This is a genomic window from Parahoeflea olei, assembly GCF_001703635.1.
Taxonomy (GTDB): Bacteria; Pseudomonadota; Alphaproteobacteria; order Rhizobiales; family Rhizobiaceae; genus Hoeflea; species Hoeflea olei.
In genome coordinates, this window is the sequence record NZ_LQZT01000001.1 from 194,319 (window position 1) to 359,139 (window position 164,821).

Genomic DNA, 164,821 nt, shown 5'->3' on the forward strand with positions numbered 1-164,821 from the left:
CGTCAACGACTTCCTGATCATCGCCGTGCCGATGTTCGTTCTTGCGGGCGTCCTGATGGAAAAGGGCGGGCTGACATCCAGGCTGATTGCCTTTTCACGCTCGCTGGTCGGCCCCACGCCCGGGGGTCTCGCGACGGTGACCATCGTTGCCTGCACCTTCTTTGCCGCGATTTCCGGCTCCGGGCCGGCGACGGCTGCGGCGATCGGCTCGATCATGATCCCGACGATGATCAAGGAGGGCTATCACAAGTCCTTTGCCGCCGCGGTCACATCCAATGCAGGTGGTATCGGCGTGGTGATCCCGCCGTCCATTCCGATGATCATCTACGGCATCACCGCCGAGGTCTCGATTACCGGCCTGTTCGTTGCCGGCGTCATCCCCGGCATCCTGCTCGCCGTTGCCCTGACCGCCACATCGCGCGTCATTTCGCGGCGCCGGGGCTATGCCATAGCCAATCCCGATGGCCGCAGCGCCAGAACCATTTTCGCCGCCGCATGGGAGGCGCGCTGGGCCATCCTTGCCCCGGTGATCATTCTGGGCGGCATCTATACCGGCCTCTTTACCGTGACCGAGGCGTCCGTCGTCGCCGTGCTCTATGCCCTGTTCGTCGGCATCTTCATCTACCGCACCCTGACGCTGTCGAATTTCTTCGACAGCATGACCTATGCGGTGCGACTGACGGGTGTCGTCCTGTTCGTGCTCGTCAGCGGCCGGCTGCTGGGCCGGGTCCTCACCATCTTCCAGGTGCCGCAGAACTTCTCGAACCTGATGATCAACACCTTCGACAATCCGGTGGTGCTGATCCTGTTGATCATCGCCCTGCTGATCTTTGTCGGCATGTGGATGGAAACGCTGACCCAGCTCATCATCCTGACACCCTTGCTCTTGCCCGTCGCCGTCAACGCCGGCATCGACCCGATCCAGTTCGGCATCATGTTCGTCATAGCCTGCGAGATCGGTTACTCGACCCCACCGCTTGGCGTGAATCTCTTTGTCGCAAGCGAGATAAGCAACGCGTCGGTCGAAGAAGTCAGCAAGGCATCCATCCCGCTGATCCTTGCGGAAATTGGCGTGCTTCTGCTCGTCACCTTTGTTCCCCAACTATCGCTGTTTCTCCCGCGATTGCTCGGGTTCATCTACTAACTGAAGTCAATACAGGAGGAAAATGACATGTTTAAATCCACTCTAGCCGCGGCCGTCATGGTCCTGGCGGGAAGCCAGTTCGCCCTTTCCGCCGACTACACCATGCGCCTGTCGCATGGCGACAACGAGAGCAATCCGACCCACCTCACAGCGGTCAAGTTCAAGGAACTCGTCGAGCAATACACCGACAACAAGGTCGAGGTTCAGATCTACCCGAACAATTCGCTCGGCGCTGAAACCGAAGTCGCCCAGTCCTTGCGCATGGGGTCGGTGGAAGCCGAAATCCTCTACACCGGCAACCTGATGCCGCTCGCTCCGTCTGCCGGCGTGCTGATGCTGCCTTATGCCTACAAGAGCACCGAGCAGGCCCACAAGGCAATGGACGCCTTGCTCGAGCCCTTGAACGAGCGCATCACCCAGGAAGCCGGCGTGCGTGCACTTGGTCTCATGGAAAAGGGTTTCCGTGTTCTGACCACCAACAAGCCGGTCGAGACGCTGGAAGACCTCAAGGGCCTGAAGATCCGCGTTTCCCCGAACGACATTGCCATCCAGACCTTCAAGAGCTGGGGCATCGAACCCATCCCGATGGACTGGGCCGAGGTCTTTCCCGCGTTGCAGCAGCGCGTGATTGACGGGCAGGAGAACCCCTACACGACAGCGATTTCATCGCGCTTTTATGAAGTGCAGTCCGACATCACCGAAATCCACTACATGATGTGGACCGGGCCGCTGATCGTCAGCGAGCGCGTCTTCCAGTCCTATCCTGACGACATCAAGGAAGCCGTCGTCAAGGCTGGCCGGGAAGCGGTTGACTACGGCCGCCAGGTTTCGGCCGAGAAGACGGAAGAAGCGATCGCGGAATTGAAGGAACGCGGCGTCAACCTTCACGGCGCACCGAAGGATGAGGAAAAGTGGCAAGCTGCCGCGCAGGCCCTGTGGCCAAACTTCTACGATCAGATCGGCGGCGCAGAATGGGCCAACCAGGCGGTCGATATCATCAAGAGTTCCGCAAACTGAGCTTCCCTGTCGGCTAGCCAGCCCACCAACCCTCGAGGCCGCACACCTGTGCGGCCTCGTTTGTTTTTGGGTTCTGTATCTCGATGCCGGGCCCGACCGGTATTCTTGCGAATTGTCCCTGCAGCTCGAAGAGATCGAACACCGCACACCAAGGTGCGTCGGCCGCAATCAAACGCCATCACCGCTGCGCTTCGACCGAACGGTGCTCGACGGCTGGCTCGTCACCTACAACACCAAACGCCCGGACCACGGCCGCAGCATGAAGGGGCGAATGCCGCTCAAGGCTTTTACGAACGGCCTGAAGAAGAGCGCCACAGCATCACGGATAAAACCGAAAGGAGAGATTAGCTGACAAACAGCCAGAAACAGGCTTCAATGCACCCGTAACGATTGGATGACAAACAACGTCAAGCCGCACGGCCGAATATAATCGGCTACAACGCATGTCTTAGGTAAAAACTGCCACCCATGTCTCAGGGTCGGACAAATAGAATTTTGGTAGCGGGAGAGGGACTTGAACCCCCGACACGCGGATTATGATTCCGCTGCTCTAACCAGCTGAGCTACCCCGCCGCCAGCGGCCGATACGGGATCGGGCCGGACGGGCGGGATATAGTGTGCGGGCCGGTCTGGTGTCAAGCGCACTTTGGGCTTTTCTGACACGCTTGTGACATGGGACGCCGCGGGCATGGTCCCGGGCGCGGGCCAGGCCCGTGACAGCGCCCCGCGCGGCCCGGCGTCGCGGCTGGTCGCGCGCCGGTTTCGCACGCGGCCTGCGCCGCGCTCCCGCCCCGTCTGAGCGCCCGCCTCCGCCTCAGGCCGGCGCGGCGGTTTGCCGCCCGGGCGGGCCTCCGCCTTGCCTTGCCCGGCGTCAGGGTCTAATCCCCTTGCGACAGCCAGTTTCCAAGGACCATTCGCCCCATGCCCAGCGCTTCCCTTCCCAAGATCGCCGTCGTCGGATGCGGCTACTGGGGAACCAACCATGCCCGCACCTTCGCCGAACTCGGGGCGCTTGCCGCCGTCTCCGACCGCAATCCCGAGCGTGCCGAAGCGCTGGCCGCGCGCCACGGCGTGGCGGCGGTCGCGGTCGAGGACGTGCTCGCCGATCCCGAAATCGACGGCGTGGTGCTGGCGCTGCCGCCGCACCACCATGCCGACCAGGCGGTCGCCGTGCTCGAGGCGGGCAAGCACCTGCTGGTCGAAAAGCCGATCGCGCTGTCGGTCAGCGACGCGCGCCGGGTGGTCGATGCCGCCGAGGGCACGGGCCTCGTGGCGATCACCGGCCATGTGCTGCGCTTCCACCCCGCCTTCGAGGCGCTTGAGGCGATGGTCGCGAGCGGAGAGCTCGGCGCCGTGCGCTACATCCATTCGCACCGGGTCGGGCTCGGCAAGTTCCACGCCGAGAACGATGCGCTGTGGGACATCGCGCCGCATGATTTGTCGCTGATTCTCGCGCTGACCGGCGAGACGCCCGTGAAGGTGCGCGGCGAAGGGTCGGCGGTGATGAACCGGCTCTCCGATTTCGCCCATCTGCATCTCGAGTTTCCCGGCGGCATCCGCAGCCATGTGTTCACCTCCCGGCTCAACCCCTACCGCGAGCGGCGGCTGACGGTGATCGGCTCCAAGGCCATGGCCGTATTCGACGATGTCGCCCCCTGGGACCAGAAGCTTGCCCTCTACCGCCACAAGCTGTGGGAGACCGAGGATGGCTGGCAGTCGGAAATGGTGGACCCCAACTATGTGCCCCTGCCCGACGGCCTGCCGCTCAGCCGCGAATGCGCCCATTTCCTCGAGTGCATCGCCCATGGCGCAACCCCGCGCACGCCGGTGGCCGACGGCCTGGCGGTGATCGAGATCCTGTCGCAAGGCACCGTCCGCCACGATTGAGCCGCACGGCCCGGGCCGCCTCAGTAGGGCGCGCGGCAGAAGCTGAGCTCGACCGGACCGCTGATCCGGAACACGCCGGCGATATCGGTGTCGGGATTGGCCGCGGCAAGCAGCGGATGGGTGGCGAGCTCCTCCGGCCGCTCAAGCCGCTCGAACGCGACCGGATAGCTGAAGACGTAGTTGCAGATGTCCCGGACCGCCTTGTCGGGATAATCCTGGAAGAACAGCAGCCCGTAATGCATGCCCTCGGTGTAGAACCGCACCAGCTCGCGGCGGGCCAGGAACCCCTTGCCGGCCAGCGCATTGGGGATCAGCATCGCGCCGACCTGCCGGTTGTCCTGCAGCGCCGAGACGATGCGCGCGGCGATCTGGCCGCTGTCGAGGCTGATGGTCTGGCCGGTGCCGAACACGTCGATGCTTTCGCGCCATGTCGCCGTGCCGCCCATGTCGGCGAGTTCGCACGGCTTGTCCGGCGGCACGAAGGCGCAGGCGTCCAGCATCGAGACATAGGTCTGCCGCTCCTCCGGTCCGTCCGACGATGCCGTCTCCTCCACCAGCATGCCGTCAGGATGCTGGCTGAAGCGGTAGTGACGCGAGATCCATTCGCCGATGTCGATGCCGATCCGCCCGATCTCGGCACCCGCTGCGCCCGCGGGAAACAGCGGCGTCGCCGCCTTCGAGACGAACGGGAGCGTGGCCGCGGCGGGCCCCTCGCGGCCGACCCGCTCATCCGGCAGTTCGATCAGGAAACGGAAGAAATCCAGACCCTTGGCGAGATCCAGATGCTCGATCCGCAGCATTTCCTGGGCGGTCTCCAGGCTTGCGGACAATTCGGCATTGCGCGCCTGCGCCGACCGCGCGGACAGGTAGCTGTTGAAAAGGCTCAGCAAGCCGATGGCGATGACGAGGGACACCACGAACAGGCTCACCCGGTTGAGCCGGTGGCGCTCCCCCGAGGCTGAAAACAGGATGCCGAGAACCGAGACGACCGATCCCAGCACGATCAGCAGATAGCTCATCGCCGCACGTCCTCCTCCCCCGATCCGGCGGCAGGTGCGCGGCCGGACTTCCCAACCGCCTCGGCGCGCCCGTCAGGCGGCCGGGCGCAACAGCGTCGACAGCATGGCTTCCGCCGCGGCCGACCGCTCCGAGCGGTCGATGAAGCCGCCGCCATAGACGCGCGCCTCGTCGCCGGCGGCCGAATAGAGCACGCAGGCCTGGCCCGGCGCCACGCCGGCCTCGCCCTCGACCAGTTCCACCGAGATTTCGCCGTCGATGGCGCGCAGGATCGCCGGCCGCGGCGGCCGGGTCGAGCGCACCTTGGCGAAACATTCGAGCCCGTCCGCGCCGAAGCTTTCGAGCGCCCCATCGCCCAGCCAGTTGACGTCGCGCAGGATCAGCCGCCGGGTTTCGAGCGCCTCGCGCGGGCCGACGATGACCCGGCGCGAGCGGGCATCGAGATGCACCACATAGAGCGGATCGCCGATCGCCACGCCGATGCCGCGGCGCTGGCCGATGGTGTAGTGGACGATGCCCTGGTGCTCGCCGAGCACGCGGCCGTCGATATGCACGATCTCGCCGGCCAGCGCCGCATCGGGCTTGAGCTTCTCGATGACGTTGGCGTATTTGCCCTGCGGCACGAAGCAGATGTCCTGGCTGTCGGCCTTGGCGGCGACGCCGAGGCCCATTTCGGCGGCGAGCTCGCGGGTGCGCGCTTTGGGCAGGTCGCCGAGCGGGAACCTGAGATAATCGAGCTGGTCCTGGGTGGTGGCGAACAGGAAATAGCTCTGGTCGCGGTCGGCATCGACCGGGCGATAGAGCGCCCGCCGGCCGGGATTGTCCGGCGACGGGTTCGGCCGCGAGCGGATATAGTGCCCGGTCGCCAGCGCATCGGCGCCGAGATCGCGCGCGGTGGCGAGCAAATCGGCGAACTTGACCGTCTGGTTGCAGGCCACGCAGGGGATCGGCGTTTCGCCCGCCACATAGCTTTCGGCGAACGGGTTGATCACCGCCTCGCGGAAGCGCTGTTCATAGTCGAGCACGTAATGCGGGATGCCGAGCGTTTCGCACACCCGGCGGGCATCGTCGATGTCCTGCCCGGCACAGCAGGAGCCGGCCCGGTGCACGGCGGCGCCGTGGTCATAGAGCTGCAATGTCACGCCGAGCACATCGTAGCCCTCGCGGGCGAGAAGACCCGCCACCACCGAGCTGTCGACGCCGCCCGACATGGCGACCACCACCCGCGTATCCCGCGGGTCCTTGTCAAAATCGAGACTGTTCACTGTTTTCCCCGGCAATCAAAAGCGTTCAAGGCGCTGATCAAGCGGTTTCAGACCGTCCGTTGCGGACACGCCCTTTATAGGGCCTCGGGGCCGGCGCAACAAGGTGCCTTGCGCGCCAGTCGCGCCCGGGCTTCTTCCGCACCCGATCTCGCCTTCGGCGCGGCCCCGTTCTGCCCCCGATCCGGCCCCGGCGCAGTGTCCCGTTCCGGGTCAGAACTTACCAAAACCTTGCCGAGCCTTTAGGCAATTTTTAAACTCGAGCCTGTAGGGTCAGGTCTCAGGTCTTGAGTGTGTAAGAGAGTCCAATGACCGATATGGTACGACCCCGAGTCAAATATGTGATCGGCCCCGACGGCAGTCCGTTGACCATCGCAGATTTGCCCCCCGCCAACACCCGCCGATGGGTTATCCGGCGCAAGGCTGAAGTGGTTGCCGCTGTCCGCGGCGGGCTGTTGAGTCTTGAGGAAGCCTGTGAACGCTACACGCTGACGGTGGAGGAATTCCTCTCCTGGCAGTCGTCGATCAGCGATCATGGTCTCGCCGGCCTGCGCACCACGCGCATCCAGCAATACCGCCACTGAGCCGCCTTCAGGTTCCTCTCCCGTTTCGCCCATTCCCGGCCTCCTCGGCCGCAGACCCGGTGCCTTTCGCGCCAGCCGGCAGGTCCGGCTGGCGTCGTGCATGCGCGTCAGCGGCCGGGCGGTGCGCCGTCCTGTCCTGAGCGGGCAAGCCGGCCGGCAAGGCCATGCGCGACCGCCGCGGTGAGCGCCGAGGCGGCGTAGAACCAAAGCCCCGGCTGGGAGAAGGCTTTCGCCAGGCCGCCGGTCTTGGCCGCGACGATGACCAGTGCCACCAGCACCACGTCCATCAGCGACCAGCGGCTCAGATGCGGCAGCAGGCGTGCGGCCAGGCCGGAGCGGGATCCGCCGCCCACGGCCTCGGCGGAAATCGCGATCAGCTTGATCACCGGAAAGGCGATCGAGACAAGCGCGACCACCAGCGCAAGCAGCCGGTCCTCGCCGGACCAGAGCGCGGCCACCACGCCCAGCAGCGAGGGGGATTGGTCGAACAGGTAGAGCGTCTCGAACCGGACCAGCGGCAGCACGATCCCGAGCCCGAAGAACAGGGCCGACAGGACCAGCGCCGCAGCGAGCATCAACCGCATTCCCGTCCTCCCTGCACCTTTCCGTCCGGCCACAAACCGGCGGCGCAGGGGATGGCTCGAGGCGTGCCCGCCCGCATCCGCGGCTTGACGCTGCGCCCGTCCCCTCCATATCCGACTGAACCCATGAATGGCAAACGACAGGCGGAGCAGATGCAGATCAGCGAAGAAACCGGCCCCACGGGGGGACGCTATGTCGCCTCGCTCGAGGGTGTTGAGGCGGAGATGACCTATTCCCGCACCTCGCCCCAACTCATCATCATCGATCACACCGGCGTGCCCGATGCCTTGCGCGGCAAGGGCGTCGGCCAGGCGCTCGCCGCCCATGCCGTGGAGGCGGCGCGGGCGGGCGGCTGGAAGATCATTCCGCTCTGCCCCTTTTTCAAGGCCCAGGCGCAACGTAATCCGGACTGGCGCGACGTGGTGATCTGACCGCAAGACGTGACCCGGTCACGCGAAACGGCCCGGTCGCGACCGACCGGGCCTTTCCTGGTGTCATCATGCGGTTCGGCGGGCGGACACAGGCTGACGCCTGCCCGCCTCCCGGCCTTGCGGCCGCGCCGAACCAAAGGCCGCGCTCAGACCGCGCGGCTGGAGCGATGCCCGGCGTCACGTTCCTCGAGCGCCGCCGCCTTTTCATACTCCGCCTGGGCTTCCTCGAGCGCCAGTTCCGCGGCGTCGAGCTGAACCTTCAGTTCGCGGATCGACGTCTGCAGGTTGTCGGCGCGCTGGCGGGCTGCCTTGGCGAAGGTCGGATAGGCGAAGTGGGTCGGATCGGTGATTCCGGCCTTCTTCTCCTCGGCGGCGATCTGGTACTCCAGTTCGGCCGCCATCTTTTCCATTTCCGCCATCATCAGCTGGATCTGTCCGAGCTGGCGGGTTTTCTCATTGACCTGAAACTGCTTCAGGCGAACGTGGCTTTCACGTGGCTTCATACGCAATACTCCCGTGATGCGAGATCCCGGCTACTGAACTCATTGTCCCGGCACATTCGCCAGTCCCGATTTTGGAAACATGACCACGACGTTAACTTTTAGCAGATCGTGGTAACCTTTCGTTTACGGGCATCGTTAATAATACGGGTCATGGTTTAAGGCGGGGTAAACAGGAAACATGATTTTTCCGCCCGTCATTCCGGAGTCCTTTGAATCACTTGGACATCTTTTTTGATGTGACACATCAAGAGATCCAGGCAAATTTTAAGGAATGAAATCAGGAGTATGCCAGTAAGAATTAACATCTCGATAGCGGTTGCAAAACCCCATCAGAATTTGTTAACCATTCCATGGCAGCCTCCAAATCAGGCAACGACTGGATCCGTGACGCGTGACTGGATCTCAACGACCTTGCGGCGGCGGAAAAGGGGATAAATATGCGGGTTCTACTGATCGAGGATGACAGCGCGACAGCTCAGAGCATCGAACTGATGCTGAAGTCTGAAAGCTTCAACGTGTACACCACGGATCTGGGCGAAGAAGGTGTCGATCTCGGCAAACTCTACGACTACGATATCATCCTGCTTGATCTCAATCTGCCGGACATGTCCGGCTACGAGGTCCTGCGGACCTTGCGGCTGTCCAAGGTCAAGACCCCGATCCTGATTCTGTCCGGCATGGCCGGCATCGAGGACAAGGTTCGCGGTCTCGGATTTGGCGCCGACGATTATATGACGAAACCGTTCCACAAGGACGAACTCGTCGCACGCATTCACGCCATCGTGCGTCGTTCCAAGGGTCACGCCCAGTCGGTCATCACCACCGGCGACCTGGTGGTCAACCTCGACGCCAAGACCGTCGAAGTCGGTTCCCAGCGGGTTCACCTGACCGGCAAGGAATACCAGATGCTGGAGCTACTTTCGCTCCGCAAGGGTACGACCCTGACCAAGGAAATGTTCCTCAACCATCTCTATGGCGGCATGGACGAGCCGGAACTGAAGATCATCGACGTCTTCATCTGCAAGCTGCGCAAGAAGCTCGCCACCTCCGCGGGCGGCAAGAACTACATCGAGACCGTGTGGGGTCGCGGCTATGTGCTGCGCGAGCCCGACGAGCGGGACATTCTCGAAAGCGCCTGATCCCGGCGCGGCATCCGACGAGACCCAAAAACGCACAAACCCGCCGGATCCGGCGGGTTTTTCGTTTGCGCTCACATCTCCGAATGCCCCGCCAAGGGTCGCGGCCCCGACGCGGAGGCCCCTGCCCCACCTTTTGCGATCAGGCGGCGGCGGCGTAGGGCGCGAAGGTTTCGGTGAGGATGCGCCGGTCGAACGGCTTGAGCAGGAAGTCGTCGGCGCCGGCGCGCTTGCCCGCCATCATCTGCTTGAATTCCTTCTCGATCATCAGATAGTAGATGCGCACATCCTTGCCGCCCTCCATCTGCCGGACCGAGGAAATCAGGTCCAGAGCACCGGTCATGCCCGAATCGACACACAGCACGTCGGGCAGTTGCGCATCGCACATGATCATCGCTTCGCCAGCATTCGAGGCCTCGATCACGAGATAGTCGAGCCCGGAGAGGATGCGCTTGGCAACCTTGCAGATCACGGCGGAATCATCGGCGATCATCAAGCGGCGCATGGCGGGTCTCCTTTGCTTCGTGCCCCCGGTCCCGGATCAGCGATCCGCGACCAGTGGACACAAGATAGCGCAATGGAGCGAACAAACCGTAATCAGACAGGCTTAACGGAATGTTGCCCGCGCCGGGGCCGCGCGGATCAGGCCGCGGCCGGGCGCTGGGCGGTGAACACCACCTCTTCGGCATTGGCCGTGCAGGCAAGCTCGAGCCCGGTTTCCTGGGCCAAGAGCACGGTATAGTAGGGCTGGATCGAGTGGGCGTCGATCGCCTCTTCCACCTGGCCCGAATAGATCTCGAGGAACTTGGGCGGCACCCGCACCATGCGGCCCTTGCAGGCCAGGCGGAATTTCGGATCGGTTTCCGGCGTTTCCAGCGTCACGTCGATTTCGCCGCCGCGCGGGATTGCGCCATAGGCGACCAGAAACAGGTTGAGCAGAAGCTTGACCTGGTTCTTCGGGATGATGGCGCGCGGGCCGCTCCATTTGACTTCGGTCTTCTTGTCGGCCGAAACGAAGTCGATCACCGCCTTCTCGGCCTCGCCGGTGTCGATCGAGGCACCCACGGACCCCGACGCCCCGAACGCCAGGCGGGCGAATTTCAGCCGCACCGAGGCATTGAGCGCACTGGTGCGGATGAGGTCCATCGCATCCGCATCGGCGCCGCCCTCGTCGAGCAGCTCCAGACCGTTGTTGATCGCTCCCACGGGAGAAATGATATCGTGGCAGACCCGGCTGCACAGAAGTGCCGCAAGGTCCGGCCCCGCCAAGGTCAGATTAAGGTTCTTAGACATCCAAATCTCCTTTGGGCGCGCCGCGCGCCGAATCACGTGCCATGGAAAATCGCACCGGGTGCGGTCAATCGCAAGCGGCGCGGTCAATCGCAAGCATTGGCCATCGCGATTGCCTGACTGGCCCGCCAATTGCTTGTTGCGCAATCCGTTCCGCCCTAAAGACACCACATTTGGTAAACTGCTTATTAAGATCGAGACGCCAGAATACGCTCAAATCTTCTCTGCGGTATCAACCGTGCACAAAATGGAGTGGACCCATGATTGCGTCCCGCTTTCGCCCGAGCGCCCTATTCACATTTGTCCTGTCGGTTTTCCTGATGGTCGTGCCCGCCCCCGACGCGCAGGCCCAAAGCGCCAGTTCGTCGCAATATACCGCCCAGGAGATCGTCGATGCGGGCCACGGCTTCTTCGGCAGCACCTCCGGCGGGCTCGCCAAGCTGGTCGAGAAGGCATTCCAGTCCTACGGCCTGCCCAACGGCTACATCCTGGGCCAGGAAGCCTCCGGCGCGCTGATCGGCGGCCTGACCTATGGCGAAGGCGAACTCTACACCAAGAATGCCGGCCAGCACGACGTGTTCTGGCAGGGGCCGTCCATCGGCTTGGACTATGGCGGCGACGGCAACCGCACCATGATGCTGGTCTACAACCTGCCGAGCGTCGACGGCGTCTATGGCCGCTTCGGCGGCGTCTCCGGCTCGGCCTATCTGGTGGCCGGCCTCGGCATGACCGTGCTCAAGCGCAACAATGTGGTGGTGGTTCCGATCCGCACCGGCGTCGGCGCCCGGCTCGGGGTCAATGTCGGCTATCTGAAGCTGACGCGCTCGCCGACCTGGAACCCGTTCTGACCCAGGTCGCCGGTTCGGCGTGGCGGGCAGCCCCGCCCGGCCGGCCCCCTCACGGCCGATCCCGGCCAGAAGCGGCTCTCCGGGGCCGCTTTTTTGCTTGCCGGCCGGCGCCAGCCACCCGGATGTGCTTGCCGACTGGTTAAGGTCATGCTTAAAGCTCTCGAGGTTTTGCCGGATCCGCGGATCCGGACCGGCCCGTGACGCTGTGGCCCGTGACACTGTGGATTGAAAGTGATCGAGTTTGTCCTGCTCTTCGCGTTGGGTTTTCTCGCTGCCGCCCTGGTGGCGCTCATTGTCGCGCCGATTATCCACCGGCGCGTGGTGACCCTGACCGAGCGGCGCATCCGCGCCAGCGTGCCGCTGTCGACCGCGGAGATCCGCGCCGAAAAGGACATGGCCCGCGCCGCCTTTGCCGCCGAGAATGCGCGGCTGTCGATCGACCTGAAGAGCAACCGCGACCTGCTGGCCGGCAGCGTGGCGCGCAACGAGCGGCTGAGCAACGAGCTGGTGACGCTGCGCGCGGAAAAGCTCGCCACCGAAACCACCCTGGAAGAGCGGGAAGCGAGCATCCGCGAACTCAATGCGGAACTCGCCGAGCGTGACATCCGCATCACCACCCTGACCGGCCATTTCAACGACGCGACCCGGCTTGCCGAGGCCCGCAAGCTGGAAATGGCCAAGCGCGACGACCAGATCAACCGGCTCGGCACGGAGATCGAGGAACTGCGCATCGATCGCGCCACGCTCGACACCGAAGCCGAGAATTTCAAGGCGCAGATCCGGGACTTGCGCGAGGAGCGCGCGGCCCTGCGCGAGACGCTCAAGGAAACCGAAGCCGCCAACCGCGATCTCGAAAACCGCTTGAAGAGCAACAGCGAGCGGCTGGCGCAGACCGAGCAGAAGCTTGCCAGGACCATCACCGCGCTGACCGATCGCGAGAACGCGCTCGAGCGCCGGGTCGCCGAAGTCGAGCGGTTCCGCCAGAAGAACCGGGAGCTTTCCGACCAGTTGCGCGGTGTCCGCAGCGGCTCCCGGTCGGCGACCGACACCGCCCGCGCCGCGCAGGAGGCAGCCGCGCTCGCGGACATGGACGACGACCTGACGCCCGCTCCCGCCGGGGAAGAGCCGCGCGGGCATGGCTCGGACGACGAGGTTACGGCAGCAACCGAAGAGCCCCGCACCGAGCCGGCCGCGCCCGCGCCGGTCGCACAGCCGGCCCCGCCCGCGGCCGCTCTCGCAGCGCCCCAGAAGCCTCAGCCCACTTCTGCGGCTGCGGAGGACGGCATCTCCGAGGACGACAAGATCGACCGGCTGCGCGCCCGGCAGGCCGCACTGGTGGAGCGCCTGCTCAAGGCCGACAAGAGCAAGAACGACGCCGCCCTGCGCCGCGAGATCGCCACCGTCGCGGCGATGATGGTGGAACTGACCGCAAGCCGCGAAGGCGCAGGCTCGCGGCTGCACGCGCTGCTCCAGGGCAGCGAAGGCCAGACCCTGCCCGGCTCGAAGGAACCGACCCTGGCGGCCCGCGCCCATGAGATGATCGCCGCCGGCCGCTGAGGCCGCGAGCCCCCGCCGCCCATTTGTGCTGCAGCCGGACCGGACCGTTCAGAGAGCTTCGGTGCGGCCCATGCTGGACGCGACATGCCACAGGGCGATGCCGCTCGCGGTCGCCACATTGAGGCTGTCCATGCCCGGCGCCTGTTCGATGCGCAAGGTGCTGACCCTGTCGAGGATGTCGGCCGGCAGCCCCTCGCCTTCGGTGCCGGCGAGCAGCGCCAGCCGGCGACCCGGCCTGAAGCTTGCAAGCGGCGCGGTTCCGCGGGGCGACAGGCCGGCGATCTCGAACCCGTGGACGGCGAGCGAGCCCACCAGATCGGCAATCGAGCCACCACGGCAGAACGGCACCCTGAGCGCCGCCCCCACCGACACCCGGATCGCCTTGCGGTAGAGCGGATCGCAGCAGGAGCCGTCGAGCACCACGGCATCGGCGCCGAACACGCCGGCATTGCGGAAGATGCCGCCGATATTGTCGTGATTGGCAATGCCGCAGGCGGCCACCACCAGCGCCTGATCGGGCAGCGTGTCGAGAAACTCTGCAAGCGTCGGCGCCGGCAGGTGCCGGCCGACGGCGAGAATGCCGCGATGCATGGCGAAGCCGACCGCCGCGTCGAGCACGTCGCGCCCGGCCACATAGACCGGGCAATCCGGATCGACCCGGGCGATCAGGTCGGAGGCCCCCTCGACCCGGTTTTCGAGCAGCAGCAGCTTTTCGAGAACGAAGCGCCGGCCTGCGCCTTCGGCGTCGAGCAGCGCCTGCAGCACCACCCGGCCCTCGGCGATAAAACGGTCGCCGCGGCCCGCGAGATCGCGATCGCGCATCTGCGTGAACTCGGCGATGCGCGGGTCCGCCGGATCGGCGATCGGGACGAGACGCCGCTGCGGGTCCATGGTCAGCGGCTGATCACGACCACATCGCCGACGATGCGGCCGACCGAGAGGTCGAAGATCATCAGCCGGCGCGAACCGTCGGCGGCGCGGCCGAAGAAGCCGATGCGGGCGCCGTCGAGCGAGACGCTGTCGACTTCAAACCCCTGCGGCAGCGCGGCCACCGCCTCGAGCGGCGCATCCGACGGCACCTCGAGCGGCGCCCCGGCGACGAGCCCGCCGCTCCCGGGACCGGCATCGGCCTGCGTGAACTTGTAGACAATCGCGCCAAGCACGGCCATAAGACCGACGAACATGACGCCGATCGAGACGATCAGCAGCCGCACCATCTTGCGCCGGACCTTTTCCATTTCCGGATCAAGCGGCTTTTCGTTGAGATCGTCATCAGTGGTTTTCGACATCATCATTCCTTGCCGGACGGATCCTTGATTTGAAGAACGCGACCCCGTTTACCGAAGCAGAGCCGCGGAGGGAAGCCCACACCGTCGATGACGGCGTCGAGGGCCGCCACAGCCTGGTGGCCGGCGAGGACGCGGGCGGACGGCTCGACGCCTGGCTTGCGGGCGAACTCGAGCCGGAGCTGTCGCGGAGCCGCATCAAGGCGCTGATCGAGGCGGGCGAGGTCAGCGTCAACGGCGCGGCCGTGACCCAGGCCAAGCACAAGGTGCATCCGGGCGACCGGATCGAGCTCACCCTGCCCGCCCCGGAAGATCCCGAGCCCCAGGGCGAGGACATCCCGCTCGCGATCCTCCACGAGGACGACGACGTGATCGTCATCGACAAGCCGGCCGGGCTGGTGGTGCATCCCGGCGCCGGCAACTGGACCGGCACGCTGGTCAACGCGCTGATCCACCATTGCGGCGCGAGCCTGTCGGGCATCGGCGGCGTGCGCCGGCCCGGCATCGTCCACCGGCTCGACCGCGACACCACCGGGGTGATGGTGGTGGCCAAGAACGACCATGCCCACCGCCACCTGTCCGAGCAGTTTGCCGACCACGGCCTGACCGGGCCGCTGGAACGCGCCTACCAGGCGATCGTCTGGGGCAAGCCGGACGGGCTCCGGGGCACCATCGACGCGAGCCTCGGCCGTGCCCGCGACCGCATCCGCCGCGCCGTGCGCACCGACGACGGCGACGACGTGCGCCATGCCGTGACGCATTATACGGTGTGCGAGCGCTATGCGGAAAAGCCCGACAGCACCTGCGCCGCCTCGCTGGTCGAATGCCGGCTGGAAACCGGCCGCACCCACCAGATCCGGGTGCACATGGCCCATATCGGCCATCCGCTGATCGGCGACGCCGAGTATGGCGGGGCGTTCCGGACCAAATCGAACCGGTTGCCGGAGGCGGCGCGCGCCGTGGTCGACGCCTTCCCGCGGCAGGCGCTGCATGCCTTCCTGCTGGTGTTCGAGCACCCGACCAGCGGCGAGACGCTGCGCTTCGAGGCGCCGCTGCCCGAGGACATGGAGCGCTTGCGCCAGGCGCTCTCTGCGCTTTGAGCGCAGCCCCCCGCGGGCCGGATCACGCGAGCGTGATCATAGCTGCTTCTTGAACCCGTCTTTTGCCACAATTACATGTCATCTGGCGAAGCCCGGATGCGATGTTCGGTCCGGGCTTTAAGGCTTGCCGCAAGGAAGCCGACTTTCGGGATTAGGGGGTGCTGTGATGGCCCAAACAAGTTTGCCAACCATTTCGTCGGGCGAGAACGGATTGAACCGTTATCTCGCCGAAATCCGCAGGTTCCCCATGCTGGAGCCGCAGGAAGAATACATGCTCGCCAAACGGTTCCTCGAGCATGAGGACACCGAGGCCGCGCACAAGCTCGTCACCAGCCATTTGCGCCTGGTCGCCAAGATCGCCATGGGCTATCGCGGCTACGGCTTGCCGATCGGCGAGGTGATTTCCGAGGGCAATGTCGGCCTGATGCAGGCAGTGAAGAAATTCGACCCGGAACGCGGCTTCCGGCTTGCCACCTATGCGATGTGGTGGATCAAGGCCTCGATCCAGGAATACATCCTGCGCTCGTGGTCGCTGGTCAAGATGGGCACGACCGCCAACCAGAAGCGGTTGTTCTTCAACCTGCGCAAGGCCAAGAGCCGGATTCAGGCCGTCGAGGACGGCGACCTTCGCCCCGAGCAGGTGGCCGAGATCGCCACCAAGCTCAATGTCAGCGAAGAGGAAGTCATCTCGATGAACCGGCGCCTGTCCGGCGACGCCTCGCTCAATGCGCCGATCAAGGCCAGCGAAGGCGAATCCGGGCAATGGCAGGACTGGCTGGTCGACGAGTCCGACAGCCAGGAAGAGATGCTGGTGGAGCAGGACGAACTCGAGAACCGCCGCGCCATGCTCAAGAACGCGCTCGGCGTGCTCAACGAGCGCGAGCGCCGCATCTTCGAGGCACGCCGCCTGCGCGACGACCCGATCACGCTCGAGGACCTCTCCTCCGAGTTCGACATCAGCCGCGAGCGCGTGCGCCAGATCGAGGTGCGCGCCTTCGAAAAGGTGCAGGACTCGGTGCAGAAAAGCGCCGCCGCCCGCGACAAGGCACTGGTGTCGGTCGCGGACTGACGCCAGCACGATCGCTTGAACATGGACCCCGGATGCGCCCCGCTTCCGGGGTTTTTTGTTGGCCGGGGTTCGCGGATGCTGCTCTCGTAAGGTTCGCTCTCTTCTTCGTCATCCTCGGCCTCCGAGCCGAGGATCCATTCCGGGACGCCTCCTTCACCGCCGCACCGTGCAGACGCATCACGGCATGGATCCCGGGGTCGGGGCCCCGGGATGACGACGGAGGGAGTTGCGCGGAGGGCGCCTTCGGGACCGGGCGGACGGCCGGCCACCGCAATCTCCCCCCTTGCGGCGGAGATGTCACCGCAGGTGACAGAGGGGGGGGGGCGCCACAAGCACGGAAACCGGGTCGAGACCCCCCTCTGCCCTGGCGGGCATCTCCCCCGCAAGGGGGGAGATTGGGGACGGCAACGCCGTTCATCATCCCCCACACCCAATGGAGTGCGCGCCAAAACCCCGCGCGCGAAAAATCGCCGACGGTTTGGAACTTCGCGGTGCGTCCGGGCGGGCCGGACTGGCGGGGCACGGGCGGACGGCCCGTGAGGTGTGGCATGGGTATGGGGGCTTGGCGCGTTTCACCCGCGCCCCGCCGGCAGTGGACGCTCGCGCCTTCCGGGCGCAAGCCGGCACTCCCCCCTGTCGCGTTCGACCAGAACCCTGGGCGGTGTCGTCGCGTTCGCTCCTTCGGGGAACGAACCCGCCCTCTCCCACCCGCGCAAGGCCCGCACGGCAGGGACTTCTCGGGCCGGCGTCCGGGGGTGTCGCCGGCGCATGCGCGCGGACCGGCCGGACCGCGCGCCTCACCGGGATCGGACGCCGCCGGTCAGGGACGCCCGTGAAGGGGTCCCGACGACCGGTTCCGGCTTTCACGCTGGGCACCATCGCCCGGATCCACCCCGATCCGGAAAAGCCCCCCCGCGCTGGCCGGGGTCTCGGCTTTACAGGCGTCCGGTGCGCGGATACGGCCCCCGCGCGCCGGAACATGCCGCCCTCCGTCGGCCCGGGCTCCGTGGGCCCCGGCCATCCGTGTGGACGGAAGGCGCAAGCAGTATCGCACGGGCGGTAAAGGTGGGGAAAAGTGAGAGGGGATTTTGGGGGATGGATTGAAAGGCGGAGATGGGCGGGAAGCGGAAGTTCGGTGCAATTGAATGAAGGCCTGTGATGCGGACTTTGTCGGCATGATGCCAAGGGCTGTTCTCGGATTTCTAGTGCAGAATTCGTGATTTTTGCCCGCCAGAGCGATACTCTTTGAATTAGAGACTTTGCGCGGCCAAAAATTGCGTTGATTTGGTCAGCGTCGCCCAATCAAAAAGCTGGTAGTCAAAGACGTGACAAGTTGCTCCGTGAACCTTAGAGCTGGGGAGACATCAAGACGCACAACGCCAACGTTTAAGTACAACTTTCGTTGCGATTGTTCAAACTGACCTACCACTTCCCTAATCAGTTCTGCTCGATCACTCTCAGTGATTTTTGCATCGATCTCGGCGACACTTGCTTTTGTCTGCTCGTACTCTATCAACCAGTCAAATAATGTTTTGTCGGCTCCTACACGTTCTTCGATTTCATCAGAGAGACGGCGCAACTTTTCCTCTAGAAACACCTTCACGCTCGCTTGCCTTACCAATAGCTCAATTTCGAGACGATCTCGATGGAGTTGCTCAATTTCCTCCTTGTTTTCAGAAATTTTGCCCTCATACTCCTTCAGGGAGGCAGTTGTTTCAGCTAACCTTTGAACTAATTTGCTTTCGACTGACAGCATATCTTTGTCGGTCAGTCGGGGAGACGCAAATGCCAAAAGACCAATGGTTGATGCTACACTGCCAACTATACCGCCGATAAGGGCATAAGTATTTACATCAAGCATGCCTTGCCAAGTTGCGATGCCGCCGCCTGCAAAAAATAGTATTGCGCTGAAAACCAAAATAATTGAAAGTGCTTTCAAAGATCTGCTCCTAAAACGACCTCCTCTATTGGAGGAATCCCATATTTCCTACGCTCCACGAGAATTGGCAGAGGGCGTACGGCAGTAGTTTGTCCTAGACTAGCCATTTTCGCATATCCTTACCGCTCTTGAATGCCCGATTCAATTATTGCGCGCACAAATATTTATCTTGCACGCCAACTCTTCTAAAGCAGTTTGCTGCATCAGAAAGATTGAGCAAGTTGGGCTCGATTCAGACATTTCCTGCGCTAAGCGCGGATGTCAGCTGTGGGCCGAAATCGCCCTTCAGGACGGACCGGCAAGGCACACCAAACATCCATAGCAATTCGGGCCCGCCGCGCCCCACCCTTGCCCAAACGCCCATCCCCCTCTACCACTCGTCCATCCTGTTCGCCGAAATCCGGATCCGCCGTGACGCGCATCGTCTTGCAATTCCTGCTCCTGATCGGCCTCGCCGCGGCGCTCGGCGGCTGCACGAGCGTTTCCTATTACGCGCAGTCACTCAACGGCCATGCCCGGATCATGGCCGCGCGCAAGCCGGTGGCCAAGCTGATCGCCGATCCGTCGACGCCCGACGCGCTCAGGGCCTGGATGAAACAGGCAAGCGCGATCCGGCAGTTTGCCAGCGACGAACTCGACCTGCCCGACAACCAGAGCTACCGCTCCTATGCCGAGATCGGCCGGGACTATGTGACCTGGGTGGCCTTCGCCGCGCCGGAATTTTCGCTTGCGCCGAAGACATGGTGTTTTCCGGTGTTCGGCTGCGTGCCCTATCGCGGCTATTTCTCGCGCGACAAGGCGGTGGCGACCGCGGCCCGGCTGCAGGCGGAGGGATATGATGTCCATGTCTCGGGCGTGACCGCCTATTCCACCCTCGGCTGGTCCAGCGATCCGCTGATCTCCACCATGGTACGCCAGGACGAGACCTATCTGGCCGCGCTGGTGTTTCACGAACTCGCGCATCAGCGCGTCTATGTCGATGACGATTCGGCCTTCAACGAGGCCTTCGCCGTCGCCGTTGAAACCACCGGGACGAAAAAATGGCTGCGCGCGGCGGGCGACCCCGGTGCGCTCAGGCGCTACGAGGCGGGGCTGGCGCGCCATGCCGCGTTTCTGGCGCTGCTCGCCGAAACCCGCGGCGAACTCGGCCGGATCTATGCCGGGACTGCCGCCCCCGCCGAAAAGCGCGCCGCCAAAGCGGCCGCGATCGAGCGCCTGCGCGCCCGCTACCGCAGCCTGCGCGACCGGCGCTGGGGCGGGTTTTCGGGCTATGACGGCTGGTTCGCGAGCCCGATCAACAATGCCAAGCTGGCCGCGACCGGGGTCTACAACGACCGCACGGCCGACTTCCTTCGGCTGTTCGATCTCTGCTCGGGGGATTACCCGCGCTTCTACGCGGCCGTGGCACGGATCGGCGCGCTGCCCGCCCCCGACCGGACCGCCGCGCTGGAAACCGCCACCGCCTGCGAGTGACGCCGGCGGGAACGGTGGCACGCTCCGAGACGGCTGCGTCCCCCCCTCTGTCACTCACGTGACATCTCCCCCGCAAGGGGGGAGATCGGGGCGCGCGGCAATGACCTCATCCAGGAAAACGGCGTCGAAGCAAAAGTGGAACGCCACGGGTGCCAGAGCGGGAGGCCGACCTCGACCTTGCAGGTGTATGCGCGACGGGATCACCAGCTCTTACCATCCAATCAACAGCGACGCGGCGGTGTGCCCTTCCATCTCCCCCCTTGCGGGGGAGATGTCGGCGAAGCCGACAGAGGGGGGTGAGCCGGCGGCCGCGGAGCGGGGAAAATAGCGGGTACAGAGCCAGACGCCCCCCTCTGTCACTCACGTGGCATCTCCCCCGCAAGGGGGGAGATTGAGCGCGGCGGCTGCGTGGGATTGCCTCAAACCGTGGGTGTCTGCGCCCACAGGATCGCGGGCAAGCTCCATCCAATCAACAGCGACGCGGCAAAGTGCCCCCTATCTCCCGCCTTGCGGGAGAAATGTCGGCAAAGCCGACAGAGGGGGGTGAGCCGGCGGGCGCGGAGCGGGGAAAATAAGGGGTGCAGAGCCAGACGGCTCCCCCCTCTGTCACTCACGTGACATCTCCCCCGCAAGGGGGGAGATTGATCGGGGTGGCAAGGGTGGCAGGAGCGGCGGCGAGGCCGGTCAGTTCTGCGGGGCGGCGCGGTCCCAGGCGTCGAGGGCCTTGTTGAACACCTCGGTGCCGCTGGCGCCCTTTTCGAGCGTGATCAGCGCCTGGCGGCCATTGGCATAGACCACCGGGATGTCGATCCAGTTGCGCTCGCGCAGGAGCCGCGTGTTGGTTTCGCGCGCCTCGGGCAGGTCGTTGAGCGCGACCATGTAGAAATCCTGGGTGATCTTGGCGGGAACCGCGATCAGCGGATTGCCCTGGTCGGCCTCGGTCTGCTTCATGGCGATACGCTGCAGCTGGTCGATCGAGCCGCCCTCGAATTCGGGCGGCAGCGCGAACACCACCTCGATGATGTGGCTCGCCGGCAGCGACGGGTCTGTGTTGCGCTTGATGGTGACCAGCGCCGACAGCCCCTTGTCGGGATTGTTGATCTCGCCGCGAATCACCGTCTCGTCGGGACCGCCGCCATCGGACGGCTCGTTGACCAGCGACCAGACCACGGTGCCCTGCTTGACCTCCAGCGACTGCTGGCCGAGGCGCTCCTCGTAGAGGATCATCTTCTGCGCCACGCCGAGCGGCTCGGCGGCGGGCGCCGCGGCCTCCCCGGCAGCCGGCGTTTCGGCAGGCGCACCCGCCTCGCCCGCAGGCGTGGCCGCCCCGGGCTCGGTCAGCTCGGCGACCGAGCGGCCTTCGACCGGGTCGTCGGTGGCGGGGCCCGGCGCGGGCCCGGCATCGACCTCGGTGCCGTCGGGATTGAGACGCTGGTTGAACTTGCCGTTGGGCTCGGGATCCGCCGCCGCGGTTTCGGTCGGCGCGGATGTGTCCGGGGCCGGCGCCTCGGTGCTCTCGGGCTGGGCCTCGGGCTGCGGCTGGGTGGTGTCCTCGGCCACCGGCGTGTCGATCGCCGAGGAGCCGAACATCGCGGTCAGGCTGTCGCGGTAGCTCCAGCCGGCAAAGGCGAGCGCGCACAGCACAAGCACGATCACCCCGGCGGCGATCAGCCCGCCCGAGGGCGCACGGCGGGCGCCGGCACGTGCGGGACGGCGCGCGGCCGCCGGCCGGCCTGGCGGCGGGCTTCTGTCCTGGCCAAGCCCGAACACCTCGTCATGGGCATCGCCGACGAGCGCCGGGGACGCCGGTTGCGGACGGCCGGCAGCGGGGGCCTGCGGAGCCGGATCGAAATCCTCGTCCGCGGCCTCGTCGAAGGAGGGAAACCCGTCGGAAGCCGGAGCCGGCGCCTTTTCCGGGGTCGGGGCCTTGGTCGAGAACGGGGTCGGGGTCGGGGTCGGGGCGGACGGGTCCGCGACGATCGGCTCACGCCGGACATCCATGGCCGGCGCGGGCGGCGCCAGCGGTTCGGGCTTCGGCTGCGGTGGCGGCGGGGGAGCCGGACGGCTGACCGGCGCGGACACCGGCGCGGGCCGGGGCGCCGGTTCGGGATCAGTGATGACCGGGCTTTTCTCGACCATCGATTCGAGTTCGGACATCAGCGCGTCGGTCTCGTCGAGATCGGCCGGCAGCGCCTCGGCATGCTCGATCTCGACCTCCTCGATCGCCTGGTCGAGCTTGGCCAGCTGGCGGGCCACCACCTCGTCCGACGGCGGCGGATTGATCGCCTCCAGCTGGCGCCGGATGGCGGACCGCGCCTTGGTATAGACCTTGTTCCGGTTCTCCGGCGTATTCTCCGACAGATTGTCGACCGCCTTCCGGATGACTGCTACAAAATCCGCCATGTTTCGCCCTGGTTCAATCCATTCTTGCTCGGTTCTCGCGCGTTGGCGTTAACCTAGTCTTCAAACGGGTCAGTCACAAGTATCGTGTCGTCGCGCTCGGGACTTGTGGACAACAGCGCCACCGGCGCGCCGATCAGTTCCTCGATGCGGCGCACATATTTGATGGCCTGCGCCGGCAGGTCGGCCCAGCTGCGCGCGCCCACCGTGGTGCCCTTCCAGCCCTCGATCACCTCATAGACCGGGGTGACCCGCGCCTGCGCGCCCTGGCTTGCCGGCAGGTGGTCGATGCGCTCGCCGTCGAGCTCGTAGCCAACACAGATCTTGAGTTCCTCAAGCCCGTCGAGCACGTCGAGCTTGGTAAGCGCGATGCCGGTGATGCCGTTGACGGCCACCGCCTGGCGCACCAGCGCCGCATCGAACCAGCCGCAGCGGCGCTTGCGACCGGTGACGGTGCCGAATTCATGGCCGCGCTCGCCCAGGAACTGGCCGGTCTCGTCGTGAAGCTCGGTCGGGAACGGCCCCTCGCCCACGCGCGTGGTGTAGGCCTTGGTGATGCCGAGCACATAGCTCAAGGCGCCCGGGCCGAGGCCCGAGCCGGCGGCGGCCTGGCCGGCCACCGTGTTCGAGGAGGTCACGAACGGATAGGTGCCGTGGTCGATGTCGAGCAGCGTGCCCTGCGCGCCCTCGAACAGGATGCGGCTGCCGGCGCGGCGCGCCTTGTCGAGCAGCAGCCAGATCGTGTCGCGGAACGGGAGAATCCGCTCGGCGATCGAGGTCAGTTCCTCGTGGATCGTCTCGAACGCGATTTCGGGCTGTTCGAGCCCGCGCCTGAGCGCATTGTGGTGAGTGAGCAGCCGGTCGATCTTGGCGGGCAGCGTTTCGAGATTGGCAAGGTCCATGACCCGGATCGCGCGGCGGCCGACCTTGTCTTCATAGGCCGGGCCGATGCCGCGCCGCGTGGTGCCGATCTTGGTGCCGGAATTGGACGCGGCATCCTCGCGCAAGCCATCGAGCTCGCGGTGCAGCGACAGGATCAGCGTGGCGTTGTCGGCGATTCTCAGGTTCTCGGCGTTGACGACCACGCCCTGAGCCGCGAGCCGGTCGATCTCGCTTACCAGCGCATGCGGGTCGATCACCACGCCATTGCCGATGACGGCGAGTTTGCCGGGCCGGACCACGCCCGAAGGCAGCAGCGACAGCTTGTAGCTGACGCCGCCGATCACCAGCGTGTGGCCGGCATTGTGCCCGCCCTGGAAGCGCACCACCACATCGGCGCGCTCCGAGAGCCAGTCGACGATCTTGCCCTTACCCTCGTCGCCCCATTGCGACCCGACGACAACAACATTTGCCATGACAACCCCTTGGCAGCAGGCCCCATCACGGGGCGCCCGGAAAACAAAACCCGCGCATGCATACAGACTTGACCGGCCAAAATCGACCCTTGCGCGTGCCGATCCCGCTTTTTTACGTGACAATCGTCACGCTTGTGACCAAACAGGGGGCGGGGTCGCCGGCCACTGCGCCAAAAGGCCGCCCCCTCCCCCAGAAACCGGCCGCACCCGGCCCGCCCCCGACCGGATCCGCATCTTGATCATTCGCGCCTATCTGTTCCTGACTGTGACCACCCTGTGCTGGGGCGCAAACGCGGTGGCGGGCAAGCTCGCGGTGGGCCATATCTCGCCGATGCTTCTGACCTCGCTGCGCTGGGCGATGGCGGTGTCGATCCTCGCCGCCTTCACCGGACCGCAGGTCAAACGCGACTGGCCCGTGATCCGCCGCCACCTGCCGCTGCTGGCAGGCTATGGCATGGTGGGCTTCGCGGGCTTCAACATCCTGCTTTATTCCGCGCTCGGCCACACCACCGCGATCAATGTGGCGATCGAGCAGGCGGGCGTGCCGATGGTGATCTTCCTCGCCAATTTCCTGCTGTTCCGGATCCGCGCGAGCCTTGCGCAGGTGGCGGGCTTCGCCTTCACGCTCGCAGGCGTGGCGCTGACCGCCTCGGGCGGCAGCCTCGCCCGGCTGATCGCGCTTGAGCTCAATCGCGGCGATGCGCTGATGCTGGTCGCGGTGCTGTGCTACGCCGGCTACACGGTAAGCCTGCGCTACAAGCCGGACCTGCACTGGCAATCGATGATCACGGTGATGGCGGCCTCGGCCTTCCTGACCTCGCTGCCGTTCACGGCCTGGGAGATCACGAGCGGCAGCGCCATCCGCCCCGACGCCACCGGCTGGACCGTCGCCGCCTTTACCGCCGTGTTCCCCTCGCTGGTCTCGCAGGTGATGTTCATCAAGGGCAACGAACTGATCGGCTCCAACCGCGCCGGCCTGTTCATCAATCTGGTGCCGATCTTCGGCACGCTGATGTCGGTGCTGATTTTGGGCGAGACGCTGCACCTTTACCACGTGATCGCGCTGGCGCTGGTGCTGGGCGGGATCGGGCTGGCGGAACGGGGGAAGCGGTAGGCGCCGGCATGGCGGCGCCCTCCCCCACTTCCCTCACCCCTCGAAGCTGAGATGCGTGACCTTCCCGCGCCAGAAGGGGCGGACAAGGCCGTCCGGGCCGACGCGGGAGATCTCGAAGCCCATGGGCACCATCACGCCGTCGACCGGCCGGTAGTCGCTGCGCGCGACATGCTCGCCCGAGCCGTGATAGGGCGTGGCGAGATCGCCCGGCTCGGGCGCCTCGAAGGAGGCGAGCGCGCCGGACGCGTCGAACCGCGCGATCAGCCGGGCCTCGTTGCCATGGGCCGAGACAATGGCCATGGCGCTGGCGTCGTCGATCGCCTCCCAGCGCACCGGCCCGCCGGGCAGAAGCGCCATCGGATAGAGCGGGCTCTCGAGCAGCCAGCGCCTGAGCGAAATCACGTCGAGCACGGGATTGCCGTCCTCGTGCATCACCGTGACCGCCGAGACCAGCCGGGCGTTCATCTCCATTTCGCCGTCGATATAGCTGTCCCAGGCGACCGCCCAGAGCGGACCGATGATCGGCGTGACGGCGGAAAACACCATGTCGGGCGCGCCGAGATTGGCGAGCTGGCGGGCGGTGGTGGGGTTGAACGCCTCGGTGAGCGGCCGGCGGAAATCGCCTTCCATCTCCATCGCCACATGGCGCACGCCTTCGGGCACGCCGTCGGGGAAGGCAAAGGCGAAATAGCGCGCGACCGGCGCCGGAAGCCGCGCCATGGCGGCCGCGTCGGGCTGGGCGGCCGGGCGCGCGAGCCGCACCACGCGCTCTTCGAGACGATCGATCTCGCCGCGCGTGCCCTGAACGAAATAGAAGCCGGTTCCGGCGAGCGCGGCAGCGCCAAGCGCAAGACCGAGGGTGAGATGACGCAAGCGCAGCATGGCTTACTCCCTGAAAGTTGGAAAATGCGAGACGAGCAGGCGCATGACGGTGTCGACCGCCTCATGGGCGCGGGCCCAGCGCGCTGCCTCGGGACCGGGCAACTGCCCGTCGAGTGCCATCATGATGGCGCCATGGACGGTGAACCACATCATGTGGGCGATCTCGGCCGCCGCCTCCGCGCCCATCGCGGACGGGCCGGCAGCGCCGAGCCCTGCGGCGAGCGGCGCGATCGCCGCGGCGTCGAGATTGACCTCGGGGTGAGCGGGGGCCTGCCCGTGCCCCTGATCGTGCCCCTTGTCGCCCCCCTTCCCCGCCGGTTTGCCGGCTTCGGGCGCGAAGATCAGCCGGTAGAGCGCGGGGTTGGCGCGGGCGAAATCGACATAGTCATGCCCGCCCGCGGCCAATCGCGCGAGCGGTTCGGCCGAGAGCCCGACAAAACGCCTGCGCTTAGCCTCCATCATCTCGGCGAAGGCGGCGGCCCGGACCTGAGCCAAAAGATCGTCCTTGCTGTCGAAATGGCTGTAGAGCGCCGGCGCGCTGCAGCCGATGCGCCTGGCGATCGCCGAAAGCGACAGCCCCGCCGGGTCCTCACCGAGCTGGATAATCGCCGCCCGGACCGCCTCCCCCCTGATATCGATCGCCTCATCCTTGCGCGGCCGCGCCATCATCGCCCCCACAACTGAATGGCGTTAATTTAATGGAGTTTGGTTATCTTGGCAAGGGGGGATGGGAGGGGGAGTTTTGGGGAGCTGTAGGCGCCAGGGGCAACGTACGGATCGGCCTCGACCGCGCGGCCCTGATTATCTAGATGCGGCCGATCTTGGACACGCTGATGTCTATGTTGATACTCGGCAAAACGCTGCACCTTTATCACGTGGCCGCGGTGGCTCTGGTGGTGGGTGACATAGGGCTGACGGAGCAACGGAGAGCATTTTTTTGGGGGGCATGGGCCCTCGCAAGGTGAGACAGTATTCGATCTCATTTCGGCCATTCCGTTTGATCGTGCAGCTATCTAAGACCAGCCATCGACCCGGCTTTGTGAACCTACTGCCCGTACTCTCAAATGAAAAACCTTGCACCCCAGCGAGATCAAACATCTCCGATAAGGGAGATCAAAGACTGACAGGTCCAAGACGAACTGCTGCATTGAGAATTTCTCAGGAAAAAAATTTACCGAATTTATGTTTCTTCAGCTATTTTGATTGCGCGAAAAATGATATATTTTCAACCAAAGATTTCCAAAGAAGAAAATTACTCTGATGATTAAGCGCAAGAGCATTCCTGAATCCACAAAGCGAGCCATATTCATGCGTTCGCATGGTCGGTGCGAATATCTAAACTGCGGGAAGGTTGTAGCCTCGGTCGAGAATGACTTTAGGATTCGCGTGACGGGGGAGTTTGCGCACATTATCCCAGTTGGCGATGGACCGCGGTCCGAATTCAGAAAGTCTGGCACGGATCCAAATAAAATCGAATTAGACCAACCCCACAATGTCTTGCTATTGTGCCGTGAGCATCATCGAAAAATCGATCACGAGCAGGTGAAAGAGTCAACGCCAGCAGTGCTATTTGCGATGGTCTCACGCCGATACGAGCGCTTGGAAGAGGGTATCACCACCTTCTTTCTCAACAATCCTTTTGGATTTGATTGCAAAGAAATGGCCGAGGACCTAAGAATCGGCCGCATTGTTACACTTTTGAATAGATTCAACCTGGACGGTCCGTCCGCAGGCAGAAAGCATCTGCAAGACGCACGCCGCCTTTTACTTGAAATCGAGCGTAACCCGCACATCCATCTGCCAGTCGAAACCATCGCACTCATAGATTTGGCAATTTCTGCGCGGTTCGCATCAGCGCCCCTCACGAGTGAGTGTTTTTTAAACGAACTAAAATACGCTAAGCGCCGTTTCTGTAACGTAAACAAGGCAGGCAATCTCGTCATTGCAACTCTTCAAATGATGGTATTCGTCAGGGATGAAAACGAAATAATGGACGGCCTGCAGCACCTCTCTATCATCAGAGATTTGCTCTCCCCGATTGACCGGGCAATTAAGGAAATCAGCGACGACGCCGTCGAGGCTGCACTTCTCGGGATCAAGTCGGCGCTCGTCCGCTGGAGAGCTAGGGTAGAGATCAAGAATGCGCGGGCCAACAGCCTCATGGAAGCGAAACGTTGTGCCTCTGCCAGTCTAAAGCTCAGATGGTCATGCCACGGATGGCTGCAGCTTGCTTTGAGCGATTATGCACTTGCCTCTTCACTTTCGAAAGACAGGCGGGCTGAATATAACAAAAAGATTGAATTGGTAGATGAGGCCCTTTGCGACAAAAGACTTGATGACTATCCGGCTGCGATCAAATACCGCCCAAGGTACTTTAGGGAGACGCACCGGTGGGAGGAGGCATTGAGAAGCTTTTGGCTCGCAGCAGATATTGGGCTGGAAGGTGACATGCAGTCTATAGCATACATAGCTGGGGAGGCCGCAGCCTCCTATTTCGCGTATGAAAAATCGGGTCATGATGCAATTGATAAAGCTAACAGTTTTCTTGCCGAATCTATCGGTTCAGGCTTTGACAGTGGTCGCAACATGATTGCATGGGTGTTCACGCGAGCGCTTCTTGATCCATCATGGTTTCGTCAAGAATTCGTCGAAAGGATACGAGGAGAGGATGGTAAAGCTAATCTTGATGCGATTCTAAAGGATATTAGTAGGCGCTACCTCAGTACGGAATGTGGTCGACAAGACGTTCTGTTTGGAGTTAGCGATGTTGAGTTCTGGAATTCAGTGGCCCGGACAATTCAAGTAGCACTTGGTGACCATGAAATGGCTCTAAGGTTCTATGGCATAGCAGAGCGCTACTCTCGTAGAGTTGCTGGAAATTTCGTTACTAGGATGGGGATGGCTCGATCCGCACTTGCGCTGGGGCTAATCTCCGATGCGAAAGCTCGGTGCGGCATGGCGGCGAATGTCGCGCTTGCTAGCCAAATAGGTTTTGTTCACTCTTTACAAGAGCAAATACTTCTAGTCGAACAAAAAATGGGAAACGTTCGTCCCTAGAGTATTAGGCTTACGTGCCTCCCGATTTACGGAGCGTTCTGAGCTCGAATTTTCCAATTATGATCCCACGGACGGGAGAAGGAGAGTTCCATCAAGAAGTCGATGTTTTCGGAGGCGCAGATCGCTTTCATCCTGCGCCAAGCAGATGAGGGTGCACCCGTCACTGAGGTTTGCCGCAAGGCAGGCATCGCCGACGCGAACTTCTACAATTGGCGCAAGCGCTATGGTGGCATGACTCCCTCCGAGGTGAAGCGGATGCGCCAGCTCGAAGACGAGAACAACTGGCTAAAGAAGATCGTTGCCCATCTCACGCTCGACAAGGCCATGTTGCAGGACGTGCTGTCAAATTGAGGCGATGCGGCGCCACCGGTTCGAGCGCATCGCCGAAACTCTGAAGCCTGTTCGCAGCCCCGTCTTGTCGATGAGGTCCGCCAGGACTGGAAGGTTTCGATCCGCCGGGCCTGCTCCTGTCTTCGGATCAATACCTCGCTCTATCACTACAAGTCGAAGCGCTGCGATCAGGCTGCCTTGAAAGCCAGGATCAAGGAGATCGTGGCGACACGGGTTCGTTACGGCTACCGACGTGTCCATGTGTTGCTGCGCCGGGAGGGTTGGCCCGTGAACGCCAAGCGAATTTATCGTCTCTACAAGGAGTTGGGGCTCCAGATACGCAACAAGACGCCGAAGCGGCGGGGCAAGGCGAAGCTGCGTGAAGACCGGACGGAGGCCGTTCACTCCAACGATGTTTGGGCAATGGACTTCGTCCACGACCAGTTGGCAACCGGCCGCAAGATCCGCGTGCTGACTGTCGTCGAGACCTTCTCCCGCTTCTCGCCCGTGGTCGATCCGCGTTTCAGCTACCGGGGCGAGGATGTGGTGGCGACACTGGATCGGGCATGCCGATGTATAGGATACCCAAAGACGATCCGGGTCGATCAGGGATCGGAGTTCATCTCCCGCGATCTTGACTTGTGGGCCTATCAGCGTGGCGTCGAGTTGGACTTCTCACGGCCTGGCAAACCGGCGGACAACGCATTCATCGAGTCGTTCAACGGCAAATTCCGCAGCGAATGTCTCAATGCCCACTGGTTCCTGACGCTTGACGACGCAAGCTCGAAAATGGAGGAATGGCGTAAGGACTACAACACAGTCCGCCCCCGCAGCGCGATCGGCAACAAACCGCCGATATCGCTCATGAAAGGCTCATCGGCGGCATCAACCGGCTGAGCCTGAAACCCCGGAGACTCCGGCCCGGGGCGATCCAAAGACGGGCAGCACTTCACCCAAAAACCGCCCCCCGAAGCATCGCTCCGGGAGGCGGCCAATTCAGGCAGTGAGTGTTCAGCCCTAGTCCACGTTGAACGCCATCGTCTTCGCCTGCTTGATCGCCGGATGCGCGGTCAGCTTGGCGAGCACTTCGTCGCTCACAAGTTCGTCGACATAGAGCAGGGCGATCGCTTCGCCGCCGCCTTTTTCGCGGCCGAGCTGGAAGTTGGCGATGTTGACGCCGGCGTCGCCGAGCGTGGTGCCCATGAAGCCGATCATGCCCGGCACGTCGGTGTTGGTGATGTAGATCATGTGCGCGCCCACCTCGGCATCCATGTTGATGCCCTTGATTTGGATGAAGCGCGGCTTGCCGTCGGAGAACACGGTGCCCGCGACCGAGCGGGTCTGGCGTTCGGTGGTCACCGTCAGTTTGATGTAGCCGTCATAGATGCCGGTCTTGTCGCGCTTGACCTCGGAAAGGATGATGCCCTTTTCCTTGATCATGATCGGGGCCGAGACCATGTTGACGTCGGCCACCTGGCTGCGGATCAGGCCCGCAAGCAGCGCGCTCGTCAGCGCCTTGGTGTTCATGCCGGCGGTCACGCCGTCATAGAGGATCTCGATTTCCTTGATCGCGCTTTCGGTGGCCTGGCCCGCAAACGAGCCGAGCACGTCGGCAAGGCGGATGAAGGGTTTGAGGATCGGGGCTTCTTCCGCCGTGATCGAGGGCATGTTTATGGCATTGGACACCGCGCCCTTGACGAGATAATCGGCCATCTGCTCGGCCACCTGCAGCGCCACGTTTTCCTGCGCTTCCGTGGTGGAGGCGCCCAAATGCGGGGTGCAGACGACGTTGGGCAGGCCGAACAGCGGGCTTTCGGTGGCAGGCTCGGTCTCGAACACGTCGAAGCCGGCGCCGGCGACATGGCCGGATTTGAGCGCCTCGGCCAGCGCCGCCTCGTCGACCAGGCCGCCGCGGGCGCAGTTGATGATGCGCACCCCCTTCTTGGTCTTGGCCAGCGCCTCGGCATTGAGGATGCCGCGGGTCTTGTCGGTCATCGGCACATGCAGGGTGATGAAATCGGCGCGGGCGAGCAGCTCGTCGAGCTCGACCTTGGTCACGCCCATTTCCTCGGCACGCTCCTTGGACAGGAACGGGTCATAGGCGATCACATGCATCTTCAGCCCGATCGCGCGGGCACAGACGATCGATCCGATATTGCCGGCGCCGATCACGCCCAGCACCTTGCCGGTGATCTCGACGCCCATGAATTTCGACTTCTCCCACTTGCCGGCCTGGGTGGAGGCGTCGGCGGCGGGGATCTCGCGGGCGACCGCGAACATCAGCGCGATCGCGTGCTCGGCGGTGGTGATCGAGTTGCCGAAGGGCGTGTTCATGACGATGATGCCGCGGCGGGAGGCGGCAGGAATGTCGACATTGTCGACGCCGATGCCGGCGCGGCCGATGACCTTGAGATTGGTCGCCGCAGCGATCAGCTTTTCGGTTGCCTTGGTCGCCGAGCGGATGGCGAGACCGTCATACTGGCCGATGACTTCGAGGAGCTTGTCCTTGTCCTTGCCGAGCTTGGGCTCGAAATCAACTTCGACGCCGCGATCGCGGAAGATCTGGACGGCGGTTTCGGACAGGGCGTCGGATACGAGTACGCGAGGTGCCATGAGTGGCCTCCTTGGAAAGATGGGATCGATTGGGAAAAACCGGGCCGCGCGGGAAGTCTCCGGCGCGGCCGCCGGCAAAAAGTCAGGCAGCCTGGCTAAGCGCGGCCTTTTCGACCGCGAAGGCCCAGGCGAGCCACGGCGTCAGCGCCTCGAGATCGGCGGTCTCGACGGTGGCGCCGCACCAGATGCGAAGGCCCGCGGGCGCATCGCGATAGGCGCCGATGTCGAGGGCCACGCCTTCCTTGTCAAGCCGCGAGACCAGCGCCTTGGCGAAGGCGGCCTGCGCCTCCGCGGACAGCGCGGTGACCTCCGGGTCGGTGATCGTCAGGCAGACCGAGGTGTTCGAGCGGGTCGCCTCGACCTTCGCCAGATTGGCGATCCAGGCGTTCTCGGCGACGAAGCGGTTGAGAACATCGGCATTGGCATCGGCGCGGGCGATCAGGCCCTTGAGCCCGCCGACCCGTTCGGCCCATTCGAGCGCATCGATATAGTCCTCGACGCAGAGCATCGAGGGCGTGTTGATGGTCTCGCCCACGAAGATGCCCTCGATCAGCTTGCCGCCCTTGGTCATGCGGAAGATCTTCGGCAGCGGCCAGGCCGGCTGGTAGCTTTCGAGCCGCTCGACCGCGCGCGGGGAGAGGATCAGCATGCCATGGCCGCCCTCGCCGCCCAGCACCTTCTGCCAGGAGAAGGTGACGACATCGAGCTTGGCGAAATCGAGATCCTGCGCAAACGCCGCAGAGGTGGCGTCGCAGATCGTCAGGCCCGCGCGGGTCGCGGGAATGAAATCGGCATTCGGCACACGCACGCCCGAGGTGGTGCCGTTCCAGGTGAAGACCACGTCACGGTCGAAATCGATGGTGGAAAGGTCCGGCAGTTCGCCATAGGGCGCGGTGATCTTGCGCACGTCGGCGAGTTTGAGCTGCTTGACCACGTCGGTGATCCAGCCTTCGCCAAAGCTCTCCCAGGCGACCATGTCGACGCCGCGGGCGCCGAGCATCGACCACAGCGCCATCTCCACGGCGCCGGTGTCGGACGCCGGCACGATGCCGATGCGGTAGTCGGCGGGCACGCCGAGCACGCTGCGGGTGAGGTCGATGGCCTGCTTGAGCTTGGATTTTCCGATCTTGGCGCGGTGCGAGCGCCCGAGCGCGGCATCCGCAAGGGCTTCAGGCGTCCAACCGGGACGCTTGGCGCAGGGACCAGAAGAAAAACGGGGATTTGCCGGACGCAGGTCCGGCTTGGCAACAGTCGTCATAAGGCTATCCTTCCAGATAGTGGCCCCTCGTTGGGGAGGGGTGGCCCGCTGACGGCATTAGCTCCGGTCCCCGGCGAAGTCAAGCGGCAGGCTGACGCAGCACGAAAAAGGGGCGGGAAAATCTCCCGCCCCCGATCAGGTCCCGGTCCGGCAGCGCGCCTACCACAGCGAGTAGCGCAGCCCCACCCGGATTTCGTGATTCTCGAAGCCGTTGTCGCCGGCCCGCGCGCCCTGGGCGCCGGCCGTGATGCTGGCCGGGTCGAAGCCGAACTGGTCGCCCTTGCGGATCTTGGAATATTTGTAGCCCACGTCGAGCTTCCAGTCCTTGGCGATGTCGTAGGACATGCCCGCCATCAGCGCATAGGTGAAGCGCCAGCTCTCGCTGCCGGCGCTGACGATGTCGGCCGGCGCCGCGCCGCAGGCGCCTCCGCCGGGCACGCAGCGCTGGTCGCTGTTGAGCGGACCCCAGTTCACCCGGGTCATGCCGGCGCCGGCGCCGACATAGGGCGTGAAGCCGGCAAAGGTGCCGAGGTCGAGATAGGCATTGGCCATCAGCCCGTATTGCTTGAAGCCCTGCGTGTCGGTGGAGGCGCAACTGGTGCCGGGCGCACCGCCGGCGCAAGGCGTGGCCGAAGTGGTGGTGCCGGTGAAATCGCCCTTCGCATAGTCGAAGGTCAGGTCGCCGCGGAAGTAATCGGTGAAATGATAGCCCACGCCGAGCGAGCCGGACCAGTCGCCGTCGAGCATCGCGCTGGTGAACGGCGTCGCGGTGTAGCTGGCCGGCGGCCCGGCCGAGAAGATCGAGTAGCTGGTGGCGCCGCCGCTGCGGTCGACCGAATAGCCGAGGTCGCCGCGCAGATACCAGCCCGAGCCCACTTCCACCGGCTGGGTCATCGGCAGTTCCGGGGCCAGGATGATTTCATCGAGATCCGCAGCCAGCACCGGCGCCGCAAGCCCGGTCAACGCCAAGATCGAGGACGTCACAGCAATTCGCATAAACATGGCCGATTCCCTTTCAGGTGATCCGGGGCCGGCCGGGGCCGCTCCGGATGAGTGTGGAAGCCACTATGACGGCGACAGGTTAAGTCCCGGTTAAGCATGTCCGTTAACCACGATTTCGCGCGCGGCCACCCCTCCCCTGCCCGCGCTCGGCCGCAGCCGGGCCGGAATCGAAAACCGCCCGGACGGGGGTCCGGGCGGTGACAAGGCTGAAAGGCAGGTCGGGGGAAACCCGGGCCCTATTTGTAGACGGCGGGCATCACCGGCGCGGGTTCGATATAGACCTCTTCCGGCTCGCAGCCGCCGAAGGTGTAGCGCAGGCCGCCGCGCACTTCGTGCGACTGGATGTCCTTGTGGAAGCCCTGGTAGCCGTTGCTGGTCAGGCTCTTGAACATCGCGCCGCCGCCGATGTTGCGGTAGCGGTAGCCGACATCGGCCTTGAGATTGCAGGTCAGGTCGACCGAGGCACCGGCCATCAGCGCATAGGTGAAGCGCCAGCCGGCGGCGCCGCCATGGTAATCGGTGCCGGCGCAACCCGAGCCGTCATCGGCGCAGGCGGTGTTGGCCAAGGTGTCCCACTTCACCCGCGTGCCACCGAGACCGCCGCCCACATAGAAGGCGAAACGGCCGTGCTTGTAGAGGTCGACATAGGCGTTGGCGAGCAGGCTGAGCCCCGAGACGCCGGAGAAGTCGCTCGAGGTGCAGGGGCCGGCGCAGACGCCGGCCGCGGCGCCGCCGCCCCGGGTCGAGCCGCGGAAATCGGCCTTGCTGAAATAGTCGAGCGTCACATCGGTGCGCAGGCGGTGGTTGATCTGGTAGCCGACGCCGCCGCCGAACGAGTAGGACGAGCGCAGCTTGGCGGTGGTGAAGGGCGAATAGGTGCCCAGTCCGCCCTGGAAGAACTCCGCGCCGCGAAGCTTGTGCCAGGAATAGCCGGCGTCGCCGCGCAGGTACCAGCCGCCCGCCGCAGCAACGGGCTGCACCACCGGCGGCTCGTAGACCGGCGTGTCGATGATCGGAGGAGGGAGAATGTCGGCGGCCTCGGCGGCTCCGATACCGCCCAGCACCAAGGCCGTGGCAGCCAGGAATATCTTTCTCATGGTAAACTCCATCATCGCGACAGGCCCTGCCGCAGGTTCGGGTGACAAGACACATTTCGGTTCGTCACGGAGAATGGCCGAGAAAGGTTAAAGCCCGCTTAACCACGTCTATTTACCAAGACATCGCCGTCCTGCCCCGATACGGGACGCACGAATACTTGCCGGCGCAAGGTAAGAACTTGCCGCCGGCGCAGGACAAATGGGGATGGAAAACGGGCAGCCGCGCGGTCACCAAAGCACGGCACGGCGCACGGCGGCCGGGACGACCCTGGCCCGCCGGCGCTTCGAGATTGACGCGGGAAAGCGGTCAGGCGGCGTTGCGCACGCCCGAAATCACGCTGATGAGCTGGTCCACCACCGCCTCGATCTGGGTGCGGTCGTCGCCTTCCGCCATGACCCGGATCAGCGGCTCGGTGCCCGAGGGACGGATCACCAGCCGGCCGGAGGGGCCGAGGCTCGACTCGGCTTCGGCGATGGCCGCCTTGACCAGGCCGTCATCGAGCGGCCGGCCGCCCGAATGCCGCACATTCTTGAGCACCTGCGGCACCGGCTCGAACCGGCGGCAGACCTCCGAGACCGGGCGCCCCATGCGCTGCACGCAGGCCATCACCTGCAGCGCCGCGACCAGGCCGTCGCCGGTGGTGGCGAAATCCGACAGCACGATATGGCCCGACTGCTCGCCGCCGACATTGAAGCCGTTGGCGCGCATGTGCTCGACCACATAGCGGTCGCCGACCTGGGTGCGGGCGAGCGACAGGCCGATCGAGCCCAGATGCCGCTCCAGGCCGAGATTGGACATCACCGTGGCGACGATACCGTCGCCCCTGAGCAACTGTTCGGTGGCCCAGGATTCGGCGATCAGCGCCATCAACTGGTCGCCGTCGATGACGGCGCCGGTCTCATCCACGATCAGCACCCGGTCGGCATCGCCGTCGAGCGCGATGCCGATATCGGCGCGCACCTCGTGCACCTTGCGCGACAGCGCCACCGGATGGGTCGAGCCGCAATTGAGATTGATGTTGGTGCCGTTCGGCTCCTCGCCGATCGCCACCACGTCGGCGCCGAGTTCCCACAGGGCGGCGGGCGCGACCTTGTAGCCGGCGCCGTTGGCGCAATCGATCACCACCCGCAGGCCCGACAGCGTGATGTCCTTGGGCAGGGTGCGCTTGGCGAATTCGATGTAGCGGTCGTGCACGCCGTCGATGCGCTTGGCTCGGCCGATCGCCTCCGGGCGCGCGAGCTGGAGCAGGATGTCGTCATCCATCAGCTCCTCGATGCGCTTCTCGAGTTCGTCCGACAGCTTGAAGCCGTCCGGGCCGAACAGCTTGATGCCGTTGTCCTGGTAGGGATTGTGCGAGGCCGAGATCATCACGCCGATATCGGCGCGCAGCGAGCGGGTGAGCATCGCCACCGCCGGCGTCGGGATCGGGCCGAGCAGGAACACGTCGACGCCCGCGGCGGTGAAGCCCGCAACCAGCGCGTTCTCGATCATGTAGCCCGAAAGCCGCGTGTCCTTGCCGATCACCACCCGGTGGCGGTGCTCGCCGTTGCGGAACAGGTTGCCCACGGCAATGCCGACCCGCATCGCCATATCCGGCGTCATCGGCGCCTTGTTCGCCTGGCCACGAATGCCATCCGTGCCAAAATACCGTCTGCTCATATAGCCCCCCGGGACAAATCGGCCGAATTGAGAAGTGATATCCAGCCTAATTCCCTCACTTCAGCTTCAGAATACAATCAGATTTTGTTACAAATGATTGCAATACACAAAAAACAACCGCCTCGCGGCGGTTGTTTTGCGTTTCGTCGATCGCATCGCAGCGACTCGCGCCCTTACTGGGGCTGCGGTTCCATGCCCGGATCGGGCTCGTCGCCCTTCTTGCCAGCACCGCCCTTCTTGGCGCCGGCGGTGGGCACCGCGGTGCCGCGGCTGGGCGGCGTGTCGTCGCCGATGTCGCGTGCGGGCTTCTCGCCGCGGATCAGCGCCTGGATTTCCTCGCCGGTCAGCGTCTCGTATTCGAGCAGGCCCTCGGCAATGGCGATGAAGGCCTTCTTCTTCTTGGTCAGAATGCTCTTGGCTTCTTCATAGGCCTGGTCGATCAGGCGGCGGATTTCGCTGTCGATCTTCTGCGAGGTGGCTTCCGAGACGTTCTTCGACTGCGCCACGGAGTGCCCGAGGAACACTTCCTGCTGGTTCTCGCCATAGGCGACCTGGCCGAGTTCGTCGGAGAAGCCCCATTCGGTCACCATCGCGCGGGCGAGCTTGGTCGCCTGGACGATGTCGGAAGAGGCGCCGGAGGTGATGTTTTCCTTGCCGAAGGTCAGTTCCTCCGCCACGCGGCCGCCCATCATGATGGCGAGACGCGAGATCATCCACTTGTAGCTCATCGAATAGCGGTCGCCTTCGGGCAGCTGCATCACCATGCCGAGCGCACGGCCGCGCGGGATGATGGTGGCCTTGTGCACCGGATCGGCGGCGGCCACATTGAGCGCGACCACGGCATGGCCGGCCTCGTGATAGGCGGTGAGCTTCTTTTCTTCCTGGGTCATAGCGGTGGAGCGGCGCTCGGCCCCCATCATCACCTTGTCCTTGGCGTCCTCGAACTCGGCATGGGTGACGAGCCGCTTGTTGCGGCGCGCGGCCAGAAGTGCAGCCTCGTTGACGAGGTTCATCAGGTCCGCGCCCGAGAAGCCGGGCGTGCCGCGGGCCAGCACCTTGAGATCGACATTCGGCGCCATCGGCACGTTGCGCACATGCACCTTGAGGATCTTCTCGCGGCCGTTGACGTCGGGAAGGGGCACGACCACCTGGCGGTCGAAGCGGCCCGGACGCATCAGCGCCGGATCGAGCACGTCGGGACGGTTGGTGGCGGCGATCAGGATGATGCCCTCATTGGCCTCGAAGCCGTCCATCTCGACCAGCAGCTGGTTGAGCGTCTGCTCGCGCTCGTCATTGCCGCCGCCGAGACCTGCGCCACGATGACGGCCGACCGCATCGATTTCGTCGATGAAGATGATGCAGGGCGCGTTCTTCTTGGCCTGTTCGAACATGTCGCGCACACGGCTTGCGCCGACGCCCACGAACATTTCCACGAAGTCCGAGCCGGAAATGGTGAAGAACGGCACATTGGCTTCGCCGGCGACCGCGCGGGCGGTCAGCGTCTTGCCGGTGCCGGGAGGGCCCACGAGCAGCACGCCGCGCGGGATCTTGCCGCCGAGCCGCTGGAACTTCTGCGGGTCGCGCAGGAACTCGACGATTTCCTCGAGGTCCTGCTTGGCCTCGTCCACGCCCGCCACATCGGCGAAGGTGACGCGGCCATGCGCCTCGGTGAGCAGTTTCGCCTTGGACTTGCCGAAGCCCATCGCGCCGCGCGAACCGCCCTGCATCTGCCGCATGAAGAAGATCCAGACGCCGAGGATCAGCAGGATCGGCAGCCACGAGACCAGATAGCCGACCAGCGTGTTGGAGCTGTCGACTTCCGGGCGGGCGGTGATGGAGACGTTGCGGTCGTTCAAACGCTGGATCAGGCCGGAATCGCCGGGCGAATAGGTCTGAAAGCCGGTGGCGGAATCGTTGTAGTTGCCGGAGATGCGCTCGCCGACAATGGTCACGTCGCGCACACGACCGGCATCGACGTCCTTGAGGAACTGCGAATAGGCGATGTCGCGCCCGGTGGTCCGCTCGCTCGGGCTTTGGAACATGTTGAACAGCGCGATCAGCAGGAGCGCGATGATTGCCCACAGGGCGAAATTGCGGAAATTGGGGTTCATGCTCGTCCTCGGAGATCGTGGCCTGCGGCCACCGGCGCTAAACCGAATGTGGTAACTTGGCTTACAACATAGGAGCCAAGCGGGGCCTTGCCAAGGCTGCGCTTGGCGTTTGTCATCGAAGAGTGACACATCCGGAGGCCGTCGCACGGTCCGAAAACGTCACGGGGGGCGGTGGAAATGTCGCGCAGCCTACCAGTTCGGCCAGTGCCTGCGCGAGCGGCCACTCGTGGACCGGCAGGATCCGCGACGCGCGCCCAGCCAGCCGCCGGCACACGAAACCGCCCGCAACCGCCTCGTCTTCGCGCCATCGCCTGAGCCCCTGTTGCCAATCTTCCGATGAGGTCTGCAACACTCCGCCACAATCCCGGCCAAACAATGGCGGATTCCCGGGCTCCCTGCCAACGCCGACAATCAGGCCCGCATGGCGGTCGAGATTGCGGACCAGGAAGCGGCCATCCCAGACACCGGAACCACCAGGGTCGAGCCGGAGGATGCCGAGCCCCCTGTTTTCGCGCGCGATCACCAGCGCGCCACCGCGGCGGCGCAGCAACGCCCGCCCGAGCGTGAGCGTGTCCGCCGCCCCGGTGCCCTCGCCGATCCAGCCATGCACCGCCGCGCGCAGCGTCGCTTTGCCGCGGCGATCGAGCGGACGCGCGGCACCGCCGCAAAGGTCGATCAGGGCCTCGAGCCCGGCGGTGATCACCGCCGGGCCCGCCTCGCGGGGAAGCCCGATGCGCACCTGCCCGCCGTGCTCCACTTCGGCGGCGGAGCGGATATAGGCGGCCGCGGCGCGGGCGAGCGCGCCACGGGCCGCGGCAATGCCCGCGGCGGCGGCAAGATCCGCCGGATCGGCGGGGCCGGCCTCGAGCGCCGCCCGCACCCGGACCCGTTCGAAGCGCGGGTCGGCATTGGAAGGATCGTCGATCCAGGCGATGCGCCGGGCGCTCAGATGCGCGCGGATCGTCGCCCGGGAAATGTCGAGCAGCGGGCGCAGCACCCACAGGCGGCCGTCGAACAGGGTGGCAGGCGGGATGCCGGCCAGCCCCGCCGCCGCGTCGGACGGGGAGCGGGCGCGGCGCATCGCCAGCGTCTCGCACTGGTCGTCGCGCGTGTGGGCGGTGAGCACCGCGGCAAGCCCGAGCCGGCCGGCGGCAGTGCCGAGCAGCCGGTAGCGCGCGGCCCGCGCGGCGGCCTGGAGCCCGCTGGTCGGCCGCGGCCCGTCCCATCTGAGGGTCTCGTGGCGGAGCCCGAGGCTGCGGCATTGGGCCTTGACCCGGCGCGCCTCTTCGGCGGATGCAGGCCTGAGGCCATGGTCGACGGTGAGCGCGACGAGCCGGCGCGGCGGCAGCAGGGAGGCAAGGGCCGTCAGCAGGCCAAGGGAATCGGATCCGCCCGAGACGGCGACACCGAGCGGGCGGTCATCGTCAAGCGCATGCAGGAAACGGGTAAGACTGCGCTCCAGATCGGGAGGCAAAGGCGGGGCCCGGTCGGCGCCCTCGGGCATCGGGGTCGCCCCCCGGAAACTAGCAGCTGGCCCTGAGCTGCTCTTCGCTGACCTTCGCGCGCACGGCGGCAGAAGCGCCCGGATAGCGGATCAGCACTTCGCGCAGGGTTGCGCAGGCGGTGTCGCGGTTGTCGAGCTTGGCGAGCGACATGCCGAGCTTGAGCAGCGTGTCGGCGCCCTTGTCGGCCTGGGGGTAACGCTTGTGGGCGTCGAGAAAGGTCTGCGCCGAGTCCTGGTAATTGCCCTGCGAATACTGCGCCTCGCCGAGCCAGAACATCGCATCGGCGGCACGTTCGCCCTCCGGAAAGCCGTCGATATACTGGCGGAACACCTGCTCGGCGAGCGCATAGTCGCCCGCCAGCATGTGGTTGTAGCCGGCCTGGTAGATGTCCTCGGGCGCGGTCAGCGACGCCGTCTCTGTGGCGGTGGACGAGCCGTTGGGCTCGATGATGCCACCGATCAGGTCGCCGTTCTGGTTGAACTGGATCGAGCCCAGATCCCGCGGGGGCGCGCCGGTTCCCTGGGTCTCCCCGGAAGCCGACGCGGTGCTGGACGGTTCAACGCCGGAGGGAGCCGCAGCCGGCCCCGCGTCGCCGCGCTGGCTGCCTGTGCCTTTTTCAAGTTCCTGGAAGCGGAACTCGTTGTCCTCCTGCATCTGCCGCATCTGCTCCTGCATCTGCAGCATCTGGAAGCCGAGTTCCTCGATCCGGCCATTGAGCGCACGGACCTGCTCTTCGAGCTGGCCGATGCGGAAAACCGGATCGCCCGACTGCGCGAGCACCACCGGGGCGCGCTCGGGCGCGGACGAGCCGACGGCGGCCGGCGGCACCGGCGTGGCCAGGGTGAAGCCCGAAAGCAGGGGCGCTGCGGTCACGGGAAGCGCGGTCGCGACAAAGGCCGCGGCTGCAAGCAGTGTGGAAATTCGTTTCATCAGCTCACCTCATCATGCGGGCAATGACCCGTATGCCTGGAATATCGCATGGCGCCGTTCCAAATCAACGCACAAACGGGCCAAACTATGGTGACGGCGCCGCCGCACAAAAAAAGAGGGCGACCGCGGGGCCGCCCTCTCGTTCAAATCCAAGGTTCGGACGATCAGCTGCCGGCTCCGCCCAGCACCGTGACGGCGCGGCGGTTCTGCGACCAGCAGGAGATGTCGTCGCAGACCGCGACCGGACGTTCCTTGCCGTAGGAGATGGTCTTGATGCGGTTGGCGGCGATGCCCCGGCTCGACAGGTACTGGCGTGCGGCCGCGGCGCGGCGGGCGCCGAGCGCCAGGTTGTACTCGCGGGTGCCGCGTTCGTCGGCATGGCCTTCGACCGTGATCTGGTAGTTCGGATACTGGTTGAGCCACTGCGCCTGGCGATCGAGCGTCGAGGCGGCATCGGCGCGGATCACCGAGGAGTCGGTATCGAAGAAGATCCGGTCGCCGACATTGACCGTGAAGTCCTGCTGCGAGCCCGGCGTGGCGTTGCCGGCAAGCCCCAGATCGGCGGCATTGTTGGGAAGATTGTTCTTCTTGGAAGCGCAACCGGTAAGCGCCAGCGCGACGAAAAGCGCGACAGTTGCAGGGTTGCGGGCAAGTGCTTGCATGCGGCCCATGGCCGGTCTCCTTGATGGTTTTGGTTGACCGTTTGTAACCCGTCGCGGTTAATCCGCGTTGAACGAAGACGGTTAATGTTTACCTAATTTTCCACTTCCTGTGCCGCGTTTGGACGCAGAATGCGGCGCAAAGACGGCAATATTCGGCCGATTCGAAGGCTTTCGCCTATTCGAGCAGCGGTGACCAGGCAGGGTCGGAAGCATAGGACGGCGTGCTCACCAGCTGCTCGTTGTAGCCCGTCAGGTCGATCGAATAGATCTGCGGACCGCCCGCGCCGGCCGGCTGACGGAAGAACATCAGCACCCGCCCGTTGGGCGCCCAGGTGGGGCCCTCGTTGTGGAAGCCGGTGGTCAGGATCCGCTCGCCGGAGCCATCGGTGCGCATCACCCCGATCGAGAACTTGCCGCCCGACTGCTTGGTGAAGGCGATCAGGTCGCCGCGCGGCGACCAGACCGGCGTCGAATAGGAGCCGTCGCCGAACGAGACGCGGCGCTGGTTGGAGCCGTCGGCATTCATGACATAGAGCTGCTGGCGCCCGCCGCGGTCGCTTTCGAAAACGATCTGGTTGCCGTCCGGCGAGTAGGACGGCGAGGTGTCGATCGCCGCGGTGTTGGTCAGCCGCGTCGTCGCCCGCGACCTCAGGTCCATGGTGTAGATATTGGCGTTGCCGTCCTGCTGGAGGCTCATGATCACCTTCTGCCCGTCGGGCGAGAACCGCGGCGAGAACGTCATGCCCGGGAAATTGCCGACCAGTTCGCGCTGCCCGGTCTCGAGCTGCAACAGGTACACCCGCGGCTGGCCGCCCTCGAACGACATGTAGGTGATCTCCTGGCGCGACGGCGAGAACCGCGGCGTCAGCACGATGTCGTTGGCATTGGTGAGCGTGCGCACATTGGCGCCGTCCTGGTCCATGATGGCGAGCTGCTTCTGGCGCGCGGTCTTGGACCCGCTTTCGGAAACGAACACCACCCGGCTGTCGAAATAGCCCTTCTCGCCGGTCAGCCGCTCATAGATGGCGTCGGCGATGATATGCGCCACGCGGCGCCAGTTCTCGGGGCTGGTGAAAAACTGTTCGCCCGAAAGCTGCTGGTTGGCGAAGGTGTCCCACAGCCGGAACTCGGCGCGCAGCCGCCCGTCGGGTTCGCGCACCAGCCTGCCGGTGACCAGCGCCTGGGCGTTGATCACGCGCCAGTCCTCGAACCGCGGTGCCGCGTCGGGGTTGGAGACCTTCTCGATGAAGGCCGCCTTGTCGATCGGCGCGAACAGGCCCGAGCGTTTCAGGTCCGCGGTGACCACTTCCGAGATCTGCGCACCGAGCGCGTCGGCGGAGACGAAATCGCTGATGGCGATCGGCAGCGGCTCCACATTGGCGCGGTTGATGTCGATTTCGACCAGGGCCCGCGCCGGAGCGGTCGCGGAGACCGCGAACGCAACGGCCATCATCAGGGGCAGGATGACAAGACGGTGGATGGTTTTCATGTTGCAGCCTTTCAGCGCTTAGAACATCTGGCTGGGATCGAAATTGACGACCACCTCAGCCCATGAATCATACTTCTCTTGAGGCAACTGGTAAGGTTGGGATTTGAGAACCGCGCGTCGCGCGCTGCCCGACAGGGTCCGCCGCACCCCTTCCGACCCGCCGGTGGCGACAACGTCGGGCTGGCCGACAATGTTCCCGCTCGGATCGAGCTTCATCGTGACGGTCACCCGCACATCGCCGCCATCGGCCATGCCGGGAATGATGTTCCAGTTTCTCTGGATCTGGCCGCGCAGCGCGTCCATCTCGCTCTGGCTGAGCGTATTGCCGCGCGTGGTGCGGCTTGCGCCCAGCGACGCGGTCTCGGTCGAGCGCTTGGCGCCGCCACCCTTGGCATCCTGCTTGTTAAGCAGGGCCGCGACCTCGTCGGCGTTGAAATCGCTGTCCTTGGTCGAGGCGGTTTCCGCCGCGGCCGCAGGCTTGGCAGGGGCCTTTGCGGTTTCCGTCGCAGCGGTCGGCTTGGCGGGAGCCTTTGCGGTCTCCTTCGGCGGCTCGGGCCGGGCCTGCGGCACGGGACCGACGCTCGGCAGCGCGGCAAAATCCGGCTTGGCCGGCTCGGCTTCGGTGATCGCCTCGGCCACCGGATCGGGCGCGGATTCGGGCGGAAGCGCAGCGACTTCCTCTGGCGCGGGCGCAGGCTCGGCCGGCTTTTCCGGCGCGGGCGCGGGTTCGGCTTCGGCGGCTTGCGGCGGCTCGGGGGCCTTGGGCGCGGGCTCGGGCACCGGAACCGGCTTCTCGGCCGGCTTCGGCGGCGCCTCGGAAACCACTTCCTGCGGGCTCGGCTTCGCCGATTTCGACGATTTCAGGTCGACGGTGTTGTCGCCGGCGTTTTCGGCGTCGGCCACGGGATCGGGCCGCGCGGTGGGGATCGGCGCGGCGATCTCCGCCAGCGGCGCGGTCTTGTCGCCCTGCTGCATCTGGGTGATCTCCTCGATCGGCACGATGGAGACGGGCAACGCCTCCACATCGGCCACCTCGAGCGTCCGCGGCGCGCTGAAGGACGACAGCGCGAAGCCGAGCACCAGAACGTGCAATACCGTCGATGTCGCCAGACTTCCCTTCATCGGCGCGCCGTCAACTGTCCTGTTCCTGCAGCGTCACCAGGCCGAGATTGGTGAAACCGGCGGCGGAAATGCGCGCCATCACCTTCATGACCGTGCCGTAGTCGGCATTGGTGTCGCCACGAACATAGATCCGCTCCTTGTAACCGGTGGTGGCGATGGCCTCGAGCTTGGCCACCACTTCGTCGATCGGGATCTCGGTTTCCTGCAGATAGATCTGGCCCTGCGAATTGACAGAGACGGTGATCGGCTGGGTTTCGGAATTCAAGGCCTTGGCCTGGGTTTCCGGCAGGTCGATCGGCACGCCGACCGTCAGAAGCGGGGCTGCGACCATGAAGATGATCAGAAGCACCAGCATCACGTCGACGAAGGGCGTGACGTTGATTTCGCTCACCAGCTGCTTGCGGTTGCCACGGCGCCCGCGACGTGAACCGCCGCCTCGGCCGCCAGATACGGACATGCCCATGACGTCCCCTATTCCGCAGCCGGACGGGCGCTCAGGCGCTCGTCGATCTGGCGTGAGAGAATGCCGGAGAACTCATCGGTGAAGCCCTCCATGCGCGCCGACAATTTGCCCGCGTCGGCGGAAAACTTGTTGTATGCGATGACGGCGGGAATGGCGGCGAGAAGGCCGATGGCGGTGGCGAGCAGCGCCTCGGCAATACCGGGCGCGACCACCGCGAGATTGGTCGATTTCGAGCCGGCGATCGCCTGGAACGAGGTCATGATGCCGACCACCGTGCCGAACAGGCCGATGAAGGGCGCGGCCGAACCGATGGTGGCGAGCGAACCGAGCCGGGCTTCGAGCGCATCGGCCTCGCGCGCCAGCGTCACGTCCATGGCCTTGTCGATCCGCATCTGCAGCCCGATCGGCGACTTGGCGCCGCGTTCGAAGGATTTCTTCCATTCACGCATCGCCGAGACGAAGATCGCGCTCATGCCGGAGGATTTCCGGTCCGAGAGGGTGCGGTAGAGTTCTTCGAGCGATTGCCCGGACCAGAACACCTGCTCGAACTGGTCGAGCTGGCGCCGGAACTTGGCGAACGAGACCCATTTGTCGGCAACGATCGCCCAGGTCCAGATCGATGCGCCGATCAGGCCCAGCATGACGAGCTTGACCACGAAACCGGCCTGCATGAACAGCGACCAGAGCGTTACCTCGCTGGTTGCCGCAAGTCCAACTTGTTCCATTCCAATATCCCTCGAATCCAAACGCCCGGCGTCACTACCGGGCGGCCAAAACTTCACTGTTGCCGGGAAACCAGAAGTGAGCGACCGCCGCCTTTTCACTTCAATGGTCTTCTCGCGGCCAATTTTGGTCAAAGGATGGCGCATGCGGTCGGCGCAATCCTAACGGTTTCATTCATAAATAATTATGGTTAAGGCTTGGTTAGGATCGCCGAGGCACCGCCCGCCCCGGGCGGCGCGGGCGGATTTTTCCGGTTTTTGCCGGACCGTGAGGGCGGCTTCGCCCCCCCCGGGTCCGGCGTTCAGTCCGGCAAGGTCAGGATGATCGGGCCGGCGCGGGAAGCCACCACCGTATGCTCGAACTGCACCGTGAGCGCCCGCGGATAGCCGTAGAGCGTCCAGTCGTCATCCTCGCCCTCGCTTTCCGCGAATGTCGCGCCGAGCGACAGGAACGGCTCGACGGTGAAGACCTGGCCTTCCTGCATGACGCGCTTTTCGTGCTTGTCGGGCCAGGTGGCGATTTCCGACGGCTCCTCGTGCAGCGACCGGCCGATGCCGTGGCTCGCCAGATTGCGGATCAGCGTGTAGCCGTTCTTGCGCGCAAAGGCGCCGACAGCATCGCCGATCGCGCCATAGCGTGCCCCGGTCTTGACCTGGGACAGCCCCTTCGAGAGCGCCCGCCTGCCGTCGCGCAACAGCCGCTGGGTGCGGGCCGGCACCGGCGCCAGCGCGAAGGAGGCGCCGGTGTCGCCGAAATAGCCGTCCTTCAGCGCCGAGACATCGATATTGACGAGATCGCCGGCGGCGATCACCCGATCGCCGGGCACGCCATGGGCCACTTCCTCGTTGACGGAAATGCAGGTCGCGCCCGGAAACTTGTAGCAGGCCTCGGGCGCAGACTCGGCGCCCTGCCCTTCGAGATGGCGCCGGCCGATCAGGTCGAGCTCGGCCGTGGTCATGCCCGGTTCCATCGCGTCCGCCATGATCCGCACCGTGTTGGCGCAGATGCGGCCGATGGCTTTCAGCTTCTCGAAGTCGTCGTCGGAGGAGATCACCATGGCTCAGTCCCTTTCCGCTTCGCGCGCGGGCGCACCGGCCAGAAACCGCTCGAGCAGCGCATCTGGCAGGCGCCGGGCGCGGCCGAAGCCGTTGATCACCGCGACCGTGACGGCCGCTTCCGCCAGCACATCGTCGCCCCTCAGGATCATCTGCTTGAGCTGCATGCGCGCGCCGCGCACCTCCGCCGGCCGGGTCGAGATCGTCAGCACGTCGTCCATGCGCGCGGGCGAGCGGAAATCGATCTCCATGTGCCGGACCACGAAGGCCACCTGCTCGGCCGGATCGCTCGCGGCATGCAGCACCCCCTGCGACACGCCCAGAAGCCGGATGTAATCGGTGCGGCCGCGCTCGAAGAAATGCAGATAGCGCGCGTGGTAGACGAAGCCCGAAAAATCCGTGTCCTCATAGTAAACCCTCTGGGTCAGCAGGTGGCCGCCCGCGTCGAGCCGACCCGCCAGCATGTCATCCGTCATGTCCGGTTCCGTTCAATTTTTCTGTATCACCCGTCCGCGTCCCGGAGCGGGAATTGAGACAATCGTCATTCTGTCATAAAACTGATCTATCAGAATGCAAACAGGGCTGGCACAGGAGACTGAGAATGAAGATTGCAATCATGGGCGGCGACGGCTTCGTCGGCTGGCCGACCTCGCTGCACCTGTCCAATGCCGGCCACGAGGTGCACATCATCGACAATCTGTCGCGCCGCTGGATCGACACCGAACTCGGCGTGCAGTCGCTGACACCGATGGATTCGATCCAGGAGCGCACCCGCATCTGGCATGCCGAGACCGGCCGCAAGATCCGCTTTCACCTGATCGACCTCGCCAAGGACTACGAGCTTCTGAAGAACTGGCTCGCCGAACACCGCCCGGACGCCATCGTCCACTTCGCCGAGCAGCGCGCCGCGCCCTATTCGATGAAGACGGACCGGCACAAGAACTACACCGTCAACAACAATGTGAATGCCACGCACAACCTGCTCAACGCCATGGTGGAGCTCGATCTCGACGCGCATCTGGTGCATCTGGGCACGATGGGCGTCTACGGCTATTCGACGGTGGGCGCGGCGATCCCGGAAGGGTATCTGCCGGTCGGCATTAAGACCATGGACGGCGAGACCGCGAGCCAGGAGATCCTGTACCCGTCCAATCCCGGCTCGATCTACCACATGACCAAGTGCCTGGATCAGCTGCTGTTCCAGTTCTACGCCAAGAACGACGCCTTGCGCATCACCGACCTGCACCAGGGGATCGTCTGGGGCACCCACACCGACCAGACCCGCCGGCATCCGCAACTCGTCAACCGCTTCGACTATGACGGCGACTACGGCACCGTTCTGAACCGCTTCCTGATCCAGGCGGCGATCGGCTATCCGCTCACGGTGCATGGCAGCGGCGGCCAGACCCGCGCCTTCATCCACATCCAGGATTCGGTGCGCTGCATCGAGATCGCGCTCAACAATCCGCCGGCGCGCGGCGACCGCGTCGAGATCTTCAACCAGATGACCGAGACCCACCGGGTGCGCGATCTGGCGAAGCTGATCTCCTCGATGACCGGCGCCGAGATCGCCTGGCTGCCGAACCCGCGCAAGGAAGCCGCCGAGAACGACCTGGTGGTGCGCAACGAAAAATTCCTCGGCCTCGGGCTCGAGCCGACCACGCTCAAGGAAGGCCTGCTCGAGGAAGTGGTCGACGTGGCGAAGAAGTTCGCCTACCGCGTCGACCGAAGCCGCGTGCCCGCGGTGTCGGCCTGGACCAAGGACATCGCCGGCAAGATCAACCGCGATCCGGAAGGCAAGTCGCTCAAGTCGGTCTCGTGAACGGGCAGGCTCCCATGAGCGAGGGCCTGAGCGCCGACCGGCCGGCGGCGTCGCGCCACGCCTATGTGACGCTGGTGACCAATGCCGACTATGCGCTGGGCGCCACGGCGCTGGCGCGCTCGCTCAGGCTTACCGGCACGCAAGCCGACATCGTGGTGCTGCACACCGGCGGGGTGGAGACCGACAGGCTCGCCCCGCTCGCCGGTCTTGGCTGCCGGCTGGTGGCGACCGAGCTGCTCGCCACCTCCGACGGCTTCAACGCGCGCCACGCGAAACGGGAGATCCACGGCAAGAACCCCTTCACCAAGGGACGCAAACCGGACTTCCATTCGCCGCTCGACAATTTCTGCAAGCTCCGGCTCTGGCAGATGACCGACTACGAGACGTGCGTGTTCATCGACGCCGACGCGATCGTGCTGCGCACTATCGACCGGCTGTTCGCCTATCCGGAATTCGCGGCAGCCCCCAATGTCTATGAGAGCCTCGAGGACTTCAAGCGGCTGAACTCCGGCGTGTTCGTGGCCAAGCCCTCGCTTGCGACCTTCGAGGCGATGATGGCCCGGCTCGACGCGCCCGACGCCTTCTGGCGGCGCACCGACCAGACCTTCCTCGAAACCGGCCTGCCTGCCCGCCGGCGAAAGCACGGCCTGCCGAGCTATATGAACATGCTGCAATATGTGTGGTTCAACCTGCCGGAGCTGTGGGACTGGAAACAGATCGGCGTGCTGCACTACCAGTACGAAAAGCCCTGGGAGCAGGACCACCCAAAGGCGGAGCGGCTCAAGCCGCTGATCGATCTCTGGCAGGCCTATCTGACCGGAGACAATATTCCCGACATTGCCGCCCTGCCCGGCCCGTCGCCGCATCCCCGCGCCGGATCCGGGGCGGCATGAGAGCGCTGGTCTCCGGCGGCACCGGTCAGGTCGGTTGCTTCATTGTCGAGGATCTTTTGAGCCAGGGCCACCAGGTGACGATAGGCGGCAGGACGGCGCCGCCGGCGGAGCTGTTCTCCCGCCCCGTCGAGCATACCCCGATGACGCTCGATCCCGGCCGCGAGCAGGCCGGCGCCTTTGACGCCATCGACTGGTTCATCCATGGCGCGTTCGACCATCTGCCGGGGAAATACCGCGGCGGCGAAGGCGACGATCCGGAAGGGTTTCGCGCGCGCAATCTCGAGGGAAGCGTGCGCCTGTTCGAAACCGCCCGTGCGGCCGGTGTCGGACGCTGCGTGTTCCTGTCGAGCCGCGCCGTCTACGGCCCCCAGCCCGGCAGCGCCCTGGTGAGCGAGACGGCACAGCCGCAGCCCGACACCCTCTACGGCACGGTCAAGCTCGAGGCCGAACGCGCCCTGGCGGCGATGGCGGGGCCGGGTTTCGTCACCGCCAGCTTGAGAATCACCGGCGTCTATGGCGCCGCCCGCCCCGGCCAGCCGCACAAATGGCAGCAGCTTTTCTCGGACTATCTGTCGGGACGCCCCATCAAGCCGCGCGCCGGCACCGAAGTGCATGGCGGCGATGTGGCTTGCGCGGTACGGATGATGCTGGACCTCGACCCGGACGCCGTGACCGGGATGGCCTTCAACGTCTCGGACCTGCTGCTCGACCGCCACGACCTGCTTGCGGTGCTGCGCGAGATCTCCGGCTGCCGGCATCCGCTGCCCGCGCCGGTGGCCGACACGGCGTCATGGCAGATGGACACGCGCCGGCTGCGGGCGCTTGGATGGTCGCCGGGCGGCAGGCCGTTGCTGGCCAAGGCCGTCCGGGCGATGTATCGCGGCTAATGCCTGTCGCGTTCAAATGTATTCATTTGAACGACAACGACATGCATTCATTCAAGGTTTTACAGCGTCCTTTGCGCATCCGAACGGATGCGCGTCGCTTGTAGGCGCGTGAGGAAACCTCCCCCGCTGTCGCAGGGGAGGCCTCGCGCCCGTCACCGCGCCGCGACGATGGCGGCAATCACGCCCGAGGCGATGCCGAGCAGCACATACTGGTTGTCGACCTTGACCCAGCGCTGGCCGTGGCCCGGCTTGTGCAAGCCGTGGCGCCTGTAGTCCCGGACGGACGCATGCTTGCGCCAATCGCTCATCCGCTGCCCCTTCTTCCAGTGCCGGTCGGCCTTCGCGTGCTGGCGTTTGGACGTCGATTCCGGGCCGGATTTGTGCCACTGGGAATGGGCCTGCGGCCGGTGATCCATCCGGCTCTGCGCCTGGGCCTGGGTCAGGGGGGCGGCCATCAGCAAGGCCGCGATGGAGAGGATGAATGCCTTTTTCATGGTATGTCCTTTCGTTGTCTATGACCGCAGATTGGACCGCGGCAGCTGAACCGGACATGAACGGCAACCTAAACTTTTTGTAATGATTTCAGAATCTTAATTGCGGCACAACCAAGGCGGGCCGACCCGGATCGGGGTGGGGATGGCGCAGCCGGACCGCGCGACCGGCAGCCCTCGAGCCGGTACCGGCAAGAGTTGCCGCGCGCGCACCCGTTTCATCGGCGGCGGCCCTGCCGGCTCCGCGCGCAGCGATGTGGGCCGCCGACGCGCGGGAGCGCCCGCGGGCACCCGTCCGGCGCAAAGGGCCATGCGGCGGGCGACCGAGAGAAAGCCCGGGGCGGGACCGGGCCCCGCCGATTCTCCTTCAGCTTCAGTCGTCGTCTTCGAGCGTCAGCCGGAACTGCGCCGCCTCCATCTCGCGCGGCGGATTGAGGCCGAGATGCTTCCAGGCGCTCGCCGTCAGCACCCGGCCGCGCGGGGTGCGCTGGATGAAGCCCTGCTGGATCATGTAGGGCTCGATGATGTCCTCGATCGCATCGCGCGGTTCCGACAGGCCCGCGGCAATGGTTTCGATGCCGACCGGCCCGCCGCCGAAATTGGCGGCAATCATGGTCAGGTAACGCTTGTCGAGCTGGTCGAGGCCCATATTGTCGACGAGCAACCGGGTCAGCGCCTCGTCGGCGATCTCGCGGGTGACGGCATCGACCCTGGCGACCTCGGCGAAATCACGCACCCGGCGCAGAAGCCGGCCGGCGATGCGCGGGGTGCCGCGCGAGCGCCGGGCGATCTCGACCGCGCCCTCGTCGGTCATGCCGAGCCCCATGATCCGCGCGCCGCGGCGCACGATCGATTCGAGTTCGGCGACGGTGTAGAACTGCAGCCGGACGGGTATGCCGAAGCGGTCCCTGAGCGGGGTGGTCAAAAGCCCGAGCCGCGTGGTGGCGGCCACCAGCGTGAAACGCGCGAGATCGATCTTGACCGAGCGCGCCGCCGGTCCCTCGCCGATGATCAGATCGAGCTGGAAATCCTCCATCGCCGGATAGAGGATTTCCTCGACCGCCGGGTTGAGCCGGTGGATCTCGTCGATGAACAAGACGTCGCGATCTTCGAGATTGGTGAGAAGTGCTGCAAGATCGCCGGCCTTGGCGATCACGGGGCCGGAGGTGGAGCGGAAATTGACGCCAAGCTCCTTGGCCATGATCTGCGCGAGCGTGGTCTTGCCGAGACCGGGCGGGCCGACGAACAGCACATGGTCGAGCGCCTCGCCGCGGCCCTTGGCCGCCTCGATGAAGACTTTCAGATTGGCCCGCGCCTCGGCCTGGCCGGTGAACTCGTCGAGAGACTGCGGCCGGAGGCTGGTCTCGACGTCCTCGCCGCGCTTTTCGGGGGAGATCAGACGATCGGCATCGCTCATGTGAGGAGTTCCATTCCGGGGACGGAAGCGGCGGCCCTGCGGTCGAAGGTCAGGGTCTTGACGCAGCCATTGGCCTGGTTGAGTTCGGCGATCACGACATCCGAAAAGTCCGGATGGGACGCGTTCAGCCAGGCGGTCCAATCGTTCATGTTGAGCACATCCGGCACCTTCATTTCAACCGTATCGAGCAGCCCGGCAACCTTGCTGCGTGCGAGGGTCCGGTCGATCTTGTAGATCCGCTCCAGCACCCAGACCGTTTCCCAGATCACCAGCGGGTTGACGAACAGCGGCGCCTCGGCACTGCTCGCCCTGACAAGACCGACCGCGGCCTCGAACTGCTCGGGATCGTCTCCGGTCAGGAGCCTCACGATGATGTCTGTGTCAATCCCGATCACGCGACCGTCCGAACCGTTCGCCCGCGCTTTCCCCGATTGCCGCATTCATGGCTTCAATCGAAACCGGCTCGCGGCCGGGCGCGTGCAAGGCACCGGCAAAATCCAGCGCACTGCGGTTTTTGGCCACCAGCAGCACCTTGCCGTCAACCAATTCATATCCGATCCGGTCTCCGGCCCCGAGCTTGAGATAGTCGCGCACCTGTGCCGGAATGGTGGTCTGGCCCTTGGTCGTGATCTTGGATTCGAGTCCCATTTCCTTACCTGCGATCCATTTCCTTACTTTTCACTCTAGTAAGGAATACGGCGCTCCGCAAGGCGCCCCTCATCGCGACAGTTCCTTGAGCCCGAGCCGGATCAGCTTGGCGGAATCGGCATCCTCGCCCGCCGTCTTCAGCGCGGCGGCGACGGCGGTGGCGGCCTGGTCGCGCGAATAGCCCAGATTGCTGAGCGCCGAGACCGCGTCGGTGACCGCACCACCGGCGACGCCTTCGCCGAGTTCCTGCTTGAGGCCCATGGCGGCGCCCGCCTCGCCGCTGAAGGCCGGCGCCTTGGTCTTGAGTTCGGAGACGATCCGCTGCGCGACCTTGGGGCCGATGCCCGGCGCGCGCGCGACCATGGCCTTGTCCTGCAGCGCGATCGCATTGGCGAGTTCCGAGGTGGTCAGCGTCGACAGCACCGCCAGCGCCACCTTGGCGCCGACCCCCTGCACGCTTTGGAGAAGCCGAAACCACTCCCGTTCCAGCACGCTCGCGAAGCCGAACAGCCGGAACTGGTCCTCGCGCACATAGGTCTCGATGAAGAGCACCGCCGCCTCGCCGACATTGAGCTTCGACAGCGTGCGGGCCGAGCAGGAAGCCGCGTAGCAGACGCCGTGGACATCGATCAGCACGAGATCGCCCTCGATGCTGTCCACGGTTCCCTTCAGTTTACCGATCATTCTGCGCCACTTTCATGGATGGGTTTCGGGCGTGATGAGCTCGACGCCCGGGAAATAGCTGCGATAGGTGCCCGGGTCGCGCGTCAGGATCGCATAGCCCCGGATCGCCGCATGCGCGCCGATCAGGAAATCCGGAAGCACCTTGTCGCGCCGCCCGCCGCGCAGCCGGTAGAGCCGGAAGGCCTGGCCCGCGGCAAAGGCCGCCTCCCAAGGCAGGTTCTCACGTTGGAACTCCTCCATGTCGATCGCATCCATGGCGGCGTCATAGGTCTCGTAGCGGACGCTGAACTCGGAGAACACGATCGGGTTGATCACCAGCCCCCGGTCGAAGGCCTGGCCCAGCGCCGTCCGCGACCACTCCGCCCAGTCGGGGTCGCTGACAGCCAGATCGACCAGCACATTGGTGTCGACCAGCACGGGCATGGATCAGCGGTCCCGCGTCATCTTCATCAGCTGGTCGGCGTCGATCGACTGGTCGCCTGTTCCCTCGAGCTTTCGCAAGGCCTTCAGGAAACGCTCCAGTCGCGCCCGGTTGGCCTTCTCCGCATGGCCATCGGCGGCGGCAATGATCAGGCGTCCGCCGTCGAAATCCACCGTTACCTCCGAGTTGGGCGCGATTCCCGCCCGCTCCCGGAGATGTTTGGGAATCGTGATCTGGCCTTTTTCCGAGACACGCATCAAAAACACTCTGTTTGAATGAGTTGGAAAATGTCAAACAAACGTGAACATGTCAAGAACAAGCATGTCACTCCGCGGCCATGCGCCAGGCGGGCGAGCTGCGGTGGTGGGCGTGGCAGATGGCGATCGCCAGGGCGTCGGCGGCGTGGTCGCTATCGAAGCTCGCCTTCGGCATCAGCACCTTGACCATCATGTGGATCTGCTTCTTGTCGCCGTGGCCGACGCCGATCACCGCCTTCTTGACGGCATTCGGCGCATATTCGGCGACGCGAAGGCCGGCGCGCGCGGGAACCACCATGGCGATGCCGCGCGCCTGGCCGAGTTTCAGCGTGGCGGTGGCGTCCTTGTTGACGAAGGTGTTTTCGACCGCGGCCTCATAGGGCTGGTAGTGGTGCAGTACCTCTTCAAGCCCCACGAACAGCTGGTTCAAACGCGAGGCCAGATCGAGACTGGCGTCCGACTTGACGGTGCCTGAGGCCACGAACCGCAGCGAATTGCCGAGCGTGTCGACAATTCCCCATCCGCTGTGCCTGAGCCCGGGGTCGATCCCCATGATCCGAATCGCATTCGCCATGAAACACATCCTATTTCTGCCGGTCCCAGGTTTCCACCGAATTCGTGAACAAACCGAAAACATTTACTTCGCGGGCGCACCGGGTTTGGCATTGCGGCGGCGGGTGCCTACATGGAGGCGGATAGAACAGCGCACCTTCTGGATGAAAGACCTCTCATGACAGCCTTTTCCGTTCTCGATCTGTGTCCCGTCGTCGAAGGCGGCAGCGTGGCCGAAGCCCTTGCCGACACCCGCCGCATGGCGGCCCAGACCGAGGCCTCGGGCTTCACCCGTTTCTGGCTGGCCGAGCATCACGGCATGAAGGGGGTCGCCAGCGCCGCCACGGCGCTGGTGATCGCAGAAGCCGGGCACGCGACCAGCACCATCCGCATCGGCTCGGGCGGCGTGATGCTGCCCAACCATTCGCCGCTGGTGATCGCCGAACAGTTCGGCACGCTCGAAGCGCTGTTTCCGGGCCGCGTCGACCTGGGGCTCGGCCGCGCACCCGGCACCGACATGATCACCGCCCGCGCGCTCAGGCGCAATCTCGAATCGGGCGCACAGAACTTCCCCGACGACATCCTCGAGCTCAAGCACTGGCTCGGCGAACCCGACGACACCAAGCTGATCGCGGTGCCCGGCGCCGGCTCGCATGTGCCGCTGTGGATCCTGGGTTCGAGCCTCTATTCGGCCCATCTCGCCGCGGCGCTGGGCCTGCCCTATGCCTTCGCCTCGCATTTCGCCCCCGACATGCTGTTCGAGGCGCTCGACATCTACCGTGCCAAGTTCACGCCGTCCGAACAACTTGCCGAACCCTATGTGATCGCCGCCGTCATGGGCGTGATGGCCGATACCGACGCGGAGGCCGCGCATCTGTTCACCACCGTGCAGCAAACCTTTGTCAGCATGCGCCGCAACACCCGCGGCCGCATGCCGAAGCCGGTCGAAAGCATGGAGGCGATCTGGAGCGAGGCGGAGAAGATCGCCGTCGAGCACACGCTGCGCTATGCGGTCGTCGGCGGGCAGGAAACGGCGAAAAAGCAGATGCTGAGCTTCATCGACGCCACCAATGCCGACGAGATCATGATCTCGATGCCGATCCATTCGATCGAGGCGCGGTTGAAATCCGTCGAGCTGTTCGGCGCGATGCGCGCCACCCTGTAGCGGCAATCCCTGACCCAGACGGAAGCCCGATGACCTCTTCTCCCACCTTCCTCGGATTACCCGACCGGCTGGACGAGGGCCGCGCGCCGCGGATGGTCCTGTTCGGCGCGGGGCACGGCAGCACCTATCGCGGCCAGGACAGCACGGGCCATGCCCTGGCGCCCGATGCGATCCGCCGCACAAGCCTGCCGGACGCGGACCTCCTCACCCATTGGGATTTCGATCTCGGCGGCCCTCTCTTCGGCGACGGCCCAGTGTCCTGCATCGACGCCGGCAACCTGCCGGTCACGATGGGAGACGACGCCGCCAACAGGGACGCGATCGAGGCGCAGACGCGCAGCATTCTCGCGGCGGGAGCGGTGCCGCTGCTGCTGGGCGGCGACGATTCCGTCCCGATCCCGTTCCTCGCCGCCTTTGCCGGCCACGGCCCGGTCTGGGTGCTGCAGATCGACGCCCATATCGACTGGCGCGACGAGATCCGCGGCGCGCGGTACGGCTATTCGAGCCCGATGCGGCGGGCGAGCGAGATGCCCCATGTCGCAGGCCTGGTGCAGGTGGGCCTGAGGAGCGTGGGCAGCGCGCGGCGCGAGGAAATCGAGGCGGCGCGCGCCTATGGCAGCCGCTTCGTGACGGCGCGCCAGATCCATGCCGAGGGGGTGGAGGCCGCGCTCGCGCACATCCCCGAAGGCGCCAACGTGGTGATCACGCTCGATTGCGACGGCCTCGACCCCGCCGTCATGCCGGGGGTGGCGGCGCGGACGCCCGGCGGGCTCAGCTACACCCAGGCGATCGACCTGATCGCCGGCGCGGGGCGGCGCGGGCGGATCATCGGCTTCGATCTCGTCGAACTCTATCCGCCGGCCGATCTCGACGGGCTCTCGGCCCTGACTGCAGCCCGGCTGGTCGCCAACGCCATCGGCACGATCGCCCGGCAGGATTGATCCCCTACGAGAGTGGTGCTTTCCAAGCCCGGCCGGATTGCCCTATGCTCTGCGCCGGGAGGACATGCACCATGGCGCAGCTGTCGCAACACATTGCGCGCGTCGTCGAGATCGCCAATGACCCGAGGGCCGCGGCCTCCTCGCGGCTGGCGGCCTCCTGGCGCCGGTCGCTCGACCATCACGGTCTCGATCCCGGACAACGCCAGGGCGTGCAGCGGATCACCGAAACCGCGCTCGGCGAACGGCGGCTTCTCTCCGAGACCCTGCTGCGCATCGCCCTGCCCAAGCTCGACGCGCTCTACCAGCTGGTCGGCAGTTCGGGATGCGGCGTGCTCCTGACCGACGCCGACGGCGTGGTGCTGGACATGCGCGTAGCCGCAGGCGACCGCGGCATCTTCGAGCATTGGGGGCTGGCGCCGGGCGCCGACTGGTCGGAAGCCTCCGAGGGGACCAACGGCATCGGCACCTGCATCACCGAGACGCGGCGCGTGATCATCCACCGCGACGAGCATTTCCATGCCCGCAACACGGCGATGAGCTGCATGGACGCGCCGATCTTCGGCCCGGAGGGCGAGTTGATCGGGGCGCTCGACGTCTCCTCGGCGCGCGCCGACCAGACCGAGGCCTTCAACCGTCTGATCGAGGCGATGGTGGCGCAGACCGCGCGGCAGATCGAGATCGACAGTTTCCGCGCGAGCTTCCCCAAGGCCCGCTTCATCGTCGCCGACGGCGATGGCGGCGACGCGGCGATGCTGCTCGCCGTCGACCCGAACGACATCGTGCTCGGCGCGACCCGCAGCGCCCGCCGGGCGTTCGGGCTCAAGCCTTCGGGCGCGCTCAAGCCGCTCCCGGCCTCCGACCTGTTCGGCCGGGAGGACGGCCCGACCGGCTTCGAGAAGGCCGAGCGGGCCGCGGTGATGCGGGCGCTGTCGCGCGCCGACGGCAATGTTTCGGAAGCCGCGCGCATGCTCGGCGTCGGCCGCGCCACGCTCTACCGCCGCATGAAACGTCTCGCCATCGGCGAAAGCACGGCCGACCTGTCTCGCTCCTGAGACAGTTTGCCGCGGCCGGCCGCGGCCCCGGGGCTGACATCCGGCCCTGCACTGGCATGCTGCCTGCATTCCCGGCGGAGGACCGGGGTCTTGCAGGAGGATACCGCATGAACGAGATGACCCGCATCGTCACGGCCGAGCACAGCTCGCCGTTCCGCGCCCGCTACGACAACTTCATCGGCGGCCGCTATGTCGCCCCGGCCCGGGGCCGCTATTTCGACAACATCACCCCGATCACCGGCGCCAAGGTCTGCGAAGTGGCCCGCTCGTCCGAGGAGGATGTAGAACTGGCGCTCGACGCCGCCCATGCCGCGCGCGAGGCCTGGGGCCGGACGCCCGCGGCCGAGCGCTCCAACATCCTGTTGAGGATCGCCGACCGGATCGAGGCAAACCTCGACCTCATCGCCCGGGCCGAGACCTGGGACAACGGCAAGCCGATCCGCGAGACAACGGCGGCCGACATCCCGCTCGCGGTCGATCATTTCCGCTATTTCGCGGGCGTGCTGCGCGGCCAGGAAGGCACCATGTCGGAAATCGACCACGACACGGTGGCCTATCACTTCTACGAACCGCTTGGCGTCGTCGGCCAGATCATCCCGTGGAACTTCTCGGTGCTGATGGCGGCCTGGAAGCTCGCCCCGGCGCTGGCGGCCGGAAACTGCATCGTGCTCAAGCCGGCCGAACAGACGCCTGCTGCGATCCTGGTGGTGGTCGAGCTGATCGCCGACCTGTTGCCGGCCGGCGTGCTCAACGTCGTCAATGGTTTCGGCCCGGAAGTGGGCGGCCCGCTGGCCCGCTCGCCGCGCATCGCCAAGATTGCGTTTACCGGCTCCACCGAGACCGGCCGCATCATCATGAAGGCGGCCACCGAAAACCTGATCCCGGTCACGCTCGAACTCGGCGGCAAGTCGCCCAACATCTTCTTCTCCGACGTGATGGCAGAGGACGACGCCTTCCTCGACAAGGCGGTGGAAGGCTTCGTGCTGTTCGCCTTCAACCAGGGCGAGGTCTGCACCTGCCCGAGCCGGGCGCTGATCCAGGAGGACATCTACGAGGCCTTCATCGCCCGCTGCATCGAACGCGTGAAGGCGATCAGGCAGGGCGATCCGCGCGACATGGACACCATGGTCGGCGCCCAGGCGAGCCGCGAGCAGCAGGACAAGATCATGTCCTATCTGACGATCGGCGTGGAAGAAGGCGCGGAAGTGCTGGTGGGCGGCGGCGCCGCGCGGCTGGAGGGCGACCTGGCAGAGGGCTTCTACATCCAGCCGACGATCCTGAAGGGCCACAACAAGATGCGGGTGTTCCAGGAAGAGATCTTCGGGCCCGTCGTCTCGGTGACCACCTTCAAGGACGAGGCCGAGGCGCTGGCAATCGCCAACGACACCATGTACGGCCTCGGCGCCGGCGTGTGGACCCGCGACGGCACCCGCGCCTACCGCTTCGGCCGCGCCATCGAGGCAGGCCGGGTCTGGGTCAACAACTACCACGCCTATCCGGCGCATGCGGCCTTCGGCGGCTACAAGCAGTCGGGCATCGGCCGCGAGAATCACAAGATGATGCTCGACCACTACCAGCAGACCAAGAACATGCTGGTGAGCTACAACCCCAACAAGCTCGGCTTCTTCTGAGCCTCGGCAGGTCGCTTCGGCCGGCCCCCGCTTCCGGGCGGGGCCGCACCGGCCTGGCTGGCATCCATGCGGCCCGGCGTGAACGGAACCTCGATCTGCGCCGGAGCGATCCGGCGGCCTTCTGTTTAGTTCGCGAACCGAAAGCGGTCAGGCCGACAGCTTGGCCATGACCTCGTCGGAGACCTCGAAATTGGCGTAGACGTTCTGGACGTCGTCGTCGTCGTCGAGGGTGGCGATCAGCTTGAGCACGGATTGCGCCTTGTCCTCGTCGACCGGTGCGGAGGTCTGCGGCTTCCACACGGCCTTGACCGACTGCGCTTCGCCGAGCGCCTCTTCGAGCGCGCCCGAGACCTCGCCGATATCCTCGAAGGCGCAGAGGATGACGTGCTCTTCCTCGCCGGAGGTGACGTCGTCGGCGCCGGCCATGATCGCCGCTTCCATGATCGCGTCGGCATCGCCCGCGGAGGCGGGATAGATGATTTCGCCCACGCGCGAGAACATGAAGCCGACCGAGCCGGTTTCGCCGAGCGCGCCGCCCGACTTGGTGAAGGCCGCACGCACGCTCGAGGCGGTGCGGTTGCGGTTGTCGGTCAGCGCCTCGACGATGACGGCGACGCCGCCCGGGCCGTAGCCCTCGTAGCGCACTTCCTCGTAGTTCTCGCTGTCGCCGCCGGCGGCCTTGTTGATGGCCCGCTGGATGTTGTCCTTGGGCATCGACTGCGCCTTGGCGTTCTGGATCGCGAGTCGGAGCCGCGGGTTCATCGCCGGGTCTGGCGCGCCCATCTTGGCGGCAACGGTGATTTCGCGTGCGAGCTTGGAGAACATCTTGGAGCGGACGGCGTCCTGCCGTCCCTTGCGGTGCATGATGTTTTTGAACTGTGAATGGCCGGCCATAATGCCCCTGTGACTTGTTTTGAGTTCTGTGCCGTGGGATTTTGAATGGCCGCCTTATAAATCCGTTCCCGGTTTTCGTCCAGACGATAGGCTCCGTGAAGCGCCAATCAGTCCCGGGCCGCGGCCGGGTGCCGGCTTGCGGCTTGCCGGCGCCCGGATTTCTGCCGGCAAAGGCTTTACCCCGGCGCGCGATGCCCTAATCTTTCCGGGATCGTGCAAGCCACCTCGCGGAGCCGCCCATGCCCCCGATGACAGTGCCCCCGATACCAGTGCCCCCGATACCAGCGCTTCTGGCGAAAGCCCTCCTGCTTGTCCTCGCGGTCGTCGCGCTCGCCACGCCGGTGCGCGCGCAGGAACCGCTGCGCCCCTTCAGCCAGTGCCTGGCGGTCGCCCAGGCGATCCCGGGCGCCATCTTCGCCAACCTGACGCCGGACGATCTCGGGCGAGACCTGGCCATTCCCGCCCAGGCCGGCTCCGGAGAGGTCGAGATCATGTTCGCGGGTCACTCCACCTATGTCATCACCACGCCCGCGGGCGTCAGCATCGCCACCGACTACAATGGCTGGGCGGGCCGCGTCGAAGTTCCCGACATCGTCACCATGAACAAGGCGCATTCCTCGCATTTCACGCTGACGCCGGACGCGCGCATCGCCCATGTGCTGCGCGGCTGGAGCTTCGACGGCACGCCCGCCGATCACGACGTGGTGGTGGAAGACGTCTATGTCCGCAACGTCACCACCGACATCCGCGATTACGGCGCGATGGAGCCCGACGGCAATTCGATCTTCATCTTCGAGGTGGCGGATCTCTGCATCGGCCATCTGGGCCACCTGCACCACGGCCTCGAAGACCGGCATTTTGCCCAGATCGGCCGGCTCGACATCGTCATGGTGCCGGTCGATGGCGGCCTGACGCTGAGCCACGAGGCCATGACCGGGATTGCCCGGCGGCTGCAATCCTCGATCCTCTTGCCCATGCACCGGCGCGGCGCGCCGCTGTCGCGCTTTATCGACATGATGGGCGACAGGTTCCTGGTCGACCATGTCAATCAAGACAGTTTCACCGTGTCGGCGCGCGGCCTGCCGCGCCAGCCGACCATCGTCATCCTGAAGGGGGTGGGAGCATGAAGCGAAGACACTGCCTGATGCTGATTGGCGCGCTTGTCCTGGCGTTCACCCTGCCCGCCGCCCTCCCCGTGTCCCGGGCCGCCGAGGCGGCAAGCGAGCGGGAGAGGCTGTTTGCGGCCCTGAAGGGCGCGGAAAACGAACGCGCGGGCCGGCTCGCCGAAAACGCGATCTGGCAATGGTGGATCGACCAGGCCCCCACGCCCGGGGTGCGCGCGAACCTCGATCGCGGCATGGAGCGGCGCGCGGCCTATGATTTCGAGGCGGCGGAACAGGCACTCGACAGCGTCATCGCCGAGGCGCCCGGCTATGCCGAGGGCTACAACCAGCGCGCCTTCGTGCGCTTCCTGCGCGACAATCCGGACGGCGCGCTTGACGATCTCGAGCGCGCCGTCGACCTGGAACCTGACCATTTCGGCTCCTGGTCGGGGATGTATCATGTGCTGATGCGGCTTGGCCGTCCGGAGGCTGCGATCGCGGCGCTGTCGCGGGCGGTGACGATCCATCCCTGGCTCAAGGAGCGCGGCATGCTGCCGCCCGATCCCGATGCGAAACGACCGCTGATCAAGGGCAAGCAGCAGGACCTGTGAGCTGAGAAACCGGAGCTCGGCTCAGCTCCAGAACGGCGGCATCGTCTCGATCAGCCGCGGGCCGATGCGCAAGGGCGCGATCTTTTCGGCAAGCCCGGTGCGGTCGGAAATCTCGACGGCGACGCCGCAGATCGTGGCCGGTCCCGACGCCGCCTCGAAGCGGCCCTTGGGGATGCGCGACAGGAACCGGTTGATCGGCTCCTCCTTGTCCATGCCGATCGAGGAATCATAGTCGCCGCACATGCCGGCATCCGACAGATAGGCGGTGCCGCCATTGAGGATCTGCGCGTCCGCGGTCGGCACATGGGTGTGCGTTCCGACCACGAAGCTCGCGCGCCCGTCGACGAAATGGGCAAAGCAGAGTTTCTCGCTGGTGGCTTCCGCGTGGAAATCGAACACGACCGCATCCGCCTGCTCGCCGAGCGGACAGGCATCGAGGATCGCCTCGCCGCAGGAGAACGGATCGTCGAGATCGGGGTGCATGAACACCCGGCCCATGACATTGGCCACCAGCACCCGGGCGCCGTTGCGCGCGACATAGAGATTGGAGCCGCGCCCCGGCGTGCCGGCGGGATAATTGGCGGGCCTCAGGAACCGGTCCTGGCGGTCGGCATAGACGAGCGCCTCGCGCTGGTCCCAGACATGATTGCCGGTGGTGACGACGTCGGCACCGGCATCGAGCGTTTCGAGGAAGATGTCCTCGGTGATGCCGAACCCTCCGGCCGCGTTCTCGCCATTGACGATGACGAAATCCAACGCGAAATCGCGGATCAGACCGGGAAGGCGGTCCCAGACCGCGGTGCGGCCGGATCGTCCGACCATGTCTCCAAGAAACAACAGGCGCATCGGCTCTCTATACGCCCTGCGAAAACGAGCGCAAGCCTTGTTCGGTCAGGATCATCTCGAGCGGCACGTCATGGGCTTCCGCCGGCAGCGCGTCCACCCGCTGGATCGAAAACGCCGTGCCGATCAGCCGCGGCGTGCGGCCCTTGGCGCGGAGCCGGGCGATGGCCCGGTCGTAATGGCCGGCACCGTAGCCAAGCCGGTTGCCCGCATCGTCGAAAGCCGACAGCGGCATCATCAGGAGATCCGGGTCGAGCACGGTCGCCTCGGGGCCCGGCCCGCTCGTGCCGAAACCGGTATCGACCAATTCCGCCCCGCGGATGAATTCCCGGAAGACGATGGTCTGCCGGTCGAGCACCACCGGCAGGCAAAGCCGGGCCCCGCGCTGGGCGAACCGGGCCATCATCGGCCGCAGGTCCGGTTCCGAGCGGATCGGCAGATAGCCCGCGATCACCGTGCCCGGCTCGAACGCCACCGCTTCGGCCGCCTCCGCCATGGCAAGGCTCATGTCGATTCGCCGCTCCGGGGCCAGTGAGTCGCGTTTCGTCAGCATCGCCGCGCGGATGCCTGCCTTGGTGTCCATTCCTGTCTCCCGGTCTGCTGGCACAATCGCCATCGTCAAGGCGGTCGCTGTCCCAGGATCGGACAGCTGCGCCAGACAGGTCACATTTTAACGGGCTGCTTTACCGCTTGTATACGGTACGGACGAAACAGATCTTGCCCCGCGCCGGTCGATCTTCGAACAACGTCGCTGAACCGATGTGTCGTTGATCCTGAAGTCTGTACGCCCATGCCCCAGCCACCCGACGGCTTGACCCAAGCCGAATGCACCTGCCTGCTCCTGACCGCCGAAGGCCGGAGCATCTGCCAGATCGCCCATGCCATCGACGCACACGAACAGGCCGTCCAGGCGCATCTCGATTCGGCGCGGCAGAAGCTTGCGGCAACCTCGAACCTGCAGGCCATCGCGCGGGCGCTGAAGCTGGGGCTGATCGGGTAGCGGGAAATTCTCGAAGATCCGCGGGGCACCGCCCGGTGGCAGGCGCGCAACGGCGGGGTACAGAAGCCGCAAGCGGAAAAGCGCGACCCACGGCAACCGATGGATGTTTCGATCCCGGGAACCTACAACGTAGGTGGGCGCCATATGTCCGGACCCACGGGTCCGGTCAGGGACAGCTCCCTTGGGATCAATTAAGGCCCCGGGGATTGTGTATCCTGTCGAGAGGCGCAGATCGCACTCCCTATATAGGTCATCCCCGCGCCCACGCCAATGCGCAATTTCAGATGAGCCTTTTCACCCGGTCAGGTGATTGAGGCCCCCAGGGCTGCCCGGTACTTCTGGCACCCGGAGCGCCCAACCGTTCCTCAAAATACCGTTTCAGGCCGAACGCGCCGCCATTTCCGGCGCCTGACACCCCTTTCATGGACCCGCCGGGGGCGTCCCTCCTGTCTGAAGCGACCGAGTTTGACGAGTTTCAGCGGGCCTAAGGGGATGGAAAGCATGAGCAAAAGAACATTTATGCCGGGAGTGATCGCCGCCGCGGTTCTTCCCGTGATCGCGGGTTGCAGCCAGTCGGGCGGTCCCGTCACGGGGGGCGGCACGCCCACGCCCGTCGTCAACGCGACACTGCCGATCCAGGCGTCCGGCAAGGCCCTGGCCTTCACCGCCAACTCGACCAACACCGCGTCGGTCAATCCCTACACCAATCTTCCCGACTCCCAGCACGAACTCACCCAGGCGCAGATGCTGGAGAGATCGCCGCAGGGCGGCATCCGCATCAACGGGTCGGCCGACAAAGACACCAATCCCAACACCAACCAGGGAGTCAATCCCGCCCTGATCTCGGCAAACTCGCCCGATGCGCTCGACAACGGCACGACACTGGCCGGCATGACCGACGCCAAGGGCTCGGTCTATTTCGAGAACGGCAATTTCGGCGATCCGCAGGTCTCCAACGCCAGCGCGAACCTGTCCGCGGTCGGCGTCTACAATGTCTACCAGAACAACACCTTCGTCGAGCAGATCGTGATGCGGCACGGCACCACCATCCGCTACCAGGAAGGCGCCGATGGCGCCGCCACCGCGACCTATGCGGTGGGCTATATCGGCGACAACACCACCAACATGCCGGGGTCGGGCACGGCCACCTACAAGGGCTTCCACGAAGGCGGAACCACCGGCTACGACGACAACGGCACCATCCGGCAGATGGGGCTGAGCGGCGGCACGGTGGAACTGACCGCCAATTTCGGTGCGGGCACCGTGACCGGCGGCGTCCGTGGCGCGGAGCTGGTGACCTATCAGGGCAACCAGCGCGTGGTCCTCAACAACGCCATCGCCGGCCTCGACATCAATGCCAACATCACCGGCTCCGAATACACCGGAACGGCGAACCTGGTCGATGCCAACAACAATCCCGTCGGCGCCACCACGACCAACCAGGCGATCGGCGCCTTCTTCGGCGACGCCGCGGCCGAAACCGCAGCAGCCTACATGATCGAAGGCAATGCGGTGCTCGACGGCCAGGCACGGGACTACATCATGTCCGGCACGCTCGGCGCGGTGAAAAAGTAACTGATGCTGCTTTCCCATCCCGCGTTTTCCTCGGAAATGGGCATTCGGACGCGTGCCGCCGCAAGGCGGCCGCGCCTGAGCGGCGGCAGGCCGCTGACATCGGCCTTGCTGGCGCTCCTCATGCTCCTCGGTCCCGGCGGTGGTGCCGCCGCGGCCGAAACCCCGTTCCAGGCGGCCGAGGCGCTGGTCTCGCAGGGGCACTATGCCGAGGCGGAGGCGCTGCTGGCGGGCAGCCGCTTCGAGGGCAGCGAAGCGATCCCGGCAGCCTATCTGCTGGCCGTGGTCTATGCCCGGACCGGCCGGCCCGAACATGCCGAAAAGCTGCTGCGCGATATCCTGGCGCGCCAGCCCGACATCGATGCGGTGCGCATCGAACTGATCAAGATGCTCGCGCTGCAGGGCAAGAGGCAAGCCGCCGGCTATCATTTGAACCGCCTCGCCGACACCGCCGATCTCGAGCGCGACCAGGACCAGCTTGCGCAACTGTCGCGCCGGATCGGCACCACCGAGGGGTTCTCGATCGCCGGCTATTTCTCGCTCGCGCCATCGACCAACATCAATGACGGCACCGGCCAGTCGACGGTGATGATCGGCGGCCTGCCGTTCGTCATCAACAATGCCTCGCGCGAACATTCGGGCGTGGGCGTGAAGGCGGGGGTGGTGGTCGGCTATGCCCATTCCCTGTCCGAAAACCTCTCGGCCTATGCCGCGCTTTCGGCCGGCCTCTCCGATTATTCCAACGACAGCTTCGACAAGCAGCAGGGCGAGCTGCGCGTGGGACTGCGCCGCGACGAGCTGCGCCATTCGCTCCAGATCGAGGCCATTGCCGACCGCCAATGGTACAACCGCAAGGGCCAGAGCGCCGGGATCGGCGGCCGGATCGCCACCCGCTTCAACATCGCGCCGGGCTGGTGGCTGTCGGGCGAAATCGTGCAGATGTACCGCAGCTACGACGCTGGAAGTGCCGCCAATGCCTGGACCACCCGCGCCACCGCCTCGGTCCGCCATGCCGTCTCGCGGCGGCTGACGCTCTCGGCCGGCAGCAGCTACGAGCGCGAAAGCGTCTCCGCCCGCCCCTGGAATTCCTATCAGAGCTTTTCGGGCACGCTCGGGCTCGAAACCCCGCTTGCCTACGGTCTGAGGGTGAACGCGACGGTGACCGCCGGCACGCGCGACTTCAAGGACCAATTTCCCGGCTTGCGGCTGGTCCGCGAGGACCGGTTCTGGGAACTCAGGGGGCGCTTCACCAAGGACAATTTCGAAATCGCCGGGTTCTCGCCGGTCGTCTCGGTCTTCACGAAACGACAGACCAGCAATGTCGCCTTTTACGATTTCACCTCGAGCGGCATGGAACTGACCTTCACGAAAGCGTTCTGATCCAGGGACACGGGCAAGACAAACTGTGCCGGCAAAACGACACGCCTTCCCTTCATGCCTTCAATTCCTGTTGCATCCCCACCAGACTGTAGTATTTCCTGAACACTCGGGCGAACACAGGAACGGCTTTCTTTCCATGACTATTGTCGGGGACCCGGCGCCGCTCAACAAGGCTGTCGAGGCGATCTATTCCTATTTCAAGGGCGACCAGGAATTCACCGAGTTCATGAAGGATCTCGAGGATTTTCTATCGGTCGGCGAAGCCCGACATCCGGTGTTCACCGGGGAAATCGGCAAGCATTTCGATATCGCCGCCGAACTGGCGCAGGTGATGGCGCCGGCGCCGGAGGCGCGATACCGTGCGCTGGTGGAAGGCCCGGCGCTCAGGATCGTGGTCGACCGGGCACTGCGGGTCGTGGCGCTGTCGCAGCCGGCCCGGGCCGAATTCGGCTCCGCCGACGGCCTGGTGCTCGCCCCTCCGCGGCGGGCGCCGCGCACCGCGTCCTCCGCCGCCCAGGCCACAAAGCCATCGACCGGCGCCGACCGGCTGCAGGCCAGCCTCGGCGGCGCGGTGCTCGCCGGCATCGCCGCGCTGTTCGACGGACCGGATGAGGAGGCCCGGGGGCAGCGCAGCTTCGTGCGCAGCGACTGCCTCAACGGCTTCGTCTCGCTGCTGCATGATGCCGGGCTCGACGTGGTCGTGGTCACGCTTCCCGCCGCCGCCAGCCGCTCCGTTCCGGCGGTGCTGAGCGAAAGCCTGGGGCTGTCGCCCTCCGAAGTGGAGGTGCTCGAACTGATGGCCCAGGGCAAGTCGAATGTCGAGATCTCGAAGGAACGCGCCCGCTCGGTCGACACCGTCAAGAGCCAGACCCAGGCGATCTTCCGCAAGCTCGGCGTGGCCTCCCGCCTCGAGGCGGTGCAGGTCGTCAACGACCTGATCAGCCTGGCCACGCTGTCGGGCAGTGCCGGCGACCCCGTCCCGCGCGCGGCGCCCGACCCGCGCCGCTTTCCCTTTGCCCACGACGCTTCCGCCTGGCGGCTGACCGAACGCGAAGGCCGACGCATCAGCCATGTGCACTATCCGCCCCCGCGCAACGGCGACGCCCCGCCCCGGACGGTGCTGATGTTTCACGGATTGCTGCAGGGGCCTGAAGCCACCTCCCGGTTCAGGACCGAGCTGGGGCGGGCGGGCTTCGAGCTGATCGGCGCGTCCAAGCCGGGCTATGGCGCCACCGACCGGCAACCGGCCTCAAGCTCCTTCATGCGCACCAGTCTGGAGGACGCACGGCACCTGTGCGACCTCTACAGGCGGGACCGCGTGGTGGTGCTGGGGCACCTGTTCGGCGCGCATGCGGCGATCGAGTTCTGCCTTGCCCATCCCGACCGGGTCAGCGGCCTGGTGCTGTGCTCGGCCTATTTTCCGCTGCAGATCGCCGACCACCTGGTGCCGGTCGGGCCGATGCAGAAACTGGCGATGTCGAGCGGCATCGCCTCGGCCGCGGCGCACCAGTTCATCACGCTGTCGGCGGTCGCCTATCTGCGCTACGGCGGCGCGCACCGCTATCTCTCGGCCGTGGCAGAGCATAGCACCGCCGATGCCGAAGCGCTGCGCGACAGCGAGATCTACGCGCTGTTGCGGGCGGGCCTCCGCCACGTCACCGGCAACGGCAGTTCCGCCTTCCTGTCCGACACCTCCTCGAGCAATACCGACTGGAGCGGGCTTCTCTCCCGGCTCGCCCTGCCGGTGACCGTGCTGCACGGCGAGACCGACCCCGCCGTCAACGTGCGGCTGGCGCGGCTTGCCGCGGCCCGCATTCCCGGCGCCCGCTACGAGGAACTGGCCGGGCTCGGCCAGAATTTGCTGCACACCGAGCCCCACCGCATCACGGCGGCACTCGACGAGGTCTCGAAAGCCTGTCGCTAGCAAGGCAAGCGCGCGCCGCTCTGTGCGCGGGCGACAGCGCCGGCCGGGAAATACGGCTCAGAACTTGGTGGTTCAGGACCGTCCGGCGAGCTTGCTGGCGATGCTTTCGATCTTGCCGGTGACACCGATCAGCGCCTCGGCGATCTCCTGGTCGGTCTTGTCGGCCCGGCTCAGCACCGAATCCCGGGTCTTCTTGAGCGTTTCCACTTCCGCTTCGAGCCCGCGCATCCGCCGTTGCAGCTCGTGCAGCTCGTCCATCACCATGATGCCCGCCATCACGGTGATGCGCAGGTCGCCGATCTCGCCGAACTGGTCCTTGAGATGGCCGACATAGCGGTCGAAACGGCCGGCAAGTTCGCTCAGATGCGCTTCCTGGCCTTCCTCGCAGGCCATGCGGTAGGTCTTGCTGTCGATGGTGACGGTGACTTGCGCCATTCAACTGTCCTGTCTAGCCGGTTGCGGCCCGGACCCCGGTCCAGCGGCCCCTGTCGGATTCAGCGGTCGAGCACCGCCCTGATGGTTTCCATGGCGGTGACCAGCCGCCGCGAGACTTCGCGGTTGGCCTCTTCGAGACGATTCGAGCGGTCCTGCGCCTGGTCGAGCTCGACGGCGATGCGCGAGCGGTCCTCGATCATGCGGCCCAATTCGGCCGCCGCCTCGGACGAGTTGCGGCTGGCCTCGACCTGGCGGTCAACTTCATTGTCGAGTTGATTCAAGGCCTTGTTCAATGCCTCGAGAGCGGCTTTCACTGTTGTTTCAGCGGGCATCGCGTGGTTCCCTGGATCTGGAGCACAAGCCGAATCGCTTGAATTCCGGATACTTGTGGCCGCAAGCTTATGCATCAGCCGAACAGGGCGTCAACAAAACCGGGCCTGCCGTCCCCAATCCCGTGGCGCCGACGCCTTTATTGACTCCGTCGAAGCAACTGCTATGTCTGCCCCGCCTTCGATCCGGTCCCGCCGGGGCCGGTCTTGACCTGAACGCGATCGAGCGGAACCATCATGACTTCACGCGAAAAACACGACCGGATGGCCAATGCAATCCGGTTTCTCTCCATGGATGCCGTGGAAAAGGCCAAGTCCGGACATCCGGGACTTCCCATGGGGGCGGCCGATGTCGCCACAGTGCTGTTCTCGCGGTATCTCACCTTCGATCCGAAGAAGCCGGACTGGCCCGACCGCGACCGGTTCGTGCTGTCGGCCGGCCACGGCTCGATGCTGATCTACTCGCTGCTGTACCTGCTCGGCTATGACGACATCTCGCTCGAGGACATCAAGAATTTCCGGCAGCTGGGCGCCCCCACCGCCGGTCACCCCGAATACGGCCACGCCGCCGGGATCGAGACCACCACCGGGCCGCTCGGCCAGGGCATCGGCAACGCCGTCGGCATGGCGCTGGCCGAGCGCAAGCTCGCCAACGAGTTCGGCTCCGATCTGGTCGAGCACTACACCTATGCGCTGGCCGGCGACGGCTGCCTGATGGAGGGCATCAGCCAGGAAGCGATCACGCTGGCCGGGCACCTGAAGCTCAACAAGCTGATCGTGTTCTGGGACAACAACTCGATCTCCATCGACGGCGCGGTCTCGCTCACGGATTCGACCGACCAACTCGCGCGCTTCGCCGCCTCCGGCTGGAACACGATCGCCATCGACGGCCATGACCCGGACGCCATCGCCCAGGCGATCGAGACCGCACAGAAATCCGACCGCCCGACCCTGATCGCGGCCAAGACCCAGATCGGCTTCGGCGCGCCCACCAAGGCCGGCACCAGCAGCGCCCACGGCTCGCCGCTCGGCGACAAGGAAATCGCCGGTGCACGCGCAGCGCTTGGCTGGGACGAAGAACCCTTCGTGGTGCCGTCCGACATCCTCGACGCCTGGCGGCTCGCGGGCCTGCGCTCGGTCAAGGACCGCAAGGCCTGGGAAGCGCGTCTGGCCGAAGCCGACACCGACACCCGCTCCGCCTTCGAGCGCCGCATGGCTGGCGACCTGCCGGGCGGGCTGGAACCGGCGCTGATCGCCTACAAGCAGAAGCTGACCGAGGAAACCCCGTCGGTGGCCACCCGCAAGGCCTCGGAAATGGCGCTCGAAGTGATCAACGGCGTGGTGCCCGAGACCATTGGCGGCTCGGCCGACCTGACCGGGTCGAACAACACCCGCACCAGCCAGACCAAGCCGATCACCCCGGACGATTTCTCCGGCCGCTACATCCATTACGGCATCCGCGAACACGGCATGGCCGCGATCATGAACGGCATCGCGCTGCATGGCGGCCTGATCCCCTATTCCGGCGGCTTCCTGATCTTCTCGGACTATTGCCGTCCGTCGATCCGGCTCGCAGCGCTGATGGGCATCCGCGTGATCCATGTGCTCACCCATGATTCCATCGGGCTCGGCGAAGACGGCCCGACGCACCAGCCGGTCGAGCACATGGCGTCGCTGCGCGCCATTCCGAACCTCCTGATGTTCCGTCCGGCCGACGCGGTGGAAACCGCCGAATGCTGGCAGATCGCGCTCGAGCAGAAGAAGCGGCCGAGCGGCATCGCGCTCACCCGCCAGAACCTGCCGACCGTGCGCACCGATTTCACCGAGGAAAACCTCTCGGCCTACGGCGCCTACGACCTGGTCAGCGTGAGCGAGGCCGACGTGACGATTTTCGCTTCCGGCTCGGAAATCGAGATCGCACTCGAGGCGCGCGAGCGGCTTGAGGCGAATGGTCACACCACCCGCGTCGTCTCCGTGCCCTGCTTCGAGTTGTTCGAGGAGCAGACCATGGCGTATAAAAAGGCGGTCATCGGAGATTCGAAGGTCAAGATCGCCATCGAAGCCGGCATCCGCCAGGGCTGGGACCGCTTCATCGGCGCCGACGGCCTGTTCGTGGGCATGAGCGGCTTTGGCGCGTCGGGACCCTACAAGGAACTCTACGAACATTTCGGAATCACCGCCGAGGCCGCCGTGGCCGCGGTTGAGGCCCGCCTGCAAGACCAAGCCTGATCCCCGCGGACCAGGCTCACCCAGACCGACGACGGAGAACCAGCATGAAGACCAGGATTGCAATTAACGGATTTGGCCGGATCGGCCGCAACGTGGTGCGCGCGATTTACGAGTCGGGCCGACAGGACATCGACGTCGTCGCCATCAACGACCTCGGCCCGGTCGAGACCAATGCCCACCTGATGCGCTGGGACTCGGTGCACGGCAAGTTCCCCAAGACCGTCGAGGTCGATGGCGACACGATCAAGATCGAGGGCGGCGACAGCTTCAAGGTCTTCGCCGAGCGCGATCCGAAGAACCTGCCCTGGGGCGATCTCGGCATCGACATCGTCATGGAATGCACCGGCATCTTCACCGCCCGCGACAAGGCGGCGATGCATCTTGAAGCCGGCGCCAAGCGCGTGCTGGTCTCCGCCCCGGCCTCGGGTGCCGACAAGACCATCGTCTACGGCGTCAACCACGACGCCCTGACCAAGGACGACCTGGTCGTCTCCAACGCGTCCTGCACCACCAACTGCCTGGCGCCGGTTGCCTATATCCTCAACAAGGCCATCGGCATCGAGAAGGGAATGATGACGACCATCCATTCCTACACCGGCGACCAGCCGACGCTCGACACCATGCACAAGGACCTCTACCGCGCCCGCGCGGCGGCGATGTCGATGATCCCGACCTCGACCGGTGCGGCCAAGGCCGTGGGCCTGGTGCTGCCGGAGTTGAACGGCAAGCTCGACGGCATGGCGATCCGCGTGCCGACCCCGAATGTCTCGGTGGTGGATCTCAAGTTCATCGCCAGCCGCGCAACCTCCGTGGACGAGATCAACGGCGCGATCCGCGAAGCCGCCAACGGCCCGCTCAAGGGCATCCTCGGCTTCACCGACGAGCCGAACGTCTCCATCGACTTCAACCACAACCCGCATTCCTCGGTGTTCCACATGGACCAGACCAAGGTGATGGACGGCACGCTGTGCTCGATCCTGACCTGGTACGACAACGAATGGGGCTTCTCCAACCGCATGGGCGACACCGCCGTGGCGATGGCCAAGCTGATCTGACCTCGGCTGCCCGCGCAGGCGCCTCGCGCGCCTCGCGGATCCGGGCCTCACAAGTCCCGGAAACGCCATGACAAACACGCCGCCACCGTTTCACGCGGTGGCGGCTTTTCTGTTTCGCCGGGGCTCTGGCGACACCGCGGCCGGTCGATCTCATGTCGGACCGTAAAGATGCCGCAATTTCAAAACTATAGAGCTTGCGGGGCCGCTCCCGGCTCCCCATTTCAAATTGACAGGCGGCACGGCATTGCCCGGCCTGCCGGTATCTTCCATACTCTACGGGCGGGCCCGCGGACCCATCAGACACGGCATTACGACGAGGATCGGCGATTGGATGCATTCTACATCGTGACATTGGCATCGATGTCACTCATTCTCATCGCGGCATTCTCCAGCCTTCTCGCCGAGCGCTTCGGCGCGCCGTTGCTGCTGCTGTTCCTGGTGATCGGCCTGCTCGCCGGCGTCGACGGGCTCGGCATCGATTTTTCCAACAATTCCGCGGCCTTCATGCTCGGATCGATCGCGCTTGCGATCATCCTGTTCGATTCGGGCTACGGCACGTCGCTGCATTCGTTCCGCCAGGCGGCCGTGCCGGCGCTGACGCTCGCCACCCTGGGCGTGGCGCTGACTGCGGCGCTGTTCGGCGTCGCGGCCCGGTTCCTGCTCGACTTTTCCTGGCTTGAAGGGCTGCTGCTCGGCTCGATCGTCGCCTCCACCGACGCGGCCGCCGTGTTCTTCCTGCTGCGCGCCGGCGGCATCAACATCCGCGACAAGGTGCGTGCCACGCTGGAAGTCGAATCGGGCACCAACGACCCGATGGCGATCTTCCTCACCACCGCGCTCGTCACCGTGGTGGCCAGCGGCGCGGGAATGGAGAGCGCGGGCGCGGACCTGCTGATCCTGTTCGTCAAGCAGATCGGGCTCGGCCTGATGTTCGGTCTCGCCGGCGGCATCGTCATCGTGGAGATCATGCGCCGGGTGCCGGTGGAGCGCGGGCTGGCGCCGATCTTCGTGCTGGCGCTGGCGCTTCTGGTCTTCGCCTACACCTCGGTGCTCGGCGGCAGCGGCTTTCTCGCCGTCTACGTGGCCGGGATCTACACCGGCAACAAGAAGATCAAGCCGCGGTCATCGATCCTGCGCTTCCAGGAGGGCATGACCTGGCTCGCCCAGATCGTCATGTTCCTCGTGCTCGGCCTGCTCGCCACGCCCTCGCAGTTTCCGCAGATCGCGCTGCCGGCCGTGGCCCTGGCGATCTTCCTGGTCTTCATCGCCCGCCCGCTCGCGGTCTGGCTCTGCCTGCTGCCGTTCGAATACACCCAGCGCGAAACCGGGTTCGTGGCCTGGGTCGGCCTGCGCGGGGCGGTCTCGATCCTGCTTGCCATCCTGCCGATCCTCGGGAGCCTCGAAAACGGGCAGCTCTATTTCAACACGACCTTCATCGTGGTGATGGTCTCGCTCGCCATCCAGGGATGGACGGTCAAGCCGATGGCCCGACGTCTCGGCCTGATCGTGCCGCCGCAGATCGGCGCCATCGACAAGCTCGAACTCGACCTGCCCGGCACCGCCAACCACGAACTGCTCGCCTACCGCGTGGTGGCCAACAGCCCGGTGCTGCGCGGCGAACGGATCCCACGCTGGGCGCGGCCCTCGCTCGTCATCCGCGACGGCAAGTCGATGCGCTACCAGTATGCCGGCCGGCTGCAGGAAAACGACCACGTCTACCTGTTCATCGCGCCCGGCTTCTCGCGCCTGCTCGACCGCCTGTTCGCCTCCCCGGTGGAGGTGAGCGACGACGATTCGGAATTCTTCGGCACCTTCAAGATCGATCCCGCCGGCACCGGCGAGGAACTCGAACAGGCCTACGGACCCGGCCTGCTCAGCCCGGCGGAACGGGCGATGACCGTGGCCGAGCTGATGAAACGGCGACTCGGCGAGACCATCGACTACGCCGACCGGGTCAAGATCGGCCGCATCGTGCTGATCGTGCGCGCGATCGACGAGCGCGGCCAGATCAGCTCGGTGGGGATTTCGCTCGAACCGGTCGAACGGGCGACGCGCCTGCCGCTGTTCCTCAACCTGCGCGACATCATGCACAGGCTGCGCGAACGCGCGCGAAAAGGTCGCGGGCAAGCAAACTGATCCGGCGCGGGAATCTCGCCGCGCCGCCTTGCGTCAGTGTCCGAGCGGTGTAATCTCCCGCCAAAACCACGCGAACACGATGAACGGACCCATGCCATGCCCGCTTTCAAGACCCTCGATGACCTCAGCGACATTTCCGGCAAACGCGTGCTGCTGCGCGTCGATCTCAATGTCCCCGTGAAAGACGGCAAGGTCACCGACACGACGCGCATCGAGCGCGTCGCGCCCACCATCCTCGAGCTGTCGGGCAAGGGTGCCAAGGTGATCCTGCTCGCCCATTTCGGCCGGCCCAAGGGCGAGCCGGTGGCCACCATGTCGCTCGGCCCGATTGCCGGCGTGGTCGAAAGCGTGCTCGATCACCGGGTCAATTTCGCCGCCGACTGCATCGGCGAAGCGGCCAAATCCGCGGTCGACGCCATGAGCGACGGCGACGTGCTGCTTCTGGAAAACACCCGGTTCCATGCAGGCGAGGAAAAGAACGATCCGGACTTCACCCGCAAGCTCGCCGCCAATGGCGACATCTATGTCAACGACGCCTTCTCGGCTGCCCACCGCGCCCACGCCTCGACCGAGGGCCTCGCGCATCTGATGCCCGCCTATGCCGGCCGCACCATGCAGGCCGAACTGGTGGCGCTCGAAAAGGGGCTGGGCAAGCCGGCCCGCCCGGTGGTCGCCATCGTCGGCGGCGCGAAAGTCTCCACCAAGATCGACCTGCTCAAGAACCTGGTCAAGAAGGTCGACGCGCTGGTGATCGGCGGCGGCATGGCCAACACCTTCCTCGCCGCCCGCGGCGTCAATGTCGGCAAGTCGCTGTGCGAGCACGAACTCGCCGCCACCGTCAACGAGATCGAGGCCGAAGCCACCGCCGCGGGCTGCGCGCTGGTGCTGCCGGTGGACGGCGTGGTGGCGCGCGAATTCAAGGCCGGTGCGGACAATGAGACCGTCGATGTCGGCGCCATTCCGGCCGATGCGATGATGCTCGATGTCGGGCCGAAATCGGTGGCCTCCGTCAATGCCTGGATCACCAAGGCCGACACGCTGGTCTGGAACGGCCCGCTCGGCGCCTTCGAGATCCCGCCCTTCGATGCCGCCACCGTCTCGGCCGCCGAACACGCGGCCCGCCGTACGCGGGAGGGACTTCTGGTCTCCGTGGCCGGCGGCGGCGATACCGTCTCGGCGCTCAACCATGCGGGCGTCGCCGACGATTTCACCTATGTCTCGACCGCCGGCGGCGCCTTCCTGGAATGGATGGAAGGCAAGCCCCTGCCCGGCGTCGACGTTCTCAAGTCCTGATCCAGAACGACCGGGCGCGACTGCGCCCGGTCGCAAAAATAGCTTGTACTTTCAACCGATTGAAAGATTTTCAATCGGTTCAGGCGATCCGGCACCGGTTTCTCCCGGCCGGGGGTTCTGGTACAGCACTACGCAGAGTCCGAGTTGAACAGGGGATAGAGCATGACCAATTCCACCATGGCGCAGCAGATGACGGAGAAAGACGGCTTCATCGCCGCGCTCGACCAGTCCGGCGGCTCGACGCCCAAGGCCCTCAAACTCTACGGCGTCGACGAAAGCGCCTATGGCAGCGAAGAGGAAATGTTCGCGCTGATCCACGAGATGCGCGCGCGCATCATCAAGTCCCCCGCCTTCAGCGGCGACAAGGTGATCGGCGCGATCCTGTTCGAACGCACCATGGATGGCGAGATCGACGGCCTGCCGACCGCCGACTACCTGTGGCAGAAGCGCGGCATCGTGCCCTTCCTCAAGGTCGACCAGGGGCTGATGGACGAAAAGGACGGCGTGCAGTTGATGAAGCCGATCGCCGGGCTCGACGCGCTGCTCAAGCGCGCTGTCGCCAAGAACATCTTCGGCACCAAGATGCGCTCGGTCATCAACGCCGCCAACAAGGACGGCATCGAAGCAGTGGTGGCCCAGCAGTTCGAGGTCGGCAAGCAGATCCTCGATGCCGGGCTGATGCCGATCATCGAGCCCGAGGTCAACATCAAGATCGCCGACAAGGCCGAAGCCGAAGCGATGCTCCTCGAAGCACTCAAGCGCCATCTCGATGCGCTGCCCGCCGGCGAGCGGGTGATGCTCAAGCTGTCGCTGCCGACGGTCACCAATCTCTACAAGCCGCTGGTGGACAGCCCCAAGGTGATGCGCGTGGTGGCGCTTTCGGGCGGCTATTCCCGCGACGACGCCAACGCGATGCTCGCCAAGAACGACGGCGTCATCGCCTCGTTCTCGCGCGCGCTCACCGAAGGCCTGTCGCACGGCCAGAGCGATGCCGATTTCGATGCCGCGCTGGCCGCCACCATCGACAGCATCTTCGAGGCCTCGCGCAAGGCGTAAGCCCGGCAACCGTACCGGAAACCTCGCACCCGCCGTGGCCTCACGGCGGGTTTTCTTTTACTCTGACGACACCCCCGGGATCGAAACAGGCAGAGACGGGTCATGAACAGTTTGCTTGCCGGCGCGCTGAGCTGGCTTCTGCTTCCCATCGCCCTTGTCGAGGGCATGCGCGTGCGCCGCGCGGCACCGCGCTTGCCGCCCCCGCGCGGCCGGCCGAAAGGCGTGGTCGGCACGGGCGAGGCCGCAATCCGCCTGCTGGTGCTGGGGGATTCCTCGGCCGCCGGCGTCGGCGCCGACCGCATCGCGGACACGCTCGGACCACAACTGGCGGCGTGCCTGCATGAGCAGACCGGCAAGACCGTCTCCTGGCGCAATGCCGGCGCCAATTCGGCGACCGCGGCGCAGGTGCGCGATTTCGTGGTGCCGCATGTCGCGGAGCGCGACTTCACCCATGTGCTGATCGCGGTCGGCACCAACGACGCCAAGAACTTCGTGACGAGGTCCGCGTTCAAGAAGGGCTTCGGCGGCCTGCTCTATGCCGTCCACGCACGCTGGCCGGAGGCGCAGGTCTACTGGTCGCAGGTGATCGCCATGGAGCACGTGCCGGCGCTGCCGCCGCGGCTTGCCTTCATCCTCGGCCTGCGCCGGGACATCATCAACGCCGTCGGCCGGCAGCTCTGCCGCGAGCGCTACGGCGAAGCGCTCGCACCGCTCGCAGTGCTCGGGCCCGAGGGTTTTGCCACCGACGGATTTCATGCCAATGCGGAGGGCTACCGCTACTGGGCCGAGCACGTCACGCGCGCGATCGGCAAGGACGAGCCCATGGGCGACGAGCAGGCTAGCCCGGACGCAGCACCAGCGTCATCATCATCGCAAAGACGAGGATAAGGGCGATCTTCCAGACATCGGCGCGCTTTCTCAGACCCGGAAGCCCGAACGGCTTGATCAGGTGGAGCCCCATCGCCACCAGAACCAAAACCAGAAGTATCTTGACCGCCATGCGCATTGCCTTTTTGGATCGGGCCATAAACCTGTCATGATCGGGGGCGATCAGCTAGGCTTTGTGTCGGTCATTGATTCCCGGCCGCCCGACAACTCAAACGTCATACACACCGGATTCCAATGCGCCGCAATCTTCTTCCCGTTCTCGCTTTGCTTTTGGGCACCGCATTCCTGCTTGCCGGCAACGGCCTGCACGGGCTCCTGTTGCCGATGCGCGGGTCCGCGGAAGGCTTCTCGCCGACCTCGCTCGGCCTTCTGGGCACCGGCTGGGCCACCGGCTTCGTGCTCGGCTGCATCTTCTCGCAGCGGCTGGTGCGGCGGATAGGCCATATCCGGGCCTTCTCGGCCTTTTCGGCGATGATCGCCATCATCGCCCTGCTGACTGGGCTTCTGGTCGATCCGGTCTCCTGGATCCTGTTGCGCGTGGTCACCGGGTTTTCGATCGCGGCGGCCTTCATGATCATCGAGAGCTGGCTCAACGAGCGCGCCACCAACGAGACCCGCGGGCTGATCTTCTCGCTCTACATGACCATCACCTATGTGGCGATCGTCGCCGGCCAGATGAGCCTCGCGCTCGGCGATGTCACGCAGTCGACCTTCTTCATCATCGCCGGCATCCTCTACTGCCTGGCGCTGCTGCCGACGGCGGTCTCCACGGCCTCAAGCCCGGCGCCGCTCAAGGAGGTCAAGCTCGACCTCAGGATGATCTACCGCAATTCGCCGGTCTCCTTCGTCGGGATCCTGCTGATCGGCATCGCCAACGGCGCCTTCGGCACGCTCGCACCGGTGTTCGGCGCCGATGTCGGGCTGACCACGCTGACGATCGCCACCATGATGTCGATCACCATCTTTTCGGGCGCGGTGATGCAGATACCGGCGGGACGGATGTCGGACCGCATGGACCGGCGCTATGTGCTGGCCGGGCTCGCCGCCATCGCCGGCTTCTCCGGCCTCGCCATCGCCCTGATCGAGCCGGACGGGATCGGCGTGCTGTTCGGGCTGATCTCGCTCTACGGCGCGATGTCCTACACGCTCTATTCGATCACCGTGGCGCATGCCAACGACTTCGCGCCGAGCGACAAGTTCGTCACCGTTTCGGGCGGGCTGCTGCTGCTTTACGGGATCGGCACCATCATCGGCCCGTCAATCGGCGGCATCGCCATGGCGGTGAACACCTATCTTCTGTTCGCGGTGACGGCGGTCGCCCACCTCGCCATCGCCGTCTATGCGCTGTTCCGCACCCGGGTGCGCGCGGCGATCCCCGCGACCGAGCGCGACAACTTCACCTCGACGCCGTCGGCGCGCGCGGCCACGCCCGAATCGATCAATCTCGACCCGCGCGCCGCAGCCCAGGACGACTGAGGCGCCATCCGGCGCACAAGCTGCCCTGCGCAACCTTGCGCGGGCGCCGGGTGCCGTCAGCCCATGTCGAGCACGATCTTGCCGACATGGTCGCCGTCCTCCATGCGCTGGTGCGCGGCGGCGGCCTGGTCCATGGGATAGATCGAATCCATCACCGGCAGCACCTTGCGCTCGCTCAGCAGCGGCCAGACATGCTGGCGCAGCTCATCGGCGATCGCCGCCTTGAAGGCCACGTCGCGCGCCCTGAGCGTCGAGCCGGTGTGGGTCAGCCGCTTGGTCATCAACAGCGCGAAATCGGCCTCCGCCTTGCGCCCCTTGAGGAAGGCGATCTGCACGATCCGGCCCTCGACCGCGGCCGCCTGGTAGTTGCGGCTGATATAGTCGCCGCCGACCATGTCGAGGATCAGCTCAACGCCCTTGCCATCGGTCGCCTGTTTGGCCGCTTCGACGAAATCGGTGTCGCGGTAATTGATCGCCATATCGGCGCCGAGCTCGCGAATCGCGGCGCATTTGGCCTCGGACCCGGCGGTGGCCAGCACCCGCGCGCCGAACGCCTTGGCAAGCTGGATCGCGGTGGTGCCGATGCCGGAGGAGCCGCCATGCACCAGAAGCGTCTCGCCGGCCTTGAGCCCGCCGCGCTGGAACACATTGTGCCAGACGGTGAAGAAGGTTTCGGGAATCGCCGCGGCCTCGGTCATGGTCAGCCCGCCGGGCGCGGGCAGCGCATTGGTTTCGTCGACGGTCGCGAACTCCGCATAGCCGCCACCGGGCACCAGCGCGCAGACGCGGTCGCCCGGCTTGAAGCGCCTGACCGCCGATCCGACCTCGGCGACTTCGCCGGCGATCTCGAGCCCCGGAATGTCCGACGCGCCTGGCGGCGGCGGATAGGCGCCCTGGCGCTGCAGGCAGTCGGGACGGTTGACGCCGGCCGCCAGCACCCGCACCAGCAATTCGCTCTCACCCGGGACCGGTGTGTCTCGTTCGGTGAGCGTGAGCACTTCCGGCCCGCCGGGTTTGCGGATTTCGATCGCTCGCATCATGTCATTCTCCTGCTGGTGCTTTCTTACAATCTAGGCCCGGGTTAGGATCGGGACAATGCCGCAAGGACATGTGTCCGGCCGGCGATGTGGATGCAGGAGAGCGTGAAGCCATGTTCGCAGACGACGACCGCCCGAAGCGCAAGACAATCCACGAGATCGGCTGCGATCTCACCTTCCTGTCGGCAGGCGAACTGGAAGAGCGAATCACGCTGCTGCGCGCGGAAATCGCGCGGCTGGAGGCCGACAAGGCTTCGAAAACCTCAAGCCGCAGCGCCGCAGAGGACCTTTTCAAACAAAAATAAATCATGAATCGCAATTACATGCGCAATAGCTGGCCAGTGTTAAGCCTTGGGTAAGCTTTACAAGTGTTTACTAACGCATCCGGGTTTCCTGGATGCGGCATTCCGATTTCGGATCGGGATGCCCGACGCCTCCCTGTTAAACTCTTGAGAGCCGCTCCTGCGGCTCTTTTTTTGTCTTTCCCTCCCGGTGCCGGGCTGGCCCGGACGATGCAAATCCGGTGGACACCGGCTTTGCGGACGGTCCCGGCACGGCGGCGAAACCCCGGAAACCCGCCCTTTCCGCGCCGCCGAACACGTTAACCCTTTCTTAAGAATACCCTTGCCCGAAACGATGCGAGCGTTCAGGATACAAGGGCTGGCGGCGACCAGTCACGCCATGCACCAGACGCCGAGCGAAGTAGCGTTTAACCAGGAAATAGCGGCCATGTCCGAAACCAGTCTGAACAACGTCAATCTCGCCGATCGCATGGCCAACTCGGCCCAGTTCAAGGCGCTGTATGCCGAGGGCATGGGACTGGTCGAGGAAACCGCCAACTATCTCGACGGTCCCGGCCGCACCGCCTCGAAGGCGCTGCCGCGGCTCGCAAGCGTGCTCTATGCCGCCGAATCCATGCGCCTGACCACACGGTTGATGCAGATGGCCTCCTGGCTGCTCCTGCAGCGCGCGGTCAACAATGGCGAGATGAATCGCGACCAGGTGCTGGCCGAGAAGAGCAAGGTCCGGCTCGACAGCTTCAATTGCGACAAGAATGCCCAGGGCTGGAGCGAACTGCCCGAAGAGTTCCGCGACCTGGTGGAGCGCTCGCTGCGCATCCAGACCCGCATCGCCCTGCTCGACCGCGAGATCTATCGCCCGGCCGAGGCCACGTCCCTGAAGCCGGACAACCAGAACTCCGTGCAGGCGCAGCAGCAGCTTTTGCAGACGGTCTTCGCCACGCGCTGAGCGCACCGGCACGACCCGGATTTCGACAGGGCCCGCGCATGCCGCGGGCCTTTTTGCGTCAGCATGGGACAGGAGTCCCGATAAGGGACGGGGAGCCACCCTCCCCGCCGGCATGAAGGCGATCGCACTCAGCGATCGGCACACGAAAAAGCCCGCCGGAACGGACCGGCGGGCTTGATCGAAACCGGTAATGGCCGGCTGATTACATGCTGAGGCCTTCGAAGCGCTTCTTGAACTTCGACAGACGGCCGCCGCGGTCCAGCATCTGCTGGTTGCCGCCGGTCCAGGCCGGGTGCGACTTCGGGTCGATTTCAAGGTTCATGGTCTCACCTTCGGCGCCCCAGGTCGAGCGGGTCATGTATTCGGTGCCGTCGGTCATGACCACCTTGATCATGTGGTAATCGGGGTGGATGTCTGCCTTCATCTTCTCTGTCCTGCCTTTGGGAGGCCCGCGCGCAACTTGGCTTGCGGCATTCTGGCCAAACACATATATGAAGCCGTGTCCGTCAGGACAGCGACTTCCCAATTCGATGGCGAGCCTATACAGGAAGGCGTAATCGATAACAAGGGCCGCGTCCGTTTTTGCAGGTCCGCACAATTGCTGCATATGCATATCGGGAGACGACGTGGCTGAACAATTCGATACCCCCAAGACGGCGCGCCGTTCCGTGCGCCCTCTCGCCCGGCTTTTCCCCTATGTGAAACGCTATCCGCACCTGGTGATCGGCGCGCTTTTCTTCCTGCTCATGGCGGCCGTGACGACGTTGACGCTGCCGACCGCGATCCGCCGGATGATCGATCACGGCTTCTCCGCGCAGGATGCGGGCTTCATCAATTCCTATTTCGCCATGCTCGCGGCGATCGCGATCCTGCTCGCCTTCGCCTCGGCCTGCCGCTACTATTTCGTCATCACGCTCGGCGAGCGCGTGGTCTCCGATATCCGCCGCGACGTGTTCGACCATGTCACCCGGCTCTCGGCCGCCTTCTACGATGCCAACCGCTCGGGCGAGATCGTCTCGCGGCTGACCGCCGACACCACGCAGATCAAGTCGACCGTCGGCGCCACCGCGTCGCTGGCGCTGCGCAACACCATCCTGTGCGTGGGCGCGGGCGGCATGATGTTCATCACCTCGCCCCAGCTCTCGGGCCTGGTTCTCGGCGCGATCCCGCTCATCGTGTTTCCGCTGGTGGGCTTCGGCCGCAAGGTGCGCAAGCGCTCGCGCCAGGCCCAGGACAGCCTGGCAGAAGCCATGACTTTCGCCGGCGAAGCCATCGGCGCGACCCGCACCGTGCAGGCCTTCAACACCGAAGCCGCCTCGCAGGCACGCTTCTCCGCCGCGGTGGAGAGCGCCTTCGATGCCGCACGCAAGTCGATCCTGGCCCGCTCGGTGCTGACCGGCTTTGCCATCGCCATGGCCTTCGGCTCGATCGTCGCCGTGCTCTGGTACGGCGCGCAATCGGTGCTCTCGGGCGAGCTCTCGCCGGGAACGCTCGGCCAGTTCCTGCTCTATTCGGTGTTTGCCGCAGGCAGCCTCGGCGCCTTGTCGGAAGTCTGGGGCGAGTTGTCCCAGGCCGCAGGCGCCGCCGAACGGCTGAGCGAACTGCTCGACGAAGTGCCCGAGATCCGCGCGCCGAAATCGCCCAAGCCGCTGCCGATGCCGGCGATCGGCGACATCCGCTTCACGGACGTGCATTTTGCCTATCCCGCCCGGCCCGACACCTCGGCGCTGACGGGCACCAGCTTCCATGTCCGTCCCGGCGAGACCGTGGCCGTGGTCGGCGCCTCGGGTGCCGGCAAGTCCACCCTGTTTTCGCTGATCCTGAGGTTCTACGACGCAAGTTCGGGCTCCGTGGAGATCGACCATGTCGAGATCCGCGATGCCGACCCCTCCGCCGTGCGCGCCCGCATCGCGCTGGTGCCGCAGGACGTCACCATCTTCGCCGGCAGCGTCGGCAGCAACATCGCCTTCGGCCGGCCCGAGGCCAGCCAGGACCAGATCGAGGCGGCCGCGAAGGCGGCGCAGGCGCATGAGTTCATCATGGCCATGGACAAGGGTTACGACACCCTGGTCGGCGAACGCGGCATCACGCTGTCGGGCGGGCAGCGCCAGCGGGTGGCGATCGCCCGGGCGATCCTGCGCGACGCGCCGATCCTGCTGCTCGACGAGGCGACCTCCGCGCTCGACGCCGAGAACGAGAAGCTGGTGCAGAAGGCGCTCGAAAGCCTGATGGAAAACCGCACGACCATCGTCATCGCCCACCGGCTCGCCACCGTGTTGCGCGCCGACCGCATTCTGGTGATGGACAAGGGCCGGATCGTCGAGGAAGGCACCCACGCGGCGCTGGTGGCGCGCGGCGGGCTCTATGCCCGGCTGGCGCGGCTGCAGTTCGAGCATGGCGCCGAGGCGCTGGCGCTGGATACGCCGGCCGTCGCGCCGAAGCCGGCCAAGGCCAATGGCGGCACGCACGCCTGATCATCCTCACGCTTGATCTCAAGTGTGACAATCTTGTGAAGCGCCGCAAATCAGGATAAGGATCTGGCGTTCGTCTGGAAGCCACGCGGGGGACGGGACGCCTGTCCGCGGGCTATAACAGGAACATTCAGAAGGTGTATCCACGATGCGGAATGACGCGGAGTGGCGAACCCTGCTTCTGGCAGGCGTTTGCTATGCTGTGTGGTTTTTGCTGGCGTTTGGGTGGGCTGACCTGCCGGACACGATCCGTGTCCTCTTGCTGATCCCCACGATCACGCTGCATTCCTCTCTTCAACACGAGTTCCTGCATGGCCATCCGTTCAGGAACCAGTTGATCAACGATCTCCTGATCGCCCCGCCAATCGGAGTGCTGGTGCCCTACCTGCGCTTCAAATCCTGCCACCTGACCCATCACATCAACGAAAACATCACCGATCCCTACGACGATCCGGAGAGCTATTATCTCGACCGCAGCGTCTGGGCGGCGCTGCCGAGCTGGTTCCGGCGCGTGCTGGTCGCCAACAACACGCTTGTCGGGCGCATGACGCTCGGCCCGGCGCTGGGCACGATCGGGTTCCTGCGCAACGAACTGGGACGCATACGCGCCGGTGACAGAGCCATCCTTGGCATATGGCTGCGTCACCTTCTGGCAGTAGCGCTGCTCCTCATGCTGATCGGGGCCTATGGCAGCCTCTCGGTGGCGGCCTACGCCATCGCCGCCTATCTCGGCATGGGGCTGTTGATGGTGCGCTCCTTCCTCGAGCACCAGGCGGTGGAGAAGACCAACCAGCGCTCGGTGATCATCGAAACGCGCGGGCCGCTGAGCCTGTTGTTCCTCAACAACAATTTCCACTCGGTGCACCACGCCTATCCGTCGCTCGCCTGGTACCGGATTCCCGGCTTCTTCCGCGAGAACCGGGAACGCTTCCTGCGCATGAATGGCGGCTATCGCTACGAGAGCTACTGGGAGGTGTTCCGCCGCTTCGGCTTCCGGCCCAAGGAGCCGGTCGCCTGGCCGATCGAGCGCAAACGCCGCGGCGACAGCGGGTGACCGGCCTCGCCGCGCTGCCGATGTATGACTGGCCGGAGATCCGGCCGGCGAGCGATGCACTGTGGGCCGCGATCCGCGACCAGTTGCTTCTGCGCGGGATCGCGGCACCCGCGGTGCTCGACCGCGGCGACCAGATGGAAGCACTCTGGACCGATCCGGATCTCGTGCTGTCGCAGACCTGCGGCTATCCCTTCGCGACCCGGCTTGCCGGCCGTGTCGCGCTGGTGGCGACGCCCGCCCATGCGGCGACCGGCGCGCGGCCGGGCCGCTATTACAGCGTGCTGGTGGCGCGCCGCACCGATGGACCAGTCTCCGCGGGCGACCTTGCCGGGCGCCGCTTCGCCTTCAACATGCGTCACTCGCAATCGGGCTTTGCGGCGCCGGTGAGGCTGTTGCTGGCTGGCGGACATTCCTCGCAGCCAAAACCGCTCGAAACCGGCGCGCACCGCGCCTCGATCCGGGCGGTGGCCACGGGCGAAGCCGACTGGGCCGCAATCGACGCCGTCACCTGGCAACTGGCGCTGCGGCACGAACCGGCAGCCGAAACACTGCGCGTGTTCGCCGTCTCGCCCGAAACCCCTGCCCTGCCGCTGATCACGTCACTGCGTCACGCCGCCGACGCTCCCGCGATCGCCGATGCGGTCGAGGCGGCCATCGCCGGACTCGATGCGGCGATCCGCAAGCAGTTGCTGCTCACCGGCCTCGTACGGCTCAATCCGCAGGATTACGCGCCGCTGGCGGCAAGCTTCGACGCGCGGCGCTGCCTGCCATCTCTCCCGGCCTGAGGCAGCACGGCGCGGGTCTCAGCGCTCGGTCAGCTTGAGTTCGATGCGGCGGTTGGTGGCGCGGTCGGTATCCGTGTCGCCCTCGGCGATCGGCTGGAACTCGCCGAAGCCGGCCGCCACCAGCCGATTGGCCGGCACGCCGTTGGCAATCAGGTATTTGACCACGGACGTGGCGCGCGCGCTCGACAGTTCCCAGTTGTCGGCATAGCGGCCGGTGCCTGACAGCGGCACGTTGTCGGTGTGGCCATCGACGCGCAGCACCCAGTTGATCTCGTCGGGGATTTCGCGGCCGAGCTCGATGATGGCGCTGGCGAGCTTGGCCATCTGGTCCTGCCCGGCCGGGTTCAACTCCGCGCCGCCCGACGGAAACAGCACTTCCGACTGGAACACGAAACGGTCGCCCACCACCCGCACGTCCTCGCGGCTCGACAGGATTTCGCGCAACCTCCCGAAGAAGTCGGAACGGTAGCGGTTGAGTTCCTGCACGCGCTGGGCCAGCGCCACATTGAGCCGCCGGCCGAGATCGGCGATCTTGGCCTGGGTCTCGCGGTCCTTGTTCTCCGACACTTCCAGCGCATCCTCGAGCGCACCGAGCTGGGTCCTGAGCGCGGCGATCTGCTGGTTGAGAAGGTCGACCTGGTTCAGCGCCCGCTGCGACACCTGCTTTTCCGCGTCGAGCGTCTCTTGCAGCGTGCCGATCCGCGCCTCGGCAGCTTCGGACGCACCCGAGCCGCTGGCGAGCAGCTCCTGCAGGCGCGAGCGCTCGCTTTCCGAGCTGCTGAGCGAAGCCTGCAGGTTGGCGAGCGTATCCTCCAGATCCTGCTTGCCCGAGCGTTCGAGCGCGAGCAGCTGCGTGAGTTCGTTGATCTGGCTGTTGAGCCGGTTCAACACCTCGTCGCGGCCGGAAATCTCGCGGCTCAGGAAGAACTGCGCGAGCACGAACACCGTAAGCAGGAACATGATCGCCAGGAGCAGGGTCGACAGGGCATCGACGAAGCCCGGCCAGTAATCGACCGCGCGCTCCCGCCGCCGGTTCCGCGCCAGCGCCATCGTCTACTTGTCCCCGATCTTGTCGGCGAGCTTGTCGAGGGTTTCGCGCATCCGCCGCGATTCGACCTGCTGCGCCTCAATCCAGTCGCGAAGCATCTGCTGCTCGTTGCGCATGTTCTTGACCAGGCCCTGGATGCCTTCGGCCAGACTCGCCATCGCCGCGGTGGTGCGCGGCGTCATGCCCGCGTCCTGCGCCATCTTCTGCATGCGCTCGGTCAGCATCCGGATTTCCTCCGACGTGCCGGCCGCCTCCGCCGGCACGCTCCCGCCCGAATCGAGATCGGTCATGGTGGAGAGCCAGTTTTCGAGTTCGGTGTAAAACCGGTTCTGCGCCCGGCCGGCCTGCAGGTCGAGGAAGCCCAGCACCAAAGATCCGGCGAGGCCGAACAGCGAGGACGAAAAGGCCGTGCCCATGCCGTCGAGCGGCGCCGACAGGCCGCTCTTCAGGGTCGAGAGCACGTCACCCGTGCCGCCCGTGCCCGGATCGAGCGACTGGATCACCTGATTGATCGAACCGATGGTGCCGAGCAGGCCCCAGAAGGTGCCGAGCAGGCCGAGAAACACGAGAAGGCCGATCAGGTAGCGCGAGGTGTCGCGCGACTCGTCGAGCCGGGTGGCGATGGAATCGAGGATCGAGCGCAGCGAGGAGGTGGACAGCGCCATCGACTGGCGCCGGCCGATCAGCGCGCGCATCGGCGCGAGCAGCACCGGATCGCGCCCGACCTTTTCGGCATCGCCGGTGGCCCTCAACGAATTGACCCAGCGCACCTCCGGCCTCAGCCTCAAGACATGGGTGAACACCAGAAGCACGCCGACCGTCAGCACGCCGATGATCAGCCCGTTCAGTCCGGGATTGGCCAGAAACGCCGTCTGGATCTGCCGGTAAAGGATCGCGGCGACAAAACCGGACAGGATCAGGAAGATCGCCATGCTCCAGAAGAACACCAGCGGACTTGAGAGCTTATGCGGATCGGCCCCGCTGCCGTCTTCCGAAATGCCCCACCCCGACAATGTCAGTTTCGCCATGCCATATCCGTCCTGGCCCTTGCCCTAAATCAAAAGATCCTGGCAAGACTAGCCGATATTGTGACGGAAATGAAAGCATGCTTTCAAAACAAAGCCGTGACAGCCAGGGTCAGGCCTTGGGCGTGGGCCGCTGGATCAGTTCGACCAGCCCCTTGTGGATGTATTCGTTGCCCGCGGCGACGGAGCGCGTGCCGAACATGTCGGTTCCGCCGCTCATGTCGGAGACGAAGCCGCCCGCTTCCCGGATCAGGAGCAGGCCGGCGGCCATGTCCCAGGGCTCAAGCGGGGTTTCCCAGAAACCGTCGAGACGGCCGGCCGCCACATAGGCGAGATCGAGCGCGGCCGCGCCCATCCGCCGGATGCCGGCGCATTCGCCCATCACGTGGCGCAGCTCCACCAGAAACTTGCCGTGATGGCCACGGCCCAGATGCGGCACGCCGGTGCCGATCACCGCGTCCGACATCGCCTTGCGGCCGGCAACGCGCAGGCGCCGGTCGTTGAGGAAGGCGCCGCCGCCGCGTTCGGCGGTGTAGAGTTCGTCGGTCGAGGGGTTGTAGATCACTCCGGCGACGATCTCACCACTGCGCTCGAGCGCGATCGACACGGCGAAATGCGGCATGCCGTGCAGGAAGTTGGTGGTGCCGTCGAGCGGATCGACGATCCAGCGATGGGCGCCGTCGGTGCCCTTGAGCTCGATGCTTTCCTCGCCCATGAAGCCGTAGGTCGGGCGCGCCCGGAGCAATTCGGTCTTGATGATCGTCTCGGCCTTGCGGTCGGCCTGGCTCACATAATCGCCCGGCCCCTTGAGCGAGACCTGGAGGTTCTGCACCTCGCCGAAATCGCGCGCGAGCGAACGCCCGGCCTTGAGCGCGGCCTGAACCATCACATTGAGAAGGGCGGAACGCGCCATCTGCTTTTCTTCCTTGGTCACGGCGGCGCGCGGGACTGCCGCGCGCGCCTTTAGGTCTTCGCGGGCCGGGCTTAGTCGGCGCGGCGCAGATAGGTCAGTTCATTGGTGTCGACGATCACCCGCTCGCCGGCCGCGATGAACGGCGGCACGAGGATGCGTACACCGTTTTCCAGAACGGCGGGCTTGTAGGACGAGGCCGCGGTCTGGCCCTTGACCACCGGATCGGCCTCGGCGATCGCCAGCGTCACCTGGTCGGGCAGCGCGATGCCGATCGGCCGCTCGTCATAGAGTTCCACGGTCACCATCATGCCGTCCTGGAGGAAGGCGCGGCGATCGCCGACGAAGTCCTTCTGCAGCTCAAGCTGCTCATAGCTTTCGAGGTCCATGAACACCAGTGCTTCGCCCTGCTCGAACAGGAACTGGAAGTCCTTCTGTTCGAGGCGGATGCGTTCGACGGTCTCGGAGGCGCGGAAGCGCTCGTTGAGCTTGGTGCCGTCGATCAGGTTCTTCATCTCGACCTGGTTGAAGGCGCCGCCCTTTCCGGGCTTGACCGCGTTGGTCTTGACCACGGCCCAGAGACCGCCATTGTGCTCGAGCACGTTGCCGGGACGAATTTCATTTCCGTTGATTTTCATGGGACAATTCCGCGTCAGCTTGATCCGGCCCGGTTTTCGGCGCCGCTTGGCGGCCTCAAGACCACAAATGGCTGCGCTTTTCAAGTCTGGCGCGCAACCGGAGCGCCGTGATTGCAAGCTTCAGCGCTTGCCGAACCGGTTGGCCGCCTCGATCGCGCGCTTCTGCTCGTCCTCGGTCAGCCCCTGGTAGAAATCGTCGAGCGACCGGTCGACGAAGCCGGCGCGGCGCGACAGGATGTACCATTTCGCCGCTTCGACCGGATCGCCTGCCGTGCCGATGGCATTGATCTCGAGCACCGCCATCCGGTTCTGCGCCACCACATTGCCGCGGTTTGCGGCCACCTTCATCCAGCGATAGCCCGTGGCGTAGTCCTTGGGTCCGCCGATCCCGTCGATCAGCCAGATGGCATAGTCGAGCTGCGCGGTATCGAAGCCGGCCCGCGCGGCCTTTTCCATGTATTCGCGCGCCCGCGCCCGTTTCTGCTCGGGCACACCCACCGTGTTGCTGTAGATCTGCGCAAGCGCATATTGCGCGTCGGGAACCCCCTGCTCGGCCGCCATCTCAAAATAGGGCAGCGCCTCGAGAAGGCCCGCGTCCCCGGGCTTGGCCGCCACCAGCGCTTGGGCATGGTTGAACTGGGCGAAGGCATTGCCCGCATCCGCGGCCTTCTTCATCAGTTCGCGCGCCTTGACCGGGTCGGCTTTGACATATTTCCCTTCGAGCAGCATCACGCCGTATTTGAACTGGGCCGAGGCATTGCCGCCATCGGCCGCCTGTCCATACCAGAACGCGGCGTCCTCCATGCTGCGCGCCACGCCGAGCCCGCTTGCGAACAATTCGCCCACCAGCGTCTGCGCCGCCGGATCGCCGAGCTGCGCCCGCGGCAACGCCAGCTCCATCGCGGTGAGATAATAGCCGCGCTGGAAGGCGCCGAAGGCACGCGCGGTGGCATCGGCAGCATCCGGAGCAGCCGTGCCGACAGGCTCAGGGGCTTGCGGCGCCGGCATTTCGGTGCCGGTCCCGGCTGCCGCGGAAGGAGCCTGCAGCGCAGTCCCCTCCTGCGCAGCCGCGCCGCGCGGCGCCAGCGCCACGACCAGGGCCATCAACAGCGCGGGCACAAGCCTGCGATGGCGCGGCAAGCGGCCCCCGCTGGCAATCGGGTGCTGCGGCGTGAAGGGATCAGGATCGTTCATGGTCGTGACTATCACCCGAACCGTGGCGCTTTTTCGTCAAGCGTGGCGTTGATTTCCGCCACCAGCCGCGGGGCTTCCGTCGGGTCGGAGAACACGGCCTTCGAGAAGGCGATGAACTCGGCGCCGGTCTTTGCCATGTCCTCGACGAAGGCCAGGCTGGTGCCGCCCATGACGATGCAGGGGATCTCGATCATGTCGGCCCACCATTCGGCGAGCGCCAGATTCTTGGAATGCGGCTCGGGCTTGATGTCGCCGGCAATCGAGCCGAACATCACGTAATCGGGCTGCGCCTCGCCGATCGACAGCGCCGCATGGCGCTCGCGCGCATTGCCGCCGCCGACGATCATGCCGGGCGAGTGGCGTTCGATCGCTTCGGCCATCGCCGTGGGCCCGACTTCCAGATGCAGCCCGTCGCAGCGCACCCGGCCGGCCACCCGGGTGTCGCCGGCCACCAATGCGGCGGCTCCGGCTGCCTGGATCACCGGAACCACCGCCTCGCAGCGCTTCTGGAAGCTTTTGTCGTCGAGCGCGTGCTGGGGCACGATCACCGAAGCGACGTCGCCGCCGCGCAGCGCGTCGCCGATCACGTTCGCCAGACCGGCGGGGTCGGCGATGTCGGGCGCAACGAGGACAAGGCGGCAGCGGGTGGTCGGGTCGGTCATCGGGGTTCCTGTCGGGGCCTTGTGCTGAAAGCCAATATGGCCAAGTCGAAGCAAACGGGATAGACCGGCACGGCACAAGGATCAACTACCCCGATGATCACGGATCCGTACTTCTATGCCGCGGCGATTCCGGCGGTGGTCATGGTCGGCCTTTCGAAAGGCGGCTTCGGCGGCGCGATGGCGCTGCTGGGCGTGCCGTTGATGGCGCTGGCGATCTCGCCGGTCCAGGCAGCCGCGATCCTTCTGCCGATCCTGATCGTGATGGATGTCGTCAGCCTGTGGAGCTGGCGCAGCCACAGCGACCCCAGGACGCTTTTCATCATGGTGCCGGGCGCGCTCGGCGGCATCGGGATCGGCTGGCTGACGGCCGCGTGGGTGACGGCGGACATGATCAAGCTGATCGTCGGCGCGGTGGCGCTTTGGTTCGTCTGGCGCTTTCTCGCGCAGAACCTCGCCGCCGCCCGCTCCGGGCTGAAACAGCCGCCGCAGCCGCACCGCCCGGCCCGGGGCCTGTTCTGGGGCGCGCTCGCAGGATTTACGAGCTTCGTCTCCCATGCCGGCGGCCCGCCTTACCAGATCTACACGCTGCCGCTCAAACAGGATCCGAAGACCTATACCGGAACCAGCGTGCGCTTCTTCGCCATCATCAACGCGATCAAGCTCGTGCCCTATTTCGCGCTCGGCCAGTTCGACACCGCCAACCTGTCGACCTCGCTGGCGCTCGCTCCGCTCGCCCCGGTGGCGACGCTCGCCGGCGCCTACGTCGTAAGACGCATGAAGCCGGACGTTTTCTATCCCTTCATGTATGCTATGGTCCTGTTGGCCGCGCTCAAGCTCATCTGGGACGGGTCCGCCAGCCTCCTGGCCTGAGGAGGCCGGCCGTGCCGGGCGACGTCGAGCCGGATCATTCGCGACATCACGGCACAGGAACCAACGCGTGCGCTCCAATCCCTACGAAACCGATCTCGACCGCAATCCCGCCAATTACCAGCCGCTCACCCCGCTTGCGCATCTCGAGCGCGCGGCGCTGATCCACCCCGAGCACACCGCGATCATCCATGGCCGGCTGCGGGTGAGCTACCGGGAATTCCTGGAGCGCTCCCGGCGCCTCGCCAACGCGCTCGCAGCGCTCGGCATCGCCAAGGGCGACACGGTTTCGGTGATGCTGTCGAACACGCCGGCGATGCTCGAAGCCCATCACGGCGTGCCGATGACGGGCGCGGTGCTGCATTCGATCAACACCCGGCTCGACGCCGAGGCGATCGCCTTCCAGCTCGACCATGCCGAAAGCAAGGTGCTGATCGTCGACCGGGAATTCTCGGCCGTCGTGGCCACCGCGCTCGCCCGCGCACAGGTGCAGCCGGTGGTGATCGACTATGACGACAGCGAATATCCCGACAGCGCCCCCTTCCCCAAGGGCGAGCGCATCGGCAGCCAGGACTACGAGGCCTTCGTGCAGTCGGCCGCGGCGGACTTCACCCGCACGCTGCCGCACGACGAATGGGATTCGATCTCGCTCAACTACACCTCCGGCACCACCGGCAACCCGAAGGGCGTGGTCTATCATCACCGCGGCGCCGCGCTGATGGGCTATGCCAATGTGATCGCCTCGGGCATGGGCCGTCACCCGGTCTATCTGTGGACGCTGCCGATGTTCCACTGCAACGGCTGGTGCTTTCCCTGGACGCTGGGCGTCGTCGGCGGCACCCATGTCTGCCTGCGCTGGGTGCGCGCCAAGGCTATGTATGATGCCATCGCCGACCATGGCGTGACGCATCTCTGCGGCGCGCCGATCGTGATGTCGACGCTGCTGAACGCCGACGAGGCCGACAAGCGCGACTTCCCGCAGACGGTGAGCTTCAACACCGCCGCCGCCCCGCCGCCCGAAGCCGTGCTTGCAGGCATGGCCGATGCCGGCTTCGAGGTGGTGCATCTCTACGGCCTGACCGAGACCTACGGGCCGGCGGTGGTCAATGAGTGGAAGGCCGAATGGAACGCGCTCGACCGGGCCGCCCGCACCAGCAAGAAGGCGCGCCAGGGCGTACGTTATCCCGTGCTCGAGGACCTCACGGTGATGAACCCCGAAACCATGGAAAAGACACCGGCCGACGGCGAGACCATCGGCGAGGTGATGTTCCGCGGCAACATCGTCATGAAGGGTTATCTGAAAAACCCCGCCGCCAGCGCCGAGGCCTTCCGCGGCGGCTGGTTCCATTCGGGCGATCTGGGCGTGATGCATCCCGACGGCTACCTGCAGCTCAAGGACCGCTCCAAGGACATCATCATCTCCGGCGGCGAGAACATTTCCTCGATCGAGGTCGAGGACGCGCTCTACAAGCACCCGGCGATCCTGGCGGCGGCGGTGGTGGCCAAGCCCGACGACAAATGGGGCGAGACGCCCTGCGCCTTCGTCGAGGTGCGCCCGGGCCACAGCCTGACGGAGGCGGACGTGATCGCCCATTGCCGCAGCCTGCTGGCCCATTTCAAGTGCCCGCGCACGGTGATCTTCCACGAAGTCCCCAAGACCTCGACCGGCAAGATCCAGAAATACCTGCTGCGCGACGAGGCCAAGGCGCTCGGGTCCTGAGGGCCCCGGCGCGCCCCCCCGAGATCCGGCGCAGCGAAGGGGCGCGGCGCGCACCGGAGGGGTGCCTGACTGGGCGGGGGAGAGGGCGAGGCGTTGCGCCGCATCCGCGGCCGGTTGCAGCGCACACAAAGCGCTTGCCGGGCATGGGGGTTTGAACTAGCCTCGCTCAATGACCATGGACGCGTTCCAAGCCATCGCGGACCCCAACAGGCGCTATCTGCTCGAAGAACTGCGCCGGCGCCCGCGCACGGTCAACCAACTCGCCGAAGGCCTGACCATCAGCCGGCCGGCGGTGTCGCAACACCTCAAGGCGCTGCTCGATTGCGGGCTGGTCACCGTCACCAGCCAGGGCACGCGCCGGATCTATGCGATCAACACCGACGGCTTCATGCGCCTCAATCTCTGGGTCGACCAGTTCTGGGGCTGAGCCCCGCCCTCTGAACGCCCCGCTGGCCCGCCGTGCCGTGCATGTCCCCGATGCGCGTGGCGGCTTTTGAGCGTCCCTGTCCGTTCCTTTCACACAAAGACGCGGGGGCAGGCCCCGCGTCATCAACTTGTCATGGAAATCTGATCAGTGTTGCGTCACCGAAGCACGCAGACGGTTGATTTCGTCCTTGATCCGCAGCTTGCGCCTCTTGATGGCCACGATCCGCTCGTTGTGAGCCGAAGGCTGGGCCTGCACGGTGCGCAGTTCCTCGTCCAGTTCGCCGTGTTTTCTTTCGAGTGTGGCAAGATGTGCATCAATCGACATTATCGACTCCTATCGTAGGTTGCCCCGGCACCGGAAGCACCGGAGCAAATCGTTTGGGGACACGGAAAGTGTGCCACGGAGTGGTGCATTTGTCGAAGGTGATTTCTTGATTACAGGTAACTTCCTGTTACACCCGATTCTGTGGTAGGGACGCGCAACGAGAACGAGGTCGGACCGGCGCCGACGGATGCGTGAAACGGGGTAACTGAATGTCCGATCAGGAACAGGCGGAACTTCGCATGCTGGTGGCGCGGTTGCGCCATGAGCACGAGGATTTCGACGTGGCCATCAACGCCATGATACAGACCGGGTGCGATCAATTGCGCATTCAGCGCATGAAGAAAAAGAAGCTCGCGATCAAGGACAAGATCACCGAGCTCGAGGACCAGATCATCCCCGACATCATTGCCTGACACCGGGCCTGACACAGGACCTGATGCAGGGCCCGACCCTGCGCCTGAGATTGGAAAATCCAGCATGAATGCCGCCGAAATGCCGAAGATAGCCGTCATCATGGGCAGCCAGTCGGACTGGTCCACGATGAAACATGCCTGCGACACGCTCGACGAACTTGGCATCGCCCACCGTCCGCTGATCGTCTCCGCGCACCGCACGCCCGACCGCCTGGTGAGCTTCGCCAAGGGTGCGCGCGCCGAGGGCTACAAAGTAATCATCGCCGGGGCCGGGGGCGCCGCGCATCTTCCCGGCATGACCGCCGCCTTCACGCCGCTGCCGGTGTTCGGTGTGCCGGTCGAATCGAAAGCCCTGTCGGGCCAGGACAGCCTCCTGTCGATCGTGCAGATGCCCGCGGGCATTCCCGTCGGCACGCTCGCCATCGGCAAGCCCGGCGCGGTCAATGCCGCCCTTCTCGCAGCCAGTGTGCTGGCGCTGTCGGACGCTGCACTCGCCGACCGGCTCGACGCCTGGCGCCAGGCCCGTACCGATGCAGTGGCGGATGCCCCGGTGAACCAGGAATGAGCGGTGCAGAGGCGAACGCCGGCGCCCTGCCCTCCGGCTCGACGATCGGCATCATCGGCGGTGGCCAGCTCGGCCGCATGCTGGCTATGGCGGCCGCACGGCTCGGCTACCGGACCATCATCCTCGAGCCCGACGTCAATGCGCCCGCCGGCCAGGTCGCCAACAGCCAGATCGTCGCCGCCTATGACGACCCCGAGGCACTCGACCAGCTCGCCATGCTGTGCGACGTCGTCACCTATGAATTCGAGAACGTGCCGGTCGCGGCCGTCAAGGCGCTCGAGGCGCGAATGCCGGTGCGTCCCGGCTCGAAGGCGCTGGAAGTGGCCCAGGACCGCTTGCTCGAAAAGGCGACCGCGCGGGACCTCGGCGCCGAGACCGCGCTGTTCGCGCCGGTGGCGACCCGCGCGGACCTCGATGCCGCGATCGCGGTGACCGGCCTGCCGGCGGTGCTCAAGACCACCCGGCTCGGCTATGACGGCAAGGGCCAGGCCAAGATCGTCCGGCCCGAGGACGCCGACTCGGCCTTTGCCGCCATGAACGGCCAGATGGCGGTGCTCGAATCCTTCGTCCATTTCGAGAGCGAGGTTTCGGTCGTTGCCGCCCGCGGGATCTCGGGCGAGGTGCGCGCCTATGACGTCACCGAAAACATCCACCGCAACCACATCCTCCACACCTCGACCGTCCCCTCCGGCCTCGGTGCCGAGGCCTGCGCCAAGGCGCTCGACATCGCGGCCGGTTTGGGCCGTCATCTCGATTATGTCGGCGTCTTCGCGGTCGAATTCTTTGCCGTGCGCGACGGCGCCGGCCACCGGATGCTGGTCAACGAGATGGCGCCGCGGGTGCACAATTCCGGCCACTGGACGGAAGCGGCCTGCGCGATCTCCCAGTTTGAGCAGCATATCCGCGCCGTGGCCGGCCTGCCGCTGGGCGACCCCGCACGCCATTCCGATTGCGTGATGGAAAACCTGATCGGCGAGGACGTGGCACGGCTCGAAGCCCTGGCCGCCGAACCCGGCGCGGTGATTCACCTCTACGGAAAATCCGAAGCCCGGCCGGGTCGCAAGATGGGCCATGTCACCCGTATTGCGCCGAAAAAATAGCGGTTTGAGGCCGGTCGGGGCCGGGAAAACGCCGCTCCGGAGTTGACAGCAAATGCCCGAGCGGATACATGCCGTGCCAACCGACGAGCGCGTCCCTGCAGGCGCGCTTTTGATTGAATAGACGGCGCGGCCGTCCAGAACCACGCGGATCAGAGCAATGAAGATCAAGAATTCGCTTAAGGCACTCAAGGCCCGTCATCGCGACAACCGTCTGGTTCGCCGCAAGGGCCGGGTTTACATCATCAACAAGCAGAACCCCCGTTTCAAGGCTCGTCAGGGCTGACACGGCGGGCCGCTTGGCCTTCACCGAAATTTGCATTTGAAAAATGGCGCAGGCGGTCTAGTTTTCCGTCATGTGCCATTTTTCGTTTCCGAGCCGTCTCGCCCTGCCTCTCGCCGCTCTGCTGGTCGTGGCCGGCGCTCCGCTTGCCGCACCGGCACAGAGTGTTGCCGAGCCCGAGACTGCGGCCACGCCGGCCAAACCCGCCGATACGCTTGATTCGCTGTTTTCCGAACTCAAGCACGAGCGCGACGAGGAAAAGGCCAAACGCATCGCCAGCCGGATCTGGGCGAAGTGGCGTGATTCGGGCAGCGCCACCGTCAACCTGCTGATGCAGTGGGCCAACACCGCCATCAACGACCAGAAGAACGGGCTGGCGCTCGACCTGCTCGACCAGGCGATCGTGCTGGAGCCGGATTTCGCCGAGGGGTGGAACCGCCGGGCGACGCTGCATTTCATGATGGGCGACCACGCCAAGTCCATGGCCGACATCAACCGCGTGCTGGCGCTGGAGCCGCGCCATTTCGGCGCCATCGCCGGCATGGCCGCGATCCTGTCGGCGAGTGGGAACGACGAACTCGAACTCAGGGCCTGGGAGCAGGTGCTCGAGGTCTATCCCTCCAACCGCCAGGCCCAGGCCAAGGTCGGCGAACTGGCCGATAAGCTCGCGGGCAGTCGCACCTGAGCCGGGCGAGCCCCATGGCGGGGTTGCGCGCCCCTGATCCGTCGGCGCATGGCCGCCGAATCCACCCTCGAGCCCTGGCTGCCGATGTCATTTCGTAACGCGATCCGGACCGTCATGATCATTCTCCTCTCTGCCCTCCTTGTCCTGCTCGCGGGCCTTGCGCTCTTAACCAGGGTGAAGACCCGCGCCATCGAGGCGCGCTATCCGCCGCTCGGCGAGATGATCGATGTCGGCGGCTATGCGCTGCACGCGGTGCACCTGCCCCGGCCCGAGACCGCCGACCTGCCGCCTCTGGTCTTCATCCACGGCGCGAGCGGCAACCTGCGCGACCAGATGGGCGCGTTCCGGTCACACCTCGAAGGACGTGCGGAAATGCTGTTCATCGACCGGCCGGGGCACGGCTGGTCGGAGCGCGGCGGCAGCGAGAACGACACGCCCGACGGCCAGGCCGATGCCATCGCCCGGGCGATGCGCGCCAAGGGCATCGACCGCGCCGTGATCGTCGGCCATTCCTTCGGCGGGGCGATCGCCGCGAGCTTTGCGCTCGCCCATCCCGACATGACCGAAGGCCTGGTGTTCCTGGCGCCGGCAAGCCATCCCTGGCCGGGCGGCATCGCCTGGTACTATACGCTGACCAACCTGCCCGTGATCGGGCCGCTGTTCGCCCATACGCTGGCGCTGCCGGCGGGCCTGACCCGGATCGACAGCGGCTCGGCCTGCGTGTTCGCCCCGAACCCCATGCCCGCCGACTATGTCGCCGAGACCGCGCCGGCGCTGGTACTCAGGCCCGGTGCCTTCCGCAGCAACGCCATCGATATCGCCAATTTCAAGGCCTATGCGATGCGCACGGCGCCACGCTACAGGGAGATCAAGGCGCCGACGGTGATCATCACCGGCGACAGCGACGGCATCGTGCTCGCGCATATCCATTCCGAAGGACTGGCCCAGGCCATCGCCGGCTCGAAGCTGATCTGGGTGCGCAATCTTGGCCACAAGCCCGACTACGTGACCACCGCCCTGGCAGTGGCCGCGATCGAGACCGTGGCCGGCCGCGCAGTCGATCTCGACGCGGCGGCGCGTGAGGCCCAGGCGGCGCTGCGCGACGACCACGCGCGCTGCCCCGGCGGGGACGATGCCCCGCTGGGACAGCAAGCAGCGATGTCGGGAACCTGAGCCGATCCGGGATCAGATGCCGGTCATGCCGTCCGAGCCGATATAGGCGATGCGCAGCATGTTGGTCGACCCGGGCGTGCCGAGCGGGACGCCGGCGGAAATGATGATGCGGTCGCCGGGCTTGCCGAAACCTTCGCGGAAGGCGATGCGGCAGGCGCGATCCACCATGTCATCGAGGTCGGTCGCATCTTCCGTCACCACGCAATGCAGACCCCAGACCACCGACAGCCGTCGTGCGGTCTGGTAGACCGGCGACAGCGCGATGACCGGCACGTTTGGCCGTTCGCGCGCGGCGCGCAGGCCGGTATTGCCCGACGAGGTGTAGCACACGATCGCCGAGAGATTGAGGGTTTCGGCGATCTGCCGCGCGGCCAGCGAAATCGCATCGGCGCCGGTGGCTTCAGGCTGCGGGCGCTGCGAATAGATGATGCCGGGATAGTTCGGATCGCGCTCGACCTTGCGGGCGATCGACGCCATCATCGTCACCGCCTCGACCGGATAGTCGCCCGCCGCCGATTCCGCCGACAGCATCACCGCATCCGCGCCCTCGAACACGGCCGTCGCCACGTCCGAGACTTCCGCGCGGGTGGGAACCGGGGCCGAAATCATCGATTCGAGCATCTGGGTTGCCACCACCACCGGCTTGCCGGCGCGCCGGCAGGCACGGGTGAGCTGCTTCTGGATGCCCGGCACCGATTCGATCGGCATTTCCACGCCGAGATCGCCGCGCGCCACCATCAGCGCATCCGAAAGCTCGATGATCTCGTCGATGCGCTCGAGCGCCTGGGGCTTTTCGATCTTGGACATCAGCCCGACGCGGCCGCGGGCGATCTTGCGGACTTCCGCGAGATCCTCGGGCCGCTGGATAAAGGACAGCGCCACCCAGTCGACATCGTTGGTGGCGAGCACGGCATCGAGGTCGGCCCGGTCCTTTTCGGTGAGCGCACCGACTCCGAGCGTGGTGTCGGGCAGGCTCACGCCCTTGCGGTCGGAGATCTTGGTGCCGCTGACGACGGTGCAGGTGATCGAGGTCTTGTCGGATTCGACGGCAAGCAGCTGCAGCCGGCCGTCATCGATCAGCAGCCGGTGACCGGGCTGCACCGCCTCGAGGATTTCCGGATGCGGCAGGAACACGCGCGTCGAATCACCGGGCTCGTCGCGGTTGTCGAGCACGAAGGTCTGGCCTGCGCTGAGCGTCACCGATCCTTCGGCGAACTTGCCGACCCGGAGCTTGGGACCCTGCAGGTCGGCGAGGATGCCGATCGGGCGCCCGCACTCGCGTTCCACCGCGCGGATGCGGCCGATCAGGGTCCGCATCAGCTCATGGCTCGAATGGCTCATGTTGATGCGGAACAGGTCGGCGCCCGCCGCGTGCAGCTTGCGGATCATGTCTTCGTCGGAAGACGCGGGTCCGAGGGTTGCGAGGATTTTTACGTTGCGTAGCCGCTTCATCAATTCTGGCTTTCCGGGGCTTCCGGGGCATCAGAGAGCTGGACCATCCAACTGCCTTGCCGTCCGGTGTCGTATTCCTTGAACCCCACGCGCTGGAAACCACGGGCGAAACAGTCTTCGACCCCGACAATCCGGAACTCGTTGTCGGCCACACACATATTGATATTCCCGGCCCAGCGGCCACCGCCGCTGGCATCCTCGGCATAAAGGTAATAGTAGCGTGATCCGAGTTGGCCCTCGATCAGCGTCGCGCAGGAATTGGCCGGAATCTGCCACCAGCCTTCCGTGACCCAGCCTTCCGCCGTGCGGTAGCCGATGGCACCGCCGACGAGCGATTGGGTTCCGTTGCAGACCCTGAAATCCGCCCGGGCTTCAGCCGTGCCCGCGAGCACCAGCGCACCGAGCGCCAGGGGAACAAGTGCCGCAGATCTGAAAAGGGACATACAGGCTCGTGGCAACGTGCGAAACATCAATTCCGGTCAGTCTCCGCTTGGGGCGTTCGGGTTGCTTTTTGCGCCGGGAGGTTCGGAAAGTCAACGAAAGACCAGAGCTCCGAACGCCCTGTCCGCAGGCTACCACAAACTCGCCGAAAACAAAGAACCCGATGGCTGCTGTTGCCCCATTCCTGCGGCTATGCCATTGATCCGATCCTGTTCCCGCCCACCAACCCGGTACCCTGATCCGCCATGTCCGGCTTTGCGCCCTTCCAGATCATTCCCGGCGATCCCGCCCCCGGGCTGGTGATTCTCGCCGATCACGCGATGAACCGTCTGCCCTCCGAATATGGCGACCTGGGGCTGCCCGCCGAAGCCTTCGCCCGCCACATCGCCTATGACATCGGCGTCGAGGACGTCACCCGCGGCCTGTGCGCGCGGCTCGGGGTGCCCGGCGTGCTCGGCTGCTTTTCGCGCCTGCTGATCGACCCGAACCGCGGCGAGGACGACCCGACGCTGATCATGAAACTCTCGGACGGCATGGTCATCCCGGCCAATCACCCGCTTGACGACGCGGAGCGCGAACGCCGGCTCCGCCTGTTTCACCGGCCCTATCACGACGCGGTCGATACCGTGATCGGCGAAACCTGGCGCCGCTCGGGCAAGCCGCCGCTGGTGATCTCGGTGCATTCCTTCACGCCCGCCTGGAAGGGCGTCCCGCGGCCGTGGCACGCCGGCGTGTTGTGGGACACCGATCCGCGCGGGCCGCGGCTGATGATCGATCTGCTGCGCGCAGATCCGTCGCTGACGGTGGGCGACAACGAGCCCTATGACGGGGCGCTCAGGGGTGACACCATGCACCGGCATTGCTCGACCACCGGGCTTGCCCATGCACTGGTCGAAATCCGCCAGGACCTGATCGGCGACGCCGAAGGCGTCGCGGCCTGGGTCGACCGGCTGGCGCCGATCCTTGCCACCATGACGGCGCAGTCCGACCTGCACGAGGTTCAGCATCATGGCTCCCGGGCGGTCTGAGGCACGGCTGCAACGCGTGTCCACAGGAGCGGGAATAATCCGGCCCGATCGCTGAAACGCCCTTGACCCGACGCCGGTCAAGGGGCACTTGAAGCCTCACACATCAACCCCCCAATCTGTCCTTTCAGGAGTGTCCCCATGTCTGATGCCGGCGCCGTCGCCCGCGACCAACTCCGTTCCATCGTGGAACGCATTGAACGGCTGGAAGAAGAAAAGAAGACCATTGCCGACGACATCAAGGATGTCTACGGCGAGGCCAAGGCCAACGGTTACGACACCAAGGTGCTGCGCAAGATCATCGCCATCCGCAAGCAGGACCAGAACGACCGGCTCGAGCAGGAAGCGATCCTCGACACCTATCTGCACGCGCTCGGCATGGTGCCGGGTCCCGACGACGCCGAGTGAGCCCGAACGCCTGACCCGGACCGGCCGGCATACGGCCGGTCCCGCCTATCCGCCGACGAGGCTTGGGCCAGCATCATGCAAGCCGGCCGTCGGCCCGGGCCTTCAAGGCCCTGCCCTCTTCCTGAAATCGACAGATGCATCAGAGCGTTCACCCGGCGTCCGGGCCCGTGCGGGCCGGGACGCGGCAGAGCGGCTTACTTGTCGAACCGCGCCACGGTGACGAAATTGACCGCGGAGCCGGTGAACTGGTTGTGCGGTTGCTCCCCGCCATCGGGTGCGAAGGCATTGGCCAGCACCACCTTCGGCGCGGCGCGCAACTGCGTGACCACGAAGTGGCGCGCCCGGTCCGGCGGGGTGGTCATGGACTGCACCCGCTCCTGCGCCAGCGCCCATTTCGAAATCATGGTGTCGGTCAGTTTCGGATCGGTGCGGCTCGCTCCGCGCGGTGCCTGCATCGCCACTTCCGCGGCAGTCGGGCGGCCACCCTTGCGCGGCGCCGACAGCGACGCCGATGATGCGGCAATCCGGCTGCCGCGCGCAGGCGCCAGCGAGGCCATCTCGACCGGAGCAGGCGCCGCAGCCGCGACCGCGGTCTCGCCGGGACGGCGAATGGGCAGCGGCACGAAATCGACATCCGCCGGCAAGGCCGCAACCATCTCGGTCGTGGCCGGCGCGAAGGCCGGTGTCGGCACGGAACCGGCGGCGGGCACCGGCGCGGCTGCCACCTTGGCGGCAGCTTGGTCGGCCGGGGCGGCGGCCCCGTCTGCCTCACCCGTCAGGCGGGCGCGGATCGGGTCCGGCAGGGCAGCGACTTCGATCTGCTGCGCCGGTGCAGCCGGCTGCGCGCCGCCAGCGCGTTCGGCAAGAAACTCGGGAACCGGCGCGCGGATGCTGGCGAGATCGACCGGGCCGGACTGCAGCGGCGGCTGGGCGACCTCGGCACTGGCGGCCGCGGCGAAGGCGTCCACTTCAGCCTGGGCCGGCAGTACCGGCTGCGGCGGGGCAAGGGCTGCCATTTCCACCGGCGGCTCGAGCACGGGCCGGGCGTCCGGCATCGGGCCGCGCGCAGGCAGGGTGAAGGCGAGTTCCTGGGTCGGCGCGACCTCTTCGGGGGCGGCCAGCGCCGCGACTTCCGTGCGGGGCGGCGCAGGCGCGGGCGTGGGCGCCGCGGAAATGGTATCGGGTTCCTCGTCCTCGTCGCCGCCACCGAACAGGGCCGCCAGGAGACCACCCGAGCGCTTGCTGTCGGATCCGGAAGAACCGCTGCTGGTCGAGACGATCGCGCCGCCGCGGCGCTTGTATTCGGCAAGCGCCACCTGGTAGCCGGGCAGCGGCTTGCCGTCGGGCGGCAGGTGAAGCGTCTTGCCATCGGGGAACAGCTTGACCAGTTCCTGCCGGCTCATGCGCGGCCAGGCGCGCACGCCGGCGACATCGACATGGACGAAGGGCGAGCCGGATTTCGGATAATAGCCGACGCCGCCGCCCTGCAGCTTCATCGCCGTGGCGCGCAGCGTGGCGAGCTTGACGCCGGGAATGAAGAAATCCATCGCCTTGCCGAGCATGTGCTGGCTTTTCTTGGCCTGGCCGCCGCGGGTCCGGCGCAGCATCTCGTTGGTGGCGGGCGACCGGTAGGCCGACACCACGTTGATGTAATCGCGCGCGCCCACCTGCTGGTAGATCTCCCAGACCAGGTCGAACAGGCGCGGATCCATGTTGGTGGGTTCGTTGCGGCGGAAATCGCGCAGGAAGCGGTTGAGCTTCTTCAGCCCGGCCTGATCGTATTTGCCGTTGCGCTTGAAGACGATCTCGGCCTTTTCACGGGTGTGAATGTAGTAGAGCTTGAGCGAGCGGGTTTCGGCAGATGCGCTGCTCGGGGTCGTGGCCACGGCTGAGAAGGCGAGCAGCGTCAGCACGCACAGCCCGATCGCCGACGACGCTGCGGCGCGGAACCGTCCGCGCCAGCCGTGCAGGGGCGCGCGTCCGAAGACCCGTGCCAGAACTGAACATTGTGTCGTAATTGCCAAATCTGTCCCCGAACGCCGGAAAACCGTTGTCGATCACCATTTGGTGATCAAATGCGGTGACACGATGGCAATAGCCGCCAGGTCGCACCACTCACCCCCTTTTATAGTGAACAACCACTTAACAAGGAATGAAGCAGATCAACCCGGCGGCACTTTTTTCAAGTGCGGGTGGGAGCCTCTCAGGCCGCCTCCCGCCGCGGATTGTCCGGATCGATCGAATAATCCTTCAGTTTGCGGTAGAGCGTCGAGCGGCCGATGCCGAGACGGCGGGCGACCTCGCTCATCTGGCCCCGGTAGAACGACAGGGCGAACCGGATCAGCTCTTCCTCGACTTCCGAGAGCGGCCGCACCTCGCCGTCGCGCGTGACCGCGTTGACGGCGGGCAGGCTGTGGCCGGCCGGCGGCGCCGGATCTTCGCGCAGGCTCGAGACGTCGAGTTCGACGGCCGGCTCCGACGCCATCAGCCCGGGGGCCGCGGGCGGCAGGTCGGGCAGGCTTGTCGCGCCATCCGTCTCGTTGCGGGAATCGAGGCTGTAGCCCGGCATCTGCGCGGCGATCTGCGGGAACAGCGCGCTCGTCACCGTGTCGCCATCGCACAGCACGATGGCGCGATGCACCGCGTTTTCGAGCTCGCGGATATTGCCCGGCCAGTCATGCGCCGTCAGAAGCGCCATGGCGTCGGGTGCGATCGTGCGGATGCGCGGCTTGCCGAGCGCCTCGGCAAAGTGCTGCGTGAAATGACGCACCAGCTGCGGGATATCTTCCTTGCGCTTGCGCAGCGCCGGCACATGGATCGGAAACACGTTGAGCCGGTAATACAGATCCTCGCGGAAGCGGCCGGCCTTCACCTCGGCGATGAGATCCTTGTTGGTGGCCGAAATCAGCCGCACATCGACCTTCTTGGCAACGCGCGCGCCGACGGTCTCGATTTCGCCGAACTGCACGGCGCGCAGAAGCTTGACCTGGATCTCCGGCGCCAGATCCCCGATCTCGTCGAGGAACAGCGTGCCGCCATCGGCCTCGCAGAACTTGCCGGGGTGACGATCGGCCGCACCGGTAAAGGCGCCCTTCTCGTGCCCGAACAGGATGCTCTCGACCAGGTTTTCCGGAATGGCACCGCAATTGACCGTGACGAAGGGTTTGCCGCGGCGGCTGCTCTCGGCCTGGATCGCCTGCGCGATCATCTCCTTGCCGACGCCGGACTCGCCTTCGAGCACCACCGGAATGGTCGAGGCGGCAGCGCGATAGCCGAGCGAAAGCACCCGCTCCATCGCCGGGCTCGCGGCCACGATATCCTTAAAGCCCGCCCCCTTGCGCGCAAGCTTCGGCGCCGCGCCGGACTGGGACGTCTTGAGCGCGTTCGACAGCGACAGCGCAAGACGCTCGGGCGAGACAGGCTTGACCACGAAATCGAACGCGCCGGCGCGCATCGCCTTGACCACGGTCTCGATGCCGCCCTGCCCGGTCTGTACCACAACGGGAATCGTCATCCCGCGCTCGCGCATCTGCGCAAGCAGCTCGAGCCCGTCCATTTCCGGCATCATCAGGTCGAGCACCACGGCATCCACCGTATCGGGCGCATCGCACAGTCTGGCGAGCGCGGACCGTCCCTCCTGGAACATTTCGGTCACGTAACCCGCGCGTTCTGCTGCGGCCTTGAGAAGGCGACGTTGCACCGGGTCGTCATCGACAATCAGGATTCGGTTGGACACGAGCTTGGTTCCTCACTATCGGGTCTGCGGACAGGCTTTTTTCGAAGGCCCGACACTGCCAGCAAAGGCTGAAAATCGCATTTCGAGAAATGTTTGCATTTTAATCGTCGCTGCCAGTAAAACCGTGATGCCGTTTCAGAGACGCCGTTCAGACCACCCGAGTGAAAGCGAGTGCCACCATGCCGAAATCGATTCTGGACACCGCGCCGGTGCGTGCCGCCGTTGCGCCGCAGGGGACCGAAACCGCCCTGGGCGATCTGCCCGCCTGGAATCTCGGCGACCTCTACGCGGCCCCCGACGCGCCGGAATTCAAGGCCGATCTCGCCGAGGCGAGAGCCCGAGCCGAAGCCTTCGAACAGCGCTGGAAGGGCCGGCTCGAAGAGGCGGCCAGGAGCACGGGCGACGACGGCCTGGGCGCGGCGATCGAGGCCTATGAAACGCTCGAGGATCTGATGGGCCGGATCATCTCCTATGCGGGGCTTGCCTATTTCAGCGACACCTCCGACCCCAAGCTCGCCAAGTTCTACGGCGACGTTCAGAGCGCGATGACAGATACCAGCGCGCATCTGTTGTTCTTCGCGCTCGAACTGAACCGCATCGACGACGCGGTGATCGAGGACAGCCTCACGCGCGATCCGCGGGCGGCGCATTACACGCCCTGGATCCATGATCTGAGGCTCGACCGGCCCTACCAGCTCGACGATCGCATCGAGCAGCTGTTCCACGAGAAGTCGATGACCGGGCATGCCGCCTGGAACCGGCTGTTCGACGAGACCATGGGCGGCCTCGAATTCGTGATCGACGGCGAGAGCCATGCGCTCGAAGTGACGCTCTCGATGCTGCAGGACGCGGACGGCGCGGTGCGCAAGAAGGCGGGCCTGGCGCTCGCCGAAACGTTCCGGCAGAACCTGCGCACCTTCACGCTGATCACCAACACGCTGGCCAAGGACAAGGAAATCTCCGACCGCTGGCGCGGCTTCGAGGACATTGCCGACAGCCGCCACCTCGCCAACCGGGTGGAGCGGCCGGTGGTCGACGCGCTGGCGCAGGCGGTGCGCGAGGCCTGCCCGCGGCTGTCGCACCGCTATTACGCCATGAAGGCGCGCTGGCTCGGCCTCGACAAGCTCGAATTCTGGGACCGCAACGCGCCGCTGCCGGAAACGCCCTCGGCGGTGATCCCCTGGAACGAGGCGAAGACCACGGTGCTCTCGGCCTATCACGGCTTCGCGCCGGAAATGGCCGAGATCGCCGGCCGCTTCTTCGACCGTCGCTGGATCGACGCGCCGAGCCGCCCGGGCAAGATGTCGGGCGCCTTCGCCCATCCCACCGTGCCCTCGGTGCACCCTTATGTGCTGGTCAACTATCTCGGCAAACCGCGCGACGTGATGACGCTTGCCCACGAACTCGGCCACGGCGTGCACCAGGTGCTCGCCGGCGCGCAAGGGGCGCTGATGTCCTCGACCCCGCTGACGCTGGCTGAAACGGCGTCCGTGTTCGGCGAGATGCTGACCTTCCGCGCGCTGCTCGACCGCACCACCGACCGCCGCGAGCGCAAGGCGATGCTCGCGCAGAAGGTGGAGGACATGATCAACACCGTGGTGCGGCAGATCGCGTTCTACGAGTTCGAGCGCCGGGTGCACACCGCCCGCCGCGAGGGCGAGCTGACCTCGGACCAGCTCGGCGAATTGTGGCTCGACGTGCAGTCGGAAAGCCTGGGGCCGGCAGTGGCGCTGTCAGACGGCTACGAGACCTTCTGGGCCTATATCCCGCACTTCATCCATTCGCCGTTCTATGTCTACGCCTATGCCTTCGGCGATTGCCTGGTGAACTCGCTCTACTCGGTCTACCAGAACAGCCCGGAAGGGTTCCGCGAGCGCTATTTCGACATGCTCAAGGCCGGCGGCACCAAGCACCACAGCGAGCTTCTCGCCCCCTTCGGCCTCGACGCCTCCGACCCGGAATTCTGGAACCAGGGCCTGTCGATGATCGAAGGCCTGATCGACGAGCTCGAAGCCATGGAGTCATGATCCGGCCCCTTTTCGCTTTATTGTAACAGCGAAGTGTGATTTACGCCGCCGCTGACCGGCACGGATGGTGGCGGCCCGCTAAATGGAGCAAATGACATGGCCCAAGAGGATTATCCGGTCTATGCCGAGATCAAGGGTCCGATCGTCATGATCGGGTTCGGATCGATCGGCCGCGGCACCCTGCCACTGATCGAGCGCCACTTCAAATTCGACAAGAGCCGCATGGTCGTCATCGACCCGCGCGATGACGCCGACGACATGGCGATCCTCGAAAAGCACGGCGTGCGGCACATCAAGGCCCATGTCACCAAGGACAATTACAAGCAGTTGCTCAAGCCGCTGCTGACCGAGGGCGAAGGCCAGGGCTTCTGCGTCAATCTCTCGGTCGACACTGGCTCGCTCGACCTGATCAAGCTGTGCCGCAAGCTCGACGTGCTCTATATCGACACCGTGGTCGAGCCCTGGCTCGGCTTCTATTTCGACAAGGACATGAAGAACTCCGAGCGCACCAACTATGCGCTGCGCGAGACCGTGCGTCACGAGAAGAAGAAGCATCCCGGCGGCACCACCGCCGTTTCCACCTGCGGCGCCAATCCCGGCATGGTCTCCTGGTTCGTCAAGCAGGCACTGGTCAATCTCGCCACCGACATGGGGCTGAAGTTCGAGGAGCCCGACCAGCACGACCGCGAAGGCTGGGCGAAGCTGATGAAAAAGGTTGGCGTCAAGGGCGTGCATATCGCCGAGCGCGACACGCAGCTGACCAAGACCCCCAAGCCGCTCAACGTGTTCTGGAACACCTGGTCGGTGGAAGGCTTCATCTCGGAAGGCCTGCAGCCCGCCGAACTCGGCTGGGGCACGCACGAGAAGTGGATGCCCAAGAACGCCAAGAAGCACAAGAAGGGCTGCAAGGCCGCGATCTATCTCGAGCAGCCCGGCGCCAACACACGCGTGCGCACTTGGTGCCCGACGCCCGGACCGCAATACGGCTTCCTCGTCACCCACAACGAGTCGATCTCGATCGCCGACTATTTCACCGTCCGCGACAAGGACGGAGACGTGACCTACCGGCCGACCTGCCACTATGCCTATCATCCCGCCAATGACGCGGTGCTGTCGCTGCACGAGATGTTCGGCAATGGCGGTAACGCGCAGCCGGTGCTGCATGTGCTCGACGAGAACGAGCTGGTCGAGGGGCTCGACGAACTCGGCGTGCTGCTCTACGGCCACGACAAGAACGCCTACTGGTACGGCTCGCGGCTGTCGCTTGAGGAAACCCGCCGCATCGCGCCCTACCAGAACGCGACCGGCCTGCAGGTGACCTCCGCGGTGCTGGCCGGCATGGTCTGGGCGCTCGAAAACCCCGACGCCGGCATCGTCGAAGCCGACGAGATCGACTACAAGCGCTGCCTCGAGGTGCAGATGCCCTATCTCGGACCGGTCGAAGGCCATTACACCGACTGGACCCCGCTCACCGGCCGGCCGGGCCTGTTCCCGGAAGACCTCGACGAGAGCGATCCCTGGCAGTTCCGCAACGTGCTGGTGCGCTGACGGCCCGCTGATGCAAGACCGCCGCCGCGGCCCGATGCCGCCGCGGCGGTTGCAAGCCTTGCTTTCAGGCCGGGCGCGCTGCATTGTTTCACCCTAGGAATCATTTCCATGACGGCTCAAGGGAGCACACGCGCCATGACCATCCACCGCCTTCTCGCCATCGGCGCCCTTGCCGGCCTGCTGGCCGCCTGCCAGTCCGCATCCTACACGCCGCGACCGATGCCCTCCGCGCAGCCGCAGGGCATCGACGGCCAGTGGGTCGATCCGAACGGCATCATCTCCAGCTTCAATGCCGGCCGCTTCGAAACCCGCACCACGGACACCAACTCGCTGCTCGCCGAAGGGTCCTACCGCTACGTCAACAACCAGATGGTGGAAATCGAGCTGACCTCGCTGCTGCGGCAGACCACCTCGCGCGTCAACTGCGCGCTGGCGACCCCCTCGCAGCTCAACTGCACCTCCTCGACCGGCTCGCAATTCACCTTGGCGCGCCGCATCTGAGGCACCGCGAACGGGAGGGGAGCCCGGGAGGATGACCGCATATTTCGACGACCGCGAGACCCGGGCGCCCGACGCCCGGGAACGTGAGACTTTCGAAGGCCTCCGGGCGCTGCTCGCGCGCAGCCTGAAGCGGCTGCCCGCGCTCGACGCCTGGCTCGGCCATCCCGATCCGGCACAGCTTGCCGACCGGGCGGCGCTGGCGAAACTGCCGGTGCTGCGCAAGCCCGACCTCATGGAAATGCAGGCGGAGAACCCGCCCTTCGGCGGGCTTGCCGATCCCGAGGCACTCAAGGGCAACCGCGTGTTCCTGTCGCCCGGCCCGGTGTGGGAGCCGCAGGGGCTCGGCGCTGATCCCTGGGCTGCCGCAAGGGCGCTGTTCGCGGCCGGCTTCCGCACCGGCGACATCCTGCACAATTGCCTCGCCTATCACATGACGCCCGGCGGCTTCATCCTCGACGAAGGCGCGCGCGCGCTCGGCTGCCTCGTATTCCCCGCTGGCCCCGGCAACACCGAGGCTCAGGTCGATGCCGCGGCACGGCTCAAGCCGACCGGCTATGCGGGCACACCCGACTACCTCAAGGTGATCCTCGAGAAGGCCGACGAACTCGGCCGCGATCTCGGCTCCATCAAGCGTGCGCTGGTCTCCGGCGGCGCGCTGTTTCCCTCGCTCCGGACCTATTACGCCGGGCGCGGCATATCCGTGCTGCAGTGCTATGCCACCGCCGATCTCGGCGTGATCGCCTATGAGAGCGCCGATGCCGAAGGCGCGCCGCATCCCGGCATGATCGTCAACGAGGAGATGATCGTCGAGATCGTCCGCCCCGGCACCGGCGACCCGCTGCCCGACGGCGAAGTCGGAGAACTCGTCGTCACCAGCCTGAACCCCGCCTATCCGCTGATCCGCTTCGGCACCGGCGATCTCTCGGCAATCCTGCCCGGGACATCGCCCTGCGGGCGCACAAACATGCGGATTTCCGGCTGGATGGGCCGCGCCGACCAGCGCACCAAGGTCAAGGGCATGTTTGTCGACCCCAGGCAGATCGCCGAGATCGTCAAGGCGCATCCGGAGATCGCCCGCGCCCGGCTGGTGGTGGCGCGTGCGGGCGACGCCGATGCCATGACGCTTAAGGTCGAGCCCGCCAGTGGCGCCACGCCCGACACCGCTGTCATCGAAGCGACACTTGCCGCGGTTACCAAGCTCAGGGGGACGGTCGAAATCGCGGCCGCCGGCAGCCTTGCCAATGACGGCAAGGTGATCGCCGACGAGCGCGACTACACGGCCTGACCGCACCGGACCATTCCATTTGCGTCGAACCCGGCGAAGCGGCGCCGGACCGTGGCCGCACGGCGAAACCCTTGCCCCCGCCGTGCCGGCTGCGGCATCGCGATGCGGCCGAGCTTGGCTCTTGATGTTCCGGCCCGATGATGAAAACATCGCCTCAAGCTTGCCGACAGGCCCGGACACACGGACCGATATCAGGCAGCGGGCATTAGAACAGGGAACCAACCATGACCAAACTCATCAAACGCGCGCTTTTGTCGGCGTCGATCCTGGGCTTGAGCTCGGGCGCGGCCTTCGCCGATTACACCTTGACGATTTTGCACATCAATGACTGGCACAGCCGCATTGAATCCAACAACAAATACGAATCCACCTGCTCTGCCGAGGAAGAGGCAGAGGACAAGTGCATCGGCGGCGCAGCGCGGCTGGTGACGGCGGTCGCCGAACGCCGCAAGGCCCATGACGGCGGCAACCTGCTGCTGCTGAACGGCGGCGACAATTTCCAGGGCTCGCTGTTCTACACCACCTACAAGGGCACGGTCGAAGCCGAATTCCTCAACCTGATGAAGTTCGACGCCATGACCGTGGGCAACCACGAATTCGATGACGGCGAAGAGGCGCTGGTGCCGTTCCTCGAAAAGATCGAGTTTCCGGTGCTCTCGGCCAATGTCGCGCCCGGCGCCTCCTCCAAGGTCGGGGACATGATCAAGCCCTCGATCGTGATCGAAGTCGGCGGCGAGAAGATCGGCATCGTCGGCGCCGTGACCAACGACACCCCCGACATCTCCTCCCCCGGCCCCAACATCCTGATCGCCGACGACATCCAGACGATCACCGCCGAGGTCGAGAAGCTGAAAGCCGAAGGCGTCAACAAGATCATCGCGCTGACCCATGTGGGCTACCCGCGCGACAAGGAAATGATCGCCAAGATCCCCGGCGTCGACGTGGTGGTCGGCGGCCATTCGCACTCGCTGCTGTCGAACACCGACGAAAAGGCCGAAGGGCCCTATCCGACCATGATCGACAACCCCGAAGGCTATCAGGTCCCGGTCACCCAGGCGGCCTCCTATTCGAAATATCTCGGCGAATTCACCGTGACCTTCGATGACAACGGCGTGGTCAAGGAAGCCAAGGGCGATCCGATCTATCTCGACAGTTCGGTCAAGCCGGACGAGACCGTGCTCGCGCGCATCAAGGAACTCGCCGCGCCGATCGAGGAGCTGAAGACCCGGAAGGTGTCGGAAACCACCGAGGGAATCGACGGCTCGCGCGAGACCTGCCGCTCCACCGAATGCTCGATGGGCAACCTGGTCACCGACGCCATGGTCGACCGGGTCAAGGACCAGGGCGTGACCATCGCCATCCAGAACGGCGGCGGCCTGCGCGCCTCCATCGACCAGGGCGAGATCACCATGGGCGAAGTGCTCTCGGTGCTGCCGTTCCAGAACACGCTGGCAACCTTCGAACTCAAGGGCTCCGACGTGGTCGCCGCGCTGGAGAACGGCGCCAGCCAGATCGAGGAAGGCGCCGGCCGCTTTGCCCAGGTCTCGGGCCTGCGCTACACCTTCGACAAGGACGCCCCGGCCGGTTCGCGCATCAAGTCGGTCGAGGTCAAGAAGGGCGACGGCTTCGAGCCGATCGATCCGGACGCCACCTACATGGTCGCCACCAACAACTACATGCGCGGCGGCGGCGACGGCTATGCGGTGTTCAAGTCGGCCGGCATGAACGCCTACGACTTCGGCCCCGGCCTCGAGCAGGTGGTGGCCGACTATCTGGAAAAGAACGCGCCCTACACGCCTTACACCGACGGCCGCGTTGCCGCCGTGACGGCCGCGACCACCGAACCGGCGGCGGCGGAAGAAGCCGCTCCGGCCGAAGAAGCGGCGCCGGCCGCTGAACCCGCGGCGGAAGCTGCCCCGGCGACCGAAACGGCGCCTGCGGCAGAAGCGGCGCCCACGCCGGAAACCGCTCCGGCAGCAGAAGCGACACCCGCGGCAGAAGCGGCTCCCGCTCCCGCGGCAGAAACTGCACCCGCGGCAGAAGCCGCTCCGGCGGCGGAAGCTGCACCCGCGGCAGAAGCTGCACCCGCGGCGGAAACCGCTCCGGCTGCCGACGCGGCGATGGACGCCAAGCACCATGTGATCGCAGCCGGAGACACCCTTTGGGACCTGGCCGCGACCTATTACGGCGATCCCGAAATGTGGAAAAAGATCGCGGACGCCAATCCGTCGATCTCCCCCAACAATATGGAGATCGGCCAGACCCTGACCATTCCGGCCAAGTAAGCCGGTCGCATCGTCCTTCGCCAAAGGGTCCGGTTCGCCGGGCCCTTTTTTGCTGTTTGCAGATTCACGCGGACAGGCCTGGCAGATGATTGATTTGTCGGGTTATGTCACTATGTTCCCCAGCAACATCGACCTTGATCCGCAAAGCACATGAAATGGACGCCACCTTGAATACCCGTGTGATCCAATATGACGAGGCGTCCCGCGCCGTGGGCGAGCTTCCGCCCGACCATGCACCGGTGAAGATCCAGAAAGTCGGGGTCCTGCTCGTCAATCTGGGCACGCCGGACGGCACCGACTACAAGTCGATGCGCCGCTATCTCAAGGAATTCCTGACCGACAAGCGCGTGATCGAGTGGCCGCGGGCGCTGTGGTACCCGATCCTGTTCGGCATCGTCCTCAACACCCGGCCCAAGCGCGTGGGCAAGGCCTATGAGGAGATCTGGAACCACGAACTCGGCGAGAGCTTTCTCAGGACCTATACCCGCAATCAGGCGCAGCAGCTGGGCGGGAGCCTGTCCGCCCATCCCGCGGTGATGGTCGACTGGGCGATGCGCTACGGCCAGCCCTCGATCCCCGACCGGATGCAGGCGCTGAAAGACGCGGGCTGCGACCGCATCCTGCTGTTCCCGCTCTATCCGCAATATGCCGCGGCGACGACGGCCACCGTCAACGACAAGGCCTTCCAGGCGATGATGGACATGCGCTGGCAGCCGGCGATCCGCACCGTCCCGCCCTATCACGACGACCCGGTCTATATCGACGCCATCGCCAATTCGATCGAGACCCATCTCGCAAGCCTCGACTGGGAGCCGGAGATCGTGCTCACCTCGTTCCACGGCATTCCGCAATCCTACTTCCTCAAGGGCGATCCCTATCACTGCCAGTGCCTCAAGACCGCACGGCTGGTGCGCGAACGCCTGGGCTGGTCCAAGGAGAAGCTGATGCCGACCTTCCAGTCGCGCTTCGGCCCCGAGGAATGGCTTCAGCCCTATACCGACAAGACCGTCGAGAAGCTCGCGCAGGACGGCGTGAAGCGCATCGCGGTGATCAATCCGGGCTTCGTGTCCGACTGCCTGGAAACGCTCGAGGAAATCGCGGGCGAGGCGGGCGAACTGTTCCATGAGAACGGCGGCGAGCATTTCACCCATATTCCCTGCCTCAACGACAGTGCCGAGGGCATGCGCGTGATCGAATCCGTCGTGCGCCGCGAGTTGCAGGGCTGGATCTGAACCCCGTTGCGGCCGCGCAAATATTGCAACGCCCGGTCGGACGGATTACCTCTATGAGGACCAAGGCCGGCATCGCAGCAAAAGCTGCGCGCCGGCATGTTTTGCATCATCAGCCAGACCCGTTCCCGCCGCAAGCGTGACGGTCGGCGGACCCGGGAGGTCATGGCATGTTGGGACTGGGACTGGACATCACGGTTGGCGTGATCGTCGTCATCGCGCTTCTTGTTCTGTTTTCGGCGGTCAAGACGGTGCCGCAGGGCTATGCCTATACGGTCGAACGCTTCGGCCGCTACACCCGCACGCTGACGCCCGGCCTCAACCTTCTTGTGCCGTTCATCGACCGCATCGGCCGCAAGATCAACATCATGGAACAGGTGCTCGATATCCCCACCCAGGAGGTCATCACCCGGGACAATGCCTCGGTCTCGTCCGACGCGGTCTCGTTCTACCAGGTGCTCAACCCGGCCGAGGCCGCCTACCAGGTTGCCAATCTCGAGCTGGCGCTCATCAACCTGACCATGACCAATATCCGCTCGGTGATGGGCTCGATGGATCTCGACGAGCTCCTTTCCAACCGCGATGCCATCAATGACCGGCTGCTCCGGGTGGTCGACCAGGCCGCTGCTCCCTGGGGCATCAAGATCACCCGTGTCGAGATCAAGGACATCGCGCCGCCGGTGGACCTGGTCGAGGCCATGGGCCGGCAGATGAAGGCCGAGCGCGAGAAACGCGCCGAAGTGCTGGAGGCCGAAGGTTTCCGCAACGCCCAGATCCTGCGCGCGGAGGGCGCCAAGCAGTCCGCCATCCTCGAGGCCGAAGGCCGCCGCGATGCCGCCTTCCGTGACGCCGAGGCGCGCGAGCGACTGGCCGAAGCCGAGGCCAAGGCCACGCAGATGATGTCGACTGCCATCTCCGAAGGCGACCCCGCCGCGGTCAACTATTTCGTGGCGCAGAAATACACCGAAGCGCTCGGCAAGATCGCCACCGCCAACAACCAGAAGGTCATCCTGATGCCGCTCGAAGCCTCGGCGCTGATCGGCTCGCTCGGCGGCATCGGCGAGATCGCCCGCGAGGTCTTCGGCCGGGATGGCGCGCAGCCCGCCCCTGCCCGGCAGGCACGCGCGCCGCGGCCCTCCACGCCCGGCATCTCCGGACCCGGCAGGGAACCCGAGGCATGATCGCGCAGGTTCTGAGTGAACTCGGTCCCTGGTCCTGGTGGATCGTCGGCCTCGTCTTCCTGGGGCTCGAGATCCTGGTTCCAGGCGTGTTCCTGCTCTGGATCGGGCTTGCCGCCATCGTCGTGGGCGCACTGTCATTCCTGCTCTGGGGCGCGGACCTGTGGAGCTGGCAATTGCAGATGCTGGTGTTTGCGGTTCTCTCGCTGGTCTTCGCGGTGGTCGGCCGGCGCATCACCGCCGCCAATGCCCGCTCCGACCAGCCGATGCTCAACCGCCGCGTCGAAGGCCTGGTCGGCCGCACGGCAACGCTTGAGGAGCCGATCCGCGACGGCAAGGGCCGGGTCCGGCTCGACGACACCACCTGGATCGTTCAGGGACCGGAAATGCCGGCGGGCGCCCGGGTGCGCATCGTCATGGCCCAGGCCGGCTGCCTGACGGTGGAACCCGCAACCTGACCGGCGCCTGACGCGGGACGCGGCTTTCAGGCGACGCCGATCCGCAGAAGATCGTGGAAATGGACGATGCCGACCGGCAGGCGGTCCTGATCGGTGACGATCAGCGCGCCGATGGCATTCTTGTTCAGGATCGCCATCGCCGTGCTCGCAAGCGCGGTCGGCGCGACGGTCTTGGGTTGGCTCGTCATGATCGCATCGATCGGCAGCTCGACCAGGTTGCGCCCCAGATTGCGCGCCACGTCGCCATCGGTCACGATACCGATCAGCCGCCCGTCAGCGCCCGTGACCCCGACACAGCCGAACTTGCGCTGCGACAGCGTCATGATGGCATCCTGTGCGGGCGTGCCCGAAGGCACCAGCGGCACCGACTCGCCGCTGTGCATCACATCGGCCACATGCGCCAGATTGGCACCGAGCTGGCCGCCGGGATGGAAGGTGTGGAAATCGCCTGCCGTAAACCCCTTGGCCTCGAGCAGCGCGACCGCGAGCGCATCGCCGAGCGCGAGCTGCATCAGCGTCGAGGTGGTGGGCGCGAGCCCGTGCGGGCAGGCTTCCTGTTCGCGCGGCAACAGCATGACGATGTCGGCCTCGCGGGCGAGCGCCGAATGCGCGCCCGCGGTAAAGGCGATCAGCGGGATCTGGAACCGCCTGGAATAGGCGACGATGCCCTTGAGCTCCGCGCTTTCGCCCGACCAGGAGAGAACGATGATCGCGTCGTCGCGGGCGATCATCCCGAGATCGCCGTGATTGGCTTCGGCAGGATGCACGAAATGCGACGGCGTGCCGGTGGAGGCGAGCGTGGCGGCGATCTTGGCGCCGATATGGCCACTCTTGCCGACACCGGTGACGATCACCCGCCCGGTGATGCCGCCGAGCGCCTCGACGGCGCGCACGAACGGGTCTGCGAGGCCATTGTCGAGCGCTTCGGCGAGGGCATCGAGCCCGCCGCGCTCGGTCAGGATTGTACGACGCGCGGAAAGCCGCATCTCGTCGGCCGGGTAACCTGGGATGATCTTCTTCATCGCGCCGGAATATCGCTTTGCCGCGCCCGTGTAAATCAACCTCGTCATGCTTGCGGCAAAGCGTCCGTTCGAAACCTTGCGTTAACCACAAGTGTTTACGGTTTGCAAAGATATGGCTGGCTGCGGACCCGAACACGCTATGCGCAAGCAAGATACCACTGCTCCGACATCGGCGCGTCGCGCAGGCCTGCGTGCCGGTGCGCTTGCGCTCGGCGTGTTCGCGTGCAGTCCGGCGGCCTGGGCGCAGTCCGCCCCCGACACAGACACAGACACAGACACAGGCGCCTACGCGTTGCGCGGCACGACGTCGCAGCCTTCCGATGCCGCCTCCCGCGCGGCCGCGACACTCTATGGCGCGCTGCCCGCGCCCGCCACACGCCCGAGCCCCATACCCCGGGACCCGGCCGCGGCCGCGGCAAGCTCCGGCGCATCCGCGCGGACCATCGCGACCGAGCCGACAACAGCCGGCGACCAGACCGGATCGATCGGCCCCGTCTCCGACCTCAGCCAGGCCGACCGGGACTATGCCGAAAGCCTGGGCCGCCAGAACGAGCGCACCGGAACCGTCGACGGGCTGAGACGGATCCCGTCGACCGGCGCCGACACGGTCCCCGGTTTCATGCTGGGCACGCTCACGCTGCGGCCGACGATTGGCGAGCGGGTGGTGCACGAATCGGTCGACTATGGCAGCTCGAAGACCAGCCGGGTCTACAGCGAGACCACCGTATCGGGCACGTTGCAATCGGACTGGTCGCGGCACCAGCTCACCGTCGACGGCGCCGCCAGCTTCCAGAAGAACCTGTCCGGCACAGGAACGGAAGAGCCGAGGGCGAATATCGACGCCCGGCTCGACCTCGACCTCGTCAACGACGTGACCGCGACGCTCGGGGCGGGCTATTCCTATTCCGAGGAAAGCCGGACCGACCCGAACGCCATCGCCGGGGCGACCGCGCAATCGGGCATCCACGAGTTCCGTTCCAGTGTCGGGCTTCGCAAGGATCTCGGCCTGTTGCGCGGCACGACCACGTTCGAGGTCACCCGCAGGCTCTATGGCGACGCCACCTCCGCGAGCGGCGCGCCCATCAGCGTCGATGACCGCGACACGCTCGGCGCGGAACTGACCGCGCGGGTGGGCTATGCCCTCTCGCCGGCCCTGATCCCGTTCCTGGAAGCCTCCGTCGGCCGCGAGAAATATGACCAGCGCATCGACAACACCGGCGCCGAACGCTCGTCGATCACTTATGGCGTGCGCGCCGGCGCCGAATTCGACATGGGCGAGAAGCTCAGGGGCGAGCTTGCCGCGGGCTATGTGCTGCGCGACATCGACGACTCGAGCCTCGAGGACCTGAGCGGCCTGACGCTCGACGGGTCACTCGCCTGGTCGCCCCGGCGCGGCACGGATCTGAGCGCCGGCCTGACCACGAGGCTGGAATCGGCCACGGCCGCGGGCCAGTCCGGCTCGGTCGTCTACGGCTTCAACACGACGCTGACCCAGCAGATCCACTCCTCGGTGGTGGCGCGGCTGGGTGCGACCGCGGGACTGCGCGACTACGATCAGGCCAGCGGCCGCGCCGACCAGAAGAGCTACGGCGTGTCGACCGGACTCGTCTGGAGCATCAACCGCTACCTCGACCTGGAGGCGGATGCGAGCTACACCCGCACCCGGGAGCCGGGCGTTACCGACGAAAAGACCGCCCGCGTCGCGCTCGGGCTCAAGCTCCGGCGGTAGGCCGCCGCCGTCCGGCCGGACGCATAAGGGACGCGCCAGTGAGCCGGTTCAGGCGCCCGCGATCATCTTTTTCAGGCTGTCGGCCACCAGCGGCCTGATGTCGGCGCGATCGAGCGCATAGGCGACATTGGCCAGGATGAAGCCGTCTTTCGAGCCGCAGTCATAGGTCTCGCCGCGGAACGGATAGGCCGAGAACGGCTGCTGATCGGCAAGCTTGAGCATGGCGTCGGTGACCTGGATCTCGTTGCCGGCACCGCGTTCCTGCCGGGCGAGGATGTCGAAGATTTCCGGCTGCAGGATGTAGCGGCCGTTGATGTAGAAATTCGAGGGCGCCGTGCCCTTGGCGGGTTTCTCGACCATTTCGGTGATGCGGAAACCGCCGTCGAGGTCCTCGCCCTTGCCGACGATGCCGTATTTGTGCGCAAGCTCCGGGTCGCATTCGGCCACGGCCACGATGTTGCCGCCGACCTTTTCGTACAGCTCGACCATGCCCGACAGGCAGCCGCCATTCTCGCCGCGCATCACCATGTCCGGCAGCAGCAGCGCGAACGGCTCGTCGCCGACGATGTCGCGCGCGCACCACACGGCATGGCCCAGGCCCAGCGGCGCCTGCTGGCGGGTGAAGCTGGTGGCGCCGGCCTTGGGCAGCATCTCTTCGAGCGAGGCAAGCTCGGCGGTCTTGCCGCGTTCCCTGAGCGTGGCCTCAAGCTCGGTCTGGATGTCGAAGTGATCCTCGATGACACCCTTGTTGCGCCCGGTGACGAACACGAAATGCTCGATCCCTGCGGCGATCGCCTCCTCGACCACATACTGGACCACCGGCTTGTCGACCACAGTCAGCATTTCCTTCGGCACCGCCTTGGTGGCGGGCAGGAAGCGGGTGCCGAGCCCCGCAACCGGAAGAACTGCTTTTCTGATCTTGCGCGTAAGTGTCATGTCTTTTCCTCATTTCTCGTAAATGATGACGTCCGGCACATCCCGGCTGCTGATAGCAATACATAGCGTCGGTTCGTCGAAGGCAAACACAGCGCCGGCGGGGTGAATATGGTAAACGTTTTGTTGACGGCTCACGGATAGGATACCCGATCAGTCACCTATCACAGCCCCGAAAACAGGATGCTTGGAACATGATCCGAACACCCAGCAAAATCGTCCGCGCCGCAGCTCTGTGCCTCATCGCCGGACTGTCGGCCCCACTCCCGGCCCATGCCGATGCGGCGTTTCAACAATGGATCTCGGGCTTCTATGCCACCGCCGCCAAAGCCGGCATCACCCGCGCGACCTATGAACAGGCCTTCCGAGGCGTGACCGCGCCGGACCATGACGTGCTCGAAAAAGCGCGGTACCAGCCGGAATTCACCACCAAGGTTTGGGACTATCTGGATTCCCGTGTCAACCCCTACACCATCGCCAAGGGGCGGGAGATGGCCTCCCGTCACGGCAGGACGCTTGCGGCGATCGAGAAGCATTTCGGCGTGGACCGCAACATCCTGCTTGCCATCTGGTCGATGGAATCCAACTACGGCGAGATCCTGTCCAAGAACGACCGGCTGCATTACGTGCCGCAGGCGCTCGCCACGCTGGCCTATGCCGACAAGAAGCGCTCGAAATTCGCCCGCCAGCAGCTCATCGCGGCCTTGAAGATCCTGCAGGCGGGCGACATTGCCGCCCACGAGATGACCGGCTCCTGGGCCGGCGCGATGGGCCACACCCAGTTCATCCCCACGAGCTACCTGGCCTTTGCGGTGGATGCCGACGGCAATGGCCACCGCGACATCTGGAATTCGATTCCGGATGCGCTGGCAACGGCTGCCAACCTGTTGAAGAAGAACGGCTGGCGCACCGGCGAGACCTGGGGCTACGAGGCGGTCGCCCCGCGTGGCGGCGCCAAATACGAAGGCCAGACCAAGACCCTGTCGCAATGGGCAGCGCTCGGTTTCAGCCGACCGAGCGGCAAGGGCTTTCCCGACGGCAGCCGCCGCGCAGAGCTGAAGATGCCCGGCGGCGCCGGCGGTCCGGCCTTCCTGATGACGAAGAACTTCTTCGTCATCAAGCGCTACAACGCCTCCGATTCCTATGCGCTGGGCGTGGGCGTGCTGGCCGACGAGATCGCCGGCTACGGCGGCGTCGACCAGCGCTGGCCGCGCCCGGCCGGCATGCTCGACGTCAAGGAGAAGTTCGAGCTGCAAACGCACCTCAAGCGGCTCGGCTATTATGACGGAGAGATCGACGGCAATTTCGGATCGGGTTCGCGGGCCGCGATCGCTGCCTTCCAGTCGCGCAGCGGCTTGACCGGCGAGCCCCTTCCGTCGCAGAAGATACTGGACGCGATCCGCCGTCACTGAGCCTCAGGCAGACGACGGATCCCGGCCGGCCGCAAGCCCGAATGGAGATTGCCCCTCGTGCCTGTTCGTTTGTCTCGTCTGCGCCTCATCGCAGTCCTGCTGATCGCCTCGATCGGCGGGCTGGCGGTTTCGGCCGCGGTGCAACCGGCCGCGGCCCAGGAACGGGTTGAGCGGAAATCGCTGCTGCAGCTTCTGTTCGGTGGCGGGGAAAGCCGGAAACCGGAACCCGCCCCGCCTTCGAGCCGCACCAGCCGCGTCCAGAAACCCTCCCGCAGCGTGGTCTCCGCGCCGGCCCCGGAGCCGGAACCGGCCGTCGAGAAACTTGAAAATGCCCGAAAGATCCTCGTGCTCGGCGATTTTCTCGCCAACGGCGCCGCCGACGGCCTGACCGAGGCCTTCGCCAAGGCGCCCGGCGTGGTGGTGATAGACCGTTCCAACGGCTCCTCGGGCCTGGTGCGCGACGATTACTACGACTGGATCGCCGAAGCGCCCGCGATCATCGACGAGGTGGACCCCGCCATCATCGTGGTGCAGATCGGCTCCAACGACCGCCAGCAACTCAGTGTCAACGGCAGCCGCGAGCAGGTCCGCTCTCCCGCCTGGATGGCGGAATACGAGCGCCGCACGGACCGTTTCATTTCGGTGCTGCGCGCGCGCAAGACGCCGTTGTTGTGGGTCGGCCTGCCGGCCTTCAAGTCGCCCTCCATGACCACCGACATGGTGGCCCTCAACGGCGTGCACCGCAAACTGGTGGAACAGGCCGGCGGCGAGTTCATCGACATCTGGGACGGCTTTGTCGACGAAGAAGGCAAGTTCATCTTCACCGGCTCGGACATCAATGGCCAGCAGGTGCGGCTTCGTGGCTCGGACGGCATCAATGTGACCAGCGCCGGTCGCCGCAAGATCGCGTTCTACGCCGAAAAATCCGCGCGCCGGCTGCTCGGCGACGCCGCCGCCACCGGCAGCGCCGCGTTCTCGACCGATGACATGCCCGAAATCTTCATGCCGCCGGCCCCCACGGATACGCCCGCCGCGGTCATGCGCACCATGCCGGTGGCGATGACAGATCCGGAGCTCGACGGCGGCTCTGCGCTTCTCGACGGAATGCCCGGCAGCGCGAGCATGGTGCGCTCGCCGCGCGACAGGCTGGTGGTCGACGGCATGCTGCCCGAAGCGCCGGAAAACCGCGCGGACAACTACGCCTGGCCGCGCGCCAGGCAATAGCCCGGCGCGTCGCGCATTCGGAAATCAAGCTGGGGCAGGCCCAGTCAGGCGGGTCCGGTCAGGCAACCCAGGCCCCGATCCTCACCGCGGAAGATCGGTGGCGCCCATCAGGCTCAGGTCGATTTCGCGGGCAGCCTGACGGCCCTCCCGGATCGCCCAGACGACCAGGCTCTGGCCGCGACGCACGTCGCCCGCGGCCCAGAGCTTGTCCACCGAGGTGCGGTAGTCGGTCTCGTTGGCGGCGACATTGCCCGATCCGCGCCGGTCGGTGACGATCTTGAGCTTGTCGCCCAGTTCGCTCACCACGCCCTCATCGAGCACGCCGCGGAAGCCGATGGCGACGAACACCAGATCCGCCCGGATCAGGAATTCCGAGCCGGCGATCGGATGGCGCTTCTCGTCCACCTGGCAGCATTTGACGCCGGTCAAGACGCCGTTCTCGCCGACCATCTCGAGCGTGCCGACCTGGAATTCGCGGATCGCGCCTTCGGCCTGCGAGGAGGACGTGCGCATCTTGGTTGCCCAGTAGGGCCAGACCGCGAGCTTGTCTTCCTTTTCGGGCGGCTGCGGGCGGATGTCGAGCTGCGTCACCTTGACCGCGCCCTGGCGGAAGGCGGTGCCGACGCAGTCGGACGCGGTGTCGCCGCCGCCGATGACGACGACATGCTTGCCGCCGGCGAGCACCGGAGGCGACGGCCAGCCGACATTGTCGATGCTGTCGCGGGCAACGCGCTTGTTCTGCTGCACGAGATAGGGCATCGCATCGTGCACGCCGATCAAGTCCGCGCCGGGAATGCCGACCGCGCGCGGCTTTTCCGAACCGCCAGTATAGAGCACCGCATCATAGGTCGCGAGCATCTCCTCGACGCTCTTGTCGACGCCGACATTGACATTGCAGAAGAAAGTCACGCCCTCGCCTTCCATCTGCTGGATGCGGCGATCGATGAAGTGCTTCTCCATCTTGAAGTCGGGAATGCCGTAGCGCAGCAACCCGCCGGGGCGGCTTTCGCGCTCGTAGACGTGAACCTCGTGACCGACGCGTGCAAGCTGCTGCGCCGCCGCCATGCCGGCGGGGCCGGAGCCGATGATGGCAACGGACTTGCCGGTCTTCGCCGCCACCGGTTGCGGCACGATGAAGCCCAGCTCATGGGCCTTGTCGGCGATCGCCTGTTCCACGGTCTTGATCGTGACCGGCGCGTCCTCGAGGTTGAGCGTGCAGGCCTCCTCGCACGGCGCCGGGCAGATGCGGCCGGTGAATTCGGGGAAGTTGTTGGTCGAGTGCAGGTTGCGGATCGCCTCTTCCCAGTTGCCGTTATAGACCAGATCGTTCCAGTCGGGGATCTGGTTGTGCACCGGGCAGCCGGTGGGGCCATGGCAATAGGGAATGCCGCAGTCCATGCAGCGGGCCGCCTGTTTCTGGACTTCCTGGTCGCTCATCCGGATGGTGAACTCGCCGAAATGGCGAATGCGGTCAGACGCCGGCTGGTACTTCGCCGTCTGACGGTCGATTTCGAGAAAACCTGTTACCTTGCCCATACTATCTTCCTCACATCAGAGTGGCGGCCAGCAAGGCCCCCAGTACCGGCAGGCCAGGCCTATCGCCGCCCCGGTACGATGAATTCCATGTCGACCCTGGCATTGACGGCGCCGGCGACCGCCGCAGCGGCGATCGCGTCGGCCATCCGGAGCAGCCGGCGAGCGGCTGCCCCCGGCGTCACTCCGCCGCCACGCCCATGCGCATCCGCTCCATCTCGACCAGCGCGCGGCGGTACTCGACCGGCATGACCTTGCGGAACTTGGGACGGTAATCGGCCCACTTGTCGAGGATCTCCTTGGCGCGGGTGGAGCCCGTGAAATGCATGTGGTTGGAGATCAGCTGGAACAGCCGCTCCTCGTCATGCCGGGTCATGTCGCCGGAGACATCGACGCGTCCCTTGTGCATCAGGTCGCCGCCGTGGTGGTGCAGTTTCTCGAGGATGTCGTCTTCCTCGGGAACCGGCTCCAGCTCGACCATCGCCATGTTGCAGCGCTGCGCGAAATCGCCGGCCTCGTCGAGCACATAGGCAACGCCGCCCGACATGCCGGCCGCGAAGTTGCGCCCGGTTTCGCCGATGACGACGACGAGACCGCCGGTCATGTATTCGCAGCCGTGGTCGCCCACGCCCTCGACCACCGCGATGGCGCCCGAGTTGCGCACGGCGAAGCGCTCGCCGGCCACGCCGCGGAAATAGCATTCACCTTCGATCGCGCCGTAAAGCACGGTATTCCCGACGATGATCGACTTCTCCGCCACGATCGGCGAATTCTCCGGCGGGCGCACGATGATGCAGCCGCCCGAAAGCCCCTTGCCGACATAGTCGTTGGCGTCTCCCGACAGGGTGAAGGTCACGCCATGGGCGAGGAACGCGCCGAAGGACTGACCGGCGGTGCCGTTGAGCTTGACCTGGATCGTGTCCTCGGGAAGTCCCTTGTGGCCGAACAGCCGCGCCACTTCCCCCGACAGCATGGCGCCGGCGGAGCGGTCCACGTTGCGGATGTCGACATCGAATTCGACCGCCTGCTTGTGCTCGAGCGCGGGCTTGGCCTTCTCGATCAGCACCCGGTCGAGAATGTCGGCGATCGGGTGGTTCTGCCGCTCGGTCCAGTAGGTCTTCTCCTTGGGGGCGTCCGGCTTGTGGAAGATCCGGGAGAAATCGAGCCCCTTGGCCTTCCAGTGCTCGATCATCTGGTCCTTGGACAGAAGCTCGGACTGGCCGATGATCTCGTTGAGCGAACGATAGCCCATGGCGGCGAGCCATTCGCGCACTTCCTCGGCCACGAAGAAGAAGTAGTTGATGACATGCTCGGGCGTGCCCTTGAAGCGCTTGCGCAGAACCGGGTCCTGCGTGGCCACGCCCACCGGGCAGGTGTTGAGATGGCACTTGCGCATCATGATGCAGCCGGCCGCAATCAGCGGCGCGGTCGAGAAGCCGAATTCGTCGGCCCCGAGCAGCGCCCCCACGATCACGTCGCGGCCGGTCTTGAGCCCGCCGTCGACCTGCAGCGCCACGCGCGAGCGCAGGCCGTTGAGCACCAGCGTCTGGTGGGTTTCGGCAAGGCCGATTTCCCAGGGGCTCCCGGCATGCTTGAGCGAGGTCAGCGGCGATGCGCCGGTGCCGCCGTCATAGCCGGAGATGGTGATATGGTCGGCGCGCGCCTTGGCGACGCCGGCGGCCACCGTACCGACCCCCACTTCCGACACCAGCTTGACCGAAATATCGGCCTGGGAGTTCACGTTCTTCAGGTCGAAGATCAGCTGCGCCAGGTCCTCGATCGAATAGATGTCGTGGTGCGGCGGCGGCGAGATCAGGCCGACGCCCGGCGTCGAATGCCGGGTCTTGGCGATGGTGGCGTCGACCTTGTGGCCGGGCAACTGACCGCCCTCGCCAGGCTTCGCGCCCTGGGCCACCTTGATCTGGATCATGTCGGCATTGACGAGATATTCGGTCGTCACCCCGAACCGGCCCGAGGCCACCTGCTTGATCGCCGAGCGCTCCGGATTGCGGGCCCCGCCATAGAGCGGCATGTAGCGATCGGGCTCCTCGCCGCCTTCGCCGGTGTTCGACTTGCCGCCGATCCGGTTCATGGCGACGGCGAGCGTCGAATGCGCCTCGCGGCTGATCGAGCCGAAGGACATGGCGCCGGTGGAGAACCGGCGGACGATATCGGCCGCCGGCTCGACCTCGTCGAGCGGCACCGGCGCGCGGCCCGCCTGCTCGGCGGTGCGGATGTCGAACAGGCCGCGGATCGTGTTCATCCGGAGCGAGGAGCGGTTCACCATGTCGGCGAATTCGCGGTAGCGGTCCTGGGCGTTGCCGCGCACGGCGTGCTGCAGCAGCGCCACCGCGTCGGGCGTCCAGGCGTGCTCCTCGCCGCGCATGCGGTAGGCATATTCGCCGCCCACCTCGAGCGAGGTCGCCAGCACCGGATCGTTCGAGAAGGCGAGCCGGTGACGTTCGGCGGTCTCGGTCGCGACCTCTGCAAGGCCCACGCCCTCGATGGTCGTTGCCGTGCCGGTGAAATAGGTGTCGATGAACTCGCTCGACAGCCCGACCGCGTCGAAGATCTGCGCGCCGCAATAGGACTGGTAGGTGGAAATGCCCATCTTGGACATGACCTTGAGAATGCCCTTGCCGATCGCCTTGGTGTAGCGCGACACCACTTCGTAGGGATCGACCTCCGGCGGGAATTCGCCGCGCTTGTGCATGTCGAGCAGCGTGTCGAAGGCGAGATAGGGGTTGATCGCTTCCGCGCCATAGCCGGCGAGGCAGCAGAAATGGTGCACCTCGCGCGGTTCGCCGGTTTCGACCACGAGGCCGACCGAGGTGCGCAGACCCTTGTTGATCAGGTGGTGGTGCACCGCAGCCGTCGCCAGCAGCGCCGGAATGGCGATCCGGTCGGGACCGACCTGGCGGTCGGACAGGATGATGATGTTGTAGCCGCCGGTGACGGCTTCTTCGGCGCGGTTGCACAGCCGTTCCAGCGCGGCCTTCATGCCGTCCGCGCCCTTTTCGCTGTCATAGGTGAAGTCGAGCGTCTTGGTGTCGAACCGGTCTTCGGTGTGGCCGATCGAGCGGATCTTCTCGAGGTCGCCATTGGTCAGGATCGGCTGGCGCACTTCGAGCCGCTTCTTGCGCGCCGCGCCCTTGTGGTCGAGCAGGTTCGGCCGCGGACCGATGAAGGACACGAGGCTCATCACCAGTTCTTCGCGGATCGGGTCGATCGGCGGGTTGGTGACCTGCGCGAAGTTCTGCTTGAAATATGTGTAGAGCAGCTTGGACCTGGCCGACATCGCCGAGATCGGCGTGTCCGTGCCCATCGAGCCCACAGCCTCCTGGCCGGTGGTCGCCATCGGCGCCATCAGGATCTTGGTGTCTTCCTGGGTGTAGCCGAAGGCCTGCTGGCGATCGAGCAGCGAGACATCCTTGCGCAGCGCGCGCGGCTCGACCGGCTTCAGGTCCTCGAGGATCAGCTGCGTGCGCTCGAGCCATTCGCGGTAGGGGTGCTTGGCGGCGAGCGTCGACTTCACCTCCTCGTCGGAGATGATCCGGCCCTCTTCCATGTCGATGAGCAGCATCTTGCCCGGCTGCAGCCGCCACTTCGACACGATGGTGTTTTCCTCGACCGGCAGAACGCCGGCTTCGGACGCCATGATGACGCGGTCGTCATTGGTCACCACATAGCGCGCGGGCCTGAGCCCGTTGCGGTCGAGCGTGGCACCGATCTGGCGCCCGTCGGTGAAGGCCACGGCGGCGGGGCCGTCCCACGGCTCCATCAGCGCGGCATGGTATTCGTAGAACGCCTTGCGGTCGGGACCCATCAGGGCATTGCCGGCCCAGGCTTCCGGGATCAGCATCATCACCGCATGCGCCATCGAATAGCCGCCGCGGATCAGGAATTCGAGCGCGTTGTCGAAGCAGGCGGTGTCGGACTGCCCCTCATAGGAAATCGGCCAGAGCTTGGAGATGTCGCTGCCGAACAGCGGCGAGGACACCGATGCCTGGCGCGCGGCCATCCAGTTGACGTTGCCCCGGAGCGTGTTGATCTCGCCGTTGTGGGCGACCATGCGATAGGGATGCGCGAGCTTCCAGGACGGGAAGGTGTTGGTCGAAAACCGCTGGTGCACCAGCGCCACGGCGGTCTCGAACCGGGGATCGCTCAGATCCTTGTAGTAGGCGCCGACCTGGTAGGCCAGGAACATGCCCTTGTAGACGATCGTCTGCGTCGACAGCGACACGAAATAGAAGCCGTTGTCGCGGCCGTCGGTCTCGTCATAGACGCGGTTGGAGATGACCTTGCGCAGCACGAACAGCCGACGCTCGAAGTCGACCTGGTACTCAATCCCCTCGCCCCGGCCGATGAAAAGCTGAATGTGGCGCGGTTCGGTGGCGGCGATGTCAGGTGCCTTGGACAGGGACGCATTATCCACCGGCACGTCGCGGAAGCCGAGCAACACCTGGCCTTCGGCAGCCACCACTTCGGCAATGATGTTCTTGAGATGCGTGCACAGCGCATCGTCCTGCGGCATGAACAGGAAGCCCACGGCATAATCGCCCGGCGCGGGCAGGGTCACGCCCTGCAGCGCCATTTCCTCGCGGAACAGCCGGTCGGGGATCTGCGCGAGCAGGCCCGCACCGTCGCCCATCAGCGGGTCGGCGCCGACGGCGCCGCGGTGGGTGAGGTTTTCCAGCATGAACAGGCCGTCGCGCACGATCTGGTGCGACTTCACGCCCTTCATGTGCGCGACAAAACCGACGCCGCAGGCGTCGTGCTCGTTGCGCGGATCATAAAGTCCCTGTTTGGGCGGCAATCCAAAGGTCTGCATGGCGGCCGGCTTGCCGGCGGCGCCAGCTGCGGGAGCAATCGCATTCTGCAGAGATGATGGGTGATCTGCCATCTTCATTCCTCCTTCATGACCGCCGCGGCGGTTGGTCCCGGGCCGCCGTCAACCACCGCCCGGACGGCGATGCTTTGGTTCCGGATGCATCTGTTCGTCTGGCCTCGTGCGGCATGCTGGCCGCTCTTTCGATCAAGAGCGCACGGCGCACGTGTCTACCATGGAGGGGCAAGTGGGTCACCTTGTCCGGATCGTCGCTGCGATGACGGAATGCGGCGCTCACCCCCCTGCATCCGCCGGGACCTCGACCAGGCGGCCCGGACAGACACAAATAGGACAGCAAGGCTGTCCTATTTCTCGTGTTCTATGACAGAATGCAGACGCCAGCGCAAGAGACAAGACCGAAAAAAGCGGGGGTCTGCGACCGTAAATGATCCACAGGCGGGGACTCGCGCACGAATATTGCTCCAACGCGCCACATTCCGGTGTTTTGCTGTTTTCGCCCGGCGGACTGGAGATCCGCACGAGCACGAAGCCGCGTGCGGCGACAGGGTGAAGCCTGCTCCCATGTGCACGCCAAAGCTTTGAAACCGCGGCAAAACATGCGATAGGCGGAGGGTATTTCGCATCGGAGCCCAAGCATGATCTTCACGTCCGACAACTGGGCCGGCGCCCATCCCGCAATCTCGGCCTCGCTCACCACCCATGCGGCCGGCCATGCCTCCGCCTACGGCACGAGCGACCTCGACCGCAAGGTCGAACAGACCTTCAACGAGATCTTCGGCCGCGAGGTGGCGGTGTTCTTTGTCGGCACCGGCACCGCCGCCAATGCGCTGGGGCTGTCGGCCGTGACGCGTCCGGGCGGCGTCACCTTCTGCCACCGGGAGGCCCATGTGCTGGTCGACGAATGCGGCGCACCGGAGTTTTTCAGCCAGGGCGCGCGGCTCGCGCCGGTGGACGGCGCCGAAGGCAAGATGGATCTCCGGCAGCTCGAGGCGCAGATCGGCCGGTTTCCGCCCGACTTCGTGCATGGCGGCCAGCCCGTCGCCATCACCCTGACCCAGGCGACCGAATCCGGCACCGTCTACAGCGCCGATGAAATCCGCGCCATTTCCGGGATAGCCAAGGCCCATGGCCTGGCGCTGCACATGGACGGCGCGCGCTTCGCCAATGCCCTGGTGGCGCTTGACCTCACGCCGGCACAGATGACGGCGGATCTGGGCGTCGACTTCGTCTCCTTCGGCGGCACCAAGAACGGCTGCTGGTGCGCCGAGGCACTGGTCTTCCTCGATCCTGCCGCGGCCACCCAGGTTCCCTATATCCGCAAGCGCGGCGCACAGCTCTTCTCCAAGAGCCGGTTCATCGCCGCCCAGTTCGACGCCTATTTCCAGGACGGGCTCTGGCTCGAGCTCGCCCGCCACGCCAACCGCATGGCGGCGCGGCTGCAGGACGGCATCGAAAGCGCCGAGCATGCGCGGCTCGGCTGGCGCAGCCCGGCCAACGAGACCTTCCCGATTGTTTCGCGGCAGCGCGCCGCCGAGATGACCGCGAAGGGAGCGAAGTTCTACGAATGGCACGCACCGGCCTCGCTGGCACCCGCGCTCGGCAGCGACGAGATCATGCTGCGCTTGGTCACGAGCTTTGCCACCACGGAAGACGAAGTCGACCGCTTTGTCGACCTGCTGCAATAGGCCGCACGCGCTGCGGGCCTTCACACCCGCCTCACACGCAATTGAAGCCGGATAACGCGCGCTTGATTTCCAAGTGATGCGCGATTTCTCCATGGTTGTTCTGCCGGGCCACACCAGCCCCGGCACATGGATCAAGAACAACCAAGAGGAGAACAGCATGTCCAACACGACACTCATCAGCGCGTCGGCGCTCGCAAGCGCGGTGGCCATGGCCCTGACCGGTGCCACGGTCCTGGCCTCGGCGGGCAGCGCCCTGGCCGCGACCGAGAAATGCTACGGCGTGGCCATGGCCGGACAGAACGATTGCGCCGCCGGCCCCGGCACCACCTGCGCCGGCACCTCCAAGGTCGACTACCAGGGCAATGCCTGGAAAAGCGTCGAGGCCGGCACCTGCACCACGATGAGCCTCGAAGGCGGCCGCAAGGGTTCGCTCGAACCGCTCGAGCGCGACATGCCGGCCTGATCCGGCCGCCCTGATCGATCCCGAAATGCGAGAGAAACGGAAGGACCGGAAGGATGCGATCCACCCCCTGTTCGCCCCAGACTGAGACACCGCGTTTTTCTTGCGCCCCGCTCCCGCCGCGTGCGGGGGCGGGCCTCAAGCCCGGGCATGTCGACCAGATCCTCGCCGATGACCGGCCGGTCGGGTTCTTCGAGGTCCATGCCGAAAACTACATGGGCGCCGGCGGCGCCCCGCACCGGGCCCTGACCGCGATCCGCGAGCGCTTCCCGCTCTCCGTACACGGCGTGGGCCTGTCGATCGGCTCGGAAAGCGGCATCGATCCGACCCACCTCGAACGGCTCGCCCGCGTGGTCGAGCGCTACGAGCCGGCCATGGTGTCGGAGCATCTGGCCTGGTCGAGCCACGAGACCGGCTATTTCAACGATCTGCTGCCGGTGCCCTACACCGCCGAAACGCTCGACCGGGTGGCCCGCCATGTCTCCCAGGTCCAGGAGCGCCTGAAGCGCCGGATCCTGATCGAAAACCCCTCGACCTATGTGCTGTTCGAAAACTCGACGATGGCAGAGACGGACTTCATCCGCGAAATCGCCGCGCGCTCCGGCTGCGGGCTCTTGCTCGACATCAACAATGTGTTCGTCTCCGCCACCAATCACAGCTTCCAGCCGCTGCAATATCTCAGGCGCTTCCCGCTCGAACTGGTGGAGGAGATCCACCTTGCCGGCCATGCGGAAGACCTCGACGACGAGGGCGAACCGCTGCTGATCGACGCCCATGACCGCCCGGTGGCCGAGGCCGTATGGAAACTCTTCGAAATCGTCATCAGCCAGACCGGTCCGCTGCCGACGCTGATCGAATGGAACAACGACGTGCCCGACTGGCCGGTGCTGCGCCGCGAGCTGTCGCTCGCCGACGCGATTCTCGACCGGCTTGGCCCCGCCTCGCTGCTGGGGTCGCGTCATGCCGCGGAATAGCGGAATGCGCCCGGCCGCACAGTCCCTGTTCGCCGCCGCGCTGATCGATCCGGAGCGGCCGCTGCCCGAGGGCATCACCGCCGCGCGCGGCAAGGCCGCGGACAGGCGCTTCGCGGTCTACCGCAACACCGTGACCGTCACCCGCATCGACGCGCTCGCCGCGATTTTCCCCGCAATCGAGCGGCTCGTCGGCCAGGAAGCCTTCCGCTCGCTCGCCCGGCTCCATCTCGTCGAGGAGCCGCCGGCTTCCCCGGTGCTGTTTGAATATGGCGCGGGTTTCGCCGCACTTCTCGAGCGCACGGAGCCGCTTCGGCCCTATCCCTACCTCGCCGATGTCGCCCGGCTCGAACGGGCCTGGCTCGACGCGGTGCACGCCGAAGACGCGCTGCCGCTCGACCCGACGGCGCTCGGCGCCATCCCCCAGGAACGCCTGAACGACGTGATCTTCACCGCGCATCCGGCAACCCGCATCGTCGAAAGCCGCTTTGCCGCCGTGTCGATCTTCTCCGCATCGCGGGGACACCGGCCGCTCGACGGCATCAGGCCGCAGGAGCCCGAGGACGGGCTCGTGACCCGGCCGGGCCACACCGTCGAAGTGCGGCGCCTGGCACCCGGCGCGGCACCATTCCTCAAGGCCCTGATCCGGGGAGAGACGCTGGCCGCGGCGGCTTCGCACACGCTTGCAAGCCACCCGGGGTTCGCCCTGCCCGCGGCCCTGTCGGTCCTGCTGGAAGCCGGCGTCTTCACGGCCTGCACCCTGCTGCCGGCCCGGATGGAGTGATCCCCGTGATGTCCGCGATCCGTCATGCCGCCGCCCTGTATGCCCGTCTCTTCACATGGCTCGAACGGCACGGCGACCAATGGTTGCTCGGCTTTCTCGCCCGCTTTGCCTTCGCCGCGGTGCTGCTGGGATATTTCCACAGTTCGGCGAAAACCAAGCTCGGCGACGGGCTGGCCGGCCTGTTTTCGATCTCGCCCGGCGCCTATTACCAGATCGCGCTGCCGGCCGTGGAAGCCGCCGGCGGCGATCTCGACAAGGTGGTGTTTCTTCCTTGGGGGCTGATGGTGGTGCTCGGGACCTATGCGGAGCTTCTCCTGCCGCTGCTGATCGTGATCGGCCTGTGCTCCCGGCTGGCGGCGATCGGCATGATCGGATTCATCTGCGTCCAGTCGCTGGTCGACATCACCGTCCACCAGATCGGCGCGGAGGCCGTCGGCGCCCTGTTCGACCGCTTTCCCGATGCCGTCATCGCCGACCAGCGGCTGCTCTGGCTCGTGCCGCTCGCGGTGATCGCCCTCAAGGGGCCGGGGCTTGTCTCGCTCGACGCCCTCATCGCCCGCGGCCGAGCCGTTCCGCAGACATGATAAAGGCGCCCGGTCTCCCGGGCGCCTGCAAGACATGGTCCACTGGGGGATGGGATCAGGCCTTGGTTGCTTCGATCTGCCTGGGCTGGCCGCCGGTGTCGCTGGTGATCGCAATGCGACGCGGCTTCATGGCTTCCGGGATCTCGCGGACCAGATCGACATGCAGAAGCCCGTTGCGCAGCGATGCGCCGGTGACTTCGACATGGTCGGCCAGCTGGAAGCGCCGCTCGAAGGCGCGCTTGGCGATACCGCGATAGAGGAATTCCGTGCCTTCGGTTTCCTTGTCCTCGGCCTTCTCGCCCTTCACGGTCAGAACGTGTTCGCGGGCTTCGATCGAAATCTCGTCCTCGCCGAAACCGGCCACCGCCATGGTGATGCGATAGGTGTTATCGCCGGTGCGTTCGATATTGTAGGGCGGATAGGACTGGGCCTGCTCGGTGGGCGCGAGGCTGTCGAGCATGGTCAGGAGCTTGTCGAAACCGACGGTGGAGCGATAGAGGGGCGAAAAATCAACGTGACGCATGGGTGTCCTCCTTGAGAGCAACATCTGGTTTGGCGTTCATGGCTCTGTCTGCCCCGCATCGGGCGGCAAACCGGCCAGCAAGCCCGGTAATCGGCGCCTGCAGGACACATGTGGGTACTCCCGTTCCCGGGTTCAAGAGCCTGTTTCGCACCCTGCCGCTGCTCCGGCCCGCCCCGCATGAACGGGCGATGAACCGGCCGTTCGGATGCCGTTCACCGGCGACCTGCGATCCTTCGACCGTCAGAGCCGAAAGGCCTGGCAGGCCCGGGGCATCCCCTGTCCCTTCTGCTCCGGGCGCCGGCCGGACCCGCGCAAGCGCGGATCCGGCCATTTCCCGTCCCGCGCCGATGTTTTCCTTTTGACCAAACTGCGGCGAACCACTAATCCGGACGTCCATGAGCGACGATCTTCCGATCCTGGTCGAAACGGACGGCAATCCCGTGCCCGACAAGCATGTCGTCGGCTGGTTCACCAGCGCCGGCGGCAAGCGGTTGCGCTATGCGATCTTCAAGTCCGATGTCCCGGTCGCCCGCGGCACTGTGGTGCTGCTGCAGGGCCGCAACGAGAGCATCGAGAAATATTTCGAGACCATCCGGCATTTCACCGATCGCGGCCTGTGGGTGGCGACATTCGACTGGCGCGGCCAGGGCATGTCCGACCGGCTGCTTAAAAACCCCTTGCGCGGCCATGTCCGCCGGTTTTCGGATCTGCAGGCCGACCTGTCGGTGTTTCTCGAAACCATCGTACTGCCGGAGACCCGGCTGCCGTTCTGCATGGTGGCCCATTCCATGGGCGCGCTGGTGGCGCTGTCGATGGCCCCGGGGCTGACCAACCGCATCGAGCGGATGGTGCTGACAGCTCCCTTCGTGGAGCTCTCCAACCAGCCGGTTCCGGCCTGGGTGATCCGCTTCATCACGCGGGCGATGCGGCTGACGGGCTTCGGCTGGGTCAGCACCGGCCGGGACCGGTTTCCGCGCCCCTTCCGCAACAATGCGCTGACCACCGACCCGGAGCGGTTCGCGCGCAACCTGGCGCTCTATACCGCGCATCCGGAACTGCGGCTGGGGCCGCCCACCGCAAGCTGGGTCAGCGAGATGCTCTGCGCCATGGAGCGGGTCGGACGTCTCGAGCATCTCGACAGCATCCGGGTCCCGACGCTGATGCTCGGCGCCGGCAACGATCCGCTGGTCGCCCAGCAGGCGATCGAACGGATCAGCAACCGGTTCCGCGCCGGACAGGCGATCTTCATCGACGGCGCCCGCCACGAACTGCTTCAGGAAACCGACCGGTACCGGCTCGCCGCGATCGCCGCGATCGATGCCTTCATCCCGCCCGAAGAATCGGTGCATCCGGCATCGGGCGCGGTCAGCCAGCCCGGTTGAGCACTTCGAGCGCGGCCTCGTGCAGCGCCCTGGAGCCGGCCGCGATGATGGTGCCGCCATATTCCGGCCTGTCGCCGCTCCAGGTGGTCATCACGCCGCCGGCCTGTTCGACCAGAGGAATCAGCCCGCCGACATCGTAGGGCTTGAGATCGGCCTCGATGACGAGGTCGATGTGGCCCGAGGCCACCATCGCATAGGCGTAGCAATCGCAGCCGTAGCGCGCGAGCCGAACGCTCCGCTCGACCTGCCGGTACCGCGGCGCCAGTTCATCCGCGAAGATCAGCGGCGAGGTCGTCATCATGATGGCCTGGTCGAGGGCGACGTGCTTGCGCGTCGCCAGCGGCGTGGTCCGGCCGCCCCGCCTGACCGCTGCGCTGCCGGGCCCGGCAATGAAGCGCTCCCCGGTGAACGGCTGGTCCATCATGCCCATCACCGCCCTGCCCTTGTGATAAAGCCCGACCAGCGTGCCCCAGACCGGCAGGCCGGAAATGAAGGCGCGGGTGCCGTCGATCGGGTCGATCACCCAGACATAGTCCCGGTCGAGGCCGGTGTCCCCGTGCTCCTCGCCGAGAATCCCGTGCTCCGGATAGCGCTCCGCGATCAGCCGGCGGATCGCCTTTTCCGCGGCGCGGTCGGCTTCGGTCACCGGATCGAACCCGGCCTCCTGCTTGTTGTCGATGTCGGGCTGCATGCGGAAGCGGGGCAGGGTTTCGGCCGCGGCGGCCTCGGCAATGGCGTCAAAGAAAGCGATATCGGGAAGCACGGTGCACTCCAGGCGGATTTCATGTGGTCGGACGTAAACCGTCCGGTCAGATCCTCAAGGTCTGAACTCCCCGGCACGGAAATGCAAGCCGCGCCGCTACGGCGCAAGTCTTCGCAAGCGCACAAAACGGGCCTGGAAGTAGATTGACTTTTGTGCGCTGCAGCAATATAGTTCGGGAACAGTCTTAGACTGTGAATGCCCTCCTTGGGCGTTTCCTCCCTAGATTTTACCGCGCGTCACGCGCGGTTTTTTTTGCCCGGCGGCGCCATGCATCCGGCCGGATACGGGCCACTGCCCCCCTATTCTGCAGCCAGCTGGTCCTGGGCGCCATCCTCGCGCACATAAGCCATCATCTGGCTTGCGAATTCTGTGAGATCGGTCTTGAGCAGATCGAACCCCGCGGTTTTCTCGAGCGTCGATTCGTCGACATAGAGCCCGCGGTTGACTTCGATCTGCAGCGCATGCAGCCCCCGGTCGGGCCGGCCGTAATGCTCGGTGATGAACCCGCCCGCATAAGGCTTGTTGCGCACCACGCGGTAGCCAAGCCCGGACAGGAACGACACCGCCGCCCGCGACAAATCATGCGAGGCGCTCGCGCCGTAGCGGTCGCCGACGATGATATCGGGCCGCTGGCTGCCGCCGGCAACGCGCACGGTGGCCGGCATCGAATGGCAATCGATCAGGACCGCCTTGCCGAACTGGACATGGGTGTGGGCGATCAGCCGGCGCAGGGTGGCGTGATAGGGACGATAGACCTGCTCGATGCGGGCAAGCCCCTCGTCGACGCTCAGCCGGCCGCGATAGATTTCCATGTTTTCCGCGACAAGCCGCGGGATCGTGCCGAGGCCGCCCGCCACCCGCATCGAGCCGATATTGGCGAAGGACGGCAGCGCCCCGTCGAACATGCGCGGATCGAGCTCGTAGGGCTCGCGGTTGACATCGAGCCAGGCGCGCGGAAACCGGGCATGAAACAGCGGCGCGCCAAGCTGCGTCACATCGGCGAAGAGTTCGTCCACATAGTGGTCCTCGGACCGCCGGATCGCCATCCGGTCGAGCCGGGAGGTGGCGAGAAACGATTCGGGATAGACACGGCCGGAATGCGGCGAGTTGAACACGAAGGGTTCGGTCTGCTGCCGCGGGCGCCGGACTTCGTAGGGCGCAACCGGATTCGGCTCGTCATCCGCTCCGTGCACGTCGGCTTCGCGCATATCTGTCCCTCTGGCTGCAACCGCTTGAATCACCTTGCCAGTTGCCCCCACACCTGTCCAGTCCGCCACGGCGGCATCTTGACATCGCCATCATTCACCCGATGTTTACTGGAAGGGCGTAGAGATAGCTGGTTCAAAGCTCCAAGAGCACGCAGACAGGTTGGAAACAGAATGACGCCGAAGATCCTTCTCGCCGAAGACGACAACGACATGCGCCGGTTTCTGGTCAAGGCCCTGGAAAAGGCCGGCTATGAAGTCCGCTCCTTTGACAATGGCGCCAGCGCCTATGACCGTCTTCGCGAAGAGCCGTTCTCGCTGCTGCTGACCGACATCGTCATGCCGGAGATGGACGGCATCGAACTCGCACGCCGCGCGACCGAACTCGACCCGGATCTCAAGGTGATGTTCATCACCGGCTTCGCCGCCGTCGCCCTGAACCCCGACTCGAAGGCCCCGCGCGACGCCAAGGTCCTGTCCAAGCCGTTCCATCTGCGTGACCTCGTCGACGAGGTCAACAAGATGATCCTCGCGGCCTGATTCGAACCGACCGCATCTGCTGATCCGAAAAGACCGAAGCGGCGTGCCCACGCCGCTTCGCATTACCGTGCGCGCCCGCCGGCAAAGCCCCCCGCGCGCCGGATCCGGGACGCAAAAACAAGCCTGCAAACAAAACGCCGATTTCATATTGACGGCACGGGGCTTTCTGTGGTGTATGCGCCGCATCGGATGGGCGTATAGCTCAGCGGGAGAGCACTACATTGACATTGTAGGGGTCACAGGTTCAATCCCTGTTACGCCCACCATCCGTCCCCCTCGCCATTGCAAGCATCTTGCCCCTGCCCGGTCTCACCGGCGCACAAAGGCCATCCGAAGGCCGGGCCGGGCGATTCGCACGGCCGGCAAAATCCAGTGCAGAAACAGAAAGACTCGCGGCCTGCGAGACTGTATGAATCGGAAGGCCCAAGGGTTTGCCGATGCCCGGGGTCTGTGCGTATCCGATCCCCTTGCGCGGAGACATCATGAGCGACCCGTTCTTCCATCCCGTGTCCGGCTTCGACCTGCCGCGCTTTGCCGGCGTTGCCACCTTCATGCGTCTGCCGCATGTGGGCCTCGACGACCCGCGCATCGGCGAGGTCGAGATCGGCCTGATCGGCGCGCCCTGGGACGGCGGCACCACCAACCGGCCGGGGCCGCGCCACGGCCCGCGCCAGTTGCGCGACCTCTCGACCATGATCCGCGCCGGCAACGGGGCGACGGGCATCCGCCCGTTCGAGCTGGTCAACTGCGCCGATCTCGGCGACGTGCCGCCCAATCCGGCCGACCTGATGGATTCGCTCGAGCGGATGAGCAGCTTTTACGCGCGCGTGAAGCAGAAGGGCATCGTGCCGCTCACAGCCGGCGGCGACCACCTGTGCTCGCTGCCGATCCTGCGCGGCATCGCCGCGGACGCGCCGGTCGGCATGATCCATTTCGACAGCCACACCGACCTGTTCGACAGCTATTTCAACGGCTCCCGGTTTACCCACGGCACCCCGTTCCGCCGCGCGGTCGAGGAAGGCCTGCTCGATCCCAAACGCGTGGTGCAGATCGGCATCCGCGGCACCAGCTATGACACCGAGGACCTGGATTTCGCCAAATCCGTCGGCATCCGCCTGATCCGGATCGAGGAATTCTTCGACCGCGGTATCGCCGACGTGATGGCCGAGGCGCACGAGATCGCCGGCGGGAAGCCGACATACGTCTCCTACGACATCGATTTCGTGGATCCCGCCTTCGCGCCGGGAACAGGAACGCCGGAGGTGGGCGGGCCGAATTCGTTCCAGGCGCTGCAGGTGGTGCGCGAGCTTGCGGGCGTCGACATCATCGGCGCCGACCTGGTCGAGGTCTCCCCACCCTTCGACGCTTCCGGCGGCACCGCCTGGCTCGGCATCTCGATCATGTTCGAGCTGCTGTGCGTGCTCGCAACCTCAGTGAAGGCACGAAACCCGGCCTGAAGCGCCTCCCCCCCCCAAAGGGAGGCGAAATCCTTCGCCCTACTCCGCGGCCTGCGGCATCCGTCGTTCGGCCTCGACCAGGCGCGCGACATGCTGGCGGAACTTGATCGGCCCCTTGTCGATCTTGAGGTTGAGGTTGGGCGAGGTCATCGTGTCCATGCCGATCTGTACCGCATTGAGCACGATCCGGTCCTCCTCGAAGGCCGCCTGCACCGCGCGTCCGAACTGCTCCGACACCGCCTCGTCGCCGGGGGCGAAATTGCGCATCTGGAACCAGAAATAGCGCGTCCGCTTCTCGTCGATCGGGGTCATGAAATTGTAGCTGTCCATCAGGAACACGTCCTCGTGCAGCGGCTTGCCCGGTCCGCCGGTGCCGGTCGGCACGAAGATCGCGCGAATGATCGCATGGCAGGGATAGCGCACCTCGTAGTGCTGCTCGCGGTCGGCATTGCCGGAAAACTTCACGAACGGCGCATAGAACGGCGCCACGTCGACATCATACATCCAGCGCGACACCACCACGCCGTCGTCCTTTTCGAGCGTGTTGACCGGCACATCCTCGCAGGCCGCGTTGCCGAAGGACGAGGGATGCACCCAGGCGACATGGGACGGATCGAGCAGGTTGTCGGTGATGTAGAGATAATTGCAGTCGACCACCATGGCGTTGCCGCGGCTCGAGCCCCAGTCCGGATTGTCCCACTGGTCGATGTGAAAGATCTTGTCGGGATCGGCGAGCGCCGCGTCGCCCGGCCAGATCCAGAGCATGCCGTAGCGCTCGACCAGCGGATAGGACCTGACCTGCGCGACATGGGGAATGCGCTCGGCGCCGGGAACCCGGGTGCACACGCCCGCGCAATCGAACCGCAGCCCGTGATAGCCGCACTCGACCTCGTCGCCGATGAGCCGGCCCATCGACAAGGGCAGCTTGCGGTGCGGACAGGCATCCTCGAGCGCAATCGCCACGCCATCCTCGCGGCGGTAGAGCAGGACATTCTCGCCGAGAATCCTGACTTGCGTGAGGCTGCGCCCGACCTCCGGGGCAAGAGCCGCCACATACCATGCGTTTTTCACGAACATCGCCATCTCTCCGTCTTCGCGACCTTATCCGAGTGTCGCATTCCCGCAGAATTCTGTCACCTCGATCCCGCTCCTGCGGCGCGCACAGCTCACAGCAGCGTCGCCGCGCCACGGTCGAGATAGGTGTCGAGGAACTGATCGATCCGCTCGTGCCGCGGCTTGCCGAACACCTCGTCCGGCCGGCCCTCGACGATCTTTTCACCGTGATCGAGAAACACGATCTTGGAGCCGACCGAGGCCGCGAACCCGATCTCGTGGGTCACCACCAGCATGGTCATGCCGCTTTGCGCGAGCTCGCGCATCACGTTGAGCACCTCGCCGGTCAGTTCCGGATCGAGCGAGGAGGTGGGTTCGTCGAACAGCATGATGTCCGGATCGAGCGCCAGCGCCCGCGCGATCGCCACCCGCTGCTGCTGGCCGCCCGAGAGTTCGCTCGGATAGTGGCCCGCGCGGGCACTGAGCCCGACATTCGAAAGCTGCGCCATCGCCCGCTCCTCGGCCGCCTTGCGGGGCATGCCGCGCACCGTGACCAGCGCCTCGGCGACATTGCCGAGCGCGGTCATGTGCGGCCAGAGATTGAACTGCTGGAACACCATGCCGATATGCGAGCGGACCTTCTGGATCTGCGCGGCGGGCAGCCGGTTGCGCTCGCCATATTCACCGCTGGTAAAGCCGAGCGGCTCGCCGTTGATCTCGATCAGCCCCTCGTTGGCTTCCTCGAGAAAGGCGATGCAGCGCAGAAGCGTGCTCTTGCCCGAGCCGGACGGGCCGATCAGGCAGGTCACCTGCCCGCGCGGCACGACGAGGTCGATGCCGGACAGCACGGTGTTTGCGCCGAAGCGCTTGACGAGTTTTTCAACCTTGATGGCAGGTTTTTCGGTCATGTTGCAGCGAACCTGTATTTGGAAAGGCGGCGTTCGGCATAGCGGCCCATGGCGCTGCAGGCTTCCACCAGAGCCCAGTAGACCAGCGCCAGAATGGCAAAGCCCTCGACGAAGGCATAATATTTGGTGCCGAGCGCGCTCACCGCGAGCGTAAGTTCGGGCACCGAGATGATCGACAGGATCGCCGTTTCCTTGAGCATCAGGATCGTCATGTTGACCATCGACGGCAGCAAAAGCATGGTCATTTCCGGCAGGATGATGCGCTTGAGCGTCTGGCGGCGGTTGAGCCCCACGCACTGCGCCGCTTCGATATGCCCGCGGGGAATGGCGTTGAACCCGCTGCGCCACAGCTCCGAATAATAGGCCGCACCGTAGATCGTGAGCCCGACCAGGCCCGCGGTGACGCTGTCGAGCGACAACCCGATGAAGGGGCCGCCGTAATAGAGCAGGAAGATCTGCACCAGGAACGGCGTGCCGCGGATCAGTTCCACCGGCGCAAGCAGCGCAAGGTCGAGCCCCCGCGGCCCGTAGCGCCGCAGCACGGCGATGACGAAACCCACCAGGATGCCGAGCGCGGAGCCCACGATCCACAAGAGGATGGTGACCCCGAGCGCGCGCAAAATGTCGGGCAGGAAACTGATGATCAGGTCGAGATCGAAAGTCACAGCCGCCCCCAGCTCATGCGCTTCTCGAGCCCCAGCCCGAGGCCGGCGACGACGATGTTGATGACGAGATAGACGAAGCCCGCGGCGGCATAGAGTTCGAGCGGCCGGTAGGTGCTGGCGGCAAGGTCCTGCGCCATGCGCGTAAGCTCGATCACGCCGACGACCGAAACCAGGGAGGAGGATTTGAGCATCATGATCGCTTCACTGGTCAGCGCGGGGATTGTCAGTTGCACCGCGATCGGCAGCCGGATGCGGCGGAACGTGGCTGCGGGCGAAAAGCCGCACATATTGGCGGCCTCGATCAGCCCCCTGGGCACGCTCACGAAACCGCCGCGCAGGATCTCGGCCTGGTAGGCCGCGGTGCACAGCGACATGCCGACAATGGCCGCCACCTCGCTCGGCACGTTGAGCCCGATCTGCGGCAGCAGGTAATAGATCAGCAGCAGCTGAACCAGAAGCGGCGTGCCGCGGAAGAAGCTCACGAACAGCCTGCCCGCCGCCCGTGCCGCCCGGTTGCCGGACATCACCGCCGCACAGACCAGCGAGGCAAGGACGAAGCCGAGCGAGATCGAGACCGCGCTGAGGATGATCGTCAGCCTTGAAGCCTCAACCAGAAGCCAGAACAGCTTCCACGACATGAGCGGACCTTTCCGGAAAAGCGGTCGATGAAGCCAATGGGAGGATCCGCCGCCGCAGCCGGAGCCGGGGCGGCGGAGAACGCCCGAAGACGGATCAGATATTGGCCTTTTCGATCTTTTCCGGTGTATCGAACTCGACGCCGAACCACTTCTTCTGGATTTCGCCCATGCGGCCGTCCGCCTTGATGGCGGCAAGGGCGGCGTCGATCGCATCCATCAACGTGGCATATTCCGGATCCGGACGGCCGGGAAAGCCGAAATAGGTCTTCACGCCGAACGGCGGCTCGACCAGCTCGAAGGTCTCGGGCCGCTGCTGGGCGACATAGGCGATGTTCGGGAACGAGTTCGCCACGGCCACCACGCGGCCGGCCGCGAGATCCGCGTAAGCCTCGTTGAAGCTCACATATTCCTTGGGTTCGATCGGGCTCGGCAGCGTGTTGCCGTATTCGATCACCTGGGCAAGCTGCGCCGTGGCCTTGCCGGAGCCGACCGGCTTGCCGGCGATGTCCTCGGGCTTGGTGATGGTCTCGTCGCCGGCCTTCTTGAGCAGCGCCACCGTGGCTTCGGCGACCGGCGAGGTGAAGCGGAACCGCTTCATGCGGTCATTGGTGATGGTCGCGGGGCCGGCCACCATGTCGAACTTGCCCGATTCCAGCCCCGGAAACACGCCGTCCCAGGGCAGCGTCACCCATTCGATTTCGACGCCCAGTTCCTTGCCGATCTCGGCGAACAGGTCGACATTCATGCCGACATGCTGACCGGCGTCGATGAAGTCAAACGGCGCGAAAGCGGTTTCGGTGCCGACCTTGAGCACCCCGGCCGCCTTGACCTTGTCAAGGATATCCTCGGCATGGGCCGCCCCCAGGGCGGCAAGGCCGATGAGACCGGCCATGGCTGTCGTCATGAATGCTTTGAGTTTCATGGTGCTGTTCCCTTCTGGTTATACGGTGCACTTGTCGCGCATCCGGTTTTGTTATGTTTGGACAAAAAGAAGCTTGCTTCCCGTCCATTGTCAATCGGGCGTGCCAAAAATTCAATCATGCCCGAAATATAGGCAGAGACAGCGCCGGACGGACCACCCGGGCGGCGGCGCAGTGGTATTTTGCCGCGGCGGCCGCGGCGGAGCACCGCAAAGGCCCGCGCCGACGGGTTTCGTGGCGCAGGAACCTGCACGGATCGGCGCCGCACAGATCAAAAAACAGGCTGAACGACGTTGCATCTGGCGCACAACAAAGCCTGATTGGTCAATTCAATGGATTTAAATGCTGGATATTGACGGCAAAATCATTCATTGCTTGGCACGCCGCTTGCTAAAACAGTTTCTGTTTGCGCAGGGTGCCTCCCGGCGCAAACTCAAGCAGAACGGGACATTCCATGATAACCAAGTCCGTGATCGCCGACCTCCCCTCCCCGCCGCCGCGCAGCGCCGACCCCGCCAAGCTCGCCGCCGAAATCATCGAACGCCTGACCTATTCGATCGGCAAGGACGCAAAGGTCGCCAAGCCGCATGACTGGATGACGGCGACCATCCTGGTCATCCGTGACCGTGTGATCGACCGCTGGATGGCCTCGACCCGGCAGACCTACGAGACCGGTGGCAAGCGGGTCTATTATCTCTCGCTGGAATTCCTTATCGGGCGCCTGACCCGCGACGCGGTGTCCAATCTCGGCATGATCGACGAGGTCCGCGAGGCACTCAATTCGCTCGGCGTCGATTTCGACGCCGTCACCGCGCTCGAGCCCGACGCGGCCCTGGGCAATGGCGGTCTGGGGCGGCTCGCGGCCTGTTTCATGGAATCCATGGCCACCGTCGATGTCCCCGCCTATGGCTACGGCATCCGCTATGTCCACGGCCTGTTCCGGCAGCAGATGAGCGACGGCTGGCAGGTGGAACTGCCCGAGACCTGGCTCGCCAACGGCAATGCCTGGGAGTTCCAGCGCCGCGAGAGCGCCTACGAGATCGGCTTCGGCGGTTCGGTCGACACCATCGGTAACGGTTCGGACGAAACCCAGCGCTGCATCTGGAAACCGCAGGAACGCGTGATCGCCACCGCGTTCGACACGCCCGTGGTGGGCTGGCGCGCCAAGCGCGTCAACACGCTCAGGCTCTGGACCGCCCAGCCGATCGACCCGATCCTGCTCGATGCCTTCAATGCCGGCGACCATATCGGCGCGCTGCGGGAAAGCAACAAGGCCGAGGCGCTCGCGCGCGTGCTCTACCCCGCCGACCAGACGCCCGCCGGCCAGGAACTGCGCCTGCGCCAGGAGTATTTCTTTTCCTCCGCCTCGTTGCAGGACATTCTCAGGCGGCATCTCCAGCAGTATGGCGACTTGAGGACGCTGGCCGACAAGGTCGCCATCCAGCTCAACGACACCCATCCCGCCGTCTCGGTGGCCGAAATGATGCGGCTCTTGATCGACATCCACCGCATGGATTTCGACCAGGCCTGGGACATCACCCGCGCCACCTTCAGCTACACCAACCACACGCTGCTGCCCGAAGCGCTCGAAAGCTGGCCGGTGCCGCTGTTCGAGCGGTTGCTGCCGCGGCACATGCAACTGGTCTACGCCATCAATGCCAACGTGCTGCGCCATGCGCGCAAGGATCGCGGCTTCAGCGACGAGAAGATCCGTGCGGTCTCGATGATCGACGAAGCCGGCGACCGGCGCGTGCGCATGGGCAACCTCGCCTTTCTCGGCTCGCATTCGATCAACGGCGTCTCGGCGCTGCACACGGAACTGATGAAGCAGACCGTGTTTTCGGACCTGCACGGGCTCTATCCCGACCGCATCAACAACAAGACCAACGGCATCACACCCAGGCGCTGGCTGATGCAGTGCAATCGCGGCCTGTTCGGGCTGATCCGCGAGGCGATCGGCGACGATTTCATGGACGATGCCGAAAAGCTCAAGGCCCTGGAGCCCTTCGCCCGCGACGCAGGGTTCCGAGCCCGCTTCGCCAATGTCAAACGCGACAACAAGGTGCGCCTGTCGAACCTGGTCGCGCGGCGCATGGGGATCCGGCTCGATCCCTCGTCTCTGTTCGACATCCAGATCAAGCGCATCCACGAGTACAAGCGGCAATTGCTCAACATCATCGAGGCGGTGGCGATCTATGACCAGATCCGCTCGCATCCCGAGCTCGACTGGACGCCGCGGGTCAAGTTCTTCGCCGGCAAGGCCGCGCCGAGCTACTACAATGCCAAGCTGATCATCAAGCTCGCCAATGACGTGGCCCGGGTGATCAACAACGATCCGACCGTGCGCGGCCTGCTCAAGATCGTGTTCATTCCGAACTACAATGTCTCGCTGGCCGAGGTGATGGTGCCGGCGGCCGATCTCTCCGAGCAGATCTCCACCGCCGGCATGGAAGCCTCGGGCACCGGCAACATGAAGTTCGCGCTCAACGGCGCGCTGACGATCGGTACGCTCGACGGCGCCAATGTCGAGATCCGCGAATGCGTGGGCGAGGACAACATCGTCATTTTCGGCCTGACCGCCGAGGAAGTGGCCCAGCAGCGGGCGGACGGATACAACCCGCGTGCGGTCATCGAGAACTCACGCGAATTGTCGCAGGCTTTGACCGCAATTGCCTCCGGCGTCTTCAGTCCGGACGACCGGGACCGCTTTTCGGGCCTCATTTCGGGGCTTTACGAGCATGACTGGTTCATGGTCGCAGCCGATTTCGACGCCTACACCAGGGCGCAACGCCAGGTGGACAGTTTGTGGGTTGACGAAGAGGCGTGGTATGGCCGTACTATCCTCAATACGGCGCGCGTCGGCTGGTTCTCTTCGGACCGGACGATACGCCAGTATGCAAAGGAAATATGGAAAGCCGGTCCATGACACAAAAGGGAACCGTGCGCGATGAGGCCTGGAAGGACTTTCACCTTCCGGCCCCGGAAGCGGAAGCGATCGCTTCGGGCACGCACCGGGACCCCTTTTCCGTTCTCGGCGTTCATCAGTTTGGAGACGGCTTCATCGCCCGGGTGTTCGCGCCCGGCGCCAGCGAAATCACGGCACATGACTTAGGCGGAAGGCCGGTTGGCCGGCTCGACAGCGGCGCGGCGCCCGGCCTGTTCGAAGGCCGGGTGGATCTGAGCGGGCGCGAGCCCGTCACCTATGCCGCGGCCAATGACGGCGGAACCTGGACCATCGAGGACCCCTATTGCCATGGCCCCGTGCTCGGCCCGATGGACGACTATTTCATCGCGGAAGGCTCGCATCTCAGGCTGTTCGAGAAGCTCGGCGCCCATCCGATGCGTCACGAGGGTGCGGACGGCGTGCATTTCGCCGTCTGGGCCCCAAATGCACGCCGCGTCTCCGTGGTCGGCGAATTCAACGGCTGGGACGGCCGCCGCCATGTGATGCGGCTGCGCCTCGATGTCGGGGTGTGGGAGATCTTCGCCCCCGGCGTGAAGCCCGGAGCAACCTACAAATACGAGATCATAGGCCCCAATGGCGAGCGCCTGCCGCTCAAGGCCGATCCCTTCGCCCGCCGGGCGGAACTCAGGCCCGCGACCGCATCGATCGTCGCCGCCGAACTCGAGCACGAGTGGGGCGACAGCGCCCATCGCGCGCACTGGAGCAGGACCGATCCGCGCCGCCAGCCGATGTCGATCTACGAGGTGCATCCGGGCTCCTGGCGCAGGCATGCGGACGGACGCTTCCTGTCCTGGGACGAACTGGCCGATGAGCTGATCCCCTATTGCGTGGAAATGGGCTTCACCCATATCGAGTTCCTGCCGATCTCCGAGCACCCCTATGATCCCTCCTGGGGGTACCAGACCACGGGGCTTTACGCGCCCACGGCCCGGTTCGGCGAACCCGAAGGCTTTGCCCGTTTCGTCGATGGCGCCCACCAGGTCGGGCTTTGCGTCCTGATCGACTGGGTGCCCGCGCATTTCCCCACCGATGCCCACGGCTTGGCCCGCTTCGACGGCACGGCGCTCTACGAACATGCCGATCCGCGCCAGGGCTTCCATCCCGACTGGCACACCGCGATCTACAATTTCGGCCGCCGCGAAGTGGTGTCCTATCTCGTCAACAACGCGCTCTACTGGGCCGAGGCCTTCCATGTCGACGGCATCCGGGTCGATGCGGTGGCCTCGATGCTCTATCTCGACTATTCGCGCAAGGAGGGCGAATGGGTCCCCAACCGGCACGGCGGCCGCGAGAACCTCGAAGCCGTGGCCTTCCTGCAGGAGATGAACAAGGCGGTTTATGGCAGCCATCCCGGCATCGTCACCATCGCCGAGGAATCGACCTCCTGGCCCAAGGTCTCGGCGCCCGTCCACGAGGGCGGGCTCGGCTTCGGCTTCAAATGGAACATGGGCTTCATGCACGACACGCTGAGCTATTTCCAGCGCGACCCGATCTACCGCAGCCACCATCACGACGAAATGACCTTCGGCCTGATCTACGCCTTCTCGGAGAATTTCGTGCTGCCGGTCAGCCACGACGAGGTGGTGCACGGCAAGGGCACCATGCTCACGCGCATGCCGGGCGACGAATGGCAGAAATTCGCCAATGTCCGGGCCTATTTCGGCTTCATGTGGGGCTATCCCGGCAAGAAGCTTCTGTTCATGGGCCAGGAATTCGCCCAGCGCGGCGAATGGAGCGAGGCCCGTTCGCTCGACTGGGACCATCTCGACGATCCGCGCCACCACGGCATGCAGGACCTGGTGCGCGATCTCAACCGGCTCTACGCCAGCACCCCGGCGCTCCACGCCCGCGACTGCGAACCGGAGGGGTTCGAGTGGCTGATCGCGGACGACCGGGCCAATTCGGTGTTTGCCTGGGTGCGGCGCGCACCGGGCGAAAAGCCGGTGGTGGTGGTCGCCAACCTGACGCCCGCCTACCGCGAGGGCTACCGTGTGCCGATGCCCGGGAAAGGATTGTGGCGTGAGATTTTCAACTCGGACTCGACCATCTATGGTGGCTCGGGAAAAGGCAATCTCGGCGAAGTCATGGCCCGTCCGGAAGAGGGACGCGCCATTGCCGAACTGGCATTGCCGCCATTGGCGACACTGATGTTTACGCCCGCCTGACCAGGCCGTGAACCGGAACGAAGGGGAGGACCGTATGGACTACAAGAGGGCCCAGCCACTGGCGCGAGACGCCATGGCCTATGTTCTGGCAGGCGGCAGGGGGAGCCGGCTCAAGGAGCTCACCAACCGGCGCGCCAAGCCCGCCGTCTATTTCGGCGGCAAGTCGCGGATCATCGATTTCGCCCTGTCCAACGCGCTCAATTCGGGCATTCGCCGCATCGGGGTTGCGACCCAGTACAAGGCGCATTCGCTGATCCGTCACCTGCAGCACGGCTGGAACTTCCTGCGTCCGGAACGCAACGAAAGCTTCGACATTTTGCCCGCGAGCCAGCGCGTGTCGGAAACCCAGTGGTATGACGGCACCGCCGACGCGGTCTACCAGAACATCGACATCATCGAGAGCTACGATCCCGAATACATGGTCATCCTCGCCGGCGACCACGTCTACAAGATGGATTATGAGCTGATGCTGCGCCAGCATGTCAGCGCCGGCGCCGACGTGACCGTGGGCTGCCTAGAGGTGCCGCGCATGGAGGCCACCGGCTTCGGCGTCATGCATGTCAACGACAAGGACGAGATCATTGCCTTCGTGGAAAAGCCCGCTGACCCGCCGGGCATGCCCGACAAGCCGGACATGGCGCTGGCCTCAATGGGGATCTACGTCTTCAACACAAAATTCCTGATGGACGAGCTGCGCCGCGACGCCGCCACCCCCGGCTCGACACGCGACTTCGGCAAGGACATCATTCCCTACATTGTCAAGCACGGCAAAGCGGTCGCCCATCGCTTCGCCGAATCCTGCGTGCGCGAAACCCCGGAGAAGGAAGCCTATTGGCGCGACGTGGGCACCATCGATGCCTATTGGCAGGCCAATATCGATCTGACCGACATCCTGCCGGAACTCGACCTCTATGACCGCTCCTGGCCGATCTGGACCTATGCCGAGATCCGGCCGCCGGCGAAATTCGTCCACAACGAGGAAGGCCGGCGCGGCACGGCGCTGTCCTCGCTGGTGGCGGGCGACTGCATCATCTCCGGCGCGGAGGTGGTCCAGTCGCTGCTGTTCACCGGCGTGCTCTGCCGGTCCTACTCCAAGCTCAACGAAGCGGTGGTGCTGCCCGAAAGCGTGATCGGCCGGCACGCCAACCTGTCGCGGGTGGTGATCGACCGCGGGGTGAAGATCCCCGCGGGCCTGGTCGTCGGCCAGGATCCCGAGCTCGACGCCAGCCGCTTCTTTCGCACCGAATCGGGCATCTGCCTGATCACCCAGGACATGCTCGACCGCGCGGGGTTGTTTTACGAATGAGAGTTCTTTCCGTGGCCTCCGAGGTCTATCCGCTGGTCAAGACCGGCGGGCTCGCCGATGTCGCGGGCGCCCTGCCCGCGGCACTCGCGGCTTACGGGGTCGACATGCAGGTGCTGCTGCCCGGCTACAAGCAGGTGATGGCAAAGCTGCCCAATCCTGTCCGGATGCTCGAGATCCCCGAGCTGTTCGGGACCAGCGCCTCGGTGCTCGCCTGCCGGATCGACGGCGTGCAGTATCTGGTGCTCGACGCACCGGAACTCTACGACCGCGACGGCGGCCCCTACACCGATGCTTATGGCGCGGATCACCCGGACAACTGGCGCCGGTTCGCAGCCCTCTCCCGCGCCGCCGCCATCATTGCCGAGAAGGGAATCGAGCGCTGGATTCCCGACATCGTCCATGCCCATGACTGGCAGGCCGGCCTGGTCCCGGTCTATATGCGCCATGGCGCGGCGGCCGCCACGCCGACGGTGATGACGGTGCACAATCTCGCCTTCCAGGGCCAGTTCGGCGCCGATATCTTTGCCTGGCTCGGCCTGCCGCAATCGGAATTCGGGATGGACGGGATCGAGTATTACGGGGACGTAAGCTTCCTCAAGGGCGGGCTTCAGGCCGCCTCGGCGATCACCACCGTGAGCCCGACCTATGCGCAGGAAATCCGCACCCCCGCCTTCGGCATGGGTCTCGACGGATTGATCAACGCCCGCGCCGATGTGCTGCACGGCATCGTCAACGGCATTGACACCGAGATATGGGACCCATCCACCGATCCGCTGATCGAAGGCCACTTCACGCTGTCGCGGCTCAAGAAGCGGCAGGTCAACCGCACGGCGCTGGCCAACAAATTTGGCTTCGCGGATACCGACGGCCCGGTGTTCACCGTGGTCAGCCGGCTGACCTGGCAGAAGGGCATCGACGTCCTGGCCGAGGTCGCCGACGACATTGTCGCCATGGGCGGCAAGCTCGCGGTGCTGGGAGCCGGCGACCCCGCGCTCGAAGATGCCCTGAAGGACGCCGCGAGCCGCCACCCCGGCAAGATCGGGCTGGCGCTCGGCTATGACGAGCACCTGTCGCATGTGATGCAGGCGGGCGGCGACGTCATTCTGGTGCCCTCCCGGTTCGAGCCCTGCGGCCTGACCCAGCTCTATGGCCTGCGCTACGGCAATGTGCCGCTGGTGGCCCGCACCGGTGGGCTCGCCGACACGGTCATCGATGCCAACGAGGCGGCCATTGCCGCGCGGGTGGCGACGGGCTTCCAGTTTTCTCCGGTCAGCGCCGATGCCCTGCGCGAGGCCTTGAGGCGCGCGGTCCGGGCCTTTGCCGATCCCAGGATCTGGGTGCGGCTGCAGAACCAGGGCATGAAGGCCGATGTTTCCTGGGACCGCAGCGCGCTGCGTTACACCGGTCTTTATGCCGATCTCCTTGCCCCGAAGAGAGAACCCTCATGATACGGACCCACTCCGTCACCCCCTTCAAGGACCAGAAACCCGGCACCTCCGGCTTGCGCAAGAAGGTGCCGGTGTTCCAGACGCCCGGCTATACCGAGGCCTTCATCCAGTCGGTGTTCGACAGTCTCGACGGCTTCAGGGGCAAGACGCTGGTGATCGGCGGCGACGGCCGATTCTACAACCGCGAGGTCATCCAGACCGCGATCGCCATGGCGGCGGCCAACGGCTTCGGCCGCGTGCTGGTCGGCCAGGGCGGCATCCTGTCGACCCCTGCCGCCTCGCACCTGATCCGCAAGTCCGGGGCCTTCGGCGGCCTGATCCTGTCGGCGAGCCACAATCCCGGCGGGCCGACCGAAGATTTCGGCATCAAGTACAATATCGGCAATGGCGGCCCGGCACCCGAGCAGATCACCGAGGCGATCTATGCGCGCTCGCAGGTGATCGACCGCTACCTGATCGCCGAGGGAGATCCCGTCAATCTCGACAGTCTCGGCACATTCGAGCGCGCCGGCATGACCGTCGAGGTGATCGATCCGGTCAGCGACTACGCGGCACTGATGGAGACGCTGTTCGATTTCGACGCGATCCGCGATCTTATCAAGGGCGGGTTCCGGGTCACTTTCGATGCCATGCATGCCGTGACCGGGCCTTATGCGACGGAGATCCTGGTCAACCGCCTGGGCGTCGACCCGGCATCGGTGCTGAACGCCACGCCGCTCGAGGATTTCGGCGGCCATCATCCCGACCCCAACCTGGTCCACGCCAAACACCTGCTCGACCTGATGATGGGGCCTGATGCACCCGATTTCGGCGCGGCGTCCGACGGCGACGGCGACCGCAACCTGATCATCGGCCGCGGGATCTTCGTCACGCCGTCCGATTCGCTCGCGCTGCTTGCCGCCAATGCCCATCTCGCCCCCGGCTACAAGGACGGGCTCAAGGGTGTGGCCCGCTCGATGCCCACCAGCGGCGCCGCCGACCGGGTGGCGGAGAAGCTCGGCATCGAGATGCACGAAACGCCCACCGGCTGGAAATTCTTCGGCAACCTGCTCGATGCCGGCCGCTGCACCATCTGCGGCGAGGAAAGCGCGGGCACCGGATCGGACCATGTGCGCGAAAAGGACGGGCTCTGGGCCGTGCTGCTCTGGCTCAATATCCTCGCGGTCCGCAAGCAGAGCGTGATGGAGATCGTCGAGAAGCACTGGGCAGAGTACGGGCGCACCTATTACTCCCGGCACGACTACGAGGCGATCGACACCGACAAGGCCAACGGGCTGATGGCCGCGATCGAAGGCAAGCTCGACAGCCTCGCGGGCACCCGGCAGGGAGCGCTCACCGTCGAGAAGGCCGACAGCTTCACCTATCACGATCCGGTCGACGGTTCCGTGAGCCGCAACCAGGGTCTCCGGATCTTCTTCGAGGGCGGATCGCGGCTCGTCTTCCGGCTGTCGGGCACCGGCACCTCGGGCGCCACGCTCCGGGTCTACATGGAGCGCCATGAACCCGATCCGGCCCGCCACGGGCAGGAGACGCAGGCGGCGCTGGCCCCGGTGATCGCGGCTGCGCAAGCGCTGGCCGGGATCCGTGAATGGACCGGGCGCGACGCCCCCACCGTCATCACCTGATGCGCGATTCGGCTTCCTTTGATGCTCCGCCGACGCGCGGCGCGGAGATCGCAGACGGCGGTGTCCGCTTCAGCGTTGAGGCGCCTTCGGCCACCTCGGTCCATGTCTGCCTGTACGACGACAGCGATGCGGAGACCGCACGCCACCGGCTCTCGGACCTCGGCAACGGCCTGTTCTCCGTCTTCGTTGCGGATCTTGGCGAGGGTGCGCGCTACGGCTTTCGCGCCGACGGGCCCTGGCAGCCGGACAAGGGACACCGGTTCGATCCGTCAAAACTGCTGGTCGATCCTTATGCGCGCCGCATCGACCGCCCCTTCGTCTACGATCCGCGCCTGGGCGAGCACGGCACCGACACGGCAGAACTCGTTCCCAAGGCGATCGTCGAGCACCCGCTTGCCGCGCTCCCTGCCGAACGCCCCGACAGGGAACCCGGCGGGCTGATCTACGAGTTGCCGGTGCGGGCCTTCACCCTGCTTCATCCCGACATTCCACGGGCCGACCGCGGCACGCTCAGGGCGCTCACCTATCCTCCGGTCATCGAGCATCTGCGCGCGCTGCATGTCTCGGCGGTCGAACTGATGCCCGTTGCCGCCTGGATCGACGAGCGGCATCTGGCGCCGCTGGGGCTCAGCAATGCCTGGGGCTACAATCCGGTGACGATGCTGGCGCTCGATCCGCGGCTGGCGCCGGGTGGCATTGCGGATCTGCGCGCAGCGGTGGCGGCGCTGCATGCGGCCGGGATCGGCGTGATCCTCGATGTGGTCTTCAACCACACCGGCGAAAGCGATACGGGCGGACCGACGCTGTCGCTGCGCGGGCTCTCCAACGCAACCTATTACCGCCATGACGCCAACGGAACGCTGATCAATGACACCGGCTGCGGCAACACGCTCGCCTGCGACCGACCGGAAGTGCAGGATCTGGTGCTTGCCGCCATGCGCCATTTCGTGACTCAGGCCGGGATCGACGGCTTCCGCTTCGATCTCGCGCCGATTCTCGGCCGCAACGGACACGGCTTCTCCGCCGAAGCGCAGATGCTGCGCCGGATCGAGCAGGATCCGGTGCTCGCGACCAGCCTGCTGATCGCCGAGCCTTGGGACATCGGTCCGGGCGGCTACCAGCTCGGCAATTTCGGTCCGCGCTGGCTGGAATGGAACGACCATGCCCGCGACGACATCCGCCGGTTCTGGCGCGGCGACGCCGGCCTGACCGGGATGTTCGCGACCCGGCTCGCGGGCTCGTCCAACATTTTCGGCAAGGGCGGCGCAAGCAGGACCCGCAGCGTCAATTTCGTGGCCGCCCATGACGGCTTTTCGCTCACCGACATCGTGGCCTATGAGACCAAGCACAATGAGGCCAATGGGGAGGACAATCGCGACGGCCACAACGACAATTGTTCCTGGAACAACGGAGTGGAAGGGCCGAGCGACGATCCGGCAATCCTCGCCGCGCGCGAAGCCGACGCCCGCGCCCTGATCGCCTCGCTGTTTGCAAGCCGCGGGGCGATCCTGCTCACCGCCGGCGACGAATTCGGCCACAGCCAGGGCGGCAACAACAATGCCTATGCCCAGGACAACGCGCTGACCTGGCGCGACTGGGGCAAGATCAACGAAGACCGGCTGGCCTTCACCCGCGCCTGGGCGGAGTTCCGGGCGAAGTCCGAGCTGCTGACCCGGTCCGAATTCCTTGAAGATGCTACCGATGCCGGCGACCAGGACCATGCCGCCTGGCTGACCCCGGAAGGGGAACCGATGACGGCGGGGCACTGGGAGGACGGAGACCGGAAGTGCTTCACCATGGTGCTCGGCAAACCCGGGGAACGGATCGCGATCGCCTTCAACCGCGGCCATACCGAAATCCGCTGCCGCCTGCCCGCGAGCCCGGCGAGCTGGCGCCCCGCCACCCCGGGGGCGAATGCGGAGGGATTGGTGCCGCCGCGCGCGGTGCTGTGCTGGCAGGAACGCCCGGCCTGACGCGTTCGACTGCAAGTGCCGACCCGATTTCGCCGCCAAAGGCGTAAAAGCTGTGGGATTTGGCGTCGATGGCGCTTTCGGGTCGCCCCCTTGCCATGAAGGGATGCAATGATGGCGCCCTCGCATTAAGAATGCCGCGCGCCGATTCATCGGCCGCAGGCAATTCTCAGACAGGGGGCCTTTGTGCAGAACGAGATCTCAATCACCGACATTCCCGGCCTGGTGGGCCAGGAAGTCGGCACCTCCGACTGGATGGAGATGCCGCAGACACGCATCGACCTTTTCGCCGATGCCACCGACGATCACCAGTTCATCCATGTCGATCCGCAACGGGCGGCCGAAACGCCGTTCGGCGGCACCATCGCGCATGGCTTCCTCACCGTCTCGATGCTGTCGGCCATGCACGCCAACGCGATCCCAAAGCTGCGCGAGGACAATTTCGGCATCAATTACGGCTTCAACAGGATCCGCTTCATGGCGCCGGTGCCCGCCGGCAGCCGCATCCGCGGGCACTTCGTGCTCAAGGAAGCCCGGTTGCGCGGGCCGGGCCGGCTGATGATGACCTTCGACGTGAGCGTGGAGATCGAGGACACGCGGAAGCCCGCCCTGACCGCGAACTGGCTGACCATCATCCAGTTCGATCCCGAGATCTGGCCCAAGACCGACGACTGACCGCAGCCGCCGCCCCGGGCTCGCCTCGTCACGCGAGGCAGTCGCGGGCGCCGACGCTCAACAGCTCGAAGGCATAGGTCGAAAACGACCGCCAGCACTCGACCCGGTAATCCTCGTCGCCGGTGCGGATGATCACCACTTCGATCTTGCCCAGGACCGTGCGGCTCGCGGCCCCGACCGGAAACACAGCGTCGGTCAGGTTCTGCGGGCATCCCGCCTCGAGCGTGGCGCGCGCACCCGCTCCCGAGAGCAGGATCGCGGTGTTGCGGTGGGACACGTCGACGGCCGAGTGCAGCACCTTGGCCTTGCCGAGATCGGCGAGCGGGTCTCCGCCTTCATCGATGATCAGCCATTCGTCCGGACCGAGCCAGGCGGCAAGCCGCCCCGGCAGCGCGCCGGACGTGGTCTTGGGGGCCAGCGGCAGGTCGAGACCGAGCGCCTTCGACAGCGCTTTGACATCGGACGGACCGGCGCGCAGCGAGACCCGCGCGGCGGGGGCCGCGGGCGTGATCCTGACCCCGGCCGAGCCGGCAATCCGGCCCTCGAGCGGATGGATGCGGTGGGCGTGAGCGGTGTTAGCCATGGAGGCGCACTCCCTCTTTGTCGATGAATACGGTGTCGGTGACTTCGACCTCGATCGTCCGGTCGGGCATCGGCACGTAAAGTGTCTTGCCCTTGAGCGCGCGACCATCGGCCACCAGTGCCATGGCGATCGACCGGCCGCAATTCTCCGTCCAGTAGGACGAGGTGACATGGCCGATCATGGTCATCGGCACCGGCTGGTTGGGATTGGCGACGATCTGCGCGCCTTCTTCCAGAACGACAGACGGGTCGCGCGTGAGAAGCCCGACGAGCTGCTTGCGGCCGGGAGCGACCAGATCCGGCCGCTTCATGCCGCGGATGCCGACGAAGTCGGGCTTCTTCTTCGCCACCGCCCAGTTGAGCCCGGCGTCATCGGGCGTCACCGTGCCGTCGGTGTCCTGGCCGACGATGATGTAGCCCTTCTCCGCGCGCAGCACATGCATGGTCTCGGTGCCGTAGGCGCAGGCGCCGAGCGGCTCGGCCTGCGCCCACAGCGCCTTCCACACCGCGTCGCCGTGATCGGCCGGTACATTGACCTCATAACCGGCCTCGCCGGTGAACGACATCCTGAACAGACGCGTCGGCACGCCGCAGATCCTGCCTTCACGGACGCTCATATGCGGCATCGCCTCGTTGGAGAGATCGATGCCCTCGACGAGCGGGGCGATGATCTCGCGCGCCTTCGGGCCCTGGACGGCGATCACCGCCCATTGTTCGCTGGTCGAGGTGAGCCAGACTTTGAGATGCGGGAACTCGGTCTGGAGATAGTCCTCCATATGCGACAGCACCCGCGGTGCGCCGCCGGTGGTGGTGGTGACATGGAACCGGTCCTCGGCCATGCGCCCGACCACGCCGTCGTCATAGATGAAGCCATCCTCGCGCAGCATGATGCCGTATTTGCAGCGACCCGGCTCGAGCTTGTCCCAGCTGTTGGTGTAGAGCAGGTTGAGGAAGGCGGCCGCATCGGGGCCGACCACCTCGATCTTGCCGAGCGTCGAGGCATCGAACAGGCCTGCCACCTCACGCACCGTGCGGCACTCACGGTTGACCGCCTGATGCATGTCCTCGCCGGGGCGCGGATAGTACCAGGCGCGCTTCCACTGGCCGACATCCTCGAACACCGCGCCATGGGCCTCTTCCCAGCCATGCATCGGCGTGCGCCGGGTCGGGTCGAACAGGGACCCGCGCGCATGGTTGACAATGGCGCCGAAGGTGACCGGCGTATAGGGCGCGCGGAACGTCGTCAGCCCCACCTGCGGCAGGGGCTTGCCGAGCGTTTCGGCCGCGATCGCCAGGCCGTGGATGTTGGAGGTCTTGCCCTGGTCAGTGGCCATGCCGTTGGTGGTGAAGCGCTTCACATGCTCGATCGAGTGCATGCCCTCGCGCACCGCGAGGCGGATGTCCTTGGCGGTCACGTCGTTCTGGAAATCGACGAAGGCCTTGACGCTGGTCTCGGCGCCGGCGCCGCCGGCGGCCCCCATCATGCTGCCGGCCCAGGAGGCGGAGATGGCCGATCCCGGCGCGCCCCAGGCCTTCGTGCCCGAAGCACCCGCCGCTTTCGCAGCCGCAAGTCCGGCCTCGGCTGCCCCCTCAAGGGCATCGGCCAGATCGTCGACACCGTTGCAGGCGCCCACGCTCACGCAATCCTGCACATGTTTGCCGGGCAGGAAGCGCTTGCTGTCCTCGTCCCAGACCACCTTGCCGCGCGACTGCGAATACATGTGCACCGACGGCGTCCAGCCCGCAGACATGATCAGCGCATCGATGGCGATCGAGCGGGTCGAGCCGCCCGAGGCGCGGCCGACCTTCATCGATTTCACACGCAAGGTCCCGGAGGTGTCGAGCACGCACTGGCCCGCCAGCACCTCGATGCCGAGTTCCTTGGCACGCGCCAGCAGCGCCGGATCCAGATCGGGGCGCACATCGACGATGGCCGGAACCGAAACGCCAGCCTGCTTGAGGTCGAAGGCCGTGGCCCAGGCCGAATCGCAGGCGGTGTAGACACCGACCTTGGCGCCGACGGCCACGCCGAAATGGTTGAGGAAGGTGCGCGCCGCCGAGGCCAGCAGGATGCCCGGCCGGTCGTTGTTGGCAAACACCATGTGCCGTTCGATCGCGCCGGTGGCGATCACCACCTGCCTGGCGCGCACCTGCCACAGCCGCTCGCGCGGCAGCGCCGGGTCGGGATTGGCGAGATGCTCGGTCACCCGCTCGACCAGGGCCACATGGTTCTGCGCTTGGTAGCCGAAGGCGGTGGTGCGGGTGAGCACCCGGACATTGGCCATGGACCTGAGTTCCGCCGTCGCTGCCTGCGCCCAGTCCCAGCCGGACACGCCGTCGATCTTCGCATCGGCGTCGTGATGGAAGGCGCCGCCGGTCTCGGGCTGTTCGTCGCACAGGATCACCGAAGCGCCGGCATGGGCGGCTGCCAGCGCCGCCGACAGGCCAGCCGCACCGCCGCCGATCACCAGCACGTCGCAATGGACGAAGTGGTTGGCGTAGTGATCGGGATCGGCCTCCTTGGGCGACACGCCGAGACCCGCCGCCGCACGCACGATCGGTTCGTAGAGATGCTTCCAGGCCGCCTTCGGCCACATGAAGGTCTTGTAGTAGAAGCCCGCGGCAAACAGCGGCGAGGCAAGATTGTTGATCGCGCCGACATCGAAGGCGAGCGAGGGCCAGCGGTTCTGCGACCGTGCCTGCATGCCGTCGAACACTTCCTGCACGCTGGCGCGCACATTGGGCGTGCGCCGCGCGGCGTCGCGGCCGATGTCGATCAGCGCATTGGGCTCTTCCGGCCCGGCCGAGAGCATGCCACGCGGGCGGTGATATTTGTAGGACCGGCCGGTCAGATGAATGCCGTTGGCAATCAGCGCCGCAGCAAGCGTGTCGCCCTCGAGTGCCGTGAGCGCCTTGCCGTCGAAGGTGAACCGCACGGTTTTGGCGGGCGTGAGCCGGCCCCTGCCCTTTATCCGGTTTGCGCCGCTCATGACCGGGCTCCCTTGACCAGCAACTCGCCGTCTTCGCCGCGCTCGACCTCGAGCCGGGGTTCGCCGGACTTGTAGGTGGCGACGAAGCGGTCGCTCACCGTGTCTCGCACCGCGTTGAAAAACCGCGCGCAGCCGTGCACGTGGCGCCAGCGCTCATGGGTGACGCCCTTCGGGTTGCTGCGGATGAAGAAGAACGCCTCGAACGCCTCGTCGCTGATGTCCGCGATGTTTTTCGGCCGCTCGATATGCGCCTCGCCCATGTTGCGGAATTCGAGCTCGGGCCGCTCTTCCTGGCAGTAGGGACAATGGATCAGGAGCATGGATGTGTCCTTGGTCAGATCTTGGTTTTGACGACGGCGGTTTCGGGATCGCCGGTGTTCGGCGTGCCGGCCGGTTCGATGATGATCAGATGGGTTTCCTCGTCCGCGCGCGGGCAATGCTCGACGCCCTTGGGCACGACATACATTTCACCGGGGCCGAGCACCACGTCGCCGTCCCGCATCTGGATGGTCAGCCGTCCCGACAGGACCAGAAACAGATCGTCGGTATCGGGATGGGAGTGCCAGTTGAATTCGCCATTGACCTTGACCACCATCACGTCATGACCGTTAAAAGCGGCGACGATCTTGGGCGACCACAGGTCGTTGAACCCCGAAAGCTTTTCGGCGAGATTGATCGCTTGAGCGCTCATGGCCACCCCCTCAATGCGCGACGGCGGCGGCTGCCGCCTCGTCGATCAGCCGCCCGGTCTTGAAGCGATCCAGCGTGAACGCGGCATTGATTTTGTGCGGCTCGTCGCGGGCGATGGTGTGCGCGAACACATGCGCCGAACCCGGCGTCGCCTTGAATCCGCCGGTGCCCCAGCCGCAATTGACATAGAGCCCCTTGACCGGCGTCTTCGACAGGATCGGCGAGCGATCCGGCGTCACGTCGACGATGCCGCCCCAGGTCCGGAGCATCTTCATGCGGGTGAAGATCGGGAACATCTCGCAGATGGCGTCGAGCGTGTGGCTCAGGATGTGCAGCCCGCCGGTCTGGGAATAGGAGGTGTACTGGTCGGTGCCCGCCCCGATCACCAGTTCGCCCTTGTCCGACTGCGAGATATAGGCGTGCACGGTGTTGGACATCACCACGCAGGGGAAGATCGGCTTGACCGGTTCGGAGACCAGCGCCTGCAGCGGGTAGCTCTCGAGCGGCATGCGGATGCCGGCCATTTCCATGAGCACCGAGGTATGCCCGGCCGCCACCACGCCCACCTTCTTGGCGCTGATGACGCCGCGGCTGGTGTCGACGCCGGTGACCGCACCGTCGGCCCCGCGGCGGATGCCGGTGACTTCGCAGTTCTGGATGATGTGCACGCCCATGGCGGCTGCCGCGCGCGCATAGCCCCAGGCCACCGCATCGTGGCGGGCGGTGCCGCCGCGCCGCTGCAGCGCCGCGCCGACCACCGGATAGCGGGCCGACTGGTGGATATTGAGCGGCGGACAGAAGGCCTTGGCCTCTTCGGGCGTGAGCCACTCATTGTCGATGCCGTTGAGGCGGTTGGCATGGATATGGCGCTTGAACACCTGGGTGTCGTGCACATTGTGGGCCAGCATCATCACGCCGCGCGCCGAATACATCACATTGTAATTGAGGTCCTGCGAAAGCCCGTCCCAGAGCTTGAGCGCATGGTCGTAGAGGCCGGCGCTCTCGTCATAGAGATAGTTCGACCGGATGATGGTGGTGTTGCGCCCGGTATTGCCGCCTCCGAGCCAGCCCTTTTCCAGCACCGCGATATTGGTGATGCCGTGCTCCTTGGCCAGGTAATAGGCGGTGCCGAGCCCGTGTCCGCCGGCCCCCACGATGATGACGTCATACCCCTTGCGCGGTTCCGGCGAGGTCCATTGCGCGGGCCAGCCCTTGTGGCCGCGCAGTGCCTCACGGGCGACGGCGAAAGCAGAATATTTGCGCATGTCGGTCTTGGCTCCAATAGCTTCGGGTGAACCTGTCCCAGCAAAAGCAAATTCATCGCACCGACATCGGCTCTTTTGCGACTTCTGAAAGCCCCTGAATGTCGCAGTGCGTTATGTCGCAGCCCTGCCCGGATTGGCGCAGTCTGCCTTTCATGGCATAGGGACGGGATGGAAAAATACCTGGCGAGCGCGATTGTCAATCCGCCAAGGACTGGACTTCATGCTTTGAAACTGGTATTTGCCCACTCAATCGTAACGCCCCAGGCCGAACGACGTGTGTTTGTTTGTTCGCCAGGGTTGTTCCAACCAACCAAAAACTTGAAGGAACGGGATTAACGTGCAGGTACTTGTCCGCGATAACAATGTTGATCAGGCGCTCCGCGCTCTCAAGAAGAAAATGCAGCGCGAAGGCATTTTCCGCGAAATGAAGATGCGTGATTTTTATGAGAAGCCGTCGCAGAAGCGCGCGCGGGAAAAGGCCGAAGCCGTCCGCCGGGTTCGCAAGCTGGCGCGCAAGCGCGCACAGCGCGAAGGCCTGATCGGCGGCGGTCGTTCGTCCGCACGCTGAGACAGCCGTTTTTTCGCCCTTATGGGGTTGCAGGAATGTGAGGCGGAGACGTTGATTCGTCTCCGCCTTTTCAATTTGGCGGATCCGGTTCGGCCGGGATGAACGAGTTGGGGCACTGGCGATGCGGTTTACAGCGGCGACGGACACGACAGACAGGCGGATCGGCCAGGGGCGCACCCTCCTGTTGGCTGCCGCTTGCGGCCTTGCCATCGCCGCCCTCTCCGGCTGTTCGACGACGACGCCGATCGACGCGATCTCTATCGACAAGACCCAGGGCACGAACGAGAACATCTCCTCGCTGACCGATGTGATTCGCCGCAATCCCAGCGATCCGGAAGCCTACAATGTGCGCGGCGCCGCCTATGGCCGCTCCGGCCAGTTCCGCAACGCGCTCGACGACTTCAACAAGGCGCTGCAGCTCAACCCGCGCTTCTACCAGGCCTATGCCAATCGCGCCCTGATCCACCGCTCGATGGGCAACGCCGCGGAAGCCGCCAACGACTACAATCGCGCCCTGCAGATCAACCCGCGCTACGATGTGGCCTATATCGGCCGGGGCAATCTCTATCGCCAGGCCGGGCGCCTGAACGAGGCGATGACCGACTACAATCGCGCCATCAACCTGCAGACCACCGATCCGCGCGCCTACCACAACCGCGGCCTGATCAAGCAGACCCGCGGGCAGCATCCGCAGGCGATCGAGGATTTCTCCACCGCGATCTCGCTCGCGCCGAATTCGCCCGAGCCCTACAATGGCCGCGGCATTTCCTATGTCGCGCTCAACGATGACGACAATGCCTTCGCCGATTTCAATCGGGCCGTCGAACTCGACCAGCAGAATGCGGAATCCTGGGCCAACCAGGCGCTGATCTACGAGCGCCGCGAGGACTTCAAGCGCGCCGCACGCTCCTATGCGCGCGCCGCCCAGCTCGACCCCAAATACCGCCCCGCGCTCGACGGTCTGGCCCGCGTTCGCGGCCGCTGAGGCTTTCGCACCCCCTTTTTGTCCCGCCACTGACCCGCACACCGGCATGGCCGGCGGCATGAAGGCCGTGTGGCTCGCCTTGACCTGTTGGCTGTTTCCGCCCGCGGCTGATCTCCCCGAAGGCGCAGGTGCGCCTCGCGGAACCATTCCATCCCTGCCCCGTTGTCATGCCGAACCCAACAGACTGGAAAGTGAGTTCAGCATGATCAAGACAACGAAAGCCCTCGCCGCCGCCACCATTCTCGCCACCGCCGCGCTCGGCGCCGCGACCGTCCCCTCCAAGGCCGACAGCGTTGAGGTGGGCCTGCTTGAATGCGTCGTCGAGGGCGGTTCGGGCTTTGTCTTCGGTTCCTCCAAGGACCTGTCCTGCGAGTATACGCCCGCCAATGACAGCCAGCCGAAGGAAGCCTATTTCGGTGTCATCAACAAATACGGCATCGACATCGGCGTGACCGGCACGACCGTGATGGCATGGGCGGTTCTCGCCCCCACCACCGATTTCGAATACCAGCCGGGTTCGCTCGCGGGCGACTACACCGGCGTGAGCGCCGAAGCTTCGGCCGCTGCCGGTGCCGGCGTCAATTTGCTGGTCGGCGGTTCGGACAACACCTTCTCGCTGCAGCCTGTCAGCGTCCAGGCCCAGGAAGGGGTCAATGTCGCCGTCGCCATTGCGGAACTGCAGCTGCGTTCGGCGGCCAACTAAGCCAACCGACTGCACCCGGAAGGATCCTCCCCTTCCGGGCGCAGGCGTGCGCAATGCGGCATGAAAAAAGCGGCCCGGTCTTCGCAACCGGGCCGCTTTTTGTTGTGTCGTAACGCTCTGGCGAAACCTTAGTGGTCGATCGCCTTGACGATATCGTCGGTCATCTTCTTGGCGTCGCCGAGAAGCATCATCGTGCCGTCCTTGTAGAACAGCGTGTTGTCGATGCCGGCATAGCCCGAGCCGAGCGAGCGCTTGACGAACAGGCAGGTGCGGGCCTTGTCGACATCGAGGATCGGCATGCCGTAGATCGGCGAGGACTTGTCGTCGCGCGCAGCCGGGTTGGTCACGTCGTTGGCGCCGATGACGTAGGCGACGTCTGCCTGTGCGAATTCGGAGTTGATGTCCTC

Annotated in this window: 153 protein-coding genes, 2 tRNA genes, 1 other RNA gene and 1 pseudogene (1 of these 157 running past the window's edge); 82 read left to right on the forward strand and 75 right to left on the reverse strand. The window is 65.5% G+C overall.

Annotated features, from left to right (window positions below; genetic code table 11):
* The 3 genes from AWJ14_RS00920 to AWJ14_RS22090 form a co-directional block, all read left to right on the forward strand.
* Positions 1-1,144, forward strand: partial view of a TRAP transporter large permease gene (locus tag AWJ14_RS00920; RefSeq protein ID WP_066173634.1) — the 3' portion only. It extends 149 nt beyond the left edge of the window; the window shows 1,144 of its 1,293 coding nt (coding positions 150-1,293); its start codon lies beyond the left edge, outside the window; its stop codon occupies positions 1,142-1,144.
* 27 nt (positions 1,145-1,171) lie between these two features.
* Positions 1,172-2,161, forward strand: a complete 990-nt coding sequence (locus tag AWJ14_RS00925; protein WP_066173637.1) for a TRAP transporter substrate-binding protein — start codon at positions 1,172-1,174, stop codon at positions 2,159-2,161.
* A gap of 112 nt (positions 2,162-2,273) precedes the next feature.
* Complete coding sequence (locus AWJ14_RS22090) at positions 2,274-2,513, forward strand: hypothetical protein (protein WP_139112485.1); 240 nt, start codon at positions 2,274-2,276, stop codon at positions 2,511-2,513.
* A 144-nt stretch (positions 2,514-2,657) separates the two neighbouring features.
* On the opposite strand, the gene AWJ14_RS00930 is transcribed toward AWJ14_RS22090, so the two are convergent.
* A tRNA-Met gene (locus AWJ14_RS00930) sits at positions 2,658-2,734 on the reverse strand.
* A 348-nt stretch (positions 2,735-3,082) separates the two neighbouring features.
* Here AWJ14_RS00930 and AWJ14_RS00935 point away from each other — a divergent pair.
* Entirely contained in the window at positions 3,083-4,048 is a 966-nt protein-coding gene (locus AWJ14_RS00935) for a Gfo/Idh/MocA family protein (RefSeq protein WP_066173641.1), read from the forward strand.
* 20 nt (positions 4,049-4,068) lie between these two features.
* On the opposite strand, the gene AWJ14_RS00940 is transcribed toward AWJ14_RS00935, so the two are convergent.
* A complete protein-coding gene (locus AWJ14_RS00940) occupies positions 4,069-5,067 on the reverse strand; it encodes a hypothetical protein (RefSeq protein WP_066173644.1) in 999 nt (332 codons plus the stop codon).
* Positions 5,068-5,139: 72 nt separating this feature from the next.
* Positions 5,140-6,330 (reverse strand): tRNA 2-thiouridine(34) synthase MnmA, encoded by a 1,191-nt coding sequence (gene mnmA / locus AWJ14_RS00945; RefSeq protein ID WP_066173647.1) that lies wholly within the window; start codon positions 6,328-6,330, stop codon positions 5,140-5,142.
* 305 nt (positions 6,331-6,635) lie between these two features.
* Between mnmA and sciP the strand changes: the two genes are divergently transcribed.
* Complete coding sequence (gene sciP, locus AWJ14_RS00950) at positions 6,636-6,911, forward strand: CtrA inhibitor SciP (RefSeq protein WP_007198764.1); 276 nt, start codon at positions 6,636-6,638, stop codon at positions 6,909-6,911.
* 107 nt (positions 6,912-7,018) lie between these two features.
* Here sciP and AWJ14_RS00955 read toward each other — a convergent pair whose 3' ends face one another.
* Positions 7,019-7,495, reverse strand: coding sequence for a paraquat-inducible protein A (locus tag AWJ14_RS00955; protein ID WP_066173652.1), 477 nt, complete (start codon positions 7,493-7,495; stop codon positions 7,019-7,021).
* A 150-nt stretch (positions 7,496-7,645) separates the two neighbouring features.
* Here AWJ14_RS00955 and AWJ14_RS00960 point away from each other — a divergent pair, with 150 nt between their 5' ends.
* Entirely contained in the window at positions 7,646-7,924 is a 279-nt protein-coding gene (locus AWJ14_RS00960; protein ID WP_066174757.1) for a GNAT family N-acetyltransferase, read from the forward strand.
* 146 nt (positions 7,925-8,070) lie between these two features.
* Here AWJ14_RS00960 and AWJ14_RS00965 read toward each other — a convergent pair whose 3' ends face one another.
* The gene (locus tag AWJ14_RS00965) at positions 8,071-8,427 is read right to left on the reverse strand and encodes a flagellar export protein FliJ (RefSeq protein WP_066173655.1); all 357 of its coding nucleotides are present in this window, start codon (positions 8,425-8,427) and stop codon (positions 8,071-8,073) included.
* A gap of 437 nt (positions 8,428-8,864) precedes the next feature.
* Between AWJ14_RS00965 and ctrA the strand changes: the two genes are divergently transcribed.
* Positions 8,865-9,566, forward strand: a complete 702-nt coding sequence (gene ctrA / locus AWJ14_RS00970) for a response regulator transcription factor CtrA (protein ID WP_035528030.1) — start codon at positions 8,865-8,867, stop codon at positions 9,564-9,566.
* 139 nt (positions 9,567-9,705) lie between these two features.
* Here the strand turns inward: ctrA and AWJ14_RS00975 are convergent, their stop codons facing one another.
* Both AWJ14_RS00975 and chpT read right to left on the reverse strand, forming a co-directional pair.
* Positions 9,706-10,068 (reverse strand): response regulator, encoded by a 363-nt coding sequence (locus tag AWJ14_RS00975; protein WP_066173658.1) that lies wholly within the window; start codon positions 10,066-10,068, stop codon positions 9,706-9,708.
* A gap of 137 nt (positions 10,069-10,205) precedes the next feature.
* Positions 10,206-10,856, reverse strand: a complete 651-nt coding sequence (gene chpT, locus AWJ14_RS00980) for a histidine phosphotransferase ChpT (RefSeq protein WP_066173660.1) — start codon at positions 10,854-10,856, stop codon at positions 10,206-10,208.
* A 317-nt stretch (positions 10,857-11,173) separates the two neighbouring features.
* On the opposite strand from chpT, the gene AWJ14_RS00985 reads away from it, so the two are divergent.
* Positions 11,174-11,701 carry a DUF1134 domain-containing protein gene (locus tag AWJ14_RS00985; RefSeq protein ID WP_245304084.1) on the forward strand — a complete coding sequence of 176 codons (528 nt, stop codon included), beginning with the start codon at positions 11,174-11,176 and terminating at the stop codon, positions 11,699-11,701.
* A 231-nt stretch (positions 11,702-11,932) separates the two neighbouring features.
* The gene (locus AWJ14_RS00990; protein ID WP_139112486.1) at positions 11,933-13,258 is read left to right on the forward strand and encodes a hypothetical protein; all 1,326 of its coding nucleotides are present in this window, start codon (positions 11,933-11,935) and stop codon (positions 13,256-13,258) included.
* Between the two features lie 48 nt (positions 13,259-13,306).
* Here AWJ14_RS00990 and AWJ14_RS00995 read toward each other — a convergent pair whose 3' ends face one another.
* Both AWJ14_RS00995 and AWJ14_RS01000 read right to left on the reverse strand, forming a co-directional pair.
* Positions 13,307-14,149 (reverse strand): TrmH family RNA methyltransferase, encoded by an 843-nt coding sequence (locus tag AWJ14_RS00995; protein ID WP_139112487.1) that lies wholly within the window; start codon positions 14,147-14,149, stop codon positions 13,307-13,309.
* 2 nt (positions 14,150-14,151) lie between these two features.
* A complete protein-coding gene (locus AWJ14_RS01000) occupies positions 14,152-14,547 on the reverse strand; it encodes a hypothetical protein (RefSeq protein WP_066174758.1) in 396 nt (131 codons plus the stop codon).
* A gap of 113 nt (positions 14,548-14,660) precedes the next feature.
* Here AWJ14_RS01000 and AWJ14_RS01005 point away from each other — a divergent pair, with 113 nt between their 5' ends.
* Both AWJ14_RS01005 and rpoH read left to right on the forward strand, forming a co-directional pair.
* Positions 14,661-15,644 carry an RluA family pseudouridine synthase gene (locus tag AWJ14_RS01005; RefSeq protein ID WP_139112506.1) on the forward strand — a complete coding sequence of 328 codons (984 nt, stop codon included), beginning with the start codon at positions 14,661-14,663 and terminating at the stop codon, positions 15,642-15,644.
* 166 nt (positions 15,645-15,810) lie between these two features.
* Positions 15,811-16,713, forward strand: coding sequence for an RNA polymerase sigma factor RpoH (gene rpoH / locus AWJ14_RS01010; protein WP_066173672.1), 903 nt, complete (start codon positions 15,811-15,813; stop codon positions 16,711-16,713).
* Positions 16,714-18,001: 1,288 nt separating this feature from the next.
* Here rpoH and AWJ14_RS01015 read toward each other — a convergent pair.
* Positions 18,002-18,652 (reverse strand): hypothetical protein, encoded by a 651-nt coding sequence (locus AWJ14_RS01015; RefSeq protein WP_139112488.1) that lies wholly within the window; start codon positions 18,650-18,652, stop codon positions 18,002-18,004.
* A gap of 411 nt (positions 18,653-19,063) precedes the next feature.
* Here AWJ14_RS01015 and AWJ14_RS01020 point away from each other — a divergent pair, with 411 nt between their 5' ends.
* Positions 19,064-20,125 carry an aminopeptidase gene (locus AWJ14_RS01020; protein WP_066173679.1) on the forward strand — a complete coding sequence of 354 codons (1,062 nt, stop codon included), beginning with the start codon at positions 19,064-19,066 and terminating at the stop codon, positions 20,123-20,125.
* A 684-nt stretch (positions 20,126-20,809) separates the two neighbouring features.
* On the opposite strand, the gene AWJ14_RS01025 is transcribed toward AWJ14_RS01020, so the two are convergent.
* Both AWJ14_RS01025 and AWJ14_RS01030 read right to left on the reverse strand, forming a co-directional pair.
* A complete protein-coding gene (locus AWJ14_RS01025) occupies positions 20,810-22,528 on the reverse strand; it encodes a hypothetical protein (protein ID WP_066173682.1) in 1,719 nt (572 codons plus the stop codon).
* A 53-nt stretch (positions 22,529-22,581) separates the two neighbouring features.
* Positions 22,582-23,880 carry an adenylosuccinate synthase gene (locus AWJ14_RS01030; protein ID WP_066173683.1) on the reverse strand — a complete coding sequence of 433 codons (1,299 nt, stop codon included), beginning with the start codon at positions 23,878-23,880 and terminating at the stop codon, positions 22,582-22,584.
* 235 nt (positions 23,881-24,115) lie between these two features.
* Between AWJ14_RS01030 and AWJ14_RS01035 the strand changes: the two genes are divergently transcribed.
* Positions 24,116-24,994, forward strand: a complete 879-nt coding sequence (locus AWJ14_RS01035) for a DMT family transporter (protein ID WP_066173686.1) — start codon at positions 24,116-24,118, stop codon at positions 24,992-24,994.
* Positions 24,995-25,027: 33 nt separating this feature from the next.
* Here AWJ14_RS01035 and AWJ14_RS01040 read toward each other — a convergent pair whose 3' ends face one another.
* Together AWJ14_RS01040 and AWJ14_RS01045 are read right to left on the reverse strand one after the other, a co-directional pair.
* Complete coding sequence (locus AWJ14_RS01040) at positions 25,028-25,876, reverse strand: DUF6920 family protein (protein WP_083219937.1); 849 nt, start codon at positions 25,874-25,876, stop codon at positions 25,028-25,030.
* Positions 25,877-25,879: 3 nt separating this feature from the next.
* On the reverse strand, positions 25,880-26,542 hold the full coding sequence (locus AWJ14_RS01045; protein WP_171904794.1) for a TetR/AcrR family transcriptional regulator: 663 nt from the start codon (positions 26,540-26,542) through the stop codon (positions 25,880-25,882).
* A gap of 594 nt (positions 26,543-27,136) precedes the next feature.
* Here AWJ14_RS01045 and AWJ14_RS22095 point away from each other — a divergent pair.
* The gene (locus AWJ14_RS22095; protein ID WP_139112490.1) at positions 27,137-28,933 is read left to right on the forward strand and encodes an HNH endonuclease signature motif containing protein; all 1,797 of its coding nucleotides are present in this window, start codon (positions 27,137-27,139) and stop codon (positions 28,931-28,933) included.
* Between the two features lie 90 nt (positions 28,934-29,023).
* A pseudogene (locus tag AWJ14_RS01055) lies at positions 29,024-30,160 on the forward strand (IS3 family transposase).
* A gap of 120 nt (positions 30,161-30,280) precedes the next feature.
* Here the strand turns inward: AWJ14_RS01055 and serA are convergent.
* The 15 genes from serA to ybgC form a co-directional block, all read right to left on the reverse strand.
* Complete coding sequence (gene serA, locus AWJ14_RS01060) at positions 30,281-31,876, reverse strand: phosphoglycerate dehydrogenase (protein ID WP_066173698.1); 1,596 nt, start codon at positions 31,874-31,876, stop codon at positions 30,281-30,283.
* Positions 31,877-31,958: 82 nt separating this feature from the next.
* Positions 31,959-33,134, reverse strand: a complete 1,176-nt coding sequence (locus AWJ14_RS01065) for a phosphoserine transaminase (protein WP_066173701.1) — start codon at positions 33,132-33,134, stop codon at positions 31,959-31,961.
* A 159-nt stretch (positions 33,135-33,293) separates the two neighbouring features.
* Positions 33,294-34,136 carry an outer membrane protein gene (locus AWJ14_RS01070; RefSeq protein ID WP_066173703.1) on the reverse strand — a complete coding sequence of 281 codons (843 nt, stop codon included), beginning with the start codon at positions 34,134-34,136 and terminating at the stop codon, positions 33,294-33,296.
* 236 nt (positions 34,137-34,372) lie between these two features.
* Positions 34,373-35,233 carry an outer membrane protein gene (locus AWJ14_RS01075; protein WP_066173706.1) on the reverse strand — a complete coding sequence of 287 codons (861 nt, stop codon included), beginning with the start codon at positions 35,231-35,233 and terminating at the stop codon, positions 34,373-34,375.
* Between the two features lie 307 nt (positions 35,234-35,540).
* Entirely contained in the window at positions 35,541-36,893 is a 1,353-nt protein-coding gene (gene glmM / locus AWJ14_RS01080) for a phosphoglucosamine mutase (RefSeq protein WP_066173709.1), read from the reverse strand.
* Positions 36,894-37,066: 173 nt separating this feature from the next.
* Positions 37,067-39,004, reverse strand: coding sequence for an ATP-dependent zinc metalloprotease FtsH (gene ftsH, locus AWJ14_RS01085; RefSeq protein WP_066173712.1), 1,938 nt, complete (start codon positions 39,002-39,004; stop codon positions 37,067-37,069).
* A 112-nt stretch (positions 39,005-39,116) separates the two neighbouring features.
* Positions 39,117-40,508: a tRNA lysidine(34) synthetase TilS gene (gene tilS / locus AWJ14_RS01090; protein ID WP_066173716.1), complete on the reverse strand. Its 1,392-nt coding sequence runs from the start codon at positions 40,506-40,508 to the stop codon at positions 39,117-39,119.
* A gap of 19 nt (positions 40,509-40,527) precedes the next feature.
* Positions 40,528-41,439 (reverse strand): tol-pal system protein YbgF, encoded by a 912-nt coding sequence (gene ybgF, locus AWJ14_RS01095; RefSeq protein ID WP_066173719.1) that lies wholly within the window; start codon positions 41,437-41,439, stop codon positions 40,528-40,530.
* A gap of 164 nt (positions 41,440-41,603) precedes the next feature.
* On the reverse strand, positions 41,604-42,110 hold the full coding sequence (gene pal / locus AWJ14_RS01100) for a peptidoglycan-associated lipoprotein Pal (protein ID WP_066173723.1): 507 nt from the start codon (positions 42,108-42,110) through the stop codon (positions 41,604-41,606).
* A gap of 166 nt (positions 42,111-42,276) precedes the next feature.
* The gene (gene tolB / locus AWJ14_RS01105; protein ID WP_066173726.1) at positions 42,277-43,590 is read right to left on the reverse strand and encodes a Tol-Pal system beta propeller repeat protein TolB; all 1,314 of its coding nucleotides are present in this window, start codon (positions 43,588-43,590) and stop codon (positions 42,277-42,279) included.
* An 18-nt stretch (positions 43,591-43,608) separates the two neighbouring features.
* Complete coding sequence (locus tag AWJ14_RS01110; protein WP_066173729.1) at positions 43,609-44,712, reverse strand: hypothetical protein; 1,104 nt, start codon at positions 44,710-44,712, stop codon at positions 43,609-43,611.
* A gap of 10 nt (positions 44,713-44,722) precedes the next feature.
* Complete coding sequence (gene tolR / locus AWJ14_RS01115; protein ID WP_066173732.1) at positions 44,723-45,175, reverse strand: protein TolR; 453 nt, start codon at positions 45,173-45,175, stop codon at positions 44,723-44,725.
* A gap of 8 nt (positions 45,176-45,183) precedes the next feature.
* On the reverse strand, positions 45,184-45,900 hold the full coding sequence (tolQ, locus tag AWJ14_RS01120) for a protein TolQ (RefSeq protein ID WP_066173736.1): 717 nt from the start codon (positions 45,898-45,900) through the stop codon (positions 45,184-45,186).
* Positions 45,901-46,199: 299 nt separating this feature from the next.
* Positions 46,200-46,955 (reverse strand): type I methionyl aminopeptidase, encoded by a 756-nt coding sequence (map, locus tag AWJ14_RS01125; RefSeq protein ID WP_066173739.1) that lies wholly within the window; start codon positions 46,953-46,955, stop codon positions 46,200-46,202.
* A 3-nt stretch (positions 46,956-46,958) separates the two neighbouring features.
* Positions 46,959-47,429, reverse strand: a complete 471-nt coding sequence (gene ybgC, locus AWJ14_RS01130) for a tol-pal system-associated acyl-CoA thioesterase (protein ID WP_066173744.1) — start codon at positions 47,427-47,429, stop codon at positions 46,959-46,961.
* A 125-nt stretch (positions 47,430-47,554) separates the two neighbouring features.
* On the opposite strand from ybgC, the gene AWJ14_RS01135 reads away from it, so the two are divergent.
* Genes AWJ14_RS01135 through AWJ14_RS01145 form a run of 3 tightly spaced genes read left to right on the forward strand, consistent with a single transcriptional unit; the run spans position 47,555 to position 50,555 of the window.
* Positions 47,555-48,775: an NAD-dependent epimerase/dehydratase family protein gene (locus AWJ14_RS01135; protein ID WP_066173745.1), complete on the forward strand. Its 1,221-nt coding sequence runs from the start codon at positions 47,555-47,557 to the stop codon at positions 48,773-48,775.
* A gap of 14 nt (positions 48,776-48,789) precedes the next feature.
* Positions 48,790-49,668, forward strand: a complete 879-nt coding sequence (locus AWJ14_RS01140; protein WP_066173748.1) for a glycosyltransferase — start codon at positions 48,790-48,792, stop codon at positions 49,666-49,668.
* Positions 49,665-50,555 carry an NAD-dependent epimerase/dehydratase family protein gene (locus AWJ14_RS01145; protein ID WP_066173754.1) on the forward strand — a complete coding sequence of 297 codons (891 nt, stop codon included), beginning with the start codon at positions 49,665-49,667 and terminating at the stop codon, positions 50,553-50,555. The genes AWJ14_RS01140 and AWJ14_RS01145 overlap by 4 nt, the downstream gene beginning before the upstream one ends.
* A gap of 152 nt (positions 50,556-50,707) precedes the next feature.
* Here AWJ14_RS01145 and AWJ14_RS01150 read toward each other — a convergent pair whose 3' ends face one another.
* The 8 genes from AWJ14_RS01150 to ruvC form a co-directional block, all read right to left on the reverse strand.
* The gene (locus AWJ14_RS01150) at positions 50,708-51,049 is read right to left on the reverse strand and encodes an RcnB family protein (RefSeq protein WP_066173757.1); all 342 of its coding nucleotides are present in this window, start codon (positions 51,047-51,049) and stop codon (positions 50,708-50,710) included.
* A 370-nt stretch (positions 51,050-51,419) separates the two neighbouring features.
* Positions 51,420-52,463: a Holliday junction branch migration DNA helicase RuvB gene (gene ruvB / locus AWJ14_RS01155; protein WP_066173760.1), complete on the reverse strand. Its 1,044-nt coding sequence runs from the start codon at positions 52,461-52,463 to the stop codon at positions 51,420-51,422.
* The gene (locus tag AWJ14_RS01160; protein ID WP_066173763.1) at positions 52,460-52,858 is read right to left on the reverse strand and encodes a type II toxin-antitoxin system VapC family toxin; all 399 of its coding nucleotides are present in this window, start codon (positions 52,856-52,858) and stop codon (positions 52,460-52,462) included. Before AWJ14_RS01160 ends, ruvB begins: the two co-directional genes overlap by 4 nt.
* Entirely contained in the window at positions 52,845-53,111 is a 267-nt protein-coding gene (locus AWJ14_RS01165; RefSeq protein WP_066173765.1) for an AbrB/MazE/SpoVT family DNA-binding domain-containing protein, read from the reverse strand. The genes AWJ14_RS01160 and AWJ14_RS01165 overlap by 14 nt, the downstream gene beginning before the upstream one ends.
* 69 nt (positions 53,112-53,180) lie before the next feature.
* Positions 53,181-53,795: a Holliday junction branch migration protein RuvA gene (ruvA, locus tag AWJ14_RS01170; RefSeq protein WP_066173768.1), complete on the reverse strand. Its 615-nt coding sequence runs from the start codon at positions 53,793-53,795 to the stop codon at positions 53,181-53,183.
* A 12-nt stretch (positions 53,796-53,807) separates the two neighbouring features.
* Positions 53,808-54,218, reverse strand: coding sequence for a type II toxin-antitoxin system VapC family toxin (locus AWJ14_RS01175; RefSeq protein ID WP_066173772.1), 411 nt, complete (start codon positions 54,216-54,218; stop codon positions 53,808-53,810).
* Between the two features lie 3 nt (positions 54,219-54,221).
* Positions 54,222-54,473, reverse strand: a complete 252-nt coding sequence (locus tag AWJ14_RS01180; protein WP_066173777.1) for an AbrB/MazE/SpoVT family DNA-binding domain-containing protein — start codon at positions 54,471-54,473, stop codon at positions 54,222-54,224.
* 67 nt (positions 54,474-54,540) lie between these two features.
* The gene (gene ruvC, locus AWJ14_RS01185; RefSeq protein WP_066173780.1) at positions 54,541-55,047 is read right to left on the reverse strand and encodes a crossover junction endodeoxyribonuclease RuvC; all 507 of its coding nucleotides are present in this window, start codon (positions 55,045-55,047) and stop codon (positions 54,541-54,543) included.
* A gap of 156 nt (positions 55,048-55,203) precedes the next feature.
* On the opposite strand from ruvC, the gene AWJ14_RS01190 reads away from it, so the two are divergent.
* The 4 genes from AWJ14_RS01190 to exaC all read left to right on the forward strand — a co-directional run bounded on the left by AWJ14_RS01190 (position 55,204) and on the right by exaC (position 59,814).
* On the forward strand, positions 55,204-56,190 hold the full coding sequence (locus AWJ14_RS01190) for an LLM class flavin-dependent oxidoreductase (RefSeq protein WP_066173785.1): 987 nt from the start codon (positions 55,204-55,206) through the stop codon (positions 56,188-56,190).
* Between the two features lie 29 nt (positions 56,191-56,219).
* Positions 56,220-57,131: an agmatinase gene (locus AWJ14_RS01195; protein ID WP_066173788.1), complete on the forward strand. Its 912-nt coding sequence runs from the start codon at positions 56,220-56,222 to the stop codon at positions 57,129-57,131.
* A gap of 71 nt (positions 57,132-57,202) precedes the next feature.
* Entirely contained in the window at positions 57,203-58,183 is a 981-nt protein-coding gene (locus AWJ14_RS01200; protein WP_083219939.1) for a helix-turn-helix domain-containing protein, read from the forward strand.
* Positions 58,184-58,290: 107 nt separating this feature from the next.
* A complete protein-coding gene (exaC, locus tag AWJ14_RS01205; protein WP_066173791.1) occupies positions 58,291-59,814 on the forward strand; it encodes an acetaldehyde dehydrogenase ExaC in 1,524 nt (507 codons plus the stop codon).
* A 147-nt stretch (positions 59,815-59,961) separates the two neighbouring features.
* Here exaC and AWJ14_RS01210 read toward each other — a convergent pair whose 3' ends face one another.
* The gene (locus AWJ14_RS01210; protein WP_066173794.1) at positions 59,962-60,708 is read right to left on the reverse strand and encodes a YebC/PmpR family DNA-binding transcriptional regulator; all 747 of its coding nucleotides are present in this window, start codon (positions 60,706-60,708) and stop codon (positions 59,962-59,964) included.
* Between the two features lie 239 nt (positions 60,709-60,947).
* Here AWJ14_RS01210 and AWJ14_RS01215 point away from each other — a divergent pair, with 239 nt between their 5' ends.
* Positions 60,948-61,835 (forward strand): MBL fold metallo-hydrolase, encoded by an 888-nt coding sequence (locus tag AWJ14_RS01215; RefSeq protein WP_245304085.1) that lies wholly within the window; start codon positions 60,948-60,950, stop codon positions 61,833-61,835.
* Positions 61,832-62,422: a tetratricopeptide repeat protein gene (locus AWJ14_RS01220; protein ID WP_066173797.1), complete on the forward strand. Its 591-nt coding sequence runs from the start codon at positions 61,832-61,834 to the stop codon at positions 62,420-62,422. Before AWJ14_RS01215 ends, AWJ14_RS01220 begins: the two co-directional genes overlap by 4 nt.
* A gap of 21 nt (positions 62,423-62,443) precedes the next feature.
* Here AWJ14_RS01220 and AWJ14_RS01225 read toward each other — a convergent pair whose 3' ends face one another.
* Positions 62,444-63,268, reverse strand: a complete 825-nt coding sequence (locus AWJ14_RS01225; RefSeq protein ID WP_066173800.1) for a TIGR00282 family metallophosphoesterase — start codon at positions 63,266-63,268, stop codon at positions 62,444-62,446.
* 7 nt (positions 63,269-63,275) lie between these two features.
* The gene (locus AWJ14_RS01230; RefSeq protein ID WP_171904795.1) at positions 63,276-63,848 is read right to left on the reverse strand and encodes a 5-formyltetrahydrofolate cyclo-ligase; all 573 of its coding nucleotides are present in this window, start codon (positions 63,846-63,848) and stop codon (positions 63,276-63,278) included.
* 207 nt (positions 63,849-64,055) lie between these two features.
* Here AWJ14_RS01230 and AWJ14_RS01235 point away from each other — a divergent pair, with 207 nt between their 5' ends.
* On the forward strand, positions 64,056-64,265 hold the full coding sequence (locus AWJ14_RS01235) for a LuxR C-terminal-related transcriptional regulator (protein WP_083219942.1): 210 nt from the start codon (positions 64,056-64,058) through the stop codon (positions 64,263-64,265).
* A gap of 80 nt (positions 64,266-64,345) precedes the next feature.
* On the opposite strand, the gene ssrS is transcribed toward AWJ14_RS01235, so the two are convergent.
* Positions 64,346-64,502, reverse strand: a non-coding RNA gene (ssrS, locus tag AWJ14_RS01240) — 6S RNA.
* 264 nt (positions 64,503-64,766) lie between these two features.
* On the opposite strand from ssrS, the gene AWJ14_RS01245 reads away from it, so the two are divergent.
* The 3 genes from AWJ14_RS01245 (at position 64,767) to AWJ14_RS01255 (ending at position 69,141) form a co-directional block, all read left to right on the forward strand.
* The gene (locus AWJ14_RS01245) at positions 64,767-65,840 is read left to right on the forward strand and encodes a transferrin-binding protein-like solute binding protein (RefSeq protein WP_139112491.1); all 1,074 of its coding nucleotides are present in this window, start codon (positions 64,767-64,769) and stop codon (positions 65,838-65,840) included.
* 120 nt (positions 65,841-65,960) lie between these two features.
* Complete coding sequence (locus tag AWJ14_RS01250) at positions 65,961-67,217, forward strand: surface lipoprotein assembly modifier (protein WP_171904796.1); 1,257 nt, start codon at positions 65,961-65,963, stop codon at positions 67,215-67,217.
* A 136-nt stretch (positions 67,218-67,353) separates the two neighbouring features.
* Positions 67,354-69,141 (forward strand): alpha/beta fold hydrolase, encoded by a 1,788-nt coding sequence (locus AWJ14_RS01255; protein ID WP_066173817.1) that lies wholly within the window; start codon positions 67,354-67,356, stop codon positions 69,139-69,141.
* Positions 69,142-69,213: 72 nt separating this feature from the next.
* Here AWJ14_RS01255 and AWJ14_RS01260 read toward each other — a convergent pair whose 3' ends face one another.
* Both AWJ14_RS01260 and AWJ14_RS01265 read right to left on the reverse strand, forming a co-directional pair.
* Positions 69,214-69,576: a cell division protein ZapA gene (locus AWJ14_RS01260; RefSeq protein WP_066173820.1), complete on the reverse strand. Its 363-nt coding sequence runs from the start codon at positions 69,574-69,576 to the stop codon at positions 69,214-69,216.
* A 59-nt stretch (positions 69,577-69,635) separates the two neighbouring features.
* Entirely contained in the window at positions 69,636-69,908 is a 273-nt protein-coding gene (locus AWJ14_RS01265; protein ID WP_066173822.1) for a DUF4164 domain-containing protein, read from the reverse strand.
* Positions 69,909-70,142: 234 nt separating this feature from the next.
* On the opposite strand from AWJ14_RS01265, the gene tkt reads away from it, so the two are divergent.
* The 6 genes from tkt to AWJ14_RS01295 all read left to right on the forward strand — a co-directional run bounded on the left by tkt (position 70,143) and on the right by AWJ14_RS01295 (position 78,562).
* A complete protein-coding gene (tkt, locus tag AWJ14_RS01270; protein ID WP_066173824.1) occupies positions 70,143-72,134 on the forward strand; it encodes a transketolase in 1,992 nt (663 codons plus the stop codon).
* Positions 72,135-72,178: 44 nt separating this feature from the next.
* Positions 72,179-73,189 carry a type I glyceraldehyde-3-phosphate dehydrogenase gene (gene gap / locus AWJ14_RS01275; RefSeq protein ID WP_066173827.1) on the forward strand — a complete coding sequence of 337 codons (1,011 nt, stop codon included), beginning with the start codon at positions 72,179-72,181 and terminating at the stop codon, positions 73,187-73,189.
* A 327-nt stretch (positions 73,190-73,516) separates the two neighbouring features.
* Positions 73,517-75,325, forward strand: coding sequence for a potassium/proton antiporter (locus AWJ14_RS01280; RefSeq protein WP_066173830.1), 1,809 nt, complete (start codon positions 73,517-73,519; stop codon positions 75,323-75,325).
* Between the two features lie 96 nt (positions 75,326-75,421).
* Positions 75,422-76,618: a phosphoglycerate kinase gene (locus AWJ14_RS01285; RefSeq protein WP_066173833.1), complete on the forward strand. Its 1,197-nt coding sequence runs from the start codon at positions 75,422-75,424 to the stop codon at positions 76,616-76,618.
* 162 nt (positions 76,619-76,780) lie between these two features.
* Positions 76,781-77,674, forward strand: a complete 894-nt coding sequence (locus AWJ14_RS01290; RefSeq protein ID WP_066173835.1) for a fructose bisphosphate aldolase — start codon at positions 76,781-76,783, stop codon at positions 77,672-77,674.
* 102 nt (positions 77,675-77,776) lie between these two features.
* Positions 77,777-78,562 carry an SGNH/GDSL hydrolase family protein gene (locus AWJ14_RS01295; protein WP_066173839.1) on the forward strand — a complete coding sequence of 262 codons (786 nt, stop codon included), beginning with the start codon at positions 77,777-77,779 and terminating at the stop codon, positions 78,560-78,562.
* Here the strand turns inward: AWJ14_RS01295 and AWJ14_RS22325 are convergent.
* Complete coding sequence (locus tag AWJ14_RS22325; RefSeq protein ID WP_245304086.1) at positions 78,513-78,674, reverse strand: hypothetical protein; 162 nt, start codon at positions 78,672-78,674, stop codon at positions 78,513-78,515. The two genes, AWJ14_RS01295 and AWJ14_RS22325, sit on opposite strands and share 50 nt — an antisense overlap.
* Before the next feature lie 122 nt (positions 78,675-78,796).
* On the opposite strand from AWJ14_RS22325, the gene AWJ14_RS01305 reads away from it, so the two are divergent.
* Positions 78,797-80,038, forward strand: a complete 1,242-nt coding sequence (locus AWJ14_RS01305; protein ID WP_066173845.1) for an MFS transporter — start codon at positions 78,797-78,799, stop codon at positions 80,036-80,038.
* 56 nt (positions 80,039-80,094) lie between these two features.
* Here the strand turns inward: AWJ14_RS01305 and AWJ14_RS01310 are convergent, their stop codons facing one another.
* Positions 80,095-81,075, reverse strand: a complete 981-nt coding sequence (locus AWJ14_RS01310; protein ID WP_066174768.1) for an NAD(P)H-quinone oxidoreductase — start codon at positions 81,073-81,075, stop codon at positions 80,095-80,097.
* Between the two features lie 71 nt (positions 81,076-81,146).
* Here AWJ14_RS01310 and AWJ14_RS01315 point away from each other — a divergent pair, with 71 nt between their 5' ends.
* On the forward strand, positions 81,147-81,380 hold the full coding sequence (locus AWJ14_RS01315; protein WP_425349600.1) for a DUF1192 domain-containing protein: 234 nt from the start codon (positions 81,147-81,149) through the stop codon (positions 81,378-81,380).
* A 424-nt stretch (positions 81,381-81,804) separates the two neighbouring features.
* Entirely contained in the window at positions 81,805-82,323 is a 519-nt protein-coding gene (gene rcdA, locus AWJ14_RS01320) for a protease adaptor protein RcdA (RefSeq protein ID WP_066173853.1), read from the forward strand.
* Between the two features lie 202 nt (positions 82,324-82,525).
* On the opposite strand, the gene rpmE is transcribed toward rcdA, so the two are convergent.
* Complete coding sequence (gene rpmE / locus AWJ14_RS01325; RefSeq protein ID WP_066173855.1) at positions 82,526-82,747, reverse strand: 50S ribosomal protein L31; 222 nt, start codon at positions 82,745-82,747, stop codon at positions 82,526-82,528.
* Between the two features lie 202 nt (positions 82,748-82,949).
* On the opposite strand from rpmE, the gene AWJ14_RS01330 reads away from it, so the two are divergent.
* The 3 genes from AWJ14_RS01330 (at position 82,950) to AWJ14_RS01340 (ending at position 86,633) form a co-directional block, all read left to right on the forward strand.
* Positions 82,950-84,797, forward strand: coding sequence for an ABC transporter transmembrane domain-containing protein (locus AWJ14_RS01330; RefSeq protein WP_066173858.1), 1,848 nt, complete (start codon positions 82,950-82,952; stop codon positions 84,795-84,797).
* Between the two features lie 256 nt (positions 84,798-85,053).
* The gene (locus tag AWJ14_RS01335) at positions 85,054-85,848 is read left to right on the forward strand and encodes a fatty acid desaturase (protein ID WP_210183479.1); all 795 of its coding nucleotides are present in this window, start codon (positions 85,054-85,056) and stop codon (positions 85,846-85,848) included.
* Positions 85,845-86,633, forward strand: coding sequence for a phosphate/phosphite/phosphonate ABC transporter substrate-binding protein (locus AWJ14_RS01340; protein ID WP_083219943.1), 789 nt, complete (start codon positions 85,845-85,847; stop codon positions 86,631-86,633). Before AWJ14_RS01335 ends, AWJ14_RS01340 begins: the two co-directional genes overlap by 4 nt.
* An 18-nt stretch (positions 86,634-86,651) precedes the next feature.
* On the opposite strand, the gene AWJ14_RS01345 is transcribed toward AWJ14_RS01340, so the two are convergent.
* The 6 genes from AWJ14_RS01345 to AWJ14_RS01370 all read right to left on the reverse strand — a co-directional run bounded on the left by AWJ14_RS01345 (position 86,652) and on the right by AWJ14_RS01370 (position 92,110).
* Positions 86,652-87,683, reverse strand: coding sequence for a peptidoglycan -binding protein (locus AWJ14_RS01345; protein ID WP_066173863.1), 1,032 nt, complete (start codon positions 87,681-87,683; stop codon positions 86,652-86,654).
* 3 nt (positions 87,684-87,686) lie between these two features.
* Positions 87,687-88,709 carry a MotA/TolQ/ExbB proton channel family protein gene (locus tag AWJ14_RS01350; RefSeq protein WP_066173866.1) on the reverse strand — a complete coding sequence of 341 codons (1,023 nt, stop codon included), beginning with the start codon at positions 88,707-88,709 and terminating at the stop codon, positions 87,687-87,689.
* Between the two features lie 109 nt (positions 88,710-88,818).
* Positions 88,819-89,619, reverse strand: coding sequence for an inositol monophosphatase family protein (locus AWJ14_RS01355; RefSeq protein WP_066173870.1), 801 nt, complete (start codon positions 89,617-89,619; stop codon positions 88,819-88,821).
* A 71-nt stretch (positions 89,620-89,690) separates the two neighbouring features.
* Positions 89,691-90,254 carry an elongation factor P gene (gene efp, locus AWJ14_RS01360; RefSeq protein WP_066173873.1) on the reverse strand — a complete coding sequence of 188 codons (564 nt, stop codon included), beginning with the start codon at positions 90,252-90,254 and terminating at the stop codon, positions 89,691-89,693.
* Between the two features lie 120 nt (positions 90,255-90,374).
* A complete protein-coding gene (locus AWJ14_RS01365; protein WP_066174772.1) occupies positions 90,375-91,358 on the reverse strand; it encodes a tetratricopeptide repeat protein in 984 nt (327 codons plus the stop codon).
* A gap of 101 nt (positions 91,359-91,459) precedes the next feature.
* Positions 91,460-92,110 carry a thiamine phosphate synthase gene (locus AWJ14_RS01370; RefSeq protein WP_066173875.1) on the reverse strand — a complete coding sequence of 217 codons (651 nt, stop codon included), beginning with the start codon at positions 92,108-92,110 and terminating at the stop codon, positions 91,460-91,462.
* A 93-nt stretch (positions 92,111-92,203) separates the two neighbouring features.
* Here AWJ14_RS01370 and AWJ14_RS01375 point away from each other — a divergent pair, with 93 nt between their 5' ends.
* The 3 genes from AWJ14_RS01375 to AWJ14_RS01385 all read left to right on the forward strand — a co-directional run bounded on the left by AWJ14_RS01375 (position 92,204) and on the right by AWJ14_RS01385 (position 95,124).
* Positions 92,204-92,980: a sulfite exporter TauE/SafE family protein gene (locus AWJ14_RS01375; protein WP_066173878.1), complete on the forward strand. Its 777-nt coding sequence runs from the start codon at positions 92,204-92,206 to the stop codon at positions 92,978-92,980.
* 67 nt (positions 92,981-93,047) lie between these two features.
* Positions 93,048-94,697, forward strand: a complete 1,650-nt coding sequence (locus AWJ14_RS01380; protein WP_066173881.1) for an acyl-CoA synthetase — start codon at positions 93,048-93,050, stop codon at positions 94,695-94,697.
* Between the two features lie 169 nt (positions 94,698-94,866).
* Positions 94,867-95,124, forward strand: a complete 258-nt coding sequence (locus AWJ14_RS01385; RefSeq protein ID WP_066173884.1) for an ArsR/SmtB family transcription factor — start codon at positions 94,867-94,869, stop codon at positions 95,122-95,124.
* A gap of 144 nt (positions 95,125-95,268) precedes the next feature.
* Here the strand turns inward: AWJ14_RS01385 and AWJ14_RS01390 are convergent, their stop codons facing one another.
* Positions 95,269-95,448 carry a YdcH family protein gene (locus tag AWJ14_RS01390; RefSeq protein WP_066173887.1) on the reverse strand — a complete coding sequence of 60 codons (180 nt, stop codon included), beginning with the start codon at positions 95,446-95,448 and terminating at the stop codon, positions 95,269-95,271.
* Between the two features lie 209 nt (positions 95,449-95,657).
* Here AWJ14_RS01390 and AWJ14_RS01395 point away from each other — a divergent pair, with 209 nt between their 5' ends.
* From AWJ14_RS01395 to AWJ14_RS01420, 6 genes are all read left to right on the forward strand, one after another.
* Positions 95,658-95,861, forward strand: a complete 204-nt coding sequence (locus tag AWJ14_RS01395) for a YdcH family protein (RefSeq protein WP_066173889.1) — start codon at positions 95,658-95,660, stop codon at positions 95,859-95,861.
* A 64-nt stretch (positions 95,862-95,925) separates the two neighbouring features.
* A complete protein-coding gene (purE, locus tag AWJ14_RS01400; protein ID WP_066173893.1) occupies positions 95,926-96,426 on the forward strand; it encodes a 5-(carboxyamino)imidazole ribonucleotide mutase in 501 nt (166 codons plus the stop codon).
* Positions 96,423-97,526, forward strand: coding sequence for a 5-(carboxyamino)imidazole ribonucleotide synthase (locus tag AWJ14_RS01405; RefSeq protein ID WP_066173896.1), 1,104 nt, complete (start codon positions 96,423-96,425; stop codon positions 97,524-97,526). The genes purE and AWJ14_RS01405 overlap by 4 nt, the downstream gene beginning before the upstream one ends.
* A gap of 157 nt (positions 97,527-97,683) precedes the next feature.
* Positions 97,684-97,809 (forward strand): type B 50S ribosomal protein L36, encoded by a 126-nt coding sequence (ykgO, locus tag AWJ14_RS01410; RefSeq protein WP_003497670.1) that lies wholly within the window; start codon positions 97,684-97,686, stop codon positions 97,807-97,809.
* Between the two features lie 70 nt (positions 97,810-97,879).
* Positions 97,880-98,491 carry a tetratricopeptide repeat protein gene (locus AWJ14_RS01415; protein WP_066173900.1) on the forward strand — a complete coding sequence of 204 codons (612 nt, stop codon included), beginning with the start codon at positions 97,880-97,882 and terminating at the stop codon, positions 98,489-98,491.
* A gap of 114 nt (positions 98,492-98,605) precedes the next feature.
* Positions 98,606-99,664, forward strand: coding sequence for an alpha/beta fold hydrolase (locus AWJ14_RS01420; RefSeq protein ID WP_066174774.1), 1,059 nt, complete (start codon positions 98,606-98,608; stop codon positions 99,662-99,664).
* Between the two features lie 12 nt (positions 99,665-99,676).
* On the opposite strand, the gene pyk is transcribed toward AWJ14_RS01420, so the two are convergent.
* Positions 99,677-101,116 (reverse strand): pyruvate kinase, encoded by a 1,440-nt coding sequence (gene pyk, locus AWJ14_RS01425; RefSeq protein ID WP_066173903.1) that lies wholly within the window; start codon positions 101,114-101,116, stop codon positions 99,677-99,679.
* On the reverse strand, positions 101,116-101,559 hold the full coding sequence (locus AWJ14_RS01430) for a DUF1036 domain-containing protein (RefSeq protein ID WP_139112508.1): 444 nt from the start codon (positions 101,557-101,559) through the stop codon (positions 101,116-101,118). Before AWJ14_RS01430 ends, pyk begins: the two co-directional genes overlap by 1 nt.
* A 243-nt stretch (positions 101,560-101,802) precedes the next feature.
* On the opposite strand from AWJ14_RS01430, the gene AWJ14_RS01435 reads away from it, so the two are divergent.
* Together AWJ14_RS01435 and AWJ14_RS01440 are read left to right on the forward strand one after the other, a co-directional pair.
* The gene (locus AWJ14_RS01435) at positions 101,803-102,585 is read left to right on the forward strand and encodes an N-formylglutamate amidohydrolase (protein WP_066173908.1); all 783 of its coding nucleotides are present in this window, start codon (positions 101,803-101,805) and stop codon (positions 102,583-102,585) included.
* A 138-nt stretch (positions 102,586-102,723) separates the two neighbouring features.
* Positions 102,724-102,990, forward strand: a complete 267-nt coding sequence (locus tag AWJ14_RS01440) for a DUF2312 domain-containing protein (protein WP_066173911.1) — start codon at positions 102,724-102,726, stop codon at positions 102,988-102,990.
* Between the two features lie 194 nt (positions 102,991-103,184).
* Here AWJ14_RS01440 and AWJ14_RS01445 read toward each other — a convergent pair whose 3' ends face one another.
* Together AWJ14_RS01445 and AWJ14_RS01450 are read right to left on the reverse strand one after the other, a co-directional pair.
* Positions 103,185-105,014: a peptidoglycan L,D-endopeptidase MepK gene (locus AWJ14_RS01445; RefSeq protein ID WP_171904797.1), complete on the reverse strand. Its 1,830-nt coding sequence runs from the start codon at positions 105,012-105,014 to the stop codon at positions 103,185-103,187.
* A gap of 179 nt (positions 105,015-105,193) precedes the next feature.
* Complete coding sequence (locus tag AWJ14_RS01450) at positions 105,194-106,726, reverse strand: sigma-54-dependent transcriptional regulator (RefSeq protein ID WP_066173915.1); 1,533 nt, start codon at positions 106,724-106,726, stop codon at positions 105,194-105,196.
* Between the two features lie 179 nt (positions 106,727-106,905).
* Between AWJ14_RS01450 and AWJ14_RS01455 the strand changes: the two genes are divergently transcribed.
* The 8 genes from AWJ14_RS01455 (at position 106,906) to AWJ14_RS01490 (ending at position 117,237) form a co-directional block, all read left to right on the forward strand.
* Positions 106,906-108,753: a M3 family oligoendopeptidase gene (locus tag AWJ14_RS01455; protein ID WP_066173916.1), complete on the forward strand. Its 1,848-nt coding sequence runs from the start codon at positions 106,906-106,908 to the stop codon at positions 108,751-108,753.
* A 96-nt stretch (positions 108,754-108,849) separates the two neighbouring features.
* Positions 108,850-110,301 (forward strand): homospermidine synthase, encoded by a 1,452-nt coding sequence (locus AWJ14_RS01460; protein ID WP_066173919.1) that lies wholly within the window; start codon positions 108,850-108,852, stop codon positions 110,299-110,301.
* 135 nt (positions 110,302-110,436) lie between these two features.
* Positions 110,437-110,802: an outer membrane lipoprotein Omp10 gene (gene omp10, locus AWJ14_RS01465; RefSeq protein WP_066173922.1), complete on the forward strand. Its 366-nt coding sequence runs from the start codon at positions 110,437-110,439 to the stop codon at positions 110,800-110,802.
* A gap of 31 nt (positions 110,803-110,833) precedes the next feature.
* Positions 110,834-112,087: a phenylacetate--CoA ligase family protein gene (locus tag AWJ14_RS01470; RefSeq protein WP_066173925.1), complete on the forward strand. Its 1,254-nt coding sequence runs from the start codon at positions 110,834-110,836 to the stop codon at positions 112,085-112,087.
* Between the two features lie 224 nt (positions 112,088-112,311).
* A complete protein-coding gene (locus AWJ14_RS01475; RefSeq protein ID WP_066173927.1) occupies positions 112,312-114,372 on the forward strand; it encodes a 5'-nucleotidase C-terminal domain-containing protein in 2,061 nt (686 codons plus the stop codon).
* Between the two features lie 155 nt (positions 114,373-114,527).
* Positions 114,528-115,604 (forward strand): ferrochelatase, encoded by a 1,077-nt coding sequence (hemH, locus tag AWJ14_RS01480; protein WP_083219946.1) that lies wholly within the window; start codon positions 114,528-114,530, stop codon positions 115,602-115,604.
* A gap of 167 nt (positions 115,605-115,771) precedes the next feature.
* Complete coding sequence (locus AWJ14_RS01485; protein ID WP_425349601.1) at positions 115,772-116,782, forward strand: SPFH domain-containing protein; 1,011 nt, start codon at positions 115,772-115,774, stop codon at positions 116,780-116,782.
* Positions 116,779-117,237: an NfeD family protein gene (locus AWJ14_RS01490; RefSeq protein ID WP_066173929.1), complete on the forward strand. Its 459-nt coding sequence runs from the start codon at positions 116,779-116,781 to the stop codon at positions 117,235-117,237. Before AWJ14_RS01485 ends, AWJ14_RS01490 begins: the two co-directional genes overlap by 4 nt.
* A 26-nt stretch (positions 117,238-117,263) precedes the next feature.
* On the opposite strand, the gene AWJ14_RS01495 is transcribed toward AWJ14_RS01490, so the two are convergent.
* Complete coding sequence (locus AWJ14_RS01495; RefSeq protein WP_066174782.1) at positions 117,264-118,259, reverse strand: KpsF/GutQ family sugar-phosphate isomerase; 996 nt, start codon at positions 118,257-118,259, stop codon at positions 117,264-117,266.
* Between the two features lie 292 nt (positions 118,260-118,551).
* Between AWJ14_RS01495 and AWJ14_RS01500 the strand changes: the two genes are divergently transcribed.
* Entirely contained in the window at positions 118,552-119,988 is a 1,437-nt protein-coding gene (locus AWJ14_RS01500; protein WP_171904798.1) for an outer membrane beta-barrel protein, read from the forward strand.
* A 48-nt stretch (positions 119,989-120,036) separates the two neighbouring features.
* Here AWJ14_RS01500 and galU read toward each other — a convergent pair whose 3' ends face one another.
* Positions 120,037-120,924 (reverse strand): UTP--glucose-1-phosphate uridylyltransferase GalU, encoded by an 888-nt coding sequence (gene galU / locus AWJ14_RS01505; RefSeq protein WP_066173932.1) that lies wholly within the window; start codon positions 120,922-120,924, stop codon positions 120,037-120,039.
* Positions 120,925-121,115: 191 nt separating this feature from the next.
* Here galU and AWJ14_RS01510 point away from each other — a divergent pair, with 191 nt between their 5' ends.
* A complete protein-coding gene (locus AWJ14_RS01510; RefSeq protein ID WP_066173935.1) occupies positions 121,116-122,333 on the forward strand; it encodes a lytic murein transglycosylase in 1,218 nt (405 codons plus the stop codon).
* Between the two features lie 57 nt (positions 122,334-122,390).
* Positions 122,391-123,557, forward strand: coding sequence for an SGNH/GDSL hydrolase family protein (locus AWJ14_RS01515; RefSeq protein ID WP_139112492.1), 1,167 nt, complete (start codon positions 122,391-122,393; stop codon positions 123,555-123,557).
* An 81-nt stretch (positions 123,558-123,638) separates the two neighbouring features.
* Here the strand turns inward: AWJ14_RS01515 and AWJ14_RS01520 are convergent, their stop codons facing one another.
* Both AWJ14_RS01520 and gltB read right to left on the reverse strand, forming a co-directional pair.
* Positions 123,639-125,093, reverse strand: a complete 1,455-nt coding sequence (locus tag AWJ14_RS01520; protein ID WP_066173946.1) for a glutamate synthase subunit beta — start codon at positions 125,091-125,093, stop codon at positions 123,639-123,641.
* Positions 125,094-125,271: 178 nt separating this feature from the next.
* Complete coding sequence (gene gltB, locus AWJ14_RS01525) at positions 125,272-129,993, reverse strand: glutamate synthase large subunit (protein ID WP_245304087.1); 4,722 nt, start codon at positions 129,991-129,993, stop codon at positions 125,272-125,274.
* A 581-nt stretch (positions 129,994-130,574) separates the two neighbouring features.
* Between gltB and AWJ14_RS01530 the strand changes: the two genes are divergently transcribed.
* From AWJ14_RS01530 to AWJ14_RS01550, 5 genes are all read left to right on the forward strand, one after another.
* Complete coding sequence (locus tag AWJ14_RS01530) at positions 130,575-131,624, forward strand: threonine aldolase family protein (protein ID WP_066173948.1); 1,050 nt, start codon at positions 130,575-130,577, stop codon at positions 131,622-131,624.
* A gap of 157 nt (positions 131,625-131,781) precedes the next feature.
* Complete coding sequence (locus tag AWJ14_RS01535; protein WP_066174789.1) at positions 131,782-132,087, forward strand: BufA1 family periplasmic bufferin-type metallophore; 306 nt, start codon at positions 131,782-131,784, stop codon at positions 132,085-132,087.
* 53 nt (positions 132,088-132,140) lie between these two features.
* Entirely contained in the window at positions 132,141-133,058 is a 918-nt protein-coding gene (gene bufB, locus AWJ14_RS01540; protein ID WP_066173950.1) for an MNIO family bufferin maturase, read from the forward strand.
* A gap of 4 nt (positions 133,059-133,062) precedes the next feature.
* Positions 133,063-133,839, forward strand: a complete 777-nt coding sequence (locus AWJ14_RS01545) for an HvfC/BufC N-terminal domain-containing protein (RefSeq protein WP_139112493.1) — start codon at positions 133,063-133,065, stop codon at positions 133,837-133,839.
* Between the two features lie 8 nt (positions 133,840-133,847).
* On the forward strand, positions 133,848-134,423 hold the full coding sequence (locus AWJ14_RS01550; RefSeq protein ID WP_066173954.1) for a DoxX family protein: 576 nt from the start codon (positions 133,848-133,850) through the stop codon (positions 134,421-134,423).
* Positions 134,424-134,478: 55 nt separating this feature from the next.
* Here the strand turns inward: AWJ14_RS01550 and AWJ14_RS01555 are convergent, their stop codons facing one another.
* On the reverse strand, positions 134,479-134,946 hold the full coding sequence (locus tag AWJ14_RS01555; RefSeq protein ID WP_066173956.1) for an Hsp20 family protein: 468 nt from the start codon (positions 134,944-134,946) through the stop codon (positions 134,479-134,481).
* A 395-nt stretch (positions 134,947-135,341) separates the two neighbouring features.
* Between AWJ14_RS01555 and AWJ14_RS01560 the strand changes: the two genes are divergently transcribed.
* On the forward strand, positions 135,342-136,328 hold the full coding sequence (locus AWJ14_RS01560) for an alpha/beta fold hydrolase (RefSeq protein ID WP_066173959.1): 987 nt from the start codon (positions 135,342-135,344) through the stop codon (positions 136,326-136,328).
* Here the strand turns inward: AWJ14_RS01560 and hisN are convergent.
* Positions 136,312-137,091, reverse strand: coding sequence for a histidinol-phosphatase (hisN, locus tag AWJ14_RS01565; RefSeq protein ID WP_066173962.1), 780 nt, complete (start codon positions 137,089-137,091; stop codon positions 136,312-136,314). The two genes, AWJ14_RS01560 and hisN, sit on opposite strands and share 17 nt — an antisense overlap.
* Positions 137,092-137,390: 299 nt before the next feature.
* A complete protein-coding gene (locus AWJ14_RS01570; protein WP_066173965.1) occupies positions 137,391-138,299 on the reverse strand; it encodes an N-formylglutamate amidohydrolase in 909 nt (302 codons plus the stop codon).
* 171 nt (positions 138,300-138,470) lie between these two features.
* Here AWJ14_RS01570 and cpdR point away from each other — a divergent pair, with 171 nt between their 5' ends.
* The 3 genes from cpdR (at position 138,471) to AWJ14_RS01585 (ending at position 140,293) form a co-directional block, all read left to right on the forward strand.
* The gene (gene cpdR / locus AWJ14_RS01575) at positions 138,471-138,836 is read left to right on the forward strand and encodes a cell cycle two-component system response regulator CpdR (RefSeq protein WP_066173970.1); all 366 of its coding nucleotides are present in this window, start codon (positions 138,471-138,473) and stop codon (positions 138,834-138,836) included.
* A gap of 191 nt (positions 138,837-139,027) precedes the next feature.
* Positions 139,028-139,102: transfer RNA gene (locus tag AWJ14_RS01580), tRNA-Val, on the forward strand.
* Positions 139,103-139,318: 216 nt separating this feature from the next.
* Entirely contained in the window at positions 139,319-140,293 is a 975-nt protein-coding gene (locus tag AWJ14_RS01585) for an agmatinase (protein WP_066173973.1), read from the forward strand.
* A 39-nt stretch (positions 140,294-140,332) separates the two neighbouring features.
* Here AWJ14_RS01585 and AWJ14_RS01590 read toward each other — a convergent pair whose 3' ends face one another.
* The 5 genes from AWJ14_RS01590 to AWJ14_RS01610 form a co-directional block, all read right to left on the reverse strand.
* Positions 140,333-141,370, reverse strand: coding sequence for an aromatic ring-hydroxylating dioxygenase subunit alpha (locus tag AWJ14_RS01590; protein WP_066174791.1), 1,038 nt, complete (start codon positions 141,368-141,370; stop codon positions 140,333-140,335).
* An 89-nt stretch (positions 141,371-141,459) separates the two neighbouring features.
* Positions 141,460-142,254 (reverse strand): amino acid ABC transporter ATP-binding protein, encoded by a 795-nt coding sequence (locus AWJ14_RS01595; RefSeq protein WP_066173976.1) that lies wholly within the window; start codon positions 142,252-142,254, stop codon positions 141,460-141,462.
* Positions 142,251-142,919 carry an amino acid ABC transporter permease gene (locus AWJ14_RS01600; RefSeq protein WP_066173979.1) on the reverse strand — a complete coding sequence of 223 codons (669 nt, stop codon included), beginning with the start codon at positions 142,917-142,919 and terminating at the stop codon, positions 142,251-142,253. The genes AWJ14_RS01595 and AWJ14_RS01600 overlap by 4 nt, the downstream gene beginning before the upstream one ends.
* Entirely contained in the window at positions 142,916-143,557 is a 642-nt protein-coding gene (locus tag AWJ14_RS01605) for an amino acid ABC transporter permease (protein WP_066173982.1), read from the reverse strand. The genes AWJ14_RS01600 and AWJ14_RS01605 overlap by 4 nt, the downstream gene beginning before the upstream one ends.
* 94 nt (positions 143,558-143,651) lie before the next feature.
* Positions 143,652-144,479 carry a transporter substrate-binding domain-containing protein gene (locus AWJ14_RS01610; protein ID WP_066173985.1) on the reverse strand — a complete coding sequence of 276 codons (828 nt, stop codon included), beginning with the start codon at positions 144,477-144,479 and terminating at the stop codon, positions 143,652-143,654.
* On the opposite strand from AWJ14_RS01610, the gene AWJ14_RS22100 reads away from it, so the two are divergent.
* The 8 genes from AWJ14_RS22100 (at position 144,448) to AWJ14_RS01645 (ending at position 156,631) form a co-directional block, all read left to right on the forward strand.
* A complete protein-coding gene (locus tag AWJ14_RS22100) occupies positions 144,448-144,819 on the forward strand; it encodes a hypothetical protein (protein WP_139112494.1) in 372 nt (123 codons plus the stop codon). The two genes, AWJ14_RS01610 and AWJ14_RS22100, sit on opposite strands and share 32 nt — an antisense overlap.
* Before the next feature lie 112 nt (positions 144,820-144,931).
* A complete protein-coding gene (locus AWJ14_RS01615) occupies positions 144,932-147,403 on the forward strand; it encodes a glycogen/starch/alpha-glucan phosphorylase (RefSeq protein WP_066173988.1) in 2,472 nt (823 codons plus the stop codon).
* The gene (glgB, locus tag AWJ14_RS01620) at positions 147,400-149,607 is read left to right on the forward strand and encodes a 1,4-alpha-glucan branching protein GlgB (protein ID WP_066174794.1); all 2,208 of its coding nucleotides are present in this window, start codon (positions 147,400-147,402) and stop codon (positions 149,605-149,607) included. The genes AWJ14_RS01615 and glgB overlap by 4 nt, the downstream gene beginning before the upstream one ends.
* A gap of 34 nt (positions 149,608-149,641) precedes the next feature.
* On the forward strand, positions 149,642-150,913 hold the full coding sequence (gene glgC, locus AWJ14_RS01625; RefSeq protein ID WP_066173991.1) for a glucose-1-phosphate adenylyltransferase: 1,272 nt from the start codon (positions 149,642-149,644) through the stop codon (positions 150,911-150,913).
* A complete protein-coding gene (gene glgA, locus AWJ14_RS01630) occupies positions 150,910-152,361 on the forward strand; it encodes a glycogen synthase GlgA (RefSeq protein ID WP_066173994.1) in 1,452 nt (483 codons plus the stop codon). The genes glgC and glgA overlap by 4 nt, the downstream gene beginning before the upstream one ends.
* Positions 152,358-153,986: an alpha-D-glucose phosphate-specific phosphoglucomutase gene (locus AWJ14_RS01635; RefSeq protein WP_066173996.1), complete on the forward strand. Its 1,629-nt coding sequence runs from the start codon at positions 152,358-152,360 to the stop codon at positions 153,984-153,986. The genes glgA and AWJ14_RS01635 overlap by 4 nt, the downstream gene beginning before the upstream one ends.
* The gene (gene glgX / locus AWJ14_RS01640) at positions 153,950-155,959 is read left to right on the forward strand and encodes a glycogen debranching protein GlgX (RefSeq protein WP_425349602.1); all 2,010 of its coding nucleotides are present in this window, start codon (positions 153,950-153,952) and stop codon (positions 155,957-155,959) included. The genes AWJ14_RS01635 and glgX overlap by 37 nt, the downstream gene beginning before the upstream one ends.
* 183 nt (positions 155,960-156,142) lie before the next feature.
* Positions 156,143-156,631 carry a MaoC family dehydratase gene (locus AWJ14_RS01645; protein WP_066174001.1) on the forward strand — a complete coding sequence of 163 codons (489 nt, stop codon included), beginning with the start codon at positions 156,143-156,145 and terminating at the stop codon, positions 156,629-156,631.
* Between the two features lie 28 nt (positions 156,632-156,659).
* On the opposite strand, the gene AWJ14_RS01650 is transcribed toward AWJ14_RS01645, so the two are convergent.
* The 5 genes from AWJ14_RS01650 to AWJ14_RS01670 are packed head-to-tail and all read right to left on the reverse strand — an operon-like array spanning position 156,660 to position 162,158.
* Complete coding sequence (locus AWJ14_RS01650; protein ID WP_066174005.1) at positions 156,660-157,214, reverse strand: sarcosine oxidase subunit gamma; 555 nt, start codon at positions 157,212-157,214, stop codon at positions 156,660-156,662.
* Positions 157,207-160,203, reverse strand: coding sequence for a sarcosine oxidase subunit alpha (locus AWJ14_RS01655; RefSeq protein WP_066174011.1), 2,997 nt, complete (start codon positions 160,201-160,203; stop codon positions 157,207-157,209). The genes AWJ14_RS01650 and AWJ14_RS01655 overlap by 8 nt, the downstream gene beginning before the upstream one ends.
* The gene (locus AWJ14_RS01660; RefSeq protein WP_066174015.1) at positions 160,200-160,523 is read right to left on the reverse strand and encodes a sarcosine oxidase subunit delta; all 324 of its coding nucleotides are present in this window, start codon (positions 160,521-160,523) and stop codon (positions 160,200-160,202) included. Before AWJ14_RS01660 ends, AWJ14_RS01655 begins: the two co-directional genes overlap by 4 nt.
* A 14-nt stretch (positions 160,524-160,537) precedes the next feature.
* A complete protein-coding gene (locus AWJ14_RS01665) occupies positions 160,538-160,894 on the reverse strand; it encodes a cupin domain-containing protein (protein ID WP_066174019.1) in 357 nt (118 codons plus the stop codon).
* Between the two features lie 10 nt (positions 160,895-160,904).
* Positions 160,905-162,158 carry a sarcosine oxidase subunit beta family protein gene (locus AWJ14_RS01670; protein ID WP_066174023.1) on the reverse strand — a complete coding sequence of 418 codons (1,254 nt, stop codon included), beginning with the start codon at positions 162,156-162,158 and terminating at the stop codon, positions 160,905-160,907.
* Between the two features lie 337 nt (positions 162,159-162,495).
* Here AWJ14_RS01670 and rpsU point away from each other — a divergent pair, with 337 nt between their 5' ends.
* The 3 genes from rpsU (at position 162,496) to AWJ14_RS01685 (ending at position 164,414) form a co-directional block, all read left to right on the forward strand.
* On the forward strand, positions 162,496-162,726 hold the full coding sequence (rpsU, locus tag AWJ14_RS01675; protein WP_066174026.1) for a 30S ribosomal protein S21: 231 nt from the start codon (positions 162,496-162,498) through the stop codon (positions 162,724-162,726).
* Between the two features lie 121 nt (positions 162,727-162,847).
* Positions 162,848-163,711: a tetratricopeptide repeat protein gene (locus AWJ14_RS01680; protein ID WP_066174029.1), complete on the forward strand. Its 864-nt coding sequence runs from the start codon at positions 162,848-162,850 to the stop codon at positions 163,709-163,711.
* A 202-nt stretch (positions 163,712-163,913) separates the two neighbouring features.
* Entirely contained in the window at positions 163,914-164,414 is a 501-nt protein-coding gene (locus AWJ14_RS01685; protein ID WP_066174032.1) for a DUF992 domain-containing protein, read from the forward strand.
* Between the two features lie 128 nt (positions 164,415-164,542).
* Here AWJ14_RS01685 and AWJ14_RS22635 read toward each other — a convergent pair.
* Positions 164,543-164,821, reverse strand: a 279-nt coding sequence (locus AWJ14_RS22635; RefSeq protein WP_245304088.1) for an NAD(P)(+) transhydrogenase (Re/Si-specific) subunit beta, incomplete at its 5' end; no start/stop codon positions are given.

What these genes read in the sequence shown, in the direction of transcription:
- AWJ14_RS01535 (WP_066174789.1), top strand. Translation starts at nt 131,782, where the DNA reads ATGTCCAACACGACACTCATCAGCGCGTCGGCGCTCGCAAGCGCGGTG.
- AWJ14_RS22325 (WP_245304086.1), bottom strand. Translation starts at nt 78,674, where the DNA reads ATGGCGGTCAAGATACTTCTGGTTTTGGTTCTGGTGGCGATGGGGCTC.
- AWJ14_RS01295 (WP_066173839.1), top strand. Translation starts at nt 77,777, where the DNA reads ATGAACAGTTTGCTTGCCGGCGCGCTGAGCTGGCTTCTGCTTCCCATC.
- AWJ14_RS01045 (WP_171904794.1), bottom strand. Translation starts at nt 26,542, where the DNA reads ATGGCGCGGCCGCGCAAGGATGAGGCGATCGATATCAGGGGGGAGGCG.
- ftsH (WP_066173712.1), bottom strand. Translation starts at nt 39,004, where the DNA reads ATGAACCCCAATTTCCGCAATTTCGCCCTGTGGGCAATCATCGCGCTC.
- glmM (WP_066173709.1), bottom strand. Translation starts at nt 36,893, where the DNA reads ATGAGCAGACGGTATTTTGGCACGGATGGCATTCGTGGCCAGGCGAAC.
- AWJ14_RS01530 (WP_066173948.1), top strand. Translation starts at nt 130,575, where the DNA reads ATGATCTTCACGTCCGACAACTGGGCCGGCGCCCATCCCGCAATCTCG.
- AWJ14_RS01135 (WP_066173745.1), top strand. Translation starts at nt 47,555, where the DNA reads ATGAAGATTGCAATCATGGGCGGCGACGGCTTCGTCGGCTGGCCGACC.
- glgA (WP_066173994.1), top strand. Translation starts at nt 150,910, where the DNA reads ATGAGAGTTCTTTCCGTGGCCTCCGAGGTCTATCCGCTGGTCAAGACC.
- AWJ14_RS01305 (WP_066173845.1), top strand. Translation starts at nt 78,797, where the DNA reads ATGCGCCGCAATCTTCTTCCCGTTCTCGCTTTGCTTTTGGGCACCGCA.
- AWJ14_RS01570 (WP_066173965.1), bottom strand. Translation starts at nt 138,299, where the DNA reads ATGCGCGAAGCCGACGTGCACGGAGCGGATGACGAGCCGAATCCGGTT.
- AWJ14_RS01195 (WP_066173788.1), top strand. Translation starts at nt 56,220, where the DNA reads ATGACCTCTTCTCCCACCTTCCTCGGATTACCCGACCGGCTGGACGAG.
- AWJ14_RS01040 (WP_083219937.1), bottom strand. Translation starts at nt 25,876, where the DNA reads ATGCTGCGCTTGCGTCATCTCACCCTCGGTCTTGCGCTTGGCGCTGCC.
- AWJ14_RS00925 (WP_066173637.1), top strand. Translation starts at nt 1,172, where the DNA reads ATGTTTAAATCCACTCTAGCCGCGGCCGTCATGGTCCTGGCGGGAAGC.
- rcdA (WP_066173853.1), top strand. Translation starts at nt 81,805, where the DNA reads ATGTCCGAAACCAGTCTGAACAACGTCAATCTCGCCGATCGCATGGCC.
- AWJ14_RS01065 (WP_066173701.1), bottom strand. Translation starts at nt 33,134, where the DNA reads ATGACGACTGTTGCCAAGCCGGACCTGCGTCCGGCAAATCCCCGTTTT.
- AWJ14_RS01475 (WP_066173927.1), top strand. Translation starts at nt 112,312, where the DNA reads ATGACCAAACTCATCAAACGCGCGCTTTTGTCGGCGTCGATCCTGGGC.
- AWJ14_RS01315 (WP_425349600.1), top strand. Translation starts at nt 81,147, where the DNA reads ATGTGTCCGGCCGGCGATGTGGATGCAGGAGAGCGTGAAGCCATGTTC.
- AWJ14_RS00975 (WP_066173658.1), bottom strand. Translation starts at nt 10,068, where the DNA reads ATGCGCCGCTTGATGATCGCCGATGATTCCGCCGTGATCTGCAAGGTT.
- AWJ14_RS01665 (WP_066174019.1), bottom strand. Translation starts at nt 160,894, where the DNA reads ATGAGCGCTCAAGCGATCAATCTCGCCGAAAAGCTTTCGGGGTTCAAC.
- AWJ14_RS01590 (WP_066174791.1), bottom strand. Translation starts at nt 141,370, where the DNA reads ATGTTCGTGAAAAACGCATGGTATGTGGCGGCTCTTGCCCCGGAGGTC.
- chpT (WP_066173660.1), bottom strand. Translation starts at nt 10,856, where the DNA reads ATGTCTAAGAACCTTAATCTGACCTTGGCGGGGCCGGACCTTGCGGCA.
- tolB (WP_066173726.1), bottom strand. Translation starts at nt 43,590, where the DNA reads ATGAAAACCATCCACCGTCTTGTCATCCTGCCCCTGATGATGGCCGTT.
- AWJ14_RS01255 (WP_066173817.1), top strand. Translation starts at nt 67,354, where the DNA reads ATGACTATTGTCGGGGACCCGGCGCCGCTCAACAAGGCTGTCGAGGCG.
- map (WP_066173739.1), bottom strand. Translation starts at nt 46,955, where the DNA reads ATGGTGATCTCCTCCGACGACGACTTCGAGAAGCTGAAAGCCATCGGC.
- AWJ14_RS01650 (WP_066174005.1), bottom strand. Translation starts at nt 157,214, where the DNA reads ATGGCTAACACCGCTCACGCCCACCGCATCCATCCGCTCGAGGGCCGG.
- gltB (WP_245304087.1), bottom strand. Translation starts at nt 129,993, where the DNA reads ATGGCAGATCACCCATCATCTCTGCAGAATGCGATTGCTCCCGCAGCT.
- AWJ14_RS01070 (WP_066173703.1), bottom strand. Translation starts at nt 34,136, where the DNA reads ATGTTTATGCGAATTGCTGTGACGTCCTCGATCTTGGCGTTGACCGGG.
- glgX (WP_425349602.1), top strand. Translation starts at nt 153,950, where the DNA reads ATGGACCGGGCGCGACGCCCCCACCGTCATCACCTGATGCGCGATTCG.
- tolQ (WP_066173736.1), bottom strand. Translation starts at nt 45,900, where the DNA reads ATGGAACAAGTTGGACTTGCGGCAACCAGCGAGGTAACGCTCTGGTCG.
- AWJ14_RS01375 (WP_066173878.1), top strand. Translation starts at nt 92,204, where the DNA reads ATGATCACGGATCCGTACTTCTATGCCGCGGCGATTCCGGCGGTGGTC.
- AWJ14_RS22100 (WP_139112494.1), top strand. Translation starts at nt 144,448, where the DNA reads ATGGCTGTCGTCATGAATGCTTTGAGTTTCATGGTGCTGTTCCCTTCT.
- AWJ14_RS01685 (WP_066174032.1), top strand. Translation starts at nt 163,914, where the DNA reads ATGATCAAGACAACGAAAGCCCTCGCCGCCGCCACCATTCTCGCCACC.
- AWJ14_RS01355 (WP_066173870.1), bottom strand. Translation starts at nt 89,619, where the DNA reads ATGGCGCGTTCCGCCCTTCTCAATGTGATGGTTCAGGCCGCGCTCAAG.
- AWJ14_RS01660 (WP_066174015.1), bottom strand. Translation starts at nt 160,523, where the DNA reads ATGCTCCTGATCCATTGTCCCTACTGCCAGGAAGAGCGGCCCGAGCTC.
- AWJ14_RS01390 (WP_066173887.1), bottom strand. Translation starts at nt 95,448, where the DNA reads ATGTCGATTGATGCACATCTTGCCACACTCGAAAGAAAACACGGCGAA.
- AWJ14_RS01165 (WP_066173765.1), bottom strand. Translation starts at nt 53,111, where the DNA reads ATGGGACTCGAATCCAAGATCACGACCAAGGGCCAGACCACCATTCCG.
- AWJ14_RS01485 (WP_425349601.1), top strand. Translation starts at nt 115,772, where the DNA reads ATGTTGGGACTGGGACTGGACATCACGGTTGGCGTGATCGTCGTCATC.
- glgC (WP_066173991.1), top strand. Translation starts at nt 149,642, where the DNA reads ATGGACTACAAGAGGGCCCAGCCACTGGCGCGAGACGCCATGGCCTAT.
- AWJ14_RS00960 (WP_066174757.1), top strand. Translation starts at nt 7,646, where the DNA reads ATGCAGATCAGCGAAGAAACCGGCCCCACGGGGGGACGCTATGTCGCC.
- tkt (WP_066173824.1), top strand. Translation starts at nt 70,143, where the DNA reads ATGACTTCACGCGAAAAACACGACCGGATGGCCAATGCAATCCGGTTT.
- AWJ14_RS01180 (WP_066173777.1), bottom strand. Translation starts at nt 54,473, where the DNA reads ATGCGTGTCTCGGAAAAAGGCCAGATCACGATTCCCAAACATCTCCGG.
- purE (WP_066173893.1), top strand. Translation starts at nt 95,926, where the DNA reads ATGAATGCCGCCGAAATGCCGAAGATAGCCGTCATCATGGGCAGCCAG.
- AWJ14_RS01405 (WP_066173896.1), top strand. Translation starts at nt 96,423, where the DNA reads ATGAGCGGTGCAGAGGCGAACGCCGGCGCCCTGCCCTCCGGCTCGACG.
- bufB (WP_066173950.1), top strand. Translation starts at nt 132,141, where the DNA reads ATGCGATCCACCCCCTGTTCGCCCCAGACTGAGACACCGCGTTTTTCT.
- rpoH (WP_066173672.1), top strand. Translation starts at nt 15,811, where the DNA reads ATGGCCCAAACAAGTTTGCCAACCATTTCGTCGGGCGAGAACGGATTG.
- AWJ14_RS01595 (WP_066173976.1), bottom strand. Translation starts at nt 142,254, where the DNA reads ATGACCGAAAAACCTGCCATCAAGGTTGAAAAACTCGTCAAGCGCTTC.
- ctrA (WP_035528030.1), top strand. Translation starts at nt 8,865, where the DNA reads ATGCGGGTTCTACTGATCGAGGATGACAGCGCGACAGCTCAGAGCATC.
- serA (WP_066173698.1), bottom strand. Translation starts at nt 31,876, where the DNA reads ATGGCACCTCGCGTACTCGTATCCGACGCCCTGTCCGAAACCGCCGTC.
- AWJ14_RS00985 (WP_245304084.1), top strand. Translation starts at nt 11,174, where the DNA reads ATGGTCGTGCCCGCCCCCGACGCGCAGGCCCAAAGCGCCAGTTCGTCG.
- rpmE (WP_066173855.1), bottom strand. Translation starts at nt 82,747, where the DNA reads ATGAAGGCAGACATCCACCCCGATTACCACATGATCAAGGTGGTCATG.
- AWJ14_RS00965 (WP_066173655.1), bottom strand. Translation starts at nt 8,427, where the DNA reads ATGAAGCCACGTGAAAGCCACGTTCGCCTGAAGCAGTTTCAGGTCAAT.
- AWJ14_RS01365 (WP_066174772.1), bottom strand. Translation starts at nt 91,358, where the DNA reads ATGGCCCTGGTCGTGGCGCTGGCGCCGCGCGGCGCGGCTGCGCAGGAG.
- AWJ14_RS01265 (WP_066173822.1), bottom strand. Translation starts at nt 69,908, where the DNA reads ATGCCCGCTGAAACAACAGTGAAAGCCGCTCTCGAGGCATTGAACAAG.
- ykgO (WP_003497670.1), top strand. Translation starts at nt 97,684, where the DNA reads ATGAAGATCAAGAATTCGCTTAAGGCACTCAAGGCCCGTCATCGCGAC.
- ruvA (WP_066173768.1), bottom strand. Translation starts at nt 53,795, where the DNA reads ATGATCGGTAAACTGAAGGGAACCGTGGACAGCATCGAGGGCGATCTC.
- ybgF (WP_066173719.1), bottom strand. Translation starts at nt 41,439, where the DNA reads ATGAAACGAATTTCCACACTGCTTGCAGCCGCGGCCTTTGTCGCGACC.
- AWJ14_RS01220 (WP_066173797.1), top strand. Translation starts at nt 61,832, where the DNA reads ATGAAGCGAAGACACTGCCTGATGCTGATTGGCGCGCTTGTCCTGGCG.
- AWJ14_RS01655 (WP_066174011.1), bottom strand. Translation starts at nt 160,203, where the DNA reads ATGAGCGGCGCAAACCGGATAAAGGGCAGGGGCCGGCTCACGCCCGCC.
- AWJ14_RS00935 (WP_066173641.1), top strand. Translation starts at nt 3,083, where the DNA reads ATGCCCAGCGCTTCCCTTCCCAAGATCGCCGTCGTCGGATGCGGCTAC.
- AWJ14_RS01635 (WP_066173996.1), top strand. Translation starts at nt 152,358, where the DNA reads ATGATACGGACCCACTCCGTCACCCCCTTCAAGGACCAGAAACCCGGC.
- galU (WP_066173932.1), bottom strand. Translation starts at nt 120,924, where the DNA reads ATGACACTTACGCGCAAGATCAGAAAAGCAGTTCTTCCGGTTGCGGGG.
- AWJ14_RS01415 (WP_066173900.1), top strand. Translation starts at nt 97,880, where the DNA reads ATGTGCCATTTTTCGTTTCCGAGCCGTCTCGCCCTGCCTCTCGCCGCT.
- AWJ14_RS01250 (WP_171904796.1), top strand. Translation starts at nt 65,961, where the DNA reads ATGCTCCTCGGTCCCGGCGGTGGTGCCGCCGCGGCCGAAACCCCGTTC.
- tolR (WP_066173732.1), bottom strand. Translation starts at nt 45,175, where the DNA reads ATGGGCATGTCCGTATCTGGCGGCCGAGGCGGCGGTTCACGTCGCGGG.
- AWJ14_RS01610 (WP_066173985.1), bottom strand. Translation starts at nt 144,479, where the DNA reads ATGAAACTCAAAGCATTCATGACGACAGCCATGGCCGGTCTCATCGGC.
- AWJ14_RS01350 (WP_066173866.1), bottom strand. Translation starts at nt 88,709, where the DNA reads ATGGCGAAACTGACATTGTCGGGGTGGGGCATTTCGGAAGACGGCAGC.
- AWJ14_RS01550 (WP_066173954.1), top strand. Translation starts at nt 133,848, where the DNA reads ATGTCCGCGATCCGTCATGCCGCCGCCCTGTATGCCCGTCTCTTCACA.
- AWJ14_RS01385 (WP_066173884.1), top strand. Translation starts at nt 94,867, where the DNA reads ATGACCATGGACGCGTTCCAAGCCATCGCGGACCCCAACAGGCGCTAT.
- efp (WP_066173873.1), bottom strand. Translation starts at nt 90,254, where the DNA reads ATGAAAATCAACGGAAATGAAATTCGTCCCGGCAACGTGCTCGAGCAC.
- AWJ14_RS01605 (WP_066173982.1), bottom strand. Translation starts at nt 143,557, where the DNA reads ATGTCGTGGAAGCTGTTCTGGCTTCTGGTTGAGGCTTCAAGGCTGACG.
- gap (WP_066173827.1), top strand. Translation starts at nt 72,179, where the DNA reads ATGAAGACCAGGATTGCAATTAACGGATTTGGCCGGATCGGCCGCAAC.
- AWJ14_RS01190 (WP_066173785.1), top strand. Translation starts at nt 55,204, where the DNA reads ATGACAGCCTTTTCCGTTCTCGATCTGTGTCCCGTCGTCGAAGGCGGC.
- AWJ14_RS01495 (WP_066174782.1), bottom strand. Translation starts at nt 118,259, where the DNA reads ATGAAGAAGATCATCCCAGGTTACCCGGCCGACGAGATGCGGCTTTCC.
- AWJ14_RS00995 (WP_139112487.1), bottom strand. Translation starts at nt 14,149, where the DNA reads ATGGACCCGCAGCGGCGTCTCGTCCCGATCGCCGATCCGGCGGACCCG.
- AWJ14_RS01345 (WP_066173863.1), bottom strand. Translation starts at nt 87,683, where the DNA reads ATGGCGCTGGCGCGGAACCGGCGGCGGGAGCGCGCGGTCGATTACTGG.
- AWJ14_RS01615 (WP_066173988.1), top strand. Translation starts at nt 144,932, where the DNA reads ATGATAACCAAGTCCGTGATCGCCGACCTCCCCTCCCCGCCGCCGCGC.
- AWJ14_RS01435 (WP_066173908.1), top strand. Translation starts at nt 101,803, where the DNA reads ATGTCCGGCTTTGCGCCCTTCCAGATCATTCCCGGCGATCCCGCCCCC.
- AWJ14_RS00940 (WP_066173644.1), bottom strand. Translation starts at nt 5,067, where the DNA reads ATGAGCTATCTGCTGATCGTGCTGGGATCGGTCGTCTCGGTTCTCGGC.
- tilS (WP_066173716.1), bottom strand. Translation starts at nt 40,508, where the DNA reads ATGCCCGAGGGCGCCGACCGGGCCCCGCCTTTGCCTCCCGATCTGGAG.
- AWJ14_RS01440 (WP_066173911.1), top strand. Translation starts at nt 102,724, where the DNA reads ATGTCTGATGCCGGCGCCGTCGCCCGCGACCAACTCCGTTCCATCGTG.
- AWJ14_RS01230 (WP_171904795.1), bottom strand. Translation starts at nt 63,848, where the DNA reads ATGGACACCAAGGCAGGCATCCGCGCGGCGATGCTGACGAAACGCGAC.
- AWJ14_RS01545 (WP_139112493.1), top strand. Translation starts at nt 133,063, where the DNA reads ATGCGCCCGGCCGCACAGTCCCTGTTCGCCGCCGCGCTGATCGATCCG.
- AWJ14_RS01470 (WP_066173925.1), top strand. Translation starts at nt 110,834, where the DNA reads ATGACCGCATATTTCGACGACCGCGAGACCCGGGCGCCCGACGCCCGG.
- AWJ14_RS01490 (WP_066173929.1), top strand. Translation starts at nt 116,779, where the DNA reads ATGATCGCGCAGGTTCTGAGTGAACTCGGTCCCTGGTCCTGGTGGATC.
- AWJ14_RS01520 (WP_066173946.1), bottom strand. Translation starts at nt 125,093, where the DNA reads ATGGGCAAGGTAACAGGTTTTCTCGAAATCGACCGTCAGACGGCGAAG.
- pyk (WP_066173903.1), bottom strand. Translation starts at nt 101,116, where the DNA reads ATGAAGCGGCTACGCAACGTAAAAATCCTCGCAACCCTCGGACCCGCG.
- AWJ14_RS01370 (WP_066173875.1), bottom strand. Translation starts at nt 92,110, where the DNA reads ATGACCGACCCGACCACCCGCTGCCGCCTTGTCCTCGTTGCGCCCGAC.
- AWJ14_RS01140 (WP_066173748.1), top strand. Translation starts at nt 48,790, where the DNA reads ATGAGCGAGGGCCTGAGCGCCGACCGGCCGGCGGCGTCGCGCCACGCC.
- AWJ14_RS01075 (WP_066173706.1), bottom strand. Translation starts at nt 35,233, where the DNA reads ATGAGAAAGATATTCCTGGCTGCCACGGCCTTGGTGCTGGGCGGTATC.
- AWJ14_RS01150 (WP_066173757.1), bottom strand. Translation starts at nt 51,049, where the DNA reads ATGAAAAAGGCATTCATCCTCTCCATCGCGGCCTTGCTGATGGCCGCC.
- AWJ14_RS01510 (WP_066173935.1), top strand. Translation starts at nt 121,116, where the DNA reads ATGATCCGAACACCCAGCAAAATCGTCCGCGCCGCAGCTCTGTGCCTC.
- AWJ14_RS01215 (WP_245304085.1), top strand. Translation starts at nt 60,948, where the DNA reads ATGCCCCCGATGACAGTGCCCCCGATACCAGTGCCCCCGATACCAGCG.
- AWJ14_RS01680 (WP_066174029.1), top strand. Translation starts at nt 162,848, where the DNA reads ATGCGGTTTACAGCGGCGACGGACACGACAGACAGGCGGATCGGCCAG.
- AWJ14_RS01235 (WP_083219942.1), top strand. Translation starts at nt 64,056, where the DNA reads ATGCCCCAGCCACCCGACGGCTTGACCCAAGCCGAATGCACCTGCCTG.
- AWJ14_RS01310 (WP_066174768.1), bottom strand. Translation starts at nt 81,075, where the DNA reads ATGCGAGCGATCGAAATCCGCAAACCCGGCGGGCCGGAAGTGCTCACG.
- glgB (WP_066174794.1), top strand. Translation starts at nt 147,400, where the DNA reads ATGACACAAAAGGGAACCGTGCGCGATGAGGCCTGGAAGGACTTTCAC.
- AWJ14_RS01225 (WP_066173800.1), bottom strand. Translation starts at nt 63,268, where the DNA reads ATGCGCCTGTTGTTTCTTGGAGACATGGTCGGACGATCCGGCCGCACC.
- AWJ14_RS01460 (WP_066173919.1), top strand. Translation starts at nt 108,850, where the DNA reads ATGGCCCAAGAGGATTATCCGGTCTATGCCGAGATCAAGGGTCCGATC.
- AWJ14_RS01455 (WP_066173916.1), top strand. Translation starts at nt 106,906, where the DNA reads ATGCCGAAATCGATTCTGGACACCGCGCCGGTGCGTGCCGCCGTTGCG.
- AWJ14_RS01560 (WP_066173959.1), top strand. Translation starts at nt 135,342, where the DNA reads ATGAGCGACGATCTTCCGATCCTGGTCGAAACGGACGGCAATCCCGTG.
- AWJ14_RS01145 (WP_066173754.1), top strand. Translation starts at nt 49,665, where the DNA reads ATGAGAGCGCTGGTCTCCGGCGGCACCGGTCAGGTCGGTTGCTTCATT.
- cpdR (WP_066173970.1), top strand. Translation starts at nt 138,471, where the DNA reads ATGACGCCGAAGATCCTTCTCGCCGAAGACGACAACGACATGCGCCGG.
- AWJ14_RS01245 (WP_139112491.1), top strand. Translation starts at nt 64,767, where the DNA reads ATGAGCAAAAGAACATTTATGCCGGGAGTGATCGCCGCCGCGGTTCTT.
- AWJ14_RS01585 (WP_066173973.1), top strand. Translation starts at nt 139,319, where the DNA reads ATGAGCGACCCGTTCTTCCATCCCGTGTCCGGCTTCGACCTGCCGCGC.
- AWJ14_RS01670 (WP_066174023.1), bottom strand. Translation starts at nt 162,158, where the DNA reads ATGCGCAAATATTCTGCTTTCGCCGTCGCCCGTGAGGCACTGCGCGGC.
- AWJ14_RS01110 (WP_066173729.1), bottom strand. Translation starts at nt 44,712, where the DNA reads ATGAAGGGAAGTCTGGCGACATCGACGGTATTGCACGTTCTGGTGCTC.
- AWJ14_RS01025 (WP_066173682.1), bottom strand. Translation starts at nt 22,528, where the DNA reads ATGGCGGATTTTGTAGCAGTCATCCGGAAGGCGGTCGACAATCTGTCG.
- exaC (WP_066173791.1), top strand. Translation starts at nt 58,291, where the DNA reads ATGAACGAGATGACCCGCATCGTCACGGCCGAGCACAGCTCGCCGTTC.
- hemH (WP_083219946.1), top strand. Translation starts at nt 114,528, where the DNA reads ATGGACGCCACCTTGAATACCCGTGTGATCCAATATGACGAGGCGTCC.
- omp10 (WP_066173922.1), top strand. Translation starts at nt 110,437, where the DNA reads ATGACCATCCACCGCCTTCTCGCCATCGGCGCCCTTGCCGGCCTGCTG.
- sciP (WP_007198764.1), top strand. Translation starts at nt 6,636, where the DNA reads ATGACCGATATGGTACGACCCCGAGTCAAATATGTGATCGGCCCCGAC.
- AWJ14_RS01000 (WP_066174758.1), bottom strand. Translation starts at nt 14,547, where the DNA reads ATGTCGAAAACCACTGATGACGATCTCAACGAAAAGCCGCTTGATCCG.
- AWJ14_RS01395 (WP_066173889.1), top strand. Translation starts at nt 95,658, where the DNA reads ATGTCCGATCAGGAACAGGCGGAACTTCGCATGCTGGTGGCGCGGTTG.
- AWJ14_RS01260 (WP_066173820.1), bottom strand. Translation starts at nt 69,576, where the DNA reads ATGGCGCAAGTCACCGTCACCATCGACAGCAAGACCTACCGCATGGCC.
- AWJ14_RS01200 (WP_083219939.1), top strand. Translation starts at nt 57,203, where the DNA reads ATGGCGCAGCTGTCGCAACACATTGCGCGCGTCGTCGAGATCGCCAAT.
- AWJ14_RS01430 (WP_139112508.1), bottom strand. Translation starts at nt 101,559, where the DNA reads ATGTCCCTTTTCAGATCTGCGGCACTTGTTCCCCTGGCGCTCGGTGCG.
- AWJ14_RS01290 (WP_066173835.1), top strand. Translation starts at nt 76,781, where the DNA reads ATGACCAATTCCACCATGGCGCAGCAGATGACGGAGAAAGACGGCTTC.
- AWJ14_RS22095 (WP_139112490.1), top strand. Translation starts at nt 27,137, where the DNA reads ATGATTAAGCGCAAGAGCATTCCTGAATCCACAAAGCGAGCCATATTC.
- ybgC (WP_066173744.1), bottom strand. Translation starts at nt 47,429, where the DNA reads ATGACGGATGACATGCTGGCGGGTCGGCTCGACGCGGGCGGCCACCTG.
- AWJ14_RS01555 (WP_066173956.1), bottom strand. Translation starts at nt 134,946, where the DNA reads ATGCGTCACGTTGATTTTTCGCCCCTCTATCGCTCCACCGTCGGTTTC.
- AWJ14_RS01210 (WP_066173794.1), bottom strand. Translation starts at nt 60,708, where the DNA reads ATGGCCGGCCATTCACAGTTCAAAAACATCATGCACCGCAAGGGACGG.
- AWJ14_RS01285 (WP_066173833.1), top strand. Translation starts at nt 75,422, where the DNA reads ATGCCCGCTTTCAAGACCCTCGATGACCTCAGCGACATTTCCGGCAAA.
- ruvB (WP_066173760.1), bottom strand. Translation starts at nt 52,463, where the DNA reads ATGAGCGATGCCGATCGTCTGATCTCCCCCGAAAAGCGCGGCGAGGAC.
- ruvC (WP_066173780.1), bottom strand. Translation starts at nt 55,047, where the DNA reads ATGGCGAATGCGATTCGGATCATGGGGATCGACCCCGGGCTCAGGCAC.
- AWJ14_RS01420 (WP_066174774.1), top strand. Translation starts at nt 98,606, where the DNA reads ATGATCATTCTCCTCTCTGCCCTCCTTGTCCTGCTCGCGGGCCTTGCG.
- AWJ14_RS01175 (WP_066173772.1), bottom strand. Translation starts at nt 54,218, where the DNA reads ATGCCCGTGCTGGTCGACACCAATGTGCTGGTCGATCTGGCTGTCAGC.
- AWJ14_RS01030 (WP_066173683.1), bottom strand. Translation starts at nt 23,880, where the DNA reads ATGGCAAATGTTGTTGTCGTCGGGTCGCAATGGGGCGACGAGGGTAAG.
- pal (WP_066173723.1), bottom strand. Translation starts at nt 42,110, where the DNA reads ATGGGCCGCATGCAAGCACTTGCCCGCAACCCTGCAACTGTCGCGCTT.
- AWJ14_RS00955 (WP_066173652.1), bottom strand. Translation starts at nt 7,495, where the DNA reads ATGCGGTTGATGCTCGCTGCGGCGCTGGTCCTGTCGGCCCTGTTCTTC.